The following is a 230,686-nucleotide window of genomic DNA, read 5'->3' as shown; positions in this document are numbered from 1 at the left end:
GCGCGCAACGCCGAAGGGATCGCCTCCGGGAGATCATCTGCGATCAGCCCCATCCCGAGCGCCTCTCCGGCGCGGCCATGCAGCCAGACGGCCGCGCAGGCCGCCTCGAAAGCCGGCATCCCCTGTGCCAGCAGCCCGCTGATGAGGCCGGCCAGCACGTCGCCGGAGCCAGCCGTGGCGAGGGCCGCCGAGCCCGTGGCGTTGATCGCGGCCCGTCCGTCGGGCGCGGCGATGACCGTATCCGCTCCTTTGTAGACGATGACGCAGCCCGACAGCGCCGCCGCCTTGCGCGCGCGCTCCAGCTTCGACGCCTCGCCGACGACGGTGGGCTCCCCGCCAAACAGACGCTGGAATTCGCCCTCATGCGGAGTCAGCACGCTCGCCGCGGTCCTCTGCGAGAGAACTGCCCTCGCCCCGCCAGGCTGGCCTGCGATCAGGGTCAGCGCATCGGCGTCAAGTACGATCGGCCTGTCGCAGGCGGCGAGCGCCCGCACCATACCCGCAGCCCGCGAGTCGAAGCCCAGCGCCGGCCCGGCCATTGCCACGGCGATCCGCCTGTCCTCCAGGAACGCCGTCAGCGCAGCCGCGTCGGGCGCCGCGCGTTGCATCAGCGCATCCGGGCCGCGCGCGGCATGGACGGGCACAGCCTCCGGTTCGCAAAGGATCGTCGTCAGCCCGGCACCGATACGCATGGCCGCCCGCGCGCTCAGCCGGGGAGCGCCGACCGAGGCCACTCCGCCCGCTACGACGGCAACCGCACCGCGGCGGAACTTGTGAGTATCGGCGGCATGGTGCGGCCAGGCGTCGCGCCACAGCGCGATGTCGTTGCGCAAGGCGTTTGCCCCGATGGCATCGAGGGCGGCTTCAGCTGGAATCCCGATATCCGCGACCGTCACGGGCCCGCAAAGGGCCCGGCCGGGCTCAAGCAGATGGCCGGGCTTCAAGCGAAAGAACGTCACCGTCTCGCTCGCCTTCACGACCGGCCCCTCGGCCTGTCCCGTATCGCCTGACAGGCCGCTGGGCACGTCGACAGCGATGATCGGCCGCCCGGAGGCGTTCATCAGAGCCACGGCGTGCGCCGCTTCGCCGGTGAGTGGGCGCGCGAGCCCGGCCCCAAACAGCGCATCGATGAAGAGATCCGAAGGCCCCTCCTCGATCGCGGTCGCGGGGAACACCGGCCCGGCCCAGCGTGCAAGGGCGAGCGCGGCATCGCCTGCCAGCGTCTCGGCGGCTCCGAGCAGCATGACCCGCACCTGCATGCCCCGCTCGCGCAGGATGCGTGCGGCGATGAAGCCGTCCCCGCCATTGTTGCCAGGGCCGCAGACGACCGTCACGGAGGCTCTGGCGCCGACTCGCCGGAGGGCTGCGTCCGCAACGGCAGCGCCGGCGCGCTCCATCAGGACGATTCCGGGCGTGCCGGCCGCGATCGCGATCCGGTCCGCATGCGCCATCTGCCGAGTCGACAGCAGAACGAGGTCGGTCAGGCGCGGCGCTGCGATCAGTCGGGCAGTCATGAACGGATCATGGAGCGCCCGGCCCATTCCCCGCAAGCGAGGTCCGAAAGATGATATTGATCGTCAAATAATCATATGCACAATTTTTAATCTGTTTCTTGCCTCCGCACCGGGCTGCTCGACAGGGGCTGCCGCATGGCGGGGCGCATGCGCCAATGCTATGAGCAGAATGGAGTTCGCATCCGCCGGCTGCCGAAAGCGTGCTCTGGCAGCGGAAGCGAGCTGCGATCCGTAAACGCCGGCGCGAGCCGGACCCTCGAGGCGCAAAGGAGGCCGGTCGGCTCATGAAGAAGATCGAAGCGATCATCAAGCCCTTCAAGCTCGATGAGGTGAAGGAGGCGCTTCAGGAGGTCGGGCTTCAGGGCATCACCGTTCTCGAGGCTAAGGGCTTCGGCCGCCAGAAAGGGCATACCGAGCTCTATCGCGGTGCCGAATACGTCGTCGACTTTCTCCCGAAGGTGAAGATCGAGATCGTGCTGAGCGACGATCTGCTCGACCGCGCCATCGAGGCGATCATGAAGGCGGCGCAGACCGGTCGCATCGGCGATGGCAAGATTTTTGTATCGAGTGTCGAGGGGGCGATCCGTATCCGCACGGGTGAAACCGGCGCGGACGCGATCTGAGGACCTTCCCCGCATCGTGAGTTCCGGAGCCGCCGGCTGGAGTGGAGCCAGCTGCGGCCCAAGAGTTTGATAACTGCTGGCAAGAGGAATGCTGAAATGAAGAACGCCAAGGATGTCCTCAAGGCGATCAAGGACAACGACGTCAAGTATGTGGACTTCCGCTTCACCGACCCGCGCGGCAAGTGGCAGCACGTGACGTTCGACGTCACCATGATCGACGAGGACATCTTCGCCGAGGGCACGATGTTCGACGGCTCCTCGATCGCCGGCTGGAAGGCCATCAACGAGTCCGACATGCTCCTGATGCCGGACCCGACGACGGCCGTCATGGATCCCTTCTTCTCCGCCGCCACGATGGTGATCACCTGCGACGTGCTCGAGCCGTCGACGGGCGAGCCCTATGGCCGCGATCCGCGTGGCATCGCCAAGAAGGCCGAGGCCTATCTCAAGTCGACCGGCATCGGCGACACAATCTATGTCGGCCCCGAGGCCGAGTTCTTCGTCTTCGACGACGTCAAGATCGCTGCCGACCCCTACAACACGGGCTTCAAGCTCGACAACGTCGAGCTGCCGATCAACGGCATGACCGAGTATGAGGGCGGCAACCTCGGCCACCGCATCGCCACCAAGGGCGGCTACTTCCCGGTTCCCCCGCAGGATTCGGCGCAGGACATGCGCGGCGAGATGCTGGCTGCCATGGCTGCCATGGGCGCCAAGGTCGAGAAGCACCACCACGAGGTCGCTTCCGCCCAGCACGAGCTCGGCCTGAAGTTCGACACGCTTACGCTGATGGCCGACACGATGCAGGTCTACAAGTACTGCATCCACAACGTCGCCCAGAGCTACGGCAAGACCGCGACCTTCATGCCGAAGCCGATCTATGGCGACAACGGCTCGGGCATGCACGTCCACCAGTCGATCTGGAAGGGCGGCAAGCCGACCATGGCCGGCAACAAGTATGCCGACCTCTCGCAGGAGTGCCTGTGGTACATCGGCGGCATCATCAAGCACGCCAAGTCCCTGAACGCCTTCACCAACCCGTCGACGAACTCGTACAAGCGCCTCGTCCCGGGCTATGAGGCTCCGGTGCTGCTGGCCTATTCGGCCCGCAACCGTTCGGCGTCCTGCCGTATTCCGTGGACGACCTCGCCGAAGGCGAAGCGCGTCGAGGTCCGCTTCCCCGATCCGATGGCGAACCCCTATCTCGCCTTCGCGGCCATGCTGATGGCCGGCCTCGACGGCATCGTGAACAAGATCGATCCGGGCCCGGCGATGGACAAGGACCTCTACGACCTGCCGCCGCGCGAGCTGAAGAAGATCCCGACGGTCTGCGGCTCGCTGCGCGAGGCCCTGGAGTCGCTCAAGAAGGACAACGCCTATCTCAAGGCCGGTGGCGTGTTCAACGACGACTTCATCGAGAGCTATATCGAACTCAAGATGCAGGATGTGGCGCGCTTCGAGATGACGCCGCACCCGGTCGAGTTCGCGATGTACTACTCCTACTGAGGAATTCGGCCGCCCCTCCGCGGGGCGGCCGGCCTCCCCGACCGCTCCCAGCGGTCGAACGAAACTTCCGGGGCGTCGCCGCCCCGGTTTTTTTATGTCTGGTTCAGGAGGTTAGCGCGCGATCCAGCGCAGCAGCTTGAGACAGGCCAGCCCGCCGAGCAGGAGCGTTACGGCGAGAGCGCTGCCGGTCGCAAGCAGCGGAGCGTCAGCGAACCAGCGGATGCAGGCGAAGGACGCGACCGCGGCTCCACCCGAGAACAGGACAGGCCGCCACGGCATCTCGAAGGCGACGAGCCGCAGCAGCGCCGAGCCGGCGACGACCGCGATGGCCGCCCCTGCCGCCGCCCCTGCCGCGATGGCGAGATCGGAGCCGGGAAAGAGCTTCATGGCCAGGAAGGCGCCGACGCAGGTCGCCAGGCAATCGCCCGCCGCCAGCCAGCCTATGGCCGGCAGGTGCCGTCGCAGATGCGCCGGGGTCGGCAGCAGGGTCTGCGTCAGGGCGCGCATGAGTGCCATGACGATCAGCAGGGGCGCGGTTCGCAGGAAAGAAGCCTGAAGCTCGCCCGGTACAACGAAATGCGTCATCGGCTCGAGCAGCGCCATGAGCCCCGCGACGGCGATCAGCGAGAAAGCGACCAGGAGAGAATAGTAGCGGCCGAGCTCCCGGCGCATGGCTGGGCTCTCGCCGTCGCGGTCGAACAGGAAGACCAGCTCCGGATAGCGGATGGCGTGCAGCGAGGAGACGATCAGCACGAAGAGCCGCTGCAGCAGGTCGAGCGCCAGCATTGGCGCCGCCGCGCCTGCCGGACCCAGCGCTGCGGTGAGGATCGCCTTGAGGCCGAGCGGCGCGAACATGCTGGCGATCGAGGCTCCGGCGGAAACCCCGCCATAGGCCAGATGCCGGCGGGCGGCCTCGCCATTCCAGCGCGGGACCGGCGACAGCAGCCGGCGGGTCGCGAGCCAGGCGATGGCGCTGTAGAGGAAATTGGCGGCGAGGATACCCAGTACGACATGCTGGAAATCGGCCGCGATGGCTGCGCCGCCGAGAGACGCCACGGCGAAGATCGTGGCCCGCATGCCCTGCAGCCAGGAAAACAGCCGGAAGGCCTGTCGGAACCGCAGCATGGTGAGATGCAGTTCCCCCGCGCTCTGCAGGATGGTCGCGATCAGCCCTGCCAGCACGATCGGCACGGGGACCCCCCATGCGATTGCGACGGCGGCTCCGAGTGGGCAGAGGAGCGCGCTGACGAGGAATTCCGCGACGATGGCGCCGCGTTCCGTCGCTTCGCTCTGCGCGTCGGGGCCGGGGTAGAACCGGTTGCAGGCGAAGCGCAGCCATTCGAAGCAGGCTATGCCGGCGAACTGGACGATCGAGACGAACAGGGAATAGGCCGCGAACTCCGCCGCTGGCAGCAGATGCGACAGGACGATCAGCAGTCCGAAGGCGAGCGCAGCCTGATAGAAATAGGCGGCCAGTGCGGCGATCTTGGCCATGCGGTCTCAGGCCATTCCGACGGCATTCGCCAGCGCGGTCAGACCGCCGATGATGAGTGGGACCATGCGTTTTCGCCCTCCGGCCGTAAGGCTGGGGCAAAAAGGTTGATATTCAGCGCAACTCAGGAAAGGTGCAGCACCGCAAGCCCGGTCGAGGCCGCGAAGGCGGCGAGCCACCACAGCCATCGAGAAGAGACGGCCTCGGCCTGACCGATCGAGCCGACGACATCCTCATGGCCGAAGGATTCACCGGCGAGGCGCGCGGCGCGCTGGAGACCCGCGATTCCCGCAACCGGCACTGATTGACGCGACGCCACGGCGCTTTCCCCCATTTTTTTGCCAAGTGTAACGCATTCCGGCGCTTCCGCACAGGCCCGAGTCACCATCGGCATTCCCGGTCAGCCGTGGTTAATGCCCGGTGAACGGAGCGGTTCCATCCCCACCTTCGGTCGAGTCGACGACATTGGTGTGACCTGCTGCCTCGCCATGACGCCAGCAGGTGTTCCGATGCGCTGGCGACCTGTCTATAAGCGCAGGCTGGCGGGGGCCTTGCAGCCCGCGATGCGCTAGAATTTCAAAGGCGCGAATCAGGAAGCTTCTGGCGGCAATGGCTGAGAACGGCGATCTCTTCGGTTCGGATATGGAACGGCCCGCGGCAGCGGCGCCGAAGCCGGAGCCGCGCCCGTCCTCTGCCCCTGCCAAGGCGCCGCCGCCTGCCGCGGCAACGCCTCGCAACGGCACTCTCTCGGAGAGCAGCTACGACGCCTCGGCCATCGAGGTGCTCGAAGGGTTGGAGCCGGTGCGGCGCCGGCCTGGCATGTATATCGGCGGCACGGACGAACGCGCCCTCCACCACCTCTTCGCCGAGGTGATCGACAACGCCATGGACGAGGCGGTGGCCGGCCACGCCACCTTCATCGATGTCGAGCTGTTCGAGGATGGCTCGCTCGCTGTTGCCGACAACGGCCGCGGCATCCCGGTCGATCCGCACCCGAAATTCCCCGGCAAGTCGGCACTCGAAGTCATCATGACGACGCTGCATGCCGGCGGAAAATTCGACTCCAAGGCCTATGAGACGTCGGGCGGCCTGCACGGCGTCGGCGTCTCGGTGGTCAACGCGCTCTCGGACCGGCTCGAGGTCGAGGTTGCGCGCGGCCAGACGCTCTATCGCCAGGTCTTTTCGCGCGGCCTGCCACAGGGTCCGCTGGAGACGGTCGGCCGCGTCGCCAACCGGCGCGGCACGAAGGTGCGTTTCCATCCGGACGCCGAGATCTTCGGCGAGGGCGCGCATTTCTCCCCTGCCCGCCTGTTCCGCATGGCGCGCTCGAAGGCCTACCTCTTCGGCGGCGTCGAGATCCGCTGGAGCTGTGCGCCGTCGCTGCTGAAGCCGGAGGGCGACGTCGCCGCCGAAGCCGTGTTCCGCTTCCCCGGGGGCCTGCGCGACTATCTCGGCCGCGAGATCGAGGGCAAGGACCTCGTCGCCGAGCCGATCTTCTCCGGCAAGATCACGAAGGAAGGCAGCCACGGCTCGCTGGAATGGGCGGTCGCCTGGCTCGCCACCGGCGAGGACGGCTTTTCCTCCTCCTACTGCAACACGATTCCGACGCCCGAGGGCGGTACACACGAGCAGGGCCTGCGCATCGCCCTGCTGCGCGGCTTGCGCGACCATGCCGAGCGCATCGGCCAGTCGAAGCGCGTGGCGCAGGTCACCTCCGACGACGTGATGGCGACCTGTGCTGCGATGCTCTCCGTCTTCATCCGGGAGCCGGAATTCCAGGGCCAGACCAAGGACAAGCTCGCGACGCAGGAAGCCCAGCGCATCGTCGAGAACGCGGTGCGCGACGCCTTCGACCACTGGCTTGCCGCCGCCCCGCAGCAGGCGCTGCGGCTGCTCGACTGGTCGGTCGACCGGGCCGAGGAGCGCCTGCGCCGCCGTCTCGAGAAGGAGGTCTCGCGCAAGACTGCGACGCGCAAGCTGCGCCTGCCCGGCAAGCTGGCCGACTGCTCGAATGTCGGCGCGGCCGGCTCCGAGCTCTTCATCGTCGAGGGCGACTCGGCCGGTGGCTCGGCCAAGCAGGCGCGCAACCGCGCCAACCAGGCGATCCTGCCCCTGCGCGGCAAGATCCTCAACGTCGCCAATGCGACGCGCGAGAAACTCAATGCCAACCAGCAGCTGGCGGATCTGATCCTGGCGCTGGGCTGCGGCATCGGCACGCAGTTCCGCGAGGACGACCTGCGCTACGACAAGGTCATCGTGATGACGGACGCCGATGTCGACGGCGCCCATATCGCCTCGCTGCTCGTCACCTTCTTCTGGCGCCAGATGCCGCGGCTGATCGAGAAGGGCCATCTCTACCTGGCCGTTCCGCCGCTCTACCGGCTCCAGCACGGCGGCAAGAGCATCTATGCCCGCAACGACGCCCATAAGGACGAGCTGATCGAGACGGTGTTCAAGGGCAAGAAGCCGGAGATCTCCCGCTTCAAGGGCCTCGGCGAAATGATGCCGGCACAGCTCAAGGAAACCACCATGGACCCGAGCAAGCGCATCCTGCTCAAGGTCATGGTGGATCACGAGGCGAAGGAAGAGACCGCCGACACCGTCGAGCGGCTGATGGGCAACAAGCCGGAAGCGCGCTTCACCTTCATCCAGGAACGCGCCGCCTTCGCCGGCGAACTGATCGACCTGTGATCAGGCCGGCATTCCTGCAGGTCTGCCCCCCAGGCCCGGCGGGCTGCCATCCGGCTCTGGTGCCGGCAGGGTTCGCGCATGTCGAACCTTCGCCGCCCTCCGGAACGCCATGATCGCGAGCCCTCCGCTTTCCCCAGCGACTGGCCACTAACGGCATGGGCGAGCCTGCTCCCCCTGCACCTCGACGCGACGGCGATCTGGCGCCGGCCACCGGGGACGCCTCCTGGGACGACATCCGCATCTTCAACGCGATCGCCGTCAGCGGGGCGATGGCCCTGGCGGCGGCGCGGCTTGGGCTGAGCGAAGCCACGGTCGCCCGGCGGCTGAAGGCATTGGAGCGCGATCTCGGCGTCCAGCTCTTCATGCGAGAGGCCAACCGGCTCGTGCCCACGGCTGTCGGCGTCGAGCTGGCTGCCGAGGCGCGCGAACTCGATGCCGCGGCTCGGCGCTTCGCCGTGCGGGCACAGGCGGCCCGCACCCACGCCCATGCGCCGGTCCGTGTCACGGCCACGACCTCGATCAGCTTGTTCCTGACCATGCACGCGACCGCGCTGTCCGCGGCGTCCGGCGGAGTCGAAATCAACATTATCAGCACGCGTAACCGCCTCGACCTTGCTCGCGGCGAGGCCGATATCGCACTGCGCATGACGAAGGTTCCAGAGGAGCCCGGCCACTACGCGCAAAGGGTCGGTCGCCTGATGCAGGCGCTCTACGTCCGGCGGGACGTCGATCCCGAAACTGCCCCGATCATCTCGGTGAACCGAGAAACCTCCTCGCGCATCGACGACTACATCATGTCCTACGCGGCCGGCCGACCGATCGCAGCCCGCGTCGGCGATTCCGCCGCGCGCTACGAGAGCATCCGCTCCGCCGGCGCCCTCTCGATGGCGCCCTGCTTCATGGGCGACGCCGATCCCAGCCTGCGGCGGCTCCATCCTCCGCCGGAGCAGACGGGAGACAACATCTATCTGGTCTCGCACGAGGTCTCGCGCGGGCGAGCAGGCGTTGCCGCCGTGCTCGGTGCGTTGCGCAAGCTCTTCCGGGAGCATCAGTCGCGCCTGATGGGTTTGGCGGCGGGCGCGGGGCAGAAACCTTAAGGCTGCCCTTCTTCGGCAAGGTTTCGCTAACCATCTTTTTACGGCTGGTTACGTAGGATCACTCCGTCGCTCGCGATCTCGGGGGAGTGCCATGAGCATGATCGAACTGTTCTGGAAGAACGACCGTGGCACCATGGTCGCGAGTCTCGCCAAGGCTGGCGCGGCCATCGCCTTTCTGTCCATCGTGGCGGCGAATTTCCTGTCGAGCCAGACGGAAGGACTCGACAAGGCAGGGCTGGCGCAGGTCAGTCTGGCCGTATCGAAACGCCAGCCGATCGATCCGCTGACCACCGGTTCCATTTCCAAGGCGGCTAACGAGACGCGGCTCGATCCCTGCGCCCTGCCCCGCTGATCTCAACCGAGCCAGCGCTGCAGTTCCGCCGTCACGGCCTCCGGTGCCTCGATTGTCGACAGATGACCGCAGGCGGGAATGACCTTGAGCGACGCATGTGCGCCGGCAATCTCAGCCATCTCCCGAGCCTCCGCCACCGGCGTGATCATGTCCTCCTCGCCGACGACGACCAGCGTCGGGCATGACGTGGAGCCCAGCACCGGCCGCGAGTCCGGCCGCAGCATGATCGCGCGCTGCTGACGGACAAAGCCGTCCGCCCCGACATCGTCAGCCATCTGCCGCACGACGAGACGCAGCGGCTCGTCCGCCAACCGCGCCGGCGCGACGAGACGCTGCCAGAGCAGCGTCGTGACGTTGTCGAAGGCGCCCTTCTCGGCGAGCGCGATCATCTGCTCGCGCGGCGCGTTGGTCTCCGGCGTTGCCGGCTTGGCACTGGTGTCGAGCAACGCCAGCCGAGTGACGCGCTCTGGCGCCTGACGCAGCACCTCGAAGGCGATGTATCCACCCATGGACAGGCCGCAGAGCGCAAAACGCTCGGGCGCCGCTTTCAACAGACGGCTCGCGATCGCGGGCAAATTGTCGTCGAGACTGTGTTCGGCGACGAAGATCGGGCGACCATCAGCGAACGCAGGCCATTGCGGGGCGTAGAGCGCAGCGCTGCAGCTCAGCCCCGGAACCAGGACAAGAGGCTCTTTCATAATGCTGGAAACGGTCCTTTAAGGCTAGTTTTCCGGGCTAGATGATTGACTTTGCCGCGTTTTCTTTGCATTCCACACGGGTCCGAAGGCGCGCAGGAAATGTTGTCGCGCCAACGGGGGCGGGTCGAGCAGGTCGTCCCTCCCCGTTTACCGACCCTGAAAGCGCCCTAAGCAATGTCATTTGCCGAACTCGGCTTGAGTGAAAAGGTTCTGACGGCCGTCTCGGCCGCGGGCTATAGCACGCCGACCCCCATCCAGGCCCAGGCCATTCCGCAGGTTCTCGCCCGCAAGGACGTTCTGGGTATCGCCCAGACCGGAACCGGCAAGACCGCGGCCTTCACGCTGCCAATGCTGACGATCCTGGAGAACGGACGTGCCCGCGCAAGGATGCCGCGCACGCTGATCCTGGAGCCGACGCGCGAGCTCGCCGCGCAGGTCGAGGAGAATTTCACCCGCTACGGCGTGAACCAGAAGCTCTCGGTCGCCCTGCTGATCGGAGGCGTCTCCTTCGGCGATCAGGACGCTAAGATCACCCGCGGCGTCGATGTGCTGATCGCAACGCCCGGCCGCCTGCTCGACCATGTCGAGCGCGGCAAGCTGCTCCTGACCGGCGTCGAGCTCCTCGTCATCGACGAAGCGGACCGCATGCTGGACATGGGCTTCATCCCGGACATCGAGCGCGTCTGCAAGCTCGTGCCGTTCACGCGGCAGACGCTGTTCTTCACCGCGACCATGCCGCCCGAGATCACGCGCATCTCCGAGCAGTTCCTGCACAACCCGGTCCGCATCGAGGTTTCGCGGCCCGCCACGGCGGCGACGACGATCACGCAGCGCCTGATCGCCTCCAACCCGCAGGATTTCGAGAAGCGCGAGACATTGCGCCGGCTGATCAACGACGCCGTCGATCTGCAGAACGCGATCGTCTTCTGCAACCGCAAGCGCGATGTAGCAACGCTTCACAAATCTCTGCAGAAGCACGGTTTTCCTGCCGTGGCGCTGCATGGCGACATGGACCAGTATGCCCGCATGGCGGCGCTGGATTCCTTCCGCACCGGCGAGAACCCGATCCTCGTCGCCAGCGACGTCGCGGCGCGCGGCCTCGATATTCCCGCGGTCAGCCATGTCTTCAATTTCGACGTGCCGACCCATGCCGAGGACTATGTCCACCGCATCGGCCGCACCGGCCGCGCCGGACGCCTGGGCGCCGCCTTCACCATCGTCACCCGCCATGACGATAAGCTGATCTCGGCTGTCGAGAAGCTGACCGGGCAGAGCATCGCCTTCGACGGGCCCGGCCTGGATGGCCTGCCGCCGGGCGCACCGCGCGAGGAACGGCCTGGCCGGCGCGACGAGAAGCGCTCCGGGCGCGGCCGCGGCCGGCCCGAGCGTGGCTCCCGCTCCGAGGCGCCGGCACCTCGCGTGGACAACGGCGAAGGAAAGAGCGCTGACGAAGCCCGCAGCTCCGGCCGGCGCGGCCCTGTCAGGCCCGATTCCGAGGCGATCGCCCCTGTATCGGGTAGCAAGCGCGGACAGGAGCATCCGCAGGACAGCTCGCGCCGCGGCCGCGGCTCGCATGGCCGGGACGACGATGACGGCCCGCAGGTGAAGGGGCTCGGCGACCACGTCCCGGCCTTCCTCCTCCGTCCGACCAGGATCGGCTGACGCCGTCGATTTTTTCGACAAGCCTCAGATAATCAACTCGTTTTTAACGAGACGCGCTCATATTGCGTTTGCCATGGCCGGTCATTGCCATGGCAGCTGGGCTCATGCCGACTAGACGGACAGGATGTCCCGCTTCGCGTGGAACGATCAAAGCCGACGCGGCGCAAGCTGCGCTCAGGCTTTGTGCCGTAATGGCGGTGGCATGGAACAGTCGGGCTCGAACATTTCGCGGACCAGCGATTTCCCGGAGCGCGTCATCGCCGCGATGCGCGAGCACGGGTCTCCCTGTGATCCCCGCGCTTTCGAAGTTTGGTATACGCATCTCAGCGGTGAGATGATTTCCCTCAGCGCCGAGCTTGGTGCCGTCATCACAGCAGGCAACGGCATCGTCTCCGGCGCTGATATCGACAGCCTGCACGAGCGCTTCATCGGCTCGGAGCGACTTGCTCGTCAGGCCGAGCGCACGAGCCTTCAGGTGCTGGGCGAGATCGAGGCCATGAGCGCGCTGGTCGAGAAGGCGCTGGGCGCCAGCGAAATCTATCACGGGCGGTTGACCGCCATGTCGAATGACGTGCCGCCGCCGACCGACCGCGACCGGCTCCGCGCCTGGATCGAGGCGCTCGTCATGTCGACCCGCGAAGAGGTCGTCCGCAAATCCCAGCTCGAGAACGAGCTGCGCAACAGCTCCAACGAGATCCGCAACCTGCGCGCCGCCCTTGAGACGACGCGCGCCGAAGCCCTGACCGACCCTCTCACCGGCCTCGCCAACCGCCGCCATTTCGAGGAAATGCTGCAGAAGTCGATCGACCAGTCGACTTTGCGACGGGAGCCTTTCGCGCTGGTGATGGCCGACATCGACCATTTCAAGCGCTTCAACGATGCCCACGGCCATCTCACGGGCGACCAGGTGCTGCGGCTGGTCGCGCGGACCATGACGGACAAGTTGAAGGACAAGGCCGTGATCTCGCGCTTCGGCGGCGAGGAATTCGGCATCATCCTGCCCGAGGCCGACCTGATAGCCGGCAAGTTCGGCGCCGAAACGGTGCGACAGGCGCTCCTCACTCGCGAGCTGATCAAGCGCTCGACCAATGAAAACCTCGGCCGCATCACCATCTCGCTCGGCGTTGCCAGCTATCGGCGCGGTGATACCGCCGGCTCTCTGGTCGACCGCGCCGACCAGGCGTTGATGCAGGCCAAGCGTGACGGCCGCAACCGCACCGTCACGGAAGATGCTCTCGAGACCGCGAGCCGCGTCGCCTGAGCGGAGCCGAGGCTCGCCGGGCCGCCGCCAGCGCGAGTCCGGTCCACTCCCGCAAGGCATCTTCGTCGTCAAACGCCGCTTCAGGCAGGCGCCAATAGCTCATCTGGAAGGGCTTGGCGCCGCGGCTGTAGACAAAGGGTGAACTGCCGGCCGCCATGAAACGGCTCTCGCTCTCGGCATCGGCCTTCAGATAGATCTCACCGCCCTGCTCCAGCGCGAACATGGTCTCGCCATCATAGATGCCGTGGCCGCCGAACATGCGGCGCACACGGACCGGCATCACGCTGGCAAAGAACTCGCGGATACCCTCGGCATCCATTCCGGGGCCTCAATGGGCCGCGAGGGCGCCCTGGTCACGGGGCTTGATCTCGACCGATTCGCCGCAGCCGCAGGCCGAGACCTCGTTGGGATTGTTGAACACGAACGTCGAGGAGAAGCGGTCCGTCCGGAAATCGAGCTGGGTGCCGAGCAGGAAGAGCACCGCCTTGGCGTCGACGACGACCGTGGCGTCCTTTTCGCTGACGACTTCGTCGCCCTTCTTGACCTCGCGGGCGATCTCGAAGGTGTATTCCATTCCGGCGCAGCCGCCCTTCTTGACGCCGACCCTGAGGCCAAGCGCCGGCGCGGCCTCGTCCGAGGACTGCGCCATGACCTCGCGGATGCGGGTGGCCGCGGCATCGGTCAACGAGATGACCTTGAGGCCCGGAATAGAGAACATCGTCATCACTCCTCGACCGGGTTCAAGGTCCGGTGAAGCAAGATTGCCTGCATAACATAAGGATCAAGGCCGCATTCGTCGAGATGCGGGCCGACATCCATGCCTTGCGCCGTGCGCCGCCCATTTTGCGCCATGCGCAGCCTTGGGAGCCGCTTCCCGCCATCCCCATTGCGGATCGGACCGGCTCATGCACTCTGACGGCAACCATTAGAAGCCCCGCCAGCGACAAACCCCACCGGTTGGAAGCCCATGCCGCATCGCCTGCACCGCCCCGAATCGCTTCGCGCGCTCGTCCACGACATGGTGGTGAAGGCTGGCTGGACGGAGGAGGAGGCGCGGGAGACCGCCGACCATCTCGTGCTTGCCAATCTGAGCGGGCATGACAGCCACGGCGTCGGCATGATCCCGCTCTATTTCCAGTCGCTGGCCGACGGCAATCTCAGCCCACACTCACAGCCGCAGGCCCGCGTCGAGACAGCGCCCTTCCTCATCATCGATGGCGCGGTCGCGCTCGGCCAGCCAAATGCGCGCAACGCCGTCGACCGCGCCATAACCATGGCGAAAGCTGGCGGCGTCGCCATCGTCAACCTGCTCGATTCGCACCATATCGGCCGGATCGGCCATTATGCCGAGGTCGCCGCCGCCGCTGGGCTGATCTCGTTCTACTGGGTCAATGTCGCCGGCCGGCCGCCTATCGTTGCCCCGTATGCCGCCAAGGAGGCGCGCTTCGGCACCAATCCTCATGCGATCGGCATTCCTGTCCCGGATGGGGAGCCGCTGATCCTCGACTTCGCCACGAGCCGCATGGCCCATGGCAAGGCCCGCGTCGCACTGAACAAGGGCGAGCCGGTTCCGCCGGGGTACATAATCGACGCCGAGGGCCGCCCGACGACGGACCCGGCCCATGTCTTCGCCAGCCCCGACCATCCGCTCGGCGCGCTGCTGCCCTTCGGCGATCACAAGGGCGCGGGGCTTTCGCTGATCGCTGAACTCCTCTCCGCCGGGCTGATGGGTGCGGCGCGCATCGACGAGAAGCCGGCGAAGAGCTGGATCATCAACTCGCTCTTCGGCGTCCTGATCGACCCTGCCCGGCTGGAGCCCGATGCCGGCCTGCGCAGGAGCCGGATCGAGAGCTACCTTGCCTTCGTGCGCGCGGCGAAGCCGCAGGACCCGGCAAACCCTGTGCTGGCGCCCGGCGACAAGGAGCGCAAACTGCGGGCCGAGCGCGGCGCTGCCGGCATCCCGCTCGACGACGAGACCTGGTCACAGATCAAGACAGCAGCCGCGCGGCACGGCATCGACGCCGAGAGCTACTGAGCGGGACCGGTGACGCCCCAATCCTGCAACGCCTTCTGTGCGTCGCTGCGGGCGACGACGCATGTCGTGCAATGGGGCGGCGCCGATGTCTGGAAGGTCGGCGGCAAGGTTTTCGCTATTGCTCGGGAGCAGGACAACGGCGAGGCGGCCGTCAGCTTCAAATGCTCGCCGCTGTCCTTCGACATCCTGAAGGAGCAGCCGGGCCTCAGGCCCGCTCCCTATCTTGCCTCGCGCGGCATGAAGTGGATCCAGTGGCAGACGGCCGAGAGCATGTCGGACGACGCCTTGCGGGACTATCTCCGCGAAAGCCACCGGCTGGCCGCCGCCGGACTGACGAGGCGGCTGCGGCTGGAACTCAGGCTGGCCTAAGCGCGGCGCTAGAGCAAAGCCTCGCCGCGCAGCATGGGCACAGCCCCTCCCCCGACGCGCGAGCGGACGCCGTCCTCGGCGCGGCGCGAGGTGACGTTGAGCAGGCTCGGCCGCCCCATCTCGACACCTTGCGTAATGGTGTAAGCCGCGTCCTCGCCACCATCGAGCGTGAGCAGCAGAGCGCCGAGCGTGGCGCTGGCGCTGCCGGTCGCAGGGTCCTCCCAGGTGCCGGCCAGCGGCGCGAACATCCGCGCTCGGATGGTGTTGCCCTCGCGTTCGTAGAGGAAGAGCGACAGCCGCCCGGCAAGCTCCGCATGCCGGCTCTCCAGCGCACGGAAGGCCGGAAGATCGGGCGAAGCACGGCCAAGCGAGCCTGAGGCCGCCTGGGCAAGCACGAATTTTACACCGAGGGAAGCCTGCACGGGCCGGTGCGCCGTCGTGATGATGTCCTTCGGATCGAGCCCCGCACAGGCGGCGATACCTTCGGCCGGCAGCTCGATGCCGAGCGAGAGCGCCTGCGGAGCGGCGATGACAGCTCCGGTCACTGCACCGGTCCCATCCCGCTCGACGGCGATCTCGACCAGCCCGGCCATCTGCTCGAAGCGCAGCACGCCGTTGCGGTCCCGGCCATGGCGGGCCAGCACGCAGGCCGTGCCGACATTGGGGTGACCGGCGAACGGCATCTCGGCGGTGCGGTGGAAGATGCGAACGCGCGCGTCGTTCGCCGGATCGTCCGGCGGCAAAACGAAGGTCGTTTCGCTGTAGTTCATTTCCGCGGCCAGCGCCTGCATCTGCGCGTCGGAGAGCCCACGGGCGTCGGTGAAGACGGCGAGCGGATTACCGCCGAATGGCCGGTCGGTGAAGACGTCGACGGTCTCGTAGGGGTAACGCGGCATGGCAGGCTCCGACGGCAGGTCAGTTACCGCTATTCCTGCCAGCCAGGCGATGACAAGGCTAATGAAGCGATGGAATGTGATCCATCACGCCGGCTTGCAGCAGGCGCCGCTCACCACATGTCGAGAGCGACGCGAGCCTCGTCCGACATGCGCGACTGATCCCACGGCGGATCGAAGGTCATGTTCACTGTCACCGACGCGACCCCCGGCACCGTGCCGACGGCGTTCTCGACCCAGCCCGGCATCTCGCCGGCAACCGGGCAGCCGGGAGCCGTCAACGTCATGTCGATGGTGACCTGACGGTCATCGGCGATATCGACGCGATAGATCAGGCCAAGTTCGTAGATATCCGAGGGAATCTCGGGGTCGTAGACCGTCTTCAACGCCGCGACGATGTCATCCGTCAGGCGATCGATCTCTTCGGCCGGAAGCCCGGAGCCGGTGCCGACCGTGGGCTGGTTCGGCTTGAAGTCGTCGTCCTTCAGGGCGATGGGTTCGGATGTGGCCAAGGCTTCAATCCTCGTAGCTTAAGCGAACAGGCTTTCGGCCTTCCGCAGGGCGTCCACCAACGCATCGACCTCTTCCAGCGTGTTGTAGAGGCCGAAGGAGGCGCGACAGGTCGATGTCACCCCATATCGTGCCAAAAGCGGCATCGCGCAATGGGTGCCGGCGCGAACGGCGACGCCGGCGCGGTCGATGACGGTCGCGACGTCATGGGCGTGGGCGCCCTTCATCTCGAAAGCGACAATCGCGCCCTTCTGCCTCGCCTTGCCGAAGATGCGGATCGAGTTCATCTCGCCGAGCCGCTCCATCGCATAGGCGCCGAGCCTGGCCTCATGCGCGGCGATGTTCTCACGGCCCAGCGCCATCATGTAGTCGAGCGCAGCACCCAGCCCCACTGCCTCGATGATGGCGGGAGTGCCGGATTCGAAGCGATGCGGCGGGTCGTTATAGGTGACGGTGTCCTCGGTGACGGTGACGATCATCTCGCCGCCGCCTTCATAGGGCGGCAGCTTGTCGAGCCACTCCTTGCGGCCCCAGAGGATGCCCGACCCGGTCGGACCATAGGTCTTGTGGCCGGTGAAGGCGTAGAAATCGCAGCCCAGCGCCTGCACATCGACCGGCAGATGCACCGCGCCCTGGCTGCCGTCGACGACGAGCGGGATGCCATGTGAGCGGCAGATCGCAGCGACTTCAGCGATCGGAATGATGGTGCCGATCGCGTTCGACATATGGGTCAGCGACACGACCTTGGTGCGCGGCGAAATCAGTTTCTCGAATTCCTCGATCAGGAAATTGCCGTCCTCGTCCACCGGCGCCCATTTGATCACGGCGCCATGGCGCTCGCGCCAGTAGTGCCAGGGCACGATGTTGGAGTGGTGCTCGAGGATCGAGAGGATGATCTCGTCGCCCTCGCCGAGATTGAGATGCCGGCCGAGCGAGGACGCCACAGTGTTCAGCCCGCCCGTCGAGGAGCGGGTGAAGATGATCTCCTCGAGGTGCTTCGCATTAAGGAAGCGTCGGGCGCTTTCGCGTGCAGCCTCATAGGCTTCGGTCGAAGCATTGGCGAGGTAGTGCAGCCCGCGATGGACATTGGCGTAGTCCTCGCGCATCAGCCGGGTCATGGCCTCGATCACCGCCTCGGGCTTCTGCGCCGAGGCGGCGTTGTCGAGATAGACCAGCTTCTTGCCGTAGACCTCGCGGCCGAGGATCGTGAAATCCTTGCGGATCGCCGCGACGTCGTAGGGCTGCGCCAGCACGTTCATGGGCTCAGGCCTTTCCGGGAGAGGCCGGCGCCTTGTCGGCGACCAGTTCGCCGCCATGGCCCCAATCCTCGCGCTCGATCTCCTGGATCACGATATGGGTGTTCTGCGGGTTCTTGCCGAGCACCTTGACCAGAGTTTCCGTGAATTCCTTCACGATCTGCGCCTTCTGCTGGCGCGTAGCGCCCTTCGTGATCTGGAGATTGATGTAGGGCATCAGACAGTGCTCACCTGCGAAGCGGCCTCGCGCGCGGCAAGCCACGCCTCGACCTCGGACATGACGAGCGCACGCACGTTCTCGTCGGCGATGAACTCGGCCGCCTCGCCCGCGAAGGCTTGCAGCACCAGCGCCTCGGCCTGCGGCCGCGGCAGGCCGCGCGCCATCAGGTAGAAGAGCTGCTCGCCGTCGATCTGCGCGACGGTCGCTCCGTGACCGCAGACCACGTCGTCGGCGAAGATCTCCAGCTCCGGCTTGTTGAACATCGTCGCGCCTTCGTTCAGCAGCAGCGCGTTGCTCTTCATGCTGCCATCGGTCTTCTGCGCATGCTGGCGCACGACGACCTTGCCCTGGAAGACGCCGGTGCCCTCCCCACCGATGATCGACTTGAAGAGCTCGCGGCTGGTGCCGTGCGGCACCTCATGGTCGACGATCAGCGTCACGTCGGAATGCTCGGTGCCGCCCAGCAGGTTGATGCCGCGCAGGCCGACCTCGGTGTGCTCGCCGGCATAGCGGACGAAATGCTGCTGGCGAACGGTCGCTGCGTTGCAGACGAGCGCGAAGGAATCGAACTTCGCATGAGCACCGACCGTAGCGAGAAGGCTGAAGACGCCGACAGAGCCCTCGGACTGATCCGTGACGAGCCGGATATGCTCGACTTCGGTCTCGGACCCGGCTTCGACGACGAGCGCGACATTGAGCTGCTGCGGTGCCTTGCCGAGGCAGGCATTGACCTCGATGATCGTCGCCTTGGCGCCGTCACCGATGAGCACGACCGAGCGGCCATAGACGGAGATCTCATTCTCGCCGGAGAAGAGACGCACGATCGCGATCGGCTTTTCCAGCGCGACGCCCGCGGCGATCTCGACGAAGGAGCCGTCACGCATCAGGGCAGCGTTGAGCATCAGTCCGCTGTCATCGGCAGCGACGGACGGTCCGGCGAGCACACGCGGAAGATCGTCGCGGCCCGAGACGAGCGCGTCGGCCAGCGTCTGGACGGAGAGCCCCTCCGGCAGACCTTCAAGAGACGACAGCTCAGGCACGAAGGCGCCATCGACGAGCACGACGACCGTTGCATCAAGCGCGAGCTCGGCGAGCTTCGCCCGTGCCGCATCGAGCCGTCCGGGGCCGGTCGCGAGAGGGCGTGCCTCGCGCAGCAGCGCCCGAAGGTCGGTATAGCGCCAGGATTCGAGCCGGCGATGCGGCAGGCCCTTGGCCTCGAAACCGGCGAAGGCGTCCTCTCGCAGCTTGCGTACCGCGGGCCCACCGGGCAGCTCGGCCTTGGCGTCGGCATATTGCTGGGCGAGCTGCTGCTCCGCCGCCGTCTTCAGCGGGGTGACGATCGCCATCAGGCGGCCTCCCCATAGGACGCATAGCCGCTCTTCTCGAGCTCGAGCGCCAGCTCCTTGCCGCCCGTCCGCACGATCTTGCCCTGCGACATGACGTGGACGGTGTCCGGCACGATGTGGTCGAGCAGGCGCTGATAGTGGGTGATGACGAGGAAGCCGCGATTTTTGGAACGGAGCGCATTGACGCCCTCGGCCACGATCCGCAGCGCGTCGATGTCGAGGCCGGAATCGGTCTCGTCGAGGATGCACATCGACGGCGAAAGCAGAGCCATCTGAAGGATTTCCATGCGCTTCTTCTCGCCGCCCGAGAAGCCGACGTTCAGCGGCCGGCGCAGCATGTCCTTGGCGATGCCGAGCTTGTCGGCCGCGGCGTTGACCTGCTTGATGAAGTCCGGCGTCAGCAGCTCGTCCTCGCCGCGCGCCTTGCGCTGGGCGTTCATCGCCGCCTTCAGGAAGGTCATCGTGGCGACGCCGGGGATCTCCAGCGGATACTGGAAAGCGAGGAAGATGCCGGCAGCGGCACGCTGGTCGGCCTCCATCTCGAGCACGTTCTCGCCATTGAGCAGGATCTCGCCGTCGAGGACCTCATAGTCCTCCTTGCCGGCGATGACATAGCTCAGCGTAGACTTGCCGGAGCCGTTCGGCCCCATGATGGCGGCGACCTCGCCGTCGTTCACAGTGAGGTTGAGGCCGTTGAGGATCTGCTTGTCCTCGTCGGCGATCTTGACGACCAGATTGCGGATTTCGAGCATTTGGGTTCGTTCCTGTGTCATCCCGTGCGCGGTGCGGCACGCAGTGCTGCGCCGCAGACATGGGACCGTGATGTCCAGTGATGGTCCTGATGGCGGTCCCGCATCTGCGCGGCAGCACTGCGTGCCGCAGCGCGTGCGGGATGACCGCCCTTATCCAACCGAGCCTTCAAGCGAGATCGTGATCAGCTTCTGCGCCTCGACGGCGAATTCCATCGGAAGCTGCTGCAGCACCTCCTTGACGAATCCGTTGACGATCAGCGCCACCGCCTCCTCCTCGGAGAGGCCGCGCTGCTGGCAGTAGAACATCTGGTCCTCGCCGATCTTCGAGGTGGTGGCCTCGTGCTCGAAGACGGCGGTCGCGGTCTTGGCCTCGATATAGGGGATGGTGTGCGCGCCGCACTGGTCGCCGATCAGCAGCGAGTCGCAATTGGTGAAGTTGCGCGCGCCCGTCGCCTTGCGATGGGCCGAGACCATGCCGCGATAGGTCGAGTCCGACTTGCCGGCCGCGATGCCCTTGGCGATGATCTTCGAAGTCGTGTTGCGACCCAGATGGATCATCTTCGTGCCGGAATCGACCTGCTGCATGCCGTTCGAAACCGCGATCGAGTAGAACTCGCCGCGCGAGCCGTCACCGCGCAGGATGCAGGACGGGTACTTCCAGGTGATCGCGGAGCCGGTCTCGACCTGGGTCCAGGAGATCTTCGAGTTCCTGCCGCGGCAGTCGCCACGCTTGGTCACGAAGTTGTAGATGCCGCCCTTGCCCTCGGCGTCGCCGGGGAACCAGTTCTGCACCGTGGAATACTTGATCTCGGCATCGTCGAGCGCAATCAGCTCCACCACCGCAGCGTGGAGCTGGTTCTCGTCACGCTTGGGCGCCGTGCAGCCTTCGAGATAGCTGACATAAGCGCCCTCCTCCGCGATGATCAGCGTGCGCTCGAACTGGCCGGTGTTCTGCTCGTTGATCCGGAAATAGGTGGAGAGTTCCATCGGGCAGCGAACGCCCTTCGGGATGTAGACGAAGGAGCCGTCGGTGAAGACCGCGCTGTTGAGCGTCGCGAAGTAGTTGTCCGTCACCGGCACGACGCTGGCGAGATACTTCTTCACCAGTTCGGGATGCTCCTGGATCGCCTCGGAGATCGAGCAGAAGATCACGCCGGCCTGCGCCAGCTCCTTCTTGAAGGTCGTCACCACCGAGACGGAATCGAACACCGCATCGACAGCGACGCGGTTCTCCGGCGCGACGCCGGCCAGGATTTCCTGCTCGCGCAGCGGGATGCCGAGCTTCTTGTAGGTCTCCAGAATCGCCGGATCGACCTCGTCTAGCGACTTCGGCGAAGCGCCCTTCTTCGGGGCGGCGTAGTAATAGAGATCCTGATAGTCGATCGGCGGATAGTTCACGCGCGACCAGTTCGGCTCCGTCATGGTCTTCCAGCGGCGGAAGGCATCGAGCCGCCACTCCAGCATCCATTCCGGCTCGTTCTTGCGCGCCGAGATATAGCGGACCGTATCCTCGGTGAGGCCCTTGGCGGGCTTCTCGACCTCCAGCTCCGTGACGAAGCCGTATTTGTATTCGGTCACGTCAATCGACTTGACCTGATCAATGGTCTCCTGGACCGCTGCCATGTCTTCTCTCCAGTCGCGGGTTCAAGGCCCGCCGGTTCAGTTTCTTCTGTTGCGGTGCGCGTCAGGCGGCAGCCCGGGCGCCCCGATCGGCACTGGCGGCCACGAGCTTGCCGTAGGCCGCCAGGAAAAGATCGATGTCCGCCTCGCAGGTGGTCCATCCGAGCGAAGCCCGCAAGGCCCCTGCGCTCATGGCGGGGTCTATTTTCATCGCATCGAGAACATGCGAGCGCTTGACCTTGCCCGATGAGCAGGCCGAACCGGACGACAACGCCGCTCCCGCGAGATCGAGCTTGATGAGCACGGTTTCGGCCTTCAGGCCGGGCGTGGCGAAAGCGGAGGTGTTGGGCAGGCGCGGCGCAGCGCATCCGAAGATCGCGGTCTCCGGCGAAAGCGCCAGAAGCCCCGCCTCCAGCCTGTCCCGCAGCGCAGCCATCCGCTCCGGCTCCGCGGTCAGGACATCGCACGCAATCTCGGCCGCGGCGCCGAAGCCGATGATGCCCGGCAGGTTCTCGGTGCCGGCGCGCCAGCCCCGCTCCTGCCCGCCGCCGCGCATCGGCTTGTCGGCGAGTTCCAGCGCCCCTGTGCGGAAGACAATGGCACCGATGCCCTTCGGTCCGCCGATCTTGTGGGCCGACAGCGTCAGCACATCGGCGCCGAGCGCTTCGATGTCGATGGCGACCTTGCCGGCCGCCTGCACGGCGTCGCTATGCAGCAGCCCGCCATGGCGTTGAACGATGGCGGCCGCATCAGTGATCGGCTGAATCACGCCGGTCTCGTTATTCGCGAGATGGATCGAAACCAGCGCCCGCGCGCCCGGGTTCTCGGCGGCGAAACGCGACAGCCGCGCCTCAAGCCAGGCGAGCTCGACAAGGCCGTCGCCATCGACCGGGATCGCCTCGGCGGCGCCGGCGGGGAAGCGATGACCCTCGCGCACACAGGCATGTTCGGTCGCGCTGTAGAGCAGAAGTGAAGCGGGCGTGCGCACGCAGTCGCGGCCGCCATCGCAATCCATCAGGCCGGGCGAGAGCGCCGTGACATTGGCTTCCGTGCCGCCGCCGGTGAACACGACGTTCGAGGCCCTCGCCCCGACCAGGCGAGCGACCTGCTCGCGTGCCTGCTCCATCGCGCCCCGCGCTGCGCGCCCCTCGCCATGAACGGAAGAGGGATTGCCCGGCAGCGACAAGGCACGCGAGACCGCGTCGATCACCTCCGGCCTGACCGGGGTGGTCGCATTGTGGTCGAGATAGGCGCGTCCCGCCGTCACGATCCTGGCTGCTCCCGTTTCACCATGCCCAATTTCACCGCGCCCGAAGGCCGCCGGCACGAAATGCTTGAAATTGCACCTGTGCGCCGTGCTATAGCCGCCCATCCGAACCGGCCAGAACCGGTCGAGGCGGTATCCGCAGAAGCGGCGCACCGTTTTGTTCTCGACTTGTTCACGGCTGTTAGAACTATTCTAAGCGCCTTTCATCTAGGGCGCGCATGGTGGCTCCGTCAAGGGCGGCCGGGTTCTGGGCAGGCATGCGCCGCGCTCCGATCCGCCCTCGCCGGCGCTCCCGACCAGAAGCGGTGAGACGATGCCAGAGGTTATTTTCAACGGGCCCGCAGGCCGGATCGAAGGCCGCTACCAGCCCGCCAAGAAGCGGGGGGCGCCGCTGGCGATCATCCTGCATCCGCACCCGCAGTTCGGCGGGACGATGAACAACCAGATCGTCTACAATCTGTTCTACACCTTCGTGAACCGCGGCTTCTCGGCGCTGCGCTTCAACTTCCGCGGCGTCGGCCGCAGCCAGGGGCATTTCGACCATGGCGCGGGCGAGCTTTCGGACGCGGCCGCGGCGCTTGACTGGATGCAGGCGCTCAACCCCGAGGCCAAAAGCTGCTGGATCGCCGGCGTCTCCTTCGGCGCCTGGATCGGCATGCAGCTCCTGATGCGCCGCCCGGAGATCGAGGGCTTCCTCTCCATCGCGGCGATGGCGAACCGTTACGACTTCTCCTTCCTGGCGCCCTGCCCTTCCTCCGGCCTGTTCGTGCATGGCTCGGAAGACCGCGTCGCCCCGGTCAAGGAGGTCATGGCCGTGATTGAGAAGGTGAAGACCCAGAAGGGCATCCAGATCGAGCACGCCGTGGTCGACGGCGCCAACCACTTCTTCGACGGTCGCGTCGAGCAGCTCATGGAGCAGGTCAGCGTCTATCTCGACCGCAAGGTCGGCCCCGAGATCATCAAGAGCGAGCAGGAGCAGGTCTGAACTCGCGCTTCAACGAACCGGGGCGGCCACGTCCCCGTTCTGCGCCATCGAGGGCAGCTTCAAGGATCCGGCGCTGGCCTCGGCCAGCGCCCAGTCACGGAACAGCCTGATCTTGCGCTCGCGCTGGCGCTCTTGCGGATAAACGATCCAGTAGGCGCGGTCGTCGGCAACGGCGTGCTCGACGGCAAAGACGAGCCGCCCCGCCGCGATGTCGTAGGCGAAGAGTTCCGGCACGGCCATCGCGACGCCGTGCCCGCGCATGGCGGCCTGAATGTTCATGGCCTGCATCTGCAGCGACATCGCCGCTCTGTCGCCGAGCTTCGGCTTCGGCACATCGATGCCCACATCGGCGAACCAGACCTTCCAGAAATCGTCGCCCGGGCTGAGCAGTGGCGCGCGGAGCAGGTCCTCCGGCTTGCGCAGCTGCAGCTGCTCACGCAGTTCCGGCGCGCACAGCGGAGCGTAATGGCAGGAGAACAGCTTCTCCGCCACCAGCCCAGGCCACTCGCCCAGCCCGTATCTCAAGGCGAGATCGACCGATTCCGTGGCGAAATCGACCAGATGCTCCGAGGTCCCGACCCGCACCTCGAGCTGAGGGTTCTCGATCTGGAACTGCGCCAGTCGCGGTGAAAGCCAATTGATCGCCATCGTCTGCAGCGAAGAGATGGTCAGGATCGACTGGCTCTCCTCACAGATGTCTCGAAAGACAGTGCCGATGTCGGCCAGCGCCTTGCCAACCGGCCCAGCGAGCCGCCGGCCGATCGCCGTCAGAGCAACCTGGCGCGGCTGCCGCACGAACAGCGCGGCGCCCACGCGGTCCTCCAGCAGGCGGATCTGATAGCTCACCGCCGCCTGCGTCATGCCGAGCTCCTCGGCGGCGCGCGTGAAGTTCTGGTGGCGCGCCGCGGCCTCGAAAACGCGGACGGCGGCCAGCGGCGGCAACCTAAGGTGGGCAGCGGTAGCGGGCATGCCGAAGCATAAGCTGTCTTTATGACAGGTGACAATCTTCAGCTTTGTGACTCGTCGGCCGCTCGTTCAGATTCCTCACAACAGCGGGCCCGTTCGCCCGCCTTTCCGAGGATCGGATCATGACCTGCTTGTCACCGACGGCGCCGCTGCCTCCACAGACCGGCCTATCCTGGCTGCGCGCCTGGCCTGCCCTGCGGCAGCATCGTTTTTCTGCAATTCGAAGCAGAGGCGAGTCCGCCATATTGGATGATCGTGCGCGGCGCGATCTCGGACTGTCGTTCGAAGCCGTCGCCGTGCCTGCGCCGAGGGCCTCGGTCGCACTTTGGCTCAACCGCGTCCCAGGGTGAGCCGAGGGGGTACTTGCGCTGCAAAAGCGGTTTCCACTTTGGCGGAACATGCTCTAGACGACGGCGACCGATAAAAAACAGATCGCAAGCCGCCATGACCACCTACAAGTCCGATTTCCTGCGCGTGCTCGACGAGCGCGGCCTCATCCATCAGGTCTCCGATGCGGAGGGCCTCGATGCTTTGTGCCGGCAGGGAATCCAGACCGCCTATGTCGGCTATGATGCAACCGCGACCAGCATCCATATCGGCAACCTCATCTCGCTGACAATGCTCTACTGGTTCCAGGAGACCGGCCACCGCCCGATCACGCTGATGGGCGGCGGCACCTCCATGGTGGGCGACCCATCCTTCCGCGACGACCAGCGCAAGCTGCTCACGGTCGAGGAGATCGCCAGCAACATCGAGAGCATCAAGCGGGTCTTCGGCCGCATCCTGCGCTATGGCGACGGGCCGACCGACGCGATGATGGCCAACAATGCCGACTGGCTGCTGAAGCTGAACTATGTCGAGTTCCTGCGCGATGTCGGCCGGCACTTCTCGGTCAACCGCATGCTGTCCTTCGATTCGGTGAAGCTCAGGCTCGACCGCGAGCAGTCGCTGTCCTTCCTCGAATTCAACTACATGATCATGCAGGGCTACGACTTCACGGAGCTCAACCGCCGCTATGGCTGCCGCCTGCAGATGGGCGGTTCCGACCAATGGGGCAACATCATCAACGGTGTCGATCTTTCGCACCGGATGGGCGGCCCGCAGCTCTACTGCCTGACGACGCCGCTGCTGACTACCTCGTCCGGCGCCAAGATGGGCAAGACTGCCAACGGCGCAGTCTGGCTCAACGCGGATGTCTTCAGCCCCTATGATTTCTGGCAGTATTTCCGCAACACCGAGGACGCCGATGTCGGCCGCTTCCTGAAGGTGTTCACGCGGCTGCCGCTGGACGAGATTGCCAAGCTCGCCGCACTCGGCGGCGCCGAGCTGAACGAAGCGAAGAAAATCCTCGCCACGGAGATCACGGCGATCGTCCATGGTCGTGAAGCGGCGGAAGCCGCTGCCGAAACCGCGCGCAAGACCTTCGAAGAAGGCGCGCTTGCGACCGATCTGCCGAGCGTCGCCATCGCGCGAGAGGAGATCGAGCCCGGCCTTGGCGTCCTGACCGCATTCGTCAAGGCGGGCCTCGTGCCTTCGACGGGCGAGGCCCGCCGTCAGGTCAAGGCCGGGGGCCTGCGCGTCAACGATGCCGTCGTGACCGACGAACGCGCCGCGTTGAGCCTCGCCGACATGTCGTCTGACGGCGTGATCAAGCTCTCCTTCGGCAAGAAGAAGCACATTCTGCTGCGGCCGGAATAATCCGGCCGGGGCGCATCAGGGTCGTGGTGGCTGCTGCCCGGGCTGAACCAGCCGCTGGGCCGGTACGCCTCCGAGCGGATCGACGAAGCGGCGCAGGATTCCGGGCGCGATCGCCGAGAGCGGGTTGATCGTCATGGTCGGCGCGCTCGCGAGGCCCGACATCCGGAAGTTTACCGCGAAAAGCCCGCCATACTGGCTCCCGCCACCGAGCAAGGCGCCCACGACCGGCACCTGCGCGAAAGCGTTGTTGAACGCATAGCCCGGCACGAAAGTGCCGCCGATATCGACCCGGTCCCGGCCGTAGTCGACATGGCCCTGCAGGGTGAAGCCGATCTGCTCCCCCCAGATCACCATGTCGGTGACGTCGAGCCTGCTGGCCGAGCGGGTGAATTCGGCCTTGAGCTTGGTGAAAGAGACCTCGCTCACATCGATCCGCGGCTGCTCGGGCGCGCTGTCGCCGGTGCGACCGCCGACCTGCGCGCCGACGACACGGCGCAAGGCAGGCTCGTCGCGAACGATGAAATTGCGGAAGAGCAGATCGCCCTTCTGGGTCTCGCCCGGCCCCATGGTCAGGATGAAGTCGCCGCCATGGGCCTTGCCGTAGAGATCCAGGAACCGCAGCAGCGAACCGCCATTCTCGGACTGGACCGTCAGCTGCTGGCCGGGGCCGGCCTGGTTCGCTGAGACATCGGCCCGGCCGATCCGCGCCCGGAAAGCCAGCGAGCGCGTCTCGCCGCCGCGGCGGGACATTTTCAGCGTGCCGTTGGTCATCGCCTCGTTGTTGAAGCCGGTGAGGATCGGCACCTCGAGGTCGATGTCCCAATCGCCCTTCGCCGCGTTCTTGTCCTTATCCTTGTCCTTGGCGGCCGGCGCGGCGCTCTGCATATCCTTGATGAAGGGCCTGATATCGGCCACCGCGCCCCGCACGGTCAGCTTCATCGCGCCGCCGTCACGCTTCATGTCAACCTTGACGTTGTCGCCGGGCGACAGGCGGAACTGTTGGAAGCTCGCTGTCTCCAGCGTGTTCTGTCGGTTGAGTTCCAGCCGCCCCTTGATCAGGGCAGGCGCCGCATCGAGCGTGAAATCCTCGAAATCGGGGCCGTCGGGATCGGCGACGTAGACGAAGCTGATCTTGCCGGCGCGGCCCGCGGGCTTGCTGAGGCCGGGAATGACGCCGTCCAGCGCCACCTTGGTCAGGTCGATTTCGACGCGCGGCGGAGCATCGGTTCCCTTCGCGAAGCTCTTCGTGACCCTCACAGGAACGGTGCCGGTGACTCCTGAATCGCCGCCGAGGCCGCGTCGTTGCCGGGCGGCGCCATCGAGATTGAGCAGCAGGCTGGCCTCGCCCTGCCCCTTACCATTCTGCTTGAGCTCGACGGCGGCCTTGTCGCCTCCGACACGCGCGTCCCCGCGCAGGCTCAGGCCGTTGCGGTCGATCGTTACGGCAAAATTGCCGCCCTCGAGCTTCTCGGTGCCGAGCAATGTGTCGGAGCCGACGTTCGAGAAGGTGCCTGAAGCGGTCGCGACGACCTCTTCCGGCTTGAGATCGGGCGCCAGCGGCAGAGTGAGACCGACCTTGAGGTCGCTGCCGCCCTTGAGCGCGGCCGGATCGATCTGGCCGGGCGTGAAATCCTTCAGTGCGGGGAAGGCGAGCAGCGCCGCCAGCGCGTCCATCGGCCCCTGCTGGCGGAAGCCGATGCGGGCCTGCGCCCGCTGCATCCACAGCTCGGGCATCACGAAGCTGCCTTCGCTGAGCTGGAGCTGGCGCCCATTGCCGAGATCGGCCGTCGCCTTCGCGATCGCCAGCTGCACGCTGCGTCCGGAAACCTTGCCGCTGACAACCGCGTCGATCAGAGGCGGCAGGCCCGGATCGGGCAGGTAACGGATCTGGTCGCCATCGATGATGACGGACAGGGAGCCGTCAGGCATACCGTGGCCCGTGACCAGGCGCGCATGATCCGCTGCAGGCAGATCGAGATCGACCGCAAGCGACTTCATCCGGCCGGAGACGAGCTGTCGCCGCAAGGTGTCGTGGACGTCCGGCGAGGTGAATCTCGGCCAGATCGCCAACAGCGCCCGCACATCCGAGTTTGCCGCCCGGACCGCGAAACGCTGCAGCGGTGAGCTGCCGACCTGCTGGATAAAGGCCGTCATGTCGACGGTCGCGTTCGGCCCGCGGATCGAGGCTTCCTCGATGGAGACGGAAGCGCTCGCCGGGTCGATCTTCAACGCGGTCTTGAGCGCATCAATCCTGATCGGCGGGTCGGCGTCCAGGCCCGCGAGTTGACCGGCCGCGCCGAGCGAGATGTTCCACGCCCCGTTATCTGCCCGCAGCGTGCCCGTCGTGACGAGCTGGGTTGCGCCCGCCTTGAGTTCGCCGCGCAGGATGTTGAGCTCGCTGAGATCGCCGCCACTCGCCAGTTCGAAATGAGCGGAATCAACCGCCAGCGGCGGCATGGGGCTTTCCGGGAAGCGAAGCGTGCCCGAATGCACGTCCAGCGCAGCCGTGATCGATTTGCGTCCGTCAGGCGCCTGGCGCAGCGTCGCCTTGCCCTGGAGAGGCATGCCCTCGACGACCACGCCGCCCGCGCCGAAGGCGAGCGCGACGACTTCCGCCGGTTCGAAGCGCAGTATGTCGATGTCGGCGCGCCGGGTGCCGTCGGCCTCGGTCGAGAGGTCTACGGCCATCTCCTTCCAGCGCTGGCCCGTGCGCCCCTTCATCGTCAGCCGGGTGCCGCTCTCGCCCACGCGCGACAGCCTGAGCTCCACATCTTCGAGGCCCGCCTTCTGCCGTCCTTCGGGGTCGACCAGCGACAGGCGCGCGCCGTTCATGCCGGCTGTCTCCAGCGCGCCGAGGAAGCCGTCCCCGCGTGCCAGCGTCGAGACTGCGCTCATGATACCTGTGAAGGCGTTCCACTGCGCGGCATCCGGCAGCGTCGGCTGCGGTGGCGCCTCAGCCGGCGCCGAGTCGGCATTGATGACCAGCGCCCCGTCCTTGTTCACGCCGAGGCGGACATTGACGCCGCGCAGGTCGACCGAGACGAGTCGGATCTCGCCTTTCAGAAGGGCCATGGGCTCATAGCCGAGCACGGCCTCGGGCGCGCGGATCACCGCGCCGCTGGCGTGGCGGAACGAGACCTGGCGGACCCTGAGCTGGGAATGCCCGTCTATGCGGCCGAGTTCGGCCGCGGCCGCCTCCACCTTCCAGTCCGGGCCGAGACGCTCCTCGATGGCCAGGGAGATCCGCCCCTCGAGGCCCGACAGCGGGATGATGCCGGTCACCAGCAGCGTCGCCGCCGCGCCCGCCAGAACCACAGCCGCCACCGTGATCGCGACGCAGATCGTCGCCAGCCCAGCCTTGGCCCGCTGCTTCACGACCTCAATGTCGATGTCGAGGTCGCAAGCTTCCTCCGCGGGCCCAGGGGTTGCCTGCCCGGCAGCGTTCCGCTTTGCGTCCTGCTCCAACAAAATGCGCGTAGTCCTTTCGGCGCCTTGACGGCTCGCGGCAGGGTGCGTCCGATCGCCCCTTGTCGCAATCCCGGAAGACGGCATGCATGTCGATGCGGCCTCAAGAAGCGATTCGGCAATCCGGAAAAGGAATTGCCTCCGCTTTGCCGGCCCTTCGCATCTCCGGCCCACCGGGCCGTGCTGCACGGTCCCATGCAGCGAGAAGTCGACGAAAGGAAGGCAGAAGCCATGGCGTTGCAGGAAGGCGATCCCGCCCCCGACTTCACCTTGCCGCGAGACGGCGGCGGCGGCGAGGTGAGCCTTTCATCCCTGCGCGGCCGGAAGGTCGTGCTCTATGCCTATCCGAAGGACGACACGCCCGGCTGCACGCAGGAAGCCATCGCCTTCAACCGCCTGCGCAAGGAATTCGCGGCGGCCGGCACGGACATCATCGGCGTCTCGCCCGATTCGGCGAAGCGCCACGACAACTTCAAGCGCAAGCATGAGCTCGACTTCCCGCTGCTGGCAGACGAGGCGCAGATGCTCGCCTCGGCTTATGGGATCTGGGTCGAGAAGAGCCTCTACGGCCGCAAGTACATGGGAATCGAGCGCTCGACCTTCCTGATCGATGCCGCAGGCCGCCTTGCTCGCATCTGGCGCAAGGTCAAGGTCGAAGGCCATGCGGAAGAGGTTCTGGCCGCGGCTCAGGCCCTCTAGGCGGATATCGCGGCCGGAATTTGCGAAAGATTAACCCTAACAATTCCTAATGGTGGCATCGGCAGCGTTTAATCCGGTTCCGCGTAATGCATCCTCAGCCTCCGACGGCCCCCGCCCTCCCAGCCACGGGCCTCGTGACTCACAAGACCTACACGATCAGCCGCTCGACGATGTTGGCCGGGTTGGCATGGCTCTCGCTCACGACAGCCTGCAGCGGCGCTGCCGGCTGGTACATTCTGAGCCGCGATGACCTCGCCGCCCGGCTGATCGCCCGCGAGACCGCCCGGCAATACGCCTATGAAGACCGCATCGCCGCGCTGCGCGCCGATATCGACCGCTATGCAAGTCGCGCCCTGCTCGACCAGGATGGCGTCGAATCCCGCGTCGACGAGCTCGCCACCCGGCAGGCCGAGCTGGAATCGCGCCAGTCACTCGTCAGCGCGCTGACCGATACCCTGCAATCCAGCGGCCTTCTGCCGGCCGCAAAGTTGCCGCTGCGCACCCGTGTCATCAAGCCGGAAGAACCGGTGCGCGCCTCCGGCGTCACCAGCTTCGCGCCGATCCTGCCTGGCAAGCTGATCCAGCAGGACAAGCCGATGCCCGCCCCGGAAGCACCGTCGCTGCGCGGAGCCGATAGCGCGAACTCGGGCGGCTGGCAGTCGGGCGAAGCGCCTGCCGAGCCGCCGGCCAAGCGCGTCGAGGCTACGCTGGGCAAGCTCGACATCGCCATGGCCGGCACCTCGGACGCACAGATCGCCGCCTTGAAGGAGATGGACCAGTCGCTCGCGGCGACGCAGAAGCGCCTGCGCAGCGCGCTCGCCGAGACCGGGCTCGACGCCGAGCGGCTCGCGGCTGCACAGGGCGGCGCAGCGGCTGGAGTCGGCGGCCCGCTCGTCCCGGTGAATCTCGATCCCTCGGCCGGCCCGTTCGAGGCGACGCTGGTCGCCCTGCAGCCGCGCATGACATCGCTGATCCGCCTGCGCGGCGTGATCGAGCAGTTGCCGCTAGCCCGGCCGATGGCCGGCGACCACGACTTCACCTCGAATTTCGGCTATCGGACCGACCCCTTCACGCGCGGCCTCGCCATGCATACCGGCGTCGATTTCCGCGCCGAGTCGGGCTCGCCGATTCTTGCGACCGCGCCGGGCAAGGTGATCGCGGCGGAATACAATGGCGGCTACGGCAATATGGTCGAGGTCGAGCACGCCAACGGGCTGAGCACCCGCTACGCCCACATGTCGGCGATATCGGTGTCGGTGGGGCAGAATGTGAAGACGGGCTCGGTGCTTGGCCGGGTAGGCTCGACCGGTCGCTCAACCGGCCCGCATCTCCACTACGAGACCCGCATCAACGACGAGGCGGTCGATCCGACCCGCTTCCTGCGCGCCGGCAGCAAGCTTCTCACCGACGCATCCTGAATCCCGGCCACAAACAAGAAAAGCCGCGCCTTATGCGCGGCTTTTCTTGTTGGATGTGAAGACGATCAGTCGATGTCTTCAACCTCGACTTCAGTTCCGTAGACACGCTGTGCCAGCGACGCCTCCATGAATTGGTCGAGATCGCCGTCGAGCACGTCGGAGGGCGCCGTCGAGCTGACGCCGGTGCGCAGGTCCTTCACGAGCTGGTAGGGCTGCAGCACATAGGAACGGATCTGGTGGCCCCAGCCGATATCGGTCTTGGAGGCCTGCTCGGCGTTGGCCTTCTCTTCGCGCTTCTTCAGCTCGACCTCGTAGAGGCGGGCGCGCAGCATCTCCCAGGCCTTGGCCCGGTTCTTGTGCTGCGAGCGCTCCTGCTGGCAGGCAACCGCGATCCCGGACGGAATATGCGTGATGCGCACGGCCGAATCGGTCGTGTTGATGTGCTGGCCGCCCGCTCCTTGGGCGCGATAAGTGTCGATCCGGCAGTCCGATTCCTTGACGTCGATGACGATGCGATCGTCGACGACCGGATAGACCCAGACCGACGCAAACGAGGTCTGCCGTCTCGCATTGGAATCGAAGGGCGAGATGCGGACGAGCCGGTGCACGCCGGATTCGGTCTTCAGCCAGCCATAGGCGTTATGGCCCTTGAACTGCAGAGTCGCGGACTTGATACCGGCCGTATCGCCGTCCTGGTATTCCAGCGTCTCGACCTTGAGTTTCCGCCGCTCGCCCCAGCGCCGATACATGCGCAGCAGCATCTCGGCCCAGTCCTGGCTCTCGGTGCCGCCGGCGCCGGGATGGATCTCGACATAGGTGTCGAGCATGTCGGCCTCGCCCGAGAGCAGAGTCTCGACCTGCAGGCGCGCAGCCTCGTCCTGAACGGCCTTGATCGCCTGCTCGCCCTCGGTGACTGTGGCCTCGTCGTCCTCCATCTCGCCGAGCTCGATCAGCGTCAGAGCATCATCGAGTTCACGTTCGAGGCGGGTGATGCCCTCGATCTGGGTTTCCAGTGAGGTGCGCTCGCGCATCAGCTTCTGCGCGGCTTCGGCATCATTCCAGAAATCGGGGCCCTCGGAGAGGGCATTCAGTTCGGCGAGGCGGCGCTGGGCTTGATCCCAGTCAAAGATGCCTCCTCAGCAGTCCAATGGACTGCTTGGCGTTGTCGAGTTGCGTCTGGATCTCTGGCCGCATGCGGAAACTGCCTTCTTGAACAGGCGTACCGGATAGAGGCTGTCGTCCCGGGTGTAAATCCCGCAGCCCCATCAACCGGTCACGCGGTAGAGGTGATCATCCGGCAGGCCGAGCCGGCGACAGGCCTGAACCGCCGGGCTGGAACGAAGCAGCACTCGGTCCGCCAGCCGGCAGGCCAGCTTTACCGCCCAGGCCTCGCCGGGGCCAAACCGATTCTGCGCGTCGAGCCCGAGTTGCACCCTGAACCAGTCTGGAGTGGTCGCGACGGCCGCTCGGATCAGCATGCGCTGGAGCGGCCGCAACGCCGCCGGCAAGATCGGTGCGGTCCTGATGATGTCGAGAAACTCGAAAATAATCGGCGATGCTTCCAACTGCGGAGCCGTCGCGGCGAAAAGGGCGTCCATCTCCGCGGTAGAGCCAGGCGCCCCCATGGACCCATAGAGTCGCGCGGCGGGCGCGCCCTCGGCATAGAAGCGATCCCGCTCCTGCCGCGACAAGGGCCGGACATACCGATGATAGGCTTCGCTGAAGCCGAATCCTGCCGTCGCCTGAACCCAGTCTAGCAGCTCCGGATCGTTGGCCCGATAGGCCGTTCCGTCCGGTGCTTGGCCCTCCACCGCGTCATGGCGCCGAACAACCCCGGCAATCATCGCCTCCGCCCGCGAACGAGCGCCATAGACTGTCACCATGGCGGCGAGCCCGGTGCGCCGCAGCCGCCGGGCAGGGTCCTTCCGGAACGAGGAATGGTCCCATACGCCGGCGCGAACCTGAGGATGCGCCAGTTCGAGGAGGACAGCAGCCACCCCGCCGACGAACAGCGCGACAGGATTCTTGAAAACCCGCCACGAGACCGAATCGGCACCGACCAGAGCAGGTTCGCCTGGAGGCGAAGCGAAGTCGGCCGCAGCGGCCCCCGGCGCCTGCAGCAAGGCGAGCGCAGCCATGTCGAGTTCGCGTGCGACAAGCCCGGGCAAGGGCAGCGGCGACGGCAGGAATGCAGAGATCATGAAAACCCTTTTCGCGATGCGCCTGCGGCGCTCTCGCGAAAAGGAACGATGCTGCCCGCGAACCGTTCCGGCGCTGCCTAGTACAAGCCGCCGGTGCCGGAGCCGATGGCGCGTCCGCCGCCGCCTGGACCGGCGCCATATGGCACGCCGCCATCGGCCGAGGCGCCGATGACCGAGAACGAGTCGGGCGGTGCGGTGCCGGGCTTGAACGCCTCGAGAATGCCGCCCTCGCCACCGGCACGCATGCCGCTGCGCGCATCGACGCGGATCAGCTTGATGCCGGCAGGCACACGGAACGGCGTCGCAGGCTTGTCCTTCAGGGCGACGGTCATGAAGTCGCGGAAGATCGGCGCGGCATACTGGCCAGCGGTCGCCGAGGTGCCGAGCGATTTCGGCTTGTCGAATCCCATATAGACGCCGACCACGAGGTCGGGCGAGAAGCCGACGAACCAGACGTCCTTGGCGTCGTTGGTCGTGCCGGTCTTGCCGGCGAGCGGCTTGCCGACCGACTTCACCACCGTCGCGGTGCCTGCATTGACCACGCCTTCGAGGATCGAGACCATCTGATATGCGGTCAGCGGGTCGAGCACCTGCTCGCGGTTGTCGATCAGGCGCGGCTCAGGCTGGTTCGCCCATTTCTCGGCGGCGCAGCCCTCGCAGACACGCTGGTCGTGGCGGAAGATCGTCGTGCCCCAGCGGTCCTGGATGCGGTCGATCAGGGTCGGCCGGATGCGCTTGCCGCCATTGACCAACATCGAATAGGCCGCGGTCATGCGCATGACCGTCGTCTCGCCAGCGCCGAGCGACATCGAGAGCACAGGCTGCATGTCGTCATAGACGCCGAAGCGGCGGGCATATTCGGCGATCAGCGGCATGCCGACATCCTTGGCGAGCCGGACCGTCATGAGGTTCTTCGAGAACTGGATGCCGTAGCGCAGCGTATGCGGGCCGGTCGACTTGCCGTCGTAGTTTTCCGGCCGCCACATGCCGAGGCCGGGACCCTGGTCGATCTCGATCGGCCCGTCCAGCACGATGCTCGATGGGGTGTAGCCGTTGTCGAGCGCCGTCGCGTAGACGAAGGGCTTGAAGGACGAGCCCGGCTGACGCAGCGCCTGCGTGGCGCGGTTGAACTCCGACTGGTCGTGGCTGAAGCCGCCGACCATGGCGAGCACGCGGCCCGAGAACGGGTCCATCACGGTGATGGCGCCGTTGACCTCTGGGAGCTGACGCAGGCGGGCGAACCCGGCCCGGCCGTCAACCGGCTCGACATAGACGACGTCGCCGACCGATACCGCCTGGGAGACGCGCGCCCGCCGGGTCCATTTGATGCCGTCGGCGGCGAGCGTCAGCGTCTGGCGCTCCTTGTTGAGGTGGCCGGCATTGTCGCGCAGCGGATGCAGGCCGACGCGCGCGCTGTCGCCATTCACATCCAGCACGACGGCGAGCCGCCAGGGCGCCACATCGCCGAGAACCGGCAACTCGCCCAGAGTCGTACCCCAGTCGGCAGAGCCGATATCGAGTTTCTGGATGGCGCCGCGCCAGCCGCGCGCCTCGTCGAAGCGCACGAGCCCGTCGACCAGCGCCTTGCGGGCCATGAGCTGCGTCTTGGGATCGACCGTGGCGCGCACGGAGAGGCCGCCTTCCAGCAGCTTCTTCTCGCCATAGCGGTCCTGGAGTTCGCGCCGGATCTCTTCGGCGAAATAGCCGGCGGCGATCTGGTTCGGCGAAACGGTGCGCGGATTGACGCCGAGCGGCTGCTTCTTGGCGGCGTCGGCGACATTCGCCTTGACGTAGCCGTTCTCGACCATGCGATCGATCACGTAGTTGCGACGCTCGATCGCGCGGTCGCGGTTGCGGAAGGGATGCAGGTCGGAGGGCGCCTTCGGCAGCGCGGCGAGATAGGCCGCTTCCTGCAGGTTGAGTTCATGAACCGACTTGCCGAAATAGTTCAGCGCGGCTGCCGCTATGCCATAGCTGCCCTGCCCCGGCGCCGGCGCGCCGAGATAAATCTCGTTCACATAGAGCTCGAGAATCTTGTCCTTCGAGTAGGTCGATTCGAGCTTGAGCGCGACGAGCGCCTCGCGAATCTTGCGCTCGATCGACTGCTCGGGGCTCAGGAAGAAGTTCTTCGCGACCTGCTGGGTGATCGTCGAGGCACCCTGCGGCCGGCGATTCGCGCCGCGGTTGCGGAAATTCGAGATGGCGGCGCGAACCAGGCCTTCCGGGTCGACGCCCATATGCTTGTAGAAATTCTTGTCCTCGGCCGAGATATAGGCGTCGACGACGAGCTTCGGCACGGCCTGGATCGGCAGGTAGAGCCGGCGCTCGCGGGCGTACTCGGCGATCAGGCTGCCGTCGCCCGCATGGACGCGGGTCATCACCGGCGGCTCGTAGTTCCTGAGCTGCGCATAGTCCGGCAGGTCCTGCGAATAGTGCCAGATAAGGCCGCCCAAAACGGCAGCACCGATCACGAAAGCGATCGCGCCCGCGGCGAACAACCACCCGAAGATTCGCAGAATGAACCGCATTGCAGGCCCTGGACCCCTCTCTGCACCCGGTGCGCCGGATCAGGGCGCGTCGCAAATCACAGCTATAGCATCACGGAAATGGCGGAACCGTGGCCCGCCGACCATATTTCGCGCCTTCCCATAGGATACGGCCGACACCCTGGCTAGCGCCGAATCTCCGCCGCCTGCCCCACGGAAGCCCGTTCGCGGGCAAAATAGTCCTCGATCGCCGCCGAGACCGCCGTCACCGCCTTGCCCCGCCACTCCGGCGAGTTCAGCAGCTCGGCGTCCTTCGGGCTCGACATATACCCGAGCTCGATCAGCACGGAGGGCACATCCGGAGCGCTCAGTACCCAGAATCGCGCCGAGCGCAGCGGAATCTTGTGCATCTTGATCGAACCGCCGAGCTTGTCGACGAGGTTGCGTGCAAAGACGCCGGAGAAGGTCCGCGTCTCCCGACGGGCAAGGTCCATCAGGATACCGGCGACGTCCTGCACCTCTTCGCTGGTTTCGAGACCGGCGGCGGAATCGGCCTCGTTCTCCTTGGCGGCAAGCTTGGCCGCCTCGGCATCCGTCGCCCGCTCCGAGCGGGTATAGACAGTGGCGCCGCGCACATCCTGCGCCTGCACCAGCGAATCGGCATGGATCGAGATGAAGAGATCGGCCTGCTCGTCGCGGCCGGCCTGCACCCGGTCGGCCAACGACACGAATCGGTCGTCGTCGCGGGTCAGGACCACGCGGTAGCGGCCGCTGGCTTCCAGTTGCTCCTTGAGGGCCTTGCCGAAGGCGAGCACGACCGATTTCTCGGCGATCGTCGCAACCATGGCGCCGGGGTCGATGCCGCCGTGGCCCGGATCGATCATGATCGTGCGGCGCGTCTCGGCGGCGGGCTTCGTCGGCGCTGGCACCGGCATTGCCGCCGCGGCCGGTTCCGGCGGCCTCGCCTTGCCGGCTTCCGCCAGGAATTCCGGCCGCCCGACCTTCCTGAGCTCGATCGTCAACTCGCCGAATCCGCCGCGAACGAGGCGCGTCTCGGTCCTGGCGATCACGGCCGGCTGGGAAAGGTCGATGATGATTCGGGCCTTGTCGGCCGTGAACAGTCCATAGCGGTAGCCGCTGACGAAGCCGGCCGACCTTTTGGCGTTCGGCTGGATCTGGAAATTGGTCGAAGGCAGCTCGACGATGACGCGGTCCGGCGAGGACTGCACCCAGGCATTCGCCTCGACCTTCGATGACAGCATCATGGTCAGGCGCACGACGTCGCCGCTTTGCTCGATGCGGGCATCGGTGGCGACGGGGTATTCGCTCTGCGGCTTCGGCTCGGCCCGCAGCGAGGCGAGGCCGAAAGCGGTGACAAGTGCACATGCCGCAACAGCCCCCGCCCCTGCGCGGAGAAAGCCCGCGGAGGCTCGGCGGATGCGCGAAAACAGCGCGAATGTCCCGTCGGCGGTCACCATCGCTTAACCATTGCGGGGATGAAATCTTAAGAGGCGGTTACCATCTCCGGACGGAGGCGGAAACCGCTGCCGGACGGGCCCGGTGAGATGCTTGTGTCATGTGACTTGCAAACCACCATCACCTGTCTGTAATGGAACAGGTTGCTTGTCAGCCGCCCGCTGGACTGAAGAGGTCCCGAGCAGGCTGGGCTGCCGCCCCTCGCGGGATCGGCAGCGGCAAGACAACCGCAACGGATCGTCCGCAGACGGTTGGTATCGGGATTGCAAGTGTTCTGCGCCCTACCCTGTCTCGCGAGCGTGCAAACGCGATGCACTTGGCCGTCAGGCGGGCGCATCGCAGGTCAGGACAGATGACGGGGCCAACGACGCCGCTAGCACTATCGGTAGATCGTCCGAACCTGCGGGACCGCGCCGGGCTTCTGGCCCGAGCGGCTGTCCCGAACCGCCTTCCTGTCCAGGCTGAGCTTTATTTCCTGCAACATGCCGGCTCATGCCGGCTTTCGCGCGGCGCCCTTGCCCGCGGCGGCGGATTTTTGTCCGTAGCCTCGTGGATTCCGGCGGCCGCGCCAATGGACGTTTCTGATGGCCAACAAGATGCTGATCGACGCCACCCACCCGGAGGAGACCCGGGTCGTGGTGGTCCGCGGTTCCCGCGTAGAAGAGTTTGATTTCGAGTCCGCCAGCCGCAAACCGCTGCGCGGCAACATATATCTCGCCAAGGTCACGCGCGTGGAGCCTTCGCTCCAGGCTGCGTTCGTGGAATACGGCGGCAATCGCCACGGCTTCCTCGCCTTCTCGGAAATTCATCCCGACTATTACCAGATTCCGGTCGCCGACCGGCAGGCGCTGATCGAGGACGAGGCGCGCGCCGCACGCGACGAGGAGCGTGACGAGGAGCGGCGTGAGAAGCGCGGCCGCCGCGATCGCGGCCGGCGCGGGGATCGCGACAGCCGCGCCAAGAAGGCCGCGACGGACGAGACCGTCTCGACCGAGGTCGAGACCGACGGCGAGATCGTGCATGTCGAGACCAACGGCAAGGAAGCCGCCATGGTCAACGAGGGCGCGCCCGCTTTCGGTGAACACTTCGCCCCGGCCGTCACCGAGAACCCGGACGAGGACGCCGTCGAGAACGCCGCGCCCCTGACCTTCGAGACGACCCAGGCCACCGAGGCCCCGGCCGAGGAGGCCCGCAAGCCGGCCGACGACGAGGACGGCGACGAAGAGAACGGCGACGAAGCCGAGGAGGCTCCCGAGCAGCTCGGCGGCGGCGACGCCCTCGACGACATGCCGGAGCGGCCGGTGCGCCATTCGCGCCGCCAGTACAAGATCCAGGAGGTCATCAAGCGCCGCCAGATCATCCTCGTCCAGGTCGTCAAGGAGGAGCGCGGCAACAAGGGCGCAGCTCTGACCACCTATCTCTCGCTCGCCGGCCGCTATTCGGTGCTGATGCCGAACACCGGCAAGGGCGGCGGCATCTCGCGCAAGATCACCAACACCGAGGATCGCAAGCGCCTCAAGGAGATCGCCCAGGAACTCGAGGTTCCCGAGGGGATGGGCCTGATCCTGCGCACGGCCGGTGCCTCGCGCACCAAGGTCGAGATCCGGCGCGACTATGAATACCTGATGCGGATGTGGGAAAGCGTGCGCGAGCTGACGCTGGCCTCGGTCGCTCCCGCGCTAGTCTATGAGGAGGGCAACCTCGTCAAGCGCTCGATCCGTGATCTCTACAACAAGGACATCGACGAGGTTCACGTCGCCGGCGAGGAGGCCTATCGCGAGGCCAAGGACTTCATGCGCATGCTCATGCCGAGCCATGCCAAGAGCGTGAAGCCCTATCGCGAGCAGACGCCGCTCTTCGCCGCCTTCGGGGTGGAGAGCCAGCTCGACGCGATGTTCTCCAACACGGTGACGCTCAAGTCCGGCGGCTACCTGGTCATCAACCAGACCGAGGCGCTGGTCGCGATCGACATCAACTCGGGCCGCTCGACCCGCGAGCACAACATCGAGGACACCGCCCTCAAGACCAATCTCGAAGCGGCGGAGGAGATCTCCCGCCAGCTGCGCCTGCGCGACCTCGCCGGCCTCATCGTGATCGATTTCATCGACATGGAGGAGAACCGGAACAATCGCGCCGTCGAGAAGAAGCTGAAGGAGTGCCTCAAGGACGATCGCGCCCGCATCCAGGTCGGCCGCATCTCGGCCTTCGGCCTGCTCGAGATGTCGCGCCAGCGCATCCGCACCGGCGTGCTGGAATCCTCCTCGGTGCCCTGCCCGCACTGCGCCGGCGCCGGCATGATCCGCTCGACCCCGTCGGTCGCGCTGCAGATCCTGCGCGCGCTGGAGGAGACGCTGATCAAGAGCGCCTCGCACAACCTCACCGTCCGGACCCGGCCGGAGGTGGCGCTCTACGTGCTCAACCAGAAGCGCGCCCATCTCGCCGATCTCGAGGCCCGTTTCGCCATCGCGATCACGATCTCGACCGACGTCAATCTGCTCGGCACTCGTTACTTCGAGGTCGAGAAGGGCGAGTTCGTCGGCAATGAAGGCCGCGTCGTCCCGACCGCCTTCAAGGCCGAGGCGATCACGTCCGATGTCGATGACGAGGCGCTCGATGCGGCTGCGGAAGCGGCAGCGCTCGATGCGGAGACCGGCGACAACGAGACGACCGCCGGCGAAGCGCAGGGCGAGCGTGGCGATGGCGAAGGCGGCCGCCGGCGTCGTCGGCGTCGCAGGCGGCGGCGCGGCGGAGAACGCGACGGCCAGGGCCAGCAGCTCGAAGGCGCGCAGGATGACGAGGGCGACGAGGGTGAGGACGGCGAGGAAGAGGCTTCCGAGCAGGACGCCATCGAGGCCGTGAGCGAGGCCCCTGCTGCCGCGGCGCCGGAGCCTGCGGCCGAAGAGCCTGCGCCGGTCGAGGCCGCCAAGCCCAAGCGCAGCCGCGCCCGCAAACCCAAGGCGGAAGCCGCCGCCGCGAAGGCGGAAGAGGTTGTGGCGAAGGCTGAAGAGGCGGTGTCCCCCGAGGCCGCTCCGGTGGAGGCCGAGAAGCCGAAGCGCAGCCGCTCGCGCAAGAAGGTCGTGCCGATCACCGAGGGCGGCGAGGCTGCGGCGGAAGCTGCACCCGCCCCGGCTCCGGCTGCCGCACAGCCTGCCGAGGAACCGGCAGCGGCAGAACCAGCTCCTGCTCCTGCCCCGGCCGAAGAGCCCGTCGCGGTGGTGCTGACCCCGGCCGATCCGGATCGGCCCAAGCGGGGCGGCTGGTGGAACAGGCTGGCCGGCCGCTCCTGAGCGCCGGCTTCAGCAAGCGACGACAAAAATGAAGCCCGCTGCGATCCGCAGCGGGCTTTTTCTTGATCGGTTGTCCGTCTGCCGTTCCGGTCCGCCGATTCCGCGTAAAACGCGTGCGCCTCAGCCCGCCGCAGGTGCGAGCGGGGTGGGCGGCGGCACCGTCGCGATAGCCGCGGCGGCCCCGGATTGTTGGCCGCCCTCGCCGCCGCGCACGGTGACGGCATTGGAGGCGAAGGGGATGTGGGCGTCGTTCATCGCGCGATAGACGCGCTTCAGAGCCTCGCGCTGGAGCATCGAGGCCTGGTTGGGCTTGCCGGTGAATTTCAGCCTGACCACGATCGCCTGGTCGGTGATGTCGGCCACGCCCTGCATTTTGAGGGGCGCGATGAAGTGCGGCGCGAATTCCGGGTCCTCCATCAGCGCGATCCCGACCTTCTTGATCGCCTTTCGAGCCTGTTCGAGGTCGGCCGAATGGTCGAGGCGGACGTTGAACTTCACCGTCGCCCAGTCGCGGCTGGCATTGGTCAGTTGCTGGACCTGGCCGAAGGGCACGGTGTGGATCTGGCCGCTCTGGTGGCGAAGCTGCATCGAACGCAGTGAGATTTTCTCGACCGTGCCCTTGAGCCGGCCGGTATCGACATATTCGCCGACGCGGAAGGCATCCTCCAGCATGAAGAACACGCCGGAGACGATGTCGCGCACAAGCGCCTGCGAGCCGAAGGACAGGGCGAGGCCGAGAATGCCGAAGGCGGCCAGCAGCGGCCCGATATCGACGCCGAGGCGCGAGAGCACGATCAGCACCGTCAGGCCCAGCACCGCCCCCAGCACGACGCCGCGCAGCACCGGCAGCACCGTCGCCAGCCGGCTCGGCACGCTCTCCTCATGCGCATCGTCCTCATCGGCGGGGCCGACCACTCGTCGCCGCGGCGTATAGGCATCGAACAAGGCGCGCAGGAAGACGAGCGCGACCCAGCCCGCGAAGGCGAAGGTCGCGACGCCGGCGATCTGCCGCATCACAGAGGAGAACTGCCCTGAGCTGACGCCGAGCAGCAGCCCGGCCCAGAGGCGCGCCAGCACGAAGAAGCCGGCGGCCCAGACGACGCCAACCGCGGCGGCCTGCAGGGCGGCACTGACGGCATGCGCCAGCGGCGTCGCGCCCTGCTCCTGCGCGCGATGGGCCGCGCGACAGTTCAGCAGGCTCGATATGCCGACCACAAGGATGGGGATCACCACGATCGCCGTCTGGGTCAGGGCTGCGGCCTCGGTCCAGAGCCCGCCATTGCTCATCATCGAAGCGGCGCTGTTGATCATCCACAACAGGGCGGCCACCGCCATGAAGAACCACGCTGCGCCGGCGGCCACCATCCGCCGCAATGGCCCGGGCGATGGAGACCCGCTCAGGATCAGCACGGCAAGATCCCGACGCATGTCATGGAACCACCAGATCTTGAACAGCGTCACGGCCGTTCCCGTCAGGGCGATGAGCCCCGTCACCGGCAGGGGGCCGTTGCTGACACGCTGCGCGAGCAGGATGCCCGTCACGATCACGGGTGTCACGATGGCGTAGATCACCAGCAGGCGGAAATGCCGCTCGGCGCGGGGCAGCGGCATGAGGCGCCGTTCCGGCACGCCCGGCGCGAGCAGGAAGCGCCCTACCGCGATATAGAGCGCGCCGATTGCCGCTCCGTTGGCGGCGGTCGACAGCGAGATCATCGCGAGGTCGCTCTCGGGCAGCCACGCATTGCGCGCGAACCGCGCCACGAGGAGCGCGATCGCGATCGTCGCGACATCCTGCAGCAGTCCCCATGACGCGGCGATCAGCCGTGGAGTGAACTCCGGACCGGCCGGCTCGCGTTTCCGGGCGAACCAGCCCGCGCTCGCCATCCGGAAGACGAAGGCGGCCGCAAGCGCGAGGCCTGCGATCATGAGCATCCGCCAGCCGGCGCTTGGGCCAGTACGGCCGTTCTGGTTTCGCTCCCAGGCACGCTCCCATTCTTCCGGAAGCCGCGAGACGTTGGGAACGGCAGCCACGCCATATTCGAACCCGCTGACGAAGGTGTCGGCGAGCGCGTTGACCTGAGCCTGAAACCCTTCCTCCTCGGCCATGGATTGCGGCGGAGCGGCATGCTTCTCCTTGGCCGCCGGTTCTGGAGCGGTTGCCGTCGTCGCGGCATTTCCGCCGAGCCGGATCTCGACCGGCCGGCCGGAGCCGGACAGCGCATCGACCATCTTGCGAATCGTCTCCGGCGTCTCGTCGCCGCGCAGATTCAGGATGATCGGCGGCTGCGCCTGCGCCCGGGCCGGCGTCGTCGTCACGAGCGCAAGCGGCCCGAAGCCCGGGAAGGCCAGGAAAAGGGCAATAACAAGGAGCGCCGGAAGCCGGGCCAAAGCCCGCCTCGTGAGCACCCTTCGGGCTGCCGCGACGTTCATGGCTCGTCTCCCCCTCGCCTTGACGTCGGGAGAATGCGGAGCTTCCTCAAGGTCTGGCAAGGGAAATGCTGCTTGCTAGGCCGTCGCGGCAGCGAAATGGCGATCTCTCAGCGCTTCCGCAGCCAGCCTCCGATGCGGGATACCGCCTCCTCGCATTCGGCCAGCGACCCGGCGAAGGAGAGCCTGACCGTACGGGCCCCGCGCGCCTCGTCGAAATCGAGACCTGGGGTGATCGCGACCTGCGCCTCTTCCAGAACGCTCCGGCAGAAGGCCATGGAATCATTCGAATAGCGGCCGATGTCGAGATAGATGTAGAAGGCCCCGTCGACGGGCAGGAAGTCGCCAAGGCCGATCTCGGGCAAGGCCTTGAGCAGGAAGGCGCGGTTCTGCGCATAGCCCGCCTTGATCGCCTCGCATTCTTCCTTTGCCTCGAAGGCGGCCTCTCCAGCGACCTGGCTGAGATACGGCACCGAGATCGAGAAATTCTGCTGCAGCCGCTCGATCGTCCGGACCATACGTTCCGGCACGATCAGCCAGCCGACGCGCCAGCCGGTCATGCAGTAGTACTTGGAGAAGGAGTTGACGACGATCGCGTCGGGGTCGGCCGAGAGCGCCGTTGTCGCAGGCGCCTCATAGGTCAGGCCGTGATAGATCTCGTCGGAGATGTACCAGAGGCCGAGACGGCGGCAGGTGGCAGCCACGTCCGCGATCGCTTCCGGCGCCATCACGACGCCGGTCGGATTCGCCGGGCTCATGGTCAAAACGCCGGCGAGCGGCTTCTCGCGATGCGCCCGCTCGATCAGCTCGGGTGTCAGCGCGAAACGCGTCTCCGGCCCGACCTCGATGGCGACAGGCTCCAGCCCGAGCGCGATCAGGATATTGCGATAGGCCGGGTAGCCCGGTGCGGTGATCGCAATCCGCGCGCCCGGCTGGAAGCAGGCCAGGAAGGCCAGGATGAAGCCTCCCGAGGAGCCGGTCGTAACCACGACGCGCTCGGCCGCCACGTCGACGCCATAAGCTTCCTGATAATGCCGGGCGATGCGCGCCCTCAGTGAATCCGTGCCCAGCGCCTGCGTATATCCGATCCGGCCGTCATCCAGCGCCCGGGCCGCGGCTGTGCGGATCGAGGCTGGCGTCGGTGCTGATGGCTGGCCGACCTCCATATGCACCACATTGCCGCCGCGCCGCTCGATGGCGGCCGCCTGGTTCATCACGTCCATGACGATGAACGGCGCGACACGCTCGGCGCGCTCCGCCAGGGCGGGAGGAGCGGCAGGCGTGATCGGGGGCTTCTGCATCGGCTTGTCCGGTTGGCGAAGGAGCGGAAGCCCGCGTAGCGGAGGCGGCGCTGTGCCGCAACCGCCAATGGCTGCCATTGCCGGAGCCGTGATTTGACCTGCGCCCGGCGAAGTCACAAAAGCTCGCTAGGAATTTCGCGCTACAGGGCGCTGTTTTTCGTGGCCGGATTTGCCGGCCCGCGGTTTCGAAAGGACGACGCGATGGCTCTTCGCACCCTCATCGGCATGGCGCGCGCCTGGGCCCGGCCTGCCGGCCTCGTGCTCGCCCTCGGGCTTGCGACCGCTGCTGCCCCCGCTTTCGCGCAGCAGAACCCGCCGCTCTCGCCCGAGCAGCGCAAGGCGGTCATGGATCTCATTCGCGAGACCATCGTGCAGAACCCGGAGATCATCCAGGATGCGTTGATCGAGCTGGAGCGTCGCAACACGGTCGCCCAGGCCGAGGCGCAGCGCGGCGCCGTCGCGGCCGAGAAGGCGCGGATCACCAATCCTGCGACCTCCATCATCATCGGCAACCCCGAGGGCGACGTCACCCTCGTCGAGTTCATGGATTACAATTGCGGCTTCTGCAAACGGGCGATGGAGGACGTCACCGCCCTGACCAAGGCCGATCCGAAGCTGCGCGTCGTGCTGAAGGATTTCCCGATCCTCGGGCCCGATTCGGTCGAGGCGAGCCGCGTCGCCGTCGCGGCCAAGACCCAGCTCCAGGGCCAGAAGTACTTCGATTTCCACAACAAGCTGATGGCCGTGAAGGGCCGGATCAACGGCGCCAAGGCACTTGAAATCGCCAAGGAAGCCGGCGCCGATGTCGAGAAGCTGAAGAAGGAGATGGAGGCGCCTGCGACCAAGGCCGCGATCGAGGATACGGTCGCGCTGGGCGACAAGCTGGGCCTCACCGGCACGCCGGCCTTCATCATCGGCGAGGAGATCGTGTTCGGCGCCGTCGGCCAGGCTGCCCTCAAGCAGAAGCTCGACTCGGTGCGCCGGTGCGGCAAGACCGAGTGCGCCGGCTGATCGCGCGCGGGCGCTCGCAGCCGCTACGCACAGCCGGCAGGGCCGTTCAGGCTTCCCCTGCCGGCCCGCAACGTTTATGAGGGCGGCTTCTGCCGCCCGCGTGCGGCGCCGGAATCAACGCCCTCCATGGTCGCCGTCCACGTCCTGAACGGACCCAACCTCAACCTGCTCGGAACCCGCGAGCCCGGAACCTATGGTGCCGTGACGCTCGCCGGCGTCGAGGAGCGCCTGCAGCGCAAGGCGCAGGCCGCCGGCGTGGAGCTCACCTTCCGCCAGACCAATTACGAGGGCGAGCTCGTCACCTTCATCCAGCAGGCCGGGCTGGCCGGCGCGGGCGTCGTCATCAATGCCGGCGCCTACACCCATACGTCGCTGGCGCTGCGCGACGCGATCAAGGGCGTCGATGCGCTGGCCATCGAGGTGCATGTCTCGAACGTCCATGCGCGCGAGGAATTCCGGCACCATTCCTATATGGCGCCGGTCTGCGTCGGCGTGATCTGCGGCTTCGGCGTCGCCAGCTACGAGCTGGCCTTCGACGCCATCGTGCCGCTTCTCGAAAAGCGGGCGGCTAAGGCCGCCTGAACCAGTTTAACGACGGGACGCCGGCTTGAACCCGCTCCCACCCTTTAGAATCCTAAGAAGACGGTGATACCCGCCATGGCGACCAAGAGCCCGATCGATCCCGAACTTGTCCGCGAGCTCGCCGAGCTTCTCAACCAGACCGACCTCACCGAGATCGAGGTCGAGAAGGGCGATCTGCGCGTGCGCGTCGCCCGAAACGTCACGGCGAACTTCCAGGTCCCGGCCGCTGCGCCGATGGCTGTCGCCGCCCCCGCCCCCGCCCCCGCCGCCGCCCCTGTAGCGGACGCCAAGCCGACCGCCGCCCATCCCGGCGCCGTCACCTCCCCGATGGTCGGCACTGCCTATCGCCGCCCCTCGCCCGACGCCAAGCCCTTCGTCGAGATCGGCAGCGTGGTGAAGCAGGGGGAGCGCATCTTCCTCGTCGAGGCGATGAAGACCTTCAACGACATCGTCGCCCCGCGCGCCGGCAAGGTCACGGCCATCCTCGTCGAGGACGGGCAGCCGGTCGAATACGGCGAGCCGCTGCTGGTGATCGAGTGAGCGGCGCCCGCAAGGACGGCGAGATCAAGATGTTCGACAAGATCCTGATCGCCAACCGTGGAGAGATCGCGCTGCGCGTGCTGCGCGCCGCCAAGGAGCTCGGCATCGCCACCGTGGCGGTGCATTCCACCGCCGACGCCAACGCCATGCATGTCCGCCTCGCCGACGAGAGCGTCTGCATCGGCCCGCCGCCGGCGCGCGAGAGCTATCTCAACATCCCCGCCCTGATCGCCGCCTGCGAGATCACGGGTGCCGACGCGGTCCATCCCGGCTACGGCTTCCTCTCCGAGAACGCCCGCTTCGCCGAGATCCTGGAGCGGCACAACATCGCCTTCATCGGCCCCAAGGCCGAGCATATCCGCAGCATGGGCGACAAGATCGAGGCCAAGCGCACCGCCAAGGCGCTCGGCATCCCCTGCGTGCCGGGCTCCGAGGGCGGCGTCGCCGACGAGGCCGAGGCGCTGCGCATCATCCGTGAGATCGGCCTGCCGGTCATCATCAAGGCCGCCTCAGGCGGCGGCGGCAAGGGCATGAAGGTGGTCCGCACGGAGGACGAGGTGTCCGTCCTGCTCGCCACCGCCCGCAGCGAGGCCAAGGCCAATTTCGGCGACGATGCGGTCTATATCGAGAAATATCTCGAAAAGCCGCGCCATATCGAGATCCAGGTCCTCGGCGATGGCCGCGGCAACGCCATCCATCTCGGCGAGCGCGACTGCTCGCTGCAGCGCCGCCACCAGAAGGTCTGGGAGGAAGGCCCCTCGCCCGCGCTCAATGCCGGCGAGCGCGACCGGATCGGCGAGATCTGCGCCAATGCCATGGCGAAGCTCGGCTATCTCGGCGCCGGCACGATCGAGTTCCTCTACGAGGATGGCGAGTTCTACTTCATCGAGATGAACACCCGCATCCAGGTCGAGCACCCGGTCACCGAGATGATCACCGGCATCGACCTCGTCAACGAGCAGATCCGGATCGCCGCCGGTGCCCCGCTCTCGATCACGCAGAAGGACGTCGTCATCGAGGGCCATGCCATCGAATGCCGCGTCAACGCCGAGCATCACGCGACCTTCCGCCCCTCGCCGGGCAAGATCGCTTCGTTCCACACGCCGGGCGGCCTCGGCGTGCGCGTCGATTCGGCAGCCTATCAGGGCTACACGATCCCCCCGCATTACGACTCGCTGGTCGGCAAGCTGATCGTGCACGGCCGCAACCGGGCCGAATGCCTGATGCGGCTGCGCCGCTCGCTCGACGAGTTCGTCGTCGACGGCGTCGACACCACGCTGCCGCTGTTCCGCACCCTGGTCCGCAACCAGGATATCCTAAACGGCGAATACAACATCCACTGGCTCGAGAAATTCCTCGCCGCCGGCGGCATGGGCGACGCGGAAGGCTGAGGCCTCGGCAGCGCCGGAAACGACAAAGCCCCTTGCAGCGCGAGGGGCTTTTTTGTGCCTGCATGTCCGAAATCAAAACAGCGGGTCATCCCGAGCGACCGCAGGGAGACCCGGGATCCATTCCAGAGCGCTTCCGATCAAAGGCTCAGGAGTGGATCCCTGATCTAGGTCCGGGATGACCCGCGTTTGTTGAACAACAGAAATCGAAAGGAGCTCAGACCGTCTCCAGCAGCCCCTTGATCAGGGCCTGGCGCGGCGCGATCGAGGAGATCAGCGCATATTCCTGGAGCGTATGCGCGCCGTCTCCATCGATGCCGAGCCCGTCCAGCGTCGGCACGCCGAGCGCCGCCGTGAAGTTGCCGTCCGAGCCGCCACCCGTCATCGGGCAGTCCTGGAGCTCGAAGCCGATTCCGGCCGCGACCTTGTGAGCGATTTCGAACAGCCCCGCCACCTCTGGCGACTTCTCATAGGGCGGGCGGTTCATGCCGCCGGTGATGCGCAGCTTGACATCCGGGTCATGGGATTTGAGCCCGAGGATGCGCTCCTCCATCAGCCTGCCATCGGCCGCCGTGGTGACGCGGCAGTCGACGCTGAACCAGGCATGCTGCGGGATGACGTTCGCCGCCGTGCCGCCGCCGATCAGGGCGACGCTGGTGGTGATGCCGCGGGCGTAGTCGGTCATCCCCTCGATGGCGAGGATCTGGTGCGCGGCCTCGCGGATGGCGCTGCGCCCGTCTGCATGGCGGGAGCCGGAATGGGAGGGACGTCCCTCGAGCTTGACCTCGAAGCGCCCGACGCCCTTGCGCGCGGTCACGATCTTGCCGCCGAGGCGCGCCGGCTCCGTGACCAGCACCGCGGCCGAGCCCCTGCCGATATCCTCGATGACGGAGCGGCTGGTCGGCGAGCCGATCTCCTCGTCCGGCGTGAACAGGAAGACCATCGGCCGCCTGGCGGAGCCTGCGGCGGCGACCTGCTTGAAGGCCTGGAGCGCCAGCCAGGCGCCGCCCTTCATGTCGTAGACGCCGGGCCCATAAAGCCTGTCGCCCTCGATCCTGACCGGCAGGTCCTTCGCGCTGGTGCCGACCGGATGCACGGTGTCGAGATGCGACATCACCGCGACGGCGGGCTGGCTATTCCCAGGCCCGGCCCGCAACACGACCATGTCGCCGAGCCCGTCGCGCCCCGGGATGCGCTCAAGCGCGATCGGCAGGCCCGCGATATCCTTCTGCACGAGATCCATCATGCCGTTCACGCCGGCGGCATGGCTGGTGGGGCTTTCCTGCGCGACCCAGAGGGACAGGGCGGCGGCTTCGTTCTCATTCATGGACGTCATGGTCTCCAAGGCGACTCAACGGGTTCGACTCAACGGATTTCGGACAGCGCCGTCTCGACGGCGGCGGCGATGGCGAAGAGCGCGGCATCCTCGCCGCCTGCCCGCGCCAGCATCAGCCCGGCCGGCGCCTCGCCCTGCCGATGCATCGGCAGCGAGATCGCGCAGCCATCCATCATGTTGATCAGGGTCGAATTGCGCAGCATGGCGAGGTTGACGCGGGTGAACGCCTCGTCATCCTCGGCGAGTTCCGCGATGGTCGGCGGTACGGTCGGCACGGTCGGCATCGCCAGCGCGTCGAAGCTCGCCACTTCCGCCCGCATCGCCGCGACGAAAGCGGCGCGTGCCTGCACCAGCTCGATATAGTCGGCGGCATCCTGGTTGCGGCCGCGCAGCACGCGGGTCCGCACGCGCGGATCGTAGCCGTCGCCCTTCGCCTCGATCAGGGTGCGATGGTGGGCATAGGCCTCGGCGGAAGCGAAGCCGCCCTTGGCATTGATGCGGGCGACCTCGGCGAAGCGCGCGAAAGGCTGTTCGCTGACGATGGCGCCGGCCTTCGACAACGCCTCCAGCGCCCGCGCGAAGCTCGCGGCCACAGGCGCGTCGAGCCCGTCGAGCGCGATCGTCTGCGGCACGGCGATGCGCAGGCCCTGCAAACGCGCCGGAACCTCTTTCGACAGCTCCGCCCCGCTCATGATCTCATGCAGGACGCGGCAGCAATCGACGCTATTGGCGAGCGGGCCGATCGAATCCAGCGTCTGCGACAGCGGGAAGGCGCCCTCGCGCGGCACGCTCGCAGCCGTGGGCTTGTAGCCGACGATCCCGCACAAGGCCGCCGGGATGCGGCATGAGCCGCCGGTGTCCGAGCCGATGCCGGCAAAGGCCATGCCGTCCGCTACCGAAACCGCGGCGCCCGAGGACGAACCGCCGGGAATGCGCCGCGCGGCGCGATCCCAGGGCGAGGCCGGCGTGCCGTGATGCGGATTGAGGCCGAGGCCCGAGAAGGCGAACTCGGTCATGTTGGTGCGGCCGATCACGACGAAGCCCGCCCGCCGCAGCCGCGCGATTGCCGGCGCGTCGCGCTCGGCCGGCGCCGCATCGGCAAGCACCACAGAGCCTGCCGGCGTCGGTTCACCGGCGAGATCGAACAGATCCTTCACCGAGATCGGGATGCCCGCATAGGGCGACGGCGCGAGACCGGCTGCCCTGAGCCTGTCCATCGCCTCGGCCGCGGCGAGCGCAGCCTCGCGGTGCAGCTTGACGAAGGTGAGCTTCCCCTCTCCGTCCGGCGCATCGATCCGTGCGAGCGCCTCGCGTACCAATTGAAGCGAACTCGTCCGGCCGGCAGCGAGGTCGGCGGCGAGTGAGGAGAGCGTGCGAGCCATGGGCGTTCAGACCGAAGCGAGGCGGGTTCCGAAGAAGCGGCCACCCGCTCCCGGATTCGAGGGCCTCATCTTTGGCATGCGGCAGACGGGCCGCCTAGCCGCGGCAGAGGATGGCCGCACCATCGCTGCCGCCGCATCATGGGCCGCCGCCCCCTCCCCGTCAGCATCCCGAGGACCTTTCGCCCTTGGGCGCATTCTGCACTTGCCAAGCCGGATCGCATTGATTAGACCCCGGCTCACCAACGCGGGCGCCGCAGCGCCAACGCTTCGTTGGGGGATCGTCTAACGGTAGGACCCCAGACTCTGACTCTGGTTGTCTAGGTTCGAATCCTAGTCCCCCAGCCATTATCAAGTCTCAGACTTGTGTGGCTTTCGATGCCAGCGCTTCAGCTCTACCTTGCCCGGTCGTATGCTTGAACCACGGAGCCGCAGTGCATCCAGGGCCTCGTGACCGGCGACCGGCCGATAGCCGCGCGGTTGCATGAGTTTTGCCTGTCACGCTAGGGCTTGCCGGTCGCAGCGTCTTCAACAACGAGCACCCGGATGATTCGATGGTAACGCGTATAGAGCTGGTGTCGCGGCTCGAGCGGGCGTTCCTGGACCATGGCTACGACCAGGTCACGATGATCGGCCTCGCCAAGGCCGTCGATGTGACGCGGCGGACGCTGTACAACTATTTCAGCAGCAAGGAGGAGGCTTTCCGCTTCCTCATCGAGAACGTGAACCAGCAGGCCGTCGAGGCCGGTATGGAGGCGGGACGGCTCGCGCTGCTCGAGGAGCGCGATCCCGTCGCGGTCTTCGCGGCGATCCTCGACACGCGCTACGGCCACACGCGGCGCCGACTTGCGACGTCACCGCATGCCGTCGAGATCAACGATCAGGCCTTCCGGCGATGCCGCGACATCATGATCACCTCCGCAGTGGCGTTTCAGGCGGAACTGGCTGCACTCATCGTCGAGATGCAGGACCGGGGACTGCTGCGCCTCAAGCCGAAGGTCAGGCCGGAGGATCTGGCGCAGTTGCTCGCCGACGGTGCCCGGGGCACAAATCAGAGCCTGCCGCCGATAGATCCGGGCAGGCTTCATCTGCGCTATGCCAATATGGTCCGCGCGCTGCTCTATGGCGCGGCGGAGCCCGCCGCCTGAGAGGCAGGCCCTGCGCACGGCGATAGGCCGGCGCAGCCCGAGGCGGGAGATGGGGACTTCTTGAACGACTGACGGTGTAAGGCTCCGCAACTGACAGGGCCGCATCGACAGGCACTGCGCCGTGCTGGGGGGATGGATGCAGACAGAGGAATTCAAGATCGAACGGATGCTCGCGCATCCGGGCTTCGATCATGTTGTCCATGGGCTCGCCGGCGGCTTCCAGGCTTTCCAACAGGGCGCGCCGCGGCTGGCATCCCAATTCTCGACCCAGCAGCGATGGCTCATGTCGCATGCCGCGCTCGCCCGCCATTACCGAGGCTTCGCGGCCGGCCGGCCAGGCATATCCCGGCGCCTCTTCGTCGAGGACGCGCTCACGCACCGCATCGCCAGCCGCAACACGGCCGCCGCCTTCTTCGACGAGTCCCTGAAATACGGCATCATCCTGCCGACCAAGGCCGGGGGCGGTTCCGACGCGATGCTCGTCACGCCGGCGCCCGCCGTTCTCTGCGCATTGAGCGAATGGCATCAGGCGCATCTGGCGGCGCTCGACGCGCTCGATGGCGGCGACAGGTCCGTGCGCCTGCGCGAGGCCGAGGCGGCGCTGCTGCCGCGCATGCAGCCGGCGGTCGCGGACGGCCTGTTGGCCAGCCCAACCATTTGCGCGCCCGGGCCGGACTATGCCGTTTTCGCCTCCGTCGACGAAGGCGGGAGCCTGATGGATCGCCTAATCGCCGGTCTCGACATCGCGACCGCGCGAAACGAGGAGAAGGCCGTCACCAATGTGACGTCGGTCTCCGCCCTCGCCCGCCCGCTCAACCTCTCCCGGACGCATGCCGGGCGCACTCTCTCCGCGGCCATCGCGCTCGGTAGCCTCGGCTGGACCGGCACGCCCGGACGCTCCCCGATCTGGCTCTCGCGTGGCTTCCGCACCGGTTATGCGCGCATGCAGGCTGCGAAAATCACGATCATCGGCGAAGCCTTCGAGCATGCCACCGCCTCCGTGGGCGACGCGACCCTGACGGCTGCGGCTGCCGCCAGGGCGGCCCGTCCAGAGCGGAACAGCCCCGCGTGCTGAACAAGGTCGACGACGCTCCTTTGCCTCTATCGAGCGTGCCGCCCTCCATTGGTGAGCGACTCGATGCCCTGCCCTTCTGCCGGCTGAGGCTTGCGGTCTTCGCCGTCGTCACGCTCGCCCTTTTCGCCGACATCGCCGAGGTCGCGCTCGGCAATGCCTTGGGGGCGGTGTTCCAGGCCCCGCCGCGCACGATGACGCCGACGGAACTCTCCGTTTTCCTTGCAGCGATCTTCGCCGGAGGCGCCATCGGCGCGCCGGTCTTCGGCCTGCTGGGAGACCGGCTCGGCCGACGCCGCGCGCTGCAGGCGGCGCTCGCAGCCGTCGCCATCGGTTCGCTCGCCGTTGCGATGAGCGACAGCCCGGAGAACATGATCGGCTTCCGATTCCTTTCGGGCCTCGGCATCGGGGCCTGCCCGCCTCTGATCACCGCCTATCTGGCAGACATCATGCCGCCGCGGCTGCGCGGAACCATGTCCTGCCTCTGCGCGGGCCTTGCCTTCCTCGGCGCGCCGGGGCTGATCCTGCTGCTCCGCGCCGCCTCTCCGGCCTTCCTCGACATCGAGGGCTGGCGCTGGGCGGTCGGCACGGGCGCGGTCCTGGCGGCGCTGGCCGCCGCGTTGCTGAGCCTGCTGCCGGAATCGCCGCGCTGGCTGGCCGCCGCCGGCCGCCTGGAGGAAGCCGAGGCGGCGCTCAGGCGATTCGGCCGCAGCGAATCACGGCCGGCTCCCACGCCGCCTCCGCCTCCGCCCGTGGCCTTGGCGTCGCCGGGCGCCGCTGACGATCGCCGCATCACGGGCCGTACCCTTGCTCTGCTCTGCGGCCTCTATCTGCTCGCCCCCTGGGCGACGATCGGCTTTCCGCTGATGAGCGGGGCCGTGATGGTCAGCAAGCAGTTCAGCATCGCCGATTCGGTCGTGGCGGCCGGGCTCATCATGTTCGGGCCGGTGATCGGCAATCTCGCCGTGGCTCCCTTCATCGACCGAATCGGCCGCAAGGCGAGCCTGATCATCTGCGCCTGCGGCATGGCCCTGCTCGGCTTCGCCTTCTCCGAAGCGACTCAGTTTGCCGCCCTCGTCGGCCTCGGCATCGCCTTTGCCCTCCTGAGCGCGGTCTACGCGACGGTTCTGGCCGTCTACGCCGCCGAGATCGTCCCGACGGAACTAAGGGCCTCGCGCACCTCGATCGCCTGGGGGCTCGGCCGGCTCGTGTCGATCATCGTTCCCCTCGCCTGCTTCGCGATCATCCGGGGCGCCGGCGTCTGGGGCATGTTCGCGCTGATCGCCGCCGCACTCGGCCTCAGCGTGATCCTGCTCGCCGTGGCCGGCCCACGCGGCCGCTCGCGAGAGGCGCTCTTCTGAGCATCGGGGCCATCGGCTGTTAACGGTCCACTGACCATTTTTGACTCACGTATTGCACAGTATCGAGCAATCTGAGAATTCTTCGGCCAGATCGGGCGGGGGGCACCTGCCTCGATAGAGCCTTTTTCTGCGCCCTGACGGATGCAGACGGCATCCTCCCTTACGCCTTCGGGCGGCATGGGACGATGTCGAACCAGGCTCCCGAGGCGCCCCCCAGTCCTGGATGGATCGCCGCTCGCGTTCGAAGAGCGCAGGCGGCCGGCATGGCTGAGGTGGGGCGTGACGACAGAAAGCAAGAAGATCGGCATCATCCAGCGCCTGGAGGTTGCCGCTTCGATTCTTCTCGTCTCGGGCGGCATCGCCGCCGCCCAGGCGCCCGCCACGAGGCCGGGCACGGCGCCTGCTCCGGCCCCTGCCAGCGCTGCGCCGAATCCGGCGCCTGCTCAGGTCCCGGCGGAGCCCAGCGTCACCACGGCGAGCTTCGGCGACTGGACGCTGCGCTGCCAGCGCATCGAAAGCCCCAAGGCCACACGGGTCTGCGAGGTTGCTCAGGTGCTGCAGGCCCAGGGCCAGCAGACGCCGATCGCGCAGATCGCGATCGGGCGCCTCTCCGCCTCCGACCCGCTGCGCATCACGGCCGTGATGCCGGTGAGCGTCACCTTCCCGAGCAGCGTCCAGATCACGCTCGGCGAGAAGGAGGCCAAGCCGCTCGACCTGCCCTGGCGCCGCTGCATCCCGACCGGCTGCCTGGCAGACGCCGCGCCGGGCGACGATCTGCTGAAGCAGTGGCGCAAGGCCAGCGAGGCCGGCCGAATCATCTTCAAGGATGCCGCCGGCCGCGACCTTGCCATGCCGCTATCCACCCGCGGCCTCGATCCGGCGCTCGACGCGCTCGCCAAGGAGCGGTTCTGATCATGTCCCGCCGCCGCGCCGCCAAGCCCTCCCCTGCGCCGGAGACCAAGGAGCACAGCGGCACGCGCCATGGGTTCCCGCATCCTATGATCGCGCGTCCTGCGCCGACGCGGCGGATCCTGGCCAGCTGGCGGCAGCGCTGCCTCGTCGGGCAGGCCATGGCGCTGGCGCTGTGGAATGTGCCGGCCTTCGCGCAGAACATCATCACGCCCGATGGCCGCACCCAGACCAATGTCGCGGTCAGCGGCACCACGACGACGATCACCACGCAGACCGTCTCGGCCGGCGCCGGCTACAACTCCTTCTCACGCTTCGAGCAGGCGGCCGGCACGACCGTCAACATGCATCTGCCGCAGAATACCGGCGCGCTGGTCAACATCGTCCGGGACGGCCCGGTCGTCATCAACGGCATCCTGAATTCCTACCGGAACGGCCAGATCGGCGGCCATGTCTATTTCTCGGATTCCGCCGGTTTCACGGTCGGGCCGAGCGGCGTCATCAACACCGGCCAACTCACGGTCAACACGCCGACGCGCGATTTCCTCGACCAGGTGATCGGCCCGAACGGCGTCGTCAACGAGGCGATGGCCGCCCGCCTGCGCGCCAACGACGTGCCGATCTCGCCAGACGGGCGGATCACTGTCGACGGCGCGATCAACGCACGGCGCGGCGTCACGCTCAACGGCCATTCGGTCAGCGTCGCCGGCCAGATCACGGCCAACGCCGCGATCGTCGATGTCGGGGAGCGCCGCCGGCGCCACCAGACCGCCTTCGCCGAAAGCGTCAACACCAGCGGGCTGCAGCATGGCGGCGCCATGGTCGCGCGCAAGGGCGGCGGCATCGAGATCGTCGCGGCCGGAACGGTGCAGGTCTCGGGCCGGCTCAGCGCCAACGCGAATGGGCGCCGCTCCGCCGGCACCGTCGCGCTGCGCTCCGGCACCGGCACGACGATCGCCCAGACGGCGAAGATCAGCGCGACCGGCAAGGCGCCGCTGCAGAGCGGCGCGACCGCAGACGGCACCGTCAACACCGGCGAAGGCGGCAAGGTCTCGATCAAATCCAATGCCGGGATCACGATCGCCAGCGGCGCGACGATCGACGTCAGCGCGGCGCAGGACGTCGCAGCCAAGGCCGGCTCGGCCATCGTCTTCGCCGACACGAATCTCGATGTCGCCAGCGGCGCGATCTTCCGCGGCATCGCCGGCACGAGCGGCGACGGCGCCTTTCTGGAGCTCAGCGCCAAGGATACCGTGACGCTCGGCGCCATCGATGTCGATCTGTCCGCACGCAACGGCGCTGCCGGCCTGCTCTACATCGATCCGGCCAACATCGTCATCGGTGGCGGCGGCAGCGCCAACATGATCACCAACGGCACCAATGTGTCGCTGGAGGCCACGAACAAGATCACCATCGCCGCCGACGGCATCATCGATACGAGGCAGTTCAACAGGGGCCCAGACGGCGATCGCGAGCTCTCGGCTCTCAACCCGACGACCGGCAATTCCGGCAGCATCACGCTCACCGCCCCGGACATCGAGGTCCGCGGCAAGCTGTTGGCCGGCGTCCTGAACTCGGTCTTCTCCTGGTCCGCCGGCGACGTCACGCTGAACGCCACCCAGTCGCAGACGCTGATCGCCGGCCCTGCCAGCGCCAGCGCCAGCATCAAGGTTTCCGGCACCATCACGGGCCGCGACATCACGATGACGGCCGATGCGCGGGCCAAATCCTCATTCGCCGACCCGAGCGCAGGGACGCTGGTCGCCCTTGCTGCGCAGACGCTCGGCGGGGCGATGTTCGGGCTGAACGGCGCCTATGTCGGCAGCACGATCAGCGCCAAGGTCGAGATCGAGGACAACGCCGAGATCACCGCGACGCGCGACGTGAAGATCCTGGCCAACGGCGTCCAGGAAGCCACGCTGCCGGCCATTACGATTTCGGGCAATTTCCCCTGGGGAGCGGGCGTCTCGATCGCGGAGATCTCCGGCGAAGTGAAGGCGGATGTCGCCTCCGGCGCCAAGATCACCGTCGGCCGCAACCTCGACGTCAACGCCTTCAACGACATCAACCTGATGGCAACGGCGCTGACGCTGACGACCGGGTCGAGCGTCGTCGCAGCGACGGTCGCCTATGGCGCGGTCGATGTCACCACCTCCGCCAAGGTCCATTCGGGCGCGGAGATCACGGCCACGGGTACCAGCAGGATCAACGTTTCGGCCGGTAACTCGAACAATTTTTCCACCTCGGCCACCGCGATGGCATCGGCCGGCAGCGTCGGCGGCATCGCTTTCGCCTATTCCGACTACAAGGCGAGTGCCGAAGCGCAATTCGGTGCCTCGCTCGGCACGAGTGGCTCCCGGATCGGCAGCCTGACGGTCCAGGCCACGTCCGACACCGAGAAGAATGCGACCAGCGCCTCCACCACGGTCGGCAACAACGCTCTCTTCAACCTCGCCTATGAAGGCACGACCGTCTCGGATCTCCTGACCAAGATCTTCGGCAAGCTGAAGACGGGCAGCTCGAGCGTTCCAGCGAAGGTCGGCAGCGCGATCGCCGTCGCCAACAGCAGCCTGAGCGCCAGCGCGACGATCACGGCCGACGCGGGCTCTGCCGCGCCGTCGATCTTTGCCGAGAACGATGTGGTCGTCGTGGCACGCCAGCGCGATTTCGGCGTGCGCGTCGTTGCCGACAGTTCGACGAACTCGGCCTCGAAGGATCCCACGGCGGCGAACCCCTCCGCCGACATCTCGCTCTCCTTCGGCATCGGCGTCGGCGACTTCAAGCACTACGCGACAGCCTCGATCGGCTCCGGCGTTTCCATCGATGCGGAGCGCATCGGCGTCGCCGCGCTCAACGAGATGCCGATCTCCAATACCTGGGAAAATTGGGGCGGGCTCGGCGAAACCCTGACGCACGTCAACGGCAATATGGGCATCGTCGCCGACATCCTGACGAGCTACGCCAACGCCTCCGGACAGGCGTCGCAGCTCGGTCTCGCCGGCGCGATCAACTATTTCCGCGTCGACAATGAGAGTTCCGCCTATGTCGCGAGCGGAGCGCGGCTGAAGCAGGCCGACTACACCGGCGCCTGGTCGACGAATCTCGACTACGGCTACGAGCAGCAGTGGGACAAGGCCGTCCACATCGATGCCGACACGGTGACGCACAGCATCGATATCGGCGGCAATTTCGCTTTCACCGGCGGCACCGGAGGCAGCGGCTCGGCCGTCGGCGGCTCGATGCTGAACATCGGCCGCAGCAGCAACACCGTGGCGGCCGTCGCCGCGGGCGTGACGATCGAAGCGACGGGCGTCGCGGTCACCGCGGTAACCAGCGACAAGATGTTCGTCATCGCGACGACCTCGGGCAACTCCGCCGGCACGATCGGGTTCAACGGCATCGTCTCGATCGCGGGCATGAGCAACCGCACGCTGGCCTCGGTCAGCAACCTGGCGACGATCACGACCTCCAGCCTGGAGGTGAAGGCAGACCAGATCGTCTCGGTCTTCGGGCTCAGCGGCGCATTGGCCAGAGGTGGCGGGAACGCTGTCGGAGGCGCGGTCGCGGTGCTCGACGCGGCGTCGGTGACCCGCGCCTATATCGGCGACAATCGCGGCGATCTCGCCGGCAACATCCTGGCAGGCACCGCGGCACAGGGCCTGATCACCGCAAACACGGTCGATGTGACGGCGACGACCGAAGGGCGCATAACCGTTGCCTCCGCCGCCGGCGTGGCGAGCGGTGTCGGCAGCGGCGGGGGCGTTGAAGACGTCTTGGCAGACCAGCTGCCGGACTTCATGCAGGACGCGGCGGCGGCCGCCAACAGCACGTCTTCCTCCTCAATCAGCTTGACCGGCGCCGGCACCAGCTCCGTGGCGTTGACGACACTGGGCACCTCGGCCTGGATCGACGGCGCCGTCATCGTCGCCAAGGACACCGACGGGCTGACGACGACCGTCACCGCGCTGAACTCGACCATCGCGGAGGTCGCAGCAGGTTCGGCCGCGATCAACATGGCCGGTAACGACAGCCCGCTCAGCGGTGCTTTGGCCGGCGCAGTCGCTGTGGCCCAGTTCGACAACAGCACCGATGCGCGCATCGCAGCGTCGCGGCTGACCGGCGTCTACGACACGACCGTGCAGGCCCTTTCCGGCGGCCGGGCAACCATCGTCGGGCTGGGCGTCGCCGGGGCGAGCTCGAATGGCGGAGCCATCGCGCTCTCCGCCGCGCTCGGCCTCGTCACCAACCGCGTCGCGGCCAGCATCGAGGATTCGATCATCTCCGCCGTCGCGGGGAACGCCGCCTCGCAGGTCGTGCGGGTCAACGCCTATCAATCGACCGATATCGGCATCGGCGGCGGCGCCGCCTATGTCGGCGGCCAGGTCGGCGTCGGCATGGCGCTGACTTATGTCGACATCCGTGATCCCGATGGCAAGGATGCGGTCAGCGCCAAGGTGGCGCGCTCCAGCCTCACCGGCCTCGATGGGCTCCAGGTCCGAGCTACCAATGCCAGCCGCATCGCCTCCTCCGCGGCGACGGCCGGCCTCGGTGGCAACGGCCTCGGCGGCGTCTTCATCATCAACAGCGTCACGCCGACGACGCGCGCGGCCATCACCGGCGAGAGCGGCTCGCTCGTGACCGTGTCGGCCGCAGGTCATGTCTCGGTGCTGGCTGATGGCGGCCGCATCGCGGCTTTTGACGATCTGATCGGCGACCGTCAGGCGGTTTCCGCGAGCGACCGCTCCGAGATCGATTTCTCGGGCGCCGCGGCCAATGGTGGTCCGGAAAATCCGGACGGTGCGTCGGTCGTCGCGATCGGCACACTCCTCCAGATCGGCCGCAACAATGCCGGCGTCGCGCTGCTCAGCAACAAGATCGCCCAGGCTCATCTCGCATCGATCGATTTCGCAACGATCACAGCGACGGGCGACGTCAGCGTCGTGGCCCAGGACAGCGCGACGATCACAGGTGTTGCGGTCGGCCTCGGCGCCGCGACCGGCCAGTTCGCCGGCACGGCTTCGGTTGTGCTGCAGTCGATCGAGAACATTTCGCGCGCGCATATCGGTGGCACCGGCACGGTCATAACCGCTGCCAACATCGGCGTTGCCAGTGAGGCGACTTCATCGATCCGTGGTGCAGCCGGCTCGCTTGGCCTCGGCTTCGGCGCCGCGGCGCTTGGCCTCTCCATTGTCGAAAGCAACGTCGCCAACGAGGTTTTGGCGGAGGTCGAAGGGGCGAAGCTGCGGGCCAACCGCGACGTGGTGCTGCGCGCCGGCTCCACCGCGACGATCGATACGATCGCCATCGGCATCGCGATGTCGCGTAATGTCGGCCTCGCCGGCTCGGTCGCCAACAACAGCGTCGCCACCAACGTCGGCGCCCGAATCTCCGGCGCCGATATCGTTGCGGACAACAACCTCGGCGTGCTCGCCGGCAATGCCGACCGGATCACGGTCTCCGCCGGGGCGCTCGGCGCCACGGCCGGCGCGCCAAGCGTCGCGGGCGGTCTTTCCGTCGTCAACAACACGATCGCCGGCTCGACATCCGCCTCGATAGGCGAGGACAGCGTCGTTGACGCACGGGCCGGCGGCAACGGCCTGCTCGGCTATAATGCAGGCCAGCTGACGACAGCCTTCGACCTGACGACGGCGAACGAGCCGAGCGACGCCCAGCCCTCTCTCGCCATGATGGCCCGCAGCATCCACGGCCTCGGCGTCGTCGCGACCTCGCAGCAGTCGGTCCTGGCCAATGCGGTGACCGGTGGCGTCGCGATCTTCCCGATCTCTGGCGCCGTCGCGATCGTCCCGATCCGCAACGTCCTCGCCGGAAGCACCAGCGCGACCATCGATGGCAGCCTCGTCAACACGCGCCTCACCGGCACCGATTCCACGGCGGTAGCGATCGAAGCCGCGAGCCATTCCTATGCAGCGACCTTCATCACGGTGGGCTCGGTCGGCGGCCTCGCCGCTGCAGGCGCCGATGCCAACACGATCATGGCGCGCAGCACGCATGCCGCGCTGACGAATTCCACGCTCGGCACGACCACGTCGGGCTTCGCCGGCACCGGCGTCACCTCTCTCGACATCGCCGCCAGCGCCTCGCAATCGGCGGCGAGCAACGTGATTGGCTTCGCCGCCGGCGGGGGCAGCGCAGCCGCGGCCGGCGTCGTCAACAGCTTCGCAGCGACGACGACGGCGACGCTCGACCAAGGGCTCGTCACGGCCGGTCGCGTCGCCGTCAACGCCGAAAGCCGCAACGGATTCTACGCACAGGCGATCTCCGCCGCGATCGGCGGTGTCAGCCTGGGCGGCTCCTTCGTGGTCGGCACCAGCCGCAACACCACCCTCGCCACGATCGGCGGCGGCTCCGGCCTGACGACGCTCAACCTCAACGGCGCGCTCGCCGTTGCGGCGCGCAGCATCAACGCCTTCACGACACTGTCGGCAGGCGGAGCGGCGGGCGGCATCGCCGGCGTCGCCGGCATGGTCTCCTTCGTCGATGTCGAGAACGAGACGCGCGCGGGCCTCTACGGCGTCAACGCGACCCTGCGCCCTGCCAGCGGGGCCAGCATCGTCGTCACCGCCGATGAGACCACCAGCATCAGAGCCACGACGGCCGCTGGCGCCAATGGTGGCGTCGGCGCGGGCGCGGCCGCCAATATCGCGAACCTCGACAGCCGCGTGCTGGCCGACATCACCGGCTCGACGCTGTCGGCGCCCGGCGCCGTCTCGGCCTCGGCGACCTCCGACCGCATCGTCGATGCGAACACCATGACCTACGGCGTCGGCAGCTCGGCCGGCATCGGTGCCGCCGTCGCGGTGATCTCGGTCGGCAAGGGTTCACCCTCGAGTGCAGGCTCCGAGCTCAACGCCGGCGGCAGCGGCACTCTCTCGCGCCTCGACCAGCTCACGGCCGGCAATGCCGATCTCGTGTTGAGCGCCAGCGGCCTTGCTGCCTATCGCAGCTACCGCGGCACGGCCGGCGCCTCCATGAGCGAGGCCCAGCTGCGCGATGCCGCTCAGGCGGACTACAACCAGCTCCTCGCCAACGGCACTGTCGTGAACGGCACGCTGACGCTGACGGCTTCGGGCGTCACAGCCCTGCGCAGCAGCGCCGCGACTGCACTCGGCATCGCCAGCCCCGACGACGCGCAGGTGCGAAACTGGGCGGCGCAGCGCTACACGGCCCTTAACGGCGGCGCCGTCGCGTATCTGATGAGCGATGCCGGCGTTTCCGCCTATCGCGCGACCGTGACCGCGACGACGCCGGACGCCAGCGACGACCAGATCCGCAGCGCCGCCAACGATTCCTATGCCCGGCTCCTCGCCAACGGCAGCGTCTCCAACGGCGTGCTCACGCTGAGCGGCGCCGGCATTGCCGCCTATCGCACTGAGGCCAGCACCAGCCTCGGCCACAGCGCCAGCGACGCCGAGGTGCATGCCTACGCCGCCAACCAGTACAGCTTCTTCAACGCCAATCGCAGCCGTATCGTCGCGCCGACCTCGCAGAGCGCCAGCGCCCTGCTCGATTCCGCGGGCTCGCGGACGGCCGCGACGGTCACCGGCGGCAGCATCGCCAGCGGCTCGGTCGCGGTTGCGGCGCTCTCGCGCACGACGACCACCAACATCGCCAACGGCGTCGGCGCCGGTGGCGCGGCCGGCGGCGGCGCAGCGACGGCCTATACCGACATCGGCGACGACGTCTCGGCCAAGCTCGACCAGATCACGGTCAATACCGGCTCGATCGCGCTCAGCGCGAACTCGACCGACGGATCGGGTGCGGCGGCCCGCGTCCAGTCCCAGGCCGGTGCCGGCGCCCTGGCGGCGGCTGCCGGCGCGGCGGTCGCGGACGGCTCGATCGCCAACGCCGTCAAGGCCACGCTCGGCGGCAGCCTGACGGTGACCGGCGCGACCACGGTCAATGCCGGCAACAGCCAGACCAGCCGGTCGGACGCCTTCGGCGCGACTGTGGCCGGCGGACTTGCGCTCGGCATATCGCTCGCCACCAGCACCGCCAACAGCACCGTCGCGGCGACCTACAGCGCCGGCTCCAGCCTGACCGGCACAGGGCTGACCATCGGCGCGAGCAGCACGGGCGCGGCCTATGCTGCGGCGGTCGCCGGCGTGGGCGGCCTGCTCGCCGCCGGCTCGGGCGCGGAAGCCAACGCCACCGACAGCTCCGATGTTTCGGCCGTGATCGGCGCGGGCGCCCGCGCCAATGTCGGGACGGGCTCGATCACCCTGCAGGCTACGGCCTCGCCGGATGCCAAGGCCGCCGCCAAGGGCGTCGCCGTCGCGGGCGGCCTCGCCGTCGGCGCGGCCATCGCCAACGCCACGGTCCAGCCGATCGTGCGCGCCGCCATCGAAAGCAATGCGAGCCTGCCGGCGAGCCAGTTCACCGCGGGCACCCTCTCCGTGCTGGCGACGGGGTCCGTCTTCGGCGGCACGCTCGGCGACGCCGTCAATCTCGGCTTCTCCACCAGCGGCTTCACGCGCGGCGGCATGTCGGCCTCGGCCTCGGCGATCGCCGGCTCCGGCGCCTATTACGTCGCCGCCGTCGGCACTGACGCGCAGGCGCTCAACATCAGCTCGGTCACGGCGGAAGTCGGCGATTATGTCCGCCTGTCGAACGGCACGGTCCGGATCAGCGCGACCAACACCACGGCACAGGGCGCGACCGCCACCGGCGTCACCGTGGCCGGCACGGCCGCCATCGGCACCGTGAACGCGCAGGCCGATGCGCAGACGCACACCACGGCCTCCATCGGCAACGGCGTCACCATGGCGGCGGCAGGGGCCGGCAGCTTCACGCTGACCGCGGCCGGCAGCGACACGCAGATCGTCCATGCCACGGCCGGCAGCGGCGGCCTCTATGCGGGCTCGGGCGCGACCGGCTCGACATCCAACACCGCGAGCGTGACCGCCTCGGTCGGCGAGAATGCCCGGATCAGCACCGGCCTCGTCAAGGTCGGCGCGAGCCATACAACGCGCTACGCCTCGCTCATCGACAGCCTGCAGGCCTCGGCGCTCGGCGCCAGCGCCTCGCTGGCGGAGAACAGCGCCGATGTCGACGTGCTGACCTCGCTCGGCGCCGGCAGCATCATCAGCGCGTCCGGCCCGAACACGGCGGGCTGCTATCTGACGAGCTGCCTGCAGGCGATCTCGCTGACCAGCCAGAACGTCTTCACCCAGCTCGATCTCGGTGACTCGGTGCAAGCTGCTGCGGGCGGCGGCATCAACGGCGCCGGAGCGACCTCGACGACCGAGATCGACGGCACCTCGCGCGTCGTACTCGGCGACAACGTCACGCTGGCCGGCGGCGCGAGCCCGACGGCGGCGCCCGGCTCGATCCTGATCCAGGCCTGGAGCGAACTCTTCGGCGACGACACGGCGACGCTGACGACCGGCGGCCTGCTGCAGGGTGCCGGCGTCTCCACGCGCTACAGGGCGGATGTCGACAATGAAGTGACGCTCGGCCTGCGCAACGCGCTGAATTCCTACGGCGTCATCAATCTCGGCACCTACACGATCGCCGATGTGCGGGCGAACGCCTATGTCAGCACCTACGGCCTGGCCGGCGTCGGGCTCGCCGATGCCGACGTCACCATCCGGACTGACAACAACGTGACCGTCGGCGCCAATTCGGCGCTGCTCGGCCTCTACGACGTCAACATCACCGCCGGCCGCGACGGCTCGGGCCAGCGCACGAACAACCTCTCGGGCAATGCGACAGCGCTCGGCTATGTCCGCGGCCTCATCGCCGTGCCCGATGCCGACGCTTCGACCGACCTGCAGAACCACGCCAAGGTCGATATCGGCAGCGGCGCCACGATCTCCAGCGCGCAGAACGTCACGCTCGGCGCCTATGACGGGCTGATCAACGCCCGCGCCGACGGCACCGGCCATGGCTATCAGCTCTATTTCATCCCGGTGACGACGGGCTCGAGCAGCCCCGGCTTCTCGTCCACTTCGACACTGGTGATGAACGGCACGGCCACCGCCGGCATCTACAACACGCAGCGCATCGAGATTGGCTGCGGCGCCAATGCCTCGGTGCAGTGCGGCCCCAACGAGACGCCGACGATCCGCTTCGTCAGCGGCGCGCCCGTCACCTCCGGTTACAGCACCGCGTTCGACGTCGTCAGCTACATCAACGCCAATTACGACCCCACCGTCGCTCCCACGCTGCTCTCCGGCGTCAGCCATTCGCCGGTCAAGGCGGTGCGCCTGACGCAGCTCTACGCGGCCGGCGGCAACGTCTATGTCAGCGGTAGCTCGGTCCAAGGCAACGGCACGCTGACCGCAAAGGGCGGCCCGTCGATTACCGTCATCAACCGCAGCAACGCCTATCTCATCCTAGACGGCGGCGCCTATATCCCGGAGACGACCGGAGGGCAGATCATCGGCTCCACCGGGTCCCTGACGCGCCACACCAACCCCGATGCGACGCCGGTCATCGCCATCGACAACAGCTACACCGGCCAGCTCGATGCCAGCGGCAACGGGCCGGCGCTGTTGATCGCCGGCGACATCACCAATCTCTCGGGCGTGGTCTCGCTCAACAACACGCAAGGGTCGTTCGGCTTCTCCGGCCAGCGCATCGACGCGCTGCAGTTCAACACGACCGTGCCGAACGGCGCGGTGGTGGTCTCCTCGAACGGGCCGAACGGCATGTACAATGCCGGCGCGACGCCTCAGGCAGAGTACGAATCCGCCATCTACTATCCCGGCGGCGGTCCGGGCGACAGCTTCAACGTCGACCAGGCGGTCTATGCCGCCGCCAACGCGCTCGCCGCCGGCCAAGGCGCGACCGACCTGAACTACTTCCTCTATGGCCGGCAGGACGAGGGCACGACCCGCAACTTCTCGATGCAGTTCTACGGAAACTGCATCGGATATATCGGCGACGCAGGCTACGCCTGCACCGGCGGCTATGACATGGGCAACGACATCCGCTTCATGGTCATACCGACGATCCAGACCTATCGGCAGAGCAACCCGACGGCCGAGGGCGGCGGCACCAAGATCTACGGCTCCCAGGTCGCGATCAAGGCGACGACGATCAACATCAACGCCGAGATCGAGGCGGGACGCATCACCAACTGGTCGGGAACGGTCGATTCCGGCATGGTCGCCAGCCTTCGGAACTCGCGCCAATATTACCTTGATCGCGGCTATGTCGAAGTCGGCCTCAAGGAGGCCTTGGGTGGAACCTGGGCAAATCAGGGTGCGGCGCCGCTATACTACGATCTCGCCAACGATCGACTGGTCCTGTGGGACATCAATGCCTCCTCGGGCGGCGGCTCGGTGCTGCTCGACGGCCAAATCATCAGCACCAACACGCTCGGCTCAATCAAGATCAATGGCGGCTTCGGCGATGTCAGCCTGAACAACACCTCCGGGCTCGACCTCGTCGTCAACCGCGTCAATACCGGCACAGGGGTCGGCGTCTCTGCGAGCGTCAGCAAGATCACGATCATCGACCGGCTTGTGACGGATGGGCCGAACACGACGATCTACGCCTATACGCCGGGCTCCGGCATTGCCACCTACAAGACGTGGAACGGCGCCCTGCCGGCCCAGGGCGCGACCCCTTACGCCTTCACCGCGGGCTCCCTGACGGAATACAACCCCGTCGCCGGCACACGTTATGAGTGGACGCAGCAGATCCTGCTCCAGAAGGAGGGGCTGACCCCGCAGACCACCCAGGTGCGCGACCTCGTGTCCTACTGGCGCTACGACTCCGGCACGACGAGCAACCCCTGGGTCTATGTCGACAACCAGTCGCCGAGCACCAATCCGGGCGCGGACTGGATGTACTGGTGGTCGCGCAATGCGCAGGATCCGAGCGCGACAGGCGTGTCGGGCCGCGTCACGAACAACGGCAGCCTCATCAATGTCGGGATGACGCAGGAGATCACCGGAGGCCAGCTCGACTTCATCAACAACGAAGCGCACTACAGCGGCTGCAACCTGCAGGCGATCAACCATTGCGACCGCGATTTCGTCGCTCAGCCCGGCGCGGGGCAGGCCATCTGGAACTATCAGATGGTGACCCGCGCGTTCGTGCAGGTCACCGCCTCGGTCAAGGCGGACAACCCCTTCGACATCAGCTTCGCCGGCAACGCCGCCGGTCGCGTCAACATCACCTCGAACGGCTCCGTCCTGCAGAACGGAACCATCGTCAATCCGAGCGGCACGACGACGATCGTCGCCTCTGGCGGCAGCTTCACCCAGACGAACAACGCCACGATCCTCAGCAATAACCTGAACCTGACCGCGCGTGACTCGATCGGCACGCAATCGGCGGCGATCAAGGCGACGCTGACCAGCGGCGCTGATCTCAGCGCCATCGCCGGCAGCGGCGGCATCAATCTCGACATCACCGGCGGCGCCCGGGTGCTGGCGCTGCGCGCCGACGGCAACCCGAACGCCTATGGCGACATCAGGGTGCGCGCCACCGGCAGCCTCGAGACCGTGGCCTCGGCCAATGCGAATGTGGTCGGCCGCAATATCACGCTCGCGAGCGAGAACGGCAGCATCGGCTCTGTCTCGAACGTGATGAAGATGCGTGCCGTGGCGACAAGGCTGGCGAACGGCTCCTATACGGACGGAGTGGTCAACCTCTCGGCGCTTGGCGACATCGGCATCGCGCAGGTCTCAGGCGATCTGCGCGTCGCCGAGATCAAGAGCGAGGCTGGCGACGTCCGGATCGACGTCAACGCCGGCCGGCTCGTCTCGGCTACGGGCCAGACCTCGGCCCAGGCGCTGAGCGCCGAGCAGCTCTCGCAGGTCTCGCGCGCCCTCAAGCTCACGGCGGCCGATGGCGCAGATGCCGCCGCCCAGGCCAGCATCGCGACCTTTGAAGCACAGGTGACGCAGGCCTACGGCCTCTATTCTGCGCTGATCCGCAACGGCAGCGTCGATGCGAACGGTGTCTTCACGCTGAGCAACGACGGCGTCGCGCTCTACCAGGCCTTCGCCGACGCCGCGATTGCGCTCAGCCGTCCTGCCAACGCGCCGCCCCGTGCGGCTACGCCGGCAGAGGTCAGGGCATACGCCGCAGAGCGCTACAATGCCTATGCCGGCGCCTTCAAGGCCGCCTATGGCGACGGCTGGGCGACGCAGGCGCGTTTCAACGCCGCATCGCTGGAAAGCAACTTCAGCTTCCGCACGACCAATACCGACGCCGCGGCGGGAATTGCCAACCGCATCGCCGGCGATGCCGCCTGGACCGACAGGCAGCTGGTGTCGGCGATCAACCAGTCCGCGCTGCAGCCAGCCTCCGGCGTCGTCGGCAACGGCACCGCGCTGGTCGTCGGCCATGACGTGACGCTCAACATCGCGGGCAGCATTGGCTCGCTGGCGCCGGACATGCAGGTCTCGCTGGACAATATTCGCAGCGGCTCGATCACGGACGCGCAGCTCGCCGCACTCGCGGTCGCGACCACGCCGGGCACCGTCAAGATCATGGGGCAGCGCCAGGACGGCAGCCTCGTCGAGGTGACCGATCTCCAGAACGTGCCGGCCGGCGTCACCCTGACCCGCGTGGACGTGAAGCAGACCGCGCCGATGTTCATCAACGCCACAGGCGCCTTCTCCGCCTCGGCGCAGGGCGATGTCTACGTCCAGGCGACCACCAATGTGCGGTCGAGCACGACGCCGCGCGCGGCCGGCGCCACACTGACGCTCGGCGCCATCTCGGCGACCGGCACTGTCAGCCTGCAGGCTCCGCAGGGCATCGTCGTGGGCATGCAGGCCGACGGCACGACGCCGCGCAGCCCCGTCCAGATCCAGACCGGCGGCGATCTCGTGCTCGTCGCGGGCGGCGGCGGCATCGGCTCGGCGGCGGCGCCCCTCACCTACCAGATCGGCGGCCGGCTGGTATCCGCCTCGGCGGCGGCGGGCGACGCCTATCTCGTCGCCAATGCCGGCAATGCCGAGATCGGTCGCATCTTCGCCACGGGCACGGCCTCGTTGACCGCTCGCAGCGGCGGCATCCAGGGCTATCTGCCGGGCATCGCGATCGCGGCGAGCTCGGTCGCGCTCAACGCGACCGGCAATGTCGGCTCCGCTGCGGCGGCGCTCGGCCTGCAGATCGGCACCGGTGGTTCGGTCTCCGGCCAGATCGGAGGCCTGGCCTGGCTCTCGGCCCCGACCGTCTCCGGCCAGTCTGCCAATACGCTCCGGCTCGGCTCGCTCAGCGCCGCGAACGGGCTGACCGCCACCTCAGACGGCCAGATCGACGTGCTCGACACCCTCCGCTCCACGGCCGGTGCGATCGCACTGACCGGTTCCCGGATCGTGATGGCGGGCGGCTCAGGCATCGAGGCTGCCGGCCGCGCCAGCCTGGCCTCGGGCGCGGACATCGTGCTCGGCCATGTCGTCAGCGCTCTCGCTGCGCCGGCCGGCAGCGCCTCGATCGCAATCACCGCGGCGGGCTCGATCCTTGGAAATGGCGACGCCGGCACGCTGCTCGATGCGGGCCAGGCCGGTGGCGCGATTTCGCTCTATGCCGGAGGCGACATCGGCAGCGAGACCGCAGCCCTCGTCTTCTCCGCCCCCACCCTCTCCGCCCGCAGCCTCGGCGGCGACATCAACCTCGGCACGGCAGCCGGGACCCATGCCACCGAGCTGAAGGCCGATGCCGGCTCGGTCGCGCTGCGCGCCGGCGGCACGCTTACCGTCGATGCCGTGACGAGCGCCGGCAGCAGCACGCTCGCCACCAGCAACGGCGCCCTGACGCTGGGCACGCTGCTCGCAGGGAGCGCGAGTTCGCTCGACGCGACAAGTGCGATCACGCTGACCAGCGCGACGACGAGCGTCGGAGCGTTCTCCGCCACGTCGGGCACCGGCAGCATCTCCGCCGGCACGGTCGGCGCTGCCGGCGACGCGACGCTTACCGCGGCGACCTTCGTCTCCGTCACAGGCGCTCTGACCGCGGGCGGCGATGTGTCCGTCACGGCGGCCGACGGCGCCATCGACGTCGGCGGCCTGACGGCCGGCGGCTCGCTGACGATGTCCTCCTCCGCCGCACTGGCGCTCGGCGCGATTTCGAGCAGCAACGGCTCGGTTTCGCTGACCTCCACCGGGGCCGAGATCAGCGCGACCTCCATCGCCGCCTCGGGCGATGTGACGCTGGCGGCAGCGACCGGAATCGCCGTCACGAACGCCCTGAACGCGCGTGGGGCGGCGACCGCTACGGCCCATGACGGCACGCTCGACATCGGCAGCGTCAGCGCCGGTGCAAGCTCCGCCCTCTCCGCTTCCGGGACGGTGACGCTCGGAACTGCGGCCACCACCGCAGGTGATCTCTCGGTCGCCTCCTCGGCCGGAGACGTGAATGCCACCTCGCTCTCGGCCGCGCAGGCCCTGCTGGTCGAAGCGGCCGGAACGGTTGATGTCCCGACGCTGCTCGGCGGAACGGACGTGACCATCACGGCCGGCGGCGCGGTCTCGGTCGAGACGGCCACGGCCGGGCATGGCGCCGGCATCGACGCGACAGGCCTCGTAGCGCTGGGCACCGTCAGCGCCGGCGACGGCGGGCTGACCCTGGTCTCCCGCAATGCCGGCATCACGGCCGACCGTCTCGACATCGGCGGCGACGCCACGATCTCCAGCTATCGCGGGGTCATGATCGGAGCGCTCACCGCTCGCGGCGTCGATGCCACGACAACGACAGGCGCGATCGACGTCACGACGCTGGACGCCGGCGGCAACGCCAGCCTGCGCTCAGGCGGCGACCAGACGATTGCGACGGCGCGGATCGCTGGCAACGCCGCGCTGATCAGCGGCGGAGCGCTCCGCATCGACAGCCTGACCAGCGCAGGCTCGGCCGAGATCGACTCGACCGGCGAGCTGCGGGTGGCCGACATGGCCGCCGGCGGGGACCTGCGCCTCGCTTCCGCCCAGGCCGGCATCTCCTTCGGCGCGCTGTCCTCGAACGGATCGGCTGCGCTCGCGGCCGCCAACGCAATCGATGGCGAGCGCATCGTGGCAAGCGACGCGCTGACGCTCCAGGCCGGCCGCAGCGGCCAGGGCTCGATCAGCATCGGCCGCGGCGCGGCGCTCAACGCCTCCGTGAGCGCAGCTGACGACGTGCGCCTCGCCAACTTCGGCGCCGGCAACAGCATCACCATCCTGGGGACGCGGATCGCCGCCGACATCGTCCAGTTGCCGGGTGCGGGCGGCATGCCGCTCGCCCTCGACATCGGCGGCCTGCGTGCCGCGGTGGCCGAGGCGGTCGATCTCAGGATCGATGCCTCGCGCGTCAGGGTCGGCCGCTTTGCCGCGCTCGACAGCAGGCTCACGACGACAGCGGGCGAATTCGCCATCGCCAGCGCCAACGTGCCCGGCGCGATGACGCTGCAGACGCCGGTCATGACGCTGTTCGCCAACAACCGCAGCCTGGCTCCGGCCCTCGGCTACGATATCCAGCTCTACCCGCGGAGCCGGCCGTTCTATCTCACCGTGAACGGTGCCAGGCTCGCCACCGACGCCTTCATCATCAACTTCGATTCGAGCGTGGTCGACATTCCTCCGTCCTTCGGCTCCTCGCTGGCGCGCGACATGGCGCGTCTGCCAAACCTGCTCCCGAGCGGGCCTTCCTTCGGCGAGGTCGCACGCGGCTTCGTGTTCGGCCTGAACAGCGCCTGGCGCAGTGACCTCGCCGATCCGGCGTCCACTGCCAGCTTCGGCCAAGCATGGAAGCCTCTCGTCAATCTCGACGAAGAAGACGACGCCGAGAGCCAGCCTTGAGCCGATCCGGTTTCGCCGTTGCCGTTCTGACTGTGTGTCTCGCCGCCGGCTGCCTCGGCGGCGCGGCGCGGGCGCAGATCGTGCCGCAGACCATCGAGAACGAGGCCGAGCGGCAGCGGCGGGAGATCGAGCGCCAGACCGCGCCGCAGCGCCAGCGCGGCCCCGGCGTGATCGGGCCTCAGGCGGGGCCGAAGCTCGAATTCCCCGCCGGCGGCGCGAGTGTGCTGCTGACCCGCATCGAGTTCACCGAGTCGCGCTTCCTGAGCGCCGCCGAGCTCGATGCGATCCGCGCGCGCCATGTCGGGCAGCGCGTGGATCTCGCCGCGATCGGGCGGATCGTCCAGTCCGTCAACGATCTCTACGCCGAAAAGGGGCAGATCACGGCCAGCGCCGTCCTGCCGCCGCAGAAGCTCGATGGCGGCGTGCTCTGGATCAGGCTGGTGGAGGGGCGTGTCGGCAAGGTCTCCGTCACCGGCGCCGTCCAGACCTGGCCCTGGTATGTCCGCTCGCAGGTGCCGATCGGCGATGACGACGTCGTCGACGCGCCGGCCCTCAATCGTTCGGTCTCGATCTTCAACCGCCTCAACGAGGTGCAGCTCAGGGCTCAGCTCGGCGCCGGCGCGAGCTTCGGCCTGACCGATATCGAGCTTTCCGTGACCGAGCCGCCGCGCAACGTCGTCCAGCTCTCCTACGACAACCAGGGTGTGACCTCGACCGGGCGCTACCAGGGCATCCTGTTCCTGCGCCATCACAACCTGCTGGGCATCGACGACCGGCTCGTCCTCTACGGCTCGCGGGCACGCGGCAGCATCCTGGGCAATGGCAGCTACACGCTGCCGGTCTCGCCCTGGGGCACGCGGCTGGGCGCCAGCTTCACCCGGTCGGCCTATCGGATCGTCAACGGCGCCATTCGCGAGCTGCGGCCGGAAGGCATTTCGGAAAGCAGCTCGCTCACCCTGTCACAGCCGGTCTTCGCGACGGATTCCATCCTGCTGCAGGCTACCGCCGCGCTCGGCACCGGCGCGGGCCGCAGCAAGCAGCTCGACATCGCCACGGTCGAGAGCAGCTATTCCCGGGTGCAGGCAGGCGCCTCGCTGAGCATCAGCCTGCCCGCCCTCAACCACAGCTCGACGGCGAACTGGTCGCAGGTCGCCCATGAGGACAAGATCTCGGGGCGCAACCAGAACAGCACGATCCTAACCGGCAACACCACCTCGGTCTGGCGGCTCAACGACAATATCTACGGCACGCTCGTCGGAGCCTGGCAGTATACCGGCGAGACGCAGCTGCCGGGCGACCAGATCTTCCAGATCGGCGGGCCGACGACCGTGCGCGGCTACCCGATCGGCGCGGCCTTCGGCAATTCCGGCTTCTACGGGCAGGCGGAGCTGCATTACCTCCTGCCCGATCCGCTGAAGCAACTCGAAGCCTTCGTCTTCCTCGATCACGGCATCACCTACCCGAACGTCGTGGACACCATGCGCGCGACCTCCGTCGGCGCCGGGCTGATCTGGCGGCCGATCGACTGGGCTACGCTCGAAGGCGGCTTCGGTCGACCGCTCGAACGCATCTCGACCGTCCAGCGCGACGTCGAGCTCTATTTCCGGCTCACCTTGCGCAAGAGCATCTGAGCCCTTTTTGTCAGGACAGGATCATGGCCCCGCTACCGCTATTCTATTCCAGCATCACCGTGCTCGACCGGAACACCCATCGTGAGGCCCGGCTCACGCCGGCCGTCAAAACCTATGCCTTCGCCGCCCGAGCCCATGTGCTGCCGGCGCTGTTGGCTGAGTTCGCCCCCGGCGGCCGCGACATGCCGATCCTGTTCCTGGAGGAGCCCGGCGGAGTCTCGCCGCTGTTCATGGTCGGGATGCGCTCGGGCGAAGGTTGCTTCGTCGATGCGGACGGCCGCTGGCTTGGCTTCCATCCGCCGGCCTATCTGCGGCGCTACCCCTTCATCGGCGGCGATGTATCCGCCGAGCAGCAGGTCGTCTGCGTCGATGGTGGCTTCGCCGGGCTCGGGGAGGTAGAGGGCGAGCGCCTCTTCGACGAGGAAGGCGAGCCGACCGAGGTGTTGAAGAACATCATCGCCTTCGTCAGCGAGTACGGAGACGCCGCCAACGCGACCGCGGCCTTCACCGCCGCTCTCAAGGAGCTCGAGCTGTTCCAGACGATCAACGTCGAGATCCGCGCCCCGGACGGCACCAGCTCGAATTTCTCCGGCTTCTCCGTCGTGAGCGCCGAGCGTCTCGACGCGCTTTCCGACGAGGCCTGGCTCGAGTTGAAGCGGAAGGGCTACCTGCTCCCGATACACGCCCATCTGATCAGCCTGGCGAACTTCGCCCGGCTCGGCGAACTCGCGCGGCCCCGCGCCTGAGCGAAGCGGGCTTTTGCCGCTATGCGGGCCGGGGCACAACGCCCGGCCCTGCGCGGTTCCTTCACGCCGACAGGCCGATGGCCTGCGCCGCCTTGCGGTAGCGCAGCTGGGTATCCGCCTCGAACCTGAAGGTGCCCAGGAAGTCGTCGAGGCCATAGCTCGGCTGGAGCAGGCGGATGCGGGCGGCGTGGCTGCGCGCTTCCTCCATCCGGTCGGCAAGCGCCAGGCAATGGGCGGCGAGCGCCACAATATGCACATGGGCGTTCGGCCGGGCGGCCGCCTTCAGGCTCCACTCCGCCGCGTCCTGCAGCGCCCCCAGCCTGACGAGCGCCATGGCGCGCGTGCCCAGCATGCCGAACAGCAGCGGGTCGTGCGGGCTGAGCAGCCGCGAATGGTCGGAAGCCGACAGGGCCGCCAGCGGATCGCCGCCCTGGCAATGGACGAAGGAGAGCGCGTAGTGCCCCAGCGCGAAATTGGGGCTGAGTGCCACCGACCGCTCCAACGCCGACACCGCGCCCGCCTGATCGTCGACGAGCCAGAGCGCGCGTCCCATCGACCAGTGCGCCGCCGGGTTCTGCTCGTCGATCAGCAGGCTCTGCGTCGCGCTCTCGATCGCCTGCCGCGCCTGTTCCTCCCGCTCGCCCCAGCGCTGGAAGGCGCGCTGCCAGTGCGTGAAGGAGATCCCGGCCTGCGCCCGCGAGAATGTCGGGTCGAGCCGCGCGGAGAGGCTGAAGAACTCAGCGGCGCGTTCGTTCTCCTCCGCCGTGAACCGATACATGTGCCAGAGCCCGCGATGATAGGCTTCCCAGGCGTCGAGCGATTCCGGTGGCCGCAGGATCGCGCGGCTCCGCTCGGCCGTCTCGATCTCGGAGGCGACGGCGGAGACGATTCCGTTGCCGATCTCGTCGAGGATCGTGAGCCGATCTGACGAGTGCACCTCGAAGCGGTCGGTCCAGACGATATGATCATTCGCCGCCTCGACGATCTCGACGGTGGCGGCGACAGCATCCTCCTGCTGCTCCAGCACGCCGGTGACGACATAGCGGACGCCCAGCCGCTCGCCGATCTCGCGATGCCCGAGCTGCTCGCGTGCGAGAGCGAAGACCGAGCCGCGCGCGATGACGAAGAGCCCGCGCAACCGTGCCAGCCGGCTGATCACGTCATGCGTCAGCGCATGGCCTAGATCGCTCCCGCCCGGAGCGCCCGATCCGGCGTCCTGAAACGGCATGATCGCCACCGAGGGCCGCGGCTGCTGGCCGGAGGTGTCGGCCGTGTCCGTGCGCGATGGCTCTCGATACGTCGCGCAGACCCGCCCTTTCAGCGTCTTCCAGGCCGCGGCGACCGGCGAGAAATCGAAGCCTTCCGCGGCGAAGCTGCGCTGCGTCCTTGCGAGATGGCGGGCGCAATCATCGACCATGCGGCGCTCGTGCAATTCGGCCAGGAAGCGGAGATGCGCCGCGCTGTCGAAGGAAGCGAACTCGACCCATTGGCCGGCCGCAGCCAGCCCCGCCGCCGTTCCGACCGGCGCCCGGCGCGCCGTCTCCGCGAGCAGCGAGACATGGAGCGTGCGGAACGCGCTGCGCCGGCCCGCGAGCCAATGCTCGAACTCGACGCTGTCGGGAAGTTCGGTGCCATCGATGAAATCCTCGCCCGCCGCCTCGGCGAGCACGGCAAGCTCCGCATCGTCCAGCCGGCCGAAGCCGTCCTCGGCCGCGCCGAGCAGGCGGGCGACATCAACCTTGCAATCGGACAGATCGAGCGCGATGCTGTCGTCCAACGCCAGCACCCGTCGCCGGCCCGGCCCGTCGAGCAGCCCGCGCAGCTTGCTCAGGCACCAGCGGAGTTCGCCACGGGGATCGTCGGGCATCTGCCAGAGCAGAGCGCAGAGCCGCTCGCGCGGCACCGGGCGCGTAGACAGAGCGAGATAAGCGATCAGCGCCCGCAGCTTGCGGGACGGAGGCAGCTGGAGCTGAGCGCCGTCATGCAGGAGCCTCAGCGGCCCGAGCAGCCGCAGCTCAAGGTCTGATCCAGTATGTTCGGACTCCGAACCTGGCGTTTCCATGCGCACTCCAACGTTGTCTCCCACGCGGAATACCCAGGCGTCATCCTATCATTCTGTGAGCTTCCGCAAAGAAGGCCCGGCAGCACCATTCGAGAAGGAGGGCAACATGCTTACGACTGAAACTTCGAGGACGACGCAGGGCCGCGGCCGGCTGTTCGACGGCATTCTGGACACGATCGGCGACACGCCGGCGATCCGCATCAACAATCTCGGCGTCGACCACGCCACGATCTATGTGAAGGCCGAGTTCTTCAACCCGGCCGCTTCCGTGAAGGACAGGCTGGCCGTCGCCATCATCGAGGCGGCCGAGCGCAGCGGCGCGCTGAAGCCGGGACAGACCGTGGTCGAGGCCACGAGCGGCAATACCGGCATCGGGCTCGCCATGGTCTGCGCCCAGAAAGGCTATCCGCTCGTCGTCACCATGGCCGACAGCTTCTCGGTCGAGCGCCGCCGCTTGATGCGGATGCTGGGCGCCAAGGTCGTGCTGACGCCGCGCGCGCAGAAGGGCTTCGGCATGTATCTCAAGGCGGTCGAGCTCGCGCAGAAGAACGGCTGGTTCCTGGCCCGGCAGTTCGAGACCAAGGCCAATGCCGCCATCCACGAGGCGACCACCGGCCGCGAGATCATCAATGACTTCGCCGGCTCGCGCCTCGATTACTTCGTCACCGGCTACGGGACGGGCGGCACCGTGGTCGGCGTGTCGCGCGTGCTCCGCCGCGAGCGGCCGCAGACGAAGATCGTCCTGAGCGAGCCGGCCAATGCCCAGCTTCTCGGCAGCGGCCAAGGCCAGCAGCGCGGCGCGGACGGCTCTCCCGCAGCGAGTCACCCTGCCTTCGAGCCGCATCCGATCCAGGGCTGGACGCCGGATTTCATCCCCGACGTGCTCCAGGAAGCGATCGACGAGCGCTATTATGACGAGCTGATCCCGATCGCCGGGCCGAAGGCGATCGAATGGGCCCGCGCGCTGGCGCAGAAGGAGGGCATCTTCACCGGCATCTCCGGCGGTGCGAGCTTCGGCGTCGCCCGGCAGATCGCGGAGTCGGCCCCCGCGGGCTCCGTCATCCTCTGCATGCTGCCGGACACCGGCGAGCGTTATCTCTCCACCCCCCTCTTCGAAACCATCCCGGCCGAGATGGACGAGGAGGAGCTGGCGCTGTCGCGCTCGACGCCCGGCTTCCAGCTCGCGGCCGAATAGCGCGGGAGGCGGCCATGGATGCCCCCACCCTGCCCTCGCCGCTCCCGCCATCCGGGATCGGCAACCTGCCGGACACGCTCGACCCACGGGACTGGGGAGCGACCTCCGCGCTGGCGCATCGGATCGTCGACGATGCGGTGCGCCATCTGCGGGAGGTGCGCGAGCGCCCGGTCTGGCAGCCCATGCCGGAGCCTGTGCAGGCGCTTTTCCGGGAGCCTCTGCCCGACGGGCCCATGCCGGTGGAGGATGTCTATGGGCTGGTGCGCGACAATGTGCTCGCCTATCCGATGGGCAACATCCATCCGCGCTTCTGGTCCTGGTTCATGGGCGCCGGCAACTTCACCGGCGCGCTGGGAGACTTCCTCGCCGCCGTCCAGGGCTCGAATCTCGGCGGCGGCAGCCATGCAGCGGTGCTGATGGACCAGCAGGTCGTCGGCTGGCTGCGTGAGATGGTCGGCCTGCCGGCCTCGGCCAGCGGCACGCTGGTCAGCGGCGGCTCGATGGCAAACCTGATCGGGCTGACCGTCGCCCGTAACGCAATGGCCGGCATCGACCTGCGCGAGCTCGGCGTCGCGGCGCTTGAGCGGCCGATGCGCTTCTATGCTTCCGATCAGGTCCATTCCTGCCATCGCAAGGCCGTCGAGGCGCTCGGCCTCGGCAACAGAGCCTTGTGCCGCGTCAGGAGCGGGCCCGACTGCCGCATCGACATCGAGGCGCTGCGGGCGGCGATCGCGCTCGACCGGGCGGATGGCTTCCAGCCCACCTGCATCATCGGCACAGCCGGGACCGTCAATTCCGGCGCGGTCGACGATCTGGTGGCGCTCGCGGAGATCGCCGCCGCGGAGGGCATGTGGTTCCATGTCGATGGCTGCATCGGCGCGCTCATCGCCATCGCGCCCGAGAACGCCTGGCGTGTGAAGGGCATCGAGCGTGCCGATTCGGTGGCGCTCGACCCGCATAAATGGCTGCACGCGCCATTCGCGCTCGGCTGTGCCCTGGTGCGTGACCGGGAGAAGCACAGAGGCACCTTCGCCGTCTCGCCTGAATACCTGCAGGGGACAGCGAGGGGCATCGCCGCGGGCGACTGGCTCTACGAATACGGGCTGCAGACGACGCGCAGCTTCGGCGCGCTCAAGCTCTGGATGGCGCTGAAGGAGCATGGCGTCACGACCTTCGGCCGGCTGATCGACCGGAACATCGCCCAGGCGACCTATCTCGCCTCTCTCATGAAGGCCGAGCCGGCGCTGGAGCTGGTCATGGAACCGGAGGTCAACATCGTCTGCTTTCGCGTTGCACCAAAGGGTTACGACGAGGACCGCAACAAGCGAATCAATCTGGAGATCATGCTGCGCCTGCAGGAGACGGGCGTCGCTGCGCTCTCTGACACCACCATCCGCGGGAAGCACTGCCTGCGGGTCGCGATCTGCAATCACAGGACGCGGCTGGACGACCTCGACCTGCTGATGAGCGAGGTGCTGAAGGCTCTGCCCGCGAACTGAAGCAGCGGCCTCGGTCACGCCAGCCAGGCCGCAGCTCGGCGGACGCTGGCGGTGGCCTCTACACGGCGTTATCGAAGGGCATGATCGGCCCTCACCAGCTGCTGCCTTATCTCAAGACGATCGGCCTCGTCGCCGCGGTCACGGCGCTGGCCGGCCTTATCGTCTGGGCTACGCCGCTCGACAGCGTCTCCGCCCTCTACATGCTGCCCGTGCTGATCGCCGGCGTGCGCTACGGCACCGCGCCAGCGATCTTCGCCGCGCTGCTCGGCGCTCTCATGACCTCGCTGTTCTACCCGCCGCTGTTCAGCCCGCTCGTCTTCCAGCCGGCACAGGTCATCGATCTCGTCACTTCGCTCGCCGTCGCGCTGACGATCGGCCCGCTCGTCGACCGGCTGCGGGTGCAGTCCCGCATCCTCGACGAGCACCGGCTGCGCGAGCGTACCGACGCGCTGCGCGACATCCTGGTCGAGTCGGTTTCGCACGAACTGCGAACGCCGGTTTCCGGGATCATGGGCGCGGCGAGCGTGTTGGCCACGGCCCCCGAGCTTTCAGGTCGAGCACCTTTGCTGTCCCTGGCGACTGGGATCGAGCAGGAGGCTCGCCGGCTCGACCGGCTGATCCAGGAGGTGCTGGATCTCGGCCGCATCCGCGCCGGTGCGCTGCAGCCGCGTCTCGACACGCTCGACCCCTGGGACATCGTCAACGACGCGTTGGCAACGGCACAGGAGCGCCTGCGCGAGCACGACGTGCGCCTGGAACCAGCCGATGCGCTGCCGCTGGTCAGAGTCGACCCCGCGCTGACGGCCCAGGCCCTGGTCAATGTGCTGGAAAACGCCGCCAAATACACACCTTCGGGTGGCCCGATCCACATCTCGACCGAGACAGGGGAAGACGGAGTCATCATCGCCGTGCGCGACGAGGGAGCCGGCCTCGACTCCGGCGAGGCCGGGTTGATCTTCGAGCGCTTTCACCGGGGCGAGCGGCATGCCGACGTCGCCGGCGGCAGCGGCCTGGGCTTGACGATCGCACGGGTTTTCGTGGAGGCCAGTGGTGGGCGCATCGTTGCGCTCAGCGCGGGACCGGGCCGGGGCACGACGATGCGGTTCATCCTGCCCATCGCGGAGACGAAAGCTGGCGACCATGATGACGACTGACGCCACGACGGCCGCTACCAGCCCTCTCGTCCTCGTCGTTGATGACGAGACGGCGATCCGCCGCTTCCTGCGCACCGGGCTGGAGATGCATGGCTTCCGCGTGGTGGAGGCTGAAACCGCGCGGCAGGCCGGCGAATTGGCCGTCATGCGCCAGCCCGACCTCGTCGTGCTCGATTTGGGCCTCCCCGATGCCGACGGCGCGACGGTGATCGAGGCGTTGCGCGGCTGGTCGCAGGCGCCGATCATCGTGCTCTCCGTTCGCAAATCGGAGGCCGAGAAGGTCCGGCTGCTGGAGGGCGGCGCCGACGACTATATCGTGAAGCCGTTCGGCATGGCTGAATTGCTGGCTCGCGCTCGCGTCGTGCTCCGTCGGGCCGTGCGGCAGGAGACGGCCGATCCGATTGTCAGGGTCGGCGGCTTCTCTATCGACCTCGCTCGCCGCCTCGTCAGCCGGGACGGCAGCGCGGTCATACTTTCGCCCAAGCAGTTCGCGCTGCTGCGGGCGCTGGCGATCCACCACGGCAGCGTGATGACGCATCGGCAGCTGATGCGGGAGCTCTGGCCGCAGGAGCCGGACGAGGATGTGCAATACCTGCGTATCCTCATGAAAAAGCTGCGCAATCGCATCGAGCCCGATCCGGCCCGGCCGATCTATGTGGTGACGGAGCTCGCCGTCGGCTATCGCCTGCGCACCCAGGAGCAGCTCGACGCTGCCGGATATGCCGCGGCTATGCATTGAGCCGATCCACATCATGGAACGGCTAAGAGCGTAGCTGCTAACGCCGGGCTTCGGAAACGTCGCAGCCGCGCGGGGATTCATGTTCAATCTATGGCTGGCGCTCGCCACCATCGGAGCCATGGCTGGCACGGTGGCGATCGCCTGGTTCTTCTGCCGGCAGTTGATGCCGGTCGCGCACTTCATCGACAGCATTAGCGGCGTGCTCGGCGTCATCGCCAATTGGCTCGTGCTGCTGGCCTGCCTCGTCAGCGCCGGCAACGCCACGATCCGGTACCTCTTCTCATACAGCTCGAACGCCTGGCTCGAGCTGCAATGGTACATGTTCGCCGGTATGGTGCTGCTCGGTTCGGCATATACGCTCAGAGTCAACGAGCATGTCCGCGTCGACCTGTTCTACGGCGCCGTCTCCGATCGTGCGCGCCATTGGATAGACCTGCTCGGCGGCGCGGTGTTCCTGCTGCCGATGTGCGTGGTCATGATCTGGTTCACCTGGCCCTGGTTCGTCCAGTCCTGGACCCTCAACGAAGCCTCGAACAATGCAGGCGGCCTGATCCGCTGGCCGGTCATCCTGCTGCTGCCGGTCGGCTTCACGCTGATCCTGCTCCAGGGCCTCTCCGAGATGATCAAGCGCGCCGCAGCGCTGCGCGGCTTCCACCAGCACGAATACGCTTACGAGAAGCCGCTGCAATGATCGACGCGATCCGCAACAATCTCGGCCCCATGATGTTCGGGGGCGTGATCCTTTTTCTGCTGATCGGCTATCCGGCGGCGTTCTCGCTGGCTGCGGTCGGCCTGTTCTTCGGCTTCATCGCGATCGAGATGGGGGTGATCGCACCCCAGTACATGGGCAACCTCACCTTCCAGCTCTATTCGATCATCTCCAACGACCTGCTGCTCTCGATCCCGTTCTTCACCTTCATGGGCGCGATCCTGGAGCGCTGCGGCCTCGCTGAAGACCTTCTGGACTCGATCGGCCAGCTTTTCGGCAGCGTGCGTGGCGGCCTGTCCTATGCGGTGATCTTCGTCGGCGCGATCCTGGGCGCCATCACCGGCACGGTCGCGGCCTCGGTCATCGCCATGGCAGTGATCTCACTGCCGGTGATGATGCGCTACGGCTACGACATGAAGCACGCCACCGGCGTCATCGCGGCGTCGGGCACCATCACCCAGCTTATCCCGCCCTCGCTCGTGCTCGTCGTCCTGGCGGACGTGATGGGCCGTTCGGTCGGCGACATGTATGCCGGCGCCATCGGCCCCAGCATCGTGCAGGTCGCGCTTTTCTGCATCTGGGTCGCCATCGTCAGCATCCTCAGGCCCGACTCCGTGCCGGCGCTGCCGCCGGAGGCGCGCACGCTCAAGGGCTGGGCACTGGTCTGGAAATGCTTCCGCGGCATCGTGCCCTCGGCCGTGCTCATCTTCCTTGTGCTCGGCACGATCTTCATGGGCCTCGCCACTCCGACGGAAGCCGGTGCGATGGGCGCCGTCGGCGCCATCGGGCTCGCGGCGATGTATCGCACGCTGACCTGGAAGCTGACCTATCAGGCCATGTCCTCGACCATGCGCATCACTGCCATGGTCGCGATGATCCTGATCGGCGCGCGCGTCTTCAGCCTGGTCTTCCAGGGCGTCGGCGGCGGCAAGTGGATCGAGCACATGCTCACCGGCCTGCCCGGCGGTCAGGTCGGCTTCTTGACCGTGACGATGATCTTCATCTTCTTCATCGCCTTCTTCCTCGATTTCTTCGAGATCGCCTTCATCATCATTCCGCTGCTGGCGCCGGCGGCGGAGAAGCTGGACATCAACCTGATCTGGTTCGCGCTGCTGATCTGCGCCAACATCCAGACCTCGTTCATGCACCCGCCCTTCGGCTTCGCGCTGTTCTACCTGCGCGGCGTCGCGCCACCGACGGTGAAGACCCGCGACATCTATCTCGGCTCGATTCCCTGGATCGTGCTGCAGCTGCTGCTGGTCGCGATCATGATCGCCTTCCCGCAGATCGTGACCTACTGGCTCGATAAACCGGTGACGCTCGATCCGGCGGCCCTGGAAAAACAGCTCAACTCCATGCCGAGTTTCGGCACGATCGAGCTGCAAGGACTCACGCCGCCGAAGCCCTGAGCGCCTGGGCGGACGCCAGCTTCAGCTCAGCGTCCGCCGCACGGCGTCGCGCCAGCCGGCGACCTTGCTCTCGCGCTGGCTCGCGGCCATCGCCGGTGTGAAGCGCCGCTCCAGCCGCCAGAGATCGGCGAAGCGCGCCGGCTCCGGCAGAAGCCCGGCATCGAGCCCCGCGAGATAGGCCGCGCCCAGTGCGGTGGTCTCCAGCACGGTCGGCCGGTCGACGGAGAGGTCGAGGATGTCGGCGAGGCGCTGCATCGTCCAGTCGGAGGCGACCATGCCGCCATCGACGCGCAGAACCGCTCCGCGCCCCTTCCTGGCGTCGGGCCAGTCGGCATGCATCGCCTCGATCAGGTCGAGCGTCTGGTAGCAGACGCTCTCCAGCGCGGCGCGGGCGAATTCGCGCGGCCCCGAATTGCGCGTCAGCCCGAAGATCGCGCCGCGCGCATGGGCGTCCCAATGCGGCGCACCCAGGCCCACGAAGGCCGGCACCAGATAGACATGCTGCTCGGGATCGGCGGCCTCGGCGAGCGGGCCGGTCTCGCTCGCCTTCTCGATGATGCCGAGCCCATCCCGCAGCCATTGTACGGCGGCGCCGGCGATGAAGATCGAGCCTTCGAGCGCATAGGTCCGCTTGCCGCCGAGCTGATAGGCGATGGTGGTGAGCAGGCGGTGCTTCGATGCGACGGGCTTGTCCCCCGTATTGAGCAGCGCGAAGCAGCCGGTGCCATAGGTGGATTTCACCATGCCGGGCGTGAAGCAGGCCTGCCCGATCGTGGCCGCGTGTTGATCCCCGGCGATGCCGCGCACCGGGATCGCACCGCCGAAGAGACCGGGAGCCGTGTCGCCGAAATGCGCCGAGCAATCGCGCACCTCGGGCAGGATGCTGGCCGGGATGTCGAAAAGCGTCAGGAGTTCCTCGTCCCAGATGCCGCGGCCGATGTCGAACAGCATGGTGCGTGCGGCGTTGGTGGCGTCGGTCGCATGGACCGCCCCGCCCGTCAGCCGCCAGAGCAGGAAGGAATCGACCGTGCCGAAGGCGAGTTCGCCTGCTTCCGCGCGCCGCCGCGCTCCCGGCACATGGTCGAGCAGCCAGGCGATCTTGGTGGCCGAGAAATAGGGGTCGATGCGCAGGCCCGTGCGGGCCGCCACCAGCTCCTCATGGCCGGCCGCGACGAGATTCGCGCAGGCCCGCGCCGTGCGACGGTCCTGCCAGACGATAGCGCGGTGGATCGCCCGCCCGGTCTGGCGGTCCCAGACCAGCGTGGTCTCGCGCTGGTTGGTGATTCCGATGCCGGCGATGTCGGAGGCCGCGAGGCCCGCCTTGGCGATGGCCTTCCGCGCCGTGGCGAGCACGCTCTCCCAGATGTCCTCCGGCTCGTGCTCGACCCAGCCCGAGGCCGGGAAATGCTGCGGAAACTCCTGCTGCGCGCTGGCAACGGCCGAAAGCGAGGCATCGAACAGGATCGCCCGCGAGGAGGTCGTGCCCTGGTCGATGGCGAGGATGTATCCGGCGGCCATGTCTGTTCCTGCCCTGTCTCTACCGGCCGTCTGCGCAGCCCGGCGGAGACTGGCCGATCGGGCAGCGGTCGCGCAAGCGCACTCCGTCGCCCCGGCCGCGCTGCACTTTCGCCATGTTCCGCTTGGCACGGCGGCTAGGCTGTAGTTAGCTTCCCGGCGAAGCAGTTGGCCGCGCCGCGTCGCGGCCCCTGCCGGGCCAGGGTTCAGGACCTCGGGTGCCGGGCAGGTCAGGGGATTGGAAAAGCTGTGGCGGTCGAGGACCGGCAGGAACGGGGCGTCACGCCGGTGACGCCGCCGCACACACGTAGCGCCGATCCGCACCGGAACGGCGGCGCTCCGGCTGTCGAATCGTTCAAGAGCTACGCCACGGCCGTCGCCAGCCAGCGCCCTCCCGTCGCGACCTACGCCGCGCTCGATCTCGGCACCAATAATTGCCGTCTGCTGATCGCCCGGCCGGCGCAGCACGGCTTCCGCGTCGTCGACGCCTTCTCGCGCATCGTGCGCCTCGGCGAGGGGCTGGCCGCCAGCAGCCGGCTCGGCGATGCGGCGATGGACCGCGCGGTCGAGGCGCTGAAGATCTGCCGGGGCAAGATGGCGAATCGCGGCGTCACCCGCGCCCGGCTCGTCACCACCGAAGCCTGCCGCGCCGCGACCAACGGGCTCGACTTCATCCGACGCGTCGCCGCCGAGGCTGAGCTGGCGCTGGAAATCATCGACCAGCGGACGGAGGCCGCGCTCGCCGTTTCCGGCTGCGCCGCACTGACCGACCCCGCAGCCGAGAGCGTCATCGTCTTCGACATCGGTGGCGGCTCGACCGAGATCATCTGGCTCGGAGGCCGCAACGAGGCGCGCGACCCCGCCGCTCGCATCCGCGAATGGGCCTCGCTGCCGATCGGCGTCGTCACGGTGGCCGAACGCTATGGCGGCGTCGAGGTCAGCCGGGAACTCTTCGAGCGCATGGTGCAGGATTGTGCGCAGGCCCTTGAGCCCTTTGCAAAAAAGGCTGCGGGCGCGCGCGATTCCAGAGGCTTCCATCTGCTCGGCACCTCCGGCACGGTGACGACGGTCGCCGGCATCCATCTCGACCTGCCGCGCTATGACCGGCGCGAGGTCGACGGGCTGTGGATGCGCCAGGACGACATCCTGAGCGTCATCGACCGGCTGATCGCGATGGATTATGCCGCTCGTGCGGCCAATGCCTGCATCGGGCGCGAGCGCGCCGATCTGGTTCTGGCCGGCTGCGCAATCTTCGAGGCGATCCGCCGCGCCTTCCCGAGCGAGCGCGTGCGCATCGCCGACAGGGGCCTGCGGGAGGGCATATTGTTGCGCATGATGCACGAGGACCGCGCCTGGTGGCGCAGGAAATAGGCTTCTTCAAGCAATGAGCAGCGACAAATCCGGGGGCCGCAAGACAGGCGGCAGCGGCACGGGCGGAGCCAGGTCGAGCGGGGCCAAGTCAGGCGGGGCTAAGTCACCTGCGGCCAAACCGAGCGGCGCGAAGTCCGGCGGGGCCAAGGCCGGCGTGGCCCTCACGCCGGGCAAGCAGGTCGCCAGCGCCAAGCCGGCCGGTGACCGTGATCTGCGCGTGCGCCTGAAGAATGCCCGCAAGCTCAAGCATTCCTCGCAACTCTGGCTCGAGCGCCAGCTCAACGATCCTTATGTGAAGCGCGCCAAGGAGCGCGGCTTCCGCTCACGCGCCGCCTTCAAGCTCGAGGAGATGGACGAGCGCTACAAGTTCCTGAAGACCGGACAGCGGCTGCTCGACCTCGGCTGCGCGCCGGGCGGCTGGTGCCAGGTCGCAGCCGAGCGGATCGGCCTTGCCCAGGGCAAGGGCCGGATCGTCGGCATCGACCTCTTGCCGGTCGATCCCATCCCGGGGGTCGAGCTGATCGAGATGGACTTCATGACCGAGGAGGCCCCTGCCCTCCTGGTTGAGAAGCTCGGCGGACAGGCCGATGGCGTGATGTCGGACATGGCCGCCAACACAACCGGCCACAAAAAGACCGACCATCTTCGGATCATCGGGCTCGCCGAGGCCGCGCTCGAATTTGCCCATGACGTGCTGGCGCCGGGCGGGTTCTTCCTCGCCAAGCTGTTCCAGGGCGGCGACAGCGCCGAATTGCTCACCCAGATGAAGCGGGACTTCACCACGGTCCGCAACGTCAAGCCGGGCGCAAGCCGCGCGGATTCCTCGGAGCTCTACGTGCTGGCGACGGGCTATCGGCGGAAGGCTGCTCCGGCGGACGAAGGCGCCGAGGCCGCGAGAGCCGCCTCCGACTGAGCGGCGCCGCTCGACCGGCCGGATCTCACTCCAGCGGCTTCTGGTCCGCGATCGCCTCGGCGGTGGCCTTGCGGGCGCTCACCGGAACATGGCCCGAGACCTCGGAGCCGGCGTCTGGCGCGAGCCGCATCATCCAAACGGCCGAGGAGGCGCCGAGCAGCCCTACGATGAGGAAGGCCGGCGGGAAATCCCCGGCGCCGATCGGTCCGCCGCCATGCAGGGCGTTGGTCGCCTCGAGCGCGAAGGCGCCGACCGTAACACCGAGGCTCAGCGAGATCTGCTGGATGACGCTCGACAGGCTGGTGGCGCTCGACATGGCCCGGTTCGACACGTCGGAATAGCTCAGCGCGTTGATGCCCGTGAACTGCAGCGAGCGGAAGCAGCCGCCGATCAGCAGCACGGTCAGCATCAGCGCGTGCGGCGTGGTCGGGGTGAAAAGGCCGGAGAGCGCGAGGAATCCGGCGCCGAGGACCGCGTTGACGGTGAGCACGCGCCGGAAGCCGAAGCGCGCCAGGATGGTCTTGGCCGCAGTCTTCATCAGGAGGGCGCCGGCCGCGGACACAAATGTGATCAGTCCGGACTGCAGCGCGCTGAGACCGAAGCCGAGTTGCAGCATCAGCGGCAGCAGGAACGGCACGGCGCCGGTGGCGACGCGGAAGAGCGAACCGCCGAGCACGGCAATGCTGTAGGTCGGAATGCGCAACAGGGACAGGTCGAGCACCGGGTGCGCGACGCGGCGCGCGTGAAACCAGTAACCCACGAGCGCAGCCAACCCGAAGGCGACGCAGGCATAGGACACGGCCGCCGGCACGAGATGCCGCCCCCCGGTGGCGAGGCCCAGCATCAGACAGGCGAAGCCGAGCGAGGACAGCAGGAAGCCGCGGATGTCGAGCGGGGCGACGTCCTCCTCGCGGATATCCTCGAAGAAGATGCTGGAAAGCACGATGCCGACGATCCCGATCGGGATGTTGATCAGGAAGATCCAGCGCCAATCGAAATAGGTGGTGATGAAGCCGCCGAGCGGCGGGCCGATCACCGGGCCGACGAGCGCGGGAATGGTCAGGTAGGCGAGCGCGCCGACGAGTTCCGACTTGTTGACGCTGCGCAGGATCACCAGCCGCCCGACGGGCACCATCATCGCGCCGCCCAGCCCTTGGAGGAAGCGCGCTCCGACGAAGGCGCCGAGCGAGTTGGAGACCGCGCAGGCGAGCGAGCCCAGCATGAACACGCCGAGCGCGGCCCGGAAGATGGTGCGCGCCCCGAATCGATCCGCCATCCAGCCCGAGATCGGGATGAACACCGCGAGGCTGACGAAATAGGAGGTCAGCGCCAGCTTCAGCGCGATCGGGTCCTCACCGAGCGCCTGGGCGATGACCGGCAGCGAGGTCGCGATCACCGTCGAGTCGGTGTTCTCCATGAACAGCGCACAGGCGACGATGAGGGGCAGGAGCTTGGAGCGCTGCAAGGCTCGGACCTTTGCGGGGACTCGGCCGCGCAGGAGATGTCGCGACGGGGTCGCTTTAGCGGGACATCGTCGGCGTGGCGAGCGTCAGAGGCCGCCTATCGCGGAAAAGCGCACGAGCGGCACGCGACTCCGCCATGCGCTGCGCATATGCCCTGCCGCAAGGCACAAATCCGCCATGCGCCTTGCACACTGACGGGCAGCTTCGGCCGGCACCATTTCGTGGAGGTCCGGGCCTGTCCGGACCGTCGCGGGGGCGCGCGTCGTAACTTCCGGAGAGACGCTCATGCTTACCCAATCTTCGTTTCAGACCTCGGCGCGCCGCTTTTCCTCGGGCCTGCCCTTCCTCGGCCTCGTCCTGGCCGCGGGCCTGAGCTGGGCCCCGGCCCCTGCGGCAGCGGCTGATAATAGCTGGCACAGCACCTGTCAGTTCCGGAACATCCCGGGCAGCGGCGGCGAGATGCTGCGCTACGACGCGTGCCTGCGCCTGGAGACCTGCCAGCGCATGGCCAATGCGGCCGGCCACACCATTTTCGAGGCCGGCTGCTTCGGTTTCGCGCCGGAGGTTCCGGCCTCCCCGACAGGAGCCGCGCCTGCGCGCCAAGCCCGCTGATGGCGAGGCAGCGGCGCCCGCCATGCACGGGTGCCGCTGCCGCACTGCAAAATAAACCCGCCTCGCCTCTAGCGAAGGCTCCGTGCGCATGCTAACGGGCCTCGTCAACTCGGCAACGGGCCTGCCCCACTGCCTTCCTTAAAAGCCGGTCCATCCGGCGTCGGAGTTGACGATGACGCTTGCCCTCGATGGTCTGATTCGCGACGGCCTCACCTTCGACGACGTGCTGCTGGAACCCGGCCCGTCCGAGGTCATGCCCTCGGAAGTCGACGTCCGCACGAAGCTGACCAAGTCGATCTCGCTCAACCTGCCGATCATCGCCTCGGCCATGGACACCGTGACGGAAGCCCGCATGGCGATCGCCATGGCGCAGGCCGGCGGCCTCGGCGTAATCCATCGCAATCTCGAGGCCGAGGACCAGGCCGCGCAGGTGCGTCTCGTCAAGAAGTTCGAATCGGGCATGATCGCGAACCCGATCACGATCCACCCGGACGAAACGCTGGCGGATGCGCTGGCGCTGATGAAGCACAATTCGATCTCCGGCATCCCGGTCGTCGAGCGCGGCCCCCACGGCCACAACGGCAAACTCGTCGGCATCGTCACCAACCGCGATGTGCGCTTCGCCGCCAACCCGGCCCAGCCCGTTTCGGAGCTGATGACCAAGGAGCGGCTGATCACCGTCCGTGAGGGCGTGAGCCAGGACGAGGCCCGCCGGCTGCTGCATCAGTTCCGCATCGAGAAGCTCCTGGTGGTGGACGACCATTACCGCTGCATCGGCCTGATCACCGTCAAGGACATGGAGAAGCAGGTCGCGCATCCGAACGCCGCCAAGGACTCGCATGGCCGCCTCCTCGTCGCGGCAGCGACCACGACTGGCGATCTGGGCTTCGAGCGCTCCGAGATGCTGATCGACGCCGGCGTCGACCTGATCGTCGTGGACACCGCGCACGGCCATTCGGCCAAGGTTCTGGACGCCGTCAGCCGCGTGAAGAAGCTCTCCAATTCGGTTCAGGTCATCGCCGGCAACATCGCGACAGCGGGCGGCGCACAGGCGCTGATCGATGCCGGCGCGGACGCCATCAAGGTCGGCATCGGGCCGGGCTCGATCTGCACGACCCGCATCGTCGCGGGCGTCGGCGTGCCGCAGCTCACCGCGATCATGGATGCGGCCTCCGCCGCCAGCAAGGCTGGCGTGCCGGTCATCGCCGATGGCGGCATCAAGTATTCGGGCGACCTCGCAAAGGCGCTCGCCGCCGGTGCCTCCTGCGCCATGGTCGGCTCGCTTCTCGCCGGCACGGACGAGACGCCCGGAGAGACGTTCCTCTACCAGGGCCGCTCCTACAAGGCCTATCGCGGCATGGGTTCGGTCGGGGCGATGGCTCGCGGCTCGGCAGATCGCTACTTCCAGCAGGACATCAAGGATTCGCTGAAGCTCGTGCCCGAAGGGATCGAGGGCCAGGTCGCCTACAAGGGGCCTGTCTCGAACGTCCTGCACCAGCTTGCCGGCGGCCTGCGTGCCGCGATGGGCTATGTCGGCGGCAAGGACCTCGCCGACTACCAGAACAAGGCGCGCTTCATCCGCATCACCAGCGCAGGCCTGCGCGAGAGCCATGTCCATGACGTGACGATCGTGCGCGAGAGCCCGAACTACCCGACCCGCTCTTGAGTCCGGCCCGCCCCTGTGCAGCACTGGCCCTCGGATCGCCGCGCGTCCGATAGGACGCGATGACGGTGATCTTCTTGTTATCGCGTCGGATTGATCCGAAAAGTGCATCCCACTTTTCGGTCCGATGCGACAGGACCGGTGCTGCGGAGGCGAAGCGCTCATGACCCTGAAGCTGATCTATCCGGCGCTGGCGATGATCTTCTGGATTTTCGTCGTCGGCGTCATCATGGCGATACGCCGCAAGGAGGCCTTCGCCTCCGGGGCCGTCAAGCCCGCGGACGTCTGCATCTCGAACGAGCGCTATCCGACCCCGGCACGGCTGGCAGCCGCGAACTTCTCGAATCAGTTCGAGTCTCCGGTGCTCTTCTTCGTCCTGCTCCTGATCGCGATGAATGTCGGCGCCACCGGCTACGTCATGGCGGCACTGGCCTGGCTCTTTGTCGCAACCCGAGTCGTCCACACCCTCATCCATATCGGACCGAACAAGCTGCCGGTGCGCGGCGTCGTCTACGGCGTCGGCTTCCTCGCGTTGATCGGCCTGTGGATCGGCGTGCTGATCGCGGTCCTTTGACCGGCGAACGGGATCGCGGGGTGTCAATCACATCTGCGTCACCCCGACGCGCCTGGTCCGCCGCGACGAAAGACCTACGACTTCGCGCCCTGCGGAAAGCTGCCGCTTTTCAAGGCGATGACTGCTCTTTTTGAATTAGTCCAAATTGAATGCAGTCTGGAAAAGCTACAACGCCTTGATTTCAAAGGGCGTTTCGATTGACAGGTTCGTTCGCGCCGCTTTAACGCTCCTCCGTCGCGCGCTTGGCGCCTCTCACCGACGGAGACGAAAATGATCGGCAAGAAACATCTCCACGCTCTGGCGCTGTCGACCTCGCTGCTGGCCGCCGGGAGTTTCGCAAACTCTGCCCTGGCACAGGACGTCAATCTCTACACCACGCGCGAGCCCGCGTTGCTCAATCCGGTCCTGGAAGCCTTCACCAAGGACACAGGCATCAAGGTCAACGCCGTCTTCCTGAAGGACGGGCTGCAGGAGCGCATCCGGGCAGAGGGCGCCAACAGCCCGGCCGATGTCATGCTGATGGTCGATGTCGGCGAGATCAATGCCGCGGTCGATGCGGGCATCACCCAGCCGATCCAGTCCGCCGTGGTGGACAAGACCGTCCCGGCGCAGCTCCGCCCGGACAACAACTGGGTCACCCTGACCAAGCGCGCCCGCATCGTCGTGGTCTCGAAGGACCGCGTCCAGCAGGATGCCATCACCTATGAGGACCTCGCCGACCCGAAGTGGAAGGGCAAGTTCTGCATCCGCGCCGGCCAGCATCCCTACAACAACGCGCTGTTCGCGGCCTATCTCGCCCATAACGGCGCCGAGAAGACCGAGGCTTACCTGAAGGCGCTGCGCGCCAATGCCGCCCGCAAGCCCGGCGGCGGCGATCGTGACGTCGCCCGCGACATCCAGTCCGGCCTCTGCGACATCGCCATCATCAACACCTACTATATCGGCCTGATGAGCCAGGCGAAGAACGAGCAGAAGGGCTGGTTCGACGCGATCAAGCCGCTCAAGACCACCTTCGCCGGCGGCGGAACCCATGTGAACGTCTCGGCCGCGGCCGTCGCGAAGAACGCGCCGAACAAGGCCAATGCCGTCAAGCTCATCGAGTACATGCTCGGCGAGAAGGCGCAGACCGTCTATGCCGATGGGAATTACGAGTTCCCGGTCAACGCCGACGTCAAGGAAAGCGCCGCCGTGAAGCTGCTCGGCACGATCACGCCGGACAAGCTGCCGCTCTCGGAGGTCGCCAAGCAGCGCAAGCCTGCGGCCAACCTCGTCGACAAGGCCGGCTTCGACAATTGATCCTGAGCGCTCCGCTCGTTGCTTTACGACGGTCGCCACCCCGGTGGCGGCCGTCGACGCGTTTTGCCTATGCCGCGGTTCTGGGCGCCGGGCTGGTGCTGATGCCTCTGGCGGCACTGCTCGTGACGGCCCTGTCATCGCCGGAGGCGGCGGAGATCTGGCCGCATCTTGCAGCCAATGTCCTGCCCACCGCCCTGCTCCAGACCCTGCTGCTGACGATCGGTGTGGGCGTCGTCGCGGCCGTGATCGGCACAGGCACCGCCTGGCTGGTGACGCAGTTCGATTTTCCGGGGCGGCGCAGCCTCGAATGGCTGCTCGTGCTGCCGCTGGCACTGCCGACCTATCTCACCGCCTATATCTATGTGGAATTCCTCGGCTTCCAGGGCCCGCTGCAGGCAGGTTTGCGGGCGCTGACCGGGTGGCGCTCGCTGCGTGACTACTGGTTTCCCGATCCGCGCAACCTGCCGGGCGCCATCGCGATCATGGCGATCGTGCTCTACCCCTACATCTATCTGAGCACGCGCGCGCTGTTCAGCCTGCAGGGAGCGACCATGGTCGAGGCGGCGCGCAGTCTCGGCGCGGCCCCCGGGAGGCTGTTCTGGCGGATCGGCCTGCCGCTCGCGCGCCCGGCCCTGGCGGCAGGGTTGACGCTGGTGCTGCTGGAGACGCTGAACGATATCGGCGCCACCGAATATCTCGGTGTCCGCACGCTGACGCTCTCGATCTACACAACCTGGCTCAACCGCGGCTCGCTGCCCGGCGCTGCCCAGATCGCAGGCGTGATGCTGCTCGTCGTGTTCCTGCTGATCTGGATCGAGGCGCGGTTGCGCGGCCAGCGCCGCTTCGCGCTCTCCGCCCGCCAGCCGCGCCCTGTGGGGCGCAGGCCCCTGCGCGGCAGCCACGCCCTGCTGGCGATGCTGGCCTGTTCCATGCCGATCCTGTTCGGCGCCGTGCTGCCGATCGGCTATCTTGCAGCCGAGGTGCTGCAACGCGGCCTGCTCGCGCAGTTCGACGGCGCACTGCTGCGCCTTCTCGGCAATGCCCTGCTGCTTGCCGCCATCGCCTCGGCGCTGGTGCTGGCGCTGGGCCTGGGCATCGCCACGGCCAGCCGCATGGGGCGCGAGACCTGGCTGAAGCCGGCCGCCCGCATCGCCTCGCTCGGCTACGCCCTGCCCGGCACTGTGCTCGCGCTGGGTCTGCTGATCCCGATCGCGGCTTTTGACAACCTGCTGGCCAACGCGGCCCATGCGCTGTTCGGCATCAAGCCCGGCCTGATCCTGATCGGGTCCGGGGCAGCACTGGTGATCGCCTATGCCGTGCGCTTCCTGACCATCGGGATTTCCGGCATGGAGAGCGGGCTTTCCCGCGTCTCGCCGCGCATCGACGATGCGGCCCGCTCGCTCGGCGCCGGGCGGCCTGAGATTTTGCGCCGCATCCACTGGCCGTTGGCGCGCCCGGCGGTGGCGGCCGCGGCGCTGCTGGTCTTCGTCGATTGCCTCAAGGAGCTGCCGGCGACGCTACTGCTGCGGCCGCTGAACGTCGATACGCTGGCGACGGCCGTCTATGGCCAGGCGTCCCGTGGCGTCTTCGAGGAAGGGGCGCTGGCAGCCCTGCTGATCATCCTCGCAGGCCTCTATCCGACGGTCATTCTGGCCAGAAGCGGAACAAATCGCGTGGGATAGCCGGTCTGCCAACCTCGACAACCCATCGGCATGGGCCTACACAGGGCGCGCCAGGGGGCTGGCTGGCTATCGGCCCGGAGCCGATTCGGAAGTCAATGACCAGACGCGCTGCGATCCTCGCCCTTTGCCTTGTCGCCGTCCTCGGCCTGCTGGGCTTTCAGTCGTGGGATGTCGCTGTCGGCCGGGTGGAGCGCCGAGCCGTATCGGCCATCGAGGAAAAGACCGGCTTCGTCGTCAAGACGATCGAGCGCGCCGAAATAGCCTTCCTGCCGTTGCCGCGGATCAGCCTCTCCGATGTCGGTTTCAGCCAGCGCGACGGCGCCCTCGCCGGCCGGGCGACGCGGGTCCGTGCACATCTGCGGCTGCTGCCGCTGCTCATGGGCCGGGTCAGCTTCGACAGGATCGACCTCGTCGCGCCGCAGATCGACGTGGCCGTGCCGGCCGATGGGGGCCTGGCCGAGTGGCTGGCCTCGCCGCTGCCGGAGCTCGAGCGGCTGCGCAGCCAGAGCAAGATCGTGGTGCGAGGCGGCTCGCTCTTCCTGCGTGCCGACGGCGCGATCCAGAGCGTGGTCCGCGACCTCGACCTCGTCATCGACGAGCGCAGCCTGAATGAACCGCTCGATCTGGCGGGTTCGCTGACATGGCGCGGCGTGCGCACCGAGGTCAACCTGCTCTGGCCGATGGTCGGCGGCAGCGCCAAGACCGCACTTTCAGCCACTTCGCCGCTCATGAAATTGCGCTTCGACGGCAGCCGCTCCGGGCCGGACGAGTCCGTGATCAACGGCCAGCTCGCGCTCTCCACCCCGTCCGTGCCGCAGCTTCTGGGCTGGTTCGGCGAGAACTCCCGCCTCTCCACGGCGCTGGGCGCGCTCTCTCTCTCGGCGGAACTCCAGATCAAGCCGCACGAGGCCTCGTTCAACAACGCCGTCGCCAGCCTCGATGGCGAGCGGCTCGACGGCGTCCTGAAGCTGTCGGAGAATGCCGGGCGTTTCGCGCTCTCGGGCACGCTCGCAGGCGCCACGCTCGACCTCGGCCGCCTCTTCGACCGCCTGCCAATCCCCGCCGTCGACGCGGCCGATACCAGCCCCTTCAATCTCGACGGCTGGACCGGACGCGAGATTGACCTGCGCATCTCCGTCGATGCCGCCCGGATCAACGGCGCCCGGCTGGCCGATGTCGCGACCTATCTGCTGGTCAAGAAAGGGCGCTTCGAGACGGGGCTGCTGCGGGCTTCGGCCTATGGCGGGAACGTCAAGGCACGCCTGCTGGCGGTGACCGCGCCGACCGGCGTCGACGTCAAGATCCAGGCCGGCGCCGAGAAGGTGAATATCGGGCAGGCCGCCGGAGACCTGCCACAGCTCGCGCGCCTTTCCGGCACCGGCGGTTTCCAGCTCGCGCTGGACGGAGCCGGCCGCAATTTCGACGAGCTGCTTGGCTCATTCACCGGCCGCACCGGCCTCTCGGTCCGGCAGGGTGAACTCGGTGGCGTGGCGCTCGCGGACCTCCTGCGGCGCGCCGAGCGCAGCCCGGCCCAGGCGCTGCGCGACTGGCGGCAGGGCAAGACGCCTTTCGAGAACCTCACGGCCAATGCGAGCATCGGCGGCGGCCAGCTCTTCCTCAACGAAGCGCAGATGAGCGGTCAGAGCTATCGCCTGAACCTCATCGGCCAGGCCTCGCTGCGCAGCCGCGTGCTCGACATGGCGGCCTCGCTGACCTCCACCACCGGGCCGCTGAAACTGCCCTTCCTGCTCAAGGGCCCGGTCGACGCCCCGCTCTTCGATATCGAGACGGAGGCTGTCGTCAGCCCGGCCGGCGCCACCCTTCTTCTCACCCGCTGAGCGAGCCCGCTTTCCCCTTCCTCCGAAATCCGCTCTGATGCGGCAAGGCCGCATGACGGCCATAGGGAAAGGGACGCGCAAATGAAGCTCTGGATCACGGGCGCCCTCGCCCTCGCAGGATGGATGGCAGCGGGAATGGCGGGCGCGCAGGAACTGATCGTCGAGAAGAAGGTCTTCGAGCTGCCGAGCTTCACCACTCAGGGCGGGCGGACGCTGAAGCAGGTCCGCGTCGGCTGGGAAAGCTACGGCGCGCTCAACGCCGACCGATCCAATGCCGTGCTGATCTGCCATTTCTTCTCGGCTAATTCGCACGCGGCCGGCAAATACGACGCCAAAGATGCGCAGCCCGGCTATTGGGATGCGATCATCGGCCCCGGCAAGGCGATCGACACGAACAAGTATTTCGTCATCGCCTCGGACACGCTGGTGAACCTCAACACCGGCGATCCGAAGACCACGACCACCGGGCCGGCCTCGATCGACCCCGACACCGGCAAGCCCTATGCGCTGAACTTCCCCGTCGTCACCATCCGCGACTTCGTCGAGGTGCAGAAGGCGCTGGTCGAAAGCCTGGGCATCCGGAAACTCGCGCTGGTCGCCGGCCCCTCCATGGGCTCGCTGCAGACCTTCGAATGGGCAGCGAGCTATCCCGAGATGGTGGCAAAGGCCATGCCGGTGATCGGCGCGGCCGAGGCCGACGCCATGCTGATCGGCTGGCTCGACGTCTGGGCCGCGCCGATCCTCGTCGACCCCAACTGGAACGGCGGCGACTATTACGGCAAGGCCCCGCCGCTCGCCGGCCTCTCAAAGGCGCTCACCGCCGTGACGCTGCAGGCCAACCATCAGGACTGGGCCAATGCCACCTTCGGCCGCCGCCCGGCAAAGGAGGGGGAAAACCCCGCCGCGGCGCTGCGCAACAGGTTCCAGGTGCAGAGCGTGCTCGACAATGCCGGCGAGGCCCGCGCCAAGGTCTCGGACGCCAACCACTTCCTCTACCTCGTCAAGGCGAACCAGCTCTTCGCCGCCGGCGGCACGTCGCTGGCGGACGGGATGGCGAAGATCCGCGCGCCCATGCTGCTCGTGACCCAGCCGAAGGATCTGGTCTTCACGCCGGACATGGTCGCTCGCACGGTGAAGGCGGCGCAGGACGCCGGGCGCGAGATCACCCATGTCACCATCGAGGGCGCCCGCGGCCATCTCGACGGCGTGATCTCGATGAAGCAGGCGGAAGGCGCGATCCGGGCCTTTCTCGATAAGTAGTCGCTCGCCCGATCTGCCGTCGACCGGCAGGGTCATCCGACTGGCAGGCGGCTGCGGACGATCCCGGCGTGGAAACGCGCCCCGTGGACCAGGCCTGCATCGTCGAAATCGTAGCGGGGATTGTGCAGCGGCGCGCTGTCGCCGTTGCCGAGAAAGACGAAGCAGCCCGGCACATGGTCGAGGAAGCGGGCAAAGTCTTCCGAGCCGGTGAAAGGCTCGGACGCGACCGAGACACTATCGGGGCCAAACAGGCCTTGCGCGACGCTCAGGGCCTCCTGCGTCAGCGCGGAATCGTTCAGGAGCGGCACGAACTCGCGCGTATAGGTCACGGATTGCTCGACACGATAGGCGCGCGCAACGCCCTCGGCGATGACGCGCATCTGCTGCTCGATATCCGCGCTGACTTCGGGGTTGAAGCTGCGCGCATCGCCCAGGATGCGCGCTTCCCCCGGCAGCGCATTGCGCGTTCCGTCAGTGATCAGTTCGGTGACTGAAACGACGGCGATCTCGGCGGGGCTCAACCGGCGCGAGACGATGGTCTGGAGGCTCATCACGAGGGCGCACGCCGCGACCAGCGTTTCCTTGCCGGCCTGAGGACGGGCGGCATGGCCTCCGACCCCGCGCAGCACGATCTCGAAATTGTCCTCCGCCGACATGATCGCGCCCGGACGGGTCTGGAAACTGCCGACGGGCAGGCCGGGCGCATTGTGCAGTCCATAGATCTCCTGGAACGGGAAGCGCTCCAGGATGCCATCGTCGAGCATTGCGAGCGCGCCTCGCCCCCACTCCTCCGCTGGCTGGAAGATGAAACGAACCGTACCGTCGAAGCCGCCATCGGCCGCCAGCAGCTTGGCGGCGCCGAGCAGCATGGCGGTATGGCCGTCATGGCCGCAGGCATGCATCACGCCGGCATTCTGGGAACGGTAGGGCAATGCGCCCTGCTCCGGTATGCGCAGAGCGTCCATATCGGCCCGCAGCGCGATGCACCGGTTTCCGCCTCCCCGCTTCAGCGTGCCCACGACGCCCGTGCCGCCGATATCGGTGACGACCTCGTCGAGCCCGAATTCCCGCAGCTTGTCCGCGACGAAGGCGCTGGTACGCTTCTCCTCGAAGCCGAACTCGGGATGCGCGTGCAGATCACGCCTCCAGGCCGTCATATCCTGCACCAGAGTTTCGAGCTCGATCGTCACCGCCTGCCCCATTCACAGCCTCGAAGTGCTTCCTGTCGAAACAGTATCGCCGGACGCACGAAAGAGGCGCTGCAATTGGCCGTGCCATCTGCAAGGATCTTTCGTGGACACACTCGTCGGTTCCTCGCCGAATCCCGAAGGCAATATGCTGGCGGCATGACGCCGCCTCGATGCAGACCCCGTCCCGACGATGCGATGCAGGCAGAAAGCCCCCGTCCGGCTTTCGCCGCGGGGTTTCGGGCTCTTCACATCCAAGGGGATGCGCGGGGTCCGGTCGGCGCACGGCTTGAGCCGCGTGCCGAATGTCGATGTCGAGGGTCGAAGTCGATGCGGCGCCTGCCGGCCCCGCCCGAACCCCGCGCGCGGTTCTCTTGTGGTTCCGCTCGCCTGAGCACGACCGGGCCTGCCTGTTCGGCCCGGCAGCGAGAAGACCCTTCCGAGCCCCGCCACCAGCGACGAAAACCCGGAACACCGCCATCCCACCCGGCCGCACGATGCCTCGCGAAGCCCCCTTGGTCGGGCAGGACAGGGCGAGGATAGGCACCGGCCGGAACGCCGGGGATAAAGTCCCGAAGGCGACAGGAGCGGGATGCTCTGGATCAGGGTGCGCCCCGCCCGCTCGATCAATGTTGACTAGGAAACATTCTTCTGATTGTTTCCAAGTCAACATATGGAGTTCTCGTGGCGGCCTTACCTTCACAGCTCACCGATCATCTCGGCTATTGGTTGAGGCTGGTCTCGAACCAGGTTTCGCTCAGTTTCGCCAGGCGGGTGGAGGATCGAGGCGTCACGGTCGGGGAGTGGGTCCTCCTGCGGGAGGTCTATGAGGTCGATCGGATCGCTCCGATCAGACTGTCCGAACGCATGGGCATGACGCGCGGCGCCATCAGCAAGCTCGCCGAGCGCCTGATCGCCAAGGGCCTGCTGCTGCGGCGCGACGATGAACGGGACGCGCGCGGGCAGTGGCTCTCCCTGACAGCGGCCGGGCGCGACCTCGTTCCCGCTCTCGCCGCTCTCGCCGACGAGAATGACGCGGCCTTCTTCGACACCCTTTCGGTGAGCGACCGCGCCGAGCTCGACCGGCTCCTGAAGCTCGTCGCCCAGCGGCACGGCCTCAAGGACCCTCCGGTCTCCTGAGCCGCTGTGCCTGCCAAGACATGCAACCCAAGAAGGAAAGCCGCCATGGACATGCAGAAGGTCACCGTGGCTCGCGATTGCCTCGTGGCGTCCTACGCCGGCACGATGGCGTTCCCCGACATCGTGCAGACGCTGAGGACAGCCGGTTTCGAAGGATACCTCGTCGACTACCGGCGCGCGGTCGCAGTCTACTATCCCGAGGATGGAGACGGCATCGAATTGGCGGCCCCGAAGGCTCACGGCCCCGTGGCTGCCACCTTCGACACCGCCGCGATCGAGGCAGCCGTGCGAGCCGCGCAGGCAAACGCTCCCGGCTACAGCTATGACGGCTTCTGCCGGCAGGCCGTCGAGGCCGGCTGCGCCGGCTACATCGTCTCTTTCCCCGGCCGACGAGTTGTTTATTTTGGGCGTTCCGCAGAGATGCATACGGAGCATTTTCCGCGCTGAGACCTGACGCCCCCGCTCCAATCCCGAAACGGGCAGCACGCGATGGATACGTTTGTCCAGATTTTCAGGCACACGCCGACATGGGTCTGGTTTGTGCTGGCTTTCCTGATCTGGCGCGGCGTCAAGGCGTTGCAGCCGGCGGATGTCGCCCCGGCGCAGCTCGCGATCGTGCCGGGCGTCCTGACCATATGGGGGCTCTTCGAGCTCGCGCGGCTCTACGGCGTCGACCTCGCGAGCATCGTCCCGTGGCTCCTCGCCTTCGCGCTTGGGGGCGGCCTCGGCTGGCTGCTGCTGCGCGGGCAGAGCGTCACTGCGGACCGCGACCGCGGTGTCATCCACCGGCCGGCCGACTACACTGTCCTGCCACTCGTGCTGATCGCCTTCTCGGCCCGGTACGTCTTCGGGGTGCTGAACGCCATCGCGCCCGATGCGCTGATGAATCCGGGCGTCAAGCTGCTCGATCTGGGGCTGTCAGGTGCGCTGGCCGGCATCTTCGCCGGAAAGTTCGCGGGCTATCTGAGGCGTTATCTCGCCTGAGCGCCCGCAGGCGCAGCCCCCTACCCCAGCCCCGCAGTCGCCTTCACCCCGTCGATCACGAACTGCACCGCGAGCGCCGCCAGGATCACGCCCAGCAGGCGCGTCAGCACGACATTGCCCGTGACTCCAAGCAGCCTCGCAATCGGCGTGGCGGCCAGGAAGACCGCAAGGCAGCTCAGGATCACCAGCCCGCAGATCGCCGCCAGTGTCACCAGCAGCAGCGGGTCGCCGCCGGCCCGGCCGGCGAGCAGGATCATCGCCGTCAGCGCGCCCGGGCCCGCCATCAGCGGGATTGCCAGCGGGAAGGCCGCGACGTTGCGGATATGGTCCTGCGTGATCGCGATCTCGGCCGTCTGCTGCTTGCGCTCGTTGCGGCGCTCGAACACCATCTCGAAGGCGATCCAGAACAGCAGCAGCCCGCCCGCGATGCGGAAGGCCGGCAGCGAGACGCCGAGCGCCTTCAGCACCACGTCCCCCGCCACACCGAAGAAGCCCATGATGCCGAAGGCGATGATGCACGCCCGCACGGCGACCTGCCGGCGCTCGGCGCTCGACATGCCGCGCGTCAACGACAGGAAGATCGGCGCGAGCCCCGGCGGATCGAGCGTCACGAGCATGGTGACGAGGGCTGAAGTGGCGAAGTCGACGAACATGCATGGTGACTTCGCATGCCGCGAACGGCCCGTCACGCGTCAACCGAGGCGGGAATATGGCAGCATCTCCGCGCCGCTTTGCGAAAACCTCATAAGCAACTGATTTAATTGATCTAATTTTTGCTTGGATAGAACCCTGTTTCGCTGGCCTCTTGCGCTGGAATCGGCTAGCCAGAAGGTTGAAAACCAAGCAGGAATCGGGACATTTCCCTTTGAGCGACGACAACGACGACAAGCGCGACGACGCCCCGGATTTCGGCGGCGACATCAAGCCGATCGCGATCACCGACGAAATGAAGAAGAGCTATCTCGATTACGCCATGAGCGTGATCGTGAGCCGCGCTCTGCCCGATGTCCGCGACGGCCTGAAGCCCGTCCATCGCCGCATCCTGTTCTCGATGCACGAGAACAAGAACCTGCCCGACCGGCCTTACACCAAATGCGCCCGCATCGTCGGCGACACGATGGGTAAATACCATCCGCACGGCAATCTTGCGGTCTATGACGCGCTGGTGCGCATGGCGCAGGATTTCTCGCTGCGCCTGCCGCTGATCGACGGCCAGGGCAATTTCGGCTCGATGGACGGCGACAGCCCCGCGGCCGACCGTTACACCGAGGCCCGCCTCGACAAGGCAGCCATGCCGCTGCTCGAGGACCTCGACCTCGAGACGGTCGACTTCCAGCCGAACTACGACGGCAAGGAGCATGAACCGACAGTCCTGCCGGCGCGCTATCCGAACCTGCTCGTCAACGGCGCCGGCGGCATTGCCGTCGGCATGGCGACCAACATTCCGCCGCATAATCTCGGCGAAGTCATCGACGCCTGCGTCGCCTATATCGACAATCCCGAGATCTCGATCGACGAGCTGATCGAGATCGTGCCCGGCCCGGATTTCCCGACCGGCGCCTCGATCATGGGCCGCAGCGGCATCCATTCCGCCTATCACACCGGCCGCGGCTCGATCGTGATGCGTTCGAAGACGCATATCGAGGAGCTGCGCAAGGAGCGTGAGGCGATCATCGTCACCGAGATTCCCTATCAGGTGAACAAGGCGACGATGGTTGAGAAGATCGCCGAGATGGTGCGCGAGAAGCGCATCGAGGGCATCTCCGACCTGCGCGACGAATCCAGCCGCGAAGGCGTCCGCGTCGTCATCGAGATCAAGCGCGATGCGCTGGCCGATGTCGTGCTGAACCAGCTCTACCGCTTCACCCAGCTGCAGACATCCTTCGGCGCCAACATGGTCGCGCTGACCGGCGGCCGGCCGGAGGTGTTGAACCTCAAGGACTTCATCTCGGCCTTCATCGAGTTCCGCGAGGAGGTCGTCTCACGGCGCACGCGCTACCTGCTCAACAAGGCCCGCGAGCGCGCCCACGTCCTCTGCGGCCTCGCCACCGCCGTCGCCAATATCGACGAGGTCATCCGGCTCATCCGCACCGCACCGACGCCGTCTGACGCGCATGCGGCCCTGATGGCGCGCGACTGGCCGGCCGAGGACATCGCGCCCCTGATCGCGCTCGTCGACGATCCGCGCCATCCGATCAACGCCGACGGCACCTATCGCCTCTCGGACGCGCAGGCGAAGGCGATCCTGGAGCTCAGGCTCGCCCGCCTGACCGCTCTCGGCCGCGACGAGATCGGCGACGAGCTGCAGAAGCTCGCCACCGAGATCGCCGACTATCTCGACATCCTGCGCTCGCGCGCCCGCATCCAGGAGATCGTCAAGACCGAGCTCTCCGAGGTGAGGACCGCCTTCGCCACGCCGCGCCGCACCGAGATCCAGGACTGGGGCTCCGACCTCGACGACGAGGACCTGATCGCCCGCGAGGACATGGTCGTCACCGTTTCCCATGGCGGCTACATCAAGCGCGTGCCGCTCTCGACCTACCGGGCGCAGAAGCGTGGCGGCAAGGGCCGCTCCGGCATGGCGACGAAGGACGAGGATTTCGTCGCCAGGCTGTTCGTGGCCAACACGCATACGCCGGTGCTGTTCTTCTCGTCGGAGGGGCAGGTCTACAAGGAAAAGGTCTGGCGGCTTCCGCTCTCCGCGCCGAACGCGCGCGGCAAGGCGCTGGTCAACATGCTGCCGCTCGAAAAGGGCGAGCGCATCACCACGATCATGCCGCTGCCGGAGGACGAGGCGAGCTGGGAGACGCTCGACGTGATGTTCGCCACGGCGTCCGGCGGCGTCCGGCGCAACAAGCTGTCCGATTTCGTCAACGTCAACCGCGCCGGCAAGATCGCGATGAAGCTGGACGAGGGCGACCACATCGTAGACGTCCAGATCTGCACGGAGGGCAATGACGTCCTGCTGACGACCGCGCTCGGCCAGTGCATCCGCTTCGCGGTTCCGGAGGTGCGCGTCTTCAAGGGCCGTGACTCGACCGGCGTGCGCGGCATCAACCTGGCGAAGGACGACATCGTCATCTCGATGGCGATCCTGCACCATCTCGATGCGACGCCCGAAGAGCGCGCGACCTATCTCAAGGACGCAGCTGCGGCGCGCCGCGCCCTCACCGGCGAAGGTGAGGAGGCCGCGGAGGTCGCAGCCGACGGCGAGGAGGCCGCGGGCGAGGTCGAGCTCGGGGCAAAGCGCCTCGAGATGCAGCTCGCCGAGCAGTTCATCCTCACCGTCTCCGAGAAGGGCTACGGCAAGCGGACGTCCTCGTTCGAGTACCGGGTCACCGGGCGCGGCGGCAAGGGCATCGTCGCCATGGTCGTCAATGACCGCAACGGCAAGCTCGTCGCCTCCTTCCCGGCCATCGACAGCGACCAGCTCATGCTGGTCACCGATGGCGGGCAGCTCATCCGCGTGCCGGTCGATGCCGGCCCGAACAACCGCATCCGCATCGCCGGCCGCTCGACGCAGGGCGTGACGATCTTCGACACCGCCAAGGACGAGAAGGTCGTCTCCGTCGAATGCATCAACGACGAGGGCGAAGGCGAGGAAGACGGCGAGGCCGAGAACGGGGTGGCCGGCGACGAGCCGACGGAAGGCTGATTCGTCAGCCTTCTACGCCGGGTTCTTCAGACGCGCTCTGAGAGCCCGGCGCCGACCCTATCCCGGCATCGGAACGGAGCAGCTGGCTGTCATGCTCGGGCTTGCTCCGAGCATCTCGTGAAGAAGAGGCACCTCTTCCTGCAGGAGATTCTCGGGTCTGCGCTCCACTTCCCCCGAGAACGACGCTTGCCGTTCCGTTTGACACGCCGCCCGCCCCGCGCTCCCATTCACCCATGAAGGCCCGTTCCGTGCCCGTCCGCTCGCCCGCGATCACGCCGGAGATCATGCTGCGCGCCTATGCCGCCGGCATCTTCCCGATGGCAGAGAGTGCCGACGATCCGGGGCTGTTCTGGGTCGAGCCGGAGCTGCGCGGCGTCATTCCGCTCGATGGCTTCCACCTCTCGGGCCGGCTTGCCCGCACGGTGCGCTCCGACCGCTTCGAGATCGAGGTCGACCGGGATTTCGAGGCGGTGATTGCCGCTTGCGGCGAGGCCCGGCCGGACCGGCCCGATACCTGGATCAATCCGCGCATCCGCGAGATTTTCGGCGAACTCTTCGCACTGGGCCATGTGCATACAGTCGAGTGCCGCCGCGAGGGCCGGCTCGTCGGCGGGCTCTACGGGCTCTCGCTCGGCGGGGCCTTCTTCGGCGAGAGCATGTTCCACCGCGAGACGGACGCCTCCAAGGTCGCGCTCGTCCATCTGGTCGCAAGGCTCAAGGCCGGCGGCTACCGCCTGCTCGACACCCAGTTCCAGACCGGCCATCTCGCCCAGTTCGGCACGATCGAGATCCCGCGCGAAGCCTATCGCCAGCGGCTCGAGGCCGCGCTGCGAACCGAGGGCGACTGGTATCGCTGGCCGCGCGGGGCGCGGATCACAGGCTCCGAAGCGCTCGCCGCACTCTGACCGTTAAAGCTGGGGCCGCCGCTATTCCCGGCGCTTGCTGTGCAAGCCCCCGAATGACGAGTCTTGCCGAAGTCAGTTGCCGCCGGCGGGGTCGCGCCCCGGCACCGGATTCGTCGGGAAGAAGCGCTGGCTCGGTCGCTGCGGCTGCACCGGCACGCCGCGCGGCGGCTCGACATCGATGCGCGCGCCCGGAGGCAAGACCTGCCCCGGAGGCAGGCCCTGCCCCGGAGGCAAGGGCTGGCCAGGTGGCGGCAACTGGTTGGGATCGCGCGGAGACGTGCGCGGACGGCGCTCATCCTGGACCGGCGGCGCCTCGGGCTCCTTGGGATCGACGACGACCTCGGTGCCACCTTTGCAGTCGGTCAGCCAGACGTCATAGATCGCGTGCTCGACACCATGCAGCCCGGGACTGGCCGCATACATCCAGCCAGTGAAGATGCGCCGGTACTCGTTGTTGAAGGTCACCTCGTCGACCTCGACGAAGGAATCGGTCTGCGGCGCCTCGGTCGGCGGGCGCGTCCAGCAGACGCGGGGCGTCAGTTGCAGCGCGCCGAACTGCACCGTCTCATCGACAGCGACCTCGAAGGAGATGATCCGGCCGGTGATCTTGTCGAGCCCGGCGAAGACCGCGGTCGGATTCTTGATGCGGTCCGCATGTGCCGGCCCTGCCGCGACCAGCGTCGCGACAGCGCTCGCGGCGAAGCCGGTCAGGAGCGAGGAACGGAACAACGACGGCATGAAGGCTGCGAATCTCTTCGACAACGCGGAAGATCCGCGACGGGGCGCAGTAACACGGCAATCGCAGCGGAAAAAGGGCGTCGCCGCTGAAAGCCCCCGCACGCACGCCCATAAACAGAAAAGCCGCCCGAGGGCGGCCCTTCGTCGCTCAGCGGCCCGGCGTCCAGGCCTGGTAGTCGCCGGTCGCGGCCGGACGCTCGCCCTCGGCCAGCGTCGAACCCTGCGGGCGATAGGCCAGCGCGGTGCCGGTCCAGTTCTGCTGGTGCGGCTGCTGCCATTCGCGCGGCTGGTAGCTTTCCTCGGAGGGCGCGACATCGACGGTGTGGTGCAGCCAGCCATTCCAGCCCGGCGGCACCTTGGAGGCCTCGGCATCGCCCTTGTAGATCACCCAGCGGCGCTGGAAGCCGAGCGCCTTGTCCTTCACCCCGCCCGCGGTGCGGTAATAGACATTGCCAAACTCGTCCTCGCCGACCTTCTCGCCAAAGCGCCAGGTGTGGAAACGCGTGCCGATGGTCTGGCCGTTCCACCAGGTGAAGATCTGCAGTAGCCAGTCCTTCATCGTCGTCAAGTCCATCGCTCGCGGGCGCCACGCGTGAGGCGGGCGCGCCTTTCCGCCGACTTATGGCCGCAAGCGCCCTGCCCTGTCCAGCCCGCAGGCAAGCGGCTGGCCGCCGCATCTGCCTGCACGCCGGTCCCGGAATCACCGGCGATCCACAGCCGGCTGATTCTGGCGGCGAGCTCCCGCCCGATTCTCGCCGCGATTCGGCTACCGGCCGACCACAATCGGCGGCCGAAGCGCATCGTCTTCAAGCACTTGTGCGCCGCCGCGAAACCGGCCCCTGCAGATGCCGCTGCTTCAGCCTTCGTCAACCATAATAGCGAGGATTTTAGGGACTGTTCTTCGCCGCCCAGTGTGGCAATCTTGTCGGGCGCCGCCGATTCTCGCCGCGATTTCCTAGGCTTAGCGGGTGCCTTGAAACTTATCCCCGCTACGCACATATTCCTACCACATGTCGTATCCACAACTCCGGCTAAGCACTATTCCTTGACGCCCGGACCCGATCGGCGCTAGATTTTGACCATCGCATGACGGCCGGCGGCACCGCCTCTGGATTGGCTGCGAGCTAGTTTCCCAGAGTGCTTACGGGCCTGCCGCCGCATCCGCCATCCAGCGGGAGCGAGCGGGATCGCGTGTGCATTCTGGGCTTGAGTCCGGGCCTGCAAGCGGGGCGACACCGCAGAGGACCCACAGGGCATCGAACCGAGTTTGGATGACATCAGGAGCCGGTGATCAACCGGCCGCGCGGGGCCCTTACGGGTCCGCGGCATATAAGGATTGAGATCATGCGCATCGAGCGCCGCTACACCACAGCCGGACAGTCGCCCTATGCCGCGATTCCGTTCCGTTCGGCCGTCAGCGAGATCAAGAATCCCGACGGCTCGATCGTCTTCCGGCTGGAAGGCATCGAGGTTCCCGAGGCCTGGTCGCAGGTGGCGAGCGACGTTCTCGCCCAGAAGTATTTCCGCAAGGCGGGCGTGCCTGCGCACCTGAAGAAGGTCGAGGAGAACGACGTCCCCTCCTTCCTGTGGCGTTCCGTCGCCGACGAGGCGGCGCTGGCCGCGCTGCCCGAGGGTGAGCGCTACGGCTCCGAGATCTCGTCGAAGCAGGTTTTCGACCGCCTCGCCGGCTGCTGGACCTATTGGGGCTGGAAGGGCGGCTATTTCACCTCGGAGGAGGATGCGCAGGCTTTCCATGACGAGCTGCGCTTCATGCTCGCCACCCAGCGCGTCGCGCCGAACTCGCCGCAATGGTTCAACACCGGCCTGCATTGGGCCTATGGCATCGACGGGCCGAGCCAGGGCCATTTCTACGTCGACTTCAAGACCGGCAAGCTGGTGAAGTCGAAGTCGAGCTACGAGCATCCGCAGCCGCATGCCTGCTTCATCCAGGGCGTGCAGGACGACCTCGTCAATGAGGGCGGCATCATGGACCTCTGGGTCCGCGAGGCGCGCCTGTTCAAATACGGCTCCGGTACCGGCTCGAACTTCTCGGCGCTGCGCGGCGAAGGCGAGAAGCTCGCCGGCGGCGGCCGCTCCTCGGGCCTGATGTCCTTCCTCAAGATCGGCGACCGTGCCGCGGGCGCCATCAAGTCGGGCGGCACGACGCGCCGCGCCGCCAAGATGGTCGTCGTCGATGCCGACCATCCGGACATCGAGACCTATATCGACTGGAAGGTGAAGGAGGAGCAGAAGGTCGCCGCCCTCGTCACCGGCTCCAAGACGGTCAAGAAGCACATGAAGGCCGTGCTCAAGGCCTGCGTGAACTGCGAAGGCGACGGCGATTCCTGCTTCGATCCCGAGCAGAACCCGGCGCTGAAGCGCGAGATCAAGCTCGCCCGCCGCGCGCTGGTGCCCGACAACTACATCAAGCGCGTCATCCAGTTCGCCAAGCAGGGCTACAAGGACATCTCCTTCGATACCTACGACACCGACTGGGATTCCGATGCCTATCTCACCGTCTCGGGCCAGAACTCGAACAACTCGGTCTCGCTGAAGGACGACTTCCTGCGCGCCGTGGAAACGGATGGCGACTGGAACCTGACGGCGCGCACCACCGGCAAGACGATCAAGACGCTGAAGGCCCGCGACCTCTGGGAGAAGATCGGCTACGCCGCCTGGGCCTCTGCCGATCCCGGCCTGCACTTCAACTCGACGATGAACGACTGGCACACCTGCCCGGCTTCCGGCCGGATCCGGGCGTCCAACCCGTGCTCCGAGTACATGTTCCTCGACGACACGGCCTGCAACCTGGCTTCGGCCAACCTGCTCCAGTTCTACGATACCGAAGCCAAGTCCTTCGACGTCGCGGCCTACGAGCATCTCTGCCGGCTCTGGACCGTCGTGCTCGAGATCTCGGTGACGATGGCGCAGTTCCCGAGCCGCGAGATCGCCGAGCTCTCCTATGAGTACCGCACGCTCGGCCTCGGCTACGCCAATATCGGCGGCCTGCTGATGACGATGGGCCTCGGCTACGACTCCGAGGAAGGCCGCGCCCTGGCCGGCGCGCTCACCGCGATCATGACCGGCGTCGCCTATGCGACCTCGGCCGAGATGGCCGGCGAGCTCGGCCCCTTCCCCGGCTACAAGAAGAACGCCAGCCACATGCTGCGCGTCATCCGCAACCACCGCACGGCGGCCCATGGCCTGGCCGACGGCTATGAGGGCCTGAGCGTCACCCCGGTCCCGCTCGACCACGCGACTCTCGCCCGCCTCGGCGGCTCGGCCATCACCATGGCGGAGCGCTCGCGCGCCGTCTGGGACGATGCGCTCGAGCAGGGCAAGCGCCACGGCTACCGCAACGCCCAAGCAACCGTGATCGCGCCGACCGGCACGATCGGCCTCGTCATGGATTGCGACACCACCGGCATCGAGCCCGACTTCGCGCTGGTGAAGTTCAAGAAGCTCGCCGGCGGCGGCTACTTCAAGATCATCAACCGCGCCGTGCCGGACGCCCTGCGTGCGCTCGGCTACCGCGAGGCGGACATCGCCGAGATCGAGGCCTATGCCGTCGGCCACGGCTCGATGAAGCAGGCTCCCGGCGTCAACCCCTCGACGCTCAGGGCCAAGGGCTTCACCGACGAGAAGATCGACGCGGTCGAGAAGGGGCTGAAGAGCGCCTTCGACATCAAGTTCGTCTTCAACAAGTGGACGCTGGGCGAGGATTTCCTCACCGGCACGCTCAATGTCCCGGCCGAGAAGCTCAACGACATGTCGTTCGAGCTGCTGCCCTTCCTCGGCTTCACCAAGGCCGAGATCGAGGCCGCCAACGTCCATGTCTGCGGCGCGATGACGCTCGAAGGCGCCCCGCACCTCAAGACCGAGCATTACCCGGTCTTCGATTGCGCCAATCCCTGCGGGCGCATCGGCAAGCGCTACCTCTCGGTCGAGAGCCATATCCGCATGATGGCGGCGGCTCAGCCCTTCATCTCGGGCGCGATCTCCAAGACCATCAACATGCCCAACGACGCCACGGTCGAGGACTGCAAGAGCGCCTATATGCTCTCCTGGAAGCTGGCGCTGAAGGCGAACGCCCTCTACCGCGACGGCTCCAAGCTCTCGCAGCCGCTGAACTCGGCGCTGATCTCCGACGATGACGACGAGGCGGAGGACGGCATCGAGGCGCTGGTCGCGGCCCCGCTGGCGGCGCGCGCCGCCCAGCTCTCCGAGAAGATCGTCGAGCGCATCGTCGAGCGTGTCGAGCGCAAGCGCGAGCGCGAGAAGATGCCGGACCGGCGCACCGGCTACATCCAGAAGGCCACGGTCGGCGGCCACAAGGTCTATGTCCACACCGGAGAGTATTCCGACGGGCGCCTCGGCGAGATCTTCATCGACATGCACAAGGAGGGCGCGGCCTTCCGGGCGATGATGAACAACTTCGCCATCGCGGTCTCGCTCGGCCTGCAATACGGCGTGCCGCTGGAGGAGTATGTGGAGGCCTTCACCTTCACCCGCTTCGAGCCCTCGGGATTCGTCGCCGGCAACCAGTCGATCAAGAACGCGACCTCGATCCTCGACTATGTCTTCCGCGAGCTGGCGATCTCCTATCTCGGCCGCAACGACCTCGCCCATGTCGACCCCTCCGAGATCGGGCATGACGTGATCGGCGGCGGAGTCGGCCAGGACAAGGCGCCGGATGCGACGGCTGCGATCGCCACGACGCCGCTGGCCTCGACCGGCTTCCGCCGCGGCAAGCCGATCAGCTTCCTGGCGATCCAGGGCGGCATCGGCGCCAACGACGCGGTCGCCCGGGCAGCCTCCCCTGCGCTGGGCCTCGCCACCGCCGGCGCGACCGCGCTGAAGGAGGAGCCGGAGACCTATGGCGAGGCCGAGATGGCCAAGCTCGGCTTCTCGGCGCCGGCCGCGCAGCCGACCCAGTCGGAGCGCCGCGCCGAGGCGATCATGAAGGGCTATGTCGGCGACTCGTGCGGCGAATGCGGAAACTTCACCCTGGTCCGCAACGGCACCTGCCTGAAGTGCAACACCTGCGGCTCTACAACCGGGTGCTCATGATTATTCCGGGGAGCCCGGTGTGGAAACAGGCATAATGTTGCCTCGATTTTCCAAAGAGTTCCGCAACTAAGGAAAACGCCCGCTGAGCGGGCGTTTTTTTTCGCCAGGCGATCGTCTGCCCCGATCGGCCGACGTCCGCTCCCGGCTCCTAGCCAACATTTGGAACGTCTGGTTCTGGGCAGTTCTATTGCGCGACGGGTCACGCTGCTTGATCGCCTCCCGGCTCAGTGGCGCACCAACATCCTTGGTGGGCGAGATTTGAGCTAACCTCTTCCTCGCACTCGAACGGCAAATCGACACGGGATTCCCTCGCAGAACATCTGCGTCCGCTTTCTAGCGAGTGGCCAATATCCGGAATTGGCGCGCCGCAGGGGGCGTCCTACGCCGCAGCTGCTTTCCCATGCAAGTGCTGACCCGCGATCGAGTTTATCAAAGCGTTAGCTCGATCACGGCCTTGCTAACTTGTTAGTCTGCCGGTGAACACTGAAAAGAACTGATCGGCGAGCTTGCGAGATGTTGCCTGGATCAGCCGACTGCCGAGCGTGGCGAGCTTGCCCCCGATCTCGGCTTTGGCGTCGTAGCTCAAGACGGTCTCGGCGCCATCCTCTGCCAAGGTTACCAGAGCGCCGCCCTTGGCGAAGCCGGCGATGCCGCCATTGCCGCTGCCGACGATACGGCATCCGTTCGGCGCATCGATATCCTGCAGCTCGACCGTTCCGGCGAAGGTGGCCGAGACCGGCCCGACCTTGAGCTGCACCTTGGCGTCGAAGCTCGTCGGAGACGTCTGGTTCAACTCCTTGCAACCCGGGATACAGGCTTTCAGTGTTTCGACGTCGAAGAGCGCCGCCCATACCGCCTCGCGCGGGACCGCGATGCGATGTTCGCCGGTGATATCCATGTGCTGTCTCCCGGCGCCGGTTCAGACGGCGCAGTAGCGTTCCTGGATTGCCTTGTCAGCCAGCAGCGCGGCGGCGCTGCTGCGGTGAACGACCTCGCCCTGATCGATGATGACGGCGCGGTCGGCGAGCCTGAGCGCCCATTCGACATTCTGCTCCACCAGAAGCAGCGTCACGCCCTGGTCGCGCAGGCGCCGGAACAGCGCGCCCATCTCTTCGACGAGCACCGGCATAATGCCCTCGGAGGGTTCGTCGAGCAGGATCATCTTGGGTTTCGCGATGAGCGCGCGCGCAATGGCGAGCATCTGCTGCTCCCCACCCGACATGGTCACGCCCTGCTGGTCGAGCCGTTCCTTCAGCCGCGGGAAACTTTCGGCGATCTCGTCGATGGCCCCTCGCTCGTCGATCGCCCCATCAGTCGCGACGAGGCCGAGCTGCAGGTTCTCGCGCACGGTGAGGTCCGGCACGATCCGCCGCTCCTCCGGCACATAGGCCAGACCGAGCCTGAAGCGGGCATGCGCCGGTAGCGACAGCAGATCGGTTCCAGCGAACCGCACCGAGCCCGTCGCCTTTGGCATCAGCCCCATCACGGAGCGGATCGTCGTGGTCTTGCCGGCACCGTTTCGACCGACCAAGGCGACGATCTCCCCCGGCTCCACGGAGAGCGAGATGCCGTGCAGGGCGTGGCTCGCGCCGTACCAGGCGTTCAGCCCCTCGATCTCAAGCATAGCCATCGTTCTGTCCCAAATAGACGCGGCGGACCTCCGGGTCCGTCTGGATATGCTGCGGGCTGCCATCCGCGATCAGCCGGCCGTGATGCAGCACGAGGATGCGGTCGGAGAGGCCGAGGATCATCTTCATCTTGTGCTCGACGAGCAGGATCGTGCGGTCCGCCGCCAACTTCTCCAGCAGGCCGACCATCTCCCGCGTTTCCTCGGGCCCCATGCCGGCGGTCGGCTCGTCGAGCAGCAAGAGTTCGGGATCGGCGACCAGTGCGATCGCAATCTCCAGCGCGCGCTGCTGTCCATGTGCGAGGAACTTCGCGGTCTCCCCGCGGCGCCCCGTGAGCCCGACGGCTGCAAGCGCCGCATTGGCCCGGTCATCGAGTTCGGTCATGGCGGTTCGGTCGCGCCAGAGATCGTAGCGGGCGCGGAAGGCCTGCGCGGCCACGCGCACATTCTCGTGGACCGACAGCTCAGGGAAGATGTTGGTGATCTGGTAGGAGCGGGCAATGCCGAGATGGACGAAGCGGTGCTGCGGCGTGCCGGTGATGTCCCGCCCCTTGAAGCGGATCGAGCCGTTCGACGGAGCCAGAACGCCGGAAAGCACGTTGAAGAAGGTGCTCTTGCCCGCGCCGTTGGGGCCGATGATGGCCGTCACCTTGTTGGGCTCGAAGGCGGCAGTGACGCCTTCGAGCGCGACGAAGCCGCCGAAGCGCCGGCCGATGTTGTCGACGGCCAGAAGAGGCGCGCTCACCGGCCGGCCCTCCAGGCAAGCGCCGTGCCCCAGATGCCCTTGGGCAGGAACAGCACGAACAGGATGAAGACGGTGCCGACAACGATCTGCCAGTGCGAGGTCCAGAGCGAGACCACGTCTTCCATCAGCAGGAAGGCGAGCGCACCGACGAAGGGGCCGAAGAAGCTCCCGGCCCCGCCCAGCAGCGTCATCATCACGATCATGCCGGAGGTGTGGTAGTGCAGAATGTCGAGCGGCACGATCGCGAGGTGCAGCGCCGACAAGGTGCCCGCCAACGCGCAAATCAGGCCAGACAGCGTGAAGGACAGCAGCTTCGTGCGCTCGACGTCGTAGCCACAGGCCCGCGCCCGGGTCTCGTTCTCGCGGATAGCTTCGATCACCGCGCCGAAGGGCGAATTCAGGATGCGCGAGACCAGCCATAGCGCCGCGGCCGCGAAGACCATCAGCACGTAGTACTTCTTGACGGGGTCGAGGAAGTCGATCGTCCAGCCGAAGAGATCGATCCGGGCCACTGTGAAGCCGCGCAGGCCGTTCTCGCCGCCGGTCAGGGAAGAGGCCTGAAGGGCGGTGTAGTAGACGAGCTGCGAAAGCGCGAGCGTGACCATCGAGAAATAAATGCCGCGCGTGCGGATCGAGAGCAGGCCGATGACGAGCGACAGCAATCCGCCCACGACGATCCCGAGTGCGACCGCCGCATACCAGGGCAGTCCGAACGCGCCGATCGCGATCCCGGTGACATACGCGCCGGTCCCGAAGAAGGCGGCATGGCCGAAGGACAGCAGGCCCGTATAGCCGAACAGCAGGTTGTAGCCGACGGCGAAGAGCCCGTAGATCAGCACGTTCACGGCGAGCGCCTGCGAGGGCAGCACCCAGGGCAGCAGGCATAGCGCGAGGATGGAGAGTGGCACGCGCCAGGCTGTCAGCCTTGCGCGCCAGCCCCTCTGGCCGGCCGGACCGGCCATCACGGCCGCAACGGATGATGTGGAAGCAGTCATCGTCCTTCCCTCAGCCGCGAACCGGCTTGCCGAACAGCCCCTGCGGCTTCACCAGCAGCACGAGCGCCATCAGCGCGAACATCACGATCGTCGCCATTTCGGGCGCGAACAGAGCCGTCATGCTGATCGCGACGCCGACGAGAAGACCCGCGACCACGGCGCCGACGAGCGAGCCCATGCCGCCGATCACGGTGACGACGAAGGCTTCCGCCAGCACGAGCGAGCCCATCTCCGGATTGACGCTGCGCATCGGCGCGGCGAGCACGCCACCGAGCGCGGTGAGCCCGATCCCGAGCCCGAAGACCAAGAGCCACACTTTCGCGATGTCGACACCGAGCACACGCATGATCTGCGGGTCCTTGGCGCCGGCCCGAACGATCAGGCCGAACTTCGTCTTCTCCAGCCCGAGCCAGAGCAGCACGAGGACGACGGCCACGACGGCGACGACGAAGAGGCGGTAGATCGGGAAGAAGCCGATTCCGAGGTCGGCCACGCCGGCGAGTTCCGGTGGCGTCTGGAATGGGATACCGTCGCTGCCGAAGACGATCCTGACCGCCTCGACCAGCACATAGCCGAGGCCGAATGTCAGCAGCAGCGGATCGTCGATCGAGCGCTTGTAGAGCGGGCGGATCAGGAAGCGTTCGATCAGCATCCCGAAGGCGCCGATCGCGACGGGGGCGATCAGAAGCCCCCACCAGAAGCTGCCGGTCAGCGAGGCGACCCAGAGCCCCGCATAGGCGCCGACCATGAACAAGGCGCCATGGGCGAAGTTCACCACGCCCAGCATGCCGAAGATGATCGACAGGCCGAGCGCGACCATGATCAGGATCGCCCCGAGCGCGACGCCGGAGAAAAGCTGCATCGCGATGAGTTCGGCGTCCATCACGGACCCTCCATGCCGCGTCGATCGTCAGGCCTCACGCCGGGAAGCCGAGTTCGGAGCAGCTCCGCAAGATAGTTTCCGAGGCGGGTTCCGTGGCGAGCACCTTGAAGAGATCGGCCTCGTTCTTCATCTCGGCCTTCTTCTTCGACTCCAGCACGAGTACCGACTGCACTGACTGGTGGTCGCATTTGCGGTAGTGTTGCGGGCCCTTGGCGATGTCGTATTTGAGCTCTTCCAGCGCCGCGATCACCTTGTCGGTGTCGGTGCCGCCGGCCTTCTCCATGGCGAGCAGGAGCGAATAGACCCCGGTGAAGCCATAGGCGCCGTAGTCGGTCGGGTACGCACCGCCATTGGCCGCCTTGAAGGCGTCGTTGAAGTTCTTGGCGGAAGGGATCGCGCCCTCTAGGCCCCAATAGTAGTTGGCGCCGCCGATCACACCCTCGAAGGCTTCCGGGCCAATGGCGAGGCGCTGATTGTGCAGCAGAACCGGCACCACGATCTTCGACTGGCGGTTCATGCCGAAATCGACGGCTTGCTTGATCGAGTTCGCCTGGTCACGGCCGAAATTGCAGATGCACAGGATGTCCGGCCGCATCGACCTCAACCGCGGCATGAAGGTCGAATAATCCGCCGCGCCGAAGGGATGCAGGATCTCGCCGACGCCGGTCGCGCCGAGCTCGGCCTGCGCCCGTTTGAAGCCGCGCAGCATCTCGTGGCCATAGGCATAGTCGGCGACGAGATAGGCGACCTTGGCGTCCTTCTTGAAGGTGTGCTTGGCCACCGCCGCGGTGGTCATGTGCGGGTTCAGCGCTTCATGGAAGGTGAAGCGGCTGAAGTCCTTGACCTCATTGATCGTGTCCGACTGGCTGATCGAGACGTAGATGACACCGCGGGCACGGGTGACCTCGTTGACTGCGAGCTGCACGGCGCTGGAGAGCGCGCCAACGATCGCATGAACCTTGTCCTTCTCGATCAACTCAAGCGTGCGGGTCGCGGCTTCGCCAGCATTGAGCTTGTCGTCACGCACCAGCAGCTCGACCTTGCGGCCGCCGATGCCGCCCTTGTCGTTGACGAGCTTGACCGCGAGTTCCGCGCTTCGGACCTGATCCTTGGCCTCGGCCGCGAAGGGACCGGTCAGCGGGGTCGGGAAGCCGATGCGGATCGTCTCGCCCTGCGCGCGCAGGATGCCGGGCATGGCGAGCGTCGCAGCGCCGGCGGCAAAGCCCGCGAGCGCCGTCCGGCGGGTGAGGTAAGGCTGCTCCTTGCTCTCTTCGGTCATGGTGTCCTCCGCTGGTCTTCGTTTTTGTCGTTGTGGTCAGATCGTCCCGAGCGCCTTGAGCAGGCGCGCGGGCGTCATCGGGATCTGGGCGATGCTGGCGCCGAAAGGGCTCATGGCATCGTTGACGGCGTTGAGCGCGGCTGCCGACGCCGCGGCTGTTCCGGCCTCGCCGCAGCCCTTGGCGCCAAGGGCCGTGTCGGCGGTCGGCGTCTCGATGTGGCCAATCACGATGTCCGGCATCTCGCAGGCCATCGGCACGAGATAATCGGCGAGCGAGCCGTTGGTGAGCTGGCCGTTCTCGTCGTAGAGGCATTCTTCGAAGAAGGCCGCGCCGAGCCCCTGCACGACACCTCCGCGCACCTGCTCGTCGACCAGGAGCGGGTTGATGATGCGGCCGCAGTCCTCGACGACCCAGTGCTTCAGGATCTTGACGAAGCCGGTCTCGGCATCGAGCTCGACATGGCAGCCCTGAATGCCGTTCGTAAATGCGAAGGGATAGCCTTGCGGCGCGTAGTGATGCGCCACGGAGAGCTGCGCGCTGGCATCCGGCGGCAGCGTGTCGGAGCGGAAATAGGCGATGCGCGCTATCTCGGCGAGGCTGATGCGTTCCGCGCCGCTCAGGGCGTCGACGACAACGCCGTCGCGCATGTCGAGCTCGCCCGGTTTTGCCTGCAGGATGGCCGCAGCCAGCGACATGATGTTGCCGCGCAGCTTCCGCGCCGCTTGCAATGCCGTCTCGCCGCCAATGCCGGCACCGCGGCAGGCCCATGTCGCGCCGCCATGAGGCGTCACCTCGGTGTCGCCCGTGATGACCCGCACCCGTTCGTGAGCCACACCGAGTTGATCAGCAACGATCTGGCCGATTATCGTCTCGGTGCCCTGCCCCTGCTCGGTCACCGAAATCAGGCAGCGCACCTCTCCGGAAGGCGTCATCTTGAGCAGCGCTCCGTCCTGCGCGGAAATGCGCGCGCCGCCGATGCCGTAGAAGGCAGGACTCGGGTTGGATATCTCGACGAAACTCGCGATACCGATGCCGCGATGGACGCCGCGCTGGCGCAGCGCCGCCTGTTCGCCGCGCAGCGCGTCGTAATTCATCAGCGCCTTGAGCTTGGTCAGGCTCTCCTGATGCGAAAGCGCCTCGAACTTGTAGCCGGTCGGCGAGTCGCAGGGATAAGCGTCATCGGCGATGAGGTTCCGCTCGCGCATGGCGGCCGGGTCGAGCCCCGCTTTCTCCGCTGCCATGTCGACCAGCCTCTCGGTGACGGCGCAGGCGATCGGGTGGCCGACGGCGCGGTACTGGCTGGTCTGAACCTTGTTCTGGAAGACGACCGAGAGCCCCGCTCTGTAGTTCCTGAATCGGTAGGGCGCGCCCATCAGCCGGATGACCTGATTGCCCTCGACCGCGCTGGTGCGCGGGTAGGTCGAGAACGCGCCGATGGCGGTGACGTCATCGACATCCATGGCGAGGATGGTGCCGTCGCCGTCGACGGCCATTCGCGCATGCACGCGGTGATCGCGGGCATGGATGTCCGAGACGAAGGATTCGATCCGGTCCGCTACGAACTTGACCGGCCGGCCACAGAGCATGCTCAGGCCGATAACCGCCATGTCCTCGTGGTAGACATGCAGCTTCATGCCGAAGGAGCCGCCGATGTCAGGTGCCACGACGCGGACATTCACTTCCGGGATGCTGTAGTGGCGCGCGTAAAGGTCCTGGAACTGGTAGGGCGTCTGCGTGGCGTGGTGGACAGTGAGCTTGCCCTCGCTGGCATCCCAATCGGCAACAATGGCCCTCGGCTCCAGCGTGACGGCCGTGTGCCGGCCGAAATGGAACTCTTCCTCGACGACGTGGAAGGCGCTCGCGAAGATCTCGTCGATCCCTCCGGTGTCGAGCCGGCTGGTGAAGCAGAGATTGTCCTCGATCGTCGAGGCGGCGCGGTCCGCGCCGGCCTCGCGTGCCCGGTCGATGTCGGATACGACCGGAAGCTCCTCGAATTCGACGGAGATCGCTTCCGCTGCATCCTCGGCCTGGGCCCGGCTTTCGGCCACGATCGCGACGACGGCCTGGCCCGACCACGACACCTCGTCCACCGGCAGCGGCAGCTGCGAGGCCGATTTCATGCCCTTGAAGTGATCGAGCGTGCCGACCCATGGCTTGCACAGCTTCGCCAGATCGGCGCCGGTCGCGATCAGACGGACGCCGGGCATGGCGCGCGCTTCGTCCAGGTCTATCGAAACGATGCGCGCATGGGCATAGGGGCTGCGCAGGAAGGCAGCGTGCAGCATGCGCGGCAACACGAGATCGGTGACATAGCGACCGCGTCCGGCCAGCAGGCGCTTGGCGTTCGGCCGCGAGACCGAGCGGCCGATATAGGAGTTCGGACGGTCGAGCGCGCCGAGAGGAGCGTTCATGCCGGCTCCTCCAGGAAGCGGGCGGCTCTCTCACCGGCGGACCGGCGGCGCGCGACCGTTTCGATCGCGTCAACGATCGCCTCGTAGCCCGTACAGCGGCAGTAATTCCCGGAAAGCGCGTCGCGGATTTCCTCACGGCTCGGCACCCCGGGGCGCGTCAGCAGCCCATGTGCAGAGACCAGCATCCCAGGCGTACAGAAGCCGCATTGCAGCGCGTTGCGCTCGTGGAAGGTGCGCTGGAGATCGGCGATCTCGGCGCTCTCGCTCAGGCCTTCCACGGTCTCGACCACGGCGCCGGACGCCTGCACGGCGAAGGTCAGACAGGCGTGGACCGGGCGGCCGTCCATCAGGACGAGGCAGGCGCCGCAGACACCCATCTCGCAACCCGTATGGGTGCCGGTGAGTTGCAGATCGCGGCGCAGAAAATCGGCCAGCGTCTCGCGCGGCTCGACGAGGCGGCTGATCTGTTCGCCATTCACGGACAGGCTGACGGGATGGGTCGCGCTCATGTCGCGGCTCCGAGGCCGCCCAGCAACCGGCCCAGCAGGACGCGGGCGAGATGCAGGCGCATCGTGGCCGGCACATGCGCCTCGTCCGTGGGGTCGAGATCCTCGGCCAGCGCCGTCTGTGCAGTCCTGATCGCTGCTTCGTCGAGCCGGGAGCCCAAGAGGGCCACCTCCGCCGCGCGGGCGCGGACCGGTGTCGGTCCGACGGACAGGAAGGCGATGCGGGCATCCTCGACCACGTCGCCGGGCATGGCGAGCATGACGCCGCAGCCGACCAGGGCATAATCTCCGCGCCGGCGCGCCAGCTCATCGAAGGCGCAGCGATGATGCGGCCCCGCCACCGGAATATGGAAAGCGACCAGCAATTCGCCGGGCTCGATGGCCGTCTCGTAGACACCTTGGAAGAATGCGTCGGCCGGCACCCGGCGCGTGCCTTCCGGCCCCGCGATCTCCATCTCGGCGCCCATGGCCAGCATCATCGCTGGAAACTCGGAAGCAGGGTCGGCCAGCGCGACGCTGCCGCCGAGGGTGCCCCTGTTACGAATGGCGGGGTGGGCGACATGGGGCGCCGCGAGGTGAAGCAGCGGCGCATATCGCGCGATCAGCGGGTCATCATGGGCATCAACATGGCGCGTCAGCGCTCCGAGCCGCAGCCGGCCGCCCTGGCGCTCGATGCCGCGCAGAGCCTCGACATGAGCGATGTCGATCAGACATTCGGGCGCCTGGAGACGCAGTGCCAGCGCCGGGACCAGACTCTGCCCGCCCGCGATATAGCTCGCCTCTCCTCCGGCCGCGGCGAAGGCGTCGATGGCCTCCGCAATGGTCACGGGGCGGACATAGCTGAAGGCCCGGGCTTTCAAAGCCGGCAAGCTCCGATGGCGCGTTTCCAATCCAGATTTGTAACCATCTGGTCTCAAATTGAACGCACGACATTGCGAGGGCGTCAAGCTAAAATGACCGTCCGGTCTCAAATTTATCCAGTGAGATCAAATCGTTATATTCTATTGGGAATAACGGAAGCGGAATGACGACTGCGGAAGACAGCATTGCGGGCAGCCGCCCGCGCCGGCGCAACATGCGCGGCCCCGAGCGCGAACAGGCGATCCTGAACGAGGCGATCCGCTTCTTCGCCGAGCATGGCTTCGAGGGGCAGACACGCGAACTCGCCAAGCGGATGGGCATCACGCATTCGGCGATCTACCGGCATTTCCCAAGCAAGGAGGCCCTGATCGAGCGAGTCTACGAGCGTGTCTATCTCAGCCGCTGGCAAGCGTCGTGGGCTCCGCTGATCGCGGATCGCTCACGGCCGCTCGAGGATCGGCTGACCCAATTCTATCTGGAGTATGTGCAGCGCGTCTTCGACCATGACTGGGTCAGGATCTTCGTGTTCTCGGGCCTGCGCGCCTTCGACATCACTGGCCGCTATCTCGACATCGTTCGACGCGAGGTGATCGAGCCAGCCTGCGCGGAGCTGCGCGAGGAACTCGGCCTGCCCGGGGTCGGCGAAGCGCCCTTGAGCGAGCGCGAGACGGAAATGTTCTGGGGCCTGCACGGCAGGATCTTCTACATCGCGATACGGCGCTTCGTGTATCGAACGCCGACGCCTGCCGATCTCGACGACATCGTCTCCGACGCCGTTCAGGGCTTTTTCATCGGGGCGCGTCAAATTGCGAAGGACCTCGTCGCGCCGAGCAAAGCCCGAGGAAGCTGAAAGCCGGCAGGCTCCCGTCCCCCTCGGAGGTGCGGGAATGCGCCGATAGCGGTCGGCGGCTCGCCGCTGAACCGGCCTACGCCACCGAGCGGACAGAAGCCGAGGGCGAACCCAAGTGGAAGCTGATTGTTCGAATCTGCCGATACCAATGTGGCAGATCATCGCGCGTCCGGTATCGGGTATCGGCCCGAGGGCGGCTCAGGGCGCGCCGACCAATGCGACGGCGTCCGGCCCTGCCGGGAAGCGCAGCTGACCCTCAGTGTCGTTGACGGCGTTCCACACCGCTTCCGAGACGTCCGATTCCTTGGTGGTCAGCGATGGCTTAGCGAAGGCCTCCATGATCGGCTTTGCGAAGTCGGCATATTCGCCCGGGAGAAGCCGCTCGACCGGCACGATGGCGTTCGCGCCGAACCGCGTGGTTGGCGCATAGCCCGGCTCGACCAGCTTCGCGCGGATATCGAAATAAGCGAGCTCATGGGCAAGCGACCCCGTAAAGCCCTCTATCGCCTGCTTGCTTGCGGTGTAGGCTGCTGCAAGCGGAAACGCGCCGAGCGTGACACTCGAAGTGACGTTGACGATTACGCCCGAGCGGCGCTCGCGCATCTGTGGGATGACGGCCTGGCACATGGCCATCACACCGATCGTATTAGTCTCGATCAGCGCCCGTACCAGGGACATCGGCATCACCTCGAAGGCGCCGACGCCGCCTACTCCGGCATTGTTGACCAGAACATCGATGGGCCCGGAGGCCTTGATCGCCTCGGCAATACTGTCCTCACGCGTTACATCGAGCGGAAGCAGGCGCAATCGGCTTACATCACCATCGAAGCACGCGGCCTCGGGCCGCCGCATTGTCGCAATCACGTTCCAGCGCTTTGCGAGAAAGTGCTCCGCGATGGCTTTGCCATAGCCAGAAGAGGTGCCAGTGATGAGGATCGTCTTGGTCATTGCTTGTCTCCTGAACATCGATGCCGAACGGGTAGACAAGGCGGTTCGTACGATCCATAATTGAAGATCTTAATTTTGTTACGGATCGTCCATGAAATGGATCCCCTAAGCGACATCGTCTCGCTACTGCGACCCAGTGCAGCGATCTCGAAGCCGATTTCGGCCAAAGGTCGATGGGGCGTGCGTTACGACGCTTATGACGCTCCGGGCTTCACGATCATCCTCACAGGCGAAGCTTGGTTGGCGATCGACGGAAGCGAACCGCTTCGGCTGTCTCGGGGCGACTTTCTTCTTCTGCCCGCAACGCCGGCATTTACGCTCAGCAGCGCCGGTGACGTGTCATGCGAGCCCGTCACTCCTCGCAGTGAAGCTGTTCGGCACGGCGAGCAGGACGGCGAGCCGGACTTCGTTGCCCTGGGAGGCAGCTTCACGTTTGAACGGGCCAACAACCCGCTCCTCCTGGCTTTGCTGCCGAAGCTGATCTTTATCCCTGCATCGGTTGGCCGCGCGACGAGGTTCAGCCGGCTGATTGAGCTGCTCTCGGAGGAGTGCGCGGCCGACTATCCAGGTAGGGAACTGGTGGTTCACCGCATGCTGGAGGTGCTGCTTGTCGAGGCGCTGCGTTGGCAGGGTGTCGATAGCCAAGTGCCGGCAGGACTTCTTCGCGGCCTGCAGGAACCTGCACTCGCTCGCGCCCTGAAAGCCATCCATGCAGATGTTCGCGCCAGTTGGACAGTGGCTGATCTCGCCAGCGCTGCAGGCATGTCGAGATCAGCGTTTTCCGCTCGTTTCAGCGAGGCTCTAGGATGCGCGCCGATCGAGTATCTGGCCCGCTGGCGGATGGCCGTCGCGAAAGATGCCCTGGCGCGTGGCGCAAAGTCGCTCGAACGGATTGCAGACGAAATCGGGTATGAATCGGCAAGTGCGTTCAGCACCGCGTTCCGCAGGCGTTACGGATGCCCGCCCGGAAAGTTTGCTCGCGAACTAACCTAACACTGCCGATTCCGCCGCGAATTCTAAGTGGGGAGCCGCTGCTCAGTGGCCAATGAAGGTCTGCTTTTTGGGACTCACCCAATGGCCGCACATGGCGCAAGATTGCTTCCCTCGATGGGGCTGCGGTACGGTTCCCCAAGCTCGTCCGCGCCCCAGCCACCTTGTTCATTGGGATCGCCTGAAGGGGGCGAAATTGCCGGTTAGCGGTTTTCATGACCTGCGCTTCGAGCCGCACCCCAATTTTCCGGGAGCGGCTGAGGTCTTTGCCCGCATGCAGACCGCGCCGAAATTCGTCTTTTCGCGTGATGTGATCGAGTGGATCGAGGAGCATTCCGGCGACTACACCCACGCGGTGGGTATTGCGATCGGTGCAGGCCGCACCGAGCTTACGAGACGATGCTGGTCGAATGGGAGGAAGGGCCGGATCAACGCTTGTTCTGGCTAGTCGAGGAGGCGGCATCGAACAACTATCGCGTATGATGGGCCATCCATTTTCCCCGCGCCAGTCGCAATCTTGTCTTCGGTCATCCTTTTACCGCTTCGTTCCTCCCGAGCGGCGAAGCCGTTGTTCAGCCATACGACGGCAAGCCAACAACCTCAGCGCACATGCTCTCATTCATCGACTCATACCGCATGACGGCAGGAATAGCCCTCTGCCTCACCATGACGCTGCATGTGCGCGGCATCATCACCCGACCGCCCGCGCCCGTCAGTCCGAAGCTCGATGCCGCACGGATCAAGAAAGGTAAGCCGCCGATCACCAAGGATTACGTCACCGTGCATATCGGCTACGTCACCGATCGGCATGGCAAAAAACACGACTACGAAGAAGGCCGAGGCCGCGTTAAGCCGCATGTGCGCTCCGGCCATTATAAAAACCAAGCCTTCGGTCCGTGTCGGCTCGATCGCAAGAGAATCTGGATCAAGCCCTATCTAGTCAACTACAGGCCCGGCACGACGATCGATCCGCCGCCGCAATATCTCGTCGTCCCTGCCTCCCCGGCATACGAAACATGGCGCTTCGCTATTGAACTAGCCGATCCATTTCGGCGCGCTCGGCCAAAATTGAACCCGTCGATTTGCGGAATTCGGCGAGCAGTCCGTGATCGCAAAGGGGGCTGCCACCCCGAGCTGGAGTGGCAACGTCGGCTTCCGGAATGTCTCAATGTCCGGAAGTGGCGCCATGCTTCCAAATCAAGGATTCGGGTGCCCCGTCGGCCGCCGTCATTCAGTCGCCGTGACCGCCGAGAGCAGCCAGTTCACCGCACTCTCCAGCGCCGCGGATTTACGATAGCGAGGCCAGACAAGATAGAAGTCGGACGTCCCGTGAAGGGCGGTGGAGCCGATCTGGACCAGCCGTCGCTCGGCGATGTCGTGGGCGACGAAGCTCCTGGAGCCGAGAGCGATGCCCTGTGCCGCGATCGCGGCGTCGATGGCGTGGGATGTTTGGCTGAAGCTGATCCGCTTGAAGGCCTGCGCATCCTGTCGCTGTGGCTCGGCTCCAAATTGCCGTTCGATGAACTCCGGCCAGAAATTATGGGCATCATGCAGGAGCGCGAAGGCCGACAGGTTCTCCAGTGTCACCGGCGCCTCCCGGGCGCCGAGCAGCATCGGGCTGCATACGGCGATGATCTCCTCGCTGAAGAGAAGCCGTGATGCCAGCCCGGGCCCGAAAGGCGGTCGGCCATAGCGGACGGCTAGGTCGACACCATCGATCTGGAAATTAGAGATGCGGTCCGTCGCCACGATATGGATGTCGAGGTCGGGGTGCAGCGCGGTCAGGTCGGGCAGCCGCGGGATAAGCCACTTGGATGCAAAGGTCGGTGTCGTGCTGATCGTCAGCCGGGCTGGCTGCGGCTTCAACTCGCCGGTGGCCTGCGCGATGATTTCGAAGGCACGCCGGATATCGGCGATGTAGCGGCGACCTTCGCCGGTCAGAGCCAAGGTCCGCGGCAACCTTTCGAACAGCCGAACTCCCATCTCCGCTTCCAACCCGCGAACCTGCTGCGCCACCGCGCCTTGGGTCACGCCGAGCTCCTCGGCCGCCAGCCGGAAGTTCAGATGGCGTGCCGCAACCTCGAAGGCCTTGAGGCCATTCAGGGACGGAATCTTTCCGGGCGCCGGCATCATCCGATAGTTTTTCTCCTGAAAGATTGAAGGAAAGCTGCTTTGCCTGCCTGCTTGAGCAACCTGTAACTGAAGAAACAGCACGCACGATCAGCGATCCTAAGCGAAGGATATCGTTATGGCAGTAGAAAAAGTGGCGATCATCACGGCTGGTGGCAGCGGAATGGGAGCAGAAGCGGCTAGGCGGCTGGCCGCCGATGGCTACAGGGTCGCGATCCTGTCATCCTCCGGCAAGGGCGAGGGTCTGGCCGCCGAACTCGGCGGCATCGGCATCACCGGCTCCAATCAGTCGAATGACGATCTCGCGCGGCTTGTCGCCGTGACCATGGCCAAGTGGGGGCGGGTCGACGTGCTGGTCAACAGTGCCGGCCATGGGCCACGCGCCCCGATCACCGAGATCACCGACGAGCAATGGCATGCCGGTCTCGACGTCTATCTGATGAACGTCATCCGGCCTGTGCGGCTGGTCACGCCGATCATGCAGGCGCAGAAGGCGGGGGTGATCATTAACATTTCCACGGCGTGGGCGTTCGAGCCGACCGCGATGTTCCCGACTTCGGCCGTGTTCCGCGCGGGTCTGGCGGCCTATACGAAGATCCATGCCGATACCTATGCGGGCGACAATGTCCGTATGAACAACGTGCTGCCGGGCTGGATAGACAGCCTGCCGGCAACCGAAGAGCGTCGTGAGATGGTGCCGATGCGGCGCTACGGCACGAGTGCGGAGGTCGCGGCAACCATCGCATTCCTGGCCTCCGAGGGGGCGGGTTATATCACCGGCCAGAACATCAGGATCGATGGCGGCGTGACGCGGGCGGTCTGAGGCGCCCCATCGTTCCTTTACTCCGGCTGCGCGAGCGCAGCAGCACCACGTCAGGCAAAATAACATGACGGATCTCGACGTTGCCGCGCCAGCGGCCGTGGATAAACATCGCCCGTTCGAGCGGATATTCCTGACGGGAGGAAGCGGCTTCGTTGGTCGGAACCTGATCCGTCATTTCGTCGCTGGCGGGGCCGAGATCACGGCGCTTGCCCGCAGCGACCGGTCGGCCGATCTCGTCCGGATGCTCGGCGCAGTACCCTGCAAGGGTGACATTCTAGATGATGGTCTAGCGGCTGCGATGACGGGCTGCGATGCGCTCGTCCATGCGGCTGCCGATACGAACCATGGGCCGGCGACGGACAGGCAGAGGCTGGTGAACGAGGGCGGGACACGGAACGTCCTGGGTGCCGCCCGTTCGGCGGGCATCCGCAAGGCGATCCATCTCAGCACGGAATCCGTGCTCGCCACCGGCCGGCCGCTGGTCAACGTGGACGAGACGGCTCCTCTGCCCCGCCGGCCCGCCGGCGGCTATTCACGCAGCAAGGCGGCGGCCGAGCGCATCGCGCTCGCGAACAACGCGTCGGGGTTCGCCGTCGTCGTGCTCCGTCCGCGTTTCGTATGGGGCCGCGACGATACGACCGCGCTTCCCGCGCTGATTGACGCGGCTCGATCCGGAAAGCTCGCCTGGATCGGCGGCGGAACCTACCTGACCTCGACCACGCATATCGCCAATCTCTGTGCGGCCGTCGAACTTGCACTCGCGAATGCGCGCGGAGGCACGGTCTATTTCATCGCCGATGAAGCCCCGGTCCAATTCAGGGATTTCGTATCGGCCTTGCTGGAGACGCAGGGTCTGGCTCCGCCGGAGAAATCCATTCCGCGTCCCGTCGTCAGAACAATCGCGGGGATCGGCGACCTGCTTGCCGCCGTCACCGGGGGCAGGATCGTGCCTCCCCTGACGCTGCAGTCCTACGCCGCGTCTGCGGTGGAAATCTCCCTGGATATCGGGAAGGCCCAGCGCGAGCTGGGATATGCCCCCGTGATCTCACGGGACCAGGGATTGGACGAGCTTCGATCCGCTCAGCACCGATAGTCTTCGAGGCGCGGCGCTCCCTCGGGCTTGCCAGCCTTGATCCAGTCCACCTTGCCACGCAGGAAGCGCAGGGCCGCATCGAGCGCGGCCCTGCGCTCTTCCAGCCGCTCGATCTGCGTCTGCAAGATCTCCAGCGTGCGCTCCGGCGAATGCGCGCCGAGGCGATACTCCTCGTTGAGCGCCAGGATCTCCCCGAGCGAGTAACCCAGCGTCTGCTGCAGCCGGATCAGTCGGGCGGCCGTGACATCATCGGGCTTGAACAATTGATAGGGATTTGAACCGCCCTTGGCACTGCGCTCGGGCTTCAGCAGGCCCTTCGCGACATAGAAACGGACCGTATCGACGGGCAACCCGGCGGCTTTCGCGAACTCCGAAATCAGCATGCATTGAGCCTTGACCATGGACTATGGTCAATACTTATAGAGGCTGCTTGTCGAGATGTGGAGAGTTCTCATGACAAGCGAAAACAGCATTCTGCCTCAGGTCCAGCTCGGTCGCGGCGGCCCACTCATCGGAGCCCAGGGATTGGGCTGCATGGGTATGAGCGAGTTCTACGGCGAAACCGACGAAGTCGAAGCCCGCGCGACACTCGATCGCGCCCTCGCGCTCGGCGTGACGATGTTCGACACCGCCGACATGTATGGACTCGGCGCCAATGAGACGTTCCTCGGCTCCTTCGTCCGCGCTCACCGTGACCACGTCGTCATTGCGACCAAGTTCGGCTATGCGCGCGATGCCGCCAACCCAGACGACTGGAGCTTGGATAACCGCCCGGAGCACATCCGCGCTGCGGCGGACCGTTCGCTGAAGCGCCTCGGCGTCGACGCGATCGACCTCTACTACATGCACCGCCGCAGCAGCGACGTCTCACTCGAGGATTCTGTCGGCGCCATGGCGGAACTGGTCGCTGCCGGCAAGGTCCGGCATCTCGGGCTGTCGGAGGTCAGCGCCGAGGAACTGAGGGCAGCCCACGCGATCCACCCCATCGCCGCGCTCCAATCGGAGTGGTCGCTGTTCAGCCGGCAGATCGAGGCGTCCGTCGTGCCTGTCGCGGCCGAGCTCGGGATCGCGATCGTACCCTACGCCCCGCTGGGCCGCGGGCTACTGACCGGCAAGCTCCTGCCTGCGGCTCTGCCGGAGGGCGATGCGCGCAGGAACTTTCCCCGCTTCGCGCAAGAGAACAGCGAGGCCAATCAGGCGCTCATCGCCGGCATTCAGACCCTTGCCGTCGCCCGCGGTATCACGGCCGCGCAACTGGCGCTGGCCTGGCTCCATGACCGTGCCCGGTTCCATGACGTGGCCGTTATACCCATCCCGGGGACCCGCAAGGTTGAGCGGCTCGAGGAGAACGTCTCGGCAGCCACTTTGGCGCTGACCGCCAGCGAGCTCGCCGTGCTGGAACCCATCGCGGCGGCCGTCAAAGGCGTCGCCATCTAAGTGTGAGCAGACAGCCTGTCGGTAGCGAGAACCTCGGTCGAGCGACGGCAGGCTCAGTCGCCATGGAAACCGCATCTGATGACCGGCAGGGGCGCGGATGCCGCTGCCGGCTGAATCTCAAGGAACTTAGTGACTATGCCGCTTCAACTTCGCAGCGTTGCTTTCCTGATCATGCTGGCCTCGGCTCTTGCCGGTTGCCATACGACGTCATTAGGCAAGGCCGTCGGCTACCCGCCGCCGCCTTCCAGAACCATGGGACAGTAGGGGAAGAGAGGCGCAGCGGGCAGCTGCAGGTATTGGGCACCGAAGTGAAGTGCTTTCGTGGCCCCAAGCGCTCAGAGGTCTCTCTCTTCCCGCAAGGTCTGGTTTTGGGCAGAGTCCCAATGTCAGGAAACGGCGCTGAATGCAAAACAGAACCTAGCGGTATTGGCCGTTGCCGCGAGGCCTGCTGGCGGTCGCGTGGTCTTCGCGTCTTTGCGTTGACCGCGGCGAATGCAGGCCCGCACGAGGATACCGAAGCGGTCCGTCATTCCCCCTGGAAGGGATGACGGATGATTGTCTCGACGACACTGAGATCGTCAAACTGTACGTCCGAGGCGCCACGCCCTCGGACGCACCATTATAAGTCGGTCATTTGCGCTCCAGCGCGGCAGCCAGGTTTTCCAAGACCCCGAGCTGCTGAAGAATGACCGACGGAAGATTGTAGCAGTGGAAGGAGGTGACCTTGCCGTCCTTCAGGTGGAACACATCACAGCACGGCGCATCCATCCGCCTACCGGTCGGAGGCAGAACACCGCCGGGCAGGTGGAAGTCGCCTTCGTGCGTTCCCTGCAGAGCCAGTTCGACGATCACCACGTCGTCCTTGACATAGAGATCGTACAGCTCGCGATGCATGTCGGGAAATGCCGCCACCATCGCCTCGACGGGCAGGCCGATGTCCTTGCCATGGTATTTGCGGCCGCCTGGTACGTCGTAGAAATAGCCGTCATCGGCAAACAGGGAGACGAATTTGTCCGTGTCCTTGGACGACGCTTCGGCAACGGCGTAGAGCGTGCGGATGATTTGTTCGTTGGTCGGCATGAAGGGATGCACCTGTTCGATTGAGTTCGGAGGGAGAAGAGGGCTGCCGCCGGGTGCGGTTGCCCGATCGAGGTCCGCGACTCAGATCTGTGCCTGGCCGCCATCGACGAACAGTTCGACACCGTTGACGAAGCTCGCGTCATCGGAAGCCAGAAACAGAACGGCTTTCGCGATTTCCTCGGGCTGACCAACCCTGCCGGCAGGGATCAAGCTGGCGAGATAGTCCTTGGTGCCCTTCGCCTGCTCGCCGCCGCCAAAGAGCTCATTGAGTCCCGCCGTCTCGGTCACGCCGGGGCTGATCGCATTGACGCGAATGCGCCGGTCCTTGAGATCGAGAATCCAGTTCCGGGCGAAGTTGCGTACCGCGGCTTTGGTGGCGGAGTAGACGCTGAAGGCTGGTGTCCCGGAGATGCTGGTGGTCGAGCTCGTCAGGATCACGGACGCTCCATCCCTCAGCAGCGGCAGGGCTTTCTGGACGGTGAAGAGCACGCCCTTCACATTGGTGTCGAAGGTGCGCTGGTAGTGCTCCTCGGTGATAGCGCCGAGAGGAGCCATCTCGCCGCCGCCCGCATTAGCGAAGACCACGTCGATCTGCGCATGCTTCTGCTGGACCACATCGTAGAGGCGATCGATGTCGGCAAGGTTCGACATGTCCCCGCGAACACCGGTGACCTTGCCGCCGATCTGCTTGAGCGCTGCGTCGAGAACGCCCTGCCGGCGGCCGGTAATGAACACCGACGCACCCGCGGCGGAAAACGCCTTTGCGGTCGACAGGCCGATGCCGCTCGTTCCGCCCGTAACGACTACAACCTTGTTCTCGAATCTGCTCGTCATTGTCGATCTCCTCGAAGTCTGGCGACGGCGAAGCGCCGCTGCCTTTCTGAAATGCGACAAGAACGATGATGCTTGTAGCCGCCAAATATGGCACTCATCGTTCCATCTGAGGAACGATGATGAAAATCGATCTCAACGATTACGTCTATTTCGCCGAGGTGGTCGCCCATGGCGGGTTTGCGCCTGCCGGACGAGCTCTGCGTGAACCCAAATCGAAGTTGAGCCGGCGCATCGCCGCGCTGGAGGATCGGCTCGGATTACGTCTCATCGAGCGTTCGAGCCGGCGCTTTCGCGTGACCGATACCGGGCTGGCGTTTTACGATAGATGCCGGGCGATCATGGCGGAGGCCGAACAGGCCGAGACGCTTGTGATGCAAGCCCAGGCGGAACCGCATGGCCGCTCCGCTTCAGTTGCCCGACCGGGTTGGTCGAGCCGATATCCAGCCTGATATCGTCGTTCCTGGCCAGATATCCCAAGGTGCGACTGCAACTCGTTGCGACCGACCGGCCGGTCGACCTCATCGCCGAGCGCATCGATCTCGCACTGCGGGTCCGTGCGGCGCTGACGAGCGACGCGGCTTTGACGATGCGCACGCTTGGGTTGTCGACGCGCATTCTCGTTGCCGCTCCGCGGTTCGCGAGCGAGATCGCGGATGTCGAACAACTGACCGGGGTGCCGACCCTCTCGACCAGCGATGACGCCGACGATCTCGAATGGCGGCTCGAACACGAGGAGGGCCGCAGCCATTCCGTGCGCGTGACCCCGAGAATGGGCTGCGCCGATATGATGGCCGTTCGCCATGCTGCCATCGAGGGGCTGGGCGTCGCCATCTTGCCCGATCATGTCTGTCGTGACGCGCTGTCCGACGGGCGCCTCGTCCGGGTCTTGCCCGCATGGCACGGACTCAAAGGCATCGTGCATCTGGTCTTCACGACCCGACGCGGCCTACCTCCTGCGGTCCGGGCATTGATCGATCATCTCGCTGCAGGATTTCAGAAAGAGCTGGCGACGAAGGCGACGGCCTGAAGCAGGCGTTTGGCGGCGACGCGCCAACATTTCGTCGTGCGTAAGGCCTCAGCTCGGCGGGGTCCGCTTTCGGGCAATGAGCCAGCGTCTGCTAGTGGCGCGAGGCAGTCCAAGAGCCACGAGTTTGGACTGTCCATAGTTGCTGATCCTGAGCGATATTGAGTAGATTTAAGAGCAGCTGCGCATCACCCAAAGGCGGATGGGCGTTCTCGTCGGAACACCTATAAGCCCGTCGCTGCGATTTACATGAAGACATGCCTTTCGCAGCCCGTGGGGCCGACCTTGTTAACGAGTTCACCGCGGCGAGTGTTCGGTGGAGAAGAACGAGAAGATAGATCGACGCATTTCGCAGTTTGAACATGCGTTACAATAGGCCGGGATATCTCTCCGAGTGCAGGAAATAGACCGCCTATGATCACAATCAACTCCAGCATTTCGATATCTCCAAATGCCTGAATAGCTCGACAAGCGCGGCCCGCACCGAATTGTCCGGAGGCAGGACTATGACGCAGGCGCTGCTGACGCAGCGTCGTCATATGTGCTAACGTTTGATGTAGTGGGGAACCACGATTTCAAGCGTGCTTTAAGTGCGCCGCCGAATTTGTCGAACGACTGCCGATTTTGTCTCAGTTTGCTTGCGTCACAGCATTGAGGCTGGACGGAGACCGCGATGGCCGTGACGAGCGACCCAGTGCTGACAATGTTCAATATCGTCCGGGCCAAGGCCCTGGAGGATTTGAGCGGCAAGATTTGCGTGGTTGAGCGGGCCACACAGTCAAATCGTACTTACACCTACCAACTGCAGGATCGTGCTCTCTGGCGCCCGCGCTCAGAACAACCAATCTTCACACTCGCGACGCGCGGGGCTGGCTCGATCTTGGCGAGTTTTGTCGAGAGCAGTTTCAGCACAGAGGTAACAGTAGATGGCGATGAAGGGAGCCTCTATTGCTTCACGACGATGCTCGCGGGCCATGCAACCTTGGAGCAAAAGGGCAGCTCCACGACCGCCACAAAACAATCTGGCCTCGCTTGGAGACCCAGCCCAGGCGGCCGTCTTTTGTTCAGTGACGACAACGTTCGAACGAATGTGTTTTTGAAGGTCGCGGATATTGAAAGGGTGCTGGAACAAATGCTGGATGAGGGGTTGCGTCGGCCGCTCATTTTCGAGCCCGGCCTCGATTGGGGCTCCGGGCTGACGGCCAGTCTGAAAAGTCTGCTCGATTTCGTTACATCGGAGTTCCAACGCAGGGACGGCATTGCCAGTAGCCCAGTCGCACTCGCATCACTGACAGACGCGCTCATCTCGCTTCTTCTGAGGGGCGCGGCGCATAACTATTCCGATCGGCTCGCCGACTCAGCCGGAAACCCAATGCCGGCCTATGTTAGACGCGCAGAGGATTTCATGCGCGCCCATGGCGCCGAGCCCATCCGAATGTCGCACATCGCTGCGGCTGCGGGGTGCAGTTTGCGAACCTTGACCACTGTCTTCCGGCATTTTCGCGGCAAAACCCCATTGGCCGTATTGCACGCTGTTCGACTTGATCTTGCCCATGCCGATCTTGCTCGGAGCCTAGGCCACGCCTCAGTCACAACCATTGCCCGGCGATACGGTTTCACCAATACGGCGCGCTTTGGGGCCGCCTTTCGTCGCCGCTTCGGCAAAACTCCGACTGAAATCGCCCGGTATGCGTCTATTCGAATAAGCCACGCACACTCTGAGCTTCCAAAGGATCTAAACCGTCTATGATTTGATAGATCCTGAAACCAGATAGGCTCCACAAATTTTCTGCTGCAATTTCCCGGCTCTCGCGCGGCGACGGCATCCTAGTTTTCGGCGAAAAGCTCTCCGCTTTGGTCTCCACTCCAAGATTGGACGCCGGGGACAAATCCGGCAGCGGATCGACAAATTCGGCAATAAACAATTTCCCGATACTTGAACGAGTCCGTCTTCGTCGTCCAGCATCGCGCAGCTACCCCCCTTGCAGAACGCGCTTGGGACGAGCGGTAGCGGCACCGGGCGCGTGAAAACTCAATTCCCCGTTCAAACCATTTGAACCCAGGAGGCGCGCATGAGAAGATTTGCGGTATTCGCTGTGAACCTCTGCATCTTGTGCGGCGGCCTCGCTGAAGGTGCGCAATCGGCGACGCGTCAGGCTCGCGCCTGTTCTGCCTGGGACAAGGAACTCGCTCGCATGCTTGAGCGTAGCGAGCTGTTCAACCTCCACACCGCAAATCTACGTCAAGGTATTCACGTTGAAGTTTTCAAGCTGCGTGAGCGATGTGTTCGTGACATCAGCATGGCCTCCCTCAATCGTTATGTCATGCTCATGAAGCTCCTATATGACGATGAGGCCGACGAGTTTGAGAGTTTCAGTAGCGAGTGAGTAGCGGAGGAGACTAAGGGACTTAGGACTTCTGATGCGACAGCGGCACGCGCTCGGCGTCGGTCCGCTTTCGGGAGTGGGCCCAATGTCCGGAAGTGGCGCATAGCATTTTTTCACGCCTCATGCGGGAACGAGATAGCTCGTTATTGCGTCCTTGCCCTCACTGATCTGATGCAGCATGAGCTGAGGAGGCTCCTGCACGATCTCGAACACTCCTGTCCGGACAAAATCCAGCGCGAACTGATAAGTTGCCGACGGCGCAATGACGACGGGTATCTGCGCCAAGCGCGTGAAGATAGCCCGATGGACATGGCCGCTCAGGATGCCGAGGATGTCGGCGCGCCGTTCCAACAGCTCCATCAGCCACTCGCGGCCCAATCTCAGGCCGATTGCATCCATCGACGGAATCCCGGTCTGACAGGGTGGGTGGTGCATCACGATCAGGGTCGGCTTGGTGCCGGTATCGTTGAGCTCCTTCTCGAGCCAATGGAGCTGTTCGTCCGATAAGGCGCCATGGGCGTGCCCCTCCACGAGCGTGTCGAGGCCGATGATCCGAACGCCGCCGATGTGACGTTGGAAGGCAAGGTGAGAGGCGGCGCGCCCCATTTCCTCACTAAAGGCCCGGCGCAGTGGTTCCCTGAGATCGTGATTGCCCGGCACGACGACGAAGGGCACGCCGAGCCCACGCAGTCCGGCCGCCACGAAGGCATACTCGGCATCCGTGCCGTCATCACCGACGTCGCCGCTGACGACGATCATGTCCGGACGCGGATCCAGTTGCGCCACGCTTCTCAACAGTTGCGTGAACGCCAAGCGCGTATCGACGCCGCCGACCAATTTGCCCTCGGCGACGGCGTGAAAATCAGTGAGTTGCAGAATGAGCATTGTCCCCTCGTCCCTGCATGCGCCTTTCTGCGCATGCTTCGCCGGCAGGCATTTCGTCAAGGGATCTGAGGCGAAATGTGGATATTTGTGCAGATTGTATAAATTTAATGCCGCTTATCCAATTTTATCCTCCTTCGCGTAATGCCACTGTCATGGTCGGAAAGCAGAAGCGCTTACGCCCGGACGGCTCGGCGATTGCGCATGACGCGATCAGGCGCGTCGTGGCTCGTCAGAGGTCGGCCCGGCAACCGCGATTGGTTTCCAGGTCCCGTTGTCCCCACGTCGCCTGGAGAGTTGTAAATGTCGAGCAAATCCACATTCGGCCAAGCCCCGCATGGAATCTCGCGTCGCCGCCTTCTCACCACCGGCGCCGCCACAGTCGCGAGCGCCACGTTCCTGCGCGGCGCTCAGGCTCAGGCCAAGACCAAGCTTCAGTTCATGTATCCTGTTGGCGTCTCTGGTGACATCAACAAGCTCGTCGCCGGCATGATCAGCAAGTTCAACGCCGCCCACCCGGCGATCGAGGTCGAGGCGATCTACGCCGGCAATTACGACAACACCGAGCAGAAGGTGATGACAGCCATGGGCGTCGGCGACCCTCCGTCGACCTTCCTGCCCATCAACTCGGCGCTGCAGGCATTCCTTGGCCTGGACGGCCTGGCCGACATTACCGCCAAGGCCAAGGCCGACGACATCTACACGGACTTCATCCCGGGCTTCCTCGAGACCTGCGTCTCGGACGGTAAGCTCCACGGGCTGCCCTTCCAGCCCTCGACACCGGTGCTCTATCTCAACAAGACCGCAATGAAGGAAGCCGGCATCGCCAAGGCTCCGGAGACCTGGACCGAACTCATGGACGTCGCAAAGGCGCTCACGATCCGCGACAAGGGCGAGCTGAAGCGCTGGGGCTTGACCATCGGCGGCGGCTGGCACGACTGGATCTTCGAGTGCTACTGCCGCCAGAACGAACTGGTGCCGTGGACCAAGGACAAGGTGTTGTTCGACAATCCGGCCGCGCTCGACGCGCTGGAATTCTGGGTGAAGATGGAGCAGGCCGGCGTGATGCCGAAGGCTTCGACCTGGGAAGGCTCGGCCAACGACTTCATGGCCGGGCGCACCGCCATGCTCTACCACTCGACCGGGTCGCTCACGAACCTGCGCAAGTCGTCCTCCTTCGAAGTGGACGTGGCCTTCATGCCGAAGAACAAGACCTTCGGCGCGTGCCAGGGCGGCGGTCCGATCATGATCGCCAAGAAGCAGTCTGACGCCGCGATCGAGGCGAGCTGGGCCTTCGCCCGCTGGATGACCAGCACCGAGGTGCAGTCCCAATGGGGCCGCGACACCGGCTATCTCGCCGTGCGCAAGTCGTCCTGGGAGACGCCCGAGATGAAGGCTTATCTCAAGGACGTTCCGCAGGCCAAGGTCGCGCTCGACCAGTCGGCCTATGCCGGCGCTTTCCTCCAGGTTCCGGGCTACAGCAAGGTCCGCGAATATCTGAAGAGTGCGCTCGACCGCACGCTGGCCGGCGAGATCAAGCCGGATGCGGCGCTTAAGGAAGCCAACGCCAATTCCAATCGCGAGATCCAGCGCTTGCTGCGTCGCCGCGGCTGATCGCTATTGCCGCCCGCCGCCTTCGCGGCGGGCGGTCCTTCGCAACTCCGGAGACGTCTGAATGGTCGTCGGCGCCACGCTTCAGGCCCGCATCCGCGAGGCTGGCCTCGCCTATCTGCTGCTGCTGCCGTCGCTCGTCTTCCTGGCGGCCTTCACCTACTGGCCGATCCTGCGCTCGATCTGGTTCAGCTTCCACGACGTGGTGCTGGGCGACAGCAAGATCATCTGGCTGGGCCTGGAGAACTACCAGCGCCTCTGGGAAGATCGCCTGTTCTGGAAGGCGTTTGGCAATACCGCCTTCTACACGATCATCACCATCCCCGTGGCGATCACCTGTGCGTTGCTGATGGCGGTGGCGCTGGATTCCAAGCTACGCGGCATGGCGATCTACCGTTCCGCCTTCTTCTATCCCGTGATGATCCCGTCGGTCGCAGCCGGCATGGTCTGGGTCTTCCTCTATTCGGCGAGCTACGGTCCGATCAATCAGGGGCTGCGGCTGATAGGCCTGCCCGACACCGCCTGGCTCTACGACAGCACCTGGGCGCTGCCGGCCATCATGGTGATGAGCGTCTGGAAATATTCGGGCTACTTCATGCTGATCCTTCTGGCGGCCCTGAAGCTCGTGCCCTCGGACCTCTATGAAGCGGCACGTCTCGATGGCGTCTCGGCTTGGCACCGCCTGATCCACATCACGCTGCCGCTGATCTCGCCGACGCTCTACTTCGTCGTCATCATCGGCCTGCTGCATTCCTACCAGATCTTCGACTACGTCTACGTCATGACGCATGGCGGGCCGGCGGACGCCACCAACGTGCTGACCTTCTACATCTACCAGAACGGCTTCCAGTATCAGGACATCGGCTATGCCTCGACACTCGCCAACGTTCTGCTGCTCTTCGTCGGCGGGCTGATCGCGGTGATCGCCACCGTCTTCGGCCGGCGCATTCACTATCTGGGGCGCTGAGCATGACGAGCCTTTCATCCGAGACAACCTCGGTGCCGGTGCTCACTGGTCCCCGCCCTGCCCTCGCCGCCCTTCGGCGCGGCTGGCTTCATCTGGTGCTCGTGCCGATTGCGCTGCTCTGGCTGAGCCCGTTGCTCTGGATCCTCGTGACGTCGCTCAAAGCGCGCACCGAGGTCTTCGATCCCGCCGCAGGATTCTGGCCGCAGGCGCTGGAATGGGGCAACTACCCGGCAGCCCTCTCGGTCGCGCCGTTCGGCACCTATCTCGTCAATTCGATCCTGGTGACGGGTGGCATCCTGGTCGCCCAGCTCACAACCATCACACTCGCGGCCTATGCCTTCGCGCGGCTGAATTTCCCCGGCAAGAACCTGCTCTTCACGCTGTTCCTGCTGCAGATCATGTTCCCGATCTACGCGACCTTCCTGACCAACTTCGTCACGGTGCGAGAACTCGGCATCCTCAATTCGCTGCCGGCGATGATCGTGCCCTTCGTCGCTTCCGGTTACGGCACCTTCATGCTGCGACAAGCCTTCCGGCAGGTGCCGACGGAACTCGCCGATGCGGCGCGCCTCGACGGCTGCGGACATTTCGGCATTCTCTGGCACGTCTACCTGCCGCTGGTGAAACCGACGCTGATCGCCTTCGGCATCATCACCGTCGTAACGCACTGGAACGACTACATGTGGCCGCTGCTCGTCACCAACAGCGAGGGCGTGCGCACCCTGCCGATCGGGCTCGGGCTGCTCGCCAAATCCGACAGTGGTGCCGACTGGACGCGCCTTATGGCGGCAACCGTCGTCGTGGTCTCGCCGCTGCTGCTGCTCTTCGTCATCTTCCAGCGTCGCTTCGTCGACAGCTTCATGCACGCCGGACTCAAGTAAGGATCGGGATCATGGCCGAGGTCGTTCTTAAGGGCGTGAGCAAGGCCTATGCCGGCCGCCCGACGGTGCACGCGGTCGATCTGACCGTCGCCGACAAGGAATTCATGGTGCTGGTCGGCCCTTCGGGCTGCGGCAAGTCGACAACGCTACGCATGATCGCGGGGCTGGAGGACATCACCTCCGGCCGCTTGCTCATCGACGGTGCAGACGTCACGCACGCCCAGCCGCAGAAGCGCGACATCGCCATGGTGTTCCAGTCCTATGCGCTTTACCCGCATATGACCGCCTATCGGAACATGGCCTTCGGCCTGCTCAAGACCACCAATCTCGGCAAGGTCGAGGTTGACAGGCGTATCCGCGAAGCGGCGGAGATCCTGCACATCACGCATCTGCTGGACCGCAAGCCGAACCAGCTTTCCGGCGGTGAACGTCAGCGTGTGGCGATCGGCCGGGCGCTGGTGCGCCAGCCCAAGGTCTTCCTCTTCGACGAGCCGCTCTCCAATCTCGACGCCAAGCTGCGCACGCGCATGCGCGGCGAGCTCAAGCGCCTGCACAAGGAACTGGGCCTGACGGTCATCTACGTTACGCACGACCAGATCGAGGCGATGACGCTGGGCACCCGCGTTGCGATCCTCTCCGAAGGTCGCCTGCAGCAGGTCGGCCCGCCGATGGAGCTCTACATGCGCCCGGCCAACACATTCGTCGCCACCTTCATCGGCACACCCGAGATGAGCCTGCTGCGCTGCGCGGTAACGCCGGACGGCGAGGGTAGCCTGCTCCAGCACGAGCGCTTCACGACGACATTGGCGGCGCGCCCTGGCGCTGCCGACGTGTTTCTCGGCGTGCGTCCCGAGGAGATTCGGCTGACCCGGCCCGCTGAGGGCATGACGAGGGGCATCGTCGAACGCACCGAACTGATCGGCTCCGAAGCACTGGCGGAAATTCTAATCGGTCAGGACCGCATCGTCGCCCGCATGCCGGTGTCCGAGGCCCCGGAAAGCGGAGCCGAGGTCTCGCTGTCTTTCGATCTGACCCGGGCCCGCCTGTTCGACGCCACCAGCGGGCGCGCGCTCGCAGCCATTTAAGAGATCGCAGAATGTCCCAGACTTTGCGGCAGCAGCAGATCGTCGGCTGGCTGCGCGAGATACAGGCCAGCACGGTGCTCGATCTCGCCGATCACTTTCAGGTCTCCGACGAAACCATTCGCCGGGACCTCAAGTCGCTTGCGGAGAACGGCATCGTCGAGCGGTTCCACGGGGGCGTCCGGCTCAACGATGTCGGCTGGGAGGCGCCGTTCGAGCGCCGTCTGCAGGAGCAGGCCGTCGCCAAGCGGCGTATCGCGATCGCGGCGGCCGAGCTCATCGAGGATGGGGCGACCATCCTGCTCGACAACAGCTCGAGCTCCTGCTTCCTGGCCCGCGAACTTGCGAAAAAGCGCAGCCGCCTCACGGCTATCACCTTCTCTTTCGAGGTCGCGAGCATTCTGTCGTCAGCCGGCCCCCAGCACCGGGTGATCCTTCCCGGCGGCGAGCTTCGGGCCGAGGACCGTACGATCGTCGGCCCTTCGGCCATCGACTTCGCCAGTCAGTTCGCGCCGGGCCTGTTCGTCATGTCGGTCGCAGCGGCGTCGCCAGTCCGCGGGTGCATGGATTTCGACATGTTCGAGACGGAGTTCAAACGCGCGATGATCCCGTTGGCGGAAAGGGTCATGCTCTTGCTCGATAGCTCGAAATACGCACGACATGGCCTGATACACGTCTGCGATTGGCAGTCCGTGAACGTTTTCGTCAGCGATGCCCCGCCGCATGAGGGAGTAGCGCTCGCGCTGGATCACGCCGAGGTGGTCATAGCGTCGTGACCTCGGTCTCGATCTTGCAGCTTGGGCTTGTCAGTCCTCCGAAGCTTTGAGCCGGTTCGCCCTCTTCATCGCAAAAAAGGGCCACCAGTGCGATGCGGCGATGCCGAGCAGCGTGGCGGAACTCGGACATCGATCCGAAGCAGTTCGAACGACTGATCCACCAATATGCGGCCAATATCACCGGGGCTGCCGGTCCGTTGGGGCCTAGCGACGTGCTGCGTGTGCGGTTCTGGCTGACGCTCCTGCTTTACAAGGCGCGGTACCCTGAACTGCCGAATGGTCTCGACGCCACTTCGGAGGAGCAAGGCTGGCCTAGGATGGCACTGCGCGTCATCTCCGCCTTCTTCTGCGGGAACCGCCCGCCCATCACCCGGCTGATGATCGCGAAGGAATATACCGGGATGCCGGTGGGCTTCCTCGAATGCTGGGCGACGGTTCTGTGGACCCTCGACGCCATCGATGCTGTCCTCGGCAGATCGGCCCGCCATCAAGGATTCATCGAGTTCGTTCGAAAGGCCCGGGCCGAGGTCGCGAAAATCCTCGGCCTCACTCAAAGCGAAATGAAATCCGAAACGATGACGAGCACGAAATCAAAGCTGGACGATGCCCTCGGTGTCCGTCTTAGGCTGCAAGGCAAGGCCGCCGCCTGACAGTTCGCGCGCCTCGTTCCACTGTGCGAAGAAGATCCGGCGGAGCTGCAGGATATCCGGCCTCGGCGCAAACCTCCGACGACGATCTCATGCCAATCTTCGAACTGTATTCCACCTGGAGGCTCAAGCTCCCGACCGCTCGGATGGTTAGCCGGGCCAAGTTGTGTGCAGCCCGGTTCGGATGCAGGACGGATGCACCTCATCCTGCCACGCTTCGCAGGAGCGATCGCTTCGTTCTCGATCCGGCGCTTCAAGAAAAGAACACGACAGCGGAATTAGCGCTGCGTGGCAGTGCCTGTCGGCGCCGGTAAAACGCGCCTCAGGCTCACGTCAGTCAAACGATTCCTGGCCGGAGCTAGGGTGTCATAAGACGGTGTCTATCTTGGCATTGTGGTATGTCGCGACTCGACGCCCTCGCGAGACATGACTGCGGAAATCCAATCGCTGCGTGCCTGGAATGCGCGGCGGCTAGAGGCTGAGAGAAGCCGAAAGCCCCGATCACTAGCATCACTGGCGCCGGATCAGCGGCGGCGGAAAATAGGTGCCGTTCGCCACGCCTTCCGTCGGTCGGTAGAACCGGAAGGTCAGCCGGTATTTTCCACCCTTCGGCGTTGGAGTCGGTAGCCAGTTTCCATCGGGCGCGTCCGCGGGCTTTTTATCGCTGAAGTACAGGGTCAGGGAGCCGTCCGAGCCGAATGTCAGTTTCGATTGGTTGTTTATCAGGAAGCGGTTCAACGGGTTCGGCAAGACGCGGAAGCGGTGCCCATCGACGGCGATCACTGACCAGAAGAAGGTCGCGGACTGCGCGGGGAGTTGGTCCTTCGGGAATGTCAGGGTGTAGACGTGGTCACCGCTGAGTTCATTACCGTCCCGATCCCGGCTCCCGCGATAATACAGCACCTCCGGCTTGATGTTGGCCCAGATACCGCCGTTGTTGACCAGCGTTCGCGCCAGATAGTCTAGGCCATATTCGCCCACGACTCCCGGCCGCGCCCAGCCATTCATCACCGTCCCATGGCCGATCCTCTCTCCGGCCTTGGCGAAGGCGGTGAAGGCGTGGGTTCGTATCGATTGATCGACGCGAGCTCGCTCGCCCGGCTCCTTGACTGCCTCGGCGATCTCCTGCGCCTTTCGTTGGAGATCCTCCAGGCCTACGCTGAGGTCCGGTTCGCCATCCAAGGCAATCGCCGCCGCCTCGAAGGCCTCGACACCCGGCGGGGTCTCGATCTCGAAGATCGGTGTCGGCGCGATTGCCGGCGTCTTCGGTGTCCCCGTAGCTTTCAGCTTGAACTGATGCTGCAAGGCGATCGCACCAGCCGGATCGGATCCGAGTTCGACGCGGGCGAGGACGCGGGACGTGCGCACCGGGAGGTCGATGCGTGTCGCCCCCGCCGGAAGGTCGACCTTCGCGTCGCGAAGGCACACGGCGAACTCACCGAACGGCCGCTTGGGAAAGAGCCGTTCGTTGATGTTGGCGACGGTCTCGCCCCAGCCGTTCAGGAAGTGGACCGTGTAGTAGCGGCCCTCGACCTTGGGGACGGTGACGATCGTGCAGCTCGACTCATCCGTCGCGACCCAGGCTTCCGAATAGGCGACGTCGAGGTTCGGGTTCGGCCAGTCAACCTCTCCGGGCTTGCGGTGGACGAGCTCGTTCCACTTGAAGCCCTCTTTGAAGTCCACCTGCTGCTGGCGCGTGATCAGCAGACGCCCAAGAAGATAGATGTAGGCGTCGCTGATCTCCTGATCGGAGGCCTTCACCGATTGCGCCTGAAGGGTCGCTCCCGGAAAAACGATGAAAGACCCGAGAACGGCAAGTGCGGCCAGGCCGCGAAGCGTCGCTTTCATGTCCCCGCTCCCTACCGTGATCTACCGCTTGAAGCCGATCAGGACGCCGTCGGCACCCAGAGAGAGTTGCAGGCCCTTGCGACGTGTCGCCAGGCGCAGCGTCACCCCCTTGTCGTTGCGCAGCCAAAGTTGGCCGCGCCCTTGGTCGCCGATGGCCCATCCTTCGCGCAATTGAACATAGGCCCCGGCAAAATCGCCGCGCCGCTTCAATCCATAGACGGTCCCGGTCGCGGTGAGCTTGGAGGCGCCGATGCCACCGACGCCAAGGCCACCGACCGTGATGCCGTAGTTGCGGCCACCGAAGGTCAACGTGCCGCCGCCGATCTCGCCTGACGCGATGAAGGCAAGCTGGACCTGCTCGATGCGGACTTTCCCCGTCGGCGGCCCCAGTTGGCCCTGCTGCGCACTTGCCGGAACGGCCAGAAGCATTCCGGCAAACAGAACCGACATCGCCATCCTGAAACGCATCAGCCTCTCCCGCGCCCTCGCTGTTGGGGCCTTGGAGTTGTAGCAAGCTCGGGATGGGGCGGAATTCGGTAACAGTAACCGGGTCGAACGCCGTCAGGACAGTGACTGTCACAGAGGCCGCTGGGTCGCGTTCCAGCAGTCAGGCGCGTGATCGCTAGTGCTTGACGACGCGTGCTTCGGCGGTCGGCGTCGGCGCTGGCTTGTGGCCGATCGGGAAGGCGATGGAGAAAAGCCCGATGGTGCCTTCGGGGCGGTTCTTCACATCGACTTCGCGAAGCACCTTGAGGCGGGCCGTTATCGGTGTACCGGCAAGCTCGAAGGAGTAGCTGATATGGCCGCCGAGCGCGGTGGTTCGCCCCTTGTAGGGGCCGAGCGACGCGCCCGCGCCGCCATCGCCACTAATCTGTTGGTAGTGCGAGGCAAGGAAGCCGACCGACCACTCCTTGGTCAGCGTCTTGGTGATGGCGAGATCGCCGTGGATCGCATTGCCGCTCTTGTAGTCGGTGTCAGGGTTCTGGCCATTGATTTCCAACCCCACCGCGCCCGATACGTCCAGTCCCAGGACCGGATCGAACCAGGTCGCCGCGAAGGTGAAGTCGCCGATCCATCGGTTGAACGAGAGGTTCGAAAGCTCGCCGTCCTGATAAGTTCCGGACGGGATGTTGACCGAGGCGGCCACTTGCCAATGGAAGTTGCCGTGATGCCAGCCCACGAAACTCGACACGATAGGATCGCCGAACAGGAAATCCGCATCGCGCAGACCGATGCCGAAGGTTCGCCCGAAGCGAGGCGCTGCGATCAGCGCGCCCGCGCTGACGCGAGGGACGCCGAACGGGAGTGAAACGGCGAAACCGAGGTTGCCGCCGAAAATCTGGAGTGGCGTGACCCATGTAGGCGTCAGGAAGGCGGCCCTGGCCTCAACCTTCACGTTGGCGACAACGGCGCCTCCGAGCTGGGTCTGCGTGCGCGCCGACTGACGACCCGAATAGGAATAAAGGTCGGTCTCGAAATAGAAGCCGGGTGGTGGAACGAAGCCCGCCATGGGGCCGTGGAATCCGGGAACGAAGAGGCTGGCGCCGCCTTCCGTAGCCCGACCGCTCGAAGGCGACAGGGCAGCAGCGGCCACGGTCATGAGAAGTCCAGCTCGAATCAGCCGCATTGCGAAAGCCTCGACCATTTGAAGGCGGAAGCTCCCGCGTTCACGCAACAGCGTCAAGCGAACTCCGGAATGCAGGATTGCCTGCATCCGGTAACGGTTACTGACTGTGCGCTCGTCGATCACCGAGGCAGAGTGTTCCGCTGCGGCACAACCCGGCGCGGTGAAGGCGGGACGCCTATGGAAGCAACTCGAAAACGCGGACTCGCGCGGTTGATGCTGCGATGGCCCGATCGTCGAACGACGCTGAAGGCGAGGTTCTTGAACGACACCTCTGTCTCGGAACTCTGTGAAGCCTACGAGACCGCATGCGAGGCCGTCACATACTGGGCCAAGTCGCCCGCCGCTAATGCAAGCCAGAAATGTGAAGAGTACCGCGCGCTCGCGTCCGAGACCGAGCAGGATCTTCTTCGCCTGATATCGTAAAATTCGAAGCAATTTCATGAGCGCAAAGCGATGTTGCTTGCGACGCGAAGTTGAGCAATGGTGCGGGACACCACCTCTCATATGCGTCATGTCCGGGCTTGGGAGCGAAGCATGGGCGGCAGTGTATCGGCGGATGAATCTGGGCTACCTCCTGGTGTGATCATCGGCGCGCTCGAGGAGCTCGTCGGTCACGCAGGCCTTCGGCTCTCCGAACGCAATCGGCGTTTCCTCGATTTCGTCGTCCGCGAGACACTTGCGGGCCATGCCGACCGCATCAAGGCTTATACAATCGGTGTCGACGTCTTCGGCCGGGACCAGACTTTCGACCCCGCCGTCGATCCCATCGTCCGGATCGAAGCCAACCGTGTCCGGTCGGCCCTGGCCGCCTACTACGACCGCGAGGGCCGCAACGACCGCCTCCGGATCTCGATGCCGGCGGGCACCTACGTCCCGACCTTTGCCCATGTGGACGGGACCCACCTCGAAGAGCAGCCGACACCGACCGAGGTCCCCGCTACGGCACGATCGATCCTGGTTCGCGACCGGTCCGGAACCCTGGATGCCGAAAGCGCCTTACGCCGCGACCTGTTCACCAATGCGGTGATGAGGAGCCTCGGGCAATGCGGTTTCAAGGTGTTCTGGTCCCCGTCCGAGGCCGATCCGGCTGGTGCACTGGCGGTCGGCCCGCGCCTGCCGGCCTCACGATGCCTAGACATCGCGGTTCATGCGCTCGGATCGCACCGCCGCTACTCCTGGCGCCTCTGGGAGTCAGATAGCAGCGCCGTCCTGCTCTGCGATCACTGCGACCTGGAGGTGTCGAACGCGCCCTGCGTCGATCTGATTGACAGGACCGCCGAGATGGCCGTCCGGGACGTCGCTGCCGCCGTGGTCAAGGCATAAATCCCGGCCCGTTCGCAGTTACCGTTACCGACTTAAGTCCCTGCTTGGGCCGTGCCAGCTTGCGCGAGCGCGCCGAGGCGGATGCTTCGCCGAAGCTGCGCGCCCGTTCGAAGGAGTGCTCGATGAAACGTCAGGGATTGCTCGCAGCGGTTGCCATGTCCGCCTTCATGAGTTGGGCCGCGCCGGCCGTCTCGCAGACCACCCCGGCGCCCTCCGCTCCCGCCCCGACCCAGCAGAGGCCGAACATCCTCGTCATCTTCGGCGACGATATCGGCCAATCCAATATCAGCGCCTACTCGCACGGTCTCGTCGGCTACAAGACGCCGAACATCGACCGGATCGCCAAGGAAGGCATGATGTTCACCGACTATTACGCGGAGAACTCATGCACGGCCGGACGCTCGACCTTCATCACCGGACAGGTCTGCCTTCGCACGGGCCTTTGCAAGGTCGGCATCCCCGGCGCCACGGTCGGCTTGCAGGACCGCGACGTCACCATCGCGCAGGCGCTGAAGCCCCTCGGCTACGCGACGGGCCAGTTCGGCAAGAACCATCTCGGCGATCGCGACGAGTTCCTGCCGACCCGGCACGGCTTCGACGAGTTCTTCGGCAATCTCTATCATCTCAACGCCGAGGAGGAACCTGAGCGCCCCTACTACCCGAAGAACGACACAGCCTTCGTGAAGGCCAACTCGCCGCGCGGCGTCCTCAAATCCTCGGCCGATGGCAAGATCGAAGACACGGGACCGCTGACCCGCAAGCGGATGGAGACCATCGACGACGAGACAACCGCGGCTGCGGTCGACTTCATCCAGCGGCAGGTCAAGGCGCAGAAGCCCTTCTTCACCTGGATGAATACGACGCGCATGCACGCATTCACCCATGTGCGGGAGTCGATGAAGGGTGTCAGCGGCATGCCGGGCAACGATTATGCCGACGGCATGCTCGAGCACGACGGCGATGTCGGCAAGCTCCTCAAGGCGATCGACGATCTCGGCATCGCGAACAACACCATCGTCATCTACACGACCGACAACGGCCCCAACCAGTGGTCCTGGCCGGATTCCGCGACCACGCAGTTCCGCTCCGAAAAGGACACGAACTGGGAGGGCGCCTTCCGCGTCCCGGCAATGATCCGCTGGCCCGGCCGCGTGAAGGCCGGCGAGGTCTCCAACGAGATGATCTCGGGCCTAGACTGGTTCCCGACGCTGGTGGCCGCCGCCGGCGACGGCGAGATCAAGGAGAAGCTGGCCAAGGGCACGTCGCTGGGGAACGCGCAGGCCAAGGTGCATCTCGACGGCTACAACCAGCTCCCTTACCTGACCGGCCAGCAGCCCAAGTCGGCACGCAACGAGTTCTACTATTTCAACGACGACGGTGAACTGGTCTCCTATCGCTTCAACGACTGGAAGATCGTCTTCTGCGAGCAACGCGCTCCGGGCGGTTTCACCGTCTGGTCCAATCCGTTCACCTGCCTGCGCGCGCCGAAGGTCTTCAACCTGCGCATGGACCCGATGGAGCGCGCCGATGTCGTCTCGGACCAGTATTACGACTGGCTCGCCAAGAACGCCTACCTTATCCAGTACGGCGTCTATCGCGTCGCACCCTTCCTCCAGACCTTCAAGGACTTCCCGCCGAGCCAGCGGCCGGCGAGCTTCAGCGTCGACCAGATGGTCGATGCGCTGATGAAGAACCTCGAGAACACCGCCTCCAAGGCCTCGAAATAGGCACCCTGCCCACGGGCTGCTCGATCAGGCGGCCCGTGGGATTTCGTTCGAACCGTACACATGTGTGCCGAGGAGAACCGGGATGACCGCAATTCGTTTGAGCGTGATTGCTGGGGTGGCCTCGGTCCTGGTTGCGATGCCCGCCCTGGCTCAGGGTCCCGCCTTGCAGGCGTCGCCCGGATGGAGCCGCGCCTTGCCTCCCGGCCCCGACACGCGGGTGAAGATCACCGCGGAATATGCCCGCATGGTCGGGAGGGACGCCTATTTCTGGGCATGGCCCATGGTCAACATCTACAACCGCCGTCTGCATTTCGCGCAGGTGAAAGAGACGGCCCGGTCAGGCCCCCTGATGCAGGCGCCGCTCAATCGGCTGGCCATGCTGACGGACTATGTCGAGCCTGAGGAGCGCTCCATTGCTTGCCCGAACCAGGACGTCGTCTACGGCATCGGATCGCTCGCGCTCGACATCTCCCCGGTCGTCATCCAGGTGCCGGATTTCGGTGACCGCTTCTGGGTCTATCAGACCGTCGATCTGCGCACCGACAGCTTCGTCCAGCTCGGCAAGATGTACGGCACGACGCCGGGCTTCTATCTCCTCGTCGGACCCAATTGGCATGGTGAGGTCCCACCCGGCATCACCAAGGTGTTCCGATCCCCGAGCAACACCGGGTTGATGGCGCCCCGCATCTTCCAGGACGACACAGCACAGGACAAACGGGCGATCCAATCCGTCCTGCCCTCCATCGTGATGTACCCGCTCGCCGAGTTCGATGGGAAGGAGAAGACGATAGACTGGACCAAGCTGCCCGCGGCACCGCCACCACCGCCGAGCGAAACCGAGACGCGTTGGGTGTTTCCGGAGAAGTTCGTCGACGAGCTGCCACTCGTCCTGGCCGACGCTCCGCCACTTCCGGGAGAGGAGGCTCGCTATGCGCAGGTGCTGGCCGTCCTCACTGCGGCGAGAAACGACCCCAAGCTGAAGCAGGCGATGTCCGAGGGTGCCGCCGAGGCTGACGAGAAGCTGGTCACGCCGCTCTTTCACTTCCGCAACTACGGCCAGCAGCTCCCGCATAACTGGTCGACGATCTCAAACGAGTCCGCCTTCGGCACCGACTATTTCACCCGCACGGCGGTGGCGAAGTCGAACATCATGGTGAACTCGCCCAACGAGACGAAGTATTTCTACCAGGACCTCGACAGCACGGGCGCCCGTTTGAACTCCGCCAATCGCTACACGGTCACCTTCCCGAAGGATGGCACCCCGGCCGTCAACGGCTTCTGGTCTCTCTCGATCTACAACGAACACCACTTCTTCGTGGCGAACCCGATCAATCGCTTCTCGGTCGGGACCAAGAACAAGGATCTCAAACTCAATCCGGACGGCTCCCTCACGATCTACGTCCAGCCCGAGGCCCCGAGCGACCCCGGCCAACGCGCCAACTGGCTGCCGGCACCGAAGGGCGAGATCTCCCTTTACGTCCGAGCCTACTGGCCGAGGGCCGAGGTCATGCAGGGCGCCTGGACGCCGCCGCCTGTGCAGAAGGCGAATTGAAGGAGCCTGACCATGCCGATGCTTCGCCGAACCGTTCTCGCGCTAACCGCATGCCTGTGTTGGCCCGGCCTGACGTTCGCCCAGCAGGCCGACCCGATGCCGTCCTGGAATGAGGGCAAGACCAAGCAGGCCATCATCGACTTCGTCTCGAAAGTGACACGGGAGGGTGGGCCAGACTTCGTGCCGCCCGAGAAGCGCATCGCCACTTTCGACAATGACGGCACGCTCTGGGCCGAGCAACCGAACTATTTCCAGGGCCAGTTCGCCTTCGACGAGATTAAGAGGCTTGCCGGGCAGGACCCGTCACTGAAGACCAAGGAGCCTTACCGTTCCGTGCTCGCCGGCGACATCAAGGCGCTGATGGCGGACGGTCGAAAAGGCCTCGGTCACGTCATGGCGCGTACGCATTCCGGCATGACGACCGAGGCTTTCGCGTCGACCGTTGCGAATTGGCTCGAGAGTGCGAGGCATCCGACGAAGCAACGTCGATACGACCAGATGATCTATCAGCCGCAGATCGAGCTGCTGAGGCATCTACGGGCGAATGGCTTCAAGACCTTCATCGTCTCGGGTGGCGGTGTCGAGTTCATGCGCGTCTTCGCCGAGAAGACTTACGGCATCCCGCCCGAGCAGGTCGTCGGCTCGTCGGGTGTGGTGAAGTTCCGGCTCGACGCCAGCGGCAAACCGGAACTGTTCAAGGAGACCAAGGTCGAGTTCGTCGATGACGGGCCTGGCAAGCCCGTCGGCATCAATCGCTTCATCGGACGCCGCCCGATCCTCGCCTTCGGCAATTCCGACGGCGACCTTCAGATGCTGCAATACACGACAGCCGGTGACGGCGCCCGGCTTGCCCTGATCGTGCATCACACCGATGCCGAGCGGGAATGGGCCTACGACCGGACGTCCAAGATCGGCAAGCTCGACAAGGCCCTCGACGAGGCCGCGGCGAAGGGCTGGACCGTGGTCGACATGAAGAACGACTGGAAGACGATCTTCCCGGAAGCCCGGTAGCGAACGTATGCGCGTCCGGACGGACGCCAAGGACGAGGAAGACTTCATGAAGCTGATCTTCGTATTTCCCGCGATCCTGATGTCCGGTCTTCTGGGGCTGCTTCCGGCGACGGCGGCGATGCCTGTCGTTCCTGAGTTGGGAGCCCTCTCCATCTATGGTGTCGAACCTGCGCAGTATCGGGGGATGGCGGGCCGACAGGGTGCCATGGTTGGCCCGAGAGGCGGCGCCATCGCTGGTAGTGGCTATGTCGCGCGCGGCCCGCGAGGGGCCGTCGCCGGTCGCGGATACGTCGCCCGAGGACCGAGGGGTAACGTCGTTGCTGGAAGAAGCGCGGTCGTTCGACCCGGTTATCACCCGGTTCCGATCCGACCGGGCTGAGGTCGACCACCTGCGTATTGGTGGCATCCGGGCATGGCTGTTGCCTCGGGAGCCACCATCGGCTTCGTCGCAGCCTGCGCCGCGGTCGCATACGCCAACTCGCAGCCGCCAGCGCCGGGCTACTGCTGGCTTTACACCGACCCGCAGTGCACACAGGATTTCTGGGACGTTTGCCCACACTGATCCGGCATGACATCGTCGCGCTTGAAACAGGAATTCCGCCCGTGACGGTCAACGCACTTGCACCCCAGCGGAAAGCATCCCGAGCCGATGATCCACCGATCGGGATGGCGTTCGTTCCCGGCGGTACCTTCCGCATGGGCTCAGACCATCACTACGTTGAGGAGGCGCCGAGCCACCGCGTCACGGTCGATCCCTTCTGGATCGACGAGACACCCGTATCGAACCGCCAGTTCCGCGCCTTCGTGGAAGCCACGGGTCACGTCACGCTGGCCGAGGTCGCGCCGGACCCCAAGGACTATCCCGGCGCTCTGCCCCACATGCTGCGCGCGGGTTCGTTGATGTTCGAGCCGCCGTCGCACCCGGTCGATACCCGCGACTGGTCGCAATGGTGGACCTTCAAGTTCGGTGCGACCTGGCGCAAGCCCTACGGGTCTGGCTCCTCGATCAAGGGCCTCGACGATCACCCCGTTGTCCACGTCGCCTATCGCGACGCCGAGGCCTATGCGGCCTGGGCGGGCAAGGAGCTACCGACCGAGGCCGAATGGGAGTTCGCCGCCTGGGGTGGCCGCGAGAGTTGCGAGTTCGCCTGGGGCGATGAGTTGACGCCGGGCGGGCGCCACATGGCCAACACCTGGCAGGGCAACTTCCCGAACGAGAACTTGAAGGAAGACGGCTGGGCGCGCACCTCGCCGGTGCGCTCATATCCGGCCAACGACTATGGTCTCTTCGACATGATCGGCAATGTCTGGGAATGGACCGCCGACTTCTGGTCGACGCGTCATCCGGGTGATGCGCCAAAGGCCTGCTGCGTGCCGCAGAACCCGCGCGGCGGGCCGGAAGCGGACAGCTTCGATCCGCGCCAGCCGACGATCCGCATTCCCCGGAAGGTCCTCAAAGGCGGCTCGCATCTCTGCGCACCCAGCTATTGCCGACGCTATCGCCCGGCCGCGCGCCACGCCGAACCCATCGATACCTCGACAAGCCACGTCGGTTTTCGCTGCGTTGTGCGCGGTGCCTGACCACTTCCGGACGAAAGGACTCTGACCGGACGTTTCCACACCGCCGCCCGCTCCACAGAGCTATCTCGACCCTGGCCCGGCGCCACCGCGCTCCGGCGGCCCCAACTATGTCCGGGCCAATCGCTCGAACGGGCCCCGCCAGACCGACGGCTTCGGCAACGATATTCTCACGGCGGTGCCCTGACGGGCAGCTGCGCCTGCCCGCTCGATAAAACGCGTGAACGGATGAGCGATATCGCAGGGCGATCTCCCGACCGGGACATCGCTCTGCGAGCGCGTCTCATCGCGCGACGGAATCGAAGCTCCGCTGCATCCTCTCGACGATCTGGTCGATGCTGAAGTTATCCGGGCGCTGGCTCGGCGGGAACTCCTTGAACGTGGCGAGGAAGTTAGCGGCAACCGCCGGAGCCGCAAGCATTACACCGGCGGCGTCGGACATGAACCAGTCGTGGTAGCTGTTCGATGTGACATCGGCCCGCTCATAGGGATCGGAGCGGAGATTGAAGATCGTGGGCACCCTCAGAGGGGTGAACGGCTCCGCCCAGATCCGCAGCGTGCCTTGCGCGCGCCATTCCTTGAACACGACCTTCGAGTTCTCGTAGCGCAAGGCTACGAGGTCCCACCGAATGCCCCGCGGGCCATCACGCGGGAAAGGCAAGCGGCGGCAGTAACGGTTACCGCCGTGACAGAGCGGGCCCCATCTGCACAATCGCTCCGCTGCAACGAGGACTTATCGAAGATGGATGCCGGATCGACCGCGCGCGATGCCATTCGCGATCTCGAGAGCCGCATCAACCAGGACATCATCGGCCAGGAGCGCGTGGTCGAGCGCATCGTCATCGCGATGCTCGCCAACGGCAACGTCCTCCTTGAGGGGCTGCCCGGCCTGGCAAAGACTCGCGCGATCAAGAGCCTGTCGCAGAACCTCGAATCCGACTTCAGCCGCATCCAGTTCACGCCCGACCTGCTGCCATCGGACGTGACCGGCGGCGAGATACTGCGTCCCGACGGCCAGTTCGAGTTCCGCAAGGGTCCGGTCTTCGGCAATCTCGTGCTCGCCGACGAGATCAATCGGGCACCGCCCAAGGTGCAGTCGGCCCTCCTCGAGGCGATGGAGGAGCGCCACGTCACGGTGGCTGGCAAGCGCTACGACCTGCCGCCACTGTTCATGGTGCTGGCGACACAGAACCCGATCGAACAGGAGGGCACCTACCCGCTTCCGGAAGCGCAGATGGATCGGTTCCTGATGCATGTCCGCATCGACTATCCCTCTGATGCTGACGAGGTGAAGGTGATGCGGCTGGTGCGCTCCGAGAGCGCCGCCTCGGACAAGCCGCAGGAACCGCCTCCCAAGATCGCGCAACAGGTCGTCTTCGACGCTCGCGCCGAGATCGATCGGGTCACGACGAAGGACGTGGTCGAGACCTACATGGTCGCTCTGATCGCCGCGACACGCCGCCCGTCCGAGTTCGGCGACAAGCTGAAGAACTGGATCGCCATCGGCGCTAGTCCGCGCGGATCGCTCGCGCTCGACAAGTGCTCGCGGACCTATGCCTGGCTAAAAGGCCGCGATTTTGTGACACCAGAGGACGTCCAGGCCGTCGTCCACGATTGCCTGAGGCACCGCGTGTCGCTCGGCTACGAGGCCGGCGCCGACGGGGCGAGCGCCGACGACGTGCTGGACGAGGTCATCAGGCAGGTTGCCGTCGCGATCTAGGAGCCGGAAATGGCGTTGATGCGGGAAAAGCCGGGTGCGACACCGCCGTCAGCGCCCTCCGCGCGGGCCTTCGTCACACTCGATGAACTCCTGCGCCTCAAGCACCGTGCCAGCGGTTTCAGTTTCCTGCCGCGGCAGCCCGTGCACAGCCTGCTGGCGGGCCGCCACACCTCGCGACTGCGCGGCCGCGGCCTGAACTTCGAGGAGCTGCGGCATTATTTCGAGGGCGACGACACCCGCACCATCGATTGGCTGGCAACGGCCCGGCTCGGCAGCCCCCATGTACGCGTATACTCGGAGGAGCGCGACCGTCCGGTCATCCTCCTTGTCGACCAGCGCAGCACGATGTTCTTCGGTAGCCGCCGGGCAATGAAGTCGGTGGCGGCGGCCGAAGCCGCAGCGCTCGCGGCCTGGCGTGTTTCCTCGCTGGGAGACCGCGTCGGCGCCGTCGTGTTCACCGATGACGGGATCGTGTCGATCAAGCCGCAGGCGCGGGACCGGGGCGTGGTCCGAATTCTTAGCGAGATCACGAAGGCGAATGCGGCGCTGGCCAGACCGACGACCGTCTACGGAGACGAGCGGCTCAACGAGGCGTTGGCCACCGCCTGCCGGATGGTCGCGCATGACGGTCTGGTCTGCCTTATTTCCGATGCCGCCGGCGAGGATGACGAGACCCAGCATCTCATCACCAAGCTGACGGCCCATAATGATGTCCTCGCGATCTTCATCCATGATCCGCTCGAACAGGAGCTGCCCGATATCGGCCGGGCGACGTTCAGCTCCGGAACGGCCGAGATCGAGGTCGATGCGTCCGGGGTGAGCCTGCGTCAGCGCTTTGCAGAGGATCGGCAACGCTGGCGCGAACGACTAGCGGGGCTGTCCCGCAAGCGAGCGATCCCCGTCCTGCCGATATCGACCGACCGCGACGTCGCCGACCAGTATCGCGAGCTGATCGGCCGCCGACAGACGCAACGGCTCGCCAGCGGGAGGCACGCATGAGCAGCGATCCCGGCGATCTCGCCAACATGGCCGATCTCGCCCTCCCGCCCGTAGTCTCGTTCTGGCCGCCGGCACCGGGAGTGTGGATCGTCGGAGGGACCGCCCTGGCGATGCTGCTCGTCGCCGGATGGAAAGCCTTCTCGCGCTATCGGGCCGATGCCTATCTGCGCGAGGCGCGCGCCGAGCTCGGACGTCTCAGTCCAGAACCGCCGATCGAGGCGATTTCCGAAATCCTGAAGCGGGCCGCCATCGTCGCCCATGGCCGCGAGACGGTTGCCTCGCTCACCGGGCCGTCGTGGAGCGGGTTCCTTGCCGGGACGGCATCCCGCCCGCTCAACGAGCTCGTCGCGGGATTGAACGAAGGCCGAAGCCACGACGGGGCTACCGCCCAGGCCGATGGTTGGCTTCGCGACCAACGCGGCCGCGTCTCCCGGGAGACGTGAGATGCTCTCCTTCGCTCATCCCTGGGTCGCCCTGGTCGCACCGTTGCCGCTCCTGGTGTGGTTCGGCCTGCCGGCCCATGCAGAGCGCCGAACCGGGCTGAGGGTCCCATTCTTCGACAGGCTGGCCCGGCTGAGCGGCGAAGTGCCGCATTCTGGAGGCGTCGTCGTGCGGCGGCACCCGGCACGACTGATCGTCCTCGTGCTGGCCTGGCTGCTGACGCTCGCCGCACTCGCCCGCCCGCAATGGATCGAGCCGCCGCTCCACCGCGACATGCCGACCCGCGACATGCTGTTGCTCGTCGACCTCTCCGGGTCGATGGACACGAAGGACTTTCTCGACGCTTCCGGCAGGACGGTCGACAGGCTCACCGCCGTGAAGCAGGTGCTCGACGACTTCCTGTCCCGCCGCAAGGGTGATCGGGTTGGCGTGGTCGTCTTCGGCGATGCACCCTTCGCCCTCGTCCCGTTCACGACCGATCTCGAACTCAGCCGCGCCATGTTGCGCGACACGGCCGTCGGCATGGCCGGGCCGCGCACGGCCTTCGGCGACGCGATCGGACTGGGCATCGGCCTGTTCGCGAAGAGCACGGTCAAGGCGAAGACTGTCATCGCGCTCACCGACGGCAACGACACGATCAGCAAGGTGCCACCCGCCGAGGCCGCTGGGGTCGCCAAGGACAAGGGCATCGTCATCCATACCGTTGCCGTCGGCGATCCGACCGCCGCCGGCGAGGACAAGCTCGATGAGGCCGCCCTGAAGGAGGTCGCCGACCGGACCGGAGGCGGCTTCTATCGCGCGCTCGATCGCGCACAGCTCGCCGACATCTACCGTCGCCTGGACGAGATCGAGACCCGCCGCGTCGACACCGTCAGCTTCCGGCCCCGCCGGGACATCTACTGGATGCCTTTGGCGGGCTTGCTCGGCCTGACCCTGCTTTCGCAGACCTTGATCCTGGGCTGGCGGCGTTTGCGCTCCCCGAAGGCCTCGGCAAGAGCCGAGGTGACGCCATGATGGCCGATCTGGCTGCCTTCCATTTCGAGCGCCCGCTCTGGCTGTTCGCCATGCTCCCGGCCCTGGTCCTGTGGTTGGTCGACCGGCAGGCCGCCGACGGCGCGCGCCAGTGGCGGACGGTCATCGACTCGGTCCTCCTGCCTCATCTCCTCGTCGGCGAGGAACGGCGCTCCCGCCTGCGTCCGGGCGACTGGCTCCTGATCGGCTGGATCGTCGCGACCATTGCCGTCGCAGGCCCCGCGTGGCAGCGCGAGCCTTCGCCCTTCGCCGACGCCAAGCCGCCCGTCGCCATCGTTCTGAAGGTGACGCCGTCGATGCTGACCGAGGACCTCGCCCCGACCCGGCTCGACCGGGCACGCCAGAAGCTCGCCGACATCCTCGCAGCCCGTGAAGGCGCCTCGACCGCGCTGATCGCCTATTCAGGCTCGTCCCACATCGTCCTGCCACCGACGGCAGACGCGGCCGTCGTGACCGAGCTCGCGAAGGCGCTCGCGCCGCAGGTGATGCCGAAGGAGGGCGACGATCTGGTCGGCGCCCTGGCGCTCGCCGAGCGCACCTTGGCTGGCGGGGTGAACGGTGGCTCGATCCTGCTGCTCGCCGACACGATCGGCCCGCAGGCGGCCGACTGGCCGAAGCTCTCCCGCCCGGTCACCGTCCTCGGCCTGCTGCCACCGGGCACCGCGATGAATGGCCTCGAACAGATGCCCGGCGCGAGTGTCATCGCAACAACACCGGATCAGGTCGATGTCGCGGCGGTCGCACGTCGTCTCGACGGGCGCGACGCCGCCGCCGGCGTGGTGGGCGAAGGCAGTCATTGGCGCGAGGCCGGATACTGGCTGACGCCACTGCTCGCCCTGCTGGCTCTGCTCTGGTTCCGCCGCGGTTGGGTGCTGTCATGAGGGCGCGCAGGCTCTACGCCCTGATCGGCCTCGTCGGCGCCGCGACCCTCATCGGAGCCGGACTGAAGACCGGCTGGAACGATCTCTGGCTGAGGCCGGACCAGCGCGGCCGTGTCCTGCTGGCGCGCAACGATCCGGCCGACGCCGCGCAGGCCTTTCGCGATCCGCTCTGGCGCGGCATCGCGCTCTTCCGAGCGGGCGAATTCAAGGAGGCTGCCCAGGCCTTCGCGGCACGCGACACGGCCGAGAGCGCCTTCGATCAGGCCAATGCGTTCGTGATGCTCGGCCAGTACGACGATGCGCTGAAGCGCTACGATCGGGCGCTCACGCTGCGCCCGGACTGGCCGGATGCGATCCGCAACCGTGAGATCGCCCGCATCCGCGCCGAGCGCCGCAAGACCAAGGGCGGCGAGACCGATCAGACCGACTCCAAACCGGACGAGATCGTCTACGACAAGGACAAGAAGGGCGGCGAGGACACCACGATCGAGCAGGCGACGCCGATGTCGGACGAGGCGGTGCGCGCGCTCTGGCTGAAGCGTGTCCAGACCCGGCCTGCCGACTTCCTGCGCGCCAAGTTCGCCTATCAGCTCAGTGCTGGCAGCGTCGGGGCGCCGCCATGAGGTTCCTGCTCGCCATCATCCTGCTGGTGGCTCCCGTTCCGGCGCTCTCCCAGTCTCCCGGAGCGGCGCCCGTCGTGCGTACGACCCTGAAGCCGAGCGAAGGAATCGTGATCGGCCAGCCCGTCACCGTGAACGTCGCGGTCCTCTTCCCGGGAGAGATGCTCCATCCACCGCAGGTCAGGATTCCCGAGGCGGCGGGCGCGCAGATCATGCGCTTCGAAAGCCAGGGCGTCACCATCCGCGACACCATCGATGGCCAGGCCTATGTCGGCCAGACCTTCGAATTCGTCGCCTTCCCGCGGAGGGGAGGAATCATCGTGATTCCGGCTGCGGCAGTCACGCTCCTCGCCCGCAACGGCGATCCGGTCGGCTCTGCCAAGGGCGAGCAGACGAAACTGGAAGTCAACGTACCGCCCGATATCGATCCATCCGAGCCAGTCCTCGTCGCCGACCGCGTCAGTGTCATGCAGAGCTGGTCGCCTGCCCCGGGGACCAAGCAGTTCAAGGCGGGTGACGCCATCGTCCGCATGATCGAGCGACGGGCCGAAGGTGTTCCCGCGCTGGGCATGGCCGAGTTCCGATTCACCGCACCGGACGGCGTCAGGGTCTATGTCGACCAGCCGGTGGTCGACGACCGATCGACACGAATCGGGATCGACGGCCACCGAACCGACAAGGCCACGTACGTCTTCGAGAAGCCGGGTTCGTTCGATCTGCCCGCATTGCATCAACCCTGGCTGTCCCTTCCCGGCAAGGCGGTTCGGGAGGAGACCCTTTCCGGCATCACGGTCTCGGTCGCCCCGCCCGCGTCCGGCCGCGGCACCTCGCATGGGTCGATGCCATGGGCGATGGGCGCGCTGATCCTCACCGGCGGCGTCCTCTTCGCGCTGGCCGCATGGCTGGCGCATCGACATTGGCGGATCGCCCGGGAGAGGTATTGGTCGTCCCCGGCGTTCAGTAGGCGCGAACTGACACGCGTTGCCCGGATGGGGGATGCCGTGGCCACATATCGCACCCTGGCGCAGTGGCGCCTTCGACTGGCGCCCGAGGATCGCATCCTTCTCGACCGCGGCCCGGCGGTCCGTCCCCTCCTGGCCCGGCTCGAGCGCGCGAACTTCAGCTCGAACGGCGATTGGGACGCGGATAGCGGGCATGATCTCGCACGTGCCGTCGCTGGGTGGGCTCCGCCGACCGCTTCCTTGGGGAGAACCGTCGTCTTGCCGCCGCTCAATCCAGCGGAGCGGACACCGACGCCGATCCAAAACGGTCCATGGGTGGGCTGACGAGAGTAACAGATCGGCGAGGCGGGAATCTGAACGCGCGTCGCGCGAGCGCGTTGCGAATCATGCCATCCTCGCGCGAACCTCGATACCTATCGCCTGAACTATCTTATTTCTGAGCGGACCTTCGGTCCGGCGACTTCGCTCTCGGGAATCCAGAAGGTCACGGCTGCCACGATGAGAATGGCACATGGGGCAACCCGATAAGGAAGTCCTCTGGTCGAAGCGTCCGGAAACGCCGACGCGGCAAATTCGGCTCTCACGCTTCGACCAACCGGTTTCGGATCGCGTAGCGGATCAGCGCTGCGGTCGTCTCGAGATTGAGCTTTCTCATTGCCGTGGCGCGGTGGGTCTCGACCGTCTTGGTGCTGACGCTCAGCACATCTGCGATCTGCTTGTTCGTCCTGCCCTCGGCGATGAGCTGGACAACAGATCTCTCGCGCGCGGACAGAACGTCATGGTCGCTGCGCCCCTTTGACAGATAGTCGTCGAGCAGGGTCTGCGAAACCCGGCCGGTGAAGAACGGCTTGTGATCGGCGAGGCTCTGAACTGCCGAGATCAATAGCTGGCGGGCGTCGGATTTGAGCAGGAACCCCCGCGCCCCGGCCTCCAGCACATCGCGCACGAGCGTGTCGGTATCGTGCATGGTGAAGATCAGGATCTCGACGCCGGGAACCCGTGCCCGGATCTGTCTGGTAGCCTCGACCCCGTTGATCAGCGGAAGTCCATAGTCGAGGACTGCGACATCCGGTCGAAGCGCCTGCGCCATGGTAACCGCAGCCTTCCCATCCGCGGCCTCGCCGACGACCTCCCAGCCATCCTGCGCGGCCAGAATGCTTCGCACTCCGGATCGAACGACATCATGATCGTCGGCGATCAGGATACTCGTCATCGCGAAGCCCCCTCTGCCGTGGCGAGATCGAACAGACTCGGCCGATGTTCCCCTCGGGCAGCCTACACCGGAGGCTTCTCGCCCCACCCCCCTGCAAACCCTGAAACAGGGGGTGGAAGACCCTGAATTTCAACTTGCAGCTTGTTTCGGCACGCGGGGCGCGCGAGCCAGCAAGACCTCCAGGAGATGCTCGGCGCGAGTCGAGGCGCGCCCGATAAGCGACAGCGGCACGATCGCTATGACCGATGTTCCCCGAAGCCCCGTCTTGATTCGCAGATCCCCCCCGAATTGCTTGAGGCGCGCCCGCATCCCGGGAATGCCGACGCCGAAACGGACTTGCCTGTCATCGGATCCTCGCCGCGCCATGCCGTGCCCGTCATCGCGGATGCGGACGACCAGGCGGCCCAGGCTCATCCGCGCATCAACGGCGACATGCTTGGCACTCGCATGACGGTGGACATTGGCCAGCGCCTCCTGCACGACACGCAAGATCGACCACTGGATGTCGACCGGCAATGCATCGACCTCCTCCGGTATTCTGATCCTGGGGATGAGCTTGGTTCTCTCCGCGAAGCCCTCGATGAACTCACGCAAGGTGGTCTGGAGCCCGTCGCGTGCAAGATCCGGCGGGTGGAGCAGATAGGTAAAGATCCGCAGCTCCCGAAGCGCCTTGCCGAGCAGGCTCTCGATCTCCTCGGCGTTCTTCCGCGCGGCTTCCGTCGGGATTACTTCACCCATCAGCATGGCGAGTCCGAGATTGGCGGCAACCAGATGCTGAGCCGTGGAGTCGTGAAGCTCACGCGCAATCTGCTGGCGTTCTTCCTCCTGCAAAACGAGCAATTGGCCCGACAGCTCGTCAACCTGGCGCGTCGATGAAACGAGTTGATCGGAGAGTTCCTTCAGCGGCCGTTCCATGAACCGGGCGGCAAGGATAGCGGCCGCGCCACTGGCCAGGAGTAGGACGATCCCCAAGCCGCTGATCTGCAACAGGCTGGCATGGAGAGGTGCTCGAACAGCGCTGAGCGGGACCGCCACGACGGTCGTCCAGTTGGTCGCTCCGGAATGGCGATAGGCGACGAGGACAGCAATGCCGTTTTCGTCAATGTCCTCGAAAAGACCTTCGACAGTGTCGTGGGACGAGGGATCGGGGATTTTCGCTGCCAGACCGGCTGGCGGCGGGATGGCCGATCCGACCTGCGCGCCGCGCGCGACGACGATCGGCTCCAGCTTGCGGTCGTAGACGCCCTTCGTCCACGCGGGCGGCACATGCTGTTCACCGAGAAGACTGCGCAGGCGCGCATCGCCCAGAATAGTCGTGAGCCAATGCGTCATCTGGCCATCGGCACCATTGAGCCGCAAGCTCAGCGCAACGACGACAGTGCCTTTGACCTGCGCGAACATGCGGCCGGAGACCGCCCAGCCGCGATCGCGAATGCGATCGATCTGCTCCTGATAGTTGGCGAATGACGCATGCCTCGGCAGCGGAGCCCCGAACGGACGCAGCGAGTTGACGAGCTGCTTTTCGAGGTCGTTGAAGATCAGCCACGAATCTTCCGGAATCGGGGTCGCCTTGAACTGATCATGCAGAGCCGGGAGATCACCCGAAAGCAGTGCGGGCGATTTCGACAGCCCCTTCAGCAGATAGTTGATCGCTGCCACCTCCTGATCGAAGGCGAACGAGATTGCCCCGGCTCGGGTGACGGCCTGTTGCGTGATGGCAGCACTTTCGTTGTGCGCGCGCGCGAACATCAACGAGCCGGCGACCAGACAGGCAACCGCGCCCATGCCGAGGAATGTCAGGAGAATCGTGGTCTTTACCCGGGGTTCACCCCCTGGAGATCTGACGGCATACTGGTTTGCCGCATCCGTCATGCTCGCCCCAAGAGCAGCCAGCTCCGACGGTAGGGTAAACCCTGAGTAGCACCGATGTCGAGTAGAGCGGGTTCCTCTTTTGCCCGGTGATCGCCCCTGAATTTTGCTGGGGGACGAACGAGCAACTGGGTTTCCTGACGGCGCCAGCCGCAATGCCTGACTGCCCCGCGATTGCTTGTGCATCGGCACTGATCGGGGCGCTGCAAATCAGGGTCTACCCCCGTCAGTTTCAGGGACTGCCCCAAAAGCCATCCGGCAGGTGCCATGCAATGATCAGCATGTTGACCTTCGGGAACGGCTGATGACAAGGCTCGCGTCTGCCCTCTGCTGTGGCTTCTCGTTCGTGCTTGAGCTTCGCGCCGCCGATGGTGCGATGGCGATGGCTGAGCGCATCCATATAGCGGCGTCCGATCTCCCAGAACGTGGCGGGTTCGAACACTCCCTGACGAGTGTGACCGATCCCCAGCGCACTCAGGGCTTCTGGGGCATCTGCCCACAATGATCGCCGCGGCTGATGGCCGCTTGGCGGCGTCCCGTGCAACCGACCGCACGATCGCATTCATGAAATTGGGGTTGTCGATGCTCCGCGAAACGACCTTGACCCAGCATGATCCCGCCCCCGCCGAGGCGTCTCATACAGGCATGGTCTGGCTTGGGGGCGGCACGTTCCGCATGGGCTCGGATCGCCATTATCCCGAAGAGGCGCCTTCGCATCATGTTGCGGTGGGCGGCTTCTGGATCGATCCCACCCCGGTCACCAACCGCCAGTTCCGCGAATTCGTGCGGGCGACCGGCTACGTGACCATCGCTGAGCGGACGCCCGAACTGAAGGCTTATCCCAACGCCTTGCCGCACATGCTCAGGGCAGGCTCCCTCGTTTTCAATCCACCGGACCATCCCGTCGATCTCCGCGACTGGAGCCAATGGTGGACCTATCTGTTCGGCGCGAACTGGCGTCGCCCCTATGGGCAGGGGTCATCGATCAGGGAATCTGGCGACCATCCGGTCGTGCATGTCGCCTACGCCGATGCCGAGGCCTATGCCGCCTGGGCCGGCAAAGCGCTGCCGACGGAAGCCGAATGGGAATATGCGGCGCGAGGCGGGCTTGAAGACGCCGAATTCGCCTGGGGCGACGAGCTCGTGCCTGGCGGGCAGCATATGGCCAATACCTGGCAAGGCGCTTTCCCTTTCCAGAACAAGCGCGAGGACGGCTTCGAACGCACCTCGCCCGTCACGGCCTTTCCGCCGAACGGCTACGGTCTGCACGACATGATCGGCAATGTCTGGGAATGGACAGCCGACTGGTACGTCCCGCAGCATCAAGCCGATGCCGCCAAGGCCTGCTGCATTCCCAGGAATCCGCGCGGCGCCCGCGCCGACCAGAGCTACGATCCGCGTCAGCCCGAGAACCGGATCCCCCGCAAGGTGCTCAAGGGTGGCTCGCATCTCTGCGCACCCAGCTACTGCAAGCGCTACCGCCCCGCGGCGCGCCATCCGGAGCCGGTGGATACCTCCGCCAGTCATGTCGGCTTCCGATGCGTCTTCAGACCCTCGGCCTGACCCAACTCATCCCCGCAGCGAAGGAGGACCATGATGAAAAGTAATCCGGAAAATGACGGCAAGAGCGACAACGAACTGCCAGAACCAAGCCGCCTGAACCGCCGCAACATCCTGTTATCCGGCACGGCGCTGTTCGCCGCTGCCGCCGCCGGCACGGGTGCCGTCGCGCAGCAGCAGCCGCCGGCTCGTCCACCTGCGGCTGGCGCAAGGCAGCCGAACATTCTGGTCATCTGGGGCGATGACATCGGCACCTGGAACATCAGCCACAACAACCGCGGCATGATGGGCTACCAGACCCCGAACATCGACCGCATCGCCCGCGAGGGTGTCGGCTTCACCGACTATTACGGCCAGCAGAGCTGCACGGCCGGGCGCGCCGCCTTCATCGGCGGCAACGTGCCTGTGCGCACCGGCATGACCAAGGTCGGCCTGCCGGGAGCCAAGGAGGGCTGGCAGAAGACCGACGTCACCATGGCGACCGTTCTGAAGTCGCAAGGCTATTCCACCGGCCAGTTCGGCAAGAACCACCAGGGCGACCGCGACGAGCACCTGCCGACGCAGAATGGTTTCGACGAGTTCCTCGGCAATCTCTACCATCTCAATGCGGAGGAAGAGCCGGAGAACTTCGACTATCCCAAGAGCCCCGAGTTCCGGAAGAAGTTCGGTCCGCGCGGCGTGATCAAGGCCTCGGCCGACGGCAAGATCGAGGACACCGGCCCGCTCACCAAGAAGCGGATGGAGACGATCGACGAGGAAACCAACACCGCGGCGATCGATTTCATCGACCGGCAGGTCAAGGCCAACAAGCCCTTCTTCTGCTGGTGGAACGCGACGCGGATGCATTTCCGCACCCATGTGAAGGACGCTAATCGGGGCAAGTCCGGGCAGGACGAGTACAGCGACGGCATGGTCGAACACGACGGCATGGTCGGACTGCTCCTGAAGAAGCTCGACGATCTCGGCATCGCCGACAACACCATCGTCTTCTATTCAACTGACAACGGCCCGCACTACAACACTTGGCCGGACGCCGGCACCACGCCATTCCGCAGCGAGAAGAACTCGAACTGGGAAGGTGCCTATCGCGTCCCTGCGTTCGTTCGCTGGCCGGGGAAGTTCCCCGCCGGGACGACGCTGAACGGCATCGTCGCCCATGAGGACTGGCTGCCGACTTTCGCGGCTGCGGCGGGTGCGGCCGACATCAAGGAGCAATTGCTCAAGGGTGTGACGCTGAATGGCCGCCCCTACAAGAACTACATCGATGGCTACAACCAGCTCGACTATCTCTCCGGGAAGGTGAAGGAATCGCCCCGCAAGGAATTCTGGTACGTCAATGACGACGGTCAGGTCGTCGCGGCACGCTACGAGGACTGGAAGGTCGTCTTCCTGGAGAACCGGGGCCAGGCCTTCGGCGTCTGGCGGGAACCCTTCACCGAGCTGCGTGTGCCTCTTCTCTTCCATCTGCGCCGGGACCCGTTCGAGAAGGCGCAGCACAATGCCAACGTCTACAACGACTGGTTCCTCGAACGCGCGTTCGTCATCGTGCCGATCCAGGGGCTCGCCGCGCAGTTCCTCCAGACGATGAAGGACTACCCGCCAAGCCAGTCGCCGGGATCGTTTAACCTGACCAAGATCGAGGCGCAGCTTCGCGGCGGCGGCTGATCCGATCGCAGGCCAAGGGCCGCCGCCGGTTTCCTGCGGCGGCCTTGATCCATCGAAGGCCGCTGGCCTGCCAGTTTGATCGCCGGGAGAGCATCATGGACCGCCGCGTCTGAAGCAACGAGCCGGCATTGCACGTCCGACAATGGCCCCTACCCTAACCCTTCGCTAGGCCGGGTCGCTTGGTCGCCCTCCCGTCTCCCCGATGAGGCGGCCGACATTAGGCGCAACGGCTCCGGCAGTCAGCAGACCGATCGAGAGTGCCCCGACGATCCAGGACAACGGCCAGCCGTGTCGGCTGCGATGGATGCCGCGAGAATCGCCGGGAGATAGCAGGAGGAAGCCCAGGCGGGGACTAAACCGCCCAGGGCCGAGATGACCGTCAGCCGGTTCGATCGGTCACGCGACCTTGCCGCAGCAAGAGGAAGCTGTCACGGGTTCCGGGAGCTTGGCGGGGCAACCGCAGCCGTCCTGAGCGTCAGCCTTCGCACGGGCGTCATCGGCGCAACAGGCAGCAACAGGGTCGGGCGCAGGGCCGCCGCAGCATGCCGCCGCCCCCGCCGGGGCTGTTGTGCAGACACCGGTCTCCGGGAGAACCAGTTTGACATCGTCCGCGGCCACCATGTCGCCGGCGATGGCGGCGACGACCGACCTGACCTGTTCGAAGCCCGTGAGCATCAGGAAGGTCGGCGCACGCCCGTAGCTCTTGATCCCGACCGCGTAGAAGCCCGGCTCGTGATGCGAGAGTTCGCGATGTCCGTGTGGCGGCACCGAGCCACAGGAATGCAGGTTCGGATCGATCATCGGCCCGAGCATGCGGGTGCTTTCGAGCCAGGGGTCGAGCTCGACCCGTAGCTCTCGGGTCAGGCTGAGATCCGGGCGCTGCCCCGTGCAGGCGACGATCCGGTCGACCGGACCGACGGTGCGTCCGCCCTCCGATGTCTCGCCATTGACGAGCAGGCGTCCGTCTTCCTTCCGGATGCCCGCGAGGGCAAAGCCGCGAACGAGTTCGATCCGGCCGCTATCGACAACCTGCCGCAGTCGAGTCCCGAGGTCGCCGCGCCCGGCGAGTTGATCGTTCGCGCCGCCGCCATAGACCCGGGACAGATCGCGGCCGCGCGTCACCCAGACCGCCTTCGTTGCCGCATCCTGCTCGGCGAGTTCGACAAGGTCGAGCAACACGTTCGCAGCGGAGTGTCCGGCCCCGAGCACCAGGGTCGTTCGCCCCGCATAGGTGTCGCGGTCGCGGTTGAGTACGTCCGGGATGCCGTAGGCGATCCGCTCCGCAAGCGCTTGCTCCCCATCGACGGGCATGCCACCCGCCCCAGCCGGGTTCGGAGTGGTCCAGGTTCCGGAAGCGTCGATGACCGCGCGGGCAAGAACGCGGCGCGTGCCGCCGTCCCGGTCGCGAATGACGAGCTGGAACGGGTGAAGTTCCCGATCCCGGCTCACCACCTTGTCGATGCCGCGGCGCCCGATCGCAATGACGCGGGCGCCGTACTCGATGACCGGGGCGAGCTCGGCCGTCCCGGCCAAGGGAGCCAAGTAGCGATCGACCAGCTCGTGTCCTGTCGGATAGCCCCGCTTGTCCGGCTCCGCCCAACCCGCGGCCTCGAGCAGCTTTCGGCTCGCCGGGTCCACGTTGAATTCCCACGGCGAGAACAGGCGAACATGGCCCCAGTCTCGGATGTTGGCGCCGACCGATTCCCCTGCTTCGCAGACCTTCACGGCCATTCGGCGCGCGATGAGATTGGCCGCGGCGGCAAGGCCGACGGGACCGGCACCGATCACGACGACGGGAAGTTCCTGCATGGTATCCTCTGCTAATACCGGAATGATGGAATTACTTGACAAATCAATGCGCGCTCAGGCGGCCTTTTCGGCCCCCGCCGAGCAACCTTCTTCGATGCAGCATTCCTCGGAAAGGAAGCCAAGCAACGCATGCATCGCCGGATAGACCGCGCGGCAGATCAGGGTCGTCGCTTGCCGCTCCTGCGACACGAGGCCGTTGCGGATCAGGCGCTGGAGGTGGTGCGAGAGCGTCGAGGCGGGAATGCCGAGACGCTCCTGCACCTGCGCGACCGGGAGTCCGCTATGTCCGGCACGGACGAGAACCCGATAGACCTCGAGACGCGTCTGGTTGCCGAGCGCCTCAAGCTGCGCTGCTGCTGTTTCGATATTCATGGAAATAGAGATGCCACGCCGTCGGTCGACGGGCAAGAGCTACTTCCACGATCATCGAATTATTCTGCGGCTTGAACCTTCCGGACGCCGTCACCGCGTTCGTACCAGCCCTTCGAGCGGTTCACGATCCAGACGACGGTGAGCATCACCGGAACCTCGATCAGCACGCCGACAACGGTCGCGAGCGCCGCCCCGGAGTGGAAGCCGAACAGGCTGATCGCTGCCGCCACGGCGAGCTCGAAGAAGTTCGAGGCGCCGATCAGGGCGGACGGCCCGGCAACGCAGTGCTGCTCGCCCGCGAGCCGGTTCAGGACGTAGGCCAGCCCGGCATTGAGGTAGACCTGGATCAGGATCGGGACCGCCAGCAGCGCGATAATCATCGGCTGCGCGAGAATCTGCTCCCCTTGGAAGCCGAAGAGCAGGACGAGTGTCGCCAGCAGCGCGACGAGCGAGGCAGGTCCGAGCCTCGCGAGCAGGCGGTCGAGCGCAGCTTGGCCACCGCGAGCCAGAACGCGGCTGCGCATGACCTGCGCGACGATCACCGGGATGACGATGTAGAGCACGACCGAGAGAACCAGCGTGCCCCAGGGCACCGTGATTGCCGACAGGCCAAGCAGCAGCCCGACGATCGGGGCGAAGGCGGCAACCATGATCGCGTCGTTGAGCGCGACCTGGCTGAGCGTGAAATGCGGCTCGCCCTTGGTCAGGTTCGACCAGACGAAGACCATGGCTGTGCAGGGCGCCGCCGCCAGGATGATCAGGCCGGCGATGTAGCTGTCGATCTGGTCGGCGGGCAGCCACGGCCGGAACAGCCAGGCGATGAAGATCCAGCCGAGCGCCGCCATCGAGAACGGCTTCACCGCCCAGTTGATGAAGAGGGTGACGCCGATTCCGCGCCAGTACCTGCCGACCTGGCCGAGCGCGGCGAAGTCGATCTTCAGCAGCATAGGGATGACCATCAGCCAGATCAGCACGGCGACCGGCAGATTGACCTTGGCGATCTCGGCCGCGCCGACGGCCTGGAAGACGCCCGGCATGAGATGGCCCAGTGTAATGCCGACCACGATACACAGGCCGACCCACAAGGTGAGATAGCGTTCGAAGGTGGACATGCTGACCTCAGGCGAGAGCTGCAGGCCGACCGGCCGCATCAACGACAAGTTCGCCGTCCTCCTTGCGAAACTCGCCGCGTTGCGGCGGCAGGAGCGGCAGAACGGCTTCGGATGGGCGGCAGAGCTTCACGCCCTTTGGAGAGACGACGAGCGGCCGGTTGATGAGGATCGGGTGCGCCTCGATGGCATCGAAGAGAGCCTCGTCGGTCAGGCTCGGATCGCCGAGGCCGAGCTCGGCGAAGGGCGTGCCCTTCTCGCGGAGGATTTCCCGGACGCTCAGCCCGGCGCGTTCAAGGAGCTGCTTCAGCAAGGCGCGCGTGGGTGGCGTTTTCAGATACTCGATAACGTGCGGCTCGACGCCAGCATTGCGGATCAAGCCAAGGGTGTTCCGGGAAGTCCCACAGTCGGGATTATGGTAGACGATGACGTCCATCACGCGACCTCCGGGCGACGGCCGCTCGCTCCTTCGAGGCCACCGATCTGCCGAAGCTTCTGCGTCAGTATCATCTCGTCGAGGCTCGTCATGGGAAGCGAGAGAAGCACGTTGATGCGGTTGCGCAGGTAACGAAGCGCCGTCACGAAGGCGCGCTCGCGTTCGATCTCGCTGCCCTGAACGTTGGACGGGTCCTCGATGCCCCAGTGCGCCGTGATCGGCTGCCCCGGCCAGAGCGGACACGCTTCGCCGGCGGCCTGATCGCAGACCGTGATCACGAGATCCATGACGGGTGCGCCCGGCTTCGCGAAGATGTCCCAGGTCTTCGAAGACAGGCCCTCGGTCGGGATGCCTTCTGCCTCGAGTACCTTGAGTGCGATCGGCTTCGGCCCAGGACCGCCCTCGCTGCCAGCGGAGAACGCCCGGAAACGCCCTTCTCCCAGGTGATTGAGCAATGCCTCGGCCATGATCGAGCGGGCGGAATTATGCGTGCAGAGGAACAGAACGTTGTGGATGCGGTCAGGCATCGGTGTCGACCTTCGGTGAGCAACAGGGGCTGAGTTCGGCCATCAGCGGCGCGCAGATTTCCGGGCGCCCGCCACAGCAATCCTTGAGCAGGAACGCCACCGTCCCGCGCAGGGCATCCAGATCCGCCCGGTACACGATGGACCGACTGAACCGCTCGGACCGGATCAGCCCGGCCCGGCTCAGGATGCCGAGGTGGGAGGACATCGTGTTGTGGGGAACCGCGAGTCGGCGTGCGACCTCTCCCGCCGGGAGACCCTCGGGTTCCGCCGCCACCAATAGCCGGAACACATCCAGGCGCGTGCCTTGCGCAAGCGCCGCCAGGGCGAGAATGACCTGTTCGTTTTCCATATGTCGAGACTTATCGACATAAAATCTTGCAATCAAGGAAATTTCCGCAGTTCGGAAGGCGCCCGGCTCAGCCGGGCGCACCTTTAGGCGACGGGCTAGACGAAATAGCGATTTGTCGACGGCCGCCAATGGCCCTCAGCTGACTCAGAACGCGTCTGCTTCCCGGCAGTTCATTCGCTGGCTTTGAGGCGTATGGCTCGGCTGCGGAGAGTTGCCGAACGCCATGTCGAGGATCAGGCAGCACTCCGCAATTTGCGCCAGGCCGGCGTCAGCAGGATCGCCGCGCTGAGCAGCGCCAGGGTGATCGCGATCGGCGTCGAGACGAGCGCAGCGGTTCGCCCGCCGGAGATCGTCAGGGCCAGGCGCAGCTGGCTCTCGATCATCGGCCCGAGCAGCAGGCCAAGCACGATCGGCGCGCTCGGATAATCGAGCCGCTCCAGAACATAGCCAACGACGCCGACACCCAGCAGCACCCAGAGGTCGAACACCGCGTTGTTGACCGAATAGACGCCGATGGTCACGAAGAGCAGGATCACCGGAGCGAGCACGATGCGCGGCAGCCTCAGCACCTGGCCGAAGATGCGCGTTGCCGCCAGGCCGCCGAGAACGGCGAGCATCAGCGACGTCACCAGGAACTGCAGCATGAAGCCGTAGACGATGTCGGGATGCTCGCGGAAGAGCTGCGGACCCGGCCGCAGGCCATGGACGAGCAGGCCGCCGAGGATCACGGCAGCCACACCCGAACCCGGAATGCCCAGTGCCAGCGCGGGGATCAGCGATGCGGCGTTGTCAGCGCCATTGCCGCATTCAGAAGCAGCGACGCCCTCGGGATTGCCGTGGCCGAACGTCTCCGGCTTTCGCGCCACCCGCTTCGCCTCGTTATAGGCCAGGAAGGACGACATGCTGCCGCCGGCGCCCGGCAGGATGCCGATGATGATGCCGATCACCGAAGAGCGCAGCCAGACCGGCGTGAAATAGCGCCATTGCCTGAGCGCCGAGCCCTGCGCATGCAGCTTGAGCTTGTCGCCGCTCATGCCGGTCTTCACGGCCTCCTCGACCATCTGCAGCACGGGCGGCACCGCAAACAGGCCGGTAAGCAAGACGATGGCGCTGAAGCCGTCGAGCAGTTCCAATTGGCCGAAGGTGAAGCGCTCCGTGCCATTGGAGATGTCCTGCCCGACGGCGCCGATCAGGAGCCCGATGCCGCAAGCGATCAGGCCCTTAGGCAGGTCGTCGCCCAGCAGCGAGGAGACGGTCGCGAGTCCCAGGATGCCGAGCCAGAAATACTCGATCGGCCCGAACAGCAGGCTGAACGAGACCAGCGGCGGCGAGAGCACGATCAGCGCCAGCGAAGACAGGACGCTGCCGATCACGCCCGAGAGCAGCGCCACCTGGAGCGCATAGGCCGCCTGGCCATTTTGCGTCATCTTGTAGCCGTCGAGCACCGTGGCGACGGAGGCCGGCGTGCCCGGCACACGCATCAGGATCGCCGGGATCGCGCCGCCATAGGAACCGCCATTGTACATGCCGGCCATCATGCCCAGCGCGAACAGAGGATCGAGCCCGAAGGTCAGCGGGATGAGAACAGCGAGCCCGGTGACGACGGTGAGCCCCGGCAGGCAGCCGACGACAAGGCCTGCGACGACGCCGATGACCATCGCCAGAAAGTTCATCGGCGCGAAGACGAGCGGCAGGGCGTGAATCAGCGCGTCGATCATCGGAAGAGCCTCCCGAGCGGCGAGAGGATATCGGGCGGGATCGGTCGTTCCAGAGCGAGCACGAAGATCAGCAGGATCGAGACGACAGAGATCACGGCGACGACGAAGGATAGGCCCCAGCGCCGGAAGCCGACGCTGGCCGGCAGCAGCACGCCGAGCGCGACGCTCGGCAGGATGAAGCCGACCAGGCTGACAGCCAGCACATAGAGAACGAGCGCGACCAGACCGATCGCCAGCCGCGGAGCATGCTCCGCGAACGAGCCGGGCGTGGCGTGTCCCTGCAGGCGGCGCAGCACCTCGCGCACGAGCACCCAGCAGCCGAGACCGGCCAATGCCGCTCCGATGACGACGGGATAGGTCGCGCTCTCGCCGGGGTAGCCGGAAGCTGTGAAGATGACGGCTGCCGCCCCGGCGATCAGGAGGATCGCGAAGACGATCTCGGCGAGGCTGCGGGAAGTTGGGGCCGACGCGCCGCTCACTTCCACGGCGTCGCCTTCCAGGTCGCTTCGAGGTCGCTCGTGGCGCCGTCGAGGAAGGCCTTGTATTCCGCCGAGGCGAGATACTGCAGCGGGATTTCCGCGCGCTTGGCCGCGTCGAGATATTCCGGATCCTTGAGCGCCTGGTCGATGGCCTTTTCAAGCTTCGCGATGATGTCGGCCGGGATGCCCTTCGGAGCGGCGATGCCACGCGTGGCGCCGGCCACGACGTCATAGCCGCCCTCGCGGAAGGTCGGCGCATCGGGCAGATAGGGCGAACGCTCGGCGCTCATCACGCCGATCACCCTGATCTGGCCCTCGCGTGCGATCTGCAGAGCCTCGCTCAGATTCATCGTCGCGGCGGGAATGTGCCCACCCAGAACCGCCTGCCGGACCGGGGCCGTACCGCCGAAGAAGGCCGGCGTGAACTTGGCATCGGCGAGGCGCTGGAAGTTCAGCAGAGCGATGTGCTCGGAAGAGCCGCTGACGCCCGACGTGCCGATGACGACAGCTCCTGCCCCTTTCTTAGCGGCTTCGACGACATCCTTCAGCGAGGTGTAGGGGCTGCTCTTCGGAACGACCAGCACGCCGGGATCGTAAACGAGGTTCGCGACCGGCTGGAAGTCGCTCATCTTGAACTTGGCTTTGCCCTCGATCACCAGAGCATTGATGGCCGGCGCGTTGATGAAGCCGATCGTGTAGCCGTCCGGTTTGGCCTGGGCGACAGCCGTCCAGCCGATCTCGCCGCCCGCGCCGGGCTTGTTGATGACGCCGATGCGGGCGTTGCCGCCGAGATACTTCTCCATGTAGCGGGCGATCGAACGGGCCGCGACGTCCGTGCCGCCGCCGGGCGCGAAGGCGACGATCATCTCGATCGGTTTCTCGGGATAGGCCTGCGCAAGAGCCGGCGCGGGGCCGGCGAGGATCGCGGTGAGAGCGGCTACTAGCGTCAGCGTCTTCATGATCGGCTCCTTCGATGCGCAAGTGGTGCGATGGGTCGGTCGTGATGGCAGTCTCGGCAAAGCTGTTGTTATGTGTCCTCGGTCTCAGGCGATCACCCGGTCGCGAGGTTCGGCCGCAGGCGCGTCCGCGTCGGTCCATTCGTCGCCGAGCAGCTCCGGCGCATCGAAACCGACAAGCGCCTCGTAATGCGCCTTCCGATCGGCGACGAAGAGCGCGCGCGCGATGCCGCGCGCCAGGCGCTGCGCGCCCTCGCTGACCGCCGGGATGTCGCCCGACAGCTTGCCGTGCGAGAGCATGGCCGGGTAGTTGAAGCAGTGGATGAGTGAGAGCGCCGGGCAGGTGCCGGGCTCGCGTTCCTGGAATTCGAAGCCGGGGCCAAGATCGGGCGCATTCGCCAGCTCGGCATTGTCGATGCCGGCCGGCGGCGCGTAGCGGTCCTTCCAGAAACGGATGAAGGGGGCCACGGCGGCCAGTTCCCCGCGCACGCCGAGATCGACCGAGAAGCCGGTCGCCATGATCAGGAAATCCAGCGGATAAGCGCCCTTGGCAGTCGTCAGCACGAGATGGCCGTCGCGTTCGACGAGGCTCTCGATCGGGCTGCCGAGATGGAAGCGGGCCTGAGGGTGGCGCGAGACGCGCAAGGTCGAGTCGCGCGGGGGCGGTGTCTGCGCCTTCATCGCATAGTCGAGGAAGCGCCATTTCCAGTCGTCGGGCAGGCCGGCGAAGCCATGGACGACGCCCTGGCTGCCGATGCCGGTGAACTTGTTGATCCGCGGCAGGTCCTTGCGGCGCACGAACAGGTCCAGGCTGGCTGCGCCGCGCTCCAGGGCCTCGGCCGCATTGTCCATGGCCGAGGCGCCTGCCCCAACGACGCCGACGCGCTTGCCCGCCAGTGCGGCGAAGTCGATCTCGTCGGCGCTGTGAGCCCAAAGACTGCGGCCGATGCCGGACACGATCGGCGGGACCCACGATCCGCCGAGACCGTCGCGGCCCGTCGCCAGCACGAGATGGCGGGCAAGAATCTCGCGCTCGCCCCCGGCCTCTCTCAGGCGCAGGGTCAGGAGATCATCGGGACCCGGCGTGACCGCGACGAGTTCGACCTCGTTGCGAACCGGCAGGTCCAACACCTTGCGATACCAGACCAGATACTCCATCCATTGCTGGCGCGGGATCTTGCCGAGCGCCTCCCAGGCCTCGCTCCCGAACTGCGCCTCATACCAGGCCCTGAACGTCAGAGCCGGCAGCCCCAGCGCCGGCCCAGTCAATTGCTTGGGCGAGCGCAGGGTTTCCATGCGCGCGTAGGTTACCCAAGGGCCCTCGCGACCGGCCGGAGCCTTGTCGAGCACGAGCAGGCTGGAGATGCCCAGCCCCTTGATCGCGGCAGCGGCCGCCAGGCCGCACATGCCCGCCCCCACCACGACGACATCGGTCACGGGCTGCCCGGCGACCTCGCGCGGCGGCACCCAGCTCTTGGCCGGCCATTCCAGCCAGGACAGATCCTGCTGCAGCCGGAGTTCGAGCTGGCGCAACCCGGACGGTTGCTGCTGAAGGGCATTCATGGCGTCAATGTCTCGTGGGAAGGCGCGGCGGCATGGCCGAAGGCATCTGCCATCAGCCGATCGCGCGCCGCTGCCGGGTGCTTGACGAAACCTGGGATGGTTTCGCGGGAAATCGCCTCGAGCCTGTCGATCAAGCCCGAGATCAGCGCCGTCGAGGGGCGCCCATAGGGCGTGACAACAGCCCAGAAGAAGGAGATCGGTACGTCGATCGGCCGGATCACGACACCGTCGACCGGCATGCCGCAGGCGATGATCGGCTCGACGATGGCGATACCGAGGCCGGCGCGGGCCGACATGATCGCCGTGTTCGAGGTGTTGGTGTCGAGGACGGAAGCCGGGGAAACGCCCCGCTGACGCAAGGCGAGATCGACGCGCCGGCGCCAGCGGAAGGGATTCGCCATGGTGATCAGGCGCCGGCCGGACAGGGCCGAGAGTGGAATGCGCTCTGCCTTTGCCAGCGGATCGTCGGCCGCCACCGCGGCGACGCAAGGCGCCTCCCCGATCCAATGAATTTCCAGCGCAGGATGATCGACCGGAAGGCTGGTGATCCCGATTTCCGAAACCTGTGTCGCAACCGCCTGGACGACCTGCTCCGCCAACGCCGTCCGGATGTGGATCTGCTCAGGAAGGGCATCGCCTCCCAGTTGGCGCAGCGCCGTAGGCAGCATGCCAACGGAGAAAGAGGCGATCGAGGCGACCGAAAGCGAGCGAGGCCGGTCGAGCGCGATCGCATCGGCCCGCTCGCGGAGCTGCCGGAGCCAGGCCATGACCGGCTCGACCTCCTGATGGAAGCGCAATCCTTGCTCGGTCGGAGTGACGCGCGGGCCAGCGCGATGGAGCAGGCCGAAGCCGAGCGACGTTTCGAGATCCTGGATCAGGCGGGTGAGCGCCGGCTGCGAGCGGCCGAGCAAGCGAGCAGCGCCGGTGATGCTACCGGCGGACATGACTGCGGCGAAGGCCTCGAGCTGCTTCAGGTCCATCCTGCCTCACCATTCACATTACGAATGATATGGACATGATGATGCAGGTCAAGCATGATTCTTGCTTGCCCTTTCGGGCTGCTCAGCCGGTGCGGGAAGGACGAGATGACGCTGATTGAAACTCTGGCCGGCGTTCAGGCGGGTACGCCGCTCGCCGACGCGATTGCGCAGCGGGCCGAAATCATGGGGCTGAGCCAGGCCAGCCACGACGCCGTGCTGCTGCCGCGCGACCCGGGCGGACTCAGCCATGCTGAGCGAGCGGCCCTCGCTGCACGAATGGCCGGCTGGAACGACGATCCCGCGCTGGTCGCCCATTATCGAACATTGCTCGCAAAGGCTGGCGAGCCCCCTGCCCTGGCGGCCATCGCGGCTGGCGAAGCGGATGCTAGTCTGACGGTCGAACCGCGCTTCGCCGCCATCATCCGCCATGCCGATCTGCTGACGCGGCGTACCCGCGACGCCCGCAAGGAGGATATCGCAGCCCTCATCGCCGCAGGCGTCAGCGAGCCGGACATTGTTCGCCTCGCCGAGCTCGCAGCCTTCGTCAACTATCAGGCCCGTGTGATCGCCGGCCTGCGCCTTCTGGGAGCGGCGGCATGAGCCGGGTTGTCCATGAATTCACGGCGACGGTCCCGCGCTGGGCGCCCTATGTCACGCCGGTGGAGCTCGACAAGGCGACGCCTGAGCAGCGCGACGCCATGCAGATCACGCCGTCGAGCAAGGGCATCTCGCCCTATGTGCTGACGCTGGCGCATGATCCGGAATCGTTGAAGGTCCGCTCGCCGCTGTTCAACACGATCATGTACGGCAAGGGCGGCCTGTCCTCGGCGGAGCGCGAACTCGGCGCCGTTGCCGCGTCGATCGTCAATTCATGCGTCTACTGCGTCGCGGTCCACGCCTCGCGCTTCAATCAGCTCACCAAGCGGCCCGAGGTGATGGAGACGATCTTCGCTGGTGGCGTCGCGGCAGAGCTCGAAGACCATCATCAGGCCATCTTCGATTTCGCGGTGAAGCTGTCGCAATCTCCGCCGGCCGCCGGACCTGCCGAAATCGCGGCGCTGCGCGACATCGGCCTCTCGGAGGTGGAGATCCTCGACCTGATCCTGTCGGCCTCGATCTTCGGCTGGGCCAACAGACTGATGCATACGCTCGGCGAGCCGGTCAGGGACTGACCGGCTCGAGCGCGCGCCTACTCCCCGCGGAGCTCCTTATGCAGCGCCGCAGCCGAAAGCCGGCCTAGATCCAATGCCGGAAGCAGATCGTTCTCCGCCCGGAAATCGCGGGCGCAGATCGCATCGAACAAGGCGATGCCAGCCTGGTGAAGCGGCAGCCTGACGTCCGTCACCGCCCCCAGTGCTTCGAGGGGGGCGAGACCGAAGGGCACATCCTCTGTGATGAAGCGGGTGTCCAGCGTCTTGGGGCCAAGCAGCTCCGGACGGTTCTTGTAGACCGCCGCGGCCATCTCGCCGACCGGCCCGGGCGTCACGCCGAATGAATGGACATAGTGATCCTGCACGCTGCGGACCGAGAGGCCGAAGGCCTTGGCCAGCTCCAGCCGCTCGACATCCATCGCATCGACGATCCGGCCGACACCCTGGGTGATCGAGCCGTAGTTCGGCCAATCCTCGCCCTTTTCGGCGCGGGTGAGATTGCCGAGCATATTGGCTACATGGGCCGGTGGATTGAGGTTGCTGAGCATGATCGCCAGCACGTCGTCGCGCGGCTCGAAGCGATCCCCGAAGAGCGCGCGGCAAATGGCGAGACCGGCCTCGGCATGGCGCACGGGCAGGGTCGCAACGTCGAGCTTCGCGCGGATACCCGAGATATGGACGCTACGCGGCCCGCTCTTGCGGGCGGTGAGCGCCGTGGTCGCCCAGGTCGCGATCGGCAGGTCGAGCCCGCGCGCCGTCAGCAGACGGTGCAGATAGAGCGCCGCGAAGGAACAGTGGGCGCTGATGACCACAGTCTGGCCCGCAGCGAGATGTGGCGCGATGGCGTCGATCACCGTCTTGAAGCCATTGGCCTGCACCGCGAGGATAACGGCTTCCGCGCCGGCGAGCGCAGCCGCGGCATCCGGGGCGACGCGCAATGGCAGCGAGGTTTCGAGCTTCCCGGTGACGGCCAACGGCGCGTCGCCGGCGAAATCGGCGAGAGCCGCACCACTGGGCGACCAGATGACGGGCTCGTGCCCCTGACCGGTCAGATAGGCGGCATAGCCGCGCCCGATTCCGCCCGAGCCGATGATGGCGACGCGCATGGGATAATCCTCTGGATGCTTCAGATGATGTCGATTCCGCCCAGCGTGTGCCGGTGAACGATTGCCGCAAGGCCGGCCGAATCCTGCGCGCGCAGGCATTCGACGATCTCGTAGTGATCGCGCACCGTGCGGGCGAGAAGAGTCGCGGTGTTCTTCTCGCGCGTCAGGGTGACCGGCACGCGGCTGCGCAGGTCGAAGATCATCGAGACGAGGTCCTTGTTCGGACAGTATTCGAGCATTGCAGCGTGGAAGGCATAATTCGCCTCCTCCTGTGCGACCACGGTCTCGGCCTTGACGGCTTCTGCGAAGGCGTCGGCGCGTAGCAGCAGGCGCTCCAGCCCCGCCTCGTCGATATGCGTCAGGACCTCAGCGGCGGCAGCGACCTCGAGGACGGCACGGATCGTCACGACATTGCGGAAGCGTGCCTTGTCGAAGGTCTCCACCCGGTAGCCGCGATTGGCCTCGAGCTTGACGAAGCCCTTTTCCTCGAGCCGGTCCAGCGCCTGGCGGATGTCGAGGCGCGAGGCGCCGTACTGCGCTTCGAGATCAACCTGCTTGAGCCAGGAGCCGGCGCTGAGCCGGCCGGTGCTGATGTCCCGCTCGATCAGTTTCGCGAGCTCGCGGGCTCGCGATGCACTGCCGCCGGCAGCGCGCGCGCCACGCCCTGCGACATCCATCCCGCCGCCCTGTTGGGTCTCAAAAGTCATCAGCGCCGTATTCCGCAGACGAATCCGAACATGCTCGTGGCCATCATCACCCGCTTTGCCGCCCGATCGCAATTCATGCTCGCGACACACGAATGGGTCGGCGGAGATGCCCCTTCCTGCAGGTGCACCGCAATTGAGCAAAAACTTCCATGACACATCATTGACAGATGCCAATCATGAAATCAGGATTGGCGCCAAAGATAAACACAGGGGATTGTCATGCGCAACCAGGCCTCGGCCCACCGCCTCGCCGCCGCCCTCTCCTTCGGGCTCAGTTCCCTCGCACTGTCGGCTCCTGCAACGGCACGCGATCTGACGATCGCGCTGTCGAGCAACGTCAACACGCTCGACCCCTTCAAGTCGACGACGGTCGGCACCGACCTCAGCGTCGCCGCTCACATCTACACGCCGCTGGTCGATCGCGGACCGGACCTCAAGCTGCGCCCCGGCCTCGCCACGAAATGGGAGGCGGTCGGCGACAATGCCTGGCGCTTCACCCTGCGCGAGGGCGTCACCTTCTCGAACGGGGAGAAGCTCGATGCCGAGGCCGTGAAATGGAATGTCGAGCGTGTGCTCGACCCCAAGACCGCGGCGCGCAACAAGCCCTGGTTCGCAGCGATCACGGAAGTCAAAGTGGTCTCGCCGACGGTCGTCGAGTTCCTCAGCAAGGGCGCCTACCCCGACCTGCCCGACCAGATGTCGATGTTCCTGCTGATGCCGCCGAAGTGGACGGCCGAGAACAACCCGGCCGTAACGGCCGTGGGCAGCGGTCCCTACGAGCTGGTGCGTTTCACCAGCGGTGATCGCGTCGAACTCAAGGCCCGCAAGGGTTATTGGGACGAGAAGCCGGCCTTCGACAACGTCACCTTCCGCATCCTCCCGGAGGATTCCTCTCGTATCGCCGCGCTGACAGCCGGCGATGTCGACCTGATCACAGGCTTCCCCACCTCCGAAATCAAGCAGATCAAGGCCGGCGGCAAGGTCGAGGCCGGCTCGGTCGCCGGCACGCGTGGCATGTTCATCAAGCTCAACGGCCTGCGCGCGCCCTTCAAGGATCAACCGAAGCTCTGGCGCGCGCTGAATCTCGCCATCGACCGCAAGGCGATCAATGAGGGGCTGCTCGACGGCCTGGCCGAAGTCAGCGCCTGCCAGCCGCTCTCCTCCGTCTATTTCGGCTTCAACCCCGATCTCAAGCCGGCCGCCTATGATCCGGCGCAGGCCAAGAAGCTGCTCGCCGAGGCCGGTTTCGCCAGCGGCCTGACCATGGAGCTCGAGGTGCCGACCGGCCGCTACATCCAGGCCTCCGACATCGCCCAGGTCGTCGCCTCCCAGCTCGGCGAGGTCGGCGTCAAAGTGAACCTGCGCGAGATGGAGTTCGGCTCCTTCATGAACAAGTACATCGTCGGCAAGAACCTCGGCGACTCCGCCTATTTCGGCCTGGGCTGGCCGACACTCGACGCCGGCGGGCTGCTGAACTTCTGGGAGACGGAGAATCCGCAGTCCTATTGGGGCAGCGAGAGCTTCACCCAGGGCGCCAAGGCGGCCCGCTCTACCAATGACGCGGCCAAGCGGACCGAGCTCTACCGCAAGCTGACCAAGCAGCTCTGCGAGGATTCGCCCTCGCTGTTCATGTTCTTCACCCCGATCACCTACGCCCAGTCGAAGTCCATCGCCTGGCAGGCGCGCGGTGACGACTGGGTGCGCGCGATCGACATCAAGACGCGCTGAGACCGTCTGAGCCGATCATCCGAGCGGCGGACCTTCGGGGCCGCCGCCAGGACTGCTTTGCCTGATTTCCGATCAACCGGGATCGCGACCCAAGCAACCCAAGTGACCCACGTCATGACCGTTCAAGACCAAACTGCCCTGAAGCTGCGCGTCGGCGTCGATTCCGGCGGCACCTTCACCGATGTCTGCATGTTCGACGAGACGCATGGCGAGATCCATGTGTGGAAAGTGTCGAGCACGCCGCAGGACCCCTCGCTGGGAATCGCGGGCGGCATCGAGCAGGGCGTGGCCGAAGTCGGCAAGGCCGCAGGACAGCCAGTCGAGGTGGTCTATTTCGGCCACGGCACGACGGTCGCGACCAACGCGCTGATCGTCGGGCGCGGCGCCGAGACGGGCCTGATCACCACCAAGGGCTTCCGCGACGTGCTGGAGCTGCGCCGCCAGAAGCGCGACTCGCTCTACGACATCCAGACGCAGAAGCCACGTATCCTCGTCAGCCGCGACAAGCGGCTCGAGGTCGAGGAGCGCGTGCGCTTCGACGGCAGCGTGCTGACGCCACTCGATGAGGACGAGGTACGCGCCGCCGCCCGCAAGCTCAAGGCGGAAGGCATCTCGACCGTCGCGGTCTGCTTCCTGTTCTCGTTCATCGAGCCAGCTCACGAAAAGCGCGTGAAGGAGATCCTGGCCGAGGAGATGCCCGGCGCCTTCGTCTCGATTTCGCACGAGGTCGCGCCGGAGTTCCGCGAATACGAGCGGCTTTCGACCACGGTCGTGAACGCCTATCTCGGCCCGATCATGAAGTCCTATCTCTCGAAGCTGCAGCCGCGGCTGGCAGAGATCGGGATCGACGCCCATCCGCACCTGACACAGTCGAACGGCGGCGTCATCTCGTCGGAGGTAGCGCAGAACTTCCCGGCCCGCACCGTGCTCTCCGGCCCCGCCGCGGGCGTGATCAGCGCGCTCGCGGTCGGCGGTAGCGCCGGCTTCGACAACATCATCACCTTCGACATGGGCGGCACCTCGACCGACGTCTCGCTGATCGACCAGGGCAGGCCGCAGATGGCCAATGACGCGGTCGTCCACGGCTATCCGCTGAAGCTGCCGATGCTCGACATCCACACGGTCGGCGCCGGCGGCGGTTCGATCGCGCATATCGACGCCGGCGGCCTGCTCAAGGTCGGCCCACGCTCGGCCGCAGCCGATCCGGGTCCGGTCTGCTACGGGCGCGGCAACGAGGAGCCGACCGTCACCGACGCCAATGTCGTGCTGCAGGTGCTGAACCCGACCCATCTGCTTAACGGCCGGATGCCGATCGACCAGGCGCGCGCCAAGGCCGCTATCGGCCGGCTCGCCGACCAGCTCGGCCTCGGCGTCATGGAGACGGCGCAGGGCATCATCAGTGTCGTCATCGCCAACATGGCCAAGGCGATCCGGGTGATTTCCGTCGAGCGCGGCTACGATCCGCGCGACTATGTCATGCTCGGTTTCGGCGGCGCGGGCCCCATCCATGCCGCGCGGCTCGCCCGCGAGCTCGACATCCCGCGCCTCGTCATCCCGAAATATCCGGGCATCATGTGTGCGCTCGGCCTGCTGCTGACCGATCTGCGCACGAATCTCTCGCTGACCCGCCTGCTGCCGCTGAGCGAGGATGGCGCGCCGAAGATCGAGAGCGGCTTCGCCGGGCTCGAGGAGCGCGCGCAGGAGTGGTTCGCGCAGGAGACGATCCCCGCTGAGCGCCGTTCGCTGATCCGCTCGATCGACATGCGCTATGGCGGCCAGGGCTTCGAGCTCACCGTCCCCTGCCCGGCCGGCGCGATCGACGCGGCCGCGCTGGTCCGGTTGCGCGAGGAATTCGAGCGCATCCACAAGCAGGTCTATGGCTACATCGCCGCCGAGGAGCCCGTGCAGGTTACGACGCTGCGCATCGAGGCCGTTGGGCTGGTACCCAAGGCCGATCTCAAGGCCTATCCGACCGCGGCGGGCACGAGCAACGATGCCATCGCCGGCTGGCGCGAGGTCTGGCTGCCCGAAACCGGCGGCTTCACCCAGTGCCCGATCTACGATCGCGCCCTGCTTGGCCCGGGCCATGAGGTCAAGGGCCCGGCCATCATCGACCAGATGGATTCGACCACGCTCGTCCTGCCGGGACAGGTCGCGACCGTCGACGCTCATCTCAACCTGATCCTCGAGGGCTGACCCATGCTGGACAAAGTCAGGACCGAACTCGATCCGATCACCGTTGAGGTGATCGGAAGCGCGCTCACCACCATCGTCGAGGAGATGGGCAAGGCGATCATCCGCGCCGCCTACTCGACCAACATCAAGGAGCGGCAGGATTGCTCGACCGCGCTGTTCGACGCGGAAGGCCGCACCATCGCGCAGGCCGAGCATATTCCAGTGCACCTGGGCTCGCTGCTCGGCATCGCCGAGCACGTCTTCAAGAACCATGATCTCTCGACGGTCCGGCCGGGCGACGTCTTCATCGGCAACGACGCCTATACTGGCGGCGGCACGCATCTGAACGACATCGTCTTCCTCGAGCCGATCTTCTACGGCGAGAAGCTCGTCGCCTGGGTGACGAACCTGGCCCATCACTCTGACTTCGTCGACCGCGGCCACGCCCATATCTTCCAGGAGGGCCTGCGGATTCCCCCGGTCAGGCTCTATCGTGAGGGCGTCCTGCAGCAGGACCTGATGGACCTGATCCTGCTCAACTGCCAAGTTCCGCGCGAGCGCATCAACGACTTCCGCGCCCAGATGGCCGCCAACCGCCTCGGCGTACAGCGCTACCAGGCGCTCTGCGACAAGTACGGTGCAGAGACCGTGCGCGCGGCCGGTTCCCAGGTGCTCGACTATACCGAGCGGCGCACGCGCGCCGGCATCGCAAAGATCCCGGACGGCACCTACAGCTTCCGCCACGACTTCGACAGCAACCTGATTGATGGCGTGCTCGACCTGAAGGTCGTGATCAAGGTCGAGGGCGACGAGATCTCGATCGACTTCCCGGACGCGCCGGAACAGGTGCGCGCGCCGATCAACATGGTGTACACGGCCACGCTCGCGACGGTCTATTTCGCGGTCAAGGCGGTGGTCGACCCGGACCTGCCGGCGAATTCCGGCTTTCATCGGCCGATCCATGTCTCGGCGCCGCTCGGCTCGGTGCTGAACTCGACACCGCCGGCGGCCGTCTACAGCCGCACCGATATCGGCCAGCGCCTCGTCGACATGATCTTCGCCGCGCTTGTCGATGTCGTGCCGGACCGCATCGCGGCTGCCTCGACCGGCGGCACGCTGCTCACCACCAGCGGCATCCATCCCCGCACCGGTCGCTTCTACGTTTATAACGAGATGCATGGCGGCGGCATGGGCGCGCGCTCCGACAAGGACGGGCTCGACGGCGTGCAGGTCAACACCACCAACACCGCGAACCTGCCCATCGAGGCGCTCGAGATGGAGCATCCGGTGATGGTGAAGTGCTACGAGCTGGTGCAGGATTCCGGCGGGGCGGGCCAGTATCGCGGCGGCATGACGCTCCGCCGGCGCGTCGAGATGCTGGACCACACGGCCCGCATCTCGGCCGGCGGCACCAACAGCATCGTACCGCCCTTCGGGCTGAAGGGCGGCGAGGCCGGCACCACCGCCCGCGTCGAGCTCTCGCCCGGCGCAAAGCCGCTCGATCGCCGCGCCGGCATCCTGCAGCCGGGCGAGTGGGTCGGCATGGTGGCCGCCGGTGGCGGCGGCTTCGGCGATCCGAAGAAGCGCGACCGTGCGCTGGTCGAGCGCGACCTCCGCGAGGAGCGCATCTCGCGCCAGGCCGCGGTCGACATCTACGGTCTCGAGCTCTGACGGAGCCGGGCAGCATGGAGGCTGATCTGTGCCGGCACATCTGACCTCCCGCCTCGGCGAGGGGCTGATCGCGATCTGGGGCGTCGTCACGATCGTCTTCGTGGTGTCGCGCCTGCTCGGCGACCCTGCCGTGCTGCTGCTGCCGATAGGCGCCAGCGAGGCACAGCTGCAGGAACTCAGGACGCAGCTCGGCCTCGACCAGCCATTGCCGCAGCAGTACCTGACCTTCCTGTTCAACGCGCTGCGCGGCGATTTTGGCCAGTCCTTCCAGTTCGGGCGCCCGGCGCTCGACGTCGTGTTCGAGCGCCTGCCGGCGACAGCCATGCTGGCCGGCGCCGCGCTCGCGATCGGCATCCTGATCGGTGGCCTCGCCGGTGCTCTGGCCGCGATCTATCGCGGTTCGCTGATCGAGGCGGTGGTGCTGCTTGTCGCGTTGCTCGGGCAAGCCACGCCCTCGTTCTGGCTCGGCATCATGCTGATCCTGTTCTTTGCTGTGCAGCTAGGCTGGCTTCCGACCGGCGGTTACGGCACCTGGCAGAACCTGGTGCTCCCGGCAGTCACGCTCGCCTGCTTCACCACCGCCAGCATCGCGCGACTGCTGCGCTCCTCGATGCTCGACGTGATGCGCGACGACTATGTCCGCACCGCCTATGCCAAGGGCCTCGGCCCGCGGCGCGTCTTCACCTGGCATGTCGGGCGCAACTCGCTGATCCCGGTCGTGACCATGACCGGCATACTCGCGGGCGAACTGCTCGGCGGCGCTGCGGTGACGGAAACCGTGTTCGGCTGGCCCGGCGTCGGCCGGCTGATCGTGCAGGCGATCGAGACCAAGGATTTCCCCGTCGTCCAGGCAGGCGTCGCGATCGTCGCGGCCATCTTCGTCGCGGTGAACCTGCTGGTCGACCTGCTCTACACCCTGATCGATCCCCGCATCCGGCAATCGCGATGAGCCTGCTCTCCATCCTGCGGCACCAGCGCGCCAACTGGCTCGGCCTGCTCGGCGGCACTCTGCTTGTGCTGCTGCTCGTGCTGGCCGTCGCCGGCCCCTGGCTCGGCCTGCCCGATCCGACGCGCGGAGACCTGCGGGCGCGCATGCTGGCGCCGACCATTTCCTGGACGGGGCTTGGAAGCCATCCGCTCGGCACCGACCAGCTCGGCCGCGACATCCTGAGCCGGATCATCGCCGGCAGCCGAGTGACCCTGACCATCGCCGGTTCGGCGGTGGTGCTCGGCGGCATCGTCGGCGTGCTGCTCGGCCTCATCGCCGGCTATTTCGGCGGCTGGTGGGACCGTATCCTGATGCGGCTCGTCGACATCCAGCTCGCTTTCCCGCTGATGCTGCTGGCGCTGCTGGTGGTCGCAGCGCTGGGTCCGAGCCTGCACAACCTGATCGCGGTTCTCGCGCTGACGAGCTGGGTCCGTTACGCGCGCATCATCCGCGGCCAGGTGCTGACCGTGCGTGAGCGCGAATTCGTGCAGGCGGTGAAAGCCATGGGCGCAGGCCCGGTGCGCATCCTGATCCGGCATGTGCTGCCCAACGTGCTGACACCCGCTTTGGTCGTCGCGACGCTCGAGCTCGCCCGGACGATCGTGCTCGAGGCGGGGCTGAGCTTCCTCGGGCTCGGTATCCAGCCGCCCTCCCCGAGCTGGGGCCGGATGCTGGCCGATGGCCGCACCTATATCGCCAGCGCCTGGTGGATCATCACGCTGCCGGGGCTCGCGTTGATGTTGACCGTGCTCAGCGTCAACCTGCTGGGCGATTGGCTTCGAGACTGGCTCGATCCGCGGTCTGAACGAAGCTAGGGCAAACGTCGCGCGCGAGCGCAGCGTCGGGCATCAAGCTTGTTGTAATTGGATAGCGCCCTCGCGCCACGCTAAGCGGCTTCGCCCCGTTCCAATAGCTCAATCCTGACTTGATCCGGCGCACGGACGAACGCGATTTTGACGCCGGGCTTGATTTCGACCGGACCGGATATGATCTCGACGTTGCTGTGCCTCAATTGCGCCAGTGCCTCTTCAAGATTCTGGACCGTAAACGCCAGATGATCGATCCCCTTCACCGGTGGTGCGGAGGTGGTTGCGTCTTCCGCCGCGCGGTCGATGAACAAGAGCACACCGGAGAGATCGACCGTGACGCGGAGTTGATCGCCATTCGCCACCCTGCCGCGGTGTGCCGCGCCGAAATGCAGTTCATAGAAGGCTGCTGCGGCGTCCGGATCCGAGCTCCGGAGATGAATGTGGTCCCATTTAATCCTCACCGTGCGCCTCTCCTGAGCTATTATTGGGTCCCCGACCTGACAAACAGGCCGCATGCCGATTGGATCTTCATCCCATCACTGACGTGAAACCCACGCAGAGCTGCCTTAACGCAACAACGTACGGATTCCGTGCCAAGAAGCTGGCTTCGCCGAAGTAAATGGGAATCTCGGGCATTTCCGGCAGATCAATCGCGGTAATTGTGGTCTCACTGCCGTCCATGCACCAGGCGGGGATGATCGCGTAGCCGAGACCTGCTTCGACGCAGCGTTTGACGCTCGAGCTGCCCGAAGTCGAGATCGCGATCTCCATCTCGGTATCGTCCGGCTGCAGATAATCGATGGCGAGGTTGCGCAGAAGCTGACCGGGCTCATAGGTCACGAACGGGCGCCCCTGAACCCATTGTCTGACCTCCCCTTGCGGTGGCTCTCCCCATTCGCGCGGCAGAACGAGCGCCGGCCGGTAAGTGCAGACAAGGTGCTGCGGCACATTGGGGTCGCCGAAATAGCGCTCGGTAATGCACAGATCGAGGCTTCCATCGCGGATCATCTCCGGCAAGGCGGTATCGCGCTCGAAAGCGATGATCTCGACCTGCGGAAAAAGAGCGCGGAACTGCGCCAGGATCGGCGGCATCAGGTAGAAGAAGATCGCCTGCGGCAAGCCGATGCGCAGCACCGGCCGCTCCTTCTGGAGCGTACGCTCGAGCCGGGTCAGCATCGTGTCGAGCTCGGGCAGCAGGAGCTTGTAGAGGCTGCGCCCGCGCGGTGTCAGGGTCACCGTCTTCGCGCCCTGCTCCGAGACGACCAGCCGTTCGCTCAGCAGTTGTTCGAGCCGGCGAACATGGTTCGCGGCCGATTGGTAGCTCATGCCGAGCTTGCGGGCGGCAGCAGAGTATGAGCCGTCGCGCGCGACGATGAAGAACGTCTGGATGAGCGTCAGATTGGCTTCACGCATGGCCCCCCCGTCAGCCGGTGCGTTACATCTCCTACAACAGCTTGGCTTCGCTGACTTGCAAACAATGATGCAAGTCGGGGCGGATGATTTGGATCGACCCCATAAGTGAAGCCGAAGAGGTTCGGGCCATCGCTTTATGGGACGAACCGCTTCGGCATGGCCTCCTCTTCACCCCTTCATGTCGCCGTAATCGGCACCGGGATCGTCGGCGCCTCCGCCGCCCATTTCCTGGCCGCCGCGGGGGCGCGGGTGACGCTGCTCGATGCCTCCGGACCGGCGGCGGGCGCAACCGGCGCATCGGATGGGGCAGTTTCGGTAGCCAGCAAGCGGCCGGGCCCGATGATGGATCTCGCCCGACATGCCCGCGCCTTTTATGTCCGCAACGAGCGGGAGGGGCTGTTTCGCGGCCTGTTCCACCGCCGCTCGACTTTCCTCATTGCCCGCACCGCCATCGAGGCCGATCTCGTCGCCCAGCATGGCGGCGATCTGGCGGCGGCGGGCGAGCGCGTCGTCGAAATCGACCGCGCGACGCTGCTCAAGCGCATTCCGGGCCTCGGCGCCAGCGTCTGCGCGGCGCTCGAGATTCCCGATGACGGGCATGCGCTGGGTTACGAGATCACCGAGCGGCTTCTACAGAGGAGTCGCGTCAGTGTCCGCCGCAATGCGCCTGTGTCGGAGATCGTCATGCGGGCCGGCCGCGCCTGCGGCGTTGCCGTCCGGAACGAATTCCTTCCCGCCGACGCTGTGCTCGTCGCAGCGGGCATTGGCTCGGCGCCGCTGCTCGGTCTCGGCGAGATCCTGCTCCCGCGGAAGGGGCAGATGGCAGTCACCGACCGGGCCACAGCCGGGGGGCCGGCCATCGACGGCCATCTGATGGCCGCTTCCTATCTGGCCGCGAAACGCGGCATCGTCCGAGACAACAGCCATATCGGGCTGGTGATCGACCCGCTGATGACGGGGCAGTTCCTCATCGGCGGCAGCCGCGAGGACCATCGCGGCGACCACACCACTGACGCCGTGACGATCGCGGCGATACTGCGAGAGGCGCTCGATCTCTACCCGCCGCTGGCGGGCCGCCGCGTCCTGCGCAGCTTTGCTGGCGTCAGGACCGCCTCCCGCGACGGCCTGCCGATCGTCGGCCTGCATCCCCATCGCACGGGCGTGGTGATCGCCACGGGCTTCGAGGGAGACGGCATCTGCCTTGGCCCGTTCATGGGTGCGAGCGCTGCCCGCCTGCTGCTCGGCGAGCGGCCTGAAGCCGATCTTTCCGCCTTGTCGCCGCAACGCTTCGCCCGCGTCGAGGCGCACGTATGACCAGCTATTTCTCCTGGAACGGCAACCCGGTGGCCTTCCAACCGGGTGAGACGATTGCCGCAGCGCTGCTGCGGGCCGGCATCATCGATCTCGGCCAGCCCTTGAACACGCCGGGTGGGCGTGTCTTCTGCGGGATAGGCGCTTGCCAGGGCTGCGTCGTCGCTGTCGCCGATGCGGCGCCGGTCGAAGCCTGCCTGACGCCGGCGCGGGACGGGCTCCGGCTCGGTTCGCTGCCTGCGGTCGGAGCCGATCATGTGTGAGGCTCCCATTCTCGTGGTCGGCGGCGGTCCGGCGGGTGCGAGTGCTGCCGCGTCTCTCGCGGAAGCAGGCCTGCCCGTCCTGCTGATCGAGCAAAGGGACCAGCTCGGGGGCGCCATCCATCGCCTGCCGGCTCCCGGCAATGCGAGCCATATCTGGCGGCCGGCGCGGCATCGCCGCAACTGGGCCCGGCTGACGGCACGGCTGCAGGCCGCCGCCGGCCGAATCGAGACTCATACGCAGACGGTCTTCCTCGGAGTCGATGGCCAAGACCGCTTCCTGCTCGACGACCGCAGCAAAGGTCTTGTCTTCACGCGTCGCCTCCGCGCGGCGATCATCGCCGTCGGCGCCGTCGAGACGATCCGTCCCTTTTCAGGCTGGGAGCTGCCTGGCGTGATGACGGCTGGCGGCGCACAAGTACTGCTCAAAGAGACCGGCCGCCCTCTCGAGGGGCCGATCCTGATCGCCGGCAGCGGGCCGTTGCTGCCTGCCATTGCAGCTCAGCTCGCCAAGGCCGGCAACCCGCCGGTTGCCGTGCTGGAGCGCGGCCGGCCGTGGAACGCACCGGGGGCGCTGGCCCGTCTCGCCTTGTCATGGGCTCCCATGAGCGAAGCAGCAACCTATGCGGCAACGCTCGCCCGCAGCCGAGTGCCCTATCGCTGTGGAGCCACTGTCACGCAGGCCGAGCCGGACGGCGACGGACTCAAGGTCGGCATCCGCATCGGTGAGGTACAGGAATTCCTGCACGTCCGGCATTTGCTGATCCATGACGGCATCGAGCCGAACCGCACCGGAATTCCATTCCCGGAACCGGATGCCGACGTACCCGTCCTGCTCGCCGGCGATGGGCGCGAAGCGCTCGGCGCCGATGCCGCGATCCTCGATGGCCACCGCGCAGCGATGCAGTTGCTAACCCGTCTCGGCCGCGCCAACAGAGCTGCAGCTTCGGATGAGCGCGGCCTGCAAAGGGCACGCGACTTCCAGGCCAATCTCGCCCGAGCCCTCCATAGTGAACCGGTCGTGCCAGCGCCCGAGACGGTGATCTGCAGATGCGAAGGGCGCATCTACGCCGATCTGGCAACCCTGGCCGAGGATGCATCGGCCCGCGAGATCCGTTTGATGGGCCGCTTCGGCCTCGGCGCCTGCCAGGGGCGCTTCTGCGGCCCGATGATCGCAGCCCTGCGAGGCCAGCCCCTGCCGGTGACAACACCTCCCCGCTGGCCCCTGCGACCTGTTTCGGTCGCAGCGCTGGCCCGCCTGACTACCGATGAAACGGAGTGATCTGACTGTGCCCATGTCCCTCGCCAAACCCGCCCGGGCCACCGCCGCCTCCATGGTCGAGGTCACCAATCCGTTTGATGGATCGCTCGTCGACAAGGTTCGGCAGGCCGACGAAGTGGCCGTCGCGGAGGCCCTGCGTCAGGCGCGCAGGGCTTGGTCCAGCTTCCGCTTCAGCACTCCGGCCGAGCGCAAGGAACTGCTTCATCGCCTTGCCGATCGCCTTGGGGACGAGGCCGAGGCGATGGCCCGGACGATCTGCGCGGAGGTCGGCAAGACGATTACCGAGGCGCGCAACGAGGTCCGCCGCGCCCGCAATACGCTGCAGCTGAGCGGCGACGCCGTCACGGTGTTGCACGGCGAGGTGCTGCCGACGGCCATCGTACCGGGCGCCCCGGACAAGCAGGCTGTGATCACCCACGAGCCGGCCGGTGTGCTGGGCGCGATCACGCCGTTCAACTATCCGCTCAACCTGCTCTGCCATAAGCTCGGCCCCGCGATCGCAGCCGGCAATGCTGTGGTGGCAAAACCGTCGCCGAAGGCCCCGCTTGCCGCCCAGCGCCTGGCGGGGCTGGCCGAGGACGCCGGTTTTCCCGCTGGTCTGTTCAGCGTAGTCCATGGTGGCGCCGATGTCGCGGCGATGATCGCGAGCGGCGATATCGACCTGCTCAGCTTCACCGGCGGTCCCGCAGCGGGGCTGGCGCTGAAGAATGCCTCCGGCCTCGTTCGCTGCCTGATGGAACTCGGCGGCAATGACCCGCTGATCGTCATGCCGGATGCCGATCTCGACCGCGCCGCCGAGGTGGCGATCACCCATCGCTTCGAGATCGCCGGCCAGAGCTGCGCGGCCGTGAAGCGCCTCTACCTGCACGATGCGATCCGCGAGACAATGATCGAGCGCATTGCCGCCAAGATCGCGCAGGTGTCGACCGGCGATCCGGCCGATACCGCGACCGTCATGGGCACCGTCATCGATGAGCCGGCCGCTGCCGAGGTCGAACGGCGCGTCAAACTCGCCGTGGCCGACGGCGCCCGGATCGTCGCGGGTGGCAGCCGGCGTGGCACGCTGTTCGCGCCCACCCTGATCGATGCCGTTCCGGCGCAGACGGAGCTCGTGCGTTCCGAGACGTTCGGGCCGGTGCTCGCAGTGCGCCCCTTCAGCGATCCCGACACCGTGATCGCCGAGGTCAACGCCGGCGCCTACGGGCTGCAGGCGGGGCTCTTCACCAACGACCACGCGCTGGTAAAGCGCGTTGCGCGCCAGCTGCGCGTCGGCGGCGTGATGATCAACGAGGGGCCGGATTTCCGCGCCGAGAACGTGCCATTCGGCGGCATCAAATCGAGCGGACTCGGCCGTGAGGGCATCCACATGACCCTGCGGGAAATGAGCGAAATCAAGGTCGTCATCGACTGACGATGCAAGGAGTTAAGTTGATGATCGATCCAGAACTGCGCCGCCGTCTCACCGGCGTATTCACCGCGCTGGTTACGCCGTTCCGAGACGGGGCGCTCGATATTCCCGCGCTCGAAAAGCTCATCGAGGCACAGATTGCCGCCGGCATCGCCGGGCTCGTTCCGGTCGGCACGACCGGCGAGGCCGCGACGCTGAGCGAGGACGAGGCCGATACGGTGATCCGAACCACGGTCAAGGCCGCGGCGGGCCGGGCCTTCGTCATGGCGGGCGCCGGCTCCAACGCGACGCGACTTGCCATCGGCAAGGCGGCGCGGGCCGAGGCGGCAGGCGCGGACGGCATCCTGTTGGTGACACCCTACTACAACAAGCCCTCGCAGGACGGGCTGTTCGACCACTTCTCGGCCATCGCCAGTGCGGTGAGCCTCCCGATCATGCTCTACAGCGTGCCGGGGCGCACCGGCGTCGAGATCGCGCCGACGACGGCCGCGCGCCTGGCCGCGGCCCATTCCAACATCGTCGGCATCAAGGAAGCCGGCGGCAAGGCCGAGCGCATCACCGAGCTCCGGCTCGCGGTCGGACAGGATTTCGTGATCCATTCCGGCGATGACGGCCTCACCCTGCCTTTCCTCGCCCTCGGAGCCGACGGCGTCACGAGCGTGGCCTCGAACCTGCTGCCGGCGGAGATCGTCGCTTTGTGCCGGGCCTGGTTCGCCGGCGACCTGCACGAGGCACGCCGCATCCACGAGGCTCTGTTCGACCTGATCGGCCACCTCTTCATCGAAAGCAACCCGGTGCCGGTGAAGACAGCGCTGGCGCGTAGCGGCCAGATCGGGACCGAACTGCGCGCGCCGCTGGCACCCCTGCGTCCGGAGAATCTCAAGGCGCTGGAAGTCAGCCTCAAGGCCTTCGCGAACCGGCCGCACATATAAGAAAACCGGTAGGAGGGAGCCCTACTCTCGCATTGTCCGCTTAAGTGCGTCGCATAGGCTTTTGCCGTCCTAACGACCAGCACAAGACCGAAAATATCGGCAAAGGGAACGGAGTGGAAATCTCATGAAATCGATCATTCGCGCCATCTGCGTCGCCGGCCTCGGCCTGCTGGCACTTCAATCCTCGGCTCGGGCCGAGGACACCATCGAGGCCATCCGCTCGCGCGGTGTGCTGCGCATTCCGGGGATCATCAACGAGGATCCCTACTTCAACAAGGATCCGCGGACCGGCGAATGGCGCGGCTTCGCCATCGAGATGGCCCGCGACATTGCCAACACGCTGGGCGTCAAGCTGGAGGTCGTCGAGTCGAGCTGGCCGAACTCCATCCTCGACGTCCAGAGCGGCAAGGTCGATCTGGCGCTCGGCGTCACGGCCACCCCGCAGCGCTCGCTCTCGATCGCCTTCTCGAACCCGACCTACTTCAACAGCTTCATCATCGTCTCGCCCAAGGCGGAGCTCTCGAAGCTGAGCTGGGCCGAACTCAACGACCCGAAATACACCTTCGCGGTCGATCTCGGTTCGTCGCAGGACCTCATCGCCCAGCAGTATCTGCCCAAGGCGAAGATGCTGCGCTTCAAGTCGCGTGACGAGGCCATCGTGGCCGTGGTCAGCGGCAAGGCCGACGGGCTCGTCAACACCATGCTGAACGGCCTCGTCATGAGCAAGAAGGCGAGCGGCGTCGGCAAGGTCATGGTGCCTTCCCCGGTTCTCTCGACGCCGTCGGTGGTCGCGATGAACTGGAAGTCCGACGAGAAGTCGCGCGCCTTCGTCTCCGCCTGGGCCGAATACAACCGCCGCATCGGCAACAATCAGACCTGGATCGTCAAGAGCCTGGCTCCCTTCGGAATCACGCTCGACGATATGCCCGAAGGATTCGGCTTCGGCGGCTGAGAAAAGCCGGCCTGACAGGGCTACGGGTGTTTCAGGTGGAATCGCAATGGCGACCCACTTGAAATCCGACCCCGGGCCGCATCGCGAACCAGAGGAGGATGACAGCGAAAGCCCGGACCCGGCTTCGCGCATCCTGCTCTCGGGCCGCTTTCAACAAAGGTTAGCATGACATGTACACGTGGAGCTTCGCCCCTATCTTACAGGCGAGCGACCTGTTCCTCTGGGGCGCGTGGATCACCATCGTCTATACGGTGGGCTCCATCGCCATCGGGCTGGTCCTCGGGCTGCTCCTCTGCTTCGCGCGGCTCTCGGGCATCGGCCCGCTGAGCTGGCTGGCGCAGGGCTTCCAGGAGCTGTTCCGGTGCACGCCGCTGCTCGTGCAGCTGCTCTGGATCTACTACGCCCTGCCGCTGTTGCTCGGCTTCGACCTTGCCAACTGGGCGGCCGCGCTGATCACACTCTCGCTCTACGCGGCGGCGTTCTATGCGGAGGTCTTCCGCGGCGGCATCGTTTCCATCGACAAGGGCCAGTCGGAAGCGGGCGCCGCGATCGGCATGTCCGGCTGGCAGGTCATGCGGCGCATCGTGCTGCCGCAGGCCGTTCGCCGGATGATGCCGGCCTTCATCAATCAGTCCGTAACGCAGTTCAAGAACACCTCACTGATCTCGGTGATCTCGGTGGCCGAGCTCACCTACATGGCCAGCATCATCAACGGGCAAACCTATCGCCCGCTGGAATCCTACACCGTCCTGGCGGTGCTCTATTTCGTCATCCTGTTCCCGATCACGAAGTTCGCCGACATCGTCGAGAGCCGGACGCGCGGCGGCCATTGAGCGAGAACCATCCCATGACCATCGAGTCCACAGCCGACGCCCGCGAAACCGTTCTCGAAGCCCGCGGCATCGCCAAGAGCTTCGGCGCGCTTCGCGTTTTGCACGGCATTGATCTGTCCCTGACGAGCGGCGAGGTCGTCGCGATCATCGGGCCCTCAGGCTCCGGAAAATCGACCTTTATTCGCTGCATGAACATGCTCGAAGCGCCGGACACCGGGGAGATCCTCTATCGCGGCCGCCGCGTCGGCCCGAAATTCCGGGGCGGCGGCCAACTCCTTGGCCTCGGCGAGCTGCGGCGCCATGTCGGCATGGTCTTCCAGCACTTCAACCTGTTTCCGCATATGAGCGTGCTGGAGAACGTGATCGAAGGCCCCGTCACCGTGCAGCGAAAGGCGCGCGGCGAGGCGATCGACATCGCGATGGACTACATCGCCAGGGTCGGCTTGGCCGAGAAGCGCGATGCGCGGCCGGACCAGCTTTCAGGCGGGCAGAAGCAACGCGTGGCCATCGCCCGGGCGCTGGCGATGCAGCCGGATGCGCTGCTGCTCGACGAGATCACCAGCGCGCTTGATCCCGAGCTCGTCGGCGAAGTTCTGAGCGTCGTGCGCAGCCTCGCAGAGCAGGGCATGACGATGGTCCTCGTCACCCATGAGATTTCCTTCGCCGCCGATGTCGCCAATCGCGTCGTCTTCATGGAAGGTGGGCGTATCGCCGAGCAGGGCAGCCCGGATCGGATCCTACACAACCCCGACAACGAACGTCTCAAGACGTTCCTCGCCCGCTTCCATGCCTGACCCGCGGGAAAACGGCATACGGCCCTTCAGGGTCGTCATCATCGGCGCCGGCCGCATCGGAACGGCGCTGGCACTGCTTCTGCGCGAGAAGCCGGAGTTCGAGATCCTCCTCGCCGATCCGACGGAACCCGGACGCCAAAGAGTGGAAGAGCTCGGGCTCCCGCTCGCCGATGCCGATCCCAGCAACCCGGCCCGGCTCGATCAGATGCTGACCGGCGCTGATGCCGTCGTCGCGGCGCTGCCATCCTCGGCGACCCCCATGGTGGCCGCAGCTGCCCGCCGCAACGGTACGCATTATCTCGATCTCGGCGATGACGAGGTCGCGCTCGAGGCGATACGGCGCCAGGCAAACGCCGCCTCTGGCTGCTTTGTCCCGCAATCCGGCATCTCGCCGGGTCTGGTTTCGGGGCTGGTGCTCGACCTCGCCTCGCGCCATGGGAACGAACCGGACATCGCTGTGCGGATCGGCGGGCTCCCGCAGAAGCCGTCCGGCCGCCTGGGTTACGGGCTGGTCTGGGACATCGATGCGACGCTGCGCGAATACACGCGCCCCTCGGTCGCCCTGATCAACGGCCGCAAGACCGAGCTGGCTCCCTTATCGCGCTGCAGCCCCTTGCGCCTCGGCTCGCACGATTACGAGGCCTTCGTTTCGAGCGCCATCCCCGACACGCTCTGCGAACGCTTGGCCGGAAAAGTCGCGAGCCTGGTCTCTTATACGATCCGCTATCCCGGGCATGCCGATTACATCGCGTTCCTGCTGGACGAACTGAAGCTGCGGGACCGCGTCTATCTGCTGCGCAATCTTTTCCTCAACGGCTTGCCGGAGATTGCGGATGATCGCTTGCTGATCTCGATCGTCGCGACGTCCAACCAGGGTAGCAGTCAGATTGCCGAGCATTTCCTGCGGAAGATCGAGCCGGTGCAGATCGCGGGTGCGACGGTCGGCGCAATGCGGCACGCCGCGGCCTCGCATGTCGCAGCCGTGTTGGACCTCCTGCGCTCCGGATCGATCGGAAAGCCGGGCCTCCTCGCACAGGAGGATATCCCCTTTGCGCTGCTCCGTGAAAACCGTTTCCTCTCGTGGTTCTTCAGCGCAGCGGTGGCAGCACCCCAATCAAACCTATCGGAAGTCGTATCATGACCGCTCCCGTGACACGCCCCCCGACCGCCGTCGTCAACGATCTGAGCATCGGCGTCCTGATGCTCGACACGCATTTCCGGCGGCTGCCTGGCGACATCGGCAATGGCCGGACCTGGCCGTTCCCGGTGCAGTTCCGCGTAGTGCGCGGCGCCGATCCCGCTGCGATCGTCCACGGTCGCCCGGAGGAGTTCCTGAAGCCCTTCATCGCGGCGGCGCAGGATCTCATCGCCTGCGGCGTGCGTGGCATCACCACGAGCTGCGGCTTCCTGGCCCTGCTGCAGAAGGAGCTCGCTGCGGCGTTGCCAGTTCCCGTCGCGACAAGCAGCCTGCTGCAGGCGCCGCTGATCGAGGCGATGCTGCCGGCGGGCCAGCAGGTAGGCATCCTCACCTTCGCCGCCGAGGCTCTCAGCGCCCGCCATCTCGCGGCTGTTGGAGTGCGCCCGGACACGCCGATCGAAGGGTTGCCGCCAGATAGCCTATTCCGGGCGGTTTATGGCAACCGCGGTGGCATTTCCGACGTCGCCGAGCTGGAGCGCGAAGCCGTGGCCGCGGCGCAGGCCCTGGTGCGTCGGCACCCGAACATCGGGGCGATCCTGTGCGAATGCACCAATTTGCCGCCGCATTCGACGGCAATCGCTGCGGCGACCGGCCGCCCGGTCTTCGACATCATCGGTTTCGTGCAATGGTTCGGGCATGCGATATCACCGCCGAGCTTCCGCTGAGATGCGCCGCGCAGCGGCATCGCACAAAAAAGTTACACGCAATGGCAGAGCTCGCTGCAAAGCGGGAACAGGCGGGCTAAATCGACCTGAATTTATGATCGCCCGCGCGCCAACCGAACAAGCTAGGAGCCAACCAGCCTGCGCCGAGTATATTGAAGGGCCGTCTGGTGGAGGCAGGCTCCGCCTCTCAGTTCAGGCAAGATGGCTGCGGGCAAGCAGATGAGCTTCATCGGGCACCTCAAAGCGAGCCTCCATGTAGTCGAACATGGTACGCGAGATCTCGAATGAGTACCCGTTTGACCGAGATGCATTGCGACGCTCCACGCGCCCCCATCGCTCTTCTACGGAGACATCAAGATAGTGAAGTTGGCCCGAATAACCGGCATTGGTGACAAGCTCGGTCGTCGCCATCCGATGTCGTTTGGTCGTAAAGCCAAGATCTAGGACCACGTCCGTTCCCCGAGACGAGACCTGTAGCGCCGTAGCCAATATCTGCAGCTGGCACCGTTCGACCCGCTCCATGACCCAAGCTAGCTCCATTGGCGCCGGGACGTCGGCTGCGAATAACGCTGCCATCCATTCATCTATGGAGAATCGAACCCCTTTGACGCTCTCAGCCAGCGTATTCGAATAATTAGTCTTTCCTGCGCCGATAGGGCCGCAGACAAGATGGAATATTGGAGATGTCATCCTAGCCTCTTATTTCAAAATAATATGATTATTTTTCTTGTTTGGCGAAGATATTCGATCTAAATGCACCCGCCGTCTTGCGAGACTTCATAATGAAGAAGCATGATCGTCTTGCCGTCGTAGATGCGATCACTCTCGATCGCCGCTGATGCCTCTTCATATCGTCGGCTCCAGGCGCGCGATGCCCTTATCGCCTCCGGATGCGGATGACCATGACGAGGGGGCCAGCCAGTCCCAAAAGCTGGCGTATCTCACTTCACGCGATGTCCAATCAGCGAGATCGCGCTCATTTCGGCCGTGCCTGCGTCAGGTCTGCCAGGAGCTGTCGGCATTCCGGGATCGCCTGCGGCCCTTTGCAGAATGCAATTGCCCGCTGGCGGTGACCTTCCATGATCTTAGGGATGTCATCGCTCACCGCCTGCATGCGTCGATGGTTCTCCATCATCACGGCCGTCTTGGCGAGGCCGGTAGGATCGAGTTCGGCCACCTGCATTGCCCCGGCGGTCGCCTGGACGTCATAGAGGCGGGCCAGGCTTCCATCGGACGCTGCGGGCGCCGGGTCTGTCGTCTGACAACCTGTGAGAGCAAGGAGCAGGAATGGAATTATGATCAAGCGCATCATAGATATTGGCCAACTATCTTCGTGTAACATCAAGAATTATAGCAATAAATCTATCGCATACCCGCATATCGAAAACGAATCGCCGCGAACTGCAAAAGCATAATTGTCTTGGCATCGCATATTTCTCCGCTGCCGATCATCGCCAATGCAGCATCAAGTGGCAGCTCGACGCGCTCTATATCTTCGCCCTCCTCGACGAGCCCGCCGCCTTCACCAATCCGGTCATGCTCGGAATAGATGCCGATGAAGAAATGCAGCCGTTCCGTAACTGATCCGGGGCTCATGAAGGCCTGAAAGACGGGCAAGATCTCGTGGATCCGATAGCCGGTTTCCTCCTCCACCTCCGCCCGGATGCGGGTGGCGGGATCGGCGCCGTCCAGGAGGCCGGCGGCAGCCTCGATCATCAGGCCATCATGGCCATTCACGTAGGCGGCATAGCGAAACTGACGGGTCAGGAGAACAAGCTGGCGATCAGGGTCGAACAACAAGATCGCCGCGCCGTCGCCCCGATCATACGTTTCGCGCGCCATCTGCTGCCAGGTCCCATCCCGGCGCCGAAAGCGAAATTCCGTCTTGCGCAGAATTGCCCAGTCCTCAGAGAGTGTCTGGACCGAGGTAACGTCGACCCGATCTGCCATGTTCATCGCTGTTGACCCTTGTGCGCTCCGAGAGCGCGCGATATTGCACGACAATAAATTCCACGCAATATCGTGCAGTAGGTCGACATGCTAACCACCGAGCGCAAAACTCTGTTGCTGGACGTTCTGGCGCGCGACGGTCGGATCGTCGCAAAGGCGCTGAGCCAGCAGCTCGGCCTGTCCGAGGATACGATCCGTCGTGATCTTCGCGAGCTGGCGGCTGAGGGCTTATTGCAGCGCGTTCATGGTGGAGCGCTTCCGGCCTCGCCGGCTTTGGCCAATCTCGCCGGGCGCCGCATGATCTCGCGTGATGGCAAGGCCAGTGTCGCTCGAGCAGCGGTCAAAATGCTCCGCGCCGGGCAGATTGTGGCGATAGACGGCGGCACAACCGCCATTGCTTTAGCGCGAAGCCTACCAACTGATCGCGAATTGACGGTCGTGACCCATAGCCCTGACATCGCCGCCGTGCTCGTGGACAATCCCGGAGTCTCGGTCGAGATGATCGGCGGCAGGATCTATCGCCATTCCAACGTCGCTGTGGGGGCGTTGGCACACGAGGCGATCCGGCGCATCCGCACTGACTTTTTCTTCATGGGCGTCACGGGCATCCACGCGGAATTCGGCTTAACGACGGGCGACAGAGAGGACGCCGCCATCAAGAGGGCGTTCTGTGAGCAGGCTGCGGAAGCGATCGTCCTGGCATCCCACGAGAAGATTGGCGCCGTCTCGGCCTATGAGATTCTGCCTCTGGGCGAGGTCGCCGGCGTCATCGTCGAAAAGAACCAGGCGGAAGCCGAGCTTTCTCCGTTGATCGCCCGCGGCGTGAACATCATCCGTGCGTGATCTGCACGAAATTGCACGGTTCGACCATTGGATCCGGCCGCTGGGTATGTCGGAATGAGCAGAGCCCCTGGTGAGCGCACATCCGTGCAGCCAGCGTGGAGCTTTACTTAGGCAGAATGCCGGCGGCCTTTACGATCCCGGCCCATTTGGCGATCTCGATGCCGACGAACGCCTCGTGGCGCCCGCCGTCTGACCCGTCATATCGCGTTCGGCGGCCGACAAGGGGCGGCCGACAGCCAGGCACGCGTTGCAACGGCGTTGCTGATCTAGCCTAGAACCCGGCCGCGAACTCGGCTTTGCCGACTGCCTTTGTCACAAGCGTCAGCACATGCCCCGCGAGTGGTTCGTCGCGCCGCTCGGCTTCCGACAGCGGCTCGCTGGCAGATGTGAGATAGAGGCGATCAAGCCCCTCGCCGCCAAAGCAACAGCAAGTCGGGTGGCTGACCGGCAGCGCGATCTCCTCGGCTATGCTTCCGTCCGGCGTGTAGCGGACCAGGCGGCGGCCAGCATATTCCGCGTTCCAGAGATGGCCCTCGGCATCGATGCAGCTTCCATCCGGCCGGGCCGGAGCCGCCGTCTGGGCAAAGACGCGGCGCTCCCCGAGCTCGCCGGTTGCCGGGTCGAGATCGCAGGCCCAGATCGTGTAGGCGCGCGTATCGGCGTAATACATACGCCCCCGTTCCGGATCGAAGGCGAGCGCGTTCGGAATGGCCAGAGCATCCACCTTGCGTTCCACCCTAAGGCCCGGCGTGACCCGATAGAGCGCGCCCACCGGGGCATAGTCAGCCTCCCGCAGGGTGCCGACCCAGAAATTCCCGGCGGAATCGGCCCGGCCATCATTCTTGCGATGACCGACGACGCCCGGCTCGGGATCGATCAGGAAGCGCTGCTCGCCGCTGGCGGGATCGTAGGCGTGGAGGCCGTCGTCGCAGGCGAGGATCAGTCCGCCACTCGCCCGCAGCGCGATCGAGCCGAGACGCCGCGCCCTGACGGGGTGGCGCACGCAGCCGCCGGTCAGAGGATCGTGGCTCCAGAGCTCTCCCGCGAGCACATCGACCCACCACAGGCGTTGCGTCCTCCAGCACCAGATGGGGCACTCGCCCAGCCGGTTCGGCGGCGCGCCGAGGCTCTCAACCCGCATGGGCAGGCGCAGCGCCAGCCGCGCCGGTCTCGATATGGCCACCAAGGAAGAGCTGGCCAACGCGGGGGTCGGCCAGGAGCTTAGCGGCGGTGTCGTGCATGCGGGTCTGGCCGAGTTCGAGCACCAGCCCGTAATCCGACATCGCCAGCGCCGCCTTAGCGTTCTGCTCGACCATCAGCACCGAGACCCCGTGATCGCGCAGGCGCGTCAGTGTCCGGAAGACCTCCTGCACGAGATTGGGCGAGAGGCCGATCGAAGGCTCGTCGATCAGGATCAGCTTCGGATCGAGCAGCAGCGCGCGAGCGACCTCGAGCTGCTTCTGCTGCCCGCCGGAGAGTTCGACGGCCTTGCGGTCGCGGAATTCGCGCAGCATCGGGAACTGGTCCATCACCGCTTCGATGCGGGCCTTGACCTTGGCCTGGTCGGGGGCCGTGATGCCGCCGAGCTCGAGGTTATGATAGACTGAGAGCTGAGGCACTATGTTGCGCCCCTGCGGCACATAGGTGACGCCATGGCCGATCATCTGCCGCGGCGTCTGGCGCGTCACGTCCTTGCCCTCCAGCAGCACTTGGCCGGACTCGATGTTCAGCAACCCGAAGATCGCCTTGAACACGGTCGACTTGCCGGCGCCGTTGGGTCCGATCACTGTGGTGATGGAGGCCTTCGGGATGGCGAAGGAGACGCCGTTCAGGATGGTGATCTTGCCGTAGCCGCCGTGGACGCCACGCAGTTCGAGCATGCTCAGCCTCCGAGATAAGCGTCGATCACGGTCTGGTTCGACCGGATCTCGTCGGGCGTGCCCTCGGCAATGACCGCGCCCTCGGCAAGCACGATAATGCGGGTGCACAGGCTCATCACGAATTCCATGTTGTGCTCGATGACCACGAAGGTGGTGCCGTGCTCGACATTGTAGGCGGCGAGGCGCTCCTTGAAATGCGCCAACATCGTCAGGTTGACGCCGCCGGCCGGCTCGTCGAGGAGCACGAGGCCCGGCCCTGCCATGAACGCCATGGCCGCATCGACGAGCTTCTGCTGTCCGTAGGAGAGCGAGCCGGCGAGTTCGTCGCGCAGATGCGTCAGGCGGAAGAAGGCGATCAGCCGCTCCGCCTCCTCCGTGAGCCCCGCATCGGCCGGGCCGAACAGGCGTGAGAGCATCGTGCCCTGGTGCTCCTGCCCGGCGAGGATGATGTTGTCGAGCACCGTCATCTTCGGGAACACCGAAAGCTGCTGGAAGGTGCGGCCGACGCCGAGCCGGTTCATCTGCGAGGCGCGCATTCCGGAGACCTTGCGGCCATTGACCGAGACCTCGCCGGCATCCGGCGGCAACTGGCCGAGGATGCAGTTGAACAGCGTCGACTTGCCGGAGCCGTTCGGCCCGATCAGCCCCAGCACCTCGCCCTTGCGGACATCGAAGGAGACGCCGCGCACGGCGCGGATGCCGCCGAAGCTCTTCTCGACATTGCGGACGGACAGAACGGGCTCGCTCATGGCAGGGTCGCTCATGGCAGACGCGCTCCCTCGGCCATGTCTGCGCGGACCTGTCGCCTCGGCCAGAATCTCGCGCGCAGCTTGCCGAAGATGCCGATCAGCCCGGACGGCACGAAGACCAGCATGACGATGACAAGCGCTGAATAGATGATCAGGTAATAGCCTTCGGTGAAGCGCAGAACCTCCGGCAGCAGGATCACGACCGCCGCGCCGATAAAGGGGCCGAAGAAGTAGCCGGCCCCGCCGACCACGACCATCAGCAGGATGCGCAGCGAATGCGCGAGCCCGAAGGAGCCCGGCTCGATGAACTGCACCAGCGGTGTGACCAGCGCTCCGGCAAGTCCGCCATAGGCCGAGCCGATGGCGAAGGCGAGCAGGGTGAACCGGCGCGTATCGACGCCCAGGCTCTCCGCCCGGATCGGATTCTCGCGCAGCGCCTTGAACGCGCGGCCCCACGGCGACCGGACGATGGCCCACAGCCCGAGCGCGGCAAGAACCGTGACGCCCAGGGTGAAATAGTAGAAGGGCAACTGCTTGTCGGTAGAGAAGGACCCGAATTCCGGCCGCGGCATGCCCGAGAGGCCATAGGTGCCGCCGGTCAGCCATTCCTCGTTGCGCAGGACGAGAAAGACGAGCGTGTTGAAGGCCAGCGTGACGAAGGCGAGGAAATGCCCCTTCACCCTGAGCGCCGGATAACCGAGGACGAGGCCGACGACGAAGCAGAGCGTGAGCCCGACCGGAAGCGACACAAGCCAGTGCCATCCGGCCAGCGTCATCAGGGCGGTGGTATAGGCGCCGAGCGCCATGAAGGAGGCCTGCGCAAGCGAGATCTGCCCGGCATAGCCGAGCGTCAGGTTGAGCCCCATCGCGGCAATCGTGAAGATGAGCCAGGAGGTCAGGACATAGATGAAATAGTTCTTCTGGCCGAGCGGGAGCAGGATCGCCGCGGCCAGCAGCGCGACGATCAGAAGGAGCCGCCAGGAGCGGTGCAAGGATAAGCCGCGCATCGATAGTCCGCCCATCAGACCGCCCTGCCCTCGGACGTGCCCACGAGACCCTGCGGCCGCACGAGGATGATGGCGATGAGCAGGACAAGCGGCAGCGCCGCCCGATACTGCGCGGTGACATAGGTCGCGGTCAGGTTGTCGAGCACCCCGATCAGCAGCCCGCCGACGAGGGCCCCGCGGATCTGGTTGAAGCCGCCGACGATCGCCGCGATGAACGCGATCAGCCCCAGCGTCTCGCCGTTCGAGAACTTCGCCAGATAGACCGGGGTGATGAGGAAGGAGGCCAGCGCCGCCAGCGCGGCGTTGATCAGGAAAGTGTAGAGAACCATACGCTTGACGTCGACGCCGAGGATCTCCGCGACGCCTGGATTCTGGGCCGTCGCCTGCATGCAGCGGCCGGTCCGCGTGCGGTTGAGGAACAGCGTCAGCAGCACGACGACGCCGAGAGAGATGCCGAGGTTGAGCAGATCGCGCAGCGAGACCGCCGCGCCGAACAGGTTGATCGGATCGCCCGGGAACAGCGCCGGGAACGGCTGCGCCTCGGCGCCGTAGAACTCCTTCGCGCTCTCCTTGAGCAGAATCCCCAGCGCCATCGTCGCGATGATCAGCGTGATGCCGCCATGCGGCAGGATCGGCTCCACGATCAGCTTCTTGAAGACGAGGCCGAGGAGCACGATCGAAACGACGAGCCCGAACAGCAGCGAGATCCAGAACGACAGGCCCAGCCAGTGCATGCCGATCAGCACGAAGAAAGCCGGCACCATGACGAACTCGCCCTGGGCGAAGTTGACCGTCTGGGCCGCCTGCCAGACGAGGGTAAAGCCGATCGCGACGAGCGCGTAAACGGCGCCGGTCGCGAGACCGGAGAGCAGGACCTGCAGGAATTGGGACATCGCTCGTATTTCCGCTGGACTGCCGCGGCGGCGTGCCGCCGCAGCAACATGGAAAGCCGTCAGTTGGCCGGAACGGCGCCGATCACGACCGGCGAGCCGCCCTTGACCTGAACCATGAAGCTCGGCCGGGACATCTCGCCGCGATCATCCCAGCAGGTGTCGAGCAGGATTTTCGGATGGTCGGCCACCTTGAGGCACAGGCCCTTCATCTTCTTCGAGAAGGCCTCGCCATCGGTCTTGCCGACCATGTCCATCACGTATTTCGTGGACCAGACGCCGACATAGCCCTTGATCGCGTCATGGGTCGGCTTGCGCTTGAAGGTCTCCTCGAACGACTTGGCGAAGGCTGCGATGCCCGGCACCTCGGTCGCAGTCGCGGTGACGCCGACATGGGCGATGGCGCCTTCCGCGGCGGGGCCGGCCAGCTCGATGACCTTGGCCTCGGTCAGCGTGACCTCGCCGACCAGCGGCATCGGCAGCGTCTGCTTCTTGGCCTCGATCAGGAAGCGCGCCGACTCCTCCTGGTTCATGTAGACGAACACCGCGTCCGGATTGGCGCTCTTCAGCTTCGCCACGTCGGCGGCGTAATCTGTCTGGGCCTGCTCGGAGGGGACATCGATTATGACGTCGATACCGGCCTTCTTCATCTCCGCGATGAAGACATTGCGCCCGCCGCGCCCGAACTCGTTGTTGACCCAGGCGACACCCACCTTCTTGGCCTTCAGCGTGTCCTTGAAATAGGGCGTCAGCGCCGGGACACCCTTCTGCGCGCCGGAAGAGGTGCGGTAGACGAAGGGATTGCCGCGCTCGACGATGGTCGGCGCTTCGGAACCGACGAACTGCGGAATGCTGTTCTGCTTGGCGACGAGCATGTTGACCAGCGTCGAGCCGGAATACACCGTCCCGATGATGGCGACGACGCCTTCGTCGATGGCCTTCTGGACGAGCGCGCGCGAAACCTGCGGATCGGTCTGCGTATCGTATTCCGGCATCTCGACCTTCTTGCCGAGGATGCCGCCGGCCGCGTTCACCTCCGTGACCGCCAGCCTGGCGCCATCGCGCCAGTTCGTGCCGGAGGGAGCGCCGGCGCCTGACAACTCGCCGACCATTCCCAGTTTGACCGTATTCGCCGTTTGCGCCGAGACGCTGCCAACCGGCAGTGCGATCAAGGCCGCCAGAAGCAGCCCGCTATAGTTCTTGGATCGACCCACTTTATCCTCCCAATCGACCGAGAAGCGGTTCCGGTGCCGTTTCACTGCACCGCCCTCCTCATTTTTTCAGTAGTGAAACACCTCAGGCCTTCCCGGCAGGCGACTTGTTTTACCCTTCCCCGCGGGAGCCATGAGAAACTCGGCCTGCGTGTCGACCATCCCTTCGCCTGTCTTGGTCCGACGGCCGCGACGACACGCACCGACGAACCGGCGGTAACCTTAGCTCGATGATCACGCAAGCGACGAGTTGCGATGAGGGGCGATGGATTGAAGCTGCGCGCGCTTCCCGCGCTGGCCGGATGCCGGCTTATGGCGCAGACCTCATTCATCGGGGATTGATGTCTAAATCTTCAGCGTATGACAGCCTATTGCTGCGTTCGCCTCAGCATATCGGTATTATAGCCGAGGGCCTTTGCCCTGCCGGCCAGGGCTGCGTACTGGCGGGGGCTGACCTCCTGGCTTCGCGTCAGAATCCAGAGATAGCGCCCTGACGGTTCGCCCACGATAGACCACGAATAATCCGGCGCTCGATCAAGCACCCAGTAGTCGCCCTCGATGGGCCAGAAGAAGACGACCTTCAGTTTCGCGCCGTTGGATCCGTCGACGACGCGTGCTGTCGCTTCGGCAGTCCTCAGCGAGCCTGTCACACTGCCTTGTCGGCAGGAGTTGACGACTGCGACCGCATCGTCTGCCTTCCGAGAATAATCCGCGGTAACCGCTTCGCAACCCTTCTGGAAGCCGGCCTCATAGCGGGCCTGCTCGTACCACCTGCCAAGATAGCGGCTCAACTCGACGGCCTTCGCCGGCTGGGGAACGCTGGCGTTTCCGACGGGCTGGTTCTCCAGCGGATTGCAGGCCGCCAGTGCCAGGCCCGATCCGACCACCAGCGCACTCATCCAGCCTTTCATCGTCATCCTCGCTATCGGCTGCCCGAAAACGTCAAGTCGAACGCAGTTCCCATCACGGATCTACGGTGAGATTTCGATAACAAGAAGAACTTCGCCGGGCTCGCCCAGACGCTATTTCGACAGGCGCCTGACGTTGGCCCGGACCTTCCGCCGATAGCCGCGGACAACACCGATAGGGGCGGTCCCGGTCGCAGCCTTCATCATGGCGTCCTGACCGGCGGAAAGCTTTTCCCTGATCATGAGACTGGCTTCGCGTTCAGCAGCCGGGCCGCCGGCTGCCAGCCTCATTCCTCGCAGCCAGATCGCCTGCTGCGCCTCGAATGCCAACATCGACATCTCGATGAAGAGCCTAAACATTGGCGTCGCCTCCCGTCGCAGGCTTTTCGGCAGGCCTGGACGTCCGCTTCCGTCTGGCCGCCGGCTTTGCTGTCCGAGCAGACGGCCTTCTTCGCGATGCCGGCGTAACATCCCTCGCCGCTTGGATGCGCGTCTCCTGGTTCCATCGATACAACCCATACCCGATGGCCCCAGCGAGAAGCACCGGCGTCGGTATCCGCGTTGCCAGCAATGTCAGCGGCACGGCGAATCTCTCAGGGATCTCGCCTCGTTCGACATTCCGCGCGACCCACGCGCCGGCCAGACTTGAGAATGCAGCTCTGATCATGTCCGTTCCTTGGAGCTCGGTTTGCTCTGAGAACGTCCAACGCGGCGATGGGGAACGACGTTCCCTTATCGGGCTCTGCCATCATGTCGGTGCGTTTGGTGCTTTCCGTCACGAGCCGATCGTCTGCTGTCGCGCACTCACCAGGAGATCGCGGGCGGCGCCCGCGGGACACCCCGATGGAATGATGCAATGCGTCGCCCGGGTAGCGAAAGCCCGTCCAATCCCACGGTCGCTTCCGTCACCTTCAGCCAAGCCTGGCCCGCACAAAGGCCCCCATCTCCGCCAGGGCCCGGCGGCCATCGGCAAGCTGCTCATAAAACAAGTGCCACGCATGGATCATGTGCGGCCAAACCTGCAACGTCGTCCGGACATCGGCAGCCGCTGCGACACCTGCCAGCCGGACCGCATCGTCCAGCAGCGTCTCGTCCGATCCGACCTGGATCAGAAGCGGCGGCAAGCCGCGCAGATCCGCGTGAATCGGTGAGACCATCGGCATGCGCGGATCGCGGCCCTGCAGATAGGCCGCCGCCAGCTCTTGCAAGTATGGGCGCTGGATCAGCGGGTCCACCCTAGCTTTGGTCTGCATCGTGGCGCCAGACATCTCCAGATCCGTCCAGGGTGAACTGCACCATGCGCAAGCGGGCAACGCCGTGCCGGCTTCCCGCAACGAAACAAGCGTTGCAATTGCGAGCCCGCCGCCGGCGCTTTCTCCGGCGATCACGATGTTTTCCGGCTGGAACCCTTGCGACAGCAAAAAACGATAGCCGGTCAGCGCATCGTCGAGGGCCGCTGGAAAGGGATGTTCCGGCGCCAGGCGATAATCCAGCGCCAGCGTGCGGGTCCCTGCCTCCCGACCGGCTTGCGCGATCATATGCCGGTGGCTCCTGATCGATCCGGAAACGTAGCCGCCGCCGTGCAGGAACAGGATTACCCGCGCCGGGTCCGCGGCGGGCGTGCTCGTCCATTCAGCCCTGACCCCGTTGGCATCGACCTCCTCTACGAGCACATCCGCGGGCATCTCGTAGCGTGCCGTAAGGCTGTCCAGCCGCTGCCGGCGACCGGCGACGTCAGTTGGCGGCTGGCCCGCCGCCAACATCGCTTTGATGGCGGCCATCTCGGTGTCGGATCCCGTCAATCTCGCCTCCCTCGAAGTCGGCCACGATGTCCGGCAAGGTCGCGGCTCGCAGGGCCAATCCGATCGGCGCGAGCGAATTGCGTGCTTCCGACGCTCGCAATCGGCGACGCAGCAGACATTCGGGCCGCGGGCTGGTGAACCGCGTCGACATCATCTTCAGCCAATGGCCTGGCTGGCAAGCGCAATGCGGCGAGAACCCGTCTTCGAACGCGGCACGAACGGAGCTCGCCCAAGCCCCATCGAAGTGGCGCTGTCATGGATCTGCATCCCGCTCGCGGCCAGAAAGCCCGTAAAGACGGTATTGCACGCCGGCGTATCGGCACGCAGGAAGCTCCCGGCATGGGCCTCGACATGAGGGCGCGAGACGGCGATCGCATCGTCCTCGCTCGCCGCGACGACGGGGCCGATGACATGACCCCGCCCGAACGGCCGGCACAGGGAGAATGCGACGATCTCGTCGTTCCGAACGAGGACCTGCCCACGTGACACAGGCAGCAGGGCCCTATAGGCGACGGAGCGATCATGGCCGGTGGCGGCAAGATCGAGCCGCAGAAGGCTGTCGTTGTCGCTGGCGGCGGCTGTGCGAACCAGCCCCTCCACCTTGGCCGAAGGCGTGGCCATTCCGGAAGCCGTCGCCTCCCCCTGGCACCGCAGGATCTTCTGCTCGTAGCCGTATCCGAGCGAGCGATAGAGCCGCTTTGCCTCCCGCGTTGCGTTGAGGCCGAAGACGGTCCCCTCGTTCAGCTCATGCGCCTTTTCCATGAGCCAGCGCCCCGCGCCCTGCTCCTGCAGCCGCGGCAGGGTGATCAGCATGCAGACCATGGCGAAATCCGCGTCGTAGCGCAGCCACATCACGGTTCCGACCACGCGCCCGATCTCGTCGACGGCGGCAAGCCCCTGCCCCAGTTCCAGCAGCATCTGCCAGTCGGTGTCCCGATGCGGCCATCCCACCGAAACGGAAAGCGCATGCAGCAGCTTGGGATCGACCTGCTTGATGTCGCGTAAGGTGAGCTCGAACGTGTCGATGTGCAGTCGAGCGATCGTCTCCAAAGCGCTGCCTCCGCCGTGTCCACGGCTCTGTCCGGCCATGGGCCCCGGCCGGCTTACCGATCGGTTGTAAACCAATCCCGCAACAGGAAGCACCGTTCCTCTAGGGTATTTCGGCATGGAACTGCGTCAGACGGCCGCGAAACGATCCGACCACCGGCGCGCCGCCCTTATTCTGTCGCGAGCGCAGCTGGAACCGGAGCCGTCCGTGACGCCGGACGCTTTGCGCAGGAAACGCCCTGATCTCGCTCTCACGGAGCTCGCCTTGACGTTCCTTTTCAATTCGACCGACGAGCGGGCGCGGGTGTTCGCGGCGCGCTTTGCCGAAGAGCTGCCCGATATACGCTTCATCAGAAGCGGCGATCCGCACGATCCCGCCGATATCCGCTACCTCATCACCTGGACGGCGCCGGAGAATCTCCATCGCTACGCCAATCTGGAGATCCTGTTCTCGATCGGCGCCGGCATCGACCAGATGAACACGGATGGCTTGCCGGCCGAGGTCCTCGTCGTCCGCATGGTCGAGGAAGGCATCACGCGGATGATGCAGGAATACGTCACGCTCGGCGTGCTCGCCCTGCACAGGCAATGGCCGCTCTATATCGCCCAGCAGAGAGCCGCGCACTGGGAGCCCTACGATCTCGTATCCGCCTCCGACAGGCGGATCGGCATACTGGGGCTGGGTATGATGGGATCGGCGGTCATCGAGCGCCTCAAGCCCTTCGGCTTCCCGATTTCAGGCTGGAGCCGCTCGCCGCGAACGATCGACGGGATTCGCTGCCTTCACGGGTCGGCGGGCCTCTCCACCCTGCTCGCCGAAACCGACATCCTGATCTGCCTGCTACCGCTGACCCCGGAGACCACCGGCATCCTGGATGCGCAGCTCTTCGCGCAGCTGCCTGCCGGCGCGTGCCTCGTGCATGTCGGCCGTGGCCAGCATCTCGACCACGCCGCTCTGCTCGATGCACTCGACAGCGGTCATCTCTCGGCCGCCGTCCTCGATGTCACCGAGCCCGAGCCGCTGCCGGCCGATCACCGCCTCTGGAGCCATCCCAAGGTGATCCTGACGCCGCACATCGCCAGCAAGGTCGAGGCCGCGCCCGCGGCCAAGGCCGTCATCGAGAACCTCCGCCGTCACCGCTCCGGCCTGCCACCGATCGGCCTCGTCGATCGCAGCCGTGGCTACTGAATCGCTTCAACCCCGAACGAAAGGTCTTCCCATGTCCCTCCTCATCAAGCTCGACCTTGCTCCTACCGGCGAGCCGAAGCACTCCAAGGCTGCCGCGGACCGGCTCGTCTCGGGCGATCCCTCGTTCAAGACCTGGGCCCAGGACCAGTCCCGCAACGAGCCCGTGCGCACCGGCGTATGGGAAGCGACGCCCGGCGAAACCCACTCGATCAAGGGCGAGACGGTGGAGTTCTGCTACATCCTCTCGGGCGTCATCGAACTCACCGAGGAAGGCCAGCCGCCGCGCACCTTCCGCGCGGGCGACAGCTTCGTGATGAAGCCCGGCTTTGTCGGCATCTGGAAGACGATCGAGACCGTCCGCAAGATCTACGTGATCGTCGGCTGACCTGAGCACGCCGAAGAATCGGCCGCCCGGGCGCCTGCAAACAGGATTTCCGGTCGGCCGGGCCGCCCTCTCAGGCGCAAACGTCGGGCCGGGCGGAACTAGGCTCAGGCGACCACCACCCGGAGATGCGCCCTTGTCGCTGAGTTTCGATCCCGCTTCGGTCACGCTCCCGCGCGGCCATTTCATCGCCGGCGAATGGGTCGACGCAAGGGACGGCATCGATCTGCATCGGCCGTCCGATGCAGCCGCCTATGCCGCCTGTCCTGTCGCGGACGCCGACCTCGTCGACCGCGCCGTGGTCGCCGCCAAGGCCGCCCTGGCGGAGAGCGGCTGGGGGGGCCTGGCGCCGCGCGAGCGCGCCCGCGCGCTCCACCGCTGGGCCGATCTCATCGAGACCGAAGCGGAAACGCTGGCACGGCTTGAGGCGATCGCCTCGACACGGCCGATTTCCGAGCTCATGGCGGGCGACGTGCCCGTAACCGCCGAGCAGATCCGCTTCTTCGCCGAATTCGCCGACAAGGAAGGGGGCGATCTCGTCCCGACGGGCGCCGACAGCTTCGGCATGATCGCGACAGAGCCCTATGGCGTCGTCGGCGCCATCACGCCCTGGAACTTCCCGATCAACATGGCCGGCTGGAAGCTCGGCCCCGCGCTCGCGGCCGGCAATGCCGTGGTGCTCAAGCCCTCCGAGATGACGCCGTTCGCGACGCTCTACCTGGCGCAGCTTTCGGTGCGGGCCGGATTGCCCGCGGGCCTGATCAATATCGTGCTCGGCGATGGCCGGACGACCGGCACGGCGATCACCGGCCATCCCGACATCGCCAAGGTCAGCTTCACCGGCTCGACCGCGGCCGGCAGCGCGATCATGGAAAACATAGCCCGCACCGGCATCAAGCCGATGACGCTCGAGCTCGGTGGCAAGAGCCCGCAGCTCGTCTTCGCCGATGCGGACCTGCCGCTTGCCGCGGCGGCCATCGCCCGCAGCATCCTCGGCAATGCCGGCCAGGCCTGCGTCGCCGGCTCGCGCCTGATCGTGGCGGAGAGCGTTGCGGAGGAATTGGTCGGGCTCATCGTCGAGCGTATGCGTACCGTCCGCCCGGGCGCGACCTGGGACGCGGCGAGCGCCTATTCGCCGATCATCTCGGAGCGGCAGATCGGCCGCATGGAAAGCATCGTGGATGCGGCGGTGGCGCGGGGCGCCTCTTGCCGGCTCGGCGGCAAACGCCTCGACCACGCAGGGTATTTCTACGCCCCGACGGTGCTGCAAGGCATCGACGCCGCCTCGCCCGCCGTGACCGAGGAAATCTTCGGGCCGGTTCTGACCGTCCAGAGCTTCCGGGAGGAAGAGGAAGGGCTTGGGCTCGCCGATCACCCGACCTACGGGCTCTGCGCCGGCCTCTACACGCGAGACCTGTCGCGGGCGCTGCGCGCGACCAACCGCCTGCAGGCCGGCACCGTCTGGGTCAATCGCTATGGCCGCTCACGCGACCACATCCTGCCGACGGGGGGCTACAAGCAATCCGGCCTCGGCAAGGATCTCGGGCGCGAGGCGTATCTTGCGAATCGGAAATCGAAGAGCGTCCTGATCGCGCTGTGAGCAAGGACATCACCGCCGCCGTGCTCTCGGCGCCTGTTTGAAGGGAACACGACATGACCATCCAGGGCCTCCGCGACTCCTCACTCCTGCGCGAGGCGTGCCTCGTCGGTGGCAACTGGCGCGCTGCAGCCTCCGGCCGCACGCTCGACGTGATCGACCCGGCGACGCAAGCTGCCATCGGCTCCGTGCCGGATGCCGACGGCACTGACACGCGCGCTGCGGTCGAGGCCGCCGCCGCGGCCTTCGGCGGCTGGCGTGCAAAGCCGCATGCGGAGCGCGCGACGCTGCTGGAAGCCTGGCACGCGCTGATGCTGGAGCATGTCGAGGACCTCGCTTTGATCCTGACGCGCGAGCAGGGCAAGCCGCTGGCCGAAGCGCGTGGCGAAATCCGCTACGGCGCCTCCTTCGTCAAATGGTTCGCAGAGGAAGCCCGCCGCATCGAAGGCACGACGATCCCTGCCCCGGCCGCCGACAGGCGCATCATCGTGATGAAGGAACCGGTCGGTGTCTGCGGCATCGTCACGCCCTGGAACTTTCCGAATGCCATGATCACCCGCAAGGTCGCGCCGGCGCTGGCGGCGGGCTGCACCGTGGTGATCAAGCCCTCGGAGCTGACGCCGTTCTCGGCGCTGGCGCTCGGCGTCCTGGCCGAACGGGCCGGCATCCCGGCCGGCGTCGTCAACATCGTCACCGGGATGCCCACCGCAATCGGTGCCGAGCTGACCGGCAACCCCTCCGTCCGCAAGATCTCCTTCACCGGTTCGACGCGGGTGGGCGCGCTGCTGATGAAGCAGGCCTCCGACAGCATCAAGCGGCTCAGCCTGGAGCTCGGCGGCAACGCGCCCTTCATCGTCTTCGACGATGCCGATCTCGACCTCGCGATCGAGGGCGTACTCGTCTCCAAGTTCCGCAATGGCGGCCAGACCTGTGTCTGCGCCAACCGCATCCTCGTGCAGGACGGAATCTACGATCGTTTCGCCGACAAGCTCTCGGCCCGCGTCGCAGCCATGAAAGTCGGCCCCGGCACCGGTGCCGGCGTCGATATCGGGCCGATGATCAACAGCGCCTCGATCGAGAAGATCGAGCGCCATGTCGACGACGCTCTCGCCAAGGGTGCCAGGCGCCTCGCCGCCGCGGCCGACATGCCTAAAGGCGCGCAATACGCGACGCCCCTTGTTCTTGGCGATGCGACCACCGAGATGCAGCTCGCCGGCGAAGAAACCTTCGGCCCGGTCGCGCCACTGTTCCGCTTCGGCAGCGAGGACGAGGCGATCCGCATCGCCAACGGCACGCCCTTCGGGCTCGCCGCCTATTTCTTCACGCAGGACATGCGCCGTTCATGGCGCGTCGGCGAGGCGCTCGAATTCGGGATGGTCGGCCTCAACACCGGCGCGATCTCGATGGAGGTGGCGCCCTTCGGCGGCGTCAAGCAGTCCGGCCTCGGCCGCGAAGGCTCCCGGCTCGGCATCGAGGAGTATCTCGAGGTCAAGGCGTTCCACATCGGCGGGCTGGGCTGAGCGGGGCGCTCGCTACGCCCGGCGGCCGCCACAGAGCGTCATTCTCGGGCTTGACCCGAGAATCTCAGGAAAAGGGCGCAAGTCGCTCATTTGGCATGAGATGCTCGGGTCAAGCCCGAGCATGACGGCATGCTTCTCCACGCCCTACTGAAAGCGATCGAGCGCCTTGTAGTAGAGGCCGACCAGCGGCAGGAACCAGGGCTTGCCGAAATGGCCGGGCACCGCCGGCCAGTCGAGCCCTTTCAACGGATTTCGGTCGGGCCGGCCGAGGATCGCATCGGCCATGATCATGCCGAGATGCGTCGACATCTGCGCGCCGTGGCCGGAATAGCCCATCGCGTACCAGATGCCGTCCTCGCGACCGGCGCGGGGATAGCGGTCCTTGGTCATGTCGACGAGCCCGCCCCAGCAATAGTCTATCTCGACATCCTTCAGCTGCGGGAAGATGCCGGCGAGGCTCGCACGCAGGATGGCGCCGCTCTTGGCATCGGAAGTCTGGTCGGAGGTCGCGGAGAAGCGCGCCCGCCCGCCGAAGATCAATCGATTGTCCGGCGCCAGACGGAAGTAGTTGCCGATGTTGAGCGAGGTCACGGCCGTCCGGTTGCCGGGCATCGTCGCGGCAACCTCGGCGTCGCTCAAGGGCCGCGTGGCGATCAGGAATGACCCGACCGCAATGATGCGGCGCCGGAACCAGGAGAAGGGCCCGGAGGTATAGGCCCCCGTCGCAACGAGCACCTCCTTTGCCGACAAGCTTCCGCGCGGGGTCTGGAGGACATGCCGCCCCGCCTCCTGCCGCCGCTCGGTGACCGGGGCGTGCTCATGGATGACGGCACCATGGCGGGCGGCCGCTGTGGCCAGCCCCGTGACGAAGCGGCCCATATGCATCATGGCGCTTTTCTTGGAGAGCATCGCGCCATGGAACCCATCGGAGCCGATCTCGCTCACAAGCTCGGCCCGGCTCAGCATGGCCGTATCCGGGTCGGCCTCGCGATGCAGCACCTCGAAATTGCGGGTGAGCGAGGCGACATGCTCCGGCTTGGAGGCGAGCTTGAGCTTTCCGGCGCGCCGGAAGGAGCAGTCGATGCCCTCCTCGGCGACGATCCGCTCGATCGTATCGACGGAATCGTCGAATGCCTTGTAGAGCGCGACGGCGCGCTCGGTGCCCAGCGCCGTCTTGGCGGCGATGAAGCTATGGGCCAGCCCGTTGTTGAGATGGCCGCCATTGCGGCCCGAGGCTCCGTAGCCGACGCTTTCCGCCTCCAGTACCACCACCTTGGCGCCGGCCATGGCGAGTTGGCGCGCAGCGGCGAGACCGGTGAAGCCGCCGCCGACGATGGCCACGTCATAGGTGCCCTCGACCGGCCCTTCGGCAGCGCCGGTGAAGCTGTTGGCCGTATCATGCCAATAGGATTTGAACTGCATCGGCGGCGCCTCAGAGCCCGAACACGCCGGGCAGGCCCGAGATGTCCTTGATCTCCGTGTATTCATAATAGGGATTCGCCGGCTCATGCCCGCGATTGACCCAGACCTTGTTCTTGATCCCGAGGTCGTGCGCCGTCATCAGGTCGTAGCGGAACGAGGACGAGACGTGGCAGACGTCTTCCGGCCCGCAGCCCAGCATGTCGAACATGAATTCGAAGCCCTTCATGCGCGGCTTGTAGGATCGGGCCTGTTCGGCCGTGTAGACCGCGTGGAAGGGAGCACCGAGCCGGGCGACGTTATGCGGGATCTGGTCGTTCTGGGCGTTGGACAGGATGACGAGGGGAATTTCCTTCGCCACCTTGGCGAGGCCTTCCGGGACGTCGGGGTGCGGCCCCCAGGTCGGCACCTGCTCATAGACCCAGCGCGCATCCTCGGGCCGGAAGGCGACGCCGTTCCGGCGGCAGGTGCGCTCAAGCGAGTTGTAGACGACCTCTTCATAGGGCTTCCAGTCGCCGAGGATCTCATCGAGCCGGTAGGCCGAGAAATTCGTGATGAAGGTCCGCATCGCCGGCTCGTCCAGCTTGTCGCCGTAAAGCGCGCGCGCGGCCTTATCCATCGCGAAATAGATCAGTGTGCCGTGGCAGTCGAAGGTGACGAATTTGGGCTTGAAGACGGTCATCCGCGGAGATCCCCTGTGTCGAAACGGTTGTGTCCGTTACCGGGGATCATAGCGGGGGCCAGAACGGAGCGAGCACCGCATTGCCCGCGGCACGAAGCACAAACTGCCGTCCGCCCATGAGGCTATGGCAGAGAGTTGCGCCTCCATCGACGCCCGACGCCGCTTTGCCTTGTGGCGACCGACTCCTTCCGGCGGTTCGTGGCATTCCATGCGGTTGCCGCACATTCCCACGGTCGAAGATGTCGCCTGGCGCCGTTCCTCAGGAGCAACTGCGCCGGCGCACGGCCTATCCATGATGCAACGGATACGAAGCGAAGCATCATGGGCCAGGAAACGATTGACCTCGTCGCATTCGACGAACGCCATCTCGATGGCGCCGTTCTGCTCTCGCGCGAGACCGGCTGGCCCCACCGGCGCGAGGACTGGGCGATGGTCCTGGCGCTCAGCCACGGCTTCGTCGCCCTCCAGGGCGATGTCGTGGTCGGCACCGCGATGCTGACGCCATTCGGGGACGACTGCGCGACCGTGAACATGGTGATCGTCGCCGCCAGCATGCGCGGACGCGGCCTTGGCCGGAAGTTGATGGATGCCGCCCTGCAAGCCTGCGGCGCCCGTGAATGCCGTCTCACCGCGACCGCGGACGGCCTGCCTCTCTATGAAAAGCTCGGGTTCAGCGCGACCCACGAGATCCGCCAGCACCAGGGCATAGTCACGCCGCTACCGGCGGATGCCGCGCAAGATGCCCTCAAACTGGACTGGGCCGGTCCGGAAAGCTTTCCCGCAGTGGCCGCGCTCGATCTGCAGGCGCTGGGGATGGATCGCCGCCCTTTGCTCAGGCTCCTGACTGAGGCCGGGCGAATGGTCATCCACCGTGAAGCCGGCCGGATCGTCGGCTATGCCGCAATGCGCCGGTTCGGCCGCGGCGAGGTGATCGGTCCGGTCGTCGCGAATACCTTGGACCAGGCGCAGAGCCTGCTGAGCTTCCTGATCGCCAGCCGCCCCGGCGCCTTCCTGCGTGTGGACACGGCTGAATGGCAGCAGCTTTCGCCGTGGCTTTCCGCGCACGGTCTCGTCAGCGTCGGCGGTGGTATCGCCATGCGCCGCAACGTGATCGGCACCCGGCCGCTCGGCCCGGCCAAACCCTTCGCTCTCGCCAGTCAGGCGCTCGGATAGTCTGGAGAACCGCCATGTTGAGCAATTCCCTGATCGAACTCGATCGCGAACACTGGATTCACCCGGTCGCCTCCTATCGCGGCCATGAGAAGGCCGGGGTCCGCGTGCTTCGCTCGGCGAAGGGCGCGACCATCACTGACGCTTCCGGCAAGCAGCTCATCGACGGTTTCGCCGGGCTGTGGTGCGTGAACGCCGGCTACGGCCATAACAGCATCGTCGAGGCCGCGGCGAACCAGATGCGCGAGCTCGCCTATGCGACCGGCTATTTCGGCCTCGGCTCCGAGCCCGCCATCCGGCTGGCGGCGGAACTCGCCGAGCGCTCGCCGGGCGATCTCAACCGCGTCTACTTCACGCTCGGCGGCTCAGACGCCGTCGACAGCACGGTCCGCTTCATCCGCTATTACCAGCAGGCGCGCGGCAAGCCGCAGAAGGACCAGTTCATCTCGATCGAGCAGGGCTATCACGGCTCCTCGACTGTCGGCGCGGGGCTCACCGCCCTGCCCGCCTTCCATGCCGGCTTCGGCGTGCCCTATGACTGGCAGCACAAGATTCCGTCGCATTACACCTACCGCAACCCCGCCGGCTCCGCGCCGGAGGCCGTCATCGCTGCCTCGCTCGCGGCGCTCAGGGCCAAGGTCGAGGCCGTGGGCGGCGCCGATCGCGTCGCAGCCTTCTATTGCGAGCCGATTCAGGGCTCCGGCGGCGTGCTGGTCCCGCCGCCCGGCTGGACCAAGGCGATGCGGGACTTCTGCCGCGAGCAGGACATCCTCTTCGTTGCCGACGAGGTCATCACCGGCTTCGGACGCACCGGCCCCCTCTTCGCCTGCGAAGACGAGGACATCGTTCCCGATCTGATGACCGTCGCGAAGGGGCTGACCTCGGGCTATGTGCCGATGGGTGCCGTGCTGATGTCGCAGACGGTCTATGACGTCATCGCCGACGGCTCGGGGGCGGCGGCCGTTGGGCATGGCTATACCTATTCGGCCCATCCGGTCAGTGCCGCGGTCGGTCTCGAAGTGCTGCGTCTCTACGAAAACGGCCTGCTCGACAATGGCCGCAAGGCCGGCGCGCGCCTGATGGCGGGCTTGGAAAGCCTCAGCGACCACCCGCTGGTCGGCGAAGTGCGCGGCCGCGGCATGCTGGCCGCCGTCGAGCTGGTGACCGACAAGGCGAAGAAGACGCCGCTGCCGGCAACTGCGGCGCCGGCCCAGCGCGTCTTCGACCGCGCCTGGAACAACGGTCTCGTCATTCGGGCATTCGGCAACGGCGTGCTAGGCTACGCCCCGCCGCTATGCTGCACGCCGGCCGAGATCGACGCCATCGTCGAACGGACCCGCACGACGCTCGATCAGACGCTTGCCGACCCGGATGTGCGCGCCGCGATGGCGTGAGGCCGGGAGAACTCCGCAAGGGCGGAGCGGGCGCAGAGTCACCCATGCCCGCTCCCGAAAGCCGATATTCCGCGAAGGCGGCGAATTCGGAATTTTGTGCCGCCCGGTTTTCGACATTCAGCGTATCCGGCGAACTGGCGATGCAACACTTGAACAAGGCCGACGCAGATGCGGCCGGGGAACAGAGCGCAACCGTCGGCGACGACGACGCAGACGACGACCGAGCGGCGCAGCGACGATGCGGCTGCGCTCGCTGACGATCACCCATGCCCGCAAGAGACAGGCGGGAGAAGCGGAGAGACGATGGCGAAGGGTTTCGGCGATTTCCGCTATATGACGTTCGACGTCGTGGGCACGCTAATCGATTTCGAAGGCGGCCTGACCGGTTGCCTGGCGGCTATTGCCAAAGAAGCCGGAGTCGCCTTCGACGCTGAACAGGCCCTCAACCTTTATCGGGCGGCCCGGTACATGCCGGATGCCCAGCATTTCCCGGATGATCTCGCCCGCGTCTACGGCGTCATCGCGCCGAAACTCGGCCTGCCGGCCGGCGAGAGCCAGGCGCAGCGCCTGCGGGACTCCGTGGAGGCCTGGCGCCCGTTCCCGGACAGCGCCGATGCGCTTGCCCGCTTGTCGAAGCGCTACAAGTTGATCGCGATGACCAACGCCCAGCGCTGGGCCTTCGAGCATTTCGCCCGCGCGCTCGGCAACCCGTTCTATGCCGGCTTCACCGTCGACGACACCGGCACGGAGAAGCCGGACCCCGCCTTCTTCGAACAGGTCTTCGCCTTCGTCGAGAAGGATGGCGGCTCGCGCGGGCAGATCCTGCATGTCGCTCAGAGCCAGTATCACGACATCGGAATCTCCCGGAAGCTCGGCCTGACCAATTGCTGGATCCAGCGGCGCCACGCCCAGCCCGGCTATGGCGGCACGATCGAGCCCGAGCGCTTCACCGAACCCGATTTCCACTTCACCTCGATGGGCGCGCTCGCCGACGCCGTCGAGACCAGCCTGGCGGCTTGAAGGGACCCGATACGAGAAGACCAACGTCGGACCAACGGCGCAAATCAGAAGAGGGGAATGAGCATGACCGACAAGATTTCTTCGAGCTGGACAAGCGCCGACGACGCCATCGTCGAGAATGCGATCCGCCGCGGCGCCAGCCGCCGCGACCTCCTGCAGATGCTGATGGCCGGCGGCCTCGCCGCCTCGGCCAGCAGCCTCGTGCTCGCCCGGGCAACCTCCGCGCTCGCGCAGACTCCCGTGAAGGGCGGCAACCTGAAGGCTGCCGGCTGGTCCTCCTCGACCGCCGACACGCTCGACCCGGCCAAGGCATCGCTGTCGACGGACTATGTCCGCTGCTGCGCCTTCTACAACCGCCTGACCTTCCTGGACGGCAACGGCACGCTGCAGATGGAGCTCGCCGACAAGTTCGAGACCAAGGACGCGAAGGTCTGGACCGTCACGCTCAAGAAGGGCGTGACCTTCCATGACGGCAAGCCGCTGACCTCCGACGACGTCATCTTTTCCCTGAAGCGCCATCTCGACCCGGCCGTCGGCTCGAAGTCGAATTCGCTCGCCAAGCAGATGGTCGAGTTCAAGGCGGTCGATCCGTTGACCGTCGAGATCACGCTCGCGGCGCCGAATGGCGACCTGCCGACCATCCTGTCGACGCACCACTTCATGATCATCGCCGACGGCACGACGAACTTCGCCAAGGCGAACGGCACCGGCGCCTTCACCTGCGAAACCTTCGAGCCCGGCGTGCGCTCGATCGCGGTCAAGAACAAGAACTACTTCAAGTCCGGCGGCGCGAACCTCGACTCCTTCGAGTTCTTCGCGATCACCGACGACACCGCGCGCGTCAACGCGCTGCTCTCGGGCGATATCCAGCTCGCCGCCGCGATCAATCCGCGCTCGATGCGCCTGGTCGAGAGCCAGCCCGGCGTCGTGCTGTCGAAGACGACCACCGGCAACTACACGAACCTCAACATGCGGATGGACATGGCGCCTGGCAACAAGGCGGATTTCGTGGAAGGCGTGAAGTATCTGCTCAACCGCGAGCAGATCCAGAAATCGGCCCTGCGCGGCCTCGCCGAGATCGCCAACGACCAGCCGATCCCGCCGATGAACAAGTATCACAACAAGGATCTGAAGCCGCGGGCGTTCGACCCCGAGCGCGCGAAGGCCCTCTTCCAGAAGGCTGGCGTGCTGGGGCAGACGATCCCGATCGTCGCCTCGGATGCCGCCGGCTCCTCGGTGGACATGGCCGTGCTCGTCCAGCAGGCCGGCAACGCCATCGGCATGAAGTTCGACATCCAGCGCGTCCCATCGGACGGCTACTGGTCGAACTACTGGCTGAAGGCCCCGGTCCATTTCGGCAACATCAACCCGCGGCCGACCCCGGACATCCTGTTCTCGCTGCTCTACGCCTCGACCGCGCCGTGGAACGAGAGCCAGTACAAGTCCGAGAAGTTCGACAAGATGCTGCTCGAGGCGCGCGGTTCGCTCGACGAAGCCAAGCGCAAGCAGATCTACGACGAGATGCAGGTGATGGTCGCCAATGAGGCGGGCACCGCGATCCCCGTCTACATCTCGAATGTCGACGCGATCTCGAACAAGCTCAAGGGCCTGCTCCCGAACCCGCTCGGCGGGATGATGGGCTACGCCTTCGCCGAGTACGTCTGGCTCGAACGCTGAGCCCTGTTTCTCCTGCGGGCCGGACGCGTGCGTCCGGCCCCCAGTTCGTGTCACACTCCGCTCGGAGGTGTCAGCTGCGGGAGCGTCGATGAACCTTCACCTGTGCTACCTGCTGGGCGGACGGCTGTTCGTCGCGCTGCTGACGCTGCTGATCGTCTCGTTCGTGGTGTTCTGTGCAACGCAGATCCTGCCCGGCGATGTGGCGGAGGTGCTGCTCGGCCAGGCGGCAACGCCGGAGGCGGTGGCGGGGCTTCGCGCCGCCATGCACCTCAACGATCCTGCGATCCTGCGCTTCTTTCGCTGGCTTGGCGGCATGCTGACCGGCGATCTCGGCATGTCCTACGCCAATAACCGGCCGATCGCGGAGCTCATTGCCGGGCGCCTCGGCAATTCGCTCCAGCTCGCGGCGGCGACAGCGCTCTTCTCGGTTCCGATCGCGCTCGCGCTCGGCATCACCTCCGCCATGCTGCGCGGCTCGCTCTACGACCGCTCGGTCACGATGGCGACGATCACGGTGATCTCGGTGCCGGAATTCATGATCGCGACCGCCGGCGTGCTGATCTTCGCGGTCTGGCTGAAATGGCTGCCCGCCCTCTCCTTCGCGCGCAACATCACCTCCTTTGGCGAGATGCTGCGCATCTATGCGATGCCGGTGTTCACGCTGAGCTTCGTCATCTCCGCCCAGATGATCCGCATGTCTCGCGCCGCCGTCGTCGAGGCGCTCAACACGCCCTATGTCGAAATGGCGCAGCTCAAGGGAGCCTCCCGCCCGCGGGTCGTGCTGCGACACGCGCTGCCCAACGCGCTCGGCCCCATCGTCAACGCCGTCGCGCTGTCGCTCTCCTACCTGCTCGGCGGCGTCATCATCGTCGAGACGATCTTCAACTACCCGGGCATCGCCAAGCTCATGGTCGATGCCGTGGCCACACGAGACCTGCCCCTCATCCAGAGCTGCGCGATGATCTTCTGCGTCGTCTACCTGCTGCTGATCACCACGGCGGACGTCATCGCCATCCTGTCGAACCCGAAATTGCGCTGACCATGGCCATCGACGCCGCCAACACGACGACCATCACCCCGCGCCGCTCCGGGTATCGGTTCAACGTGACGGGCTGGATCAGCCTCGTCATCATCCTCGCCTGGGCCGCGATCGCGATCCTCGCGCCCTATGTGACGCCCTATGGCATCAGCGACATCGTCGATACCGACTATTTCGGCCCGATGAGCGCGCAGTTCCCGCTCGGGACGGACTATCTCGGCCGTGACATGCTCTCGCGCATCATGTTCGGGGCGCGCTACACGGTCGGCATCTCGCTGGCGGCCACGCTGATCGCCTGCACCGTCGGCGTCACCCTCGGCATGGCGGCGGCCGTGACCGGCGGCTGGTTCGATGCGGCGCTGAGCCGCTTCATCGATGCGTTGAGTTCGATTCCAAGCAAGCTGTTCGCTCTCGTTGCCGTTGCCGGCGTCGGCTCCTCGATCCCCGTGCTGATGCTGATCCTCGGCATCATCTACACGCCCGGTTCCTATCGCTTCGCGCGGGCGCTCGCGGTCAACGTCAACACCACGGACTTCGTCACCGTGGCGCGCATCCGCGGCGAGAAGCTGAGCTATCTGATCCGCGCGGAGATCCTGCCCAACATCATCGGGCCTGTCCTCGCCGATGTCGGTCTGCGCTTCGTCTTCATCGTGCTGCTGCTGTCCGGCCTGTCCTTCCTCGGCCTCGGCGTGCAGCCGCCGGAGGCCGACTGGGGTTCGCTGGTGCGCGAGAACATCGGCGGCCTGCCCTTCGGCGCGCCGGCCGTGATGGCGCCTTCCTTCGCCATCGCCAGCCTGACGATCGCGGTGAACATGCTGATCGACAACCTTCCGCAGAAGATCCGCGACCGGAGCGAATGATGAGCCCCCTCGTCGAAATCCGGGATCTCAAGGTCGAGGCGACCACCGATGCCGGCCGCCGCGTCGAGATCATCAAGGGCGTAAGCTTCGAGATCGCCCAGGGCGAGATCGTCGCGCTGATCGGCGAGAGCGGCTCGGGCAAGACCACCATCGCGCTGACCCTGCTCGGCTACACCCGCACGGGCTGCCGCATCACCGGCGGCAGCGTCCGCGTCGACGGCCGGGATATGGCCGGCCTGCCCGAGAAGGAGCGGCAGAAGGTCCGCGGCGTCACGGTCTCCTATGTGCCGCAAAGCGCGGCCGCCGCCTTCAACCCGGCGCAGCGGATCATGGACCAGGTGATCGAGATCACCCGCATCCACGAATTGATGCCGCGTGCGCAGGCCGAGGCCAAGGCGGTGGAACTCTTCAAGGCCCTGTCCCTGCCCTCGCCGGAGACGATCGGCGGGCGCTATCCGCACCAGGTTTCCGGCGGCCAGCTCCAGCGCCTTTCGGCGGCCATGGCCCTGATCGGCGATCCGAAGGTCGTGATCTTCGACGAGCCCACGACGGCCCTCGACGTCACCACGCAGATCGAGGTCCTGCGCGCCTTCAAATCCGTGATGCGCCAGAGCCGGATGGCCGGCGTCTATGTCTCGCATGATCTGGCCGTCGTCGCCCAGATCGCGGACCGGATCGTCGTTCTGAAGGGTGGCATCATCCAGGAGATCGGAGCCACGGCGCAGATCCTGTCCGCGCCGAAACATCCCTATACCCAGGAACTGCTGGCAGCCTTCGCGCCGCCCGGGCGTGTTCCCGCGCAGGCGGCGAGCCTGGAGGACTCAGCTCCCCGTCCCGTGCTGGAGCTCTCATCGATCAGCGCCGGCTACGGCAAGCTGCAGGCAGACGGTACACCGCTGATCCTGGCGGTCGACAAGGTCAGCTTCAGGCTCGAGCGCGGGCGCAATCTCGGCATCATCGGCGAGTCCGGCTGCGGCAAATCCACCTTGGCCCGCTCCATCGCCGGCATCATACCGCCCTCCTCCGGCACCATCTCCTTCGACGGCAAGCCGATGGCGCCCCACGCGCAGGACCGAAGCGCGGATGAGCTGCGCAAGCTCCAGATCGTGTTCCAGTCGGCCGACACGGCGCTCAACCCGGCGAAGTCGATCGAGGATATCCTGGGCCGCCCGCTCACCTTCTATCACGGGCTGCGCGGCGCCGCCCGCAACGCGCGCATCGACCGGCTGCTCGAGCTGGTGCATCTACCCCGCGCCTTGAAGCACCGGCTGCCGAGCGAATTGTCAGGCGGGCAGAAGCAGCGCGTGAACCTGGCGCGAGCGCTCGCCGCCGATCCCGAACTGATCCTCTGCGACGAGATCACCTCCGCGCTCGACACCGTGGTAGCCGCGGCCATCATCGAACTGCTCAAGGACCTGCAACGAGAGCTCGGCTTGTCCTACCTCTTCATCAGCCACGATTTGAACACGGTACAAGCGATCTGCGACGAGGTCGCGGTCATGTATCGCGGCGTGAAGGTCGAGCAGTTGCCCGCGGGCCAGGTCGGCAGCGAGGCCGGCCACCCTTATTCGCGCCTGCTGATGTCCTCGGTGCCGAAGCTCGACCCGGCCTGGCTCGACAATCTCGAACGCGACCCGGAACTTGTCGCGGCCTTCTCGAAGCGCTGAGGCCCCCCTTCAGGTCGTGGCCGTGATCGGGAACAGGCTCGTCAAAGGCATGTGAGGCTTCACGATCGGCGATTTCAGCACGACGAAGCTGAAATACTTGTCGATGCCGATATCGAGGTCGATCAGCCGCTCCATCAGCGTCTGGTACTCGATGATGCCACTGGTGACGAATTTGACGAGATAGTCATAGCCGCCAGAGACCAGATGGCACTCGATCACCTGGTCGAGCTTTTCGATGGCGGCCAGGAAGCGCGCGAAATCGATCTGCCGGTGGTTCTTCAGCGTCACCTCGGTGAAGACCGTCAGCGTCTGGCCCAGCTTGCCGATGTTGATGCGGGCGGAATAGCCGGTGATGTAGCCATCCTGCTGCAGTTTCTTGACGCGCATCAGGCAGGGGCTCGGCGAGAGATTCACCAGTTCGGCCAGCTCGACATTCGTGATCCGGCCGTTCTTCTGCAGCTCGTAGAGGATCTTGATGTCGATCTGGTCAAGCTTCATGGCGATTCCACCTCGATCGACATCCAACCGCGCCACGCTTTCGGCGCTGGCGGTCCGGCAGCAGATCATGCCGCGAACAATGCGCAGTGTCTAACAGGTGCGCGGCGCAGGCGATGGCAGATTTGGCCTGTCAGAACCGAAGGAAATGCTGTGGCAGATCCGATCTGCGGTGCACATGCCCGCCAGCCGGCCGATAGTCTCGCCTCCGCAAGGAGACTGCGATGCCGGCACCACTGTTCGAGATCGAGACCAGCCCCGCTTTGCCCGAGAGTGCGGATGTCGTCGTCATCGGCGGCGGCATCGTCGGCGTCTGCGCCGGCTACTATCTTGCACGCCGCGGCCTGAAGGTCGCGCTCATCGAGAAGGGCCGGATCGGCGCCGAGCAGTCGAGCCGCAACTGGGGCTGGTGCCGCCAGCAGAACCGCGATGCCCGCGAGCTGCCCATGGCGACGCAAAGCCTTGGGCTATGGGATCGCTTTGCCGCAGAAATCGGAGAGGATCTGGGCTTCAGCCGCTGCGGCCTGCTTTACCTCAGCGATGACGACGCCCAGCTCGCCGGCTGGGCGAAATGGCGGGATTTCGCCGTTGGCGAAGGCGTCGTCACCCACATGCTCTCCGCCGATGAAGCCTCGGCCCGCGGCGGCGCGACAGGCAAGCGCTGGAAGGGCGGCGTATTCTCGCCCACGGACGGCACGGCCGACCCAGCCCGGGCCGCGCCGGTGATCGCGCGCGGCATCCTCAAGGCCGGGGGCAGCGTGCATCAGTTCTGCGCCGCGCGCGGCATCGAGACGGCGGGAGGGCGCGTCTCGGCGGTCGTGACGGAGAAGGGCACGATCCGCACGGCGACGGTCATCCATGCGGGCGGCGCCTGGGCCTCCTCCTTCCTCAATCAATACGGCATCCGCTTTCCGCAATCCTCTGTCCGGTCTTCGATTCTGTCCGTCGCACCCGGCGCAACCGGCTTGCCCGACGCGCTGCACACCGCCGCCGTCTCGGTGACGCGGCGCAGTGATGGCGGCTACACGCTGGCGATCAGCGGCGGAGCCCGTGTCGACCCCACGCCGCAGCAACTGCGCTTTGCCCGCCAGTTCGTGCCGATGTTCCTGCGGCGCTGGCGCAGCCTGGCCATCGGCGGGCTCGAGGGCTGGAAATCCGGGCACGAGACGCTTGGCCACTGGAAGCTCGATGCGCCGACGCCAATGGAAGCCAAGCGCATCCTCGACCCGACGCCCGACCCGCGCCAGATCGCCGAGACCCATGCGCGTGCCCAGGCTCTCCTTCCCGGCCTCAAATCCGTGCCGGTCGCGGCGCGTTGGGCCGGCTACATCGACTCGACGCCGGATGGTGTGCCCGCCATCGGCGAGCTCGCCGGCCTGCCCGGTTTCATCCTCGCGGCGGGGTTCAGCGGCCATGGCTTCGGTATAGGCCCCGGCGCCGGCCACATGATCGCGGATATCGTCACCGGCGCGAAGCCGATCGTCGATCCCAGCCCCTATCGCCCCGAGCGACTGGAGGGTTCCGCCTTCGGCAAGGTGGCCGAGTTCTAGCGGCCGCCCTGCCAGCCTGCGACCGCATAAGTCCGTCTTATGGGTCCGGCACGAATTCGTCTTGTCGTTCGCTCCGGCAGGTACGGATGCTGCATTGCCCAGCGCGGACGACCGCACGGCACAAAGCAAAAGGGGAACGGGATGATCGGGTTCAAAACAACGGTTGCAGCGCTCGGCATGATCGTCGCTGCCGCGACGGCCCAGGCGCAGACGGTCTACAAGGTCGGCTCGACGCCCACCGGCACGCCCTTCACCTTCCTCGACGCGAAGACCAACACCATCCAGGGGATGATGGTCGATGTCATCGAGGAGATCGGCAAGGATGCCGGCTTCAAGGTCGAAATCCAGCCGATGCAGTTCTCGACGCTGATCGCCGCCCTGACCTCAGGCAAGATCGATATCATTTCCGCCGCCATGTACGGCTCTCCGGAGCGCGCCAAGGTCGTCGACTTCAGCCAGGACGTCTACGCCTATGGCGAGGGACTGGTGGTCAAGTCCGACGACGCCAAGGAGTATGTCGGCTTCGAGGACCTCAAGGGCAAGAAGGTCGGCGGCCAGATCGGCACCCGCTATATCGACGCCCTCAAGGCATCGGGCGCGCCGGCCGAGGTGAACGCCTATGACAGCCTGCCCGACATCCTGCGCGACGTCTCCAACGGTCGCCTCGACGCCGGCATCGGCGACTATCCGATCCTGGCCTACAATCTCGCGCAGGGGCGCTTTCCGCAGCTGCGGCTGGTCAAGTCCTACAAGCCTTCCGTCCCGGGGCCGATCAACATCGCGGTCAAGCAAGGCAACGCCGAGCTGCTCGCGAAGATCAACACCAGCCTCGCGAACATGAAGAAGGATGGCCGCTTCGACACGATCCTGAAGAAGTGGGGTCTCTGAGCGCGCGACGTTCCTTCCAGCCATGGCGCATTTTCTCAGCCAGGTTCCGACGTTCCTGCCGATCCTGATGCAGGGCGTCTACCTAACTGTGCTCGTCACGCTCGGCGCCTTCGTCCTCGCGACGGCGCTGGGCCTGGTCTGGGCCTTCATGCGGGTGAGCGGCATCGCGCCGCTCGCCTGGACGGCGCGCACGATCATCGTCATCGTGCGTGGCATCCCCGGTATCGTCACCCTGTTCTACATCTATTTCGTGCTGCCGGATCTCGGCCTGTCGCTGAGCGCCGTGCAGGCCGCCATCATCGGCCTCGGCATCGCCTATTCGCCCTACATGGCGGAGGTCTTCCGCGCCGGTATCGAGGCGATCGACCGCGGACAGACGGAGGCCGCGCTCTCGATCGGCATGGGCTGGGGCCTGCTGATGCGGCGCGTCATCCTGCCCCAGGCGATCCGCGTCGCGCTGCCACCCTATGGCAGCACGATGGTGATGCTGCTCAAGGATTCCTCGCTAGCCTCGACGATCACCGTCGCGGAGCTGTCGCTGCAGGGCAAGCTGCTGGCATCCTCGACCTTCGAGAACACCACGATCTTCACGCTCGTGGCGCTGCTCTACCTCGCCATGAGCCTGCCGCTCACGGCCTTCAACAGCTGGCTCGAACGCCGCATGAGGCAGGCCCGATGAGCATCATCGAACTGCGCAACATCAGAAAGTCCTTCGGGGCGGTCGAGGTCATCCACGATGTCTCCTTCGCGGTCGAGAAGGGTGAGGTGGTCTGCATCATCGGCCCGTCCGGCTCCGGCAAGTCGACGCTCCTGCGCTGCATCAATGGCCTCGAAACCTATCAGGGCGGCGAGATCGCGGTGCATGGCGAACGGGTCAGCACCGGCTCGTCCAGCATCCGCCAGGTGCGGACCCGCGTCGCCATGGTCTTCCAGCGCTTCAACCTGTTCCCACATCGGACAGCGCTCGAAAACGTCGCGGAAGGCCCGATCTTCGTGAAGAAGGAGCCGCGCGAGGAGGTTCTGGCGCGTTCGCGTGATCTGCTCACCCGGGTCGGGCTCGGCGCCAAGATCGACGCCTATCCCGCCCAGCTCTCCGGCGGCCAGCAGCAGCGTGTCGCGATCGCCCGCGCGCTCGGCATGAAGCCGGACGCCATCCTCTTCGACGAGCCGACTTCGGCGCTCGATCCGGAGCTGGTCGGCGAGGTCCTTGCCGTCATGCGCTCGCTCGCCGACGAAGGCATGACGATGGTCGTCGTCACCCATGAGATGGGCTTCGCGCGCGAGGTCGCCGACCGCGTACTGTTCCTCGACGGAGGCATTCTGGTCGAACAGGGCCCGCCCGGCGAACTGCTGAGCCGGCCGAAGAATCCACGAACGCAGGATTTCCTGCGACGCATCCTGCCTTCATAGGAACCTGCGCATGGCACTCCTGACCGGCCCGTTCTTCAGTGAAGACGCCGTCGACACGCCCTATTGGTGGGAAGCCGCGAAGCCTGCGCCACAGGCTGCGGCCGAACTGCCGGCGCAAAGCGAGGTCACCATCGTCGGCGCCGGCTTTACCGGGCTCAATGCCGCGCTGACTTTGGCGCGCGCCGGCAAGCAGGTGACCGTGCTGGATGCCGAAGCGCCCGGCTGGGGCGCCTCCTCCCGCAATGGCGGGATGCTCGGCCCCGGTTGGGCCACCTTCGATACTGCGATGGCCTATGGACCGGACAAGGCGCGTGCCATCGTCGAGGAGAGCTTCCTCGCCTTGCAGCACGTCAAGGATGTGGTGGCGCGGGAGGCCATCGCCTGCGACCTCGCGGTGGTCGGCTATTTCCGGGGCGCGATGACGCCGCGCATCTACGAGGCGATGGGGCGCAATCTCGATCGCATCGGCAAGGTGATGCCCTGCGATGCCTATCTGGTCCCGCGCGCCGAGCAGCAGGGCGAGATCGGAACCGAACTCTATCATGGCGGCCTCGCCATGCCGGGCTATGCTGGCCTGCACCCGGCCCGCTATGTCGCCGGTCTCGCCGAAGCGGCGCGTCGTCTCGGCGTGCAGATCGTCAGCGGCGCCCGCGTCTCGGCCATCTCGCCGCAGCCCGGCGGGTTCGCTCTCACCGTCGGCCAGCGAAAAATTGCGACGAAGCAGTTGCTCGTCGCGACCAACGGCTATGGCGGCGCTCTCCTGCCCTTCCTGCAGCGGCGGATCATTCCCATTCGCAGCGCGCTCATCGCGACCGGCCAGCTCCCGGCCGAGGTGATGGATCGCCTCATGCCGAAGCGACGGATGCTCGCAGGTAGCCAGCGTGTCGTGACCTATTACCGCCCCTCTCCCGACGGAACCCGGATCCTCTTCGGCGGGCGCGTGCTCAAGGTGAATGGCGAGAATGTCGCCCACGCCAATGCCGCGCATCTGCGCAAGCAGATGCTGCAGGTCTTCCCCGAGCTGGATCGGACGCCGATCACGCATTACTGGCACGGCCAGACCGGCTTCACCTTCGACAAGCTGCCGCATCTCGGCGAGCAGGAGGGCGTCTTCTACGCCTGCGGCTACAACGGCACCGGCATCGCGCGGGCAAGCTGGTTCGGCCACAAGGTCGCGCAGCGCATGCTCGGCCACACGGAGCAGCCTAGCGCCTATGCCGACCTGCCCTTCCGCAGCCGGCCGCTCTATTACGGCAAGCCCTGGTTCCTGCCGCTCGCCGTGCTGTTCTACGAAATGCGGGATCGCTGGGACCAG

The 230,686-nt window shown here is 66.1% G+C and carries 192 protein-coding genes, 1 tRNA gene and 3 pseudogenes (2 of these 196 cut by a window edge); 112 read left to right on the top strand and 84 right to left on the bottom strand.

Annotated elements, in window-relative coordinates; all coding sequences use genetic code 11:
• Positions 1-1,514, bottom strand: the 5' portion of a protein-coding gene (locus tag BoBH3_RS10455; RefSeq protein ID WP_262330731.1) for an NAD(P)H-hydrate dehydratase. Its footprint begins 16 nt before the window's first position; 1,514 of the gene's 1,530 nt are visible here — the first part of the coding sequence; its start codon is at positions 1,512-1,514; the stop codon falls past the left edge of the window.
• Positions 1,515-1,798: 284 nt separating this feature from the next.
• Between BoBH3_RS10455 and BoBH3_RS10450 the strand changes: the two genes are divergently transcribed.
• Positions 1,799-2,137 carry a P-II family nitrogen regulator gene (locus tag BoBH3_RS10450; RefSeq protein ID WP_262330730.1) on the top strand — a complete coding sequence of 113 codons (339 nt, stop codon included), beginning with the start codon at positions 1,799-1,801 and terminating at the stop codon, positions 2,135-2,137.
• 96 nt (positions 2,138-2,233) lie between these two features.
• Positions 2,234-3,643, top strand: a complete 1,410-nt coding sequence (gene glnA, locus BoBH3_RS10445; protein ID WP_262330729.1) for a type I glutamate--ammonia ligase — start codon at positions 2,234-2,236, stop codon at positions 3,641-3,643.
• Positions 3,644-3,754: 111 nt separating this feature from the next.
• Here glnA and BoBH3_RS10440 read toward each other — a convergent pair whose 3' ends face one another.
• Entirely contained in the window at positions 3,755-5,137 is a 1,383-nt protein-coding gene (locus BoBH3_RS10440) for a polysaccharide biosynthesis protein (protein WP_262330728.1), read from the bottom strand.
• 122 nt (positions 5,138-5,259) lie between these two features.
• Positions 5,260-5,454, bottom strand: coding sequence for a hypothetical protein (locus tag BoBH3_RS10435; protein WP_262330727.1), 195 nt, complete (start codon positions 5,452-5,454; stop codon positions 5,260-5,262).
• Positions 5,455-5,744: 290 nt separating this feature from the next.
• Between BoBH3_RS10435 and parE the strand changes: the two genes are divergently transcribed.
• The 3 genes from parE to BoBH3_RS10420 all read left to right on the top strand — a co-directional run bounded on the left by parE (position 5,745) and on the right by BoBH3_RS10420 (position 9,275).
• Entirely contained in the window at positions 5,745-7,826 is a 2,082-nt protein-coding gene (gene parE, locus BoBH3_RS10430; protein WP_262330726.1) for a DNA topoisomerase IV subunit B, read from the top strand.
• Positions 7,827-7,981: 155 nt separating this feature from the next.
• A complete protein-coding gene (locus tag BoBH3_RS10425; RefSeq protein ID WP_262330725.1) occupies positions 7,982-8,923 on the top strand; it encodes a LysR family transcriptional regulator in 942 nt (313 codons plus the stop codon).
• 91 nt (positions 8,924-9,014) lie between these two features.
• A complete protein-coding gene (locus BoBH3_RS10420) occupies positions 9,015-9,275 on the top strand; it encodes a hypothetical protein (RefSeq protein ID WP_262330724.1) in 261 nt (86 codons plus the stop codon).
• A gap of 2 nt (positions 9,276-9,277) precedes the next feature.
• On the opposite strand, the gene BoBH3_RS10415 is transcribed toward BoBH3_RS10420, so the two are convergent.
• A complete protein-coding gene (locus tag BoBH3_RS10415) occupies positions 9,278-9,973 on the bottom strand; it encodes an alpha/beta fold hydrolase (protein ID WP_262330723.1) in 696 nt (231 codons plus the stop codon).
• A gap of 174 nt (positions 9,974-10,147) precedes the next feature.
• Between BoBH3_RS10415 and BoBH3_RS10410 the strand changes: the two genes are divergently transcribed.
• Positions 10,148-11,635: a DEAD/DEAH box helicase gene (locus tag BoBH3_RS10410; RefSeq protein ID WP_262330722.1), complete on the top strand. Its 1,488-nt coding sequence runs from the start codon at positions 10,148-10,150 to the stop codon at positions 11,633-11,635.
• 334 nt (positions 11,636-11,969) lie between these two features.
• A complete protein-coding gene (locus tag BoBH3_RS10405) occupies positions 11,970-12,896 on the top strand; it encodes a GGDEF domain-containing protein (RefSeq protein ID WP_262330721.1) in 927 nt (308 codons plus the stop codon).
• Here the strand turns inward: BoBH3_RS10405 and BoBH3_RS10400 are convergent.
• Complete coding sequence (locus BoBH3_RS10400) at positions 12,856-13,215, bottom strand: TfoX/Sxy family protein (protein WP_262330720.1); 360 nt, start codon at positions 13,213-13,215, stop codon at positions 12,856-12,858. The genes BoBH3_RS10405 and BoBH3_RS10400 overlap by 41 nt on opposite strands.
• 9 nt (positions 13,216-13,224) lie before the next feature.
• Complete coding sequence (locus tag BoBH3_RS10395) at positions 13,225-13,614, bottom strand: HesB/IscA family protein (RefSeq protein ID WP_262331176.1); 390 nt, start codon at positions 13,612-13,614, stop codon at positions 13,225-13,227.
• Between the two features lie 249 nt (positions 13,615-13,863).
• Here BoBH3_RS10395 and BoBH3_RS10390 point away from each other — a divergent pair, with 249 nt between their 5' ends.
• Both BoBH3_RS10390 and BoBH3_RS10385 read left to right on the top strand, forming a co-directional pair.
• On the top strand, positions 13,864-14,931 hold the full coding sequence (locus BoBH3_RS10390; RefSeq protein WP_262330719.1) for a malate/lactate/ureidoglycolate dehydrogenase: 1,068 nt from the start codon (positions 13,864-13,866) through the stop codon (positions 14,929-14,931).
• Positions 14,932-14,940: 9 nt separating this feature from the next.
• Entirely contained in the window at positions 14,941-15,300 is a 360-nt protein-coding gene (locus BoBH3_RS10385) for an MmcQ/YjbR family DNA-binding protein (protein ID WP_262330718.1), read from the top strand.
• An 8-nt stretch (positions 15,301-15,308) separates the two neighbouring features.
• On the opposite strand, the gene BoBH3_RS10380 is transcribed toward BoBH3_RS10385, so the two are convergent.
• The 8 genes from BoBH3_RS10380 to BoBH3_RS10345 all read right to left on the bottom strand — a co-directional run bounded on the left by BoBH3_RS10380 (position 15,309) and on the right by BoBH3_RS10345 (position 23,167).
• Positions 15,309-16,196 carry a PhzF family phenazine biosynthesis protein gene (locus tag BoBH3_RS10380; RefSeq protein ID WP_262330717.1) on the bottom strand — a complete coding sequence of 296 codons (888 nt, stop codon included), beginning with the start codon at positions 16,194-16,196 and terminating at the stop codon, positions 15,309-15,311.
• Positions 16,197-16,306: 110 nt separating this feature from the next.
• The gene (locus BoBH3_RS10375) at positions 16,307-16,612 is read right to left on the bottom strand and encodes an SUF system Fe-S cluster assembly protein (protein WP_262331175.1); all 306 of its coding nucleotides are present in this window, start codon (positions 16,610-16,612) and stop codon (positions 16,307-16,309) included.
• Positions 16,613-16,723: 111 nt separating this feature from the next.
• Positions 16,724-17,962 carry a cysteine desulfurase gene (locus BoBH3_RS10370; RefSeq protein ID WP_262330716.1) on the bottom strand — a complete coding sequence of 413 codons (1,239 nt, stop codon included), beginning with the start codon at positions 17,960-17,962 and terminating at the stop codon, positions 16,724-16,726.
• Positions 17,963-17,966: 4 nt separating this feature from the next.
• On the bottom strand, positions 17,967-18,176 hold the full coding sequence (locus tag BoBH3_RS10365) for a tautomerase family protein (protein WP_262330715.1): 210 nt from the start codon (positions 18,174-18,176) through the stop codon (positions 17,967-17,969).
• Positions 18,176-19,525, bottom strand: coding sequence for a SufB/SufD family protein (locus BoBH3_RS10360; RefSeq protein ID WP_262330714.1), 1,350 nt, complete (start codon positions 19,523-19,525; stop codon positions 18,176-18,178). Before BoBH3_RS10360 ends, BoBH3_RS10365 begins: the two co-directional genes overlap by 1 nt.
• Positions 19,525-20,277, bottom strand: a complete 753-nt coding sequence (gene sufC, locus BoBH3_RS10355) for a Fe-S cluster assembly ATPase SufC (protein ID WP_262330713.1) — start codon at positions 20,275-20,277, stop codon at positions 19,525-19,527. The genes BoBH3_RS10360 and sufC overlap by 1 nt, the downstream gene beginning before the upstream one ends.
• 150 nt (positions 20,278-20,427) lie before the next feature.
• Positions 20,428-21,900 carry a Fe-S cluster assembly protein SufB gene (gene sufB / locus BoBH3_RS10350; protein ID WP_262330712.1) on the bottom strand — a complete coding sequence of 491 codons (1,473 nt, stop codon included), beginning with the start codon at positions 21,898-21,900 and terminating at the stop codon, positions 20,428-20,430.
• Between the two features lie 61 nt (positions 21,901-21,961).
• A complete protein-coding gene (locus tag BoBH3_RS10345; RefSeq protein WP_262331174.1) occupies positions 21,962-23,167 on the bottom strand; it encodes a cysteine desulfurase family protein in 1,206 nt (401 codons plus the stop codon).
• A gap of 310 nt (positions 23,168-23,477) precedes the next feature.
• Here BoBH3_RS10345 and BoBH3_RS10340 point away from each other — a divergent pair, with 310 nt between their 5' ends.
• Entirely contained in the window at positions 23,478-24,149 is a 672-nt protein-coding gene (locus BoBH3_RS10340; protein ID WP_112579257.1) for an alpha/beta hydrolase, read from the top strand.
• Positions 24,150-24,158: 9 nt separating this feature from the next.
• On the opposite strand, the gene gcvA is transcribed toward BoBH3_RS10340, so the two are convergent.
• A complete protein-coding gene (gene gcvA, locus BoBH3_RS10335; protein WP_262330711.1) occupies positions 24,159-25,118 on the bottom strand; it encodes a transcriptional regulator GcvA in 960 nt (319 codons plus the stop codon).
• Between the two features lie 441 nt (positions 25,119-25,559).
• Between gcvA and tyrS the strand changes: the two genes are divergently transcribed.
• Positions 25,560-26,813, top strand: coding sequence for a tyrosine--tRNA ligase (gene tyrS, locus BoBH3_RS10330; protein ID WP_262330710.1), 1,254 nt, complete (start codon positions 25,560-25,562; stop codon positions 26,811-26,813).
• Positions 26,814-26,828: 15 nt separating this feature from the next.
• Here tyrS and BoBH3_RS10325 read toward each other — a convergent pair whose 3' ends face one another.
• Positions 26,829-30,188: a YhdP family protein gene (locus tag BoBH3_RS10325; RefSeq protein WP_262330709.1), complete on the bottom strand. Its 3,360-nt coding sequence runs from the start codon at positions 30,186-30,188 to the stop codon at positions 26,829-26,831.
• 321 nt (positions 30,189-30,509) lie between these two features.
• Here BoBH3_RS10325 and BoBH3_RS10320 point away from each other — a divergent pair, with 321 nt between their 5' ends.
• Positions 30,510-30,977, top strand: coding sequence for a peroxiredoxin (locus BoBH3_RS10320; RefSeq protein WP_262330708.1), 468 nt, complete (start codon positions 30,510-30,512; stop codon positions 30,975-30,977).
• Positions 30,978-31,111: 134 nt separating this feature from the next.
• Positions 31,112-32,395 carry a M23 family metallopeptidase gene (locus tag BoBH3_RS10315; RefSeq protein ID WP_262330707.1) on the top strand — a complete coding sequence of 428 codons (1,284 nt, stop codon included), beginning with the start codon at positions 31,112-31,114 and terminating at the stop codon, positions 32,393-32,395.
• 65 nt (positions 32,396-32,460) lie between these two features.
• Here BoBH3_RS10315 and prfB read toward each other — a convergent pair.
• The 4 genes from prfB to BoBH3_RS10295 all read right to left on the bottom strand — a co-directional run bounded on the left by prfB (position 32,461) and on the right by BoBH3_RS10295 (position 38,560).
• Positions 32,461-33,589 (bottom strand): peptide chain release factor 2 gene (gene prfB / locus BoBH3_RS10310; RefSeq protein WP_262330706.1). Its coding sequence is split into 2 segments (ribosomal slippage): positions 32,461-33,519 and positions 33,521-33,589, totalling 1,128 coding nucleotides; the frame shifts between segments, so codons are not numbered across the junction.
• A gap of 71 nt (positions 33,590-33,660) precedes the next feature.
• The gene (locus tag BoBH3_RS10305; RefSeq protein WP_262330705.1) at positions 33,661-34,596 is read right to left on the bottom strand and encodes an oxygenase MpaB family protein; all 936 of its coding nucleotides are present in this window, start codon (positions 34,594-34,596) and stop codon (positions 33,661-33,663) included.
• A gap of 77 nt (positions 34,597-34,673) precedes the next feature.
• The gene (locus BoBH3_RS10300; RefSeq protein WP_262330704.1) at positions 34,674-37,124 is read right to left on the bottom strand and encodes a penicillin-binding protein 1A; all 2,451 of its coding nucleotides are present in this window, start codon (positions 37,122-37,124) and stop codon (positions 34,674-34,676) included.
• Positions 37,125-37,267: 143 nt separating this feature from the next.
• On the bottom strand, positions 37,268-38,560 hold the full coding sequence (locus BoBH3_RS10295; RefSeq protein ID WP_262330703.1) for an N-acetylmuramoyl-L-alanine amidase: 1,293 nt from the start codon (positions 38,558-38,560) through the stop codon (positions 37,268-37,270).
• Positions 38,561-39,142: 582 nt separating this feature from the next.
• Between BoBH3_RS10295 and BoBH3_RS10290 the strand changes: the two genes are divergently transcribed.
• Entirely contained in the window at positions 39,143-41,845 is a 2,703-nt protein-coding gene (locus BoBH3_RS10290; RefSeq protein WP_262330702.1) for an Rne/Rng family ribonuclease, read from the top strand.
• Positions 41,846-41,965: 120 nt separating this feature from the next.
• Here the strand turns inward: BoBH3_RS10290 and BoBH3_RS10285 are convergent, their stop codons facing one another.
• Entirely contained in the window at positions 41,966-44,275 is a 2,310-nt protein-coding gene (locus BoBH3_RS10285; protein ID WP_262330701.1) for a mechanosensitive ion channel family protein, read from the bottom strand.
• Between the two features lie 107 nt (positions 44,276-44,382).
• On the bottom strand, positions 44,383-45,573 hold the full coding sequence (locus tag BoBH3_RS10280) for a pyridoxal phosphate-dependent aminotransferase (protein ID WP_262330700.1): 1,191 nt from the start codon (positions 45,571-45,573) through the stop codon (positions 44,383-44,385).
• A gap of 201 nt (positions 45,574-45,774) precedes the next feature.
• Here BoBH3_RS10280 and BoBH3_RS10275 point away from each other — a divergent pair, with 201 nt between their 5' ends.
• The 4 genes from BoBH3_RS10275 to accC all read left to right on the top strand — a co-directional run bounded on the left by BoBH3_RS10275 (position 45,775) and on the right by accC (position 49,097).
• Positions 45,775-46,584: a DsbA family protein gene (locus tag BoBH3_RS10275; RefSeq protein WP_262330699.1), complete on the top strand. Its 810-nt coding sequence runs from the start codon at positions 45,775-45,777 to the stop codon at positions 46,582-46,584.
• 126 nt (positions 46,585-46,710) lie between these two features.
• Positions 46,711-47,166, top strand: a complete 456-nt coding sequence (gene aroQ / locus BoBH3_RS10270) for a type II 3-dehydroquinate dehydratase (RefSeq protein WP_262330698.1) — start codon at positions 46,711-46,713, stop codon at positions 47,164-47,166.
• A 75-nt stretch (positions 47,167-47,241) separates the two neighbouring features.
• The gene (gene accB / locus BoBH3_RS10265; protein ID WP_262330697.1) at positions 47,242-47,706 is read left to right on the top strand and encodes an acetyl-CoA carboxylase biotin carboxyl carrier protein; all 465 of its coding nucleotides are present in this window, start codon (positions 47,242-47,244) and stop codon (positions 47,704-47,706) included.
• 29 nt (positions 47,707-47,735) lie between these two features.
• Positions 47,736-49,097: an acetyl-CoA carboxylase biotin carboxylase subunit gene (accC, locus tag BoBH3_RS10260; RefSeq protein WP_262331173.1), complete on the top strand. Its 1,362-nt coding sequence runs from the start codon at positions 47,736-47,738 to the stop codon at positions 49,095-49,097.
• A gap of 214 nt (positions 49,098-49,311) precedes the next feature.
• On the opposite strand, the gene BoBH3_RS10255 is transcribed toward accC, so the two are convergent.
• Complete coding sequence (locus BoBH3_RS10255) at positions 49,312-50,430, bottom strand: M20 family metallopeptidase (protein ID WP_262330696.1); 1,119 nt, start codon at positions 50,428-50,430, stop codon at positions 49,312-49,314.
• Between the two features lie 29 nt (positions 50,431-50,459).
• Positions 50,460-51,812 carry an amidase gene (locus BoBH3_RS10250; protein WP_262330695.1) on the bottom strand — a complete coding sequence of 451 codons (1,353 nt, stop codon included), beginning with the start codon at positions 51,810-51,812 and terminating at the stop codon, positions 50,460-50,462.
• 271 nt (positions 51,813-52,083) lie between these two features.
• Between BoBH3_RS10250 and BoBH3_RS10245 the strand changes: the two genes are divergently transcribed.
• From BoBH3_RS10245 to BoBH3_RS10210, 8 genes are all read left to right on the top strand, one after another.
• Positions 52,084-52,157: transfer RNA gene (locus BoBH3_RS10245), tRNA-Gln, on the top strand.
• A gap of 206 nt (positions 52,158-52,363) precedes the next feature.
• Entirely contained in the window at positions 52,364-52,957 is a 594-nt protein-coding gene (locus tag BoBH3_RS10240; RefSeq protein ID WP_262330694.1) for a TetR/AcrR family transcriptional regulator, read from the top strand.
• 136 nt (positions 52,958-53,093) lie between these two features.
• Positions 53,094-54,032, top strand: coding sequence for a hypothetical protein (locus BoBH3_RS10235; RefSeq protein ID WP_262330693.1), 939 nt, complete (start codon positions 53,094-53,096; stop codon positions 54,030-54,032).
• Positions 54,026-55,390: a sugar porter family MFS transporter gene (locus BoBH3_RS10230; RefSeq protein ID WP_262330692.1), complete on the top strand. Its 1,365-nt coding sequence runs from the start codon at positions 54,026-54,028 to the stop codon at positions 55,388-55,390. The genes BoBH3_RS10235 and BoBH3_RS10230 overlap by 7 nt, the downstream gene beginning before the upstream one ends.
• A gap of 279 nt (positions 55,391-55,669) precedes the next feature.
• Positions 55,670-56,302 (top strand): invasion associated locus B family protein, encoded by a 633-nt coding sequence (locus BoBH3_RS10225; protein WP_262330691.1) that lies wholly within the window; start codon positions 55,670-55,672, stop codon positions 56,300-56,302.
• Between the two features lie 2 nt (positions 56,303-56,304).
• Positions 56,305-73,056 (top strand): leukotoxin LktA family filamentous adhesin, encoded by a 16,752-nt coding sequence (locus BoBH3_RS10220; RefSeq protein WP_262330690.1) that lies wholly within the window; start codon positions 56,305-56,307, stop codon positions 73,054-73,056.
• A complete protein-coding gene (locus tag BoBH3_RS10215) occupies positions 73,053-74,687 on the top strand; it encodes a ShlB/FhaC/HecB family hemolysin secretion/activation protein (RefSeq protein ID WP_262330689.1) in 1,635 nt (544 codons plus the stop codon). The genes BoBH3_RS10220 and BoBH3_RS10215 overlap by 4 nt, the downstream gene beginning before the upstream one ends.
• A gap of 23 nt (positions 74,688-74,710) precedes the next feature.
• On the top strand, positions 74,711-75,433 hold the full coding sequence (locus BoBH3_RS10210) for a SapC family protein (RefSeq protein ID WP_262330688.1): 723 nt from the start codon (positions 74,711-74,713) through the stop codon (positions 75,431-75,433).
• Positions 75,434-75,494: 61 nt separating this feature from the next.
• On the opposite strand, the gene BoBH3_RS10205 is transcribed toward BoBH3_RS10210, so the two are convergent.
• The gene (locus BoBH3_RS10205; protein ID WP_262330687.1) at positions 75,495-77,495 is read right to left on the bottom strand and encodes a transcriptional regulator; all 2,001 of its coding nucleotides are present in this window, start codon (positions 77,493-77,495) and stop codon (positions 75,495-75,497) included.
• 106 nt (positions 77,496-77,601) lie between these two features.
• Between BoBH3_RS10205 and BoBH3_RS10200 the strand changes: the two genes are divergently transcribed.
• From BoBH3_RS10200 to BoBH3_RS10175, 6 genes are all read left to right on the top strand, one after another.
• The gene (locus BoBH3_RS10200) at positions 77,602-78,690 is read left to right on the top strand and encodes a PLP-dependent cysteine synthase family protein (RefSeq protein ID WP_262330686.1); all 1,089 of its coding nucleotides are present in this window, start codon (positions 77,602-77,604) and stop codon (positions 78,688-78,690) included.
• 14 nt (positions 78,691-78,704) lie between these two features.
• Entirely contained in the window at positions 78,705-80,189 is a 1,485-nt protein-coding gene (locus BoBH3_RS10195; protein WP_262330685.1) for a pyridoxal phosphate-dependent decarboxylase family protein, read from the top strand.
• Positions 80,190-80,269: 80 nt separating this feature from the next.
• Positions 80,270-81,343: a sensor histidine kinase gene (locus tag BoBH3_RS10190; RefSeq protein ID WP_262330684.1), complete on the top strand. Its 1,074-nt coding sequence runs from the start codon at positions 80,270-80,272 to the stop codon at positions 81,341-81,343.
• The gene (locus tag BoBH3_RS10185; RefSeq protein WP_262330683.1) at positions 81,330-82,082 is read left to right on the top strand and encodes a response regulator; all 753 of its coding nucleotides are present in this window, start codon (positions 81,330-81,332) and stop codon (positions 82,080-82,082) included. The genes BoBH3_RS10190 and BoBH3_RS10185 overlap by 14 nt, the downstream gene beginning before the upstream one ends.
• A 118-nt stretch (positions 82,083-82,200) precedes the next feature.
• Complete coding sequence (locus BoBH3_RS10180) at positions 82,201-82,773, top strand: TRAP transporter small permease subunit (RefSeq protein WP_410050593.1); 573 nt, start codon at positions 82,201-82,203, stop codon at positions 82,771-82,773.
• Complete coding sequence (locus BoBH3_RS10175) at positions 82,770-84,200, top strand: TRAP transporter large permease (RefSeq protein ID WP_262330682.1); 1,431 nt, start codon at positions 82,770-82,772, stop codon at positions 84,198-84,200. The genes BoBH3_RS10180 and BoBH3_RS10175 overlap by 4 nt, the downstream gene beginning before the upstream one ends.
• A gap of 21 nt (positions 84,201-84,221) precedes the next feature.
• Here BoBH3_RS10175 and glpK read toward each other — a convergent pair whose 3' ends face one another.
• Positions 84,222-85,718: a glycerol kinase GlpK gene (gene glpK / locus BoBH3_RS10170; protein WP_262330681.1), complete on the bottom strand. Its 1,497-nt coding sequence runs from the start codon at positions 85,716-85,718 to the stop codon at positions 84,222-84,224.
• A 246-nt stretch (positions 85,719-85,964) separates the two neighbouring features.
• Here glpK and BoBH3_RS10165 point away from each other — a divergent pair, with 246 nt between their 5' ends.
• Both BoBH3_RS10165 and BoBH3_RS10160 read left to right on the top strand, forming a co-directional pair.
• Positions 85,965-87,086: a Ppx/GppA phosphatase family protein gene (locus tag BoBH3_RS10165; RefSeq protein ID WP_262330680.1), complete on the top strand. Its 1,122-nt coding sequence runs from the start codon at positions 85,965-85,967 to the stop codon at positions 87,084-87,086.
• Positions 87,087-87,240: 154 nt separating this feature from the next.
• A complete protein-coding gene (locus tag BoBH3_RS10160) occupies positions 87,241-87,999 on the top strand; it encodes an RlmE family RNA methyltransferase (RefSeq protein ID WP_262330679.1) in 759 nt (252 codons plus the stop codon).
• A gap of 25 nt (positions 88,000-88,024) precedes the next feature.
• On the opposite strand, the gene BoBH3_RS10155 is transcribed toward BoBH3_RS10160, so the two are convergent.
• On the bottom strand, positions 88,025-89,464 hold the full coding sequence (locus BoBH3_RS10155; protein ID WP_262330678.1) for a DHA2 family efflux MFS transporter permease subunit: 1,440 nt from the start codon (positions 89,462-89,464) through the stop codon (positions 88,025-88,027).
• Positions 89,465-89,747: 283 nt separating this feature from the next.
• Between BoBH3_RS10155 and BoBH3_RS10150 the strand changes: the two genes are divergently transcribed.
• The 7 genes from BoBH3_RS10150 (at position 89,748) to BoBH3_RS10120 (ending at position 98,387) form a co-directional block, all read left to right on the top strand.
• A complete protein-coding gene (locus BoBH3_RS10150; protein ID WP_262330677.1) occupies positions 89,748-90,074 on the top strand; it encodes a hypothetical protein in 327 nt (108 codons plus the stop codon).
• Between the two features lie 172 nt (positions 90,075-90,246).
• On the top strand, positions 90,247-91,740 hold the full coding sequence (gene guaB, locus BoBH3_RS10145) for an IMP dehydrogenase (RefSeq protein ID WP_262330676.1): 1,494 nt from the start codon (positions 90,247-90,249) through the stop codon (positions 91,738-91,740).
• A gap of 160 nt (positions 91,741-91,900) precedes the next feature.
• On the top strand, positions 91,901-92,311 hold the full coding sequence (locus BoBH3_RS10140; RefSeq protein ID WP_262330675.1) for an MAPEG family protein: 411 nt from the start codon (positions 91,901-91,903) through the stop codon (positions 92,309-92,311).
• 270 nt (positions 92,312-92,581) lie between these two features.
• Positions 92,582-93,607, top strand: coding sequence for an extracellular solute-binding protein (locus BoBH3_RS10135; protein ID WP_262330674.1), 1,026 nt, complete (start codon positions 92,582-92,584; stop codon positions 93,605-93,607).
• A 101-nt stretch (positions 93,608-93,708) separates the two neighbouring features.
• Positions 93,709-95,289 (top strand): ABC transporter permease, encoded by a 1,581-nt coding sequence (locus BoBH3_RS10130; protein WP_262331171.1) that lies wholly within the window; start codon positions 93,709-93,711, stop codon positions 95,287-95,289.
• 95 nt (positions 95,290-95,384) lie between these two features.
• Complete coding sequence (locus BoBH3_RS10125; RefSeq protein WP_262330673.1) at positions 95,385-97,127, top strand: AsmA family protein; 1,743 nt, start codon at positions 95,385-95,387, stop codon at positions 97,125-97,127.
• An 81-nt stretch (positions 97,128-97,208) separates the two neighbouring features.
• Entirely contained in the window at positions 97,209-98,387 is a 1,179-nt protein-coding gene (locus tag BoBH3_RS10120; protein ID WP_262330672.1) for an E22 family MetX-like putative esterase, read from the top strand.
• Positions 98,388-98,419: 32 nt separating this feature from the next.
• Here the strand turns inward: BoBH3_RS10120 and BoBH3_RS10115 are convergent, their stop codons facing one another.
• The gene (locus BoBH3_RS10115) at positions 98,420-99,589 is read right to left on the bottom strand and encodes a M20 aminoacylase family protein (protein ID WP_410050579.1); all 1,170 of its coding nucleotides are present in this window, start codon (positions 99,587-99,589) and stop codon (positions 98,420-98,422) included.
• A 669-nt stretch (positions 99,590-100,258) separates the two neighbouring features.
• Between BoBH3_RS10115 and BoBH3_RS10110 the strand changes: the two genes are divergently transcribed.
• From BoBH3_RS10110 to BoBH3_RS10100, 3 genes are read left to right on the top strand one after another with little or no spacing between them, the layout of a single operon-like run.
• On the top strand, positions 100,259-100,714 hold the full coding sequence (locus BoBH3_RS10110) for a MarR family winged helix-turn-helix transcriptional regulator (protein ID WP_262330671.1): 456 nt from the start codon (positions 100,259-100,261) through the stop codon (positions 100,712-100,714).
• 45 nt (positions 100,715-100,759) lie between these two features.
• A complete protein-coding gene (locus BoBH3_RS10105; RefSeq protein ID WP_262330670.1) occupies positions 100,760-101,161 on the top strand; it encodes a DUF1398 family protein in 402 nt (133 codons plus the stop codon).
• 42 nt (positions 101,162-101,203) lie between these two features.
• Positions 101,204-101,698, top strand: coding sequence for a DUF6622 family protein (locus BoBH3_RS10100; RefSeq protein ID WP_262330669.1), 495 nt, complete (start codon positions 101,204-101,206; stop codon positions 101,696-101,698).
• Between the two features lie 20 nt (positions 101,699-101,718).
• On the opposite strand, the gene BoBH3_RS10095 is transcribed toward BoBH3_RS10100, so the two are convergent.
• Entirely contained in the window at positions 101,719-102,351 is a 633-nt protein-coding gene (locus tag BoBH3_RS10095; protein ID WP_262330668.1) for a MarC family protein, read from the bottom strand.
• Between the two features lie 212 nt (positions 102,352-102,563).
• Between BoBH3_RS10095 and gyrA the strand changes: the two genes are divergently transcribed.
• Both gyrA and aat read left to right on the top strand, forming a co-directional pair.
• Positions 102,564-105,353: a DNA gyrase subunit A gene (gyrA, locus tag BoBH3_RS10090; RefSeq protein WP_262330667.1), complete on the top strand. Its 2,790-nt coding sequence runs from the start codon at positions 102,564-102,566 to the stop codon at positions 105,351-105,353.
• 233 nt (positions 105,354-105,586) lie between these two features.
• Positions 105,587-106,258 carry a leucyl/phenylalanyl-tRNA--protein transferase gene (aat, locus tag BoBH3_RS10085; protein ID WP_262330666.1) on the top strand — a complete coding sequence of 224 codons (672 nt, stop codon included), beginning with the start codon at positions 105,587-105,589 and terminating at the stop codon, positions 106,256-106,258.
• 72 nt (positions 106,259-106,330) lie between these two features.
• On the opposite strand, the gene BoBH3_RS10080 is transcribed toward aat, so the two are convergent.
• Both BoBH3_RS10080 and BoBH3_RS10075 read right to left on the bottom strand, forming a co-directional pair.
• On the bottom strand, positions 106,331-106,996 hold the full coding sequence (locus BoBH3_RS10080; protein ID WP_262331169.1) for a DUF2155 domain-containing protein: 666 nt from the start codon (positions 106,994-106,996) through the stop codon (positions 106,331-106,333).
• Positions 106,997-107,144: 148 nt separating this feature from the next.
• Positions 107,145-107,555 (bottom strand): NADH:ubiquinone oxidoreductase subunit NDUFA12, encoded by a 411-nt coding sequence (locus BoBH3_RS10075; protein WP_112579299.1) that lies wholly within the window; start codon positions 107,553-107,555, stop codon positions 107,145-107,147.
• 785 nt (positions 107,556-108,340) lie between these two features.
• Between BoBH3_RS10075 and BoBH3_RS10070 the strand changes: the two genes are divergently transcribed.
• Positions 108,341-112,066: a vitamin B12-dependent ribonucleotide reductase gene (locus BoBH3_RS10070; protein ID WP_262330665.1), complete on the top strand. Its 3,726-nt coding sequence runs from the start codon at positions 108,341-108,343 to the stop codon at positions 112,064-112,066.
• A 457-nt stretch (positions 112,067-112,523) separates the two neighbouring features.
• On the opposite strand, the gene BoBH3_RS10065 is transcribed toward BoBH3_RS10070, so the two are convergent.
• From BoBH3_RS10065 to BoBH3_RS10025, 9 genes are read right to left on the bottom strand one after another with little or no spacing between them, the layout of a single operon-like run.
• The gene (locus BoBH3_RS10065; protein ID WP_262330664.1) at positions 112,524-112,964 is read right to left on the bottom strand and encodes an SRPBCC family protein; all 441 of its coding nucleotides are present in this window, start codon (positions 112,962-112,964) and stop codon (positions 112,524-112,526) included.
• Between the two features lie 21 nt (positions 112,965-112,985).
• Positions 112,986-113,690: an ABC transporter ATP-binding protein gene (locus BoBH3_RS10060; RefSeq protein WP_262331168.1), complete on the bottom strand. Its 705-nt coding sequence runs from the start codon at positions 113,688-113,690 to the stop codon at positions 112,986-112,988.
• A complete protein-coding gene (locus tag BoBH3_RS10055; protein ID WP_262330663.1) occupies positions 113,683-114,438 on the bottom strand; it encodes an ABC transporter ATP-binding protein in 756 nt (251 codons plus the stop codon). Before BoBH3_RS10055 ends, BoBH3_RS10060 begins: the two co-directional genes overlap by 8 nt.
• Entirely contained in the window at positions 114,435-115,433 is a 999-nt protein-coding gene (locus tag BoBH3_RS10050) for a branched-chain amino acid ABC transporter permease (protein ID WP_410050578.1), read from the bottom strand. The genes BoBH3_RS10055 and BoBH3_RS10050 overlap by 4 nt, the downstream gene beginning before the upstream one ends.
• Positions 115,434-115,443: 10 nt before the next feature.
• On the bottom strand, positions 115,444-116,316 hold the full coding sequence (locus BoBH3_RS10045) for a branched-chain amino acid ABC transporter permease (protein ID WP_262330662.1): 873 nt from the start codon (positions 116,314-116,316) through the stop codon (positions 115,444-115,446).
• A 34-nt stretch (positions 116,317-116,350) separates the two neighbouring features.
• On the bottom strand, positions 116,351-117,595 hold the full coding sequence (locus tag BoBH3_RS10040; protein ID WP_262330661.1) for an ABC transporter substrate-binding protein: 1,245 nt from the start codon (positions 117,593-117,595) through the stop codon (positions 116,351-116,353).
• 36 nt (positions 117,596-117,631) lie between these two features.
• A complete protein-coding gene (locus BoBH3_RS10035; RefSeq protein WP_262330660.1) occupies positions 117,632-120,007 on the bottom strand; it encodes a xanthine dehydrogenase family protein molybdopterin-binding subunit in 2,376 nt (791 codons plus the stop codon).
• Positions 120,004-120,516 carry a (2Fe-2S)-binding protein gene (locus BoBH3_RS10030; RefSeq protein ID WP_262330659.1) on the bottom strand — a complete coding sequence of 171 codons (513 nt, stop codon included), beginning with the start codon at positions 120,514-120,516 and terminating at the stop codon, positions 120,004-120,006. Before BoBH3_RS10030 ends, BoBH3_RS10035 begins: the two co-directional genes overlap by 4 nt.
• Positions 120,513-121,373: an FAD binding domain-containing protein gene (locus BoBH3_RS10025; RefSeq protein WP_262330658.1), complete on the bottom strand. Its 861-nt coding sequence runs from the start codon at positions 121,371-121,373 to the stop codon at positions 120,513-120,515. Before BoBH3_RS10025 ends, BoBH3_RS10030 begins: the two co-directional genes overlap by 4 nt.
• 215 nt (positions 121,374-121,588) lie before the next feature.
• Here BoBH3_RS10025 and BoBH3_RS10020 point away from each other — a divergent pair, with 215 nt between their 5' ends.
• Entirely contained in the window at positions 121,589-122,224 is a 636-nt protein-coding gene (locus BoBH3_RS10020) for a TetR/AcrR family transcriptional regulator (protein ID WP_262331166.1), read from the top strand.
• Positions 122,225-122,422: 198 nt separating this feature from the next.
• On the opposite strand, the gene BoBH3_RS10015 is transcribed toward BoBH3_RS10020, so the two are convergent.
• A complete protein-coding gene (locus tag BoBH3_RS10015) occupies positions 122,423-123,172 on the bottom strand; it encodes an SDR family oxidoreductase (protein WP_262330657.1) in 750 nt (249 codons plus the stop codon).
• A 96-nt stretch (positions 123,173-123,268) separates the two neighbouring features.
• Between BoBH3_RS10015 and BoBH3_RS10010 the strand changes: the two genes are divergently transcribed.
• The 3 genes and pseudogenes from BoBH3_RS10010 to BoBH3_RS24570 all read left to right on the top strand — a co-directional run.
• Positions 123,269-124,165, top strand: coding sequence for an AraC family transcriptional regulator (locus BoBH3_RS10010; RefSeq protein WP_262331165.1), 897 nt, complete (start codon positions 123,269-123,271; stop codon positions 124,163-124,165).
• Positions 124,166-124,217: 52 nt separating this feature from the next.
• The gene (locus BoBH3_RS10005; RefSeq protein ID WP_262330656.1) at positions 124,218-124,610 is read left to right on the top strand and encodes a hypothetical protein; all 393 of its coding nucleotides are present in this window, start codon (positions 124,218-124,220) and stop codon (positions 124,608-124,610) included.
• A gap of 161 nt (positions 124,611-124,771) precedes the next feature.
• A pseudogene (locus BoBH3_RS24570) lies at positions 124,772-125,095 on the top strand (AcrVA2 family anti-CRISPR protein); the annotation flags it as partial.
• Between the two features lie 294 nt (positions 125,096-125,389).
• Here the strand turns inward: BoBH3_RS24570 and BoBH3_RS10000 are convergent.
• Positions 125,390-126,295 (bottom strand): LysR substrate-binding domain-containing protein, encoded by a 906-nt coding sequence (locus tag BoBH3_RS10000; protein ID WP_262331164.1) that lies wholly within the window; start codon positions 126,293-126,295, stop codon positions 125,390-125,392.
• Positions 126,296-126,410: 115 nt separating this feature from the next.
• On the opposite strand from BoBH3_RS10000, the gene BoBH3_RS09995 reads away from it, so the two are divergent.
• Together BoBH3_RS09995 and BoBH3_RS09990 are read left to right on the top strand one after the other, a co-directional pair.
• Positions 126,411-127,115 carry an SDR family oxidoreductase gene (locus tag BoBH3_RS09995; protein WP_262330655.1) on the top strand — a complete coding sequence of 235 codons (705 nt, stop codon included), beginning with the start codon at positions 126,411-126,413 and terminating at the stop codon, positions 127,113-127,115.
• Positions 127,116-127,179: 64 nt separating this feature from the next.
• Positions 127,180-128,208, top strand: coding sequence for an NAD-dependent epimerase/dehydratase family protein (locus tag BoBH3_RS09990; RefSeq protein ID WP_262330654.1), 1,029 nt, complete (start codon positions 127,180-127,182; stop codon positions 128,206-128,208).
• Here BoBH3_RS09990 and BoBH3_RS09985 read toward each other — a convergent pair.
• Complete coding sequence (locus tag BoBH3_RS09985; protein WP_262330653.1) at positions 128,196-128,591, bottom strand: MerR family transcriptional regulator; 396 nt, start codon at positions 128,589-128,591, stop codon at positions 128,196-128,198. The two genes, BoBH3_RS09990 and BoBH3_RS09985, sit on opposite strands and share 13 nt — an antisense overlap.
• Positions 128,592-128,661: 70 nt before the next feature.
• Between BoBH3_RS09985 and BoBH3_RS09980 the strand changes: the two genes are divergently transcribed.
• Positions 128,662-129,645 carry an aldo/keto reductase gene (locus BoBH3_RS09980; RefSeq protein WP_262330652.1) on the top strand — a complete coding sequence of 328 codons (984 nt, stop codon included), beginning with the start codon at positions 128,662-128,664 and terminating at the stop codon, positions 129,643-129,645.
• A gap of 630 nt (positions 129,646-130,275) precedes the next feature.
• Here BoBH3_RS09980 and BoBH3_RS09975 read toward each other — a convergent pair.
• Positions 130,276-130,725, bottom strand: a complete 450-nt coding sequence (locus BoBH3_RS09975) for a nuclear transport factor 2 family protein (protein WP_262330651.1) — start codon at positions 130,723-130,725, stop codon at positions 130,276-130,278.
• An 81-nt stretch (positions 130,726-130,806) separates the two neighbouring features.
• On the bottom strand, positions 130,807-131,559 hold the full coding sequence (locus tag BoBH3_RS09970) for an SDR family NAD(P)-dependent oxidoreductase (protein ID WP_262330650.1): 753 nt from the start codon (positions 131,557-131,559) through the stop codon (positions 130,807-130,809).
• A 116-nt stretch (positions 131,560-131,675) separates the two neighbouring features.
• On the opposite strand from BoBH3_RS09970, the pseudogene BoBH3_RS09965 reads away from it, so the two are divergent.
• From BoBH3_RS09965 to BoBH3_RS09955, 3 genes and pseudogenes are all read left to right on the top strand, one after another.
• Positions 131,676-132,586: pseudogene (locus BoBH3_RS09965) on the top strand (LysR family transcriptional regulator).
• Between the two features lie 670 nt (positions 132,587-133,256).
• Positions 133,257-134,333 (top strand): helix-turn-helix domain-containing protein, encoded by a 1,077-nt coding sequence (locus BoBH3_RS09960; protein ID WP_262330649.1) that lies wholly within the window; start codon positions 133,257-133,259, stop codon positions 134,331-134,333.
• 322 nt (positions 134,334-134,655) lie between these two features.
• The gene (locus tag BoBH3_RS09955) at positions 134,656-134,970 is read left to right on the top strand and encodes a hypothetical protein (protein WP_262330648.1); all 315 of its coding nucleotides are present in this window, start codon (positions 134,656-134,658) and stop codon (positions 134,968-134,970) included.
• A 120-nt stretch (positions 134,971-135,090) separates the two neighbouring features.
• On the opposite strand, the gene BoBH3_RS09950 is transcribed toward BoBH3_RS09955, so the two are convergent.
• A complete protein-coding gene (locus BoBH3_RS09950) occupies positions 135,091-135,855 on the bottom strand; it encodes a phosphodiesterase (RefSeq protein WP_262330647.1) in 765 nt (254 codons plus the stop codon).
• A gap of 300 nt (positions 135,856-136,155) precedes the next feature.
• Here BoBH3_RS09950 and BoBH3_RS09945 point away from each other — a divergent pair, with 300 nt between their 5' ends.
• The 6 genes from BoBH3_RS09945 (at position 136,156) to BoBH3_RS09920 (ending at position 141,819) form a co-directional block, all read left to right on the top strand.
• Complete coding sequence (locus BoBH3_RS09945; protein ID WP_262330646.1) at positions 136,156-137,466, top strand: ABC transporter substrate-binding protein; 1,311 nt, start codon at positions 136,156-136,158, stop codon at positions 137,464-137,466.
• A gap of 61 nt (positions 137,467-137,527) precedes the next feature.
• Positions 137,528-138,430 (top strand): carbohydrate ABC transporter permease, encoded by a 903-nt coding sequence (locus BoBH3_RS09940; RefSeq protein WP_262330645.1) that lies wholly within the window; start codon positions 137,528-137,530, stop codon positions 138,428-138,430.
• 2 nt (positions 138,431-138,432) lie between these two features.
• A complete protein-coding gene (locus tag BoBH3_RS09935) occupies positions 138,433-139,311 on the top strand; it encodes a carbohydrate ABC transporter permease (protein WP_262330644.1) in 879 nt (292 codons plus the stop codon).
• 11 nt (positions 139,312-139,322) lie between these two features.
• Positions 139,323-140,396, top strand: a complete 1,074-nt coding sequence (locus tag BoBH3_RS09930) for an ABC transporter ATP-binding protein (protein WP_262330643.1) — start codon at positions 139,323-139,325, stop codon at positions 140,394-140,396.
• Positions 140,397-140,407: 11 nt separating this feature from the next.
• Positions 140,408-141,169, top strand: a complete 762-nt coding sequence (locus BoBH3_RS09925; protein ID WP_262330642.1) for a DeoR/GlpR family DNA-binding transcription regulator — start codon at positions 140,408-140,410, stop codon at positions 141,167-141,169.
• A 317-nt stretch (positions 141,170-141,486) separates the two neighbouring features.
• Complete coding sequence (locus BoBH3_RS09920; protein ID WP_262330641.1) at positions 141,487-141,819, top strand: hypothetical protein; 333 nt, start codon at positions 141,487-141,489, stop codon at positions 141,817-141,819.
• A gap of 507 nt (positions 141,820-142,326) precedes the next feature.
• Here the strand turns inward: BoBH3_RS09920 and BoBH3_RS09915 are convergent.
• From BoBH3_RS09915 to BoBH3_RS09905, 3 genes are all read right to left on the bottom strand, one after another.
• Positions 142,327-143,664 (bottom strand): DUF1214 domain-containing protein, encoded by a 1,338-nt coding sequence (locus tag BoBH3_RS09915; protein ID WP_262330640.1) that lies wholly within the window; start codon positions 143,662-143,664, stop codon positions 142,327-142,329.
• Positions 143,665-143,685: 21 nt separating this feature from the next.
• Positions 143,686-144,120: a hypothetical protein gene (locus BoBH3_RS09910; protein ID WP_262330639.1), complete on the bottom strand. Its 435-nt coding sequence runs from the start codon at positions 144,118-144,120 to the stop codon at positions 143,686-143,688.
• A gap of 166 nt (positions 144,121-144,286) precedes the next feature.
• Complete coding sequence (locus BoBH3_RS09905; protein WP_262330638.1) at positions 144,287-145,414, bottom strand: SphA family protein; 1,128 nt, start codon at positions 145,412-145,414, stop codon at positions 144,287-144,289.
• A 411-nt stretch (positions 145,415-145,825) separates the two neighbouring features.
• On the opposite strand from BoBH3_RS09905, the gene BoBH3_RS09900 reads away from it, so the two are divergent.
• The 5 genes from BoBH3_RS09900 (at position 145,826) to BoBH3_RS09880 (ending at position 152,485) form a co-directional block, all read left to right on the top strand.
• Positions 145,826-146,614 carry a hypothetical protein gene (locus BoBH3_RS09900; RefSeq protein ID WP_262330637.1) on the top strand — a complete coding sequence of 263 codons (789 nt, stop codon included), beginning with the start codon at positions 145,826-145,828 and terminating at the stop codon, positions 146,612-146,614.
• Between the two features lie 122 nt (positions 146,615-146,736).
• Positions 146,737-148,341: an arylsulfatase gene (locus BoBH3_RS09895; protein WP_262330636.1), complete on the top strand. Its 1,605-nt coding sequence runs from the start codon at positions 146,737-146,739 to the stop codon at positions 148,339-148,341.
• A gap of 82 nt (positions 148,342-148,423) precedes the next feature.
• Entirely contained in the window at positions 148,424-149,893 is a 1,470-nt protein-coding gene (locus BoBH3_RS09890) for a DUF1254 domain-containing protein (protein ID WP_262330635.1), read from the top strand.
• A gap of 18 nt (positions 149,894-149,911) precedes the next feature.
• Positions 149,912-150,904, top strand: coding sequence for an HAD family hydrolase (locus BoBH3_RS09885; RefSeq protein ID WP_410050592.1), 993 nt, complete (start codon positions 149,912-149,914; stop codon positions 150,902-150,904).
• A gap of 666 nt (positions 150,905-151,570) precedes the next feature.
• Positions 151,571-152,485: a formylglycine-generating enzyme family protein gene (locus tag BoBH3_RS09880; RefSeq protein ID WP_262330633.1), complete on the top strand. Its 915-nt coding sequence runs from the start codon at positions 151,571-151,573 to the stop codon at positions 152,483-152,485.
• Positions 152,486-152,765: 280 nt separating this feature from the next.
• Here BoBH3_RS09880 and BoBH3_RS09875 read toward each other — a convergent pair.
• A pseudogene (locus tag BoBH3_RS09875) lies at positions 152,766-153,104 on the bottom strand (arylsulfatase); the annotation flags it as partial.
• A 120-nt stretch (positions 153,105-153,224) separates the two neighbouring features.
• On the opposite strand from BoBH3_RS09875, the gene BoBH3_RS09870 reads away from it, so the two are divergent.
• From BoBH3_RS09870 to BoBH3_RS09840, 7 genes are read left to right on the top strand one after another with little or no spacing between them, the layout of a single operon-like run.
• Entirely contained in the window at positions 153,225-154,202 is a 978-nt protein-coding gene (locus BoBH3_RS09870; protein WP_262330632.1) for an AAA family ATPase, read from the top strand.
• 9 nt (positions 154,203-154,211) lie between these two features.
• Positions 154,212-155,201: a DUF58 domain-containing protein gene (locus tag BoBH3_RS09865; RefSeq protein ID WP_262330631.1), complete on the top strand. Its 990-nt coding sequence runs from the start codon at positions 154,212-154,214 to the stop codon at positions 155,199-155,201.
• On the top strand, positions 155,198-155,644 hold the full coding sequence (locus BoBH3_RS09860) for a DUF4381 domain-containing protein (RefSeq protein ID WP_262330630.1): 447 nt from the start codon (positions 155,198-155,200) through the stop codon (positions 155,642-155,644). Before BoBH3_RS09865 ends, BoBH3_RS09860 begins: the two co-directional genes overlap by 4 nt.
• A 1-nt stretch (position 155,645) precedes the next feature.
• Positions 155,646-156,656: a VWA domain-containing protein gene (locus tag BoBH3_RS09855; protein ID WP_262330629.1), complete on the top strand. Its 1,011-nt coding sequence runs from the start codon at positions 155,646-155,648 to the stop codon at positions 156,654-156,656.
• A complete protein-coding gene (locus BoBH3_RS09850) occupies positions 156,653-157,555 on the top strand; it encodes a vWA domain-containing protein (protein WP_262330628.1) in 903 nt (300 codons plus the stop codon). Before BoBH3_RS09855 ends, BoBH3_RS09850 begins: the two co-directional genes overlap by 4 nt.
• Positions 157,552-158,178, top strand: coding sequence for a tetratricopeptide repeat protein (locus BoBH3_RS09845; protein ID WP_262330627.1), 627 nt, complete (start codon positions 157,552-157,554; stop codon positions 158,176-158,178). The genes BoBH3_RS09850 and BoBH3_RS09845 overlap by 4 nt, the downstream gene beginning before the upstream one ends.
• The gene (locus BoBH3_RS09840) at positions 158,175-159,461 is read left to right on the top strand and encodes a hypothetical protein (RefSeq protein WP_262330626.1); all 1,287 of its coding nucleotides are present in this window, start codon (positions 158,175-158,177) and stop codon (positions 159,459-159,461) included. Before BoBH3_RS09845 ends, BoBH3_RS09840 begins: the two co-directional genes overlap by 4 nt.
• Positions 159,462-159,717: 256 nt before the next feature.
• On the opposite strand, the gene BoBH3_RS09835 is transcribed toward BoBH3_RS09840, so the two are convergent.
• The 3 genes from BoBH3_RS09835 to BoBH3_RS09825 form a co-directional block, all read right to left on the bottom strand.
• The gene (locus BoBH3_RS09835) at positions 159,718-160,350 is read right to left on the bottom strand and encodes a response regulator (protein WP_262330625.1); all 633 of its coding nucleotides are present in this window, start codon (positions 160,348-160,350) and stop codon (positions 159,718-159,720) included.
• Between the two features lie 129 nt (positions 160,351-160,479).
• Positions 160,480-162,222 (bottom strand): histidine kinase, encoded by a 1,743-nt coding sequence (locus BoBH3_RS09830; protein WP_262330624.1) that lies wholly within the window; start codon positions 162,220-162,222, stop codon positions 160,480-160,482.
• 229 nt (positions 162,223-162,451) lie between these two features.
• Positions 162,452-162,619 carry a hypothetical protein gene (locus BoBH3_RS09825; protein WP_262330623.1) on the bottom strand — a complete coding sequence of 56 codons (168 nt, stop codon included), beginning with the start codon at positions 162,617-162,619 and terminating at the stop codon, positions 162,452-162,454.
• A 245-nt stretch (positions 162,620-162,864) separates the two neighbouring features.
• Between BoBH3_RS09825 and BoBH3_RS09820 the strand changes: the two genes are divergently transcribed.
• On the top strand, positions 162,865-163,782 hold the full coding sequence (locus BoBH3_RS09820) for a formylglycine-generating enzyme family protein (RefSeq protein WP_262331163.1): 918 nt from the start codon (positions 162,865-162,867) through the stop codon (positions 163,780-163,782).
• A 33-nt stretch (positions 163,783-163,815) separates the two neighbouring features.
• Positions 163,816-165,444, top strand: a complete 1,629-nt coding sequence (locus BoBH3_RS09815; protein WP_262330622.1) for an arylsulfatase — start codon at positions 163,816-163,818, stop codon at positions 165,442-165,444.
• Positions 165,445-165,840: 396 nt separating this feature from the next.
• Here BoBH3_RS09815 and BoBH3_RS09805 read toward each other — a convergent pair whose 3' ends face one another.
• The 11 genes from BoBH3_RS09805 to BoBH3_RS09755 form a co-directional block, all read right to left on the bottom strand.
• Positions 165,841-167,253 (bottom strand): NAD(P)-binding domain-containing protein, encoded by a 1,413-nt coding sequence (locus tag BoBH3_RS09805; RefSeq protein ID WP_262330621.1) that lies wholly within the window; start codon positions 167,251-167,253, stop codon positions 165,841-165,843.
• Between the two features lie 54 nt (positions 167,254-167,307).
• Positions 167,308-167,625: an ArsR/SmtB family transcription factor gene (locus BoBH3_RS09800; RefSeq protein ID WP_262331162.1), complete on the bottom strand. Its 318-nt coding sequence runs from the start codon at positions 167,623-167,625 to the stop codon at positions 167,308-167,310.
• A 59-nt stretch (positions 167,626-167,684) separates the two neighbouring features.
• Positions 167,685-168,737: an ACR3 family arsenite efflux transporter gene (gene arsB / locus BoBH3_RS09795; protein WP_262330620.1), complete on the bottom strand. Its 1,053-nt coding sequence runs from the start codon at positions 168,735-168,737 to the stop codon at positions 167,685-167,687.
• A gap of 7 nt (positions 168,738-168,744) precedes the next feature.
• Complete coding sequence (gene arsC, locus BoBH3_RS09790; protein WP_262330619.1) at positions 168,745-169,170, bottom strand: arsenate reductase (glutaredoxin); 426 nt, start codon at positions 169,168-169,170, stop codon at positions 168,745-168,747.
• The gene (locus BoBH3_RS09785) at positions 169,170-169,697 is read right to left on the bottom strand and encodes an arsenate reductase ArsC (RefSeq protein ID WP_262330618.1); all 528 of its coding nucleotides are present in this window, start codon (positions 169,695-169,697) and stop codon (positions 169,170-169,172) included. Before BoBH3_RS09785 ends, arsC begins: the two co-directional genes overlap by 1 nt.
• Complete coding sequence (locus BoBH3_RS09780) at positions 169,690-170,046, bottom strand: ArsR/SmtB family transcription factor (RefSeq protein ID WP_262330617.1); 357 nt, start codon at positions 170,044-170,046, stop codon at positions 169,690-169,692. Before BoBH3_RS09780 ends, BoBH3_RS09785 begins: the two co-directional genes overlap by 8 nt.
• Before the next feature lie 233 nt (positions 170,047-170,279).
• Positions 170,280-171,764 carry a tripartite tricarboxylate transporter permease gene (locus BoBH3_RS09775; protein ID WP_262330616.1) on the bottom strand — a complete coding sequence of 495 codons (1,485 nt, stop codon included), beginning with the start codon at positions 171,762-171,764 and terminating at the stop codon, positions 170,280-170,282.
• Positions 171,761-172,243 (bottom strand): tripartite tricarboxylate transporter TctB family protein, encoded by a 483-nt coding sequence (locus tag BoBH3_RS09770; RefSeq protein ID WP_262330615.1) that lies wholly within the window; start codon positions 172,241-172,243, stop codon positions 171,761-171,763. Before BoBH3_RS09770 ends, BoBH3_RS09775 begins: the two co-directional genes overlap by 4 nt.
• Positions 172,240-173,202: a Bug family tripartite tricarboxylate transporter substrate binding protein gene (locus BoBH3_RS09765; RefSeq protein WP_262330614.1), complete on the bottom strand. Its 963-nt coding sequence runs from the start codon at positions 173,200-173,202 to the stop codon at positions 172,240-172,242. The genes BoBH3_RS09770 and BoBH3_RS09765 overlap by 4 nt, the downstream gene beginning before the upstream one ends.
• Before the next feature lie 84 nt (positions 173,203-173,286).
• A complete protein-coding gene (locus tag BoBH3_RS09760; RefSeq protein ID WP_262330613.1) occupies positions 173,287-174,762 on the bottom strand; it encodes an NAD(P)-binding domain-containing protein in 1,476 nt (491 codons plus the stop codon).
• Positions 174,759-175,742: a LysR family transcriptional regulator gene (locus BoBH3_RS09755; RefSeq protein ID WP_262330612.1), complete on the bottom strand. Its 984-nt coding sequence runs from the start codon at positions 175,740-175,742 to the stop codon at positions 174,759-174,761. The genes BoBH3_RS09760 and BoBH3_RS09755 overlap by 4 nt, the downstream gene beginning before the upstream one ends.
• 105 nt (positions 175,743-175,847) lie before the next feature.
• Between BoBH3_RS09755 and BoBH3_RS09750 the strand changes: the two genes are divergently transcribed.
• Both BoBH3_RS09750 and BoBH3_RS09745 read left to right on the top strand, forming a co-directional pair.
• Positions 175,848-176,342 carry a CMD domain protein gene (locus BoBH3_RS09750; protein WP_262330611.1) on the top strand — a complete coding sequence of 165 codons (495 nt, stop codon included), beginning with the start codon at positions 175,848-175,850 and terminating at the stop codon, positions 176,340-176,342.
• Positions 176,339-176,914, top strand: a complete 576-nt coding sequence (locus BoBH3_RS09745) for a peroxidase-related enzyme (RefSeq protein WP_262330610.1) — start codon at positions 176,339-176,341, stop codon at positions 176,912-176,914. Before BoBH3_RS09750 ends, BoBH3_RS09745 begins: the two co-directional genes overlap by 4 nt.
• Before the next feature lie 17 nt (positions 176,915-176,931).
• Here BoBH3_RS09745 and BoBH3_RS09740 read toward each other — a convergent pair whose 3' ends face one another.
• Positions 176,932-177,999 (bottom strand): NAD/NADP octopine/nopaline dehydrogenase family protein, encoded by a 1,068-nt coding sequence (locus BoBH3_RS09740; RefSeq protein WP_262330609.1) that lies wholly within the window; start codon positions 177,997-177,999, stop codon positions 176,932-176,934.
• 20 nt (positions 178,000-178,019) lie between these two features.
• The gene (locus tag BoBH3_RS09735; RefSeq protein ID WP_262330608.1) at positions 178,020-178,706 is read right to left on the bottom strand and encodes a GntR family transcriptional regulator; all 687 of its coding nucleotides are present in this window, start codon (positions 178,704-178,706) and stop codon (positions 178,020-178,022) included.
• A 219-nt stretch (positions 178,707-178,925) separates the two neighbouring features.
• Between BoBH3_RS09735 and BoBH3_RS09730 the strand changes: the two genes are divergently transcribed.
• The 5 genes from BoBH3_RS09730 to BoBH3_RS09710 all read left to right on the top strand — a co-directional run bounded on the left by BoBH3_RS09730 (position 178,926) and on the right by BoBH3_RS09710 (position 186,083).
• Positions 178,926-180,434: an ABC transporter substrate-binding protein gene (locus tag BoBH3_RS09730; protein ID WP_262330607.1), complete on the top strand. Its 1,509-nt coding sequence runs from the start codon at positions 178,926-178,928 to the stop codon at positions 180,432-180,434.
• Positions 180,435-180,548: 114 nt separating this feature from the next.
• Positions 180,549-182,630, top strand: coding sequence for a hydantoinase/oxoprolinase family protein (locus BoBH3_RS09725; protein WP_262330606.1), 2,082 nt, complete (start codon positions 180,549-180,551; stop codon positions 182,628-182,630).
• Between the two features lie 3 nt (positions 182,631-182,633).
• Positions 182,634-184,280 carry a hydantoinase B/oxoprolinase family protein gene (locus tag BoBH3_RS09720; protein ID WP_262330605.1) on the top strand — a complete coding sequence of 549 codons (1,647 nt, stop codon included), beginning with the start codon at positions 182,634-182,636 and terminating at the stop codon, positions 184,278-184,280.
• Positions 184,281-184,308: 28 nt separating this feature from the next.
• Positions 184,309-185,229 carry an ABC transporter permease gene (locus BoBH3_RS09715; protein ID WP_262330604.1) on the top strand — a complete coding sequence of 307 codons (921 nt, stop codon included), beginning with the start codon at positions 184,309-184,311 and terminating at the stop codon, positions 185,227-185,229.
• The gene (locus BoBH3_RS09710; protein ID WP_262330603.1) at positions 185,226-186,083 is read left to right on the top strand and encodes an ABC transporter permease; all 858 of its coding nucleotides are present in this window, start codon (positions 185,226-185,228) and stop codon (positions 186,081-186,083) included. The genes BoBH3_RS09715 and BoBH3_RS09710 overlap by 4 nt, the downstream gene beginning before the upstream one ends.
• Positions 186,084-186,154: 71 nt before the next feature.
• Here BoBH3_RS09710 and BoBH3_RS09705 read toward each other — a convergent pair whose 3' ends face one another.
• Positions 186,155-186,538 carry a VOC family protein gene (locus BoBH3_RS09705; protein ID WP_262330602.1) on the bottom strand — a complete coding sequence of 128 codons (384 nt, stop codon included), beginning with the start codon at positions 186,536-186,538 and terminating at the stop codon, positions 186,155-186,157.
• Between the two features lie 67 nt (positions 186,539-186,605).
• Complete coding sequence (locus tag BoBH3_RS09700; protein ID WP_262330601.1) at positions 186,606-187,490, bottom strand: LysR family transcriptional regulator; 885 nt, start codon at positions 187,488-187,490, stop codon at positions 186,606-186,608.
• Positions 187,491-187,646: 156 nt separating this feature from the next.
• On the opposite strand from BoBH3_RS09700, the gene BoBH3_RS09695 reads away from it, so the two are divergent.
• From BoBH3_RS09695 to BoBH3_RS09650, 10 genes are all read left to right on the top strand, one after another.
• Entirely contained in the window at positions 187,647-188,804 is a 1,158-nt protein-coding gene (locus tag BoBH3_RS09695) for an NAD(P)/FAD-dependent oxidoreductase (protein WP_262330600.1), read from the top strand.
• Positions 188,801-189,064: a 2Fe-2S iron-sulfur cluster-binding protein gene (locus tag BoBH3_RS09690; protein ID WP_262330599.1), complete on the top strand. Its 264-nt coding sequence runs from the start codon at positions 188,801-188,803 to the stop codon at positions 189,062-189,064. The genes BoBH3_RS09695 and BoBH3_RS09690 overlap by 4 nt, the downstream gene beginning before the upstream one ends.
• Positions 189,057-190,343 (top strand): FAD-dependent oxidoreductase, encoded by a 1,287-nt coding sequence (locus tag BoBH3_RS09685; RefSeq protein WP_262330598.1) that lies wholly within the window; start codon positions 189,057-189,059, stop codon positions 190,341-190,343. The genes BoBH3_RS09690 and BoBH3_RS09685 overlap by 8 nt, the downstream gene beginning before the upstream one ends.
• Positions 190,344-190,356: 13 nt before the next feature.
• Positions 190,357-191,754, top strand: coding sequence for an aldehyde dehydrogenase family protein (locus BoBH3_RS09680; protein ID WP_262330597.1), 1,398 nt, complete (start codon positions 190,357-190,359; stop codon positions 191,752-191,754).
• Positions 191,755-191,774: 20 nt separating this feature from the next.
• Positions 191,775-192,683 (top strand): 4-hydroxy-tetrahydrodipicolinate synthase, encoded by a 909-nt coding sequence (gene dapA, locus BoBH3_RS09675; protein ID WP_262330596.1) that lies wholly within the window; start codon positions 191,775-191,777, stop codon positions 192,681-192,683.
• A 124-nt stretch (positions 192,684-192,807) separates the two neighbouring features.
• Positions 192,808-193,635: a transporter substrate-binding domain-containing protein gene (locus BoBH3_RS09670; protein WP_262330595.1), complete on the top strand. Its 828-nt coding sequence runs from the start codon at positions 192,808-192,810 to the stop codon at positions 193,633-193,635.
• Between the two features lie 170 nt (positions 193,636-193,805).
• A complete protein-coding gene (locus tag BoBH3_RS09665; RefSeq protein ID WP_262330594.1) occupies positions 193,806-194,468 on the top strand; it encodes an amino acid ABC transporter permease in 663 nt (220 codons plus the stop codon).
• 14 nt (positions 194,469-194,482) lie between these two features.
• Positions 194,483-195,262: an amino acid ABC transporter ATP-binding protein gene (locus tag BoBH3_RS09660; RefSeq protein ID WP_262330593.1), complete on the top strand. Its 780-nt coding sequence runs from the start codon at positions 194,483-194,485 to the stop codon at positions 195,260-195,262.
• Positions 195,255-196,403 (top strand): saccharopine dehydrogenase family protein, encoded by a 1,149-nt coding sequence (locus BoBH3_RS09655; protein ID WP_262330592.1) that lies wholly within the window; start codon positions 195,255-195,257, stop codon positions 196,401-196,403. The genes BoBH3_RS09660 and BoBH3_RS09655 overlap by 8 nt, the downstream gene beginning before the upstream one ends.
• Complete coding sequence (locus BoBH3_RS09650) at positions 196,400-197,125, top strand: aspartate/glutamate racemase family protein (protein ID WP_262330591.1); 726 nt, start codon at positions 196,400-196,402, stop codon at positions 197,123-197,125. Before BoBH3_RS09655 ends, BoBH3_RS09650 begins: the two co-directional genes overlap by 4 nt.
• 192 nt (positions 197,126-197,317) lie before the next feature.
• On the opposite strand, the gene BoBH3_RS09645 is transcribed toward BoBH3_RS09650, so the two are convergent.
• The 3 genes from BoBH3_RS09645 to BoBH3_RS09635 form a co-directional block, all read right to left on the bottom strand.
• Positions 197,318-197,815: a P-loop nucleotide/nucleoside kinase family protein gene (locus tag BoBH3_RS09645; RefSeq protein ID WP_262330590.1), complete on the bottom strand. Its 498-nt coding sequence runs from the start codon at positions 197,813-197,815 to the stop codon at positions 197,318-197,320.
• A gap of 286 nt (positions 197,816-198,101) precedes the next feature.
• On the bottom strand, positions 198,102-198,302 hold the full coding sequence (locus tag BoBH3_RS09640) for a hypothetical protein (RefSeq protein ID WP_262330589.1): 201 nt from the start codon (positions 198,300-198,302) through the stop codon (positions 198,102-198,104).
• A 185-nt stretch (positions 198,303-198,487) separates the two neighbouring features.
• The gene (locus BoBH3_RS09635) at positions 198,488-199,081 is read right to left on the bottom strand and encodes an NUDIX domain-containing protein (protein ID WP_262330588.1); all 594 of its coding nucleotides are present in this window, start codon (positions 199,079-199,081) and stop codon (positions 198,488-198,490) included.
• Positions 199,082-199,162: 81 nt separating this feature from the next.
• Here BoBH3_RS09635 and BoBH3_RS09630 point away from each other — a divergent pair, with 81 nt between their 5' ends.
• Positions 199,163-199,918 carry a DeoR/GlpR family DNA-binding transcription regulator gene (locus BoBH3_RS09630; RefSeq protein WP_262330587.1) on the top strand — a complete coding sequence of 252 codons (756 nt, stop codon included), beginning with the start codon at positions 199,163-199,165 and terminating at the stop codon, positions 199,916-199,918.
• A gap of 271 nt (positions 199,919-200,189) precedes the next feature.
• Here BoBH3_RS09630 and BoBH3_RS09625 read toward each other — a convergent pair whose 3' ends face one another.
• From BoBH3_RS09625 to BoBH3_RS09580, 10 genes are all read right to left on the bottom strand, one after another.
• A complete protein-coding gene (locus BoBH3_RS09625) occupies positions 200,190-201,059 on the bottom strand; it encodes an SMP-30/gluconolactonase/LRE family protein (RefSeq protein WP_262330586.1) in 870 nt (289 codons plus the stop codon).
• Entirely contained in the window at positions 201,049-201,798 is a 750-nt protein-coding gene (locus tag BoBH3_RS09620) for an ABC transporter ATP-binding protein (RefSeq protein WP_262330585.1), read from the bottom strand. Before BoBH3_RS09620 ends, BoBH3_RS09625 begins: the two co-directional genes overlap by 11 nt.
• A gap of 2 nt (positions 201,799-201,800) precedes the next feature.
• Positions 201,801-202,547, bottom strand: a complete 747-nt coding sequence (locus BoBH3_RS09615) for an ABC transporter ATP-binding protein (protein WP_262331161.1) — start codon at positions 202,545-202,547, stop codon at positions 201,801-201,803.
• A gap of 11 nt (positions 202,548-202,558) precedes the next feature.
• A complete protein-coding gene (locus BoBH3_RS09610) occupies positions 202,559-203,554 on the bottom strand; it encodes a branched-chain amino acid ABC transporter permease (RefSeq protein WP_262330584.1) in 996 nt (331 codons plus the stop codon).
• 14 nt (positions 203,555-203,568) lie between these two features.
• A complete protein-coding gene (locus tag BoBH3_RS09605) occupies positions 203,569-204,447 on the bottom strand; it encodes a branched-chain amino acid ABC transporter permease (protein ID WP_262330583.1) in 879 nt (292 codons plus the stop codon).
• A 59-nt stretch (positions 204,448-204,506) separates the two neighbouring features.
• Positions 204,507-205,631, bottom strand: a complete 1,125-nt coding sequence (locus BoBH3_RS09600) for an ABC transporter substrate-binding protein (protein WP_410050591.1) — start codon at positions 205,629-205,631, stop codon at positions 204,507-204,509.
• A gap of 392 nt (positions 205,632-206,023) precedes the next feature.
• Positions 206,024-206,572 (bottom strand): lipocalin family protein, encoded by a 549-nt coding sequence (locus BoBH3_RS09595; RefSeq protein WP_262330581.1) that lies wholly within the window; start codon positions 206,570-206,572, stop codon positions 206,024-206,026.
• Positions 206,573-206,677: 105 nt separating this feature from the next.
• Positions 206,678-206,923 (bottom strand): hypothetical protein, encoded by a 246-nt coding sequence (locus tag BoBH3_RS09590; RefSeq protein ID WP_262330580.1) that lies wholly within the window; start codon positions 206,921-206,923, stop codon positions 206,678-206,680.
• A gap of 551 nt (positions 206,924-207,474) precedes the next feature.
• Positions 207,475-208,344: an alpha/beta hydrolase gene (locus tag BoBH3_RS09585; RefSeq protein WP_410050590.1), complete on the bottom strand. Its 870-nt coding sequence runs from the start codon at positions 208,342-208,344 to the stop codon at positions 207,475-207,477.
• Between the two features lie 177 nt (positions 208,345-208,521).
• Positions 208,522-209,532: a GNAT family N-acetyltransferase gene (locus BoBH3_RS09580; protein ID WP_262330578.1), complete on the bottom strand. Its 1,011-nt coding sequence runs from the start codon at positions 209,530-209,532 to the stop codon at positions 208,522-208,524.
• A gap of 145 nt (positions 209,533-209,677) precedes the next feature.
• Between BoBH3_RS09580 and BoBH3_RS09575 the strand changes: the two genes are divergently transcribed.
• The 4 genes from BoBH3_RS09575 to BoBH3_RS09560 all read left to right on the top strand — a co-directional run bounded on the left by BoBH3_RS09575 (position 209,678) and on the right by BoBH3_RS09560 (position 214,100).
• Positions 209,678-210,601 carry a 2-hydroxyacid dehydrogenase gene (locus BoBH3_RS09575; RefSeq protein ID WP_262330577.1) on the top strand — a complete coding sequence of 308 codons (924 nt, stop codon included), beginning with the start codon at positions 209,678-209,680 and terminating at the stop codon, positions 210,599-210,601.
• Positions 210,602-210,632: 31 nt separating this feature from the next.
• On the top strand, positions 210,633-210,986 hold the full coding sequence (locus BoBH3_RS09570; protein WP_262330576.1) for a cupin domain-containing protein: 354 nt from the start codon (positions 210,633-210,635) through the stop codon (positions 210,984-210,986).
• Between the two features lie 133 nt (positions 210,987-211,119).
• Complete coding sequence (locus BoBH3_RS09565; protein WP_262330575.1) at positions 211,120-212,583, top strand: aldehyde dehydrogenase family protein; 1,464 nt, start codon at positions 211,120-211,122, stop codon at positions 212,581-212,583.
• 53 nt (positions 212,584-212,636) lie between these two features.
• Positions 212,637-214,100: an NAD-dependent succinate-semialdehyde dehydrogenase gene (locus tag BoBH3_RS09560; protein ID WP_410050577.1), complete on the top strand. Its 1,464-nt coding sequence runs from the start codon at positions 212,637-212,639 to the stop codon at positions 214,098-214,100.
• A gap of 144 nt (positions 214,101-214,244) precedes the next feature.
• On the opposite strand, the gene BoBH3_RS09555 is transcribed toward BoBH3_RS09560, so the two are convergent.
• Together BoBH3_RS09555 and BoBH3_RS09550 are read right to left on the bottom strand one after the other, a co-directional pair.
• Positions 214,245-215,522 carry an NAD(P)/FAD-dependent oxidoreductase gene (locus tag BoBH3_RS09555; protein ID WP_262330574.1) on the bottom strand — a complete coding sequence of 426 codons (1,278 nt, stop codon included), beginning with the start codon at positions 215,520-215,522 and terminating at the stop codon, positions 214,245-214,247.
• A 10-nt stretch (positions 215,523-215,532) separates the two neighbouring features.
• Positions 215,533-216,201, bottom strand: coding sequence for a haloacid dehalogenase type II (locus tag BoBH3_RS09550; RefSeq protein WP_262330573.1), 669 nt, complete (start codon positions 216,199-216,201; stop codon positions 215,533-215,535).
• A 321-nt stretch (positions 216,202-216,522) separates the two neighbouring features.
• Between BoBH3_RS09550 and BoBH3_RS09545 the strand changes: the two genes are divergently transcribed.
• From BoBH3_RS09545 to BoBH3_RS09510, 8 genes are all read left to right on the top strand, one after another.
• Entirely contained in the window at positions 216,523-217,374 is an 852-nt protein-coding gene (locus tag BoBH3_RS09545) for a GNAT family N-acetyltransferase (protein WP_262330572.1), read from the top strand.
• A 14-nt stretch (positions 217,375-217,388) separates the two neighbouring features.
• Complete coding sequence (locus tag BoBH3_RS09540; protein ID WP_262330571.1) at positions 217,389-218,765, top strand: aspartate aminotransferase family protein; 1,377 nt, start codon at positions 217,389-217,391, stop codon at positions 218,763-218,765.
• 44 nt (positions 218,766-218,809) lie between these two features.
• The gene (locus BoBH3_RS09535; protein WP_262330570.1) at positions 218,810-219,022 is read left to right on the top strand and encodes a hypothetical protein; all 213 of its coding nucleotides are present in this window, start codon (positions 218,810-218,812) and stop codon (positions 219,020-219,022) included.
• A 46-nt stretch (positions 219,023-219,068) separates the two neighbouring features.
• Complete coding sequence (locus BoBH3_RS09530; protein ID WP_262330569.1) at positions 219,069-219,785, top strand: HAD-IA family hydrolase; 717 nt, start codon at positions 219,069-219,071, stop codon at positions 219,783-219,785.
• Positions 219,786-219,848: 63 nt separating this feature from the next.
• Positions 219,849-221,462, top strand: coding sequence for an ABC transporter substrate-binding protein (locus tag BoBH3_RS09525; protein WP_262330568.1), 1,614 nt, complete (start codon positions 219,849-219,851; stop codon positions 221,460-221,462).
• A gap of 88 nt (positions 221,463-221,550) precedes the next feature.
• The gene (locus BoBH3_RS09520; RefSeq protein ID WP_262330567.1) at positions 221,551-222,501 is read left to right on the top strand and encodes an ABC transporter permease; all 951 of its coding nucleotides are present in this window, start codon (positions 221,551-221,553) and stop codon (positions 222,499-222,501) included.
• 2 nt (positions 222,502-222,503) lie between these two features.
• Positions 222,504-223,361 (top strand): ABC transporter permease, encoded by an 858-nt coding sequence (locus BoBH3_RS09515; RefSeq protein ID WP_262330566.1) that lies wholly within the window; start codon positions 222,504-222,506, stop codon positions 223,359-223,361.
• Positions 223,361-225,028 carry an ABC transporter ATP-binding protein gene (locus BoBH3_RS09510; protein ID WP_262330565.1) on the top strand — a complete coding sequence of 556 codons (1,668 nt, stop codon included), beginning with the start codon at positions 223,361-223,363 and terminating at the stop codon, positions 225,026-225,028. Before BoBH3_RS09515 ends, BoBH3_RS09510 begins: the two co-directional genes overlap by 1 nt.
• A gap of 9 nt (positions 225,029-225,037) precedes the next feature.
• On the opposite strand, the gene BoBH3_RS09505 is transcribed toward BoBH3_RS09510, so the two are convergent.
• On the bottom strand, positions 225,038-225,526 hold the full coding sequence (locus BoBH3_RS09505; RefSeq protein WP_262330564.1) for an Lrp/AsnC family transcriptional regulator: 489 nt from the start codon (positions 225,524-225,526) through the stop codon (positions 225,038-225,040).
• 221 nt (positions 225,527-225,747) lie between these two features.
• Here BoBH3_RS09505 and BoBH3_RS09500 point away from each other — a divergent pair, with 221 nt between their 5' ends.
• The 5 genes from BoBH3_RS09500 to BoBH3_RS09480 all read left to right on the top strand — a co-directional run.
• Positions 225,748-227,073: an NAD(P)/FAD-dependent oxidoreductase gene (locus BoBH3_RS09500; RefSeq protein WP_262330563.1), complete on the top strand. Its 1,326-nt coding sequence runs from the start codon at positions 225,748-225,750 to the stop codon at positions 227,071-227,073.
• 141 nt (positions 227,074-227,214) lie between these two features.
• Positions 227,215-227,961: an ABC transporter substrate-binding protein gene (locus BoBH3_RS09495; protein ID WP_262330562.1), complete on the top strand. Its 747-nt coding sequence runs from the start codon at positions 227,215-227,217 to the stop codon at positions 227,959-227,961.
• Between the two features lie 22 nt (positions 227,962-227,983).
• Complete coding sequence (locus BoBH3_RS09490; protein WP_262330561.1) at positions 227,984-228,640, top strand: amino acid ABC transporter permease; 657 nt, start codon at positions 227,984-227,986, stop codon at positions 228,638-228,640.
• Between the two features lie 2 nt (positions 228,641-228,642).
• Complete coding sequence (locus BoBH3_RS09485) at positions 228,643-229,371, top strand: amino acid ABC transporter ATP-binding protein (protein ID WP_262331159.1); 729 nt, start codon at positions 228,643-228,645, stop codon at positions 229,369-229,371.
• Positions 229,372-229,381: 10 nt separating this feature from the next.
• A protein-coding gene (locus BoBH3_RS09480) for an NAD(P)/FAD-dependent oxidoreductase (protein ID WP_262330560.1) crosses the window boundary here: on the top strand, positions 229,382-230,686 show its 5' portion. Its footprint extends 6 nt past the window's final position; 1,305 of the gene's 1,311 nt are visible here — the first part of the coding sequence; it begins with the start codon at positions 229,382-229,384; its stop codon lies off the right edge, out of view.

The organism is Allobosea sp. BH3 (assembly GCF_025499465.1).
Taxonomy (GTDB): Bacteria; Pseudomonadota; Alphaproteobacteria; order Rhizobiales; family Beijerinckiaceae; genus Allobosea.
This window is presented reverse-complemented; position numbering and strand designations above follow the sequence as displayed.

What these genes read in the sequence shown, in the direction of transcription:
- BoBH3_RS10340 (WP_112579257.1), top strand. Translation starts at nt 23,478, where the DNA reads ATGCCAGAGGTTATTTTCAACGGGCCCGCAGGCCGGATCGAAGGCCGC.
- BoBH3_RS10400 (WP_262330720.1), bottom strand. Translation starts at nt 13,215, where the DNA reads ATGGATGCCGAGGGTATCCGCGAGTTCTTTGCCAGCGTGATGCCGGTC.
- BoBH3_RS09515 (WP_262330566.1), top strand. Translation starts at nt 222,504, where the DNA reads ATGGCCATCGACGCCGCCAACACGACGACCATCACCCCGCGCCGCTCC.
- BoBH3_RS10240 (WP_262330694.1), top strand. Translation starts at nt 52,364, where the DNA reads ATGGTAACGCGTATAGAGCTGGTGTCGCGGCTCGAGCGGGCGTTCCTG.
- BoBH3_RS10065 (WP_262330664.1), bottom strand. Translation starts at nt 112,964, where the DNA reads ATGGATATCACCGGCGAACATCGCATCGCGGTCCCGCGCGAGGCGGTA.
- BoBH3_RS10015 (WP_262330657.1), bottom strand. Translation starts at nt 123,172, where the DNA reads ATGACCAAGACGATCCTCATCACTGGCACCTCTTCTGGCTATGGCAAA.
- BoBH3_RS09530 (WP_262330569.1), top strand. Translation starts at nt 219,069, where the DNA reads ATGGCGAAGGGTTTCGGCGATTTCCGCTATATGACGTTCGACGTCGTG.
- BoBH3_RS09495 (WP_262330562.1), top strand. Translation starts at nt 227,215, where the DNA reads ATGATCGGGTTCAAAACAACGGTTGCAGCGCTCGGCATGATCGTCGCT.
- BoBH3_RS09580 (WP_262330578.1), bottom strand. Translation starts at nt 209,532, where the DNA reads ATGCCGAAATACCCTAGAGGAACGGTGCTTCCTGTTGCGGGATTGGTT.
- BoBH3_RS10365 (WP_262330715.1), bottom strand. Translation starts at nt 18,176, where the DNA reads ATGCCCTACATCAATCTCCAGATCACGAAGGGCGCTACGCGCCAGCAG.
- BoBH3_RS09560 (WP_410050577.1), top strand. Translation starts at nt 212,637, where the DNA reads ATGACCATCCAGGGCCTCCGCGACTCCTCACTCCTGCGCGAGGCGTGC.
- BoBH3_RS10020 (WP_262331166.1), top strand. Translation starts at nt 121,589, where the DNA reads ATGCGCGGCCCCGAGCGCGAACAGGCGATCCTGAACGAGGCGATCCGC.
- BoBH3_RS09490 (WP_262330561.1), top strand. Translation starts at nt 227,984, where the DNA reads ATGGCGCATTTTCTCAGCCAGGTTCCGACGTTCCTGCCGATCCTGATG.
- BoBH3_RS09935 (WP_262330644.1), top strand. Translation starts at nt 138,433, where the DNA reads ATGACGAGCCTTTCATCCGAGACAACCTCGGTGCCGGTGCTCACTGGT.
- BoBH3_RS09740 (WP_262330609.1), bottom strand. Translation starts at nt 177,999, where the DNA reads ATGCGCGTCGCCATCATCGGCTCGGGCGGAATCGGGCGCGGCTATGCC.
- BoBH3_RS09805 (WP_262330621.1), bottom strand. Translation starts at nt 167,253, where the DNA reads ATGCAGGAACTTCCCGTCGTCGTGATCGGTGCCGGTCCCGTCGGCCTT.
- BoBH3_RS09730 (WP_262330607.1), top strand. Translation starts at nt 178,926, where the DNA reads ATGCGCAACCAGGCCTCGGCCCACCGCCTCGCCGCCGCCCTCTCCTTC.
- BoBH3_RS09870 (WP_262330632.1), top strand. Translation starts at nt 153,225, where the DNA reads ATGGATGCCGGATCGACCGCGCGCGATGCCATTCGCGATCTCGAGAGC.
- BoBH3_RS09890 (WP_262330635.1), top strand. Translation starts at nt 148,424, where the DNA reads ATGACCGCAATTCGTTTGAGCGTGATTGCTGGGGTGGCCTCGGTCCTG.
- BoBH3_RS09945 (WP_262330646.1), top strand. Translation starts at nt 136,156, where the DNA reads ATGTCGAGCAAATCCACATTCGGCCAAGCCCCGCATGGAATCTCGCGT.
- BoBH3_RS10125 (WP_262330673.1), top strand. Translation starts at nt 95,385, where the DNA reads ATGACCAGACGCGCTGCGATCCTCGCCCTTTGCCTTGTCGCCGTCCTC.
- BoBH3_RS10250 (WP_262330695.1), bottom strand. Translation starts at nt 51,812, where the DNA reads ATGGCTCGCACGCTCTCCTCACTCGCCGCCGACCTCGCTGCCGGCCGG.
- accC (WP_262331173.1), top strand. Translation starts at nt 47,736, where the DNA reads ATGTTCGACAAGATCCTGATCGCCAACCGTGGAGAGATCGCGCTGCGC.
- BoBH3_RS09745 (WP_262330610.1), top strand. Translation starts at nt 176,339, where the DNA reads ATGAGCCGGGTTGTCCATGAATTCACGGCGACGGTCCCGCGCTGGGCG.
- BoBH3_RS09525 (WP_262330568.1), top strand. Translation starts at nt 219,849, where the DNA reads ATGACCGACAAGATTTCTTCGAGCTGGACAAGCGCCGACGACGCCATC.
- BoBH3_RS10285 (WP_262330701.1), bottom strand. Translation starts at nt 44,275, where the DNA reads ATGAACGTCGCGGCAGCCCGAAGGGTGCTCACGAGGCGGGCTTTGGCC.
- BoBH3_RS10070 (WP_262330665.1), top strand. Translation starts at nt 108,341, where the DNA reads ATGCGCATCGAGCGCCGCTACACCACAGCCGGACAGTCGCCCTATGCC.
- BoBH3_RS10120 (WP_262330672.1), top strand. Translation starts at nt 97,209, where the DNA reads ATGAAGCTCTGGATCACGGGCGCCCTCGCCCTCGCAGGATGGATGGCA.
- BoBH3_RS10000 (WP_262331164.1), bottom strand. Translation starts at nt 126,295, where the DNA reads ATGATGCCGGCGCCCGGAAAGATTCCGTCCCTGAATGGCCTCAAGGCC.
- gcvA (WP_262330711.1), bottom strand. Translation starts at nt 25,118, where the DNA reads ATGCCCGCTACCGCTGCCCACCTTAGGTTGCCGCCGCTGGCCGCCGTC.
- BoBH3_RS09625 (WP_262330586.1), bottom strand. Translation starts at nt 201,059, where the DNA reads ATGCGGGTTGAGAGCCTCGGCGCGCCGCCGAACCGGCTGGGCGAGTGC.
- BoBH3_RS09800 (WP_262331162.1), bottom strand. Translation starts at nt 167,625, where the DNA reads ATGAATATCGAAACAGCAGCAGCGCAGCTTGAGGCGCTCGGCAACCAG.
- BoBH3_RS10255 (WP_262330696.1), bottom strand. Translation starts at nt 50,430, where the DNA reads ATGACGTCCATGAATGAGAACGAAGCCGCCGCCCTGTCCCTCTGGGTC.
- BoBH3_RS09880 (WP_262330633.1), top strand. Translation starts at nt 151,571, where the DNA reads ATGGCGTTCGTTCCCGGCGGTACCTTCCGCATGGGCTCAGACCATCAC.
- BoBH3_RS09645 (WP_262330590.1), bottom strand. Translation starts at nt 197,815, where the DNA reads ATGACATCTCCAATATTCCATCTTGTCTGCGGCCCTATCGGCGCAGGA.
- BoBH3_RS09830 (WP_262330624.1), bottom strand. Translation starts at nt 162,222, where the DNA reads ATGACGGATGCGGCAAACCAGTATGCCGTCAGATCTCCAGGGGGTGAA.
- BoBH3_RS10140 (WP_262330675.1), top strand. Translation starts at nt 91,901, where the DNA reads ATGACCCTGAAGCTGATCTATCCGGCGCTGGCGATGATCTTCTGGATT.
- BoBH3_RS10440 (WP_262330728.1), bottom strand. Translation starts at nt 5,137, where the DNA reads ATGGCCAAGATCGCCGCACTGGCCGCCTATTTCTATCAGGCTGCGCTC.
- BoBH3_RS10390 (WP_262330719.1), top strand. Translation starts at nt 13,864, where the DNA reads ATGCCGCATCGCCTGCACCGCCCCGAATCGCTTCGCGCGCTCGTCCAC.
- BoBH3_RS09915 (WP_262330640.1), bottom strand. Translation starts at nt 143,664, where the DNA reads ATGAAAGCGACGCTTCGCGGCCTGGCCGCACTTGCCGTTCTCGGGTCT.
- BoBH3_RS10060 (WP_262331168.1), bottom strand. Translation starts at nt 113,690, where the DNA reads ATGCTTGAGATCGAGGGGCTGAACGCCTGGTACGGCGCGAGCCACGCC.
- BoBH3_RS10045 (WP_262330662.1), bottom strand. Translation starts at nt 116,316, where the DNA reads ATGGACGCCGAACTCATCGCGATGCAGCTTTTCTCCGGCGTCGCGCTC.
- BoBH3_RS09605 (WP_262330583.1), bottom strand. Translation starts at nt 204,447, where the DNA reads ATGTCCCAATTCCTGCAGGTCCTGCTCTCCGGTCTCGCGACCGGCGCC.
- BoBH3_RS09685 (WP_262330598.1), top strand. Translation starts at nt 189,057, where the DNA reads ATGTGTGAGGCTCCCATTCTCGTGGTCGGCGGCGGTCCGGCGGGTGCG.
- BoBH3_RS09835 (WP_262330625.1), bottom strand. Translation starts at nt 160,350, where the DNA reads ATGACGAGTATCCTGATCGCCGACGATCATGATGTCGTTCGATCCGGA.
- BoBH3_RS09590 (WP_262330580.1), bottom strand. Translation starts at nt 206,923, where the DNA reads ATGTTTAGGCTCTTCATCGAGATGTCGATGTTGGCATTCGAGGCGCAG.
- BoBH3_RS09860 (WP_262330630.1), top strand. Translation starts at nt 155,198, where the DNA reads ATGAGCAGCGATCCCGGCGATCTCGCCAACATGGCCGATCTCGCCCTC.
- BoBH3_RS09990 (WP_262330654.1), top strand. Translation starts at nt 127,180, where the DNA reads ATGACGGATCTCGACGTTGCCGCGCCAGCGGCCGTGGATAAACATCGC.
- BoBH3_RS09930 (WP_262330643.1), top strand. Translation starts at nt 139,323, where the DNA reads ATGGCCGAGGTCGTTCTTAAGGGCGTGAGCAAGGCCTATGCCGGCCGC.
- BoBH3_RS09955 (WP_262330648.1), top strand. Translation starts at nt 134,656, where the DNA reads ATGAGAAGATTTGCGGTATTCGCTGTGAACCTCTGCATCTTGTGCGGC.
- BoBH3_RS10185 (WP_262330683.1), top strand. Translation starts at nt 81,330, where the DNA reads ATGATGACGACTGACGCCACGACGGCCGCTACCAGCCCTCTCGTCCTC.
- BoBH3_RS10220 (WP_262330690.1), top strand. Translation starts at nt 56,305, where the DNA reads ATGTCCCGCCGCCGCGCCGCCAAGCCCTCCCCTGCGCCGGAGACCAAG.
- BoBH3_RS09960 (WP_262330649.1), top strand. Translation starts at nt 133,257, where the DNA reads ATGGCCGTGACGAGCGACCCAGTGCTGACAATGTTCAATATCGTCCGG.
- BoBH3_RS10115 (WP_410050579.1), bottom strand. Translation starts at nt 99,589, where the DNA reads ATGGGGCAGGCGGTGACGATCGAGCTCGAAACTCTGGTGCAGGATATG.
- parE (WP_262330726.1), top strand. Translation starts at nt 5,745, where the DNA reads ATGGCTGAGAACGGCGATCTCTTCGGTTCGGATATGGAACGGCCCGCG.
- BoBH3_RS10130 (WP_262331171.1), top strand. Translation starts at nt 93,709, where the DNA reads ATGCCTCTGGCGGCACTGCTCGTGACGGCCCTGTCATCGCCGGAGGCG.
- glnA (WP_262330729.1), top strand. Translation starts at nt 2,234, where the DNA reads ATGAAGAACGCCAAGGATGTCCTCAAGGCGATCAAGGACAACGACGTC.
- BoBH3_RS09900 (WP_262330637.1), top strand. Translation starts at nt 145,826, where the DNA reads ATGGGCGGCAGTGTATCGGCGGATGAATCTGGGCTACCTCCTGGTGTG.
- BoBH3_RS09910 (WP_262330639.1), bottom strand. Translation starts at nt 144,120, where the DNA reads ATGGCGATGTCGGTTCTGTTTGCCGGAATGCTTCTGGCCGTTCCGGCA.
- BoBH3_RS09695 (WP_262330600.1), top strand. Translation starts at nt 187,647, where the DNA reads ATGGCCTCCTCTTCACCCCTTCATGTCGCCGTAATCGGCACCGGGATC.
- BoBH3_RS10205 (WP_262330687.1), bottom strand. Translation starts at nt 77,495, where the DNA reads ATGGAAACGCCAGGTTCGGAGTCCGAACATACTGGATCAGACCTTGAG.
- BoBH3_RS09670 (WP_262330595.1), top strand. Translation starts at nt 192,808, where the DNA reads ATGAAATCGATCATTCGCGCCATCTGCGTCGCCGGCCTCGGCCTGCTG.
- BoBH3_RS09570 (WP_262330576.1), top strand. Translation starts at nt 210,633, where the DNA reads ATGTCCCTCCTCATCAAGCTCGACCTTGCTCCTACCGGCGAGCCGAAG.
- sufB (WP_262330712.1), bottom strand. Translation starts at nt 21,900, where the DNA reads ATGGCAGCGGTCCAGGAGACCATTGATCAGGTCAAGTCGATTGACGTG.
- BoBH3_RS10425 (WP_262330725.1), top strand. Translation starts at nt 7,982, where the DNA reads ATGGGCGAGCCTGCTCCCCCTGCACCTCGACGCGACGGCGATCTGGCG.
- BoBH3_RS09660 (WP_262330593.1), top strand. Translation starts at nt 194,483, where the DNA reads ATGACCATCGAGTCCACAGCCGACGCCCGCGAAACCGTTCTCGAAGCC.
- BoBH3_RS09710 (WP_262330603.1), top strand. Translation starts at nt 185,226, where the DNA reads ATGAGCCTGCTCTCCATCCTGCGGCACCAGCGCGCCAACTGGCTCGGC.
- BoBH3_RS09775 (WP_262330616.1), bottom strand. Translation starts at nt 171,764, where the DNA reads ATGATCGACGCGCTGATTCACGCCCTGCCGCTCGTCTTCGCGCCGATG.
- BoBH3_RS10080 (WP_262331169.1), bottom strand. Translation starts at nt 106,996, where the DNA reads ATGCCGTCGTTGTTCCGTTCCTCGCTCCTGACCGGCTTCGCCGCGAGC.
- BoBH3_RS09665 (WP_262330594.1), top strand. Translation starts at nt 193,806, where the DNA reads ATGTACACGTGGAGCTTCGCCCCTATCTTACAGGCGAGCGACCTGTTC.
- BoBH3_RS10410 (WP_262330722.1), top strand. Translation starts at nt 10,148, where the DNA reads ATGTCATTTGCCGAACTCGGCTTGAGTGAAAAGGTTCTGACGGCCGTC.
- BoBH3_RS10195 (WP_262330685.1), top strand. Translation starts at nt 78,705, where the DNA reads ATGGATGCCCCCACCCTGCCCTCGCCGCTCCCGCCATCCGGGATCGGC.
- BoBH3_RS10180 (WP_410050593.1), top strand. Translation starts at nt 82,201, where the DNA reads ATGGCTGGCACGGTGGCGATCGCCTGGTTCTTCTGCCGGCAGTTGATG.
- BoBH3_RS09865 (WP_262330631.1), top strand. Translation starts at nt 154,212, where the DNA reads ATGGCGTTGATGCGGGAAAAGCCGGGTGCGACACCGCCGTCAGCGCCC.
- BoBH3_RS09545 (WP_262330572.1), top strand. Translation starts at nt 216,523, where the DNA reads ATGGGCCAGGAAACGATTGACCTCGTCGCATTCGACGAACGCCATCTC.
- BoBH3_RS10175 (WP_262330682.1), top strand. Translation starts at nt 82,770, where the DNA reads ATGATCGACGCGATCCGCAACAATCTCGGCCCCATGATGTTCGGGGGC.
- BoBH3_RS10295 (WP_262330703.1), bottom strand. Translation starts at nt 38,560, where the DNA reads ATGGTGACCGCCGACGGGACATTCGCGCTGTTTTCGCGCATCCGCCGA.
- BoBH3_RS09825 (WP_262330623.1), bottom strand. Translation starts at nt 162,619, where the DNA reads ATGGATGCGCTCAGCCATCGCCATCGCACCATCGGCGGCGCGAAGCTC.
- BoBH3_RS09750 (WP_262330611.1), top strand. Translation starts at nt 175,848, where the DNA reads ATGACGCTGATTGAAACTCTGGCCGGCGTTCAGGCGGGTACGCCGCTC.
- BoBH3_RS09650 (WP_262330591.1), top strand. Translation starts at nt 196,400, where the DNA reads ATGACCGCTCCCGTGACACGCCCCCCGACCGCCGTCGTCAACGATCTG.
- BoBH3_RS10395 (WP_262331176.1), bottom strand. Translation starts at nt 13,614, where the DNA reads ATGTTCTCTATTCCGGGCCTCAAGGTCATCTCGTTGACCGATGCCGCG.
- BoBH3_RS09655 (WP_262330592.1), top strand. Translation starts at nt 195,255, where the DNA reads ATGCCTGACCCGCGGGAAAACGGCATACGGCCCTTCAGGGTCGTCATC.
- BoBH3_RS09595 (WP_262330581.1), bottom strand. Translation starts at nt 206,572, where the DNA reads ATGACGATGAAAGGCTGGATGAGTGCGCTGGTGGTCGGATCGGGCCTG.
- BoBH3_RS10320 (WP_262330708.1), top strand. Translation starts at nt 30,510, where the DNA reads ATGGCGTTGCAGGAAGGCGATCCCGCCCCCGACTTCACCTTGCCGCGA.
- BoBH3_RS10150 (WP_262330677.1), top strand. Translation starts at nt 89,748, where the DNA reads ATGCTTACCCAATCTTCGTTTCAGACCTCGGCGCGCCGCTTTTCCTCG.
- BoBH3_RS09610 (WP_262330584.1), bottom strand. Translation starts at nt 203,554, where the DNA reads ATGCGCGGCTTATCCTTGCACCGCTCCTGGCGGCTCCTTCTGATCGTC.
- tyrS (WP_262330710.1), top strand. Translation starts at nt 25,560, where the DNA reads ATGACCACCTACAAGTCCGATTTCCTGCGCGTGCTCGACGAGCGCGGC.
- BoBH3_RS09845 (WP_262330627.1), top strand. Translation starts at nt 157,552, where the DNA reads ATGAGGGCGCGCAGGCTCTACGCCCTGATCGGCCTCGTCGGCGCCGCG.
- BoBH3_RS10280 (WP_262330700.1), bottom strand. Translation starts at nt 45,573, where the DNA reads ATGCAGAAGCCCCCGATCACGCCTGCCGCTCCTCCCGCCCTGGCGGAG.
- BoBH3_RS10380 (WP_262330717.1), bottom strand. Translation starts at nt 16,196, where the DNA reads ATGCCGCGTTACCCCTACGAGACCGTCGACGTCTTCACCGACCGGCCA.
- BoBH3_RS10100 (WP_262330669.1), top strand. Translation starts at nt 101,204, where the DNA reads ATGGATACGTTTGTCCAGATTTTCAGGCACACGCCGACATGGGTCTGG.
- BoBH3_RS10190 (WP_262330684.1), top strand. Translation starts at nt 80,270, where the DNA reads ATGATCGGCCCTCACCAGCTGCTGCCTTATCTCAAGACGATCGGCCTC.
- BoBH3_RS09760 (WP_262330613.1), bottom strand. Translation starts at nt 174,762, where the DNA reads ATGAATGCCCTTCAGCAGCAACCGTCCGGGTTGCGCCAGCTCGAACTC.
- BoBH3_RS09500 (WP_262330563.1), top strand. Translation starts at nt 225,748, where the DNA reads ATGCCGGCACCACTGTTCGAGATCGAGACCAGCCCCGCTTTGCCCGAG.
- BoBH3_RS09885 (WP_410050592.1), top strand. Translation starts at nt 149,912, where the DNA reads ATGCTTCGCCGAACCGTTCTCGCGCTAACCGCATGCCTGTGTTGGCCC.
- BoBH3_RS09735 (WP_262330608.1), bottom strand. Translation starts at nt 178,706, where the DNA reads ATGACTTTTGAGACCCAACAGGGCGGCGGGATGGATGTCGCAGGGCGT.
- glpK (WP_262330681.1), bottom strand. Translation starts at nt 85,718, where the DNA reads ATGGCCGCCGGATACATCCTCGCCATCGACCAGGGCACGACCTCCTCG.
- BoBH3_RS10370 (WP_262330716.1), bottom strand. Translation starts at nt 17,962, where the DNA reads ATGAACGTGCTGGCGCAGCCCTACGACGTCGCGGCGATCCGCAAGGAT.
- BoBH3_RS09820 (WP_262331163.1), top strand. Translation starts at nt 162,865, where the DNA reads ATGGTCTGGCTTGGGGGCGGCACGTTCCGCATGGGCTCGGATCGCCAT.
- BoBH3_RS10010 (WP_262331165.1), top strand. Translation starts at nt 123,269, where the DNA reads ATGGATCCCCTAAGCGACATCGTCTCGCTACTGCGACCCAGTGCAGCG.
- BoBH3_RS09700 (WP_262330601.1), bottom strand. Translation starts at nt 187,490, where the DNA reads ATGCGTGAAGCCAATCTGACGCTCATCCAGACGTTCTTCATCGTCGCG.
- BoBH3_RS09840 (WP_262330626.1), top strand. Translation starts at nt 158,175, where the DNA reads ATGAGGTTCCTGCTCGCCATCATCCTGCTGGTGGCTCCCGTTCCGGCG.
- BoBH3_RS10300 (WP_262330704.1), bottom strand. Translation starts at nt 37,124, where the DNA reads ATGCGGTTCATTCTGCGAATCTTCGGGTGGTTGTTCGCCGCGGGCGCG.
- BoBH3_RS10415 (WP_262330723.1), bottom strand. Translation starts at nt 9,973, where the DNA reads ATGAAAGAGCCTCTTGTCCTGGTTCCGGGGCTGAGCTGCAGCGCTGCG.
- BoBH3_RS10135 (WP_262330674.1), top strand. Translation starts at nt 92,582, where the DNA reads ATGATCGGCAAGAAACATCTCCACGCTCTGGCGCTGTCGACCTCGCTG.
- BoBH3_RS09680 (WP_262330597.1), top strand. Translation starts at nt 190,357, where the DNA reads ATGTCCCTCGCCAAACCCGCCCGGGCCACCGCCGCCTCCATGGTCGAG.
- sufC (WP_262330713.1), bottom strand. Translation starts at nt 20,277, where the DNA reads ATGCTCGAAATCCGCAATCTGGTCGTCAAGATCGCCGACGAGGACAAG.
- BoBH3_RS09970 (WP_262330650.1), bottom strand. Translation starts at nt 131,559, where the DNA reads ATGACGAGCAGATTCGAGAACAAGGTTGTAGTCGTTACGGGCGGAACG.
- BoBH3_RS09975 (WP_262330651.1), bottom strand. Translation starts at nt 130,725, where the DNA reads ATGCCGACCAACGAACAAATCATCCGCACGCTCTACGCCGTTGCCGAA.
- BoBH3_RS09720 (WP_262330605.1), top strand. Translation starts at nt 182,634, where the DNA reads ATGCTGGACAAAGTCAGGACCGAACTCGATCCGATCACCGTTGAGGTG.
- BoBH3_RS10035 (WP_262330660.1), bottom strand. Translation starts at nt 120,007, where the DNA reads ATGAACGCTCCTCTCGGCGCGCTCGACCGTCCGAACTCCTATATCGGC.
- BoBH3_RS09550 (WP_262330573.1), bottom strand. Translation starts at nt 216,201, where the DNA reads ATGACCGTCTTCAAGCCCAAATTCGTCACCTTCGACTGCCACGGCACA.
- BoBH3_RS10105 (WP_262330670.1), top strand. Translation starts at nt 100,760, where the DNA reads ATGGACATGCAGAAGGTCACCGTGGCTCGCGATTGCCTCGTGGCGTCC.
- BoBH3_RS10095 (WP_262330668.1), bottom strand. Translation starts at nt 102,351, where the DNA reads ATGTTCGTCGACTTCGCCACTTCAGCCCTCGTCACCATGCTCGTGACG.
- dapA (WP_262330596.1), top strand. Translation starts at nt 191,775, where the DNA reads ATGATCGATCCAGAACTGCGCCGCCGTCTCACCGGCGTATTCACCGCG.
- BoBH3_RS10030 (WP_262330659.1), bottom strand. Translation starts at nt 120,516, where the DNA reads ATGAGCGCGACCCATCCCGTCAGCCTGTCCGTGAATGGCGAACAGATC.
- BoBH3_RS10210 (WP_262330688.1), top strand. Translation starts at nt 74,711, where the DNA reads ATGGCCCCGCTACCGCTATTCTATTCCAGCATCACCGTGCTCGACCGG.
- BoBH3_RS10275 (WP_262330699.1), top strand. Translation starts at nt 45,775, where the DNA reads ATGGCTCTTCGCACCCTCATCGGCATGGCGCGCGCCTGGGCCCGGCCT.
- BoBH3_RS09510 (WP_262330565.1), top strand. Translation starts at nt 223,361, where the DNA reads ATGAGCCCCCTCGTCGAAATCCGGGATCTCAAGGTCGAGGCGACCACC.
- guaB (WP_262330676.1), top strand. Translation starts at nt 90,247, where the DNA reads ATGACGCTTGCCCTCGATGGTCTGATTCGCGACGGCCTCACCTTCGAC.
- BoBH3_RS09780 (WP_262330617.1), bottom strand. Translation starts at nt 170,046, where the DNA reads ATGGAAAACGAACAGGTCATTCTCGCCCTGGCGGCGCTTGCGCAAGGC.
- BoBH3_RS09920 (WP_262330641.1), top strand. Translation starts at nt 141,487, where the DNA reads ATGGCACTGCGCGTCATCTCCGCCTTCTTCTGCGGGAACCGCCCGCCC.
- BoBH3_RS09985 (WP_262330653.1), bottom strand. Translation starts at nt 128,591, where the DNA reads ATGCTGATTTCGGAGTTCGCGAAAGCCGCCGGGTTGCCCGTCGATACG.
- BoBH3_RS09950 (WP_262330647.1), bottom strand. Translation starts at nt 135,855, where the DNA reads ATGCTCATTCTGCAACTCACTGATTTTCACGCCGTCGCCGAGGGCAAA.
- BoBH3_RS09995 (WP_262330655.1), top strand. Translation starts at nt 126,411, where the DNA reads ATGGCAGTAGAAAAAGTGGCGATCATCACGGCTGGTGGCAGCGGAATG.
- aat (WP_262330666.1), top strand. Translation starts at nt 105,587, where the DNA reads ATGAAGGCCCGTTCCGTGCCCGTCCGCTCGCCCGCGATCACGCCGGAG.
- BoBH3_RS10405 (WP_262330721.1), top strand. Translation starts at nt 11,970, where the DNA reads ATGATTTCCCTCAGCGCCGAGCTTGGTGCCGTCATCACAGCAGGCAAC.
- aroQ (WP_262330698.1), top strand. Translation starts at nt 46,711, where the DNA reads ATGGTCGCCGTCCACGTCCTGAACGGACCCAACCTCAACCTGCTCGGA.
- BoBH3_RS09690 (WP_262330599.1), top strand. Translation starts at nt 188,801, where the DNA reads ATGACCAGCTATTTCTCCTGGAACGGCAACCCGGTGGCCTTCCAACCG.
- BoBH3_RS09895 (WP_262330636.1), top strand. Translation starts at nt 146,737, where the DNA reads ATGAAACGTCAGGGATTGCTCGCAGCGGTTGCCATGTCCGCCTTCATG.
- BoBH3_RS09620 (WP_262330585.1), bottom strand. Translation starts at nt 201,798, where the DNA reads ATGCTCGAACTGCGTGGCGTCCACGGCGGCTACGGCAAGATCACCATC.
- BoBH3_RS10305 (WP_262330705.1), bottom strand. Translation starts at nt 34,596, where the DNA reads ATGATCTCTGCATTCCTGCCGTCGCCGCTGCCCTTGCCCGGGCTTGTC.
- accB (WP_262330697.1), top strand. Translation starts at nt 47,242, where the DNA reads ATGGCGACCAAGAGCCCGATCGATCCCGAACTTGTCCGCGAGCTCGCC.
- BoBH3_RS10450 (WP_262330730.1), top strand. Translation starts at nt 1,799, where the DNA reads ATGAAGAAGATCGAAGCGATCATCAAGCCCTTCAAGCTCGATGAGGTG.
- arsC (WP_262330619.1), bottom strand. Translation starts at nt 169,170, where the DNA reads ATGGACGTCATCGTCTACCATAATCCCGACTGTGGGACTTCCCGGAAC.
- BoBH3_RS09850 (WP_262330628.1), top strand. Translation starts at nt 156,653, where the DNA reads ATGATGGCCGATCTGGCTGCCTTCCATTTCGAGCGCCCGCTCTGGCTG.
- BoBH3_RS09755 (WP_262330612.1), bottom strand. Translation starts at nt 175,742, where the DNA reads ATGGACCTGAAGCAGCTCGAGGCCTTCGCCGCAGTCATGTCCGCCGGT.
- BoBH3_RS10420 (WP_262330724.1), top strand. Translation starts at nt 9,015, where the DNA reads ATGAGCATGATCGAACTGTTCTGGAAGAACGACCGTGGCACCATGGTC.
- BoBH3_RS09785 (WP_262330618.1), bottom strand. Translation starts at nt 169,697, where the DNA reads ATGCCTGACCGCATCCACAACGTTCTGTTCCTCTGCACGCATAATTCC.
- BoBH3_RS09635 (WP_262330588.1), bottom strand. Translation starts at nt 199,081, where the DNA reads ATGAACATGGCAGATCGGGTCGACGTTACCTCGGTCCAGACACTCTCT.
- BoBH3_RS10075 (WP_112579299.1), bottom strand. Translation starts at nt 107,555, where the DNA reads ATGAAGGACTGGCTACTGCAGATCTTCACCTGGTGGAACGGCCAGACC.
- BoBH3_RS10050 (WP_410050578.1), bottom strand. Translation starts at nt 115,433, where the DNA reads ATGACTGCTTCCACATCATCCGTTGCGGCCGTGATGGCCGGTCCGGCC.
- BoBH3_RS09980 (WP_262330652.1), top strand. Translation starts at nt 128,662, where the DNA reads ATGACAAGCGAAAACAGCATTCTGCCTCAGGTCCAGCTCGGTCGCGGC.
- BoBH3_RS09555 (WP_262330574.1), bottom strand. Translation starts at nt 215,522, where the DNA reads ATGCAGTTCAAATCCTATTGGCATGATACGGCCAACAGCTTCACCGGC.
- BoBH3_RS09520 (WP_262330567.1), top strand. Translation starts at nt 221,551, where the DNA reads ATGAACCTTCACCTGTGCTACCTGCTGGGCGGACGGCTGTTCGTCGCG.
- BoBH3_RS09585 (WP_410050590.1), bottom strand. Translation starts at nt 208,344, where the DNA reads ATGGCCGCCATCAAAGCGATGTTGGCGGCGGGCCAGCCGCCAACTGAC.
- BoBH3_RS10005 (WP_262330656.1), top strand. Translation starts at nt 124,218, where the DNA reads ATGAAGGTCTGCTTTTTGGGACTCACCCAATGGCCGCACATGGCGCAA.
- BoBH3_RS10040 (WP_262330661.1), bottom strand. Translation starts at nt 117,595, where the DNA reads ATGACCGAAGAGAGCAAGGAGCAGCCTTACCTCACCCGCCGGACGGCG.
- BoBH3_RS09765 (WP_262330614.1), bottom strand. Translation starts at nt 173,202, where the DNA reads ATGAAGACGCTGACGCTAGTAGCCGCTCTCACCGCGATCCTCGCCGGC.
- BoBH3_RS09630 (WP_262330587.1), top strand. Translation starts at nt 199,163, where the DNA reads ATGCTAACCACCGAGCGCAAAACTCTGTTGCTGGACGTTCTGGCGCGC.
- BoBH3_RS10235 (WP_262330693.1), top strand. Translation starts at nt 53,094, where the DNA reads ATGCAGACAGAGGAATTCAAGATCGAACGGATGCTCGCGCATCCGGGC.
- BoBH3_RS09615 (WP_262331161.1), bottom strand. Translation starts at nt 202,547, where the DNA reads ATGAGCGAGCCCGTTCTGTCCGTCCGCAATGTCGAGAAGAGCTTCGGC.
- BoBH3_RS09940 (WP_262330645.1), top strand. Translation starts at nt 137,528, where the DNA reads ATGGTCGTCGGCGCCACGCTTCAGGCCCGCATCCGCGAGGCTGGCCTC.
- BoBH3_RS09815 (WP_262330622.1), top strand. Translation starts at nt 163,816, where the DNA reads ATGAAAAGTAATCCGGAAAATGACGGCAAGAGCGACAACGAACTGCCA.
- BoBH3_RS09725 (WP_262330606.1), top strand. Translation starts at nt 180,549, where the DNA reads ATGACCGTTCAAGACCAAACTGCCCTGAAGCTGCGCGTCGGCGTCGAT.
- BoBH3_RS09855 (WP_262330629.1), top strand. Translation starts at nt 155,646, where the DNA reads ATGCTCTCCTTCGCTCATCCCTGGGTCGCCCTGGTCGCACCGTTGCCG.
- BoBH3_RS09540 (WP_262330571.1), top strand. Translation starts at nt 217,389, where the DNA reads ATGTTGAGCAATTCCCTGATCGAACTCGATCGCGAACACTGGATTCAC.
- BoBH3_RS09505 (WP_262330564.1), bottom strand. Translation starts at nt 225,526, where the DNA reads ATGAAGCTTGACCAGATCGACATCAAGATCCTCTACGAGCTGCAGAAG.
- BoBH3_RS10360 (WP_262330714.1), bottom strand. Translation starts at nt 19,525, where the DNA reads ATGGCGATCGTCACCCCGCTGAAGACGGCGGCGGAGCAGCAGCTCGCC.
- BoBH3_RS10200 (WP_262330686.1), top strand. Translation starts at nt 77,602, where the DNA reads ATGCTTACGACTGAAACTTCGAGGACGACGCAGGGCCGCGGCCGGCTG.
- BoBH3_RS10290 (WP_262330702.1), top strand. Translation starts at nt 39,143, where the DNA reads ATGGCCAACAAGATGCTGATCGACGCCACCCACCCGGAGGAGACCCGG.
- BoBH3_RS09925 (WP_262330642.1), top strand. Translation starts at nt 140,408, where the DNA reads ATGTCCCAGACTTTGCGGCAGCAGCAGATCGTCGGCTGGCTGCGCGAG.
- BoBH3_RS09535 (WP_262330570.1), top strand. Translation starts at nt 218,810, where the DNA reads ATGCCCGCTCCCGAAAGCCGATATTCCGCGAAGGCGGCGAATTCGGAA.
- arsB (WP_262330620.1), bottom strand. Translation starts at nt 168,737, where the DNA reads ATGTCCACCTTCGAACGCTATCTCACCTTGTGGGTCGGCCTGTGTATC.